General features: G+C 52.3%; 199 protein-coding genes, 1 tRNA gene and 2 pseudogenes (2 of these 202 only partly in view). 98 read left to right on the forward strand and 104 right to left on the reverse strand.

Annotation, left to right across the window (positions count from 1 at the left end; genetic code table 11):
• Both F0P93_RS22705 and asnS read right to left on the reverse strand, forming a co-directional pair.
• On the reverse strand, positions 1-1499 hold the start of the coding sequence (locus F0P93_RS22705) for a SusC/RagA family TonB-linked outer membrane protein (protein ID WP_150880029.1). It extends 1708 nt beyond the left edge of the window; only the first 1499 of its 3207 coding nucleotides appear in the window; its start codon is at positions 1497-1499; its stop codon lies off the left edge, out of view.
• 1236 nt (positions 1500-2735) lie between these two features.
• On the reverse strand, positions 2736-4619 hold the full coding sequence (gene asnS, locus F0P93_RS31750) for an asparagine--tRNA ligase (protein ID WP_225309602.1): 1884 nt from the start codon (positions 4617-4619) through the stop codon (positions 2736-2738).
• Positions 4620-4875: 256 nt separating this feature from the next.
• On the opposite strand from asnS, the gene rpoN reads away from it, so the two are divergent.
• The 4 genes from rpoN to F0P93_RS22735 all read left to right on the forward strand — a co-directional run bounded on the left by rpoN (position 4876) and on the right by F0P93_RS22735 (position 8167).
• Positions 4876-6330 (forward strand): RNA polymerase factor sigma-54, encoded by a 1455-nt coding sequence (gene rpoN, locus F0P93_RS22720; protein ID WP_150880030.1) that lies wholly within the window; start codon positions 4876-4878, stop codon positions 6328-6330.
• A 68-nt stretch (positions 6331-6398) separates the two neighbouring features.
• Positions 6399-7088, forward strand: coding sequence for a hypothetical protein (locus F0P93_RS22725; protein ID WP_225309603.1), 690 nt, complete (start codon positions 6399-6401; stop codon positions 7086-7088).
• 138 nt (positions 7089-7226) lie between these two features.
• Positions 7227-8021 (forward strand): enoyl-CoA hydratase/isomerase family protein, encoded by a 795-nt coding sequence (locus F0P93_RS22730; protein ID WP_150880031.1) that lies wholly within the window; start codon positions 7227-7229, stop codon positions 8019-8021.
• A gap of 72 nt (positions 8022-8093) precedes the next feature.
• Positions 8094-8167: transfer RNA gene (locus F0P93_RS22735), tRNA-Arg, on the forward strand.
• A gap of 413 nt (positions 8168-8580) precedes the next feature.
• Here the strand turns inward: F0P93_RS22735 and F0P93_RS22740 are convergent.
• A complete protein-coding gene (locus F0P93_RS22740; RefSeq protein ID WP_150880032.1) occupies positions 8581-9771 on the reverse strand; it encodes an ATP-binding protein in 1191 nt (396 codons plus the stop codon).
• A 385-nt stretch (positions 9772-10156) separates the two neighbouring features.
• Complete coding sequence (locus F0P93_RS22745) at positions 10157-11575, reverse strand: hypothetical protein (RefSeq protein WP_150880033.1); 1419 nt, start codon at positions 11573-11575, stop codon at positions 10157-10159.
• A 1127-nt stretch (positions 11576-12702) separates the two neighbouring features.
• Here F0P93_RS22745 and F0P93_RS22750 point away from each other — a divergent pair.
• The 3 genes from F0P93_RS22750 to F0P93_RS22760 all read left to right on the forward strand — a co-directional run bounded on the left by F0P93_RS22750 (position 12703) and on the right by F0P93_RS22760 (position 15228).
• Positions 12703-13857, forward strand: coding sequence for a zinc-dependent alcohol dehydrogenase (locus tag F0P93_RS22750; RefSeq protein WP_150880300.1), 1155 nt, complete (start codon positions 12703-12705; stop codon positions 13855-13857).
• A 7-nt stretch (positions 13858-13864) separates the two neighbouring features.
• On the forward strand, positions 13865-14368 hold the full coding sequence (locus tag F0P93_RS22755; protein ID WP_150880034.1) for a hypothetical protein: 504 nt from the start codon (positions 13865-13867) through the stop codon (positions 14366-14368).
• A gap of 146 nt (positions 14369-14514) precedes the next feature.
• Positions 14515-15228: a DUF72 domain-containing protein gene (locus F0P93_RS22760; RefSeq protein WP_150880035.1), complete on the forward strand. Its 714-nt coding sequence runs from the start codon at positions 14515-14517 to the stop codon at positions 15226-15228.
• Positions 15229-15274: 46 nt separating this feature from the next.
• Here F0P93_RS22760 and F0P93_RS22765 read toward each other — a convergent pair whose 3' ends face one another.
• Entirely contained in the window at positions 15275-17101 is a 1827-nt protein-coding gene (locus F0P93_RS22765; RefSeq protein WP_150880036.1) for a glycoside hydrolase family 2 protein, read from the reverse strand.
• A 127-nt stretch (positions 17102-17228) separates the two neighbouring features.
• The gene (locus F0P93_RS22770; protein WP_150880037.1) at positions 17229-18023 is read right to left on the reverse strand and encodes a hypothetical protein; all 795 of its coding nucleotides are present in this window, start codon (positions 18021-18023) and stop codon (positions 17229-17231) included.
• A gap of 299 nt (positions 18024-18322) precedes the next feature.
• Between F0P93_RS22770 and F0P93_RS22775 the strand changes: the two genes are divergently transcribed.
• Positions 18323-18841 (forward strand): hypothetical protein, encoded by a 519-nt coding sequence (locus F0P93_RS22775; protein WP_150880038.1) that lies wholly within the window; start codon positions 18323-18325, stop codon positions 18839-18841.
• A 228-nt stretch (positions 18842-19069) separates the two neighbouring features.
• Positions 19070-19318, forward strand: a complete 249-nt coding sequence (locus F0P93_RS22780) for a hypothetical protein (RefSeq protein ID WP_150880039.1) — start codon at positions 19070-19072, stop codon at positions 19316-19318.
• Between the two features lie 16 nt (positions 19319-19334).
• Here F0P93_RS22780 and glf read toward each other — a convergent pair whose 3' ends face one another.
• Genes glf through F0P93_RS22795 form a run of 3 tightly spaced genes read right to left on the reverse strand, consistent with a single transcriptional unit; the run spans position 19335 to position 22766 of the window.
• Positions 19335-20456, reverse strand: coding sequence for a UDP-galactopyranose mutase (gene glf / locus F0P93_RS22785; protein WP_150880040.1), 1122 nt, complete (start codon positions 20454-20456; stop codon positions 19335-19337).
• A gap of 49 nt (positions 20457-20505) precedes the next feature.
• Complete coding sequence (locus F0P93_RS22790) at positions 20506-21819, reverse strand: family 1 glycosylhydrolase (protein ID WP_150880041.1); 1314 nt, start codon at positions 21817-21819, stop codon at positions 20506-20508.
• Complete coding sequence (locus F0P93_RS22795; protein WP_225309604.1) at positions 21816-22766, reverse strand: glycosyltransferase family protein; 951 nt, start codon at positions 22764-22766, stop codon at positions 21816-21818. Before F0P93_RS22795 ends, F0P93_RS22790 begins: the two co-directional genes overlap by 4 nt.
• Before the next feature lie 530 nt (positions 22767-23296).
• On the opposite strand from F0P93_RS22795, the gene F0P93_RS22800 reads away from it, so the two are divergent.
• From F0P93_RS22800 to F0P93_RS31970, 3 genes and pseudogenes are all read left to right on the forward strand, one after another.
• Entirely contained in the window at positions 23297-23710 is a 414-nt protein-coding gene (locus tag F0P93_RS22800) for a PleD family two-component system response regulator (protein WP_150880042.1), read from the forward strand.
• Positions 23711-23952: 242 nt separating this feature from the next.
• Complete coding sequence (locus F0P93_RS22805; protein ID WP_191908891.1) at positions 23953-25221, forward strand: sensor histidine kinase; 1269 nt, start codon at positions 23953-23955, stop codon at positions 25219-25221.
• Between the two features lie 221 nt (positions 25222-25442).
• Positions 25443-25586 (forward strand): annotated as a pseudogene (locus tag F0P93_RS31970) (DUF6766 family protein); the annotation flags it as partial.
• A gap of 370 nt (positions 25587-25956) precedes the next feature.
• On the opposite strand, the gene F0P93_RS22810 reads toward F0P93_RS31970, so the two are convergent.
• From F0P93_RS22810 to F0P93_RS22825, 4 genes are all read right to left on the reverse strand, one after another.
• Positions 25957-26748: an SDR family oxidoreductase gene (locus tag F0P93_RS22810; protein WP_150880044.1), complete on the reverse strand. Its 792-nt coding sequence runs from the start codon at positions 26746-26748 to the stop codon at positions 25957-25959.
• 400 nt (positions 26749-27148) lie between these two features.
• Entirely contained in the window at positions 27149-28276 is a 1128-nt protein-coding gene (locus F0P93_RS22815) for a glycoside hydrolase family 130 protein (RefSeq protein ID WP_150880045.1), read from the reverse strand.
• A 12-nt stretch (positions 28277-28288) separates the two neighbouring features.
• Positions 28289-29044, reverse strand: a complete 756-nt coding sequence (locus F0P93_RS22820) for an SDR family oxidoreductase (protein WP_150880046.1) — start codon at positions 29042-29044, stop codon at positions 28289-28291.
• A gap of 44 nt (positions 29045-29088) precedes the next feature.
• A complete protein-coding gene (locus F0P93_RS22825) occupies positions 29089-31371 on the reverse strand; it encodes a glycoside hydrolase family protein (protein WP_150880047.1) in 2283 nt (760 codons plus the stop codon).
• 207 nt (positions 31372-31578) lie between these two features.
• Between F0P93_RS22825 and F0P93_RS22830 the strand changes: the two genes are divergently transcribed.
• Positions 31579-32343 (forward strand): response regulator transcription factor, encoded by a 765-nt coding sequence (locus tag F0P93_RS22830; protein ID WP_191908892.1) that lies wholly within the window; start codon positions 31579-31581, stop codon positions 32341-32343.
• Between the two features lie 142 nt (positions 32344-32485).
• Entirely contained in the window at positions 32486-32962 is a 477-nt protein-coding gene (locus F0P93_RS22835; protein WP_191908893.1) for a response regulator, read from the forward strand.
• 34 nt (positions 32963-32996) lie between these two features.
• Here F0P93_RS22835 and F0P93_RS22840 read toward each other — a convergent pair whose 3' ends face one another.
• The 4 genes from F0P93_RS22840 to F0P93_RS22855 form a co-directional block, all read right to left on the reverse strand.
• On the reverse strand, positions 32997-33758 hold the full coding sequence (locus F0P93_RS22840; protein WP_150880050.1) for an OBAP family protein: 762 nt from the start codon (positions 33756-33758) through the stop codon (positions 32997-32999).
• Positions 33751-34503, reverse strand: a complete 753-nt coding sequence (locus tag F0P93_RS22845; protein ID WP_150880051.1) for a succinate dehydrogenase/fumarate reductase iron-sulfur subunit — start codon at positions 34501-34503, stop codon at positions 33751-33753. Before F0P93_RS22845 ends, F0P93_RS22840 begins: the two co-directional genes overlap by 8 nt.
• 515 nt (positions 34504-35018) lie before the next feature.
• Entirely contained in the window at positions 35019-35636 is a 618-nt protein-coding gene (locus F0P93_RS22850; RefSeq protein WP_150880052.1) for a cysteine hydrolase family protein, read from the reverse strand.
• A 153-nt stretch (positions 35637-35789) separates the two neighbouring features.
• On the reverse strand, positions 35790-36299 hold the full coding sequence (locus F0P93_RS22855; RefSeq protein WP_150880053.1) for a YciE/YciF ferroxidase family protein: 510 nt from the start codon (positions 36297-36299) through the stop codon (positions 35790-35792).
• 675 nt (positions 36300-36974) lie between these two features.
• Between F0P93_RS22855 and F0P93_RS22860 the strand changes: the two genes are divergently transcribed.
• Entirely contained in the window at positions 36975-37367 is a 393-nt protein-coding gene (locus tag F0P93_RS22860) for a helix-turn-helix domain-containing protein (RefSeq protein WP_150880054.1), read from the forward strand.
• Positions 37368-37527: 160 nt separating this feature from the next.
• Positions 37528-37725, forward strand: a complete 198-nt coding sequence (locus tag F0P93_RS22865) for a hypothetical protein (RefSeq protein ID WP_150880055.1) — start codon at positions 37528-37530, stop codon at positions 37723-37725.
• 114 nt (positions 37726-37839) lie between these two features.
• Here the strand turns inward: F0P93_RS22865 and F0P93_RS22870 are convergent, their stop codons facing one another.
• The 4 genes from F0P93_RS22870 to F0P93_RS22885 form a co-directional block, all read right to left on the reverse strand.
• Positions 37840-38652 (reverse strand): hypothetical protein, encoded by an 813-nt coding sequence (locus tag F0P93_RS22870; protein ID WP_150880056.1) that lies wholly within the window; start codon positions 38650-38652, stop codon positions 37840-37842.
• A gap of 531 nt (positions 38653-39183) precedes the next feature.
• The gene (locus F0P93_RS22875; protein WP_310588014.1) at positions 39184-40221 is read right to left on the reverse strand and encodes a ClpXP adapter SpxH family protein; all 1038 of its coding nucleotides are present in this window, start codon (positions 40219-40221) and stop codon (positions 39184-39186) included.
• Positions 40222-40244: 23 nt separating this feature from the next.
• Positions 40245-40760, reverse strand: coding sequence for a DoxX family protein (locus F0P93_RS22880; RefSeq protein ID WP_150880057.1), 516 nt, complete (start codon positions 40758-40760; stop codon positions 40245-40247).
• Positions 40714-41112 (reverse strand): nuclear transport factor 2 family protein, encoded by a 399-nt coding sequence (locus tag F0P93_RS22885; protein ID WP_150880058.1) that lies wholly within the window; start codon positions 41110-41112, stop codon positions 40714-40716. The genes F0P93_RS22880 and F0P93_RS22885 overlap by 47 nt, the downstream gene beginning before the upstream one ends.
• A 91-nt stretch (positions 41113-41203) precedes the next feature.
• On the opposite strand from F0P93_RS22885, the gene F0P93_RS22890 reads away from it, so the two are divergent.
• Complete coding sequence (locus F0P93_RS22890) at positions 41204-41500, forward strand: winged helix-turn-helix transcriptional regulator (protein ID WP_150880059.1); 297 nt, start codon at positions 41204-41206, stop codon at positions 41498-41500.
• 242 nt (positions 41501-41742) lie between these two features.
• On the opposite strand, the gene F0P93_RS22895 is transcribed toward F0P93_RS22890, so the two are convergent.
• The 3 genes from F0P93_RS22895 to F0P93_RS22905 all read right to left on the reverse strand — a co-directional run bounded on the left by F0P93_RS22895 (position 41743) and on the right by F0P93_RS22905 (position 44213).
• On the reverse strand, positions 41743-42129 hold the full coding sequence (locus tag F0P93_RS22895) for a hypothetical protein (protein ID WP_150880060.1): 387 nt from the start codon (positions 42127-42129) through the stop codon (positions 41743-41745).
• A gap of 103 nt (positions 42130-42232) precedes the next feature.
• Positions 42233-42718: a hypothetical protein gene (locus F0P93_RS22900; RefSeq protein WP_150880061.1), complete on the reverse strand. Its 486-nt coding sequence runs from the start codon at positions 42716-42718 to the stop codon at positions 42233-42235.
• 757 nt (positions 42719-43475) lie between these two features.
• Positions 43476-44213 carry a hypothetical protein gene (locus tag F0P93_RS22905; RefSeq protein WP_150880062.1) on the reverse strand — a complete coding sequence of 246 codons (738 nt, stop codon included), beginning with the start codon at positions 44211-44213 and terminating at the stop codon, positions 43476-43478.
• 367 nt (positions 44214-44580) lie between these two features.
• Here F0P93_RS22905 and F0P93_RS22910 point away from each other — a divergent pair, with 367 nt between their 5' ends.
• Positions 44581-44766 (forward strand): hypothetical protein, encoded by a 186-nt coding sequence (locus tag F0P93_RS22910; protein ID WP_150880063.1) that lies wholly within the window; start codon positions 44581-44583, stop codon positions 44764-44766.
• A 244-nt stretch (positions 44767-45010) separates the two neighbouring features.
• Here F0P93_RS22910 and pfkA read toward each other — a convergent pair whose 3' ends face one another.
• Positions 45011-46009 (reverse strand): 6-phosphofructokinase, encoded by a 999-nt coding sequence (pfkA, locus tag F0P93_RS22915; protein WP_150880303.1) that lies wholly within the window; start codon positions 46007-46009, stop codon positions 45011-45013.
• A gap of 69 nt (positions 46010-46078) precedes the next feature.
• Positions 46079-47056, reverse strand: coding sequence for a hypothetical protein (locus F0P93_RS22920; protein ID WP_150880064.1), 978 nt, complete (start codon positions 47054-47056; stop codon positions 46079-46081).
• 82 nt (positions 47057-47138) lie between these two features.
• On the opposite strand from F0P93_RS22920, the gene F0P93_RS22925 reads away from it, so the two are divergent.
• The 4 genes from F0P93_RS22925 (at position 47139) to F0P93_RS22940 (ending at position 49347) form a co-directional block, all read left to right on the forward strand.
• Complete coding sequence (locus tag F0P93_RS22925; protein WP_150880065.1) at positions 47139-47822, forward strand: MCP four helix bundle domain-containing protein; 684 nt, start codon at positions 47139-47141, stop codon at positions 47820-47822.
• 56 nt (positions 47823-47878) lie between these two features.
• Positions 47879-48289 carry a GreA/GreB family elongation factor gene (locus F0P93_RS22930; RefSeq protein WP_150880066.1) on the forward strand — a complete coding sequence of 137 codons (411 nt, stop codon included), beginning with the start codon at positions 47879-47881 and terminating at the stop codon, positions 48287-48289.
• A 34-nt stretch (positions 48290-48323) separates the two neighbouring features.
• Positions 48324-48605: a helix-turn-helix domain-containing protein gene (locus tag F0P93_RS22935; RefSeq protein ID WP_150880067.1), complete on the forward strand. Its 282-nt coding sequence runs from the start codon at positions 48324-48326 to the stop codon at positions 48603-48605.
• Positions 48606-48711: 106 nt separating this feature from the next.
• Positions 48712-49347, forward strand: a complete 636-nt coding sequence (locus F0P93_RS22940) for an HPP family protein (protein WP_150880068.1) — start codon at positions 48712-48714, stop codon at positions 49345-49347.
• Positions 49348-49372: 25 nt separating this feature from the next.
• Here F0P93_RS22940 and F0P93_RS31910 read toward each other — a convergent pair whose 3' ends face one another.
• Positions 49373-49501: a hypothetical protein gene (locus F0P93_RS31910; RefSeq protein WP_255472355.1), complete on the reverse strand. Its 129-nt coding sequence runs from the start codon at positions 49499-49501 to the stop codon at positions 49373-49375.
• A gap of 4 nt (positions 49502-49505) precedes the next feature.
• Here F0P93_RS31910 and F0P93_RS22945 point away from each other — a divergent pair, with 4 nt between their 5' ends.
• On the forward strand, positions 49506-49997 hold the full coding sequence (locus F0P93_RS22945) for a DUF3291 domain-containing protein (protein WP_150880069.1): 492 nt from the start codon (positions 49506-49508) through the stop codon (positions 49995-49997).
• A gap of 223 nt (positions 49998-50220) precedes the next feature.
• On the opposite strand, the gene F0P93_RS22950 is transcribed toward F0P93_RS22945, so the two are convergent.
• The 4 genes from F0P93_RS22950 to F0P93_RS22965 form a co-directional block, all read right to left on the reverse strand.
• Positions 50221-50694, reverse strand: a complete 474-nt coding sequence (locus tag F0P93_RS22950; RefSeq protein ID WP_150880070.1) for a lipocalin family protein — start codon at positions 50692-50694, stop codon at positions 50221-50223.
• Positions 50695-50875: 181 nt separating this feature from the next.
• Positions 50876-52240: a M28 family metallopeptidase gene (locus F0P93_RS22955; protein WP_150880071.1), complete on the reverse strand. Its 1365-nt coding sequence runs from the start codon at positions 52238-52240 to the stop codon at positions 50876-50878.
• Positions 52241-52564, reverse strand: coding sequence for a hypothetical protein (locus F0P93_RS22960; protein WP_150880072.1), 324 nt, complete (start codon positions 52562-52564; stop codon positions 52241-52243).
• Positions 52561-53082, reverse strand: coding sequence for a hypothetical protein (locus F0P93_RS22965; protein WP_150880073.1), 522 nt, complete (start codon positions 53080-53082; stop codon positions 52561-52563). The genes F0P93_RS22960 and F0P93_RS22965 overlap by 4 nt, the downstream gene beginning before the upstream one ends.
• A 127-nt stretch (positions 53083-53209) precedes the next feature.
• On the opposite strand from F0P93_RS22965, the gene F0P93_RS22970 reads away from it, so the two are divergent.
• Both F0P93_RS22970 and F0P93_RS22975 read left to right on the forward strand, forming a co-directional pair.
• Positions 53210-53620 carry an Rrf2 family transcriptional regulator gene (locus F0P93_RS22970; protein ID WP_150880074.1) on the forward strand — a complete coding sequence of 137 codons (411 nt, stop codon included), beginning with the start codon at positions 53210-53212 and terminating at the stop codon, positions 53618-53620.
• A 72-nt stretch (positions 53621-53692) separates the two neighbouring features.
• Positions 53693-54337, forward strand: a complete 645-nt coding sequence (locus F0P93_RS22975) for an NAD(P)-dependent oxidoreductase (protein ID WP_150880075.1) — start codon at positions 53693-53695, stop codon at positions 54335-54337.
• A gap of 28 nt (positions 54338-54365) precedes the next feature.
• Here F0P93_RS22975 and F0P93_RS22980 read toward each other — a convergent pair whose 3' ends face one another.
• The 5 genes from F0P93_RS22980 to F0P93_RS23000 form a co-directional block, all read right to left on the reverse strand.
• Complete coding sequence (locus F0P93_RS22980) at positions 54366-55700, reverse strand: sensor histidine kinase (RefSeq protein ID WP_150880076.1); 1335 nt, start codon at positions 55698-55700, stop codon at positions 54366-54368.
• An 88-nt stretch (positions 55701-55788) separates the two neighbouring features.
• Entirely contained in the window at positions 55789-57792 is a 2004-nt protein-coding gene (locus F0P93_RS22985) for a plastocyanin/azurin family copper-binding protein (protein ID WP_150880077.1), read from the reverse strand.
• 11 nt (positions 57793-57803) lie between these two features.
• Positions 57804-58142 (reverse strand): tRNA-binding protein, encoded by a 339-nt coding sequence (locus F0P93_RS22990; RefSeq protein WP_150880078.1) that lies wholly within the window; start codon positions 58140-58142, stop codon positions 57804-57806.
• A 6-nt stretch (positions 58143-58148) separates the two neighbouring features.
• Complete coding sequence (locus F0P93_RS22995) at positions 58149-59909, reverse strand: hypothetical protein (RefSeq protein WP_150880079.1); 1761 nt, start codon at positions 59907-59909, stop codon at positions 58149-58151.
• Between the two features lie 238 nt (positions 59910-60147).
• Positions 60148-60912, reverse strand: a complete 765-nt coding sequence (locus tag F0P93_RS23000; protein WP_150880080.1) for a creatininase family protein — start codon at positions 60910-60912, stop codon at positions 60148-60150.
• 221 nt (positions 60913-61133) lie between these two features.
• On the opposite strand from F0P93_RS23000, the gene F0P93_RS23005 reads away from it, so the two are divergent.
• The gene (locus F0P93_RS23005; protein WP_150880081.1) at positions 61134-62498 is read left to right on the forward strand and encodes a cytochrome ubiquinol oxidase subunit I; all 1365 of its coding nucleotides are present in this window, start codon (positions 61134-61136) and stop codon (positions 62496-62498) included.
• A 21-nt stretch (positions 62499-62519) separates the two neighbouring features.
• Here the strand turns inward: F0P93_RS23005 and F0P93_RS23010 are convergent, their stop codons facing one another.
• Positions 62520-62882, reverse strand: coding sequence for a four helix bundle protein (locus F0P93_RS23010; RefSeq protein WP_150880082.1), 363 nt, complete (start codon positions 62880-62882; stop codon positions 62520-62522).
• A 79-nt stretch (positions 62883-62961) separates the two neighbouring features.
• Here F0P93_RS23010 and cydB point away from each other — a divergent pair, with 79 nt between their 5' ends.
• Positions 62962-63996: a cytochrome d ubiquinol oxidase subunit II gene (cydB, locus tag F0P93_RS23015; protein ID WP_150880083.1), complete on the forward strand. Its 1035-nt coding sequence runs from the start codon at positions 62962-62964 to the stop codon at positions 63994-63996.
• 113 nt (positions 63997-64109) lie between these two features.
• Here cydB and F0P93_RS23020 read toward each other — a convergent pair whose 3' ends face one another.
• The 5 genes from F0P93_RS23020 to F0P93_RS23040 form a co-directional block, all read right to left on the reverse strand.
• The gene (locus F0P93_RS23020) at positions 64110-65141 is read right to left on the reverse strand and encodes a S41 family peptidase (RefSeq protein WP_150880084.1); all 1032 of its coding nucleotides are present in this window, start codon (positions 65139-65141) and stop codon (positions 64110-64112) included.
• 25 nt (positions 65142-65166) lie between these two features.
• Complete coding sequence (locus F0P93_RS23025; protein WP_150880085.1) at positions 65167-65982, reverse strand: porin family protein; 816 nt, start codon at positions 65980-65982, stop codon at positions 65167-65169.
• A 23-nt stretch (positions 65983-66005) separates the two neighbouring features.
• Complete coding sequence (locus F0P93_RS23030; RefSeq protein ID WP_150880086.1) at positions 66006-67454, reverse strand: S41 family peptidase; 1449 nt, start codon at positions 67452-67454, stop codon at positions 66006-66008.
• A 104-nt stretch (positions 67455-67558) separates the two neighbouring features.
• Positions 67559-68362: a LytR/AlgR family response regulator transcription factor gene (locus tag F0P93_RS23035; protein WP_150880087.1), complete on the reverse strand. Its 804-nt coding sequence runs from the start codon at positions 68360-68362 to the stop codon at positions 67559-67561.
• Positions 68343-69389, reverse strand: coding sequence for a sensor histidine kinase (locus F0P93_RS23040; protein WP_150880088.1), 1047 nt, complete (start codon positions 69387-69389; stop codon positions 68343-68345). The genes F0P93_RS23035 and F0P93_RS23040 overlap by 20 nt, the downstream gene beginning before the upstream one ends.
• A gap of 167 nt (positions 69390-69556) precedes the next feature.
• Here F0P93_RS23040 and F0P93_RS31565 point away from each other — a divergent pair, with 167 nt between their 5' ends.
• Together F0P93_RS31565 and F0P93_RS23045 are read left to right on the forward strand one after the other, a co-directional pair.
• Positions 69557-69895 carry a hypothetical protein gene (locus tag F0P93_RS31565; protein WP_191908894.1) on the forward strand — a complete coding sequence of 113 codons (339 nt, stop codon included), beginning with the start codon at positions 69557-69559 and terminating at the stop codon, positions 69893-69895.
• A complete protein-coding gene (locus F0P93_RS23045) occupies positions 69861-70040 on the forward strand; it encodes a hypothetical protein (RefSeq protein ID WP_150880089.1) in 180 nt (59 codons plus the stop codon). Before F0P93_RS31565 ends, F0P93_RS23045 begins: the two co-directional genes overlap by 35 nt.
• Positions 70041-70142: 102 nt before the next feature.
• Here F0P93_RS23045 and F0P93_RS23050 read toward each other — a convergent pair whose 3' ends face one another.
• Both F0P93_RS23050 and nfi read right to left on the reverse strand, forming a co-directional pair.
• Positions 70143-71045 (reverse strand): manganese catalase family protein, encoded by a 903-nt coding sequence (locus tag F0P93_RS23050; RefSeq protein ID WP_114405159.1) that lies wholly within the window; start codon positions 71043-71045, stop codon positions 70143-70145.
• Positions 71046-71248: 203 nt separating this feature from the next.
• A complete protein-coding gene (gene nfi / locus F0P93_RS23055; protein ID WP_150880090.1) occupies positions 71249-71953 on the reverse strand; it encodes a deoxyribonuclease V in 705 nt (234 codons plus the stop codon).
• 133 nt (positions 71954-72086) lie between these two features.
• Here nfi and F0P93_RS23060 point away from each other — a divergent pair, with 133 nt between their 5' ends.
• Positions 72087-72800, forward strand: a complete 714-nt coding sequence (locus F0P93_RS23060) for a hypothetical protein (protein WP_150880091.1) — start codon at positions 72087-72089, stop codon at positions 72798-72800.
• 95 nt (positions 72801-72895) lie between these two features.
• Here F0P93_RS23060 and F0P93_RS23065 read toward each other — a convergent pair whose 3' ends face one another.
• From F0P93_RS23065 to F0P93_RS23075, 3 genes are all read right to left on the reverse strand, one after another.
• Entirely contained in the window at positions 72896-75811 is a 2916-nt protein-coding gene (locus F0P93_RS23065; RefSeq protein ID WP_191908895.1) for a carboxypeptidase-like regulatory domain-containing protein, read from the reverse strand.
• Positions 75812-76350: 539 nt separating this feature from the next.
• Positions 76351-77487, reverse strand: a complete 1137-nt coding sequence (locus F0P93_RS23070; RefSeq protein WP_150880093.1) for a helix-turn-helix domain-containing protein — start codon at positions 77485-77487, stop codon at positions 76351-76353.
• A 120-nt stretch (positions 77488-77607) separates the two neighbouring features.
• Complete coding sequence (locus F0P93_RS23075; protein WP_150880094.1) at positions 77608-78018, reverse strand: hypothetical protein; 411 nt, start codon at positions 78016-78018, stop codon at positions 77608-77610.
• Between the two features lie 341 nt (positions 78019-78359).
• Here F0P93_RS23075 and F0P93_RS23080 point away from each other — a divergent pair, with 341 nt between their 5' ends.
• From F0P93_RS23080 to F0P93_RS23175, 20 genes are all read left to right on the forward strand, one after another.
• Positions 78360-80858, forward strand: coding sequence for a DUF2339 domain-containing protein (locus F0P93_RS23080; RefSeq protein ID WP_150880095.1), 2499 nt, complete (start codon positions 78360-78362; stop codon positions 80856-80858).
• A complete protein-coding gene (locus F0P93_RS23085) occupies positions 80842-82071 on the forward strand; it encodes a hypothetical protein (protein ID WP_150880096.1) in 1230 nt (409 codons plus the stop codon). The genes F0P93_RS23080 and F0P93_RS23085 overlap by 17 nt, the downstream gene beginning before the upstream one ends.
• Before the next feature lie 327 nt (positions 82072-82398).
• Positions 82399-85515 carry a SusC/RagA family TonB-linked outer membrane protein gene (locus F0P93_RS23090; protein ID WP_150880097.1) on the forward strand — a complete coding sequence of 1039 codons (3117 nt, stop codon included), beginning with the start codon at positions 82399-82401 and terminating at the stop codon, positions 85513-85515.
• A 14-nt stretch (positions 85516-85529) separates the two neighbouring features.
• A complete protein-coding gene (locus F0P93_RS23095; RefSeq protein WP_150880098.1) occupies positions 85530-86942 on the forward strand; it encodes a RagB/SusD family nutrient uptake outer membrane protein in 1413 nt (470 codons plus the stop codon).
• 6 nt (positions 86943-86948) lie between these two features.
• The gene (locus tag F0P93_RS23100) at positions 86949-88451 is read left to right on the forward strand and encodes a glycoside hydrolase family 88 protein (protein WP_150880099.1); all 1503 of its coding nucleotides are present in this window, start codon (positions 86949-86951) and stop codon (positions 88449-88451) included.
• A 7-nt stretch (positions 88452-88458) separates the two neighbouring features.
• Entirely contained in the window at positions 88459-89157 is a 699-nt protein-coding gene (locus F0P93_RS23105) for an SGNH/GDSL hydrolase family protein (protein ID WP_150880100.1), read from the forward strand.
• Entirely contained in the window at positions 89154-91967 is a 2814-nt protein-coding gene (locus F0P93_RS23110; protein ID WP_150880101.1) for a GH39 family glycosyl hydrolase, read from the forward strand. Before F0P93_RS23105 ends, F0P93_RS23110 begins: the two co-directional genes overlap by 4 nt.
• 13 nt (positions 91968-91980) lie before the next feature.
• The gene (locus tag F0P93_RS23115; protein ID WP_150880102.1) at positions 91981-92907 is read left to right on the forward strand and encodes an alpha/beta hydrolase; all 927 of its coding nucleotides are present in this window, start codon (positions 91981-91983) and stop codon (positions 92905-92907) included.
• Between the two features lie 11 nt (positions 92908-92918).
• Positions 92919-94112, forward strand: a complete 1194-nt coding sequence (locus F0P93_RS23120; protein ID WP_150880103.1) for a hypothetical protein — start codon at positions 92919-92921, stop codon at positions 94110-94112.
• 18 nt (positions 94113-94130) lie between these two features.
• Positions 94131-95636, forward strand: a complete 1506-nt coding sequence (locus F0P93_RS23125; protein ID WP_150880104.1) for a GH39 family glycosyl hydrolase — start codon at positions 94131-94133, stop codon at positions 95634-95636.
• Positions 95637-95752: 116 nt separating this feature from the next.
• Complete coding sequence (locus tag F0P93_RS23130; RefSeq protein ID WP_191908896.1) at positions 95753-97393, forward strand: glycoside hydrolase family 28 protein; 1641 nt, start codon at positions 95753-95755, stop codon at positions 97391-97393.
• A gap of 23 nt (positions 97394-97416) precedes the next feature.
• Positions 97417-98928, forward strand: coding sequence for a glycoside hydrolase family 28 protein (locus tag F0P93_RS23135; protein ID WP_150880106.1), 1512 nt, complete (start codon positions 97417-97419; stop codon positions 98926-98928).
• A gap of 2 nt (positions 98929-98930) precedes the next feature.
• Positions 98931-100670, forward strand: a complete 1740-nt coding sequence (locus tag F0P93_RS23140; protein WP_150880107.1) for a sodium:solute symporter family protein — start codon at positions 98931-98933, stop codon at positions 100668-100670.
• Positions 100671-100772: 102 nt separating this feature from the next.
• Complete coding sequence (locus F0P93_RS23145; protein WP_150880108.1) at positions 100773-101474, forward strand: SDR family oxidoreductase; 702 nt, start codon at positions 100773-100775, stop codon at positions 101472-101474.
• Entirely contained in the window at positions 101471-102178 is a 708-nt protein-coding gene (locus F0P93_RS23150) for an RraA family protein (protein WP_150880109.1), read from the forward strand. The genes F0P93_RS23145 and F0P93_RS23150 overlap by 4 nt, the downstream gene beginning before the upstream one ends.
• Positions 102178-104274: a heparinase II/III domain-containing protein gene (locus F0P93_RS23155; RefSeq protein WP_150880110.1), complete on the forward strand. Its 2097-nt coding sequence runs from the start codon at positions 102178-102180 to the stop codon at positions 104272-104274. Before F0P93_RS23150 ends, F0P93_RS23155 begins: the two co-directional genes overlap by 1 nt.
• Positions 104267-104659 (forward strand): VOC family protein, encoded by a 393-nt coding sequence (locus tag F0P93_RS23160; protein WP_150880111.1) that lies wholly within the window; start codon positions 104267-104269, stop codon positions 104657-104659. The genes F0P93_RS23155 and F0P93_RS23160 overlap by 8 nt, the downstream gene beginning before the upstream one ends.
• A gap of 55 nt (positions 104660-104714) precedes the next feature.
• Positions 104715-105731, forward strand: coding sequence for a zinc-dependent alcohol dehydrogenase (locus F0P93_RS23165; protein ID WP_150880112.1), 1017 nt, complete (start codon positions 104715-104717; stop codon positions 105729-105731).
• Between the two features lie 156 nt (positions 105732-105887).
• Entirely contained in the window at positions 105888-106682 is a 795-nt protein-coding gene (locus F0P93_RS23170) for a sialate O-acetylesterase (RefSeq protein ID WP_150880113.1), read from the forward strand.
• Positions 106679-107566, forward strand: a complete 888-nt coding sequence (locus F0P93_RS23175; protein WP_150880114.1) for a CE1 family esterase — start codon at positions 106679-106681, stop codon at positions 107564-107566. The genes F0P93_RS23170 and F0P93_RS23175 overlap by 4 nt, the downstream gene beginning before the upstream one ends.
• 10 nt (positions 107567-107576) lie before the next feature.
• On the opposite strand, the gene F0P93_RS23180 is transcribed toward F0P93_RS23175, so the two are convergent.
• The 3 genes from F0P93_RS23180 to F0P93_RS23190 all read right to left on the reverse strand — a co-directional run bounded on the left by F0P93_RS23180 (position 107577) and on the right by F0P93_RS23190 (position 109040).
• On the reverse strand, positions 107577-107978 hold the full coding sequence (locus F0P93_RS23180) for a type II toxin-antitoxin system VapC family toxin (RefSeq protein ID WP_150880115.1): 402 nt from the start codon (positions 107976-107978) through the stop codon (positions 107577-107579).
• The gene (locus F0P93_RS23185; protein WP_150880116.1) at positions 107975-108205 is read right to left on the reverse strand and encodes a type II toxin-antitoxin system Phd/YefM family antitoxin; all 231 of its coding nucleotides are present in this window, start codon (positions 108203-108205) and stop codon (positions 107975-107977) included. The genes F0P93_RS23180 and F0P93_RS23185 overlap by 4 nt, the downstream gene beginning before the upstream one ends.
• A gap of 94 nt (positions 108206-108299) precedes the next feature.
• Complete coding sequence (locus tag F0P93_RS23190) at positions 108300-109040, reverse strand: IclR family transcriptional regulator (RefSeq protein WP_225309605.1); 741 nt, start codon at positions 109038-109040, stop codon at positions 108300-108302.
• A gap of 53 nt (positions 109041-109093) precedes the next feature.
• Between F0P93_RS23190 and F0P93_RS23195 the strand changes: the two genes are divergently transcribed.
• From F0P93_RS23195 to F0P93_RS23205, 3 genes are all read left to right on the forward strand, one after another.
• Positions 109094-110101 (forward strand): bile acid:sodium symporter family protein, encoded by a 1008-nt coding sequence (locus tag F0P93_RS23195; protein ID WP_225309606.1) that lies wholly within the window; start codon positions 109094-109096, stop codon positions 110099-110101.
• An 84-nt stretch (positions 110102-110185) separates the two neighbouring features.
• A complete protein-coding gene (locus tag F0P93_RS23200; protein WP_150880117.1) occupies positions 110186-111460 on the forward strand; it encodes an MFS transporter in 1275 nt (424 codons plus the stop codon).
• A 98-nt stretch (positions 111461-111558) separates the two neighbouring features.
• Positions 111559-112230 (forward strand): GNAT family N-acetyltransferase, encoded by a 672-nt coding sequence (locus tag F0P93_RS23205; protein WP_150880118.1) that lies wholly within the window; start codon positions 111559-111561, stop codon positions 112228-112230.
• Between the two features lie 123 nt (positions 112231-112353).
• On the opposite strand, the gene F0P93_RS23210 is transcribed toward F0P93_RS23205, so the two are convergent.
• On the reverse strand, positions 112354-112800 hold the full coding sequence (locus tag F0P93_RS23210) for a hypothetical protein (protein ID WP_150880119.1): 447 nt from the start codon (positions 112798-112800) through the stop codon (positions 112354-112356).
• 270 nt (positions 112801-113070) lie between these two features.
• Between F0P93_RS23210 and F0P93_RS23215 the strand changes: the two genes are divergently transcribed.
• Together F0P93_RS23215 and F0P93_RS23220 are read left to right on the forward strand one after the other, a co-directional pair.
• Positions 113071-114108: an SDR family NAD(P)-dependent oxidoreductase gene (locus tag F0P93_RS23215; RefSeq protein WP_150880120.1), complete on the forward strand. Its 1038-nt coding sequence runs from the start codon at positions 113071-113073 to the stop codon at positions 114106-114108.
• An 85-nt stretch (positions 114109-114193) separates the two neighbouring features.
• Positions 114194-115264, forward strand: a complete 1071-nt coding sequence (locus tag F0P93_RS23220) for an alpha/beta hydrolase (protein ID WP_150880121.1) — start codon at positions 114194-114196, stop codon at positions 115262-115264.
• Positions 115265-115364: 100 nt separating this feature from the next.
• Here the strand turns inward: F0P93_RS23220 and F0P93_RS23225 are convergent, their stop codons facing one another.
• The gene (locus F0P93_RS23225; protein WP_150880122.1) at positions 115365-115598 is read right to left on the reverse strand and encodes a hypothetical protein; all 234 of its coding nucleotides are present in this window, start codon (positions 115596-115598) and stop codon (positions 115365-115367) included.
• Positions 115599-115743: 145 nt separating this feature from the next.
• The gene (locus tag F0P93_RS23230; RefSeq protein ID WP_150880123.1) at positions 115744-116073 is read right to left on the reverse strand and encodes a hypothetical protein; all 330 of its coding nucleotides are present in this window, start codon (positions 116071-116073) and stop codon (positions 115744-115746) included.
• Between the two features lie 291 nt (positions 116074-116364).
• Between F0P93_RS23230 and F0P93_RS23235 the strand changes: the two genes are divergently transcribed.
• The 4 genes from F0P93_RS23235 (at position 116365) to F0P93_RS23250 (ending at position 125049) form a co-directional block, all read left to right on the forward strand.
• Positions 116365-117105, forward strand: a complete 741-nt coding sequence (locus F0P93_RS23235) for a response regulator (RefSeq protein ID WP_150880124.1) — start codon at positions 116365-116367, stop codon at positions 117103-117105.
• A 33-nt stretch (positions 117106-117138) separates the two neighbouring features.
• Positions 117139-120594 carry a sensor histidine kinase gene (locus F0P93_RS23240; RefSeq protein ID WP_150880125.1) on the forward strand — a complete coding sequence of 1152 codons (3456 nt, stop codon included), beginning with the start codon at positions 117139-117141 and terminating at the stop codon, positions 120592-120594.
• 372 nt (positions 120595-120966) lie between these two features.
• Complete coding sequence (locus F0P93_RS23245; RefSeq protein ID WP_150880126.1) at positions 120967-122253, forward strand: Hsp70 family protein; 1287 nt, start codon at positions 120967-120969, stop codon at positions 122251-122253.
• A 153-nt stretch (positions 122254-122406) separates the two neighbouring features.
• On the forward strand, positions 122407-125049 hold the full coding sequence (locus F0P93_RS23250) for a putative Ig domain-containing protein (protein ID WP_150880127.1): 2643 nt from the start codon (positions 122407-122409) through the stop codon (positions 125047-125049).
• Between the two features lie 39 nt (positions 125050-125088).
• On the opposite strand, the gene F0P93_RS23255 is transcribed toward F0P93_RS23250, so the two are convergent.
• On the reverse strand, positions 125089-125472 hold the full coding sequence (locus tag F0P93_RS23255) for a winged helix-turn-helix transcriptional regulator (protein WP_150880128.1): 384 nt from the start codon (positions 125470-125472) through the stop codon (positions 125089-125091).
• Positions 125473-125572: 100 nt separating this feature from the next.
• On the opposite strand from F0P93_RS23255, the gene F0P93_RS23260 reads away from it, so the two are divergent.
• The 3 genes from F0P93_RS23260 (at position 125573) to F0P93_RS23270 (ending at position 129948) form a co-directional block, all read left to right on the forward strand.
• Positions 125573-126466: an NmrA family NAD(P)-binding protein gene (locus tag F0P93_RS23260; RefSeq protein WP_150880129.1), complete on the forward strand. Its 894-nt coding sequence runs from the start codon at positions 125573-125575 to the stop codon at positions 126464-126466.
• 117 nt (positions 126467-126583) lie between these two features.
• Positions 126584-128008: an arylsulfatase gene (locus F0P93_RS23265; protein ID WP_150880130.1), complete on the forward strand. Its 1425-nt coding sequence runs from the start codon at positions 126584-126586 to the stop codon at positions 128006-128008.
• Between the two features lie 428 nt (positions 128009-128436).
• The gene (locus tag F0P93_RS23270) at positions 128437-129948 is read left to right on the forward strand and encodes a choice-of-anchor I family protein (protein WP_150880131.1); all 1512 of its coding nucleotides are present in this window, start codon (positions 128437-128439) and stop codon (positions 129946-129948) included.
• A gap of 96 nt (positions 129949-130044) precedes the next feature.
• On the opposite strand, the gene F0P93_RS23275 is transcribed toward F0P93_RS23270, so the two are convergent.
• Together F0P93_RS23275 and tnpA are read right to left on the reverse strand one after the other, a co-directional pair.
• A complete protein-coding gene (locus F0P93_RS23275; RefSeq protein WP_150880132.1) occupies positions 130045-130332 on the reverse strand; it encodes a hypothetical protein in 288 nt (95 codons plus the stop codon).
• 34 nt (positions 130333-130366) lie between these two features.
• The gene (gene tnpA / locus F0P93_RS23280) at positions 130367-130801 is read right to left on the reverse strand and encodes an IS200/IS605 family transposase (RefSeq protein WP_150880133.1); all 435 of its coding nucleotides are present in this window, start codon (positions 130799-130801) and stop codon (positions 130367-130369) included.
• A gap of 161 nt (positions 130802-130962) precedes the next feature.
• Between tnpA and F0P93_RS31755 the strand changes: the two genes are divergently transcribed.
• The 3 genes from F0P93_RS31755 to F0P93_RS23295 all read left to right on the forward strand — a co-directional run bounded on the left by F0P93_RS31755 (position 130963) and on the right by F0P93_RS23295 (position 134339).
• Positions 130963-131268, forward strand: coding sequence for a hypothetical protein (locus F0P93_RS31755; RefSeq protein ID WP_225309607.1), 306 nt, complete (start codon positions 130963-130965; stop codon positions 131266-131268).
• 69 nt (positions 131269-131337) lie between these two features.
• Positions 131338-133755: an alpha-amylase family protein gene (locus tag F0P93_RS23290; RefSeq protein WP_225309608.1), complete on the forward strand. Its 2418-nt coding sequence runs from the start codon at positions 131338-131340 to the stop codon at positions 133753-133755.
• Between the two features lie 86 nt (positions 133756-133841).
• Positions 133842-134339 carry a DinB family protein gene (locus F0P93_RS23295; RefSeq protein ID WP_150880135.1) on the forward strand — a complete coding sequence of 166 codons (498 nt, stop codon included), beginning with the start codon at positions 133842-133844 and terminating at the stop codon, positions 134337-134339.
• Positions 134340-134443: 104 nt separating this feature from the next.
• On the opposite strand, the gene F0P93_RS23300 is transcribed toward F0P93_RS23295, so the two are convergent.
• Positions 134444-135586, reverse strand: coding sequence for a DEAD/DEAH box helicase (locus F0P93_RS23300; protein ID WP_150880136.1), 1143 nt, complete (start codon positions 135584-135586; stop codon positions 134444-134446).
• A gap of 122 nt (positions 135587-135708) precedes the next feature.
• Here F0P93_RS23300 and F0P93_RS23305 point away from each other — a divergent pair, with 122 nt between their 5' ends.
• A complete protein-coding gene (locus tag F0P93_RS23305) occupies positions 135709-135963 on the forward strand; it encodes a DUF6364 family protein (protein ID WP_150880137.1) in 255 nt (84 codons plus the stop codon).
• The gene (locus F0P93_RS23310; RefSeq protein WP_150880138.1) at positions 135960-136382 is read left to right on the forward strand and encodes a type II toxin-antitoxin system VapC family toxin; all 423 of its coding nucleotides are present in this window, start codon (positions 135960-135962) and stop codon (positions 136380-136382) included. Before F0P93_RS23305 ends, F0P93_RS23310 begins: the two co-directional genes overlap by 4 nt.
• Before the next feature lie 120 nt (positions 136383-136502).
• Here the strand turns inward: F0P93_RS23310 and F0P93_RS23315 are convergent, their stop codons facing one another.
• The gene (locus tag F0P93_RS23315; RefSeq protein WP_150880139.1) at positions 136503-137834 is read right to left on the reverse strand and encodes a DEAD/DEAH box helicase; all 1332 of its coding nucleotides are present in this window, start codon (positions 137832-137834) and stop codon (positions 136503-136505) included.
• Positions 137835-137903: 69 nt separating this feature from the next.
• On the opposite strand from F0P93_RS23315, the gene F0P93_RS23320 reads away from it, so the two are divergent.
• Positions 137904-138341: a DUF6526 family protein gene (locus F0P93_RS23320; RefSeq protein WP_150880140.1), complete on the forward strand. Its 438-nt coding sequence runs from the start codon at positions 137904-137906 to the stop codon at positions 138339-138341.
• Between the two features lie 88 nt (positions 138342-138429).
• Here F0P93_RS23320 and F0P93_RS23325 read toward each other — a convergent pair whose 3' ends face one another.
• Positions 138430-139209 (reverse strand): TlpA family protein disulfide reductase, encoded by a 780-nt coding sequence (locus tag F0P93_RS23325; protein WP_191908897.1) that lies wholly within the window; start codon positions 139207-139209, stop codon positions 138430-138432.
• 265 nt (positions 139210-139474) lie between these two features.
• Here F0P93_RS23325 and F0P93_RS23330 point away from each other — a divergent pair, with 265 nt between their 5' ends.
• The 3 genes from F0P93_RS23330 to F0P93_RS23340 all read left to right on the forward strand — a co-directional run bounded on the left by F0P93_RS23330 (position 139475) and on the right by F0P93_RS23340 (position 143648).
• Positions 139475-141955, forward strand: a complete 2481-nt coding sequence (locus F0P93_RS23330) for a TonB-dependent receptor (protein WP_225309609.1) — start codon at positions 139475-139477, stop codon at positions 141953-141955.
• Between the two features lie 12 nt (positions 141956-141967).
• The gene (locus F0P93_RS23335; protein ID WP_150880142.1) at positions 141968-142822 is read left to right on the forward strand and encodes a GNAT family N-acetyltransferase; all 855 of its coding nucleotides are present in this window, start codon (positions 141968-141970) and stop codon (positions 142820-142822) included.
• Between the two features lie 172 nt (positions 142823-142994).
• Positions 142995-143648 carry a hypothetical protein gene (locus tag F0P93_RS23340; protein ID WP_150880143.1) on the forward strand — a complete coding sequence of 218 codons (654 nt, stop codon included), beginning with the start codon at positions 142995-142997 and terminating at the stop codon, positions 143646-143648.
• Positions 143649-143656: 8 nt separating this feature from the next.
• Here F0P93_RS23340 and F0P93_RS23345 read toward each other — a convergent pair whose 3' ends face one another.
• The 19 genes from F0P93_RS23345 to F0P93_RS23435 all read right to left on the reverse strand — a co-directional run bounded on the left by F0P93_RS23345 (position 143657) and on the right by F0P93_RS23435 (position 167169).
• Positions 143657-144448, reverse strand: coding sequence for an SDR family NAD(P)-dependent oxidoreductase (locus F0P93_RS23345; protein ID WP_150880144.1), 792 nt, complete (start codon positions 144446-144448; stop codon positions 143657-143659).
• 159 nt (positions 144449-144607) lie between these two features.
• The gene (locus tag F0P93_RS23350) at positions 144608-145546 is read right to left on the reverse strand and encodes an aldo/keto reductase (protein ID WP_150880145.1); all 939 of its coding nucleotides are present in this window, start codon (positions 145544-145546) and stop codon (positions 144608-144610) included.
• 29 nt (positions 145547-145575) lie between these two features.
• Entirely contained in the window at positions 145576-146604 is a 1029-nt protein-coding gene (locus tag F0P93_RS23355; protein WP_150880146.1) for a hypothetical protein, read from the reverse strand.
• A gap of 44 nt (positions 146605-146648) precedes the next feature.
• Positions 146649-147479 carry an SMP-30/gluconolactonase/LRE family protein gene (locus F0P93_RS23360; RefSeq protein ID WP_150880147.1) on the reverse strand — a complete coding sequence of 277 codons (831 nt, stop codon included), beginning with the start codon at positions 147477-147479 and terminating at the stop codon, positions 146649-146651.
• 151 nt (positions 147480-147630) lie between these two features.
• Complete coding sequence (locus tag F0P93_RS23365) at positions 147631-149118, reverse strand: M81 family metallopeptidase (protein WP_150880148.1); 1488 nt, start codon at positions 149116-149118, stop codon at positions 147631-147633.
• A 10-nt stretch (positions 149119-149128) separates the two neighbouring features.
• Positions 149129-149512, reverse strand: coding sequence for a RidA family protein (locus F0P93_RS23370; protein ID WP_150880149.1), 384 nt, complete (start codon positions 149510-149512; stop codon positions 149129-149131).
• The gene (locus F0P93_RS23375) at positions 149509-150153 is read right to left on the reverse strand and encodes an RraA family protein (RefSeq protein ID WP_150880150.1); all 645 of its coding nucleotides are present in this window, start codon (positions 150151-150153) and stop codon (positions 149509-149511) included. Before F0P93_RS23375 ends, F0P93_RS23370 begins: the two co-directional genes overlap by 4 nt.
• A gap of 19 nt (positions 150154-150172) precedes the next feature.
• Positions 150173-151486, reverse strand: a complete 1314-nt coding sequence (locus F0P93_RS23380) for an MFS transporter (protein ID WP_150880151.1) — start codon at positions 151484-151486, stop codon at positions 150173-150175.
• Positions 151487-151594: 108 nt separating this feature from the next.
• Complete coding sequence (locus tag F0P93_RS23385; RefSeq protein WP_225309610.1) at positions 151595-152683, reverse strand: pyridoxal-phosphate dependent enzyme; 1089 nt, start codon at positions 152681-152683, stop codon at positions 151595-151597.
• A complete protein-coding gene (locus F0P93_RS23390) occupies positions 152680-153495 on the reverse strand; it encodes an SDR family NAD(P)-dependent oxidoreductase (RefSeq protein WP_150880153.1) in 816 nt (271 codons plus the stop codon). Before F0P93_RS23390 ends, F0P93_RS23385 begins: the two co-directional genes overlap by 4 nt.
• On the reverse strand, positions 153485-154408 hold the full coding sequence (locus F0P93_RS23395) for a succinylglutamate desuccinylase/aspartoacylase family protein (RefSeq protein ID WP_150880154.1): 924 nt from the start codon (positions 154406-154408) through the stop codon (positions 153485-153487). The genes F0P93_RS23390 and F0P93_RS23395 overlap by 11 nt, the downstream gene beginning before the upstream one ends.
• A 1-nt stretch (position 154409) precedes the next feature.
• A complete protein-coding gene (locus F0P93_RS23400) occupies positions 154410-155207 on the reverse strand; it encodes an SGNH/GDSL hydrolase family protein (protein ID WP_225309611.1) in 798 nt (265 codons plus the stop codon).
• A gap of 12 nt (positions 155208-155219) precedes the next feature.
• Entirely contained in the window at positions 155220-156332 is a 1113-nt protein-coding gene (locus tag F0P93_RS23405; RefSeq protein ID WP_150880155.1) for a sialidase family protein, read from the reverse strand.
• Between the two features lie 178 nt (positions 156333-156510).
• Positions 156511-158343, reverse strand: coding sequence for an exo-alpha-sialidase (locus F0P93_RS23410; RefSeq protein WP_191908898.1), 1833 nt, complete (start codon positions 158341-158343; stop codon positions 156511-156513).
• A 118-nt stretch (positions 158344-158461) separates the two neighbouring features.
• Positions 158462-159592 carry a sialidase family protein gene (locus F0P93_RS23415; protein WP_150880157.1) on the reverse strand — a complete coding sequence of 377 codons (1131 nt, stop codon included), beginning with the start codon at positions 159590-159592 and terminating at the stop codon, positions 158462-158464.
• Positions 159593-159622: 30 nt separating this feature from the next.
• On the reverse strand, positions 159623-161218 hold the full coding sequence (locus tag F0P93_RS23420; protein WP_191908899.1) for a sialidase family protein: 1596 nt from the start codon (positions 161216-161218) through the stop codon (positions 159623-159625).
• Between the two features lie 190 nt (positions 161219-161408).
• Positions 161409-162320: a dihydrodipicolinate synthase family protein gene (locus tag F0P93_RS23425; RefSeq protein ID WP_150880159.1), complete on the reverse strand. Its 912-nt coding sequence runs from the start codon at positions 162318-162320 to the stop codon at positions 161409-161411.
• A 174-nt stretch (positions 162321-162494) separates the two neighbouring features.
• Positions 162495-163967, reverse strand: a complete 1473-nt coding sequence (locus F0P93_RS23430) for a RagB/SusD family nutrient uptake outer membrane protein (RefSeq protein ID WP_150880160.1) — start codon at positions 163965-163967, stop codon at positions 162495-162497.
• A gap of 13 nt (positions 163968-163980) precedes the next feature.
• Positions 163981-167169, reverse strand: a complete 3189-nt coding sequence (locus tag F0P93_RS23435; protein ID WP_150880161.1) for a SusC/RagA family TonB-linked outer membrane protein — start codon at positions 167167-167169, stop codon at positions 163981-163983.
• 198 nt (positions 167170-167367) lie between these two features.
• On the opposite strand from F0P93_RS23435, the gene F0P93_RS23440 reads away from it, so the two are divergent.
• On the forward strand, positions 167368-168063 hold the full coding sequence (locus tag F0P93_RS23440; protein ID WP_150880162.1) for a FadR/GntR family transcriptional regulator: 696 nt from the start codon (positions 167368-167370) through the stop codon (positions 168061-168063).
• Positions 168064-168282: 219 nt separating this feature from the next.
• Here the strand turns inward: F0P93_RS23440 and F0P93_RS23445 are convergent, their stop codons facing one another.
• Entirely contained in the window at positions 168283-169083 is an 801-nt protein-coding gene (locus tag F0P93_RS23445) for a 3-keto-disaccharide hydrolase (RefSeq protein ID WP_150880163.1), read from the reverse strand.
• Between the two features lie 177 nt (positions 169084-169260).
• Here F0P93_RS23445 and F0P93_RS23450 point away from each other — a divergent pair, with 177 nt between their 5' ends.
• Positions 169261-170634: a Gfo/Idh/MocA family protein gene (locus F0P93_RS23450; protein ID WP_150880164.1), complete on the forward strand. Its 1374-nt coding sequence runs from the start codon at positions 169261-169263 to the stop codon at positions 170632-170634.
• Between the two features lie 116 nt (positions 170635-170750).
• Here the strand turns inward: F0P93_RS23450 and F0P93_RS23455 are convergent, their stop codons facing one another.
• On the reverse strand, positions 170751-171275 hold the full coding sequence (locus F0P93_RS23455; protein WP_150880165.1) for a YfiT family bacillithiol transferase: 525 nt from the start codon (positions 171273-171275) through the stop codon (positions 170751-170753).
• Positions 171276-171543: 268 nt separating this feature from the next.
• Positions 171544-171720: a hypothetical protein gene (locus tag F0P93_RS31570; RefSeq protein ID WP_191908900.1), complete on the reverse strand. Its 177-nt coding sequence runs from the start codon at positions 171718-171720 to the stop codon at positions 171544-171546.
• 361 nt (positions 171721-172081) lie between these two features.
• Here F0P93_RS31570 and F0P93_RS23460 point away from each other — a divergent pair, with 361 nt between their 5' ends.
• On the forward strand, positions 172082-172537 hold the full coding sequence (locus F0P93_RS23460) for a DUF4920 domain-containing protein (protein ID WP_150880166.1): 456 nt from the start codon (positions 172082-172084) through the stop codon (positions 172535-172537).
• 93 nt (positions 172538-172630) lie between these two features.
• The gene (locus F0P93_RS23465) at positions 172631-173923 is read left to right on the forward strand and encodes a metal-dependent hydrolase family protein (RefSeq protein ID WP_150880167.1); all 1293 of its coding nucleotides are present in this window, start codon (positions 172631-172633) and stop codon (positions 173921-173923) included.
• A gap of 119 nt (positions 173924-174042) precedes the next feature.
• Here the strand turns inward: F0P93_RS23465 and uxaC are convergent, their stop codons facing one another.
• The 3 genes from uxaC to uxuA form a co-directional block, all read right to left on the reverse strand.
• Positions 174043-175455 carry a glucuronate isomerase gene (gene uxaC / locus F0P93_RS23470; protein WP_150880168.1) on the reverse strand — a complete coding sequence of 471 codons (1413 nt, stop codon included), beginning with the start codon at positions 175453-175455 and terminating at the stop codon, positions 174043-174045.
• A gap of 32 nt (positions 175456-175487) precedes the next feature.
• The gene (locus tag F0P93_RS23475) at positions 175488-176129 is read right to left on the reverse strand and encodes a PDDEXK family nuclease (protein ID WP_150880169.1); all 642 of its coding nucleotides are present in this window, start codon (positions 176127-176129) and stop codon (positions 175488-175490) included.
• 175 nt (positions 176130-176304) lie between these two features.
• Positions 176305-177510, reverse strand: a complete 1206-nt coding sequence (gene uxuA / locus F0P93_RS23480) for a mannonate dehydratase (protein WP_150880170.1) — start codon at positions 177508-177510, stop codon at positions 176305-176307.
• A gap of 149 nt (positions 177511-177659) precedes the next feature.
• Between uxuA and F0P93_RS23485 the strand changes: the two genes are divergently transcribed.
• The 4 genes from F0P93_RS23485 (at position 177660) to F0P93_RS23500 (ending at position 182653) form a co-directional block, all read left to right on the forward strand.
• Entirely contained in the window at positions 177660-178997 is a 1338-nt protein-coding gene (locus F0P93_RS23485; RefSeq protein ID WP_150880171.1) for an MFS transporter, read from the forward strand.
• Between the two features lie 206 nt (positions 178998-179203).
• Positions 179204-180199: a sugar kinase gene (locus F0P93_RS23490; protein WP_138993270.1), complete on the forward strand. Its 996-nt coding sequence runs from the start codon at positions 179204-179206 to the stop codon at positions 180197-180199.
• A gap of 92 nt (positions 180200-180291) precedes the next feature.
• On the forward strand, positions 180292-180966 hold the full coding sequence (locus F0P93_RS23495) for a bifunctional 4-hydroxy-2-oxoglutarate aldolase/2-dehydro-3-deoxy-phosphogluconate aldolase (protein WP_150880172.1): 675 nt from the start codon (positions 180292-180294) through the stop codon (positions 180964-180966).
• 142 nt (positions 180967-181108) lie between these two features.
• Positions 181109-182653, forward strand: coding sequence for a tagaturonate reductase (locus tag F0P93_RS23500; protein ID WP_150880173.1), 1545 nt, complete (start codon positions 181109-181111; stop codon positions 182651-182653).
• Here F0P93_RS23500 and F0P93_RS23505 read toward each other — a convergent pair.
• The gene (locus tag F0P93_RS23505) at positions 182625-183380 is read right to left on the reverse strand and encodes a LytR/AlgR family response regulator transcription factor (RefSeq protein WP_150880174.1); all 756 of its coding nucleotides are present in this window, start codon (positions 183378-183380) and stop codon (positions 182625-182627) included. The genes F0P93_RS23500 and F0P93_RS23505 overlap by 29 nt on opposite strands.
• Positions 183377-184447 (reverse strand): sensor histidine kinase, encoded by a 1071-nt coding sequence (locus F0P93_RS23510; protein ID WP_150880175.1) that lies wholly within the window; start codon positions 184445-184447, stop codon positions 183377-183379. The genes F0P93_RS23505 and F0P93_RS23510 overlap by 4 nt, the downstream gene beginning before the upstream one ends.
• Positions 184448-184938: 491 nt before the next feature.
• On the opposite strand from F0P93_RS23510, the gene F0P93_RS23515 reads away from it, so the two are divergent.
• From F0P93_RS23515 to F0P93_RS23530, 4 genes are all read left to right on the forward strand, one after another.
• Complete coding sequence (locus F0P93_RS23515) at positions 184939-185331, forward strand: T9SS type A sorting domain-containing protein (protein WP_150880176.1); 393 nt, start codon at positions 184939-184941, stop codon at positions 185329-185331.
• A gap of 182 nt (positions 185332-185513) precedes the next feature.
• Entirely contained in the window at positions 185514-188210 is a 2697-nt protein-coding gene (locus F0P93_RS23520; protein WP_150880177.1) for a TonB-dependent receptor, read from the forward strand.
• A gap of 102 nt (positions 188211-188312) precedes the next feature.
• Positions 188313-188966, forward strand: coding sequence for a YceI family protein (locus F0P93_RS23525; protein ID WP_150880178.1), 654 nt, complete (start codon positions 188313-188315; stop codon positions 188964-188966).
• A 177-nt stretch (positions 188967-189143) separates the two neighbouring features.
• Positions 189144-192020 carry a PQQ-dependent sugar dehydrogenase gene (locus F0P93_RS23530; RefSeq protein WP_150880179.1) on the forward strand — a complete coding sequence of 959 codons (2877 nt, stop codon included), beginning with the start codon at positions 189144-189146 and terminating at the stop codon, positions 192018-192020.
• A gap of 71 nt (positions 192021-192091) precedes the next feature.
• Here the strand turns inward: F0P93_RS23530 and F0P93_RS23535 are convergent, their stop codons facing one another.
• Positions 192092-192856 (reverse strand): NUDIX hydrolase, encoded by a 765-nt coding sequence (locus F0P93_RS23535; protein ID WP_150880180.1) that lies wholly within the window; start codon positions 192854-192856, stop codon positions 192092-192094.
• 105 nt (positions 192857-192961) lie between these two features.
• Between F0P93_RS23535 and F0P93_RS23540 the strand changes: the two genes are divergently transcribed.
• Positions 192962-194149, forward strand: a complete 1188-nt coding sequence (locus tag F0P93_RS23540; protein WP_150880181.1) for an esterase — start codon at positions 192962-192964, stop codon at positions 194147-194149.
• A 27-nt stretch (positions 194150-194176) separates the two neighbouring features.
• On the opposite strand, the gene F0P93_RS23545 is transcribed toward F0P93_RS23540, so the two are convergent.
• Entirely contained in the window at positions 194177-194596 is a 420-nt protein-coding gene (locus tag F0P93_RS23545; RefSeq protein WP_150880182.1) for a DoxX family protein, read from the reverse strand.
• A 343-nt stretch (positions 194597-194939) separates the two neighbouring features.
• On the opposite strand from F0P93_RS23545, the gene F0P93_RS23550 reads away from it, so the two are divergent.
• From F0P93_RS23550 to F0P93_RS23560, 3 genes are all read left to right on the forward strand, one after another.
• Positions 194940-195563, forward strand: coding sequence for a helix-turn-helix transcriptional regulator (locus F0P93_RS23550; RefSeq protein ID WP_150880183.1), 624 nt, complete (start codon positions 194940-194942; stop codon positions 195561-195563).
• A gap of 119 nt (positions 195564-195682) precedes the next feature.
• Entirely contained in the window at positions 195683-199981 is a 4299-nt protein-coding gene (locus tag F0P93_RS23555) for a PA14 domain-containing protein (protein ID WP_150880184.1), read from the forward strand.
• A gap of 112 nt (positions 199982-200093) precedes the next feature.
• Complete coding sequence (locus F0P93_RS23560) at positions 200094-201749, forward strand: hypothetical protein (RefSeq protein WP_150880185.1); 1656 nt, start codon at positions 200094-200096, stop codon at positions 201747-201749.
• A gap of 430 nt (positions 201750-202179) precedes the next feature.
• Here the strand turns inward: F0P93_RS23560 and F0P93_RS23565 are convergent.
• Positions 202180-202457: pseudogene (locus tag F0P93_RS23565) on the reverse strand (transposase); the annotation flags it as partial.
• A 288-nt stretch (positions 202458-202745) separates the two neighbouring features.
• Here F0P93_RS23565 and F0P93_RS32070 point away from each other — a divergent pair.
• From F0P93_RS32070 to F0P93_RS23580, 3 genes are all read left to right on the forward strand, one after another.
• Positions 202746-203426 carry an ISAon1 family transposase gene (locus tag F0P93_RS32070; RefSeq protein ID WP_445482306.1) on the forward strand — a complete coding sequence of 227 codons (681 nt, stop codon included), beginning with the start codon at positions 202746-202748 and terminating at the stop codon, positions 203424-203426.
• Positions 203345-203731, forward strand: a complete 387-nt coding sequence (locus F0P93_RS32075) for a transposase (protein ID WP_445482307.1) — start codon at positions 203345-203347, stop codon at positions 203729-203731. The genes F0P93_RS32070 and F0P93_RS32075 overlap by 82 nt, the downstream gene beginning before the upstream one ends.
• Before the next feature lie 327 nt (positions 203732-204058).
• Positions 204059-204313, forward strand: coding sequence for a hypothetical protein (locus tag F0P93_RS23580; RefSeq protein ID WP_150880186.1), 255 nt, complete (start codon positions 204059-204061; stop codon positions 204311-204313).
• Positions 204314-204346: 33 nt separating this feature from the next.
• On the opposite strand, the gene F0P93_RS23585 is transcribed toward F0P93_RS23580, so the two are convergent.
• Both F0P93_RS23585 and F0P93_RS23590 read right to left on the reverse strand, forming a co-directional pair.
• The gene (locus F0P93_RS23585; protein WP_150880187.1) at positions 204347-205909 is read right to left on the reverse strand and encodes a hypothetical protein; all 1563 of its coding nucleotides are present in this window, start codon (positions 205907-205909) and stop codon (positions 204347-204349) included.
• Complete coding sequence (locus tag F0P93_RS23590) at positions 205899-206504, reverse strand: RNA polymerase sigma factor (protein ID WP_150880188.1); 606 nt, start codon at positions 206502-206504, stop codon at positions 205899-205901. Before F0P93_RS23590 ends, F0P93_RS23585 begins: the two co-directional genes overlap by 11 nt.
• Positions 206505-206750: 246 nt before the next feature.
• On the opposite strand from F0P93_RS23590, the gene F0P93_RS23595 reads away from it, so the two are divergent.
• The 8 genes from F0P93_RS23595 to F0P93_RS23630 all read left to right on the forward strand — a co-directional run bounded on the left by F0P93_RS23595 (position 206751) and on the right by F0P93_RS23630 (position 215232).
• Complete coding sequence (locus F0P93_RS23595; RefSeq protein WP_150880189.1) at positions 206751-207416, forward strand: SGNH/GDSL hydrolase family protein; 666 nt, start codon at positions 206751-206753, stop codon at positions 207414-207416.
• Positions 207417-207464: 48 nt separating this feature from the next.
• Positions 207465-208289 carry a PepSY-like domain-containing protein gene (locus F0P93_RS23600; RefSeq protein ID WP_150880190.1) on the forward strand — a complete coding sequence of 275 codons (825 nt, stop codon included), beginning with the start codon at positions 207465-207467 and terminating at the stop codon, positions 208287-208289.
• A gap of 114 nt (positions 208290-208403) precedes the next feature.
• Complete coding sequence (locus F0P93_RS23605; RefSeq protein WP_150880191.1) at positions 208404-209852, forward strand: S41 family peptidase; 1449 nt, start codon at positions 208404-208406, stop codon at positions 209850-209852.
• Between the two features lie 25 nt (positions 209853-209877).
• Positions 209878-210849 carry a hypothetical protein gene (locus F0P93_RS23610; protein WP_150880192.1) on the forward strand — a complete coding sequence of 324 codons (972 nt, stop codon included), beginning with the start codon at positions 209878-209880 and terminating at the stop codon, positions 210847-210849.
• A 101-nt stretch (positions 210850-210950) separates the two neighbouring features.
• Positions 210951-212006 carry a Kelch repeat-containing protein gene (locus F0P93_RS23615; protein WP_150880193.1) on the forward strand — a complete coding sequence of 352 codons (1056 nt, stop codon included), beginning with the start codon at positions 210951-210953 and terminating at the stop codon, positions 212004-212006.
• Between the two features lie 7 nt (positions 212007-212013).
• On the forward strand, positions 212014-212337 hold the full coding sequence (locus F0P93_RS23620; protein ID WP_191908901.1) for a DUF4907 domain-containing protein: 324 nt from the start codon (positions 212014-212016) through the stop codon (positions 212335-212337).
• A 124-nt stretch (positions 212338-212461) separates the two neighbouring features.
• Entirely contained in the window at positions 212462-213775 is a 1314-nt protein-coding gene (locus F0P93_RS23625; RefSeq protein ID WP_150880195.1) for a DUF4270 family protein, read from the forward strand.
• A gap of 356 nt (positions 213776-214131) precedes the next feature.
• Entirely contained in the window at positions 214132-215232 is a 1101-nt protein-coding gene (locus F0P93_RS23630; protein WP_150880196.1) for an alkaline phosphatase family protein, read from the forward strand.
• A 19-nt stretch (positions 215233-215251) separates the two neighbouring features.
• Here F0P93_RS23630 and F0P93_RS23635 read toward each other — a convergent pair whose 3' ends face one another.
• The 13 genes from F0P93_RS23635 to F0P93_RS23695 all read right to left on the reverse strand — a co-directional run.
• Positions 215252-216616: an MFS transporter gene (locus tag F0P93_RS23635; protein WP_150880197.1), complete on the reverse strand. Its 1365-nt coding sequence runs from the start codon at positions 216614-216616 to the stop codon at positions 215252-215254.
• Positions 216613-217680, reverse strand: a complete 1068-nt coding sequence (locus F0P93_RS23640; RefSeq protein WP_150880198.1) for a galactose oxidase — start codon at positions 217678-217680, stop codon at positions 216613-216615. The genes F0P93_RS23635 and F0P93_RS23640 overlap by 4 nt, the downstream gene beginning before the upstream one ends.
• 89 nt (positions 217681-217769) lie before the next feature.
• Complete coding sequence (locus F0P93_RS23645; protein ID WP_150880199.1) at positions 217770-218738, reverse strand: dihydrodipicolinate synthase family protein; 969 nt, start codon at positions 218736-218738, stop codon at positions 217770-217772.
• A 31-nt stretch (positions 218739-218769) separates the two neighbouring features.
• Positions 218770-219891: a sialidase family protein gene (locus F0P93_RS23650; RefSeq protein WP_225309612.1), complete on the reverse strand. Its 1122-nt coding sequence runs from the start codon at positions 219889-219891 to the stop codon at positions 218770-218772.
• Between the two features lie 5 nt (positions 219892-219896).
• Positions 219897-221129: a sialidase family protein gene (locus F0P93_RS23655; protein WP_150880200.1), complete on the reverse strand. Its 1233-nt coding sequence runs from the start codon at positions 221127-221129 to the stop codon at positions 219897-219899.
• 168 nt (positions 221130-221297) lie between these two features.
• The gene (locus F0P93_RS23660; protein ID WP_150880201.1) at positions 221298-222746 is read right to left on the reverse strand and encodes a RagB/SusD family nutrient uptake outer membrane protein; all 1449 of its coding nucleotides are present in this window, start codon (positions 222744-222746) and stop codon (positions 221298-221300) included.
• A gap of 23 nt (positions 222747-222769) precedes the next feature.
• On the reverse strand, positions 222770-226120 hold the full coding sequence (locus tag F0P93_RS23665; protein WP_150880202.1) for a SusC/RagA family TonB-linked outer membrane protein: 3351 nt from the start codon (positions 226118-226120) through the stop codon (positions 222770-222772).
• A gap of 169 nt (positions 226121-226289) precedes the next feature.
• Positions 226290-227417, reverse strand: a complete 1128-nt coding sequence (locus F0P93_RS23670) for a mandelate racemase/muconate lactonizing enzyme family protein (RefSeq protein WP_150880203.1) — start codon at positions 227415-227417, stop codon at positions 226290-226292.
• 109 nt (positions 227418-227526) lie between these two features.
• A complete protein-coding gene (locus F0P93_RS23675) occupies positions 227527-227874 on the reverse strand; it encodes a VanZ family protein (RefSeq protein WP_150880204.1) in 348 nt (115 codons plus the stop codon).
• Position 227875: 1 nt separating this feature from the next.
• Positions 227876-228604, reverse strand: a complete 729-nt coding sequence (gene gldF / locus F0P93_RS23680; RefSeq protein WP_150880205.1) for a gliding motility-associated ABC transporter permease subunit GldF — start codon at positions 228602-228604, stop codon at positions 227876-227878.
• 254 nt (positions 228605-228858) lie between these two features.
• Positions 228859-229386 (reverse strand): DUF4199 domain-containing protein, encoded by a 528-nt coding sequence (locus F0P93_RS23685; RefSeq protein WP_150880206.1) that lies wholly within the window; start codon positions 229384-229386, stop codon positions 228859-228861.
• A 16-nt stretch (positions 229387-229402) separates the two neighbouring features.
• A complete protein-coding gene (locus tag F0P93_RS23690; protein ID WP_150880207.1) occupies positions 229403-229999 on the reverse strand; it encodes a DUF4199 domain-containing protein in 597 nt (198 codons plus the stop codon).
• Positions 230000-230005: 6 nt separating this feature from the next.
• Positions 230006-230686 carry the 3' portion of a dihydroorotase gene (locus tag F0P93_RS23695; RefSeq protein ID WP_150880208.1) on the reverse strand. Its footprint extends 615 nt past the window's final position, so only the last 681 of its 1296 coding nucleotides appear in the window; the start codon falls outside the window, past its right edge; it ends in the stop codon at positions 230006-230008.

Consider the following 230686-nt stretch of genomic DNA (forward strand, 5'->3'; position numbering starts at 1 on the left):
GAGGTGGTAGCAAAAAGCCGGTTCACAACGCCGGTTGTCTTGTAGTTTTTCAAAATCCAACGGGGGTTGGGAATATCATTACCACTCCGAAAATAAACGGAACTGGCATCGACCGGATTCTCATAAGGCCAGCCCATCAAGTCCACCTGACGCGGGGTATACATCACGTTGGCCAGCACCGACGGAAATCCACCCAGCGAGTTGTTTCCGGTTCCGGCGTTCAGGGGGGGCGAATACTGATCGGTGCGGGCAAAGTTGAACGACGAAATGATGTTCACTTTTTTGCTCAACTGCGCATTCAGGCCCAGGCCCAGGTTCAGCTTGGTCAGCCCGTTTTCCGGGATGTAACCTTCTTCCTTGTTGTAACCGGCCGAGAGGTTGAAGCTCACTTTTTCGCCCCCGCCCGACACGTTCAGCGACGTATTGGATATTTTGCCGGTGCGGAAAAAGTCTTTTACGTTGTTCGGATACACCTGCATCGCATACGGACTCACCGACGCGACATACGGAGCCAGGGCCGCCCGCGTGGCCGCCACACTCAGAAAAGCGTAGGGGTGCTGCGTCAGGGCCGTGTTGGTGTTCTGCGACGGATAAATGGCGGCTTCGGCCAGGGTCGGTCCCCAGTTGCTGAAGAAGTAGCCCAGATTCTGCTGAAAACCCCCGACATAACTATTCTGGTAATCGGGCAGGTGGGCGGTATTGGTAAAGAACGACTGCGTCAGGCTCACTTCGGTCACCCGCGCCTTTCGGCTACCGTTTTTGGTCGTTACCAGAATCACCCCGTTTCGTCCCTGATCGCCGTAGGTAACGGTGGCTGCCAGCCCTTTCAAGACGCTGATGTTTTCGATGTTGTTCGGATCCAGGTCCAGAAACCGGCTGGAAGCGGACTGACCGCCCCCCGTAAAACCGCCCCGGGAGTTGGTGCTGGAGTTGAACGGAATGCCGTCGACCACAAACAGCGGCTGGGTGGAACCCGTGATGGAAGAATAACCCCGGATCGTAATGTTGGTGCCGGTTCCGGACACGCCTGAGGTAGCGGTAATGTTGACGCCCGGTATTTTGCCCTGCAACACCCGCCCGACATCGGCCTGCGGACGGTCGGAAATCTGTTTGCTTTCTACGGTAGTGACGGCGTATCCCAGTGCTTTTTTCTCCCGGACAATGCCCTGGGCCGTTACGACGATTTCCTGCAACTGCCGGGCGTCCGATACCAGTACCACATCGACCGTCGAGCGGTTTCCGACCGGCACTTCCTGGGTAATCATGCCCACAAAGCTGAAGACCAAAACCGGATTGTTACCCGATACAGTCAGGGAGTAGGCTCCGTTTCCGTCGGTGTTGCCGCCGATGGTGGTTCCCTTGCTGACAACCGAAACGCCGGGGAGTGGCGTCCCGTCTTCATCGGACCTGACGATCCCGCTGATCTTTCGATCCTGAGCCTGGGCACAGACCCAGGTCGTACAAGCCATCAACAGGCTTAATAATAAATGTTTCTTCATCCTTAGTTATGGTTAAGATTAAGCGACTGTTAAAAACAAACGCCATTAAATGTAAAAATTAAAAAAACATTAAAACAAGGAAGGGTACATTTCCGAATCAAACTCGTCAATTTTGTACAAGTCTGTGCAAAATATGTATAGATATACCCAATAAGCAAGCATTAAATTCTGCAATTCTGACAAAACACAGAATAAAATCCATTAGACATAGTCATCCCATTTTCCCGAATAAAGACAATTTTTTCGGGAATTAACCAAACCGAATACAGCGATAGGAAATGGGAGATTTTGCTCGTATGTTGAAATTAATAAATGAATAAAAGCATTTATTTTTTGTATTATTTTTGCTTTTATCAGCTATAACGAGCGTACATTAATTTCATAACAATACGACACAAGGGTATGCAAAACCACTACATGCAGTAATTATCATGAATTAATCAGATAAAATAATGGATTTAGGAAAGTAGCATTGAACACCGTTTTTCGGCATAAAAGACGCCCAAAAGTCTTTTACTGAAATCCCGGTAAAGTAGTTAAGACATACCCATAGGTTAAGGGCATCAACAGCGAATCGGCTGGTCTGTTCGAAACTCAAGCCTTCAGTGTGGTGAGAAGTCCCGTCGTTTCAGACAAGATCTTCAGTGTTCATTCGTATGCAGGTACTCCGGATGTAGTTCCAGGCGGGGTTTTCCAGAGGTGGAACCCTGTTGCACTGGAGTCACTAAAAGTAACAAAAAGGAAACAGTTTGTCAAGGAGTGCGACAGGAACTGGTAGGAGACATTTCGCTTCCACCCCGTTCCCCTAATTGATTTAAACAAAATCATTGCCGGATTACGAGTTTGGCCTATCAGCCCACTGCCTCACCGGCGGACCGGTTTAGCGGTGGGAAAACGAAAAGCCCCCTGCAACCGAACCGTTTTAACGGTTTGCCAGACGATGAAACCGTTAAAACGGTTCCGGAATGATTCAGTTTCATGACAATTTTCCCACCGCTAAACCGGTCCGCCGGTGCGGCAGTGGGCTGATAAATATTCATTTCGGCAGTTATTAAATTTAAATCAATTAGGGGACTTGGACGCGCCCCTTCCAGACGATAGAAGTCCCCTTTAGGGGAACGGGGCGAAAGCGTAACCGAGTTATCAGCCGTAAATCATGAAAAAAGTGAAACCAAAAAAAGGAGAGAAGCCCGAAAAACCGGCCCCTCTCCCCTTCTGCTATTCAGATACTTTCGCTTAAAATTCGGCGCTCTTGGGTGTTCTGGGGAACGGAATGACGTCGCGAATGTTACTCATCCCGGTCACGAACAACACCAGTCGCTCGAAGCCCAGGCCGAAACCGGAGTGCGGAGCGGAGCCAAACTGACGGGTTTCGAGGAACCACCAGATCGTTTTTTTATCAATGCCGACTTCCTCAACCCGGGCCAGCAGTTTCTCGTAATTGTCTTCGCGCTGCGAACCGCCGATGATTTCGCCGATGCCGGGAAACAGCACGTCCATCGCCCGTACCGTAGGCCCCGGTGCCGCCGACGACTCTTCGTCCTGCTTCATGTAGAACGACTTGATTTCGCGGGGGTAGTTGGTCAGGATCACCGGTTTTTTAAAGTGCTTTTCAACCAAAAACCGCTCGTGTTCGGATTGCAAATCGATGCCCCAGCCAACGGGATACTGGAACTTCTTCTCTTTGTGCGGTTTCGACTGCAACAGGATGTCGATGGCTTCGGTGTAGGTGAGTCGCTGAAAGTCGTTTTTCACCACAAAGTCGAGCTTTTCGAGCAGCGGCATGGGGCTGCGGTCGGCCTGCGGTTTGGCTTTTTCCTCGTCGATCAGGCGGTTTTGCAGAAAGGCCAGATCATCGGCGCAATGTTCCAGGGCGTAGCCGATAACGGATTTCACAAAATCCTCGGCCAGGTTCATGTTGTCTTCCAGTTCGTAGAACGCCATTTCCGGCTCAATCATCCAGAACTCGGCCAGGTGGCGCGTGGTGTTGGAGTTTTCGGCGCGGAACGTTGGCCCAAACGTATAGATTTTCGACAGCGCCAGCGCGCCCAGTTCGCCTTCGAGTTGTCCCGAAACCGTCAGGTTGGTTTCGCGACCGAAAAAATCTTGGGAAAAATCAATTTTTCTGTCGGAAGAATTTCGAAGTTGTTTTATTATCTCAGTAAAATTGTAAAAACTAAGTGCTAAATATGGAGACTCTGCTTTGGTGAAGTCCCGGTATGCCCTCATTCTGCCTTTAACAAAAGTGATTTTCTCTACTACATCACTTGGCAGAAAAGACATCGAATGACCCTTCTTATTGTTTTCTATTGCAAAAAAAGAAGTCTTAATTTTTTTGTAAATATTCTTAAAATCTGTTGTTAAAGCTTTGTAAGAACTGTTTTGGGACAATTCTTTAAGCATCCCTTGGTCTGCTTTTATTATCTTTTCAAAGCTTAACTCTTTATCAATCTTCCTTATTTTTTTATCAAGGTTTTTTACCTCAGATTCTAAATCATTTTCTCTTATGATTTTTAAAAGTTTGCTATAATACTCATCGGCTATGTCATCAAATTTGACACTTCTAAATGGAACGTTTTTCAGGTCCAGCGTCGTGACGCGGAACATTTCACCCGCTCCTTCGGCATCCGAGGCCGTGATGATGGGCGTATGAAGGTAGAAAAAACCGTTGTCGTTGAAATACTGGTGAACGGCAAACGCCAGCGCGTGCCGGATACGGAGCACAGCGGCAAAGGTATTGGTGCGGGGGCGCAGGTGGGCAATTTCGCGCAGAAACTCCATCGAGTGTTTCTTGGGTTGCAACGGAAATTTGTCCGGATCGGCGGGCCCGTAGAGGTGAATATCAGTTGCTTTTACTTCCACTTTCTGCCCCGATCCCATCGACTCCACCAGCGTTCCGGTGATGGCGACACACGCGCCCGTGGTAACCAGCCGGATGGTTTCTTCACTGAACTGCCCCGGTTCGGCAACCGCCTGGAGGTTGTGGATGGTCGAACCGTCGTTGATGGCAATGAAAATGGCATTTTTGCTTTCCCGCTTGGTACGAACCCAGCCCTTGACGGTGATGGTGTGGCCGGTCGTTTCAGACGCGAGTAATTGTTTGACAGGTAGAAGACTCATTCTGAAAGGTAATAAGTGAAAGACGGTGGTAAAGTTACGGCATTCGGTGAAATATGAAGCGGTTTCTTCAAGAATGAAAAATCCGCTTACTAGAAATTTTAACACACAACCTCTTGATTATCAAACGCGCTGCCTGATTCCCACAAAATTAAGTAGGACGTAAAACATTTTTTTTTAAAATTGGTCTGGAATTTGATAGGCGCGACCACATGTACCCGAGTCAGGAATTTGTGGCCTCCGAATATAGTATGTGAATATGCAAAGACTCAGCCTTACCCAATCTCTTCAGCAAAAGCTGTCTCCTCAACAGATTCAGTTTATCAAACTGTTGCAGATTCCGACTGCCGAACTGGAAACCCGCGTTGAAGAAGAACTGGAAATCAACCCGGCACTGGAAGAAGGACCCGATACCGAATTCGAAGAAACCAACAACGACGACCCGTTTTCGGATGAGTATGACGACGATTATAAGGAACGCAACGACGAGGTCGACCTGGGGAGCTATCTGAACGAAGATGACTACAACGGGTACAAAATGCAGGGTGACGGGAATTATACCGAAGAAGACCGCGAAATGCCGGTGGCAAACCGCTCGACGCTCACCGACACCCTCATGCAGCAGTTTGGGTACCTGAACCTCGACGAACGGCAGGAAATCATTGGCATGCAGCTCATTGGTAGCATCGAAAACGACGGCTACATCCGGCGGTCGATGCAGGCCATTGTGAACGATCTGGCGTTTTCGCACAGCATCTTTACGGATACGGACGAACTGGAAACGGTTTTGAAACGGATTCAGACCTTCGACCCGCCGGGCATTGCGGCCCGGTCGCTCCAGGAATGCCTGCTGTTGCAACTGCACCGGAAAGACGCCGGTGACCCGGCCGTTCCGCTGGCCATCCGGATCATCGAAGACCTGTTCGAAGAGTTTTCCAAGAAACACTACGACAAGATCCAGAAACGCCTGAATATCAATGAAGAACAGCTTAAAAAAGTCATTCAGATCATTACTAAACTGAACCCGAAACCAGGTTCGGTCGAGGGCGAAGACGGCGCGGTGCAGTACCTGATTCCGGATTTTATTCTGACCAACAACGCTGGCAAAATTGAACTGACGCTCAATTCGCGAAATGCCCCCGAACTGCGCATCAGCCGGTCGTTTGCCGAAATGCTGGATACGTACGAGAAGAGTGATAAAAATAACCGCTCCCTAAAAGAAACCGTGTCGTTTGTCAAGCAGAAGCTCGATGCCGCCAAGTGGTTTATCGATGCCATCAAACAACGCCAGGCCACGCTGCTGAAAACGATGAACGCCATCGTGAAGTTTCAGTACGATTTTTTTCTGGAAGGCGACGAAACCAAGCTCCGCCCGATGATTTTGAAGGACATCGCCAACCTCATCGACATGGACGTTTCGACGGTTTCGCGGGTGGCCAACAGCAAGGCTGTGCAAACCGAATTTGGGATTTACCCGCTCAAATACTTTTTCTCGGAAGGCATCGCGACCGATTCGGGCGAGGACGTCAGCAGCCGCGAAGTGAAAAACATACTGAAGGAATTTATCGACCACGAACCCAAAGGCAATCCGCTTTCGGACGATAAACTCGAAAAAATGCTGAATGAACGCGGTTACAACATTGCCCGGCGAACCGTTGCCAAGTACCGTGAGCAGTTGAATATTCCGGTGGCCCGGCTACGGAAGCAACTGTGAGGCTTTTCAGTGGAAGGGTTTTACGAAGTCGATGCGCTCAAATCGCCACGCTTTGTTAATTTTGCTAAATGATTGACGAGCAACGGTTGGCCGAAGACCGAAAACCGAATACTGAAACGTTGAATACGACGCTTGCCCGGGCTTTATCGGCGGTTTTTCATCCGCTGCTGATGCCCACGATTCTGTTCAGCATCCTGCTGTTTGTGGTGCCGGGAGCGCTGGGTGTCAGCACGTTTGGCACCCCATTCAAACTAAGCCTGCTGCTGTTGATTGCCATCAGCACCTTTTTTGTCCCGGCTTTCCTGATTTATTTTCTTTACCGCACGGGCTACGTCCGCAGCCTGCATATGAACGAGTTACAGGACCGCCGGTTGCCTTATTTCATGACGGCGCTGCTCTACACCACCGCGACGCTGCTGTTCGCCTTCCGGCTGCCCCAACTCTCGGACATGGCGCCCGAAATCGGCATCGTGCTGGGGAGCATCACGGTGTCGGTGACGCTCGTCGGCCTGATCAGTCTGTTCTGGAAAATCAGCGCCCACAGCGTCGGCATCAGCGGTATGGTGGGGGCGTTGCTCGGTATGGCCATCAAATCCGGCGAACTCACGTTGCTCTATCCCTTGCTGGTCCTCATCATTCTGGCGGGCTTGCTGGCCAGCGCCCGGCTGCACCTGAATGCCCACACCCCCACGCAAATTGCCGCCGGGATGGGACTGGGACTGGTGGTGAGCCTGGTGACCGTGCTGTGGCTGGTTTGAAACCAATTTACGGTATTCGGTTTACGCCGGGCCGTCGCTACGGTGGCTGACGTGTGTTGGCTAGCGCAATCTTAATCGGGCGTAAACCATCGTAGCGACGGCCCGGCGTAAACTGAATACCATAAACCGTAAAAAAGCATGTACGAACACCTTCTTTTCTCCGTTTCGGACGGCATTGGACGAATCACCCTCAACCGGCCGCAGGTTCACAATGCACTCAGTCCGGCGCTGATTCAGGAAATCACGCGCGCGGTGGAAGCCGCCGGAGCCGACGAGGCTGTGCGGGTGGTGGTGCTGACCGGCGCGGGCGACAAAGCGTTCTGTTCCGGGGCGGATTTGAAGGAAGCGGCTGGTCAGCTTCAAAACGAGGGCGGTTTTTCGATGGGCGACCTCCTGCGCGCGACCTATCACCCCCTGGTTCGGGCCATTCGGAACCTCCCCAAACCGGTGATTTGCCGGCTCAATGGCGTGGCCGCCGGAGCGGGTTGCTCGCTGGCGCTGGCTTGTGATGCGATCATTGCGACGAATGAATCCTACTTATCGCTGCTGTTTGTCGGCATCGGTCTGATGCCCGACGCCGGCTCGACGTTCTTTCTTCCGCGTCTGCTGGGGTCTCAAAAAGCGTTTGAGTTGTGCAGCACGGGACGGCGGGTCTACGGCCCGGAAGCCGAGCAACTCGGACTGGTGACGCGCTCGGTTCCGGCGACGGAGCTGGATGCAGTAGTGGCTGAAATCGCCGGATATTATGCGATGGCTCCCACACAGGCCATCGGTTTGATGAAATTAGCATTGAATCAATCCGTCTACAGCGATCTGGAGACGCAACTGGAACAAGAAGCTCAGTATCAGAACCAACTGGGTCAGTCGCACGATGCGGCAGAGGGCATTCTGGCGTTTTTGCAAAAGCGAAAGGCGGTTTTTACGGGAAAGTAGGCAATAAATTTCCGGCTGTCTTTTTGAATCTTATCTTTTTTGTCTTACTTTTGCAGTCCCAACACGGGAAAAGCATTCGTAGCTCAATTGGATAGAGCACCTGACTACGGATCAGGAGGTTTGGGGTTCGAATCCCTACGAGTGCACTTTAATAATCAGCCACTTACGAGATAAAACTTGGTAGTGGCTTTTTTATTTGATACACCGTTTGATACACAATTTATTTGGTGGTCTTGCCATTCATGGGTTTGATAACAGTATCTTGGACTTACTCAACTCCCCTTCTTAGTACCCTTGGTTAATCTAAAAACCGGCATTCACGGGTTCGGATGCTTTAGTTACGATAAGTAGATTGCCTTTTTCTTTGTCCTGTTCAGAGGTTTTCATTCTTTTCTGAAAAATACCACCTAAGTTATCAAACGGCGGCAGTCGCGTTAATGAATACCAACGCTGGCTCAGTCCGAGCAAGCTGCTTCTTCTCCAGACACACCTTATTCTCCAGCCAACTAGAATGGATTTTTTCGTAGTCCCCTGTTGGTTCCATTCCAATCCCCCCTTATTAAGCCAGTACGTTGAATTCCTGCAACCGGTCCCACAGCGAATCGATGTCCACCACCTGCACACCCGGACGAAATGGATAGCTCCCTGCTGAGGGCGTTACCACCAGGATGGGCAATTGACCCAAATCTTCCTGAGCCACCGATGTCCCCCGCTTCAGGGTTGGGGAATTCGACAGCTTTACTTCCAGCGCTACCACCGGATCATTGCCCCGAACTAAGACCAGATCCAGTTCAGCGCCTTGCTGCGTACGGTAAAAATAGGGCTGAATAGAACCATCGAGTTGGTTAATGACCTGTTCGATGACATACCCTTCCCAGGAGGCTCCTGCCTGGGCATGCAATAACAGCGCGTCGGTCGACGACAGATTGAGGAGGTGGTGTAATAAGCCACTATCCCGGATGTAAAACTTCGGGCTTTTCGTCAGCCGTTTCCCCAGATTGACAAAGTAGGGTTCGAGTCGCCGAACCAGAAAGGCTTCTTCCAGCAGATCGATGTAGTTGCGGATCGTAGTCACACTCACCCCCAGCGATGCCGCCAGCATCGAATAATTCAGTAACGATCCCTGAATCGTGGTCAGCATCCGTAGTAATCGACTCAGCAAAGTGGCCGTTACCGAGTGTCCCAATTTCCCCAGCAGGGGCAAATCCCGCTCGACATAACTCTGGATAAAAGAACGGTACCATTGGGTTCGAATGCGGTCCGAATCGATGAGAAAGGGTTCTGGAAAACCGCCCCGAAACCAGTGGGTCAGATACGGCGTGGTACTTACTTCGGTTCGGACCAGCGGAGTCAACTCCAAGAAGCTGATCCGTCCCGCCAGGGTTTCGCCACTTCGGGCCAGTAAATTCGGAGAAGCTGACCCCAGCAAAATGAAACGTCCCGGCTGGCGGTCCTGGTCGACCAACGAACGCAACTGCGGAATCAACTGGGGCATACGTTGAATTTCGTCCAGAATGACGGTATGGGTAGCGTATTGCTCCAGAAGCCAGCCGGGACGGTCGCCCAACCGATCCTGATCTTCCGCCCGTTCCAGATCGATGTACAGGGTTGGTTTGCCAGCGTTCTCCGTCAACGAACAAGCTAGCGTTGTTTTCCCGACTTGCCGGGGGCCGACTAAACCCACCACTGGAAAATGCAGAATGGCCTCCTGAGTCGGGTTTTGAATCAAACGAACAATTGCTTTATTCATGTATATTGTAATAAAAAATTCAAATATACATGAATAATCGACTTAAATACTCTTCTGACCGAATAATCAAAAGGCGGTTGGTTATTGCCCTTAAAGCTGTAAAAAGGTAAGTTTTCGTAGCTAAGATCGCTCTTTCAGGCAAAAAGATGTCTGAGGGGCTTTTTATAGCAGAACCATTTTTGAAATGCCCGAAACGGGTATATACCCGAAAAACCAACCTATCAGGCCTGTCCTGTCCTCCAACATAGACGTCAGAAGTTGTTCAGAGAGGATGGTTCTCCAACTATAGTAAATCTCATGGCCCCTTTTTTGCCGACAGGAACCTTGTATAGTCGAATCATTCTATAAATACCTCAGGATAATCCTATTATACTATAGGTGCGATTCAAATCCCCGACAGAATCGTGTTCACGGCCAACCCCTGAACGGCTTCTTGAGAGAGGGCCATAAGCTTGCCCGATTCCGCCAGTGTCTGGTTGAGCTGGGCGTTCAAAACGACGGACGTCCCCAGCGCGTCATTGAAACGCAGCTGGGAGCCCACCAGATCATCGAGGTTCACGCCTACTCCCGCCAAGGCGGTATGCTGCCCTTGCAGGGCATCGTACAACAGCCGCGCCTGTTGTTTGGAGACGGCAAACGAGCGGGCCAGCTGCGTCACCCGCTCGTCCACTTGGGTCACTGAGTCCGCTACCCATTCCCCGATCTCGAAGATCGCTTTCCAGCGCAGGAGCTTCCCCGCCAGCCCCTGTACCACGCCCGTTAAGCCCTCTGCGGCTGCGTTCATCGAAGGGCCGAACGAAGGGCCCAACCCCGAAAACCGGCCCGGCAAACGGCTGGCATCGGCCATCCGGGCCGCTAGTTGGTGGGCGTTGAAGAAGCCCCCCAGCCGGGTCCCGCCAACGTCTTCCATCAGGTGAACCATGGAGGCCACCCCGGCTTTCAAATCACCGATCTGCCGGGCTTTCTGACCCCAGATCGTTGCGGTTTCGCGCAGCAGTTGCTGTTCCTGTTTCAGGGCGGCCTGACTGGCCATGGCTCCGTCCCGCTGGGCTTTCAGGCTGTTGGCTATGCCCTTGGCGTAGCGGGAACGGTCGTGGGTCAACTTTTCCAGCAGGGCCCGGTGCTGCTCTTCTTCGGCCTTGAGCTGGGCGGTCATGGCCTGTTTCTGCTGGCGGTGGGTAGTGGCCCGCTGCTCGGCCTTGAGCTTTTCCCGACGGACCTCGTTGTCATCCAGCAACGCCAGTTCGGCCACGGTCAGGGCCACCCGGCTTTTCCAGTGTTTGGGGGCCAGTAGTTTGTCCTGATACGCCTTGGATTTGGTCTGCACCGACGCGATAACGTCCACCAGTGCCCCTTCCGCCCGGATACGCTGCTGACGCAGATCCCCGAGCATTTTCTCGATATCCCTGCGTTTGATGTCATTTCGCAGAAACCCTTCGTCGAACCGCTTTATTTTCTCGACCAACCCCAGATTATAGCGATTGAGATCGTTCAAGGTGGTTTGCGTATCCTTTTCGGCTTTCAGGAATTGGACCGCACGGGCGAGGTGTTTGGCGTACTGCTGGGCCCCTTGGGATAGGTTGTGCTGTTCCTGCCGGGCTTCCACCAGACCCTTCAGCAGTTCGTCGTAATAGTCCCGGACTTCCGTCCGGTTCAGGAATTGACTAAACTGGGCATCGTCCATTTTCCGCCCTATAGCGGACTCTTTGTTGTCGCGGACGTAGTGTTGAGCCGCCTGACGGATCAGGGATTTCTGGGGGGCGGAGAGATTGACAAACTGGGGAGCGTCGAGGTAGTCTGGCATGCTTTGAATCCTTTCGTATACATACATTGCCGCTCGAAGGCAAATCCCCGAACAAAAGCTTGTCGAAAAGTTAGCATTGCAAAGGATGCTCCGGCGGTTCACCCTGATTGCTTTCCAAATTCACCCTATTTTCTATCTATCTCATTATCAGACTCGTACATATAAGAAAATAGACTATTCTCGTACATAGGGAGAGAGCCCCTGACCTGTGTGGGTTAGTGTGCCTGTGGGTATGAAGTGGATGTAGTGGAAAATAAAGGCTGGTCTGTTAGATTCATGACGATAACTTTGCGTCCAGCCCCCAGGCTGGACGACTGCCTGGGTTCGAAAAGCGGTTGTCAAAAAAAAAGATGGCGGCTACACGATGAGCTTGGGTCGTTAGTATGATTTGAATAGCTTTGATAAATGCTAGAAATTAAGGATGATAAGTGACTGTGGATTTATTAAAGTATGTTTTAAAATCATGTCAATAAAACCTTTCTTATAAGAGTTTCTGAAGCCACTGCTGTTTTTCATAGCGCGACTTAATCGGCGATAGGCATTTAACCAGGCTAAATATCGCTTGATTTACCAACGTTTTTTTGTGTCTTAAAACCCTTGGCACTTTCCGGTCGTTGAGTGATTCCCACTCGGTACGTACAGGATTCCACATGGGTTTCAAATTCATCTCGATAGCTGCCGTCTACAACGATTATTTCCAGACGCTCACTGGCTCAAGTTGCCATAAAAGTTCAGTGCAAGCGCCACTGTACATTGGCAGCTAGTACAAAAATTCCTGTTAGTAGCCCTAAGCTGTCTACAGCGATGTGACGCTTCTGTCCGCAAGCACGGCCTCATGTTAAACCGTGTCATGGCCTACCCAAAGTCCTTTTCAAACACTTTGATTGTAAACCGCCACGCGACTCGATTTAGCTTGAAGTCCTTTGCGGCAACGCTCTGAACTAACAACAGAAGCTGAACTTGTTGCCAGATTGGTTCGGCTATCCATTTTTTAATGAACTTGGCTGGAAGAGATCCAGAGAAATTTCGCCAGGGACCGAATGCTCACTAAATAACATCCCTCCTATTTTTTGGTAGTTAACTATTCGGAAGCCAGTTCCGAAAATACAAACGTAAAAGCGATTGCTATGCTAGCCATGAATTACCGCGGGCCGCAACGGGTCCGTGTCAGCCACAAACCCATGCCCGAAATCAAGCATCCCGAAGATGCGATTGTGCGGGTGACCCGCTCCTGCATCTGCGGGTCGGATTTACACCTCTACAATGGCAATGTGCCGGATACGCGGGTCGGCATGACATTCGGACACGAATTCATCGGCATTGTCGAAGAAATTGGTTCGGAAGTGCACAAAGTAAAAGTAGGTGACCACGTTCTGGTGCCGTTCAACATTGCCTGTGGCAAGTGCCATTTTTGTCGGCAGGGCCTGTACGGAAACTGCCATGAATCGAACACGCAGGCGACAGCGGTGGGCGGCATTTTCGGGTATTCACACACGGCGGGGGGCTACGATGGCGGGCAGGCCGAATTTGTTCGGGTTCCCTATGCCAATGTGGGACCGACCGTTATTCCACCGGATATGGACCCGGATGATGCCGTCATGCTGACCGACGTAGTGCCAACGGGCTACCAAGCTGCCGAAATGGGGGGTATTCAACCCGGCGATACGGTGGTCGTTTTTGGTGCCGGTCCGGTGGGAATCATGGCCGCCCGGTGTTGCTGGCTGTTTGGGGCTGGTCGGGTAATTGTCCTCGATCAATACGAGTATCGGCTGGAGTTTGTTCGCAACTACGCCAATTGCGAAGTCTACAATTTTAAAGAAATGGACGATCCGGTCGTGTTCATCAAGAAAATTACCGACTGGATGGGGGCCGATGTGGTGATCGATGCGGTCGGTGCTGAAGCAGCCGGAAGTGCTCTGCAAACCATTACGGGGCGAAAAACCCTGCTACAGGCGGGTTCGGCTACGGCGCTGCACTGGGCCATTAACTCGGTCAAAAAAGGCGGAATTGTGTCCATCGTGGGCGTCTATGGCCCAACGGATAACCTGGTTCCGATCGGCAATGTCGTTAACAAAGGACTGACGCTGCGGGCCAATCAGGCTTCGGTCAAGCGTCTGTTGCCGAGGCTCATTGAGCACGTCCAGAATGGGATTTTAAACCCCAAAGCGCTGATCACCCACCGCATCCCGCTGGAAGAGGCCGCCGACGCGTATCGCATGTTTTCCAGTAAGCTCGACAATTGCATCAAACCCGTTCTTATTCCCCCATCCGCCAGAATGTAAAATTCCTATGGAAACAAAAACCAACGATTTACCGGCTATCGCCCAAAACTATTCGCATATCAAAGGCTGGGGCATCGACGCCGATCCGAAAAACGACCCGACTTATCCCATAAAACACCGCACCAACGATGAACAAACGGGCTATAGCTGGGAACGACCCACGCAGCAACCGGTGGACGTGGAAGTGTTGCGTTCCATCGAACGGCCGACGATCAGTGCGGTTTTTGGTACGTCGACACCCCCTTCCGGATTGAGTGGTGCCATCCGCCGGTATGCATTTAAATACAGTGAGTCCGAATATGGTCACTGGCTCCCGCTGCTGCTGGCCGACCGCGTCAATATGGTGGAAGGCATCATCGATGATTTCAGGCGGGGGCATGTTCCCAATATTTTTGCTGAAAGAGGCTGGAAAGCGGAATGGAAACATGACCCGCAGGGGCTAACCAAAAAAGTACTCATCGGAACTGCGGTCACCGTGGTGGTTTTTATGCTTCTCCGAAGAAAGAGATAAGAAAACCGCTAAGTTCTTACCTAAAAAGTCGATCAGATTACCGGCAGAAACCGGCGGGTTCTGATCGACTTTTTAGTACCTTATTCAGATGGGGCCGAAAATGCCGGTTTGTTTTTCCCTATTTTGTTCAGTAGTGAATAGTGACTATGATAAACATTGGTACCTGCGGTTTTCCGCGCCCCAAAACCGAATACGCCCAATTCCTGTCGTGCGTAGAAGTACAACAGACGTTCTACCAACCACCCCGGATTTCGACGCTGGAAAACTGGCAGCGACAACTGCCGCCCGAATTTGAATTCACCATCAAAGCCTGGCAGCTTATTACTCATGAATCCCGAAGTCCGACGTATAAGCGGTTGAAGAAACCCCTTTCGGAAGAAGAACGTCCGCAGGCTGGTTCGTTCAAACCGTCGGATGTCGTTCAACAGGCCTGGCAAGTCACCCTCGCCTGTGCCAACGCCCTGAAAGCCAAAACCGTCCTGTTTCAATGCCCGGCCAGTTTCAAACCGACCCGGGAAAATGTGGCGAATCTGGAAAGCTTCTTTTCCGGCATCGACCGCCAGCAGCTCAATCTGGTCTGGGAACCCCGTGGTGCGTGGGACTGTCAGCTCGTGAAAGATCTATGCCAAAGTCTGCAACTCTGGCATGTGGTCGATCCATTTACTACCCAAACCGTTACACCAGAACAGTGTTACTTTCGGCTGCACGGACGCCAGGGCTGGCGGTATCAGTATGAAAAGCAGGAACTGTCCGACTTGCTGGAATTGCTGCCCGAAAACCAGTCAGCTTATGTCTTTTTCAACAACATACACATGCTGCAGGACGCCCTGCTCTTCAAAAAGCTTTTGGAAAACCGGTAGCTTGCCCAGCCGTGCGGTCATCAGAACCGGGTAGCCGTTGTATTACCTACGATGGCGGTAAATTCCTCGAATTCAGCAAACCTGCCGGTACAGTCAGTTCACCGGATTTTGGGTCGATCAATCCGTTGCGTTCATCTTCGATGTTCGTAGCCTGCGTATAAATATCGCCAGCAATCGTGTGTTGGCGTAATTCGCGTTTGAAGAGCCCGATGCGTTCCGCCCGTTCGCTGGCGTCGTTGGGGCCACCGTAGTCGGCAAAACCAAAACCGCCCCACTCACTGATCACTAACGGTACCTGTCGCCGGTAGAAAAACGGATCGCCGACCACCAGTGGAAAAGCGGCCACGCCAGTCAGTTCGCCCGCAGCCAGTCGGTCGAGCAACGCCCGCCAGTGTGCCAGATCGGGTGTATAAAGGTGCGCCGTCAGCAAATCCGATTTCAACCGGCCTTCGAAAGACACATGCTGCCAGCCATCGTTATCAACCACCAGAAACTGGGGATGCGCCATTTGCATGAAGTGATACATGTCCACGATATACCGGCGAGTATCCGGGTTGGTCGCAATATCCTGAGCGCCCCAGTCTTCGTTATACAGACTCCAGATAACCACCGAGGGGTGCGTGCCGATAAGGGCCACCATCCGCAGCAGTTCGGCCCGGTGGTTTTCCCGACTTCGAACCGTGGAGACGTGCGGGCTGGGTACTTCCACCCACAACAGTAAACCCAATTCATCGGCCAGGTTATAAATTCGGGGATCAATTCCGGCAATATGCACCCGTACGAGGTTGCAACCCAAGGCTTTCATGGCCCGCATGTGCCGTTGCATCTCCTCAAAAGTGGCGGTACCAGGCTGATAGAGAATACCATCCAAATAAATCGGTTCATTATTCAGGTACACGTAGCGACCCCGGGCTTCTATTTTTCGCAGGCCGAAGTGCGTTTCAATTTGGGCCGTATAGCCTTCCTGGTCAATCAGTTGGGCCACGAGTTTGTAGCGGATGGGGCTTTCGGGTGACCAAAGCTGGGCATCGTCCATATCCAAGACGACCCGCTGCTGCTTTTGCCCGGCGTCTAAGCGCAAGGGATAGTCCGAGCTGCTCAGGGGTGTGGCCGATCCCGGGGCAAAAGACTGCAACCGCAATACATAGTCACCTGGATCATGAATTCGGGTGGTCAGGCTGAAGCGCACGAGCCGGTCTTCTACAATGCTGACCACGCCAACGCGGGACCGCAGCCGATTGCGCTCGACGGTTTCTAGCCATATACTCCGGACGGCTCCGGTGTAGGTCTGGTACCAAATACCGCCCCGCTTGTAGACGTGGGACTCCTGTTTGCCCCGCGGAATTTCGGCATCCATGGTATCAGCAATGCGAACCGTGAGTCGGTTCTCCGGGCGCAAGCAATCTTCCGGCAGTTCATACGAGAACGATGTATATTCCCCTAAATGTACCTCTTCATCTTCGATGGTACGGAGCGGGTAGCCGTTGAGCCAGACCCGGGTTTCGTATCCGCACGCCCCGAAGGTGAGTTGAATCATCGACCGGGCGGCTGATTCGCTGCGGGAGGGCACGGCAAATTCCCGTTCATACCAGGCTACCACCTTATCATGCCAGCCCATAGCTCCGGATTGCCCTTTTGCCTGACCCAGATGGGCTTCAATGGAACCGGGCCACTGCGCGGTTTCTTCAAACGAATGGCCTAAAAACCACCGTTCCTGTATGCCCCGATCGTCAGGATCGATCGTAAACCGCCATTCGCCATCGAGCAGCAGGAAATCATTGGACCGTAAAACCGCTCTGGGCAGTTGGTTGACCGGTTCGGCGCCTTCGGATTGGCTCGCTGAAAAACCGGTGTTCGGATGCTTTAACTCCATATGGAACGAGAAATGATGGAACGTCTTTGCCCGCTATTCACGCGGGCAAAGACGGTTTTAAGGCGTAAACCGGGCGTTCGCTGCGTGTTGGATCACGCTTGCGATTCAAGGGCAATCGCTGGCAGAATCAATAGATTGGGGCCTCTCCCTGGTTCGCTTCGTCGTCCACCTGCTTGGTCAGCAACGCGCCAAGTTTGGTGGCATTCAGACTATCCATTTTCGCCGTCGGGCCGTGATTGACCGTGATATGGAAGACGTGCTGCAGATTCAGGATGTGCAGCGTTCTGCTTTTCGCATCCCATACGGCTTTTTCCCACACACCCGGTACGGGCTGCGGCCCGGCTTGCTGTTCGTCACTGTCCTTCAATTGAGCAGATGCCAATTGACCAGGAGCCGCGTTAACCTGAATCGAATCGTTCGGAGCGCCCGCTACGGAGCTATTTCCGGCTGACGAATTATTTCCTACTCCGCCAACCGGACTTTCAGCACCGGCTCCCTGAGGTTCCGGGCCCGTATACGGTTGTTTTCTGCCGCGACGATCCAAGGCTTCGGGTTGATACAGGCGGTTAAAATAATAATCGGCATGAAAAACCGACTCAAACGGACGGTCGGTGGTGGTGGAAAGAACCACCAGCTTTTTATTGTTCAGGACGACTTCACAGGTACTCTCGGTTTCCTTCCAGATCAGGGGCGCGTCTTCCTCCAGGTTGAACATGGATTTGAGCGACGCTCCACCCATGTAATAACACGGCATATTGTATTTGTAGTACTCGCTCAACAGCCGGGTGCCACTCACCTGGCGCCCTAATGTATTCGAAGCATGACGCGCCCCACCACCACTATCGATATCGGCGGTGCCGGAACTACCTCCTCCACAGGCCAGCAGCCCCAAGAGGGATATTGCAATCCAATAGCTTTTCATGGGTACCTTGTTTACATAAAAGTCGTTACCGTCACCCTGAGAATGGGATTATTTCCACAACAAAACAGACTGACCCGACTTTAATGGAACTGCGCCAGGAACGAGATTGATGAAAATCATCTTTTAAAATGAGGATTCGGCCCGGCGCGGTAAGGCGCATGACCAACTCGGCGACGATTACTAGCTTGCTTTAAAGGCCGCAGACCGAATCCTCATTCTTTTATTTTTTCCGGTAACTCCTTCCAATAGATGCTGTTTTCTATGAGTATTTATTGAAAAAACAATAGTCAAACGCAACGATGAAAAAGGGAATACTGTTAGCAGCGATGATCGTAGCCATGACTACAATTCAGACGCAAGCACAGTCAACATCCGCCAAAAGTTCGCCCAGCCAGCAGCTAACCGGTTCCAGCGGAAGCGGACAAACCAGCGGATCGACCAGCCTAAACCCCGGCTCCAATCCGCAAACCACCAACTCGGACAAGCAGGTCCCAGGTGCCACCGGACAGACCTCGGGAACCAGTGGACGAAAAGGGGAAGGTACGCGCCTGAGCAGTCAAAATACAACGGGAGCGGCCAGCACCATCGATCAATCCAGTGCGGGAACGTCATCCGGCACCAGTCAGCAGAGCCGGAACCGGCGCTCAGGTAATCCCTATTCTACCGAACTCAAAAACGGTTCGGGAACGGGCAGCGAAGGCACAACGCAGGGCAGGGGTTCGCGTAATTACAAGAAATCGAAACGGTCGCAGAAGCAGAGCGCTGATTCGCCCGACCCCCAGTCGGGCGAATCAGCGCGAAATGGTTCCCAACGATAAGTCTGATGTTTATGATTGGTAATGGCAATAACCGTAGCCAGCTAGTGGCTGCGGTTATTCTTTTTTGAATGCTGCTCTGGGGCGGTTCGGACGGGGTGGACATAACCAAACGCCGCTGCCTCATTTTGGCTGCCGTCGACAAACCATGTAAACGAAGCATACGTAACGGAGCAGGCGTTTCAGCAGAGTAAACTTGCTGAAATACCGTTTCACAAACCTGATGCAACTATGAAAATTGGTGAAAGCTTGATGAAGCACCTCAACAAAAAATACGCTCCCTCTCAACTGATTACCTTTAAATTCAGTCGCTACGATGTGGCTTTGAAAACGGACGAAGACGGAAATCCGATTCTGATGTACATCGGCAAAGCCAACGACCGGGGCATTATCCGGGGCGATCAATTCACGCGACGCCTGCTCAAAGATGCGGCCGGTGTCATCATCAAAGACCACTGGGATTTTAAAGGGAAAGTGTAACCGAATATCACTACGATCAGCCTTTTATGGCTTCCTGAAGCGAGTCGATACCGGCTAATTTCTTAAACAGCGTTAGGGCCTGAGCGACCACCTGATCCATATTATAATACCGATAGGTGCCCAGACGCCCGACGAAATGAACCGATGCCTGTCCGTCGGCCAGTTGCTTATACTGGCGGTAGAGCGCAGCGTTCTCGGGTCTGGGAATCGGATAATAGGGATCGCCCTCATCCTGGGGATATTCAAACGTAATGCTCGTTTTAGTGTGTTCCTGACCGGTAAGTTTCTTATACTCCGTTATGCGGGTATAGGCATGCTCATTGGGGTAATTGACAACCGCAACGGGTTGGTAATTAGCCACTTCTAACGTCTGATGATCGAAGCGCAACGACCGGTAAGGAAGTTTGCCATAACAGCAGTCAAAATACTCATCGATGGGCCCCGTATAGATCAGTTCGTCGAAGGAAAGTTGCTGGTTTATCTCTTTGAAATCCGTACCGAGCAGCAATTGAATGTTTGGGTGATCGACCATTTTCTCAAACATTTTCGTGTAGCCATGCAATGGCATACATTGAAACTGATCCGTAAAGTAGCGATCGTCCTGATTGATCCGGGTTGGAATGCGGGCGGTCACCATTTTGTCAAGTTGGGAAGGATCAACGCCCCATTGCTTGCGCGTATAGCCCCGAAAGAATTTTTCGTATAAATCCCGCCCTACCTGGCTAACGACAACATCTTCAGCCGTTTGAATATCCGCAACGGGTTCGCCAACACTGTCAAAGTACGCCATTAACTGCTCGGACGTAAATGAATAGCCATACAGTTTATTGACTGTATCCAGGTTGATGGGAATGGGTAACAGTTGACCGTCTACTGAAGCCAGTACCCGGTGCTCATAGGGTCGCCACTGCGTAAATTGCGATAAGTAAGTGTAGACCTCAGGCGAGTTGGTATGGAAAATATGGGGCCCATATTGGTGAATCAGAATACCGTCTTCATTCAAACAGTCAAAAGCGTTTCCGCCGATATGGGACCGTTTGTCGATGAGCAAAATGCGTTTATCCAACTGCGTCGCCAGACGCTCCGCCAATACGCTACCGGCAAAACCTGCCCCGACAATAACATAATCGTAATGCATAAACTGAAAAATGAAATGGTAAGATCCGTTAAAACTAAATAAAACATGGTCAATACACTTGCGCTACAGCTTGCCACCAGCCTAAACCGGGGGGAACCAGTTTGCCGGGATTCTGTCCTGTGGCCAGTCTTTGTATCAAACTGGCTAAAGGGGTCATTCGCAACTGCCCCGATTGAACATCGAAAGCCCCCGGTTCATAATGACCTTCCTGGCGGGTCAACAGGCAGTGCCAGTCGTAGGAGCCTAAAAGAGCCCAGGCAGTAACCGCCTGTACATCAACTCCGGCTTTTCGGACCTCCTCCGTTTGCTGCCAGACATCGAGCAGCCAGCGCATCTGCTCATCGACGGTGCAACCCAAATGGGCTTCAGTAACGGCGATGGGAATCCCATAGCGCTCCCAGGTCTGCTTTAGCAAACCATTCAAGCCAATGCGTCGCTCCGGTGCCGCCCGAACCACCTCCGTGTCCACATAGCGGTGTCGGCCGTTTCCACCCCACAGGTGAGCCGGATGCAACCAAAGCTGCTCATCCAGATAGCGCTCACTGGTAATGTAATGGTTAACCCCAATCAGCGAAGGCGGACTGGGGTTATCACTAAAAAAGGTCAGGTCTTTCTGGTGAATACCCACCCAGCGGAAATAATCCCAGAGCGGATGCTGCTCCGTAACGCGCCCGCAGAGTAAATCCCAGGTGAGCCACCGGCGATGATTTTCCCATTCCGTCTGATAGTTTAACTGGAGCGTACCATGCACCTGCCCCAGATCATCGGTTTGGATTAACTGGGCATCAGGCCGCACCTGTCGGATTTGCTGCATACTCAGAACGGTAGCCTTGCATTGCCGGAGCAAAATTTCGGCAAACGCCCGGTCATTGGTTTTATGCGGAAACCAGTGACCATTTAAACACGAGAAGCGGGCTGTTGTCAACGGTTCGTTTACGGGTGTATAAGCATCTATCCAGGGATACCGTTCCGCTACCTGCCGGGCATAGCGGGGCAGTTGCTGCTCAAAATTTGGCCCGTTAAAGGTGGCATATCGTGGGCCACAGCCATGATGGACCAGGCCAACGATGGGCCGGATCTGGAGTTGCTGCAACAACTCCAGGCGCTCATCCGCCCATCGCCAATCGGGCTGATCGACCCGCTCGGAAGCTGTACGCTCCCACAGGATCGGGTATCGCAGGGTTTTCAGACCCAATTCTGCTATCTGAATGAGGTCATCAGAACGGTAATGATGCCCGTTCCGTAGGAGCTGATCCTGATAGCAATCGCCTACACGGTTAACGGTACACTCAATCCCGCCCCAGAGTGCTAACGGCCGCAGCACCGAATCTGTCGGTGCTGCGGATCCGGTTTGCCCGCTCATAAGGATAGCACCGGCTGAGTGTCCGGGGAATCAACGTCCTTGGCCCTTAATTGCTCTTCCACCAATCCCAACATCGCCTGCCAGGTTCGCTGCCAGGATTGTTGCCGTAACTGGACATCGATGCCCACCCAGTCAGGTTTGGGATGGTTTTGCAGCATTCTACCAATAGCTTCTTCAAACGTCAGCACAGAATCGGCAATCCAAACGGGACCGCAGCCACCGTAGGTCGTGACCACATCCCGAATGGGTGTTGAAACAACCGGGAGGCCACCGGCCAGATACTCCGGTGTTTTCGTCGGACTAATGAAGCGGGTGGATTCGTTGAGTGCAAAGGGCAACATTCCTATCTCCCAGTTACTAAAATAAGCTGGTAACTCGTCGTAAGATTTCATGCCCAGGTAATGCAGATTCGAAGCCTGCGGTAGGGTATCCGGATCAATTTTTACAACCGGCCCCAACAGGATGAACTGCCAGGTGGGCTGACGTTGGGCAAGTTCCCTTAAAAGAGATAGATCGACCCGTTCGTCAATCACACCACTGTAACCAATGCGCGGATAAGCTATCTCCTGCTGATCGGCTGGATCAAGCAAACCCTGACGGGCTTTGGCAAAGTGTGCGTAGTCGACACTGCTGGGAAATGCATGAACGGATGGATTCAGCTTCTTCTTAGCTTCGAATAAGCTATGACCGCCCGTAAAGACCAGATCAGCCCGTTGTAACAACTGCTTTTCCTGCTCCCGAAGCTGGGGCGAAGCCCCCTGAAAGGCAGACAGTTCATCCATGCAATCGTAGAGCGTTACCCGGGGTTTCAGATGATCGGTAAAAGCCAGTGCCATAGGTGTATAATACCACGTACCGTAATCCGTGATACCGTATCGGATCAGCAAACCGCTCAACCATTGCCGTTGCTGATCGATTTCCGCTTCATGGCCGGTAGTCGGTAACAAATGAGGAATAAGGATATGAAGCTGTGGGGTAATCGAACGGACTTCCAGCCAGTTGTGATCGTCTCTGACGGGTTCCTCCCAAAACCAGACCCGAAAGTGCTTACTTGCCCGGCTTAACAGGTGTTGAGGGCGTTGGTATACAAAGTTCCAACGCAAATGCGAAAAACAAAGTAAATCCTGTAACTGATAAGCGGATGAGATTGATATTTCCTGTTCTGATACTCGTAATTGGGACAATGGTTCAGAACCCGCTTTGATACCGGCCATTGTTGGATGAATAGACATAATATGCTGATTTAATGATCATTGATCGACCTCGGCGCATCCCCGGCGGATTTGGACCCGTCGGCAAGAATCCCAGTTCATTGATGTAACCCACTTTCATTTGTAGGCGCCGGTTTTGCGGCCTCACGAATGAGGAAATGGTCCTAAAGACGATTTTCGACCGGACCTTTCCCTTATTTCCAGGCAATTATCCGTAAACATCCGCAGAAGAGCTCGTTTGCTTGAGTATAACAATCACTTGACTGATGGCTCCCTTTTATTTGTTAGTCGCCGATGATCATATCGATATCGGTAAGCTCCTTCAGCTTACCGTCAGGATGGTCTACAAGGATCAGGTTCACCTAAGAATTGCGCTCACCGTTCCCGATTTGAAGGACTATCTGGTCAGTACCAAGTATAGGCCGGATGTGCTGCTGCTGGATTACCACCTGCAGCCCTTACCAGAAAAGGCTCCCAATGTCCTACGCTGGATGCAGTCCCAAGACCATCTTCAAGGGTTACCGGTTGTAGTATGGTCCTCGCTGCCCGACGGACCCGAAGCCGATCAGTGTCGACAACTGGGGGCTCAGCGATATGTAACCAAAATGGATGCGATGAGCGATATGGTTCAGTTTGTCAAAAGCTTGGTCGAAGACAGAGTTTCTAATGAGTCATTTTAGACGACATTCGTTCCGGGATGCAGAAATAGCCGTAGATAATTTGGAGATCGCACTACAACTTGTCTTTATCTTAATTATCATTAACAGTCTTTCCAAATAAAATTCTAAAACATACGCTTAGTTACCTTGTTTACCTTACAACTGCGACAGCTTGTAGTTCTCTTTCGCCTGGTCGCCCAATAGGGATGTATCACTTCCGGATCGAACCGCTCAACCGGATGTTGAACCTTTACGAAACCCGTATGGATTCCCTGTCTTTTAATCCCCTTCAATCGTTGATTGGTTTGTCCGCCTACTTAGCCACCCGCCGGGAAGTGGTTTTAAACACCTGGCGGACGGCTTGCCAAACAGATCCGGCGTTCAATACGACTGCCGACCTGAGCCGCGAGGAATTTAATAATAAAGTCCCTTTCATGATCAACGAATTTGAACGGCGGCTACAGCAACAGCCTCTGGAAGGCGATGTGGGGCTGCTGGCCGAAGAACACGGCCTACACCGCTGGCAGAAGGGCTACGCGTTGCATGAACTGCTGAGCGAGGTTCAGCACCTGAACCGGATTTTGCTGGACGAACACCGACAGTACTGGCTCTTAAATCCGGTAGCCTATCCCGAACCGATTGTCCAATCTTATGAGCATTTAGCTTGGTTTACTACTCTGTGTATGAAAGGCAGCATTGAGCAGTACACCGAATTGCAGCGTATTGCCGCCAGCAGCCGGGCGCAAACGCTGGAAAAGACCTTGGAAGAGCTCAATGAACTCATGCGCCAGCGGGGCAATCTGCTGCGTACGACTTCTCATGATCTGCGTGGTAGTTTCGGGGTGATTCAAGGTTCTGCTTCGTTTTTGGAGCTAATGGATGCCAATGAATCCGAACGAAAAGAGATGGTTACGATGCTCAATCGCAACCTGACGACCGTCCGTAATATGGTCGTTCAACTCATGGATCTTGCCAGGTTGGAGGCCGGTCAGGAGCCGGTTGTCATCAAGGCTTTCAATGCCGGTGAATTGCTACATTCGATAGTGACCTGCTATCAATCCCTGGCTCAGGAAAAGGGACTGGTGCTGAAATCAGATGGACCTACGGAGTTGATGGTTGAAAGTGACGCCATACTGATGCACCGCATCGTGCAGAATTTGGTGCTGAACGCCCTGAAGCACACCGACTCGGGCTGGGTGTCGGTTTCCTGGTCAAGTGAGGATCAATACCGCTGGATTATCAGTATCCAGGATTCGGGTCCTGGTCTACCCCGCCAACAAGCCGATACACTTGCCCAGGTGTTGTCTCCCGATTCAGAATCGACAGCGTCCACTGGCTTTGCCAATCCCCCGGCCAACGCTCGGGAAGCAACCACGGTTCTGGTCTCCAGAGCGGGTCAAGGGGAAGGAATTGGGCTCTCGATTGTCAAAAGGTTGTGTGAGTTGCTGGGAGCCAGCCTGGAGATCGAAACAAAAGCGGGCTGGGGTACATTGTTCCGGATCCGCATGCTGGTTCATAGCAATGATCGCTGAGGAACTTACAGCCTCTAAAGTTAACCTCCTACAGAAGTTCAATGTATCAGTCGAAAGTAAGACGTTTCTTAAATAAATGATAATCAAAGCGAGTTACGGCCCTGATTATTTATGCTCTATCTGAGACTAATTCCCTTCGCGGACATGAAAGAAAATTTAATACTAAGCAGATGCTGAAAGGAAAAAGCGATTGCTGACACTTTAGCAGTTTATGGAACAATTCGTTCTGGTTTCAGTCGATGCAAAACTGGCAAAGCGAATTTTTATCGGTGCTTACGATCATAGTCTCATCCATTTTTATGCGTCAGAAGGGATCTCTCAAGTCCAAACCGGTCGATGCACACGATTCTCAAACCGATGAATAGACCCATCCCTTAAGATAGAATCTTATATACTTTCCGGCTCCTAGCCCAGCTACGTATAGCAGTGAACGGTTGTTCTGGAATTAGTAAAAAATGGGCACTTTTACCCAGACGTTTTTGGCAGACTCTGGCTAATCTATCCTTAGAAAATGAACTGGCCTATAGAATAACACCAGCCCGAAGCCGACGGCCAGGCTGGTGTAAAAAGCATCGTTTACTGGTGAAAGTAAAACCCCCAACCAATTCCGAGCAGAAAGGCTCTGCTAGGCCTTCCAGCTATTTCAGGGGATGAAACTGAGCCTGGGCAGGCATGTACCTTCGGGAGACCAAAATTGAGCGCAGAAAACCGGTGTGGTTTTCCTGGCGGTCCAAATCAAACAATGGGCCGTCCGCCCGTTATACCATAAATCATGCCGGTAATGTAGCTACCTTCCTGCGAAGCCAGCAAAACGTATATAGGGGCTAGTTCGACCGGTTGAGCCGCCCGCCCAAGCAATGAATCGGACCCGAAACTTTGGGTTTTCTCCTCCGACATGGTTGAAGGGATCAGGGGTGTCCAGACCGGACCGGGAGCCACAGCATTTACCCTCACACCCCGTTCCATGGCTTCTTTAGCCAGCAATTTGGTCACGTTGGCAATGGCGGCTTTGGTGGCGGCATAGGCCAGCAAACTCGGCTCGGGCTGGTAGGCTTGGATCGAGGAGGTATTAATGATCGAAGCACCCGGTTTTAGGTGCGGCATGGCAGCCTTGCACAAATAAAATAGAGCGTAGACATTGGTCCGAAAAGTCTGATCGAATTCCTGCGTGCTAATGTCCAGAAATGAGGTATGTTCCATTTGAAAAGCCGCATTATTGACGAGAATATCCAATTGCCCAAATTCGTCAATAGCCCACTGCACCAACTGCCGACAATGAGATTCTTCCTGAATATCGCCCCGAACGGCAATGCCTTTCTGCCCGGCTTCTTCCACCAGCCGCACGGTTTGTTGAGCATCCTGATCTTCACTTAGGTAAGAAATCAGCACATCGGCTCCTTCACGGGCAAACGCCAGTGCCACGGCCCGCCCGATTCCGCTGTCTCCACCCGTGATGAGTGCTTTGCGGCCGGTGAGTTTGCCACTGCCTTGGTAAGAGGTTTCGCCGTGATCGGCTTGGGGAGCCATTTGAGCATCGGTTCACGGATGCTCCTGAGTGGTCTGTTCGTACGGTGGTTGAGCATACTGGTAACGGGGATCCTAAGTCGGTTGCATACTGAATGTGTTGCTTGATTTTAAAAAAATCAGTTAAATGTGAAGGAATCATTCCACGTTCTCAATGCATCTCTACGAACAGGCGGCATTGACTCTTCCCGGCGTTATCGACCAGCATGTCGATGTAAATTTCCTCCGTGTAATTAATAAATTGTTCGGGGCTAGACCCGAGTGTAGAGTAATCAAAACTGCTTAACCCCAGAATAGTTGATTCCCCGTTCCCAAAACAAGGCAACGGCCCAGCTTCATCACCTGAGGTATTTTAGAACCGGTATTAGCCAGAAAGTAGTAAAAGGCCTAACCCATACAATCTCTAGTCCAACGTCAGGATCGGTTTAGGAATGTGGGTAATCCGGCACGCCAGATCGCATTCTCCCGAAGCGACAATGTACAGATCACCCGCATCGATAATGCCTGTCGTAAAAACTACATCGGAAAGATAGATCTGGTCTTTTAATGGCTCGGTCAGACCCAGATTAGCTTCCAAGATGGGTGTACGGTCTTCCCAATGCAAAATGTTTCGGGGATCAGCGGCATCCAGTAATGCCCAGAAAGTGCGGTAAATTCCCACCAGTCCCCGCAGTTCAACACCGTGGTAGAGCAACAGCCAGCCTTGATCGGTCAGAATGGGCTGCGTTCCGCCCCCGATTTTCATGGTCGAAGCGGAGCCTTTCCGGGCACGAATCAAAGGATCATCCGACGGCTTCCAATGCAATCCATCGGGCGAAGACGCCAGGTTGATCGATGGGCCGGAATGATAGTCACTGTCCGGGCGGGTGGCAAAGTACAAATCGCCCAGCGGCCGGGTGAGGGCCAAAAACCGTCCATCGATCTTCCCTTCAAAAAAAACCATATCCTTGTTCTGGTGGTCGAGAATGATGCCCCGCAACCCATAAGTCAGACCATCGGTCGAGGTATACAGGGTAGTCGAATGGCGTTCCGAACTAACCGAACAGGTGGTCATGTAATACGTATCGTCAATTTTCGTAATCCGGGCATCCTCCACACCATACTCCTGGTACGACCGCTCAGGAGCAATGATTTTATCGTAATGCACCGTCACAACGCGGGTACCATCAGGAATCAGTTCAACGGGCAGCAGCCAGGACAGGGAGGTAAGCGCCATGACTTTGTACGGATGGCCCAGCACCTGAAACTTGCGTGGATCGGCGGCATCGACACTGACCAGCGGGTAACTGTCCAGCACATATCCTCTGACCGCATCCCAGCGAATTGCGTGAATCTGCGCCCCAATGATGGGCTGCTTAAGCGCTTCGGCGACCCGGATCATCATCAACAGATTGCCGTTGGGCAGGCGGGTGAGTCCGGGATTGAAAGCCCCCAGAACGTAGGTATCCGCTTGGATTGTCCGACGAAAAGGGGACTGGTTGAGATCAACATCATTGGGTGAAAAGATGAGCAGATCGGTTGAAAAAAGCATGGAATCGAAAAGTTAAATCAACTGAAGATGCGGACGAAGCTTCACCGAAACCACATCACAGCGCAGCGGTTGGGTTAGGATGTAGTGTACGCAAACCGCCACATCTTCCGCCCGTAGCATTTCGCCTTTTTCCTGTTTCTCCCGCTCTTCCTCCGCTGTGGTTGACTGCATGTCGGATCCGGTGGCTCCCGGTTCGACGAGGCTGACTTTAATCCCGTCGCCGTTGACTTCCTTGCGCAGGCTTTCGGCAAACCCCTGAATGGCCGACTTTGTTGCCACATAGACCGAACTGCCTTCTTCGCGCACATCGGCACTCATCGACCCGACCAGCACCACATGGCCCCGTTTCTGCGGTTGCATACGTCCGAGGGCTTCTTTGGTGGTGGCAAGATAACCGACCAGATTGGTTTCGATGACATACCGCCAGTCGGCATCGTCCATATCGCCGATGCCTTCTGCCCCCAAGGCCGCTGAGTTGATGAGGATATCCAAACCACCCAGTTTCGCATCGGCTTGTTGAAAAGCCCGCCGGACATCCTCGGATTTGGAACTGTCGGCCACGATACCATCGGCCTGCCCTCCGGCTTCCCGAATAGCGGCCAAGGCTTCGTCGAGTTGTTCCTGATGCCGTCCGAAGGTAAAGATTCGGGCACCATATGAACCCATTAGGATAGCAATGGCCCGGCCAATTCCGGTTGTGCCCCCCGTAATAACAATTCGTTTTCCGTCCAGCGGTTCGACGGTCGTGTGTGCATTCGTCTGCTTCATATCATTCGTTTGTAGGTATAAATCGTGAATGAATTAGGGTGAGATCAGGCCTTTTTTCCCGGGCTCCATTCCACCCGGAGCCGTTGATTTCCCTGAACCAGGTAATCAAAATACTGAGCCGTTTTTTCGACCGGCTTGAGAGCCGAACCGCCCGGGTCATCCTCATCGAAAAGCTGCACAGTTGGCAGCTTCCGGTTTTTGGGCAACAACCGAACCCGGCACTGGCAGTCGGGCGTACCCGCCAGACGAACCACGACGTAGCCTCTGTTTTTGTCCGTTAGCTGGTAATCAGCCTGGTAAATGGGATAATCCGAAAAAATCACAACGGGCACACCGGCAAATTCCTTGTAGGCGTAGGTCGTTAGAATATAGGCCATCGCCCCCCCATACACTTCCTGACCTACTTCACCGGCCTGGGTCCAGCCCGTCGAAATATCCTCCAGCGGCATGGGCAGGTCCCGCATAATCCGTCCCTCGCGGGGCTGTTCACAAACCATCTCCGCAGGCAATTCCGACGGATAATAATACCGCCCCCGGTGCAAGAGATATTTCATATATTCTGAAAACAACAGGCGGATGGAATCAGGCACATCCCGACCAACCTCCTTGAGGTAATTCAGCATGGTAGCAAAAATTTCGGCTTCTTCATAAGCTGCCAGGTAGGGCGCATCTTTCAGCGGAGCTACGCCCATGAACGTGCTACGGGTCTTCCCAAAACCAAAATTACCTTCCCAAATCCACATTCGGGCGATCACGTTGGCAATGCTGAGTCGGCTCAGATCGAAATAGAGTCGATTACCAGTAATCTTCCAGAGTTTGGCCAGCGTCAGCGAACTCATAATGGTGATGTTCGTCTGATACAACAATTCAAAGCCTTTGCCCTGCAACCGATCGGCCGAGGCTATGGCTTCATCCAGAAAACGCGGGTCTTTGGTCAGTTCGTACGCCTGAAGCATCACATGGGTATACAACCCGGCCACATCCAGTTCACCCCCTTTTCCTTCGTTCGTTTCGGCCTTCACGATTTCCAGCGTTCGAATATCATAAAACACCGGCCAGTCATACTTGAACGCATGAGCAGCTTTTATGGCAAACTCCAGCGAGCGAAACAACAGATCTTTGGCTTCGGTGTCGCCTTTTTCGGCGAGCCGCCCCAGGTTCATCAGCGTATGTAGCAGGTACCAGGAGTCGATTTTATTTGAATCCTGTTCCTCATTGCGGTTTTCGTCTTTAAAAGCTTCGCCCGGTAACCAACGCATGATGACCTCATGCTGGTCATCATAGAAAGAAGGTAAATTTTTTTGGAGCTGTCCAGCCAGAGGAATCGGTTTTCCCAACCATTCCTGGTACTCCCAAAGCGGTACCAGAATGGCCAGTTGTACCATACTTTCGGGCGGTTTTCGGGTTGCATCGACGTAGGCATTGAGGTAGTACTGCTTCTGAATCCGGCGTCCGCAGTGTGGGGATTTGGTCAGGGCCTGAATTGTTCGTTCAGCGATTTTCGGCCAATCAAAATAATCGGTTTCGGGTTTAGGCAAGTGTTTGTAAAGGCAGGCCATTGCCATCAGAAATTGGTCAGCGGCTTCAAATTCACTTTGCGGAACCGATTCGCTGCAATACATGAAAGCATCCGACAGAACAATTTCTTTCCCGGCTTCCAATGGTTTTTCGGAAGAAGGCAGCGCAAAACCAGCTTCCGGCCATTGCACTTTAACGGAGTTGGACGGTTCCGTCTGGGTGACCTGGTAGTAGTCGTTGAGTGCCGTAAAGTTCTGAAAGTATAAAAGAGACCCTCCGGCAGGCTGGGTGGTAGAAAGGTAGGTCAATCCGGAGGTCGGCCCGTGCTGCGTAACATACACCATTCCCCCGGTTGTTAAGGGGTCATAATCGGTATCCAACAGATACAAATCCCGGGGAAAAGCCTGTACTGTAAAGGGCTGTTTGGGCTTCAGAGAGGTGGTATAACGAAGCAGAGGTTCATGCGGAAGCGGTCGTTCGATCACCACCCGGAAAATGCCGATCGCGCCCTGCACCCGGTATTCGACCAGGGTGTCCGTCGCCCGAAGTTGTTTATAGCTCTGAATTCCCTGCGGATCGAAGCAGGTCCGAATCGCAAGCTTACCCGCATTTCTCCATTCCCGGATCAGCCAGAGAGAATTGGCCGTCAGGCCGATTTTTAGAGTACCCGATTCAAATGGCAAAGGAACGGCAGCCCAACGGGAAGCCTGTTTAAGTTGCTGGCCGAGTCCATTTACCCACTGTGAGGTTTCTTCGGTTTTCGTAAGAGTTTGCCAATAGGTGGGACTGTTGTAAGATTTTGTTTGCATGGTTTCTTTTAGGTTTAAACCCGCTATTTTTCATACTAACCCCTATACGTCAAACTGTCCTGCTTTTTTACCAAAAAAGTAAGGGAACGGAATCTTTCGGGTTGCGTAATGGTCATTATTCAGATCTTCATACGACCATTGTCTCACTTCGAAAAACATTATCGAACTGACCGGCTTCTACTACTAATTAACGTAGGAACTATACGTATGAGTTTTATAGATGAATTACTCGACTGCCCGACTGAAATCACTTATCTATCGGGGGCCAACAATTACACCTGGCTGAATTTTGCGAACGGAAGAAAAACATTGATCAGCAAACCACTGCGTTATTTTGAAACCCGATTAGACCATTTTATTCGAGTTCATAAAACTGCTCTGATCAATCCTCAGTTCGTTCGGGACTGGATAGCGCCTGCGCGCTTGAAAATGGCAGGAACAGTCCGCATGAATTGCGGAACGGTTTTACCGGTGGGCCGTCGCCGGTGGCGCCTGTTTATTGAGAATCTATCGGCTACTGCGGAGGAGCCGGTTGAAACAAAGCCTGGAAAAAACGACCCTTCCGTGATTATTGTCACCGATAGCCAAACCAAAGCATCTTGGGTACGAAAAGGTTTTCAAAGCAAGTTTGCTAACTGTTTGGTAAACCAGTTGAATCAGGGCGAGGTTATACCGGATTTACTATTTTCATTGCCTGATGATCAACTCCCGGCCTTGATTTTACTCGATGCGTGTTCGTCAACGACGGATCGAATGAACACCTTGCGATCATTAAAAGAAACACCCCGGCTGGCTTCTATTCCCACGCTATTGCTGGTACCCAGAAACACCCCGGAAACCGTTAATCTGGCGTATGCCGGATGGGCAAACTCAGTCGTAACGGTTATGGAAGACCAAGCTATTTTTACTCGGACGATGGCCCAGTTAGGCCATTTCTGGTTTCATCTGGTGGCCTTACCATCCCGAAATTGACCGACCTTACAGTTCATCGCGGGTCGTTTCTACCGCTATTGCCAAGATTTGTCCATTGAGTTCCGGTATAGTTACCCAGTATCAGCAGGTTGGTCGATCTAATCGCAGAAAATAAATCTTTTGAACGTAAATGTATACGTGTATGAACAGAGTACAGTCAAATCGGGATCGCAACCTTCGCAACGCCAGAATACTGGTTGTTGAAGACAATCTGGACCAAGGAATTGTTATTCGAAAGGCATTACAACAAACTTTCCCCGATGCCCAACTCGTGCAGGTCGATACGCCGGAACATGCAATATCCTATCTGGAAGAATTGAAGGATTGTGAATGGAATTTACCCAAGTTGATTATCCAGGATTTATACATGCCGCAACGGGAAGATGGATGGCAAATATTGGACGCAATCCGGCATTTCCCTATGCCGATTTGTATGATTCCAGTCATTATGCTGAGTTCTTCCGATCATCCCGACGATATTCGGGAAGCTTACGAGCGAGGAAGCTCTTGCTATGTCGTTAAACCGTTTGCCTTTGATCAATGGCTGGAACGTTTCGACGGCTTGCGACAATACTGGTGGAACACCGCTAGCCTGCCCACCGTTCGCTATTCTTTTTAAAGGCCTATCCAGGAAAATCTGGATTAAAAAAAACTTAATGCACGTGATGGAGTAGCGGTTCTTTTTCCGTACTCACTTTCAGCTGCCGGATTTCGCCCTGCTCCCAAGCGTTGGCCCCCGGCTGAACTTTGAGCATTGGAATATCCGCCCGGTTCCGGTTTTTCTCCGAGGTAGAAATCTCAAACCGTTCATCCCGCCGACAGAGCAGGCTGTCGGCCAACTGGCCTTCTTTGGTAAACCCCATCATTACCAGCGGATGGCCCAGTGGGAGCTTCAAATCCCGATCCGTATGCCAAGTGTGGAAGGTTTTTCCGTAGGTTGAAACCAGTTTTTCCATCAATTCGTGTTCAGCAACCAAGGGCAAACCGGGGGCAATCAGGGTTTCTGATTTCACCTCGTGGTGGTGGCTGTGCCAGAGTTTCTTTTCTTCGTCGGGCAGGGTTTTGAACAGACGCTCGGACACGATGTATTCGACGCCCATAATTTTGGCGTCCTTGCCGTTGCCGTCGAAAATCATACATTGAACGACGTCTTCATTTAGTTGGGTGCAGTAATGATGGGCTTCCATTTGCCCCTTTATGTTCCCGCTGTAAAAATGAAAACCATTCAGATACATGCTCATAGCCTGGAGCGGAGCCTTGTTTTGCAACAAATCCGCACCGGTTTCAAGTACTTCGGTTTTGGTGGTTTTGTCATCCCCTGGCGACTCGACATTGGACGAGGTATTTTTTCCACCACAGCCCGTCAAGAAGATGAGCAGAACCCATCCCAAGGTTGAATATCCGTGTTTATACATTGTTAGAGGTTAATTTGGCCCCCAGGTATTCCCGATTGAGTCGGGTGATGTGATCCAGTGAGATAGATGCTGGGCATTCGACCGAGCATGCTCCCGTAAACGAGCAGGCTCCGAATCCTTCTGCATCCATCTGGGCTACCATTCGCTCGGCCCGGAGATGGCGCTCGGGCTGCCCCTGGGGCAGAACCGCAAACCGGGATATCTGAGCCGCTGTGAACAGCATCGCCGACGCATTTTTACAGGCCGCAACGCAGGCCCCACAGGCAATACAGGCGGCTGCGTCCATCGACTGTTCCTGTTTCTCGCGCGCAATCAGAATTTCGTTGGCGTCGGGGGCCGCCCCGGTATTGACGGAGATATACCCACCCGCCTGAACGATCCGATCAAAAGCCGACCGATCGACCACAAGATCCTTTATAACCGGAAATGCCCGAGCCCGCCAGGGTTCCACTACAATCGTGCTGCCGTCCTCAAAACTACGCATGTGTAATAGACAAGTCGCCCCGCCGGTCTGAGGTCCGTGAGCCCGACCATTGATGAACATGGCGCACGAGCCACAAATGCCTTCCCGGCAATCGTGGTCGAACACAACCGGATCTTCGCCCCGGTGGAGCAAATCCTGGTTCAGCACGTCGAACATCTCCAGAAACGACATATCCGGGGACAGATCTGTTACCTGATACTCTACGAGTTTGCCGGGCGTTTGGCTATTTTTCTGCCGCCAGACCTTTAAGGTTACATTCATCACATACGGTTTTTCTGATCAACATTTTGTGGTAGAAACACTGAAAAGCGGGCGGGTAAACAACAAGCTATCATCAGCTTATCTGGCACCGTTTGGTGAACAATGGAGAAATAATGTCGCTTAAAAAAGTGAGGATTTGGACATGTGCTTATCAAAACATCGGTTGCCCACATGATTATCGATCACGGTTTTAAAATGGTCATCGGCGAGATTGCTCCTAAGGTTGATTAAACTCCAGTTTACCTATCCGAAAAGATCGAAACCTGTTTGACCAAAACACCCAGATGAAGTATTTCTTTCAGGTTGATTGTTTTCGGGGCACTGATCAGGACTGAAGGCAATTTGCGTGGTTGTGTCATGGCACAACCCCATAATTTAACCGGGTTTTTAGATTATCCATAACTCTTTCCGATTATGACTTAATTCACAGTCAAAAATAGTACTTGTACGCCCTTGTTCACAGCGAAACTCTATTTTTCACGTGAGTAATCTGTATCATTTAAAATCGATCCACCTTATCCGGCCGCGGACAAGACATTTCGACTTAAGGATTCCAAATCGAGCTTAGATGAATGAGTAGTATCGGCTCTCAAGACCCGTTCCATATACGTCAGGGCCATTTTGGTATGGAGCGTTGTATCTGCCGCCAAGCAATCGCCTGGAACGCTCAGGCCAAACTCCCGCATGTAGGCATCTTTGGCCGAAAAAAGGATGCAGATGTCCGCACTGATACCGGTTAAGATTAAGTGCTTGACATTCAGATATTTAAGTAGCGTATCTAGTGTGGTGGCAAAAAAAGCTGAATGCTTAGGCTTCAATACAAAATAATCATCGGAGGCCGGATACAGCAGTTCGGCCAGCGGCTGACCCCGCACGCCGTCTTTCAGACAATGCTCCACCACTTCTTTAAAATCGGATCGCCAACGGCCAAAATTGTCATTGATGTAAATAACCGGAATATTCAAATCCCTGGATCGCTGTTTCAGGGCCGCAATCTGTTTGGCCGCCTTTACAGACGGTTTTAAAAACCGCCCTCCATTCGGAAATTCCAGGTCATTGATCATGTCGATAATCAACAGCGCTATGGGGAACTGATCCGGAACATTGCCGTGTAAATCTTCACTCTTGTTCATAGTATGAATTCAAAAAAGGCTTCGGTTAGCCCGAAGGAACTGCCTCATACCCAATTCGATTGGGTACGGAATTCAACACCAAAAACCGGTCGTAAGCCGGTTTTCTATTTCAGTTTACGACCGGTTTTGGTATTGGATTTCTAAAAAAATCAATTACTCCTGCTTAGCCGATTCATTGATAGACCCTTCGGCGATTTCCGTCAAAAGCGCGTCCGTTTTCTTCTCTTCAGCCAGCGTTTGTTCCAGTAGTTCAACGGCTTTCGGATAGCCCAATACGCCAGCCAGCGTCCGCAGGGTTCCGTACGAGGCAATCTCGTAATGTTCCACTTTCTGAGCCGCTGAAATCAGGGCCACATCCCGGGTCAAGCTCCCTTCTTTCGTGTCTTCCAGCAATCCCTCAGCCTCCTCAATCAGGCCTGCCATTGCATCACACTTCTTGGCCGTGGCCTTTTCTCCCACCGCTTTAAAGACCTGTTCCAGCCGGGAGACATGATTTTCCGTTTCAGCCAGGTGCTTTTCAAAGGCGGTCTGTAACTCGTCCGAGGTAGCCGAATCCGCCATTTTGGTCAACGCGCTGGTCAAATGTTTTTCCGCCCAGTAAATGTCTTTCAACTCGTCGACAAATAATTCTTTCAATTCACTTTCACCTTTTGAAGCTGCCATTTTGAAAAGTTGTTTTAATAAAACGTGTCAAAATCGTCGATCGCAAAAAATGTATCCGTGCTGGCGATTTAGCCTCTGAACCTCAAAAGGTCAGTATTGTTTCTAAAATTTAGGATCGTTTCCCCAAAAAAACCGGCCCAATCCAGACAAAAATTCCGCTACCTTTTTCTCTGTGTGGATTATCATACCCAACACAAGGAGTGAATTAACTGTGTAGAGAACTTGCTGCTGTAAGCTGAATTGATTTTTGTGAACTCGTATTTCGTCGCACCCGAACCCGATCCAGAAATGAAATGGTTGCGGCTTCATCGCCCAGGTGCTGATTAACCTACACTATTAGCATCACATCTGTTTATTAGATCAACTTTCAGCCGTTAATACTGTAGCCATTTGCTCCAGAATCGGTAATGTAGCAAACACCAATTTGGATTTAATGACTCTTATACTTAGGAATTATTTCCTAATTTGGAGTAGAGATTATTAATCAGGTTTTGTTAGTTTTTCATGTGCGCGGGCCAACTTTGCAGGATGCTTCACTAGGCTCATTTTTAAGCCAAGCCTACCCTGTTTCTGGCTATGACTAGCCTACACTGAGTCGACTGGTTGCTCACTGACTTTGCGGACCGCTCTGAGCGCTACTTCCGCTTCCATACCTGGCGGGGGGCCAAACGGGTCATGCCACGTTTTCAGCCCCAGGCCAATGAAATCCTGGCCGATCCCGCTCAGCAGTTGTTCTTTCTGTTGGTTTGTCTGAAGAATAATCCTCTTCAACAATTTCAAGCCGCCCTCTTCGATCTTTTTCAAGGTTCGGTCTCCACCATGATCCGTCGCCTGTTGGCCTTGCTCAACCAAACTCTGAAAGTGCTGGGGCTGGCCCCTTGTCAGGACACCGACTCGTTGCTCACGCAGTTGGACCGGCTTAAACCTTGTGACCTGAATCTGGATGCCACCGAGCGTCAGGGGCACCGCTTGGGAGATCCATCAGCTGTGGAGTATTCAGGTAAGTCTGTGGGCACACCAGTAAAAATCAAGTCTTGTGTGACGACAGGGCTTATGTGCTTTTTTTGAGTTGGACCTATGCGGATAAAGTGCATGATAAGGCGCTGGCCGATGCGGAAGCGTTGGACTTGCCCGTCGGCGTGTTGTTGCATCAGGACAGGGGTTATCAAGGCTATGTCCCCCGGGGGGGCTCGTCAGCCAACCGACCAAGAAGCCGCGCAAGGCCGGGTTGAGCAGGCTGCAAAAGTTGGTCAACCAATCCACTTCGACCCGACGGGTGGTGGTCGAGCACGCCATTTGGGGCATCAAGCGGTTGCATTGTCTGGGCTATCTTTTGCGGTTACAAGGTGGAGCGATTCGCGATGCATTGATGCTGGTCGGCCCAGGACTACACAACCTGCGGGTGAACAGTCCGCTTCGGCACTAGGGTGCTCACGCGCTCATGTGGGCGATATAATAGCGAATCGCAAGCAATAACCTCTAGTGTACTAACTAATTTACTGCCTGTTACTATACAATCGAACGATTTATCAAAGGATCACTAGCTCGCGTAGGAATCAATGACACTTTCTAATGCCTCTTCTTGCCAGTACTCCTGTTTGAGAAAAGGGCGAATACCGATGGCTTTTTCGAGTTCCTCACGCATAATCACTTCCACATAGGTATCATTGCCCACTGTGGTGATGATCGAGTCATGGATGGTGAAAATAGGCAGATCGGGCCGTTCCTGGGCAATACGACGGGCGATGCGATTGAGGAAGATTTCAGATTCGATATTCTGGAGCAACAACGCCAGCGTTCGGTGCTGATGCGACTTGATGAGTTCAAAAAGCCGCATCACGTTCGGAAACAAGCCCCGAAAGATTTCCTTTCGTTTTTGCATCACGCGGCTGGTGGTCTCATTCTCTGAAAAGAAAACGGTATTTACCGTTTTCTTCATCAGCTCCCGGGTTAGCTTTGTTTTGCCCGTCGCCTTGACGGCTTCCTGAAGCAAATACTCGTAGAAGGTGCCCTGTTTTACCTTCTCGATCAACAGTTTCCAATCATTATCCTCCTTGCGGCCATTAACTGGCCTAACCCCCTCGTGACCAGACTCGTACATAGAAGAAAAAGAGCTATTCTCGTACATAGGGAGAGAGCCCCCTGTGGCTGTGGTGTCAGCTGTGAGGGTGGTGATTGATTCTCTTGGAGCTCGCCAAAGGCTGTCCAGCTCAGCTATGAAGTCCAGATCGTACGGGGTTAGGCCTTCGGTGTTCAATATTTTGCGTCCAGCCTGTGGCTGGACGATGGCAGGACGTAAAGAAGCCGGATTTGCTGCCAGTAAACGCTGAATGTCCTGGCTTAACGGCTCCACTAATGACTAACACTACGGTCGCGTTGACGAACGGCGCATTGCCAGCGAAGTGAAGTACTAAAGGTTACTGATAAAAGAGGATACCCGGCCAAAGTGGCGGGGTATCCTAGTATTCAATCTCCCCTATCCAGTTGAAACGAGTCAATTAATCCTGCGGGGCCGCCCGTGCGGTCAAACAACTTCCGTTTTCCGTACTTTGAATGATTGACCGAGTTAATATTTACTACTAAGATACAGGAAGTTAGTTAAGGGCCCCTTTTTAATCCCACGTTTTCTTGACGACAAAACTGTCTCACAAAATGAGGATTTCATGAGACAAGGGGTCGTTTTTTTGAGATGGGTGTAGAGTTCAGTAATACCGACTGTGCACTGGGAATTATTAGCAAATGGACAAAGCCCCCAATAGGATCGTTAAGTCCCTGAAGTGGCAGAAAAAACGGTTTTGTGTTACCTTTAAGGTAGCGCTTTGTAACGCCACAAAAAACCCGGCCAGTGGCAATACCAACCGGGGTTTCGTTCGGCATTAGCTTACTACCGACGGGTCCATAATACACCATTCTTAGTCGTGATCTTACCGAGCTTACCCGCATCCACCAGCTTTTGCAGATACGTGTCACTGTCCTGTCGGCGAATACCGGACAGCTCCGAAAACTCACGGGATGTCAGCGTCGGGTAGCTTGCAAAAAGACTTTCCCAGTCCTGGTGAATTGGGGCTTTGGTTGCCGTAGGCAGTTGTTTATGCAAGGTGGCTTCATAAGCTGCATATGGTTTCGACCCATACACCTTTTCCTGATTTCCCTGACCATCGACAAAAAACATCGTGGGAAATCCGCGTACGCCCAACTGCTGACCTAAAGCCAAATCCTCCTCAAAAAGTGTTTTAGCCTTCCCCTGATAATCGGTTTTAAACCGATCAAGGTCCAAGCCTGCTTTTTGGGCAGCCGTTACCAGATTTTCCCATTTGGCAATGTTTTTCTTATGCAGAAAAACCATCTCGCGCACTTCCCGCAGAAAGTCGATGGCCTTATGCTGATCCTGTAGCTGAGCGGCTTTAAAGGCAATCGAGGGAGGGTAGGACGATGCCAGGGGGTCTTCCAGCCAAACGTCCCCATCAATGGGCATGTCATAATGCCGACTGACTTCATCCCAGTGATGGGCCACATCGGAGGGCTTGCTGATACCGCCACTGTTATAACTCCAGTCAGGCAGTAGTCCTCCCATCCGGTATTCGACCTCAATGCTACTGCCGTACTCAAGCTTTAGCTTACGTAGCTGAGGTTCGATGCCCCAGCATGACGAACAAATGGGGTCAGTATAGTAAATAATGTTGATTGGCTTTTTAAAGGCTGAAGCAGCCTGCGCGGGTGATGTAGCCGTCGAGTCTGGCATTTCACACAGCCCCGTTTCTATATCACACAAAAGTGGATTTTGAGTCTTGTTTTCCATTTTTTTGTTGGTTACTTGGTTCGACTGATCGGCTTGCGCATGGCATCCAGTGGTCAACAAGCTAATCAGGCATAACGACAACAGATGCACAATAACAAAGCGTGCCCGAATAAAAATGTCCATCCGTCTAGAAAAGTAGGTTCGTTTTAAACAGCTACGGCTTTTTTAGTTTCCAAATTGCGGTCATTGATTTTATTTGGGGATAGCCAGGAATCCACCGAATAGCGCCCGCTACCCATCACAAACAGCACGACGTAAACCAGCAGAAAATGCAGTGACATTTCCTGTATCCGGAACTGATCACGAAGGTGGATATGAAAGCCGGCTACTGCCATCACAACCATCAGTGGAATGACCGTAATCCGGGTTCCCAATCCTATAATCACAAACAGCGAGCAGAAGAACTCGGCAAAGACGTTCACAAACAAGGACATCCCGGCGCTCAAAAACAGAACCGGCGGAAATTCAATGGGTTCATCGCCAACCAACAGAGCCAGTCGAGGTGTGCCATGAGTCAACATCAGCAGACCAATGCCAACCCGTAGAAGAGCAGCCCCAGATCGGTCATTTTCGTAGCCTGATTTACGTGCAATAGTTTCATCGTTTTCCGAGTAGTTATTTGGTGAACAATTTCTCCGCGTGCGCCGTATTGGCAAACTCATCCATACGAGTAATTAACCCATCTTCAACCTGATAGACCTGAACCCACTTCTGGGATAAAATTTCGCCGTTTGCTTTGATCTTTTGCTGTTCACTGCCCAAGACGACGACCGTATTCCCATCGGCGATAAATTGATCAACCTGAAAATCCTGGATGTCTACTGTCTCAAAAATGGTTTGAATAAACTTTGCTACGCCTGCTTTGCCGACGAATTCTCCAGCATATGGAATTTCATGAGTCCCATGATAGGTCCATGTGGACGTGTCGGCTACTGTTTGTGTTATACCGTCTATATCGCCTTTTGCAAATGCGCCAAACATCGTTTGCACCACTGTCATTGCTTGATTTCTCATTTTTGCTTTTGTTAAATGTGTAACTTGGATGCAAAGTTCGGCTAGGCAAAAGGAAGAGTCAATTAGTCAAAAAAACCTGACTATAAGAAAAATGCAAAAGCTTGAAAATAGTTGTCCGGCCGAAGAGCTGCTAAAGCTGCTTTCGGGGAAATTGAAACCCCAAATTTTTCAATTAGCCCTGAATGGTCCTTTGCGGTTTAATACATTGCTACGTGAGATTGCAGGGGCCAACAAACAATCTCTTGCTGTAGCTCTGAAAGAATTGGTAGACGAAGGCTATTTGGAAAAAGAAGTGATCAGGCAGAAGCCTCTACATATTGAATATATGCTCTCCGAACGAGGGAAAGCCTTGATTCCCGTCTTTCAACAGTTAGAAAAATTGCAGTAGCGGGTTTAGCAGAACTAAACGTCGATCAATGTGATAAATTAGTTTACCGTCTCTACGGTCTTTTAAAACGCCCATTTAATGAGACACAAGATAGGCGTTCATTTCTACCGTCAATTTGAGCCAAATATAGTCTTAAATTGCCATCTCAAAAATCAGTGTCTCATTTCTAACATTTCGCCTGAGTTTTTGATACAAAAATCAAGTAAATAAACCTTCCGTTTCAAAACCACTCGTATTAGGGACTAAAAACAACCACAATAACAAGACATTTGAGCATGGCCTTGCTTAAGTTTGTGGATTTTAGATTGAGTACCAGCAGAGTATGTCAATGTAAGTATGCCATCTTTTGAGGAATACACACCAGACACCTCAGCAGGAACTGATTCATATGCAACCCCACTGAAGGAATAATAGCTTCCATTCACCTTAAAAGTGCCATTTTGGGCCTGCGTGACCATCGGAAATAAAAGATAGGCACAACACATGCCACTTAATCGATAGCCTTCCTGATAGGGCGCAAGCTCAACGCAACCTTCCGACCAGGCTTCCGATGGAAGAATCTCGGTACGGGAGTGACAACTGGATAAGGTAAGCAATCCCAGCCACCAAAAGGTTAGCCTTTTTTTCATGGGAATAATGACGAAATGCCAATAAAAGACCCCATTTCGACAGAACTGGTTGGATTGAAATTGTAAAAAGATCGAAATTAAGATTCAAGTAAATCAAACCTCCCTAAACTGTGCCCATATACTTACGAGGTGCATTCATCGACGCAAGAGCGGCTGCGTTGTTTGCGTCACGGCGTGCCTTGACGAGTTCAGAATCTCTCATTGCCTGCATAAATTCACTGCAGGTAGTTGGCGTAACAACACCTTCAAACTGAAGTTTATAAGGAATATCGATTCTATCAAGGTCGCGCCCGCCTTTGATCGCGACACCCGCGCGTTCGCGTAAAATGATGGATGGTTCACCGTTCGATTCATCGAACAAAAACTCACAAAATCTCCCGTGTTTGTACCACAGGCCCGATTGAAGAGATTCTGTTTCATCCTGCGGGTCGTACGGGCGGTGAACATACATTGCATGGGCCAAGTCTCTTGTTGCATCCGTATGATGCTGCTCATCCTTTGCGTGGAGTTTTAGTTGAAGTTGCCCCCCTAAGGAATCATTGTTATCCTCAACAAAATCTAAGTTGTAGTTCGTCAGTAGTAAACTCATATAGAAGCCGTAATAAGGAAACTGTTTGAAATCTAGCTAAATCTCCGCTGAGGAGTGATTTTTGCCTGCCAAACCTACGTTTTTTATACTACTATGAAAGTACGAATAATTTTCAGATGGTATGACTTCTGGGTCGGTTTCTTCTGGGATCGACACAAGCGAATGCTCTGCATTTTCCCGGTTCCTATGCTTGGAATCCGGCTGGCCTTTGATCGTACTGAGGACCGTATGAATATGGTTGAGCCAAAGGAGTCTGACATATTCCGGGATTTCGTGCAACGTTACCGGCAAATAAAACCTCCCATTCACAAATCACACGTTTTATGTACCCTTTTATTTATTTTATATTCGTTGCCTCAGGATAAAATACGCAGTTATAAGGATGGATGGAATAGTGCTACCAATCAGTATTACCCTGTGCCAGATTGCTAATCCCCATGAATAGTAAAATACAAATCGATGCCAATTACTTAAAAGATTATGGTTGTAGTCATCATTTGATGTCATATCAGACAATGCTCCCAAGGCAGCAAGTAGTAACCAAAACATTAAGCAGCTTAGTAAAATTTTTAAATATAACTTCCACCCATTCTTCATGATTTCAAGATAACATAAAAGTCCTAATGATTTCGATTGATTTATTAAATCTCCGATTCACAAACCATCAATTATCTAAATAAAAAGCCCGGCAGTTCTACCACCGGGAATTAAGTATCTTCAAGTTCGAGGAAATAATGCCCCGAAACCGCCAAAAAACCTATTGACAACTGATCTTATAGTCCACAAAACTGTAAGATGTGCTTCCCGCAATTTTCTGGCCTGTACCCGAATAGGTATCCCCCACTGCAACGACTCGCTTTATCTGGCTGCTTTCATCGAATGTATAACGGTATGAAACCACATTATAGGGGTTTGATTCTGTTTGCCCCGTGAATGTCCAATAGGTAATTATTTGAGTGGGGAGGTTTTTACTCTGCCTGGGTTCAAAGTTTCTAATCTGGGGGAGGTTTGGTTTAGAAAGATCGTATTCAAAAAGGGTCACTTGTCGCCTATTCAGTTGAGGGACGATGCGGATGTGTTTGACGATGTTCCCGTTTTCAATCGTATATTCGTCGGTCCCATCAGTAAATGCCTCCTTTCCAGTAGAATAGACATAGGTATTTTTTACGATAAACCCATCGGAATCATATTCGGCATTTCTAGGAGGGTATATATTTCCAAATTGATCTGGTGTGTAAACGGTTTTTTCTTCCAGAGTACCCGTATAACTGAAATACCGGATGACTTGGTTAGGCTGGTATTCGTAACGATCCGTTTTACCATCGTTTGGACTAAATGGAACCGGCAAGGTGGTAATCTGACTAAGGCGACCTTCTGAGTCGTAGCTAAATTCTTCGTGCCTAAAAAGTCCAAACTCAACCTGTTTTCCATCGATTTCAAGGGCTACCTTTGGATCCTTTGGAGTTATGCTAGGACTATAATAAAGTGCATCCATAATTCTACAGCTTTGGGAGGTCGCTGGGGCCAAGTGATCCTGCACCGAACAAGAACTGAACAGAAATAATAATATTCCAGGAATGACGAAGCGGGTAAATGGCAATTTCATATGGAATAAATTTTAGTGAATAAATGGCTACTAATATAATGAGATATAGACACCAATTTATGATCAAAAGTTGGAAGCTACATTTAATATGAATAAAAATTTACTTAAGCATAATCTACTAAGCCCGATTTGTACCAAAACGTGTCTAAATAACCTCCGTTTTCTAGATTAGTAACTACCTCACTTTTTACGTCCTTTCCTGCCCCTTCCCATCCGTGGAACTTCGGCTTTCAATTCAACCAAACCCAAGTTTTCAATGGACCTCAATTCAACCGCCAAGGCCACGGCCGAAGAAGCCGCCCACCAGATCAACCAGTTGATGGGGGACGAAAGCTACTCGATCGAAGAGAAAATCGCCATTCGACGGGAGCTGGACACCCTGATCCGCAAGCAGATCGACGACAACATCCTCAAACTGCAAACCCTGCGTTCGTCGATCTGATGAAGTCCGCTTTTTCGCTCCGCAAAACGGCCACCGCTCCGGTTCAGACATCGGAGCCGGTGGCCACTCCGGATTTTCGGACGGTAATTAGCAGAGTTTCCGGTGCTGAGGTCCTCCCGGATTTCAAAAAAGTAAAGGAGTGTATAAAACGCGGCTATTGCAGTCAAAAAAAACCAGTTTCACAATCCGACTCAGAAAAGTCCAGAGGGTTGGTTTCCCTGCCAATACTTGATGCGAAGCGTGTTCAGCCACGACTGTCAGCGAATGCCGATCCATTCAGGATCGTAACCAGCCGCAACAACTCCTCACTGATGGGTTTGGAACGCGAAACGGTCTCCTGCAAACCACTGTAAACCAACTCATTATTTACCAAGCCCACCATCACCTTCTGTTTACCCTTCAGCAAGCCTTCCACGGCGCCCAGCCCCAACCGGCTCGCCAGAATCCGATCACAGGCACTCGGGACCCCTCCACGCTGGATGTGTCCCAGCGTCGTTACCCGCAAATCCAATTCAGTACCAGACTGTTTCTTGATTTGTTCAGCAACCACCGTTGCCGTCCCTCTTCCCTCCCCTTCGGCCAGCACCAGGATGGCAGACGACTGGGAGCCATTCCGGTCCTGCCGGAGTCTTTCAATGAGCTCCGCAGCCGATACTCCGGTTTCCGGCAGCAGCACCCGCTCGGCGCCCCCTGCAATACCCGACTGAATGGCAATGTAGCCCGAATCGCGGCCCATCACTTCAATCAGAAAGATGCGCTCGTGCGAATCTGCGGTGTCACGAATTTTGTCGATAGCTTCCACGGCGGTGTTCACGGCGGTATCATACCCAATGGTGTAATCCGTGCCAAACAGGTCATTATCGATGGTTCCGGGCACGCCAATGACCGGAAACGAAAACTCGTCGACGAATTGCAAAGCCCCTTTAAAGGTGCCGTTTCCACCAATAACGATTAGCCCGTCAACCGCCCGATTCGTGAGGTAATCGTATGCTTTTTGCCGGCCTTCGACCGTCCTGAATTCAGGACTGCGGGCCGATTTGAGGATGGTTCCACCGCGTTGAATAATGTTGCTGACGGTCGATGAAGTCAGCTGAATACCATCCCCAAGAATCAATCCGCTGTAGCCCCGGCGGATGCCAATCACTTCAATGCCATGGTAGGCCGCTCCCCGGACCACCGCCCGGATACAGGCATTCATCCCGGGCGCATCTCCGCCGGATGTCAAAACTGCCACACGTTTCATCATAACTCGTACTTTAAATGAATCTTGCCGGGATAACTCCCGAATACATTTCCTTGATTTTCAACCCATTCAGGCGTATGCCCGGGTGGCCAGGTGATGAAACACCCGTTCGTCCAGCCGGTAGCGGTCGTTGAGGGTCAGGCTACTGCGGCTGGTGAACAAGGCATAATTGACCGCGTTGTATAACAACCACAGGGAGGGACCCGTATGGAGCAGTTGTTCTTCCGTCCGCAGGCGCTCGTAAGCTTGTTTGGCCAGTTGGACCGGAATGGGTAACTCCCGTACGATTTCGTTGGGGCGGCCCGGTATTTCCGTTTGCTGTAACTGCGAATAGACGGTGGTGGTCAGCGTCAACTCCGGTTTGAGGTGATCGACCAGCAGGTTATGCAAGTGTTGCCGAAAGACCTCGATGGTTAGCTGGCTGTGGTGAATTTTACGGATGGCCGGGCCGGGCCGGTCGGATCGGTTTTCGGTCGGGCGGTTTTTGGACGAACGCCCCTTCGCACTTTCTCCCGACCACTGCCCCAGCCAGGTCTGGTAGCTCGACACCTGATCGAAGTGATCGGCCCAGCCCAACAAACCGTTCTGACACAGCTTCCGGAACATGCTGCTGCGCAGGGCCACCATGGGATCCAGCAAGGCCATCAATGACTGCCCCTGAATACTGAAAGGCGTTTTCCCGTTGTAACTGTTGGTTAAGATCAGGCAGCGTTGCAGTGGTTCCCCTCCCAGCATAAACACCTCCGGCAACACAATATTGATATTGAACTCCCCGGTTGGCGTATACTTGATCAGGAGCGTATACTGCGGAATAAGTGCATCGACCACGTCCCGAATAACCGCATTGGGAATAATAGAATAATCGGCACTTTGAATGCCAAATATGGTATTCCGTCCCCCTTTAACCTGCCCAACGATCAATTGCTGCCGATCGGTCGCCACAATGTCGTAGTCCGGCAATAGGTCGGTCAGCCAGACGGGCTGCACCGGATAACAGATGTCGTCCCAGGAATTGGTCAATTGGGGCTGCGCGCTGATATAAGTCATTTTATTTGTTTTCTATTTTTACAGTTGTAAATTTACAGTTGTAAAAATTAAGAAGCAACTTTTTAAAAGAAAGGGCGTACGTATGAACGGATCACGGATCACTCAGCAAAAAATAAAAGCAACGCTGCTGCTTTTACCCGTTATGGTGGTGGTTATACTCACGTCGCTGAGTATGCGCAGTACGATGCAGGAGGTGGACCAGGCGCTTGGCTCAGTGTATGCCGACCGCCTGGAACCAGCCGTAGACATGGTGTATCTAAGTGAAAAATTTCACGCCCGGCGGCATTTGCTGGAAACCGTGCTGATTTCACAACACACAGGCTCTGCCAGGATTACCCAGGCAAAGCTAAAACAGTACGATACCGGGATTCAGCAACTCATCGACCAATTTGAGAAAACGAGTCTGGTTGCTGACGAGAAAACGAGTTTGCTGGCGATCAAAACGGTCCTGTCCGACTACAGACGACTGGAGCAGACCATTTTGCGCCAGTGGGCTTCCGGCCAAAGCGAAGCGGCCCGTGACGCCTTCAACGGGACCGGGGCGGTTCTCTTTCAGCAAGGTGTGACCCATCTGCATGATCTGGCCCGCATTCAGTCGGTCGTTGGGCAGGAGTTTATGAAGAAATCCCATACCGAAGCCCTCCACTTTTATGCCAATTCCACCCTACAGGTCGCAGTGGCGATCATTATGGGGCTGTTAATTCTCAGCACCATTTACAATGTAAACCTCCGGGATCGTGATCCGAAATCCTGGCACCTCAATTAACAGACAGGTGCCGGGCCGGATGAAACGATCCGTTAACTATTAAAACCGGTAGAGTCATGACGAATTTAATTATAAACAAGCTGGATTATCAACGACTGATCGATCGGGTGGTGCAAGCCAAATCCGATCCAACAGCCTCTTTTAAACACATCAGGACCTTGCTGATGGGCGTCAGCCAGGCAACGCTGCTGGAGCCCTCCGACATTCCGGCGGATGTGGTGACCATGAATTCCCTGGTAAAAATCAGGTATCTCGACAACCAGAATACGCTGAACATACGGCTGGTGTATCCCGAACAGGCGAATATTTCCCAGCGCCAGATTTCGATATTTGCCCCGTTGGCTACCGCTTTGCTGGGCTGTAAAAAAGGCGATTTAATCAGCTTTGCAACCCCGGCCCGAACGGTAAAAATCCAGATCGACGCCATTTTGTATCAACCCGAAGCCGCCGGTGATTTATCGCTTTAATGTCCCTGGCGTAGGAACAATCAACTCCTGAAACGTGCATCCGAATCCACCTAAGAAAAGAAGTGCCCTGGTTCATTCCACTTCCATCCTGGTAAAAGCAACCGATCAGGAACCCTCCTTACAACAAGTTGGGAACCTGATTCGGGATGCCCGCTTAAAAGCCGATCTCACCCAGGGCGATCTGGCGATGAAATTGGGCGTGTCGATCTCTACTGTCAATAAGTATGAAAAAAAGGGACAACAGGTAACCATCGGAACCCTGTTGAAGATCGCCAGGGTGCTGGAAATCGATCTGATGGTCGGGTTTCTAACCTAATTTAAAGTATCACCAGACTTGCACGATGTCAGGTCTGGTGACGATATTTGTATCCTGATTTTTTAGGCCCTGCTTTCTGGGAAGCCTCGTACGTACTCTTCCATTTGTGAAAAAAAGAATTAAGCGTCGCTATCGCATTGCCCGTTACGTCATCTACCGTCAAACGATTCTGGCACCCGTCGATCATTTCTGGACTTTTCTGGGTGCTTTTACCGCCATCGCATCCCTGGGTTTGATTCAGCAATCCCGCTTTACACCGCAGGACGATGTTTTTCTTATTGGTTCTTTCGGAGCTTCGTGCGTCTTAATTTTCGGAACAACCCATAGCCCCCTGGCGCAACCCCGCAACCTGGTCGGAGGACACTTGCTGGCCTCCCTGATTGGCGTTGCCATCCAGAAGCTGGTTCCCGACCAGATTTGGCTGGCATCCGCTCTGGCCGTTTCTCTATCCATTGTGGGTATGCAGATCACCAAAACCATGCACCCGCCGGCCGGAGCCACGGCACTGATCGCCAACATTGGTTCAGAAAAAATCAAAAGTTTAGGATTTGGATATACCTTGGCCCCCGTCATGACCGGCGTTCTCATCTTACTAACAATTGCCCTGATTGTCAACAATATACCAAAAGGCCGATCCTATCCGGTGGCCCCACTGCCCTGGCAAAAGGCAGCCAGAAAGCTCAGGAGGAACCCGCCCCAGCGACTTCATTCGGACAAGGTGGATGCGCTGGACGTACCCTAAAACGGGCAGTATGTCAAGGCGGGTGTCAGCTGGAATCGTTGGAAATCGTCAGTTTAGCCTGTAATAAAGCGATTTCAGACCGGTCTTTCATCAGTTCAGCGAGCCAGGCTTCACACCAGAATGCGGAATGATCTACTTTTAATGCAACAACCATTCATATGCCTGCTTATCAACTCGCCCAGGTCAACGTAGCCCGTTTGCTGGCCTCCCTTGACAGTGAACAATTAACCGGTTTTGTGGCCAATCTGGACCCCATCAACGCCCTGGCCGAGCAAAGCCCCGGTTTTGTCTGGCGGCTCAAAACGGAAGAGGGAGATGCCACCACCATTCAGGCGTTCGACGATTCAATGATCATTGTCAATCTGTCGGTCTGGGAAACGGTTGATGCGCTCAAAAATTTTACGTACGATTCGGCCCATGTGACCATCATGAAACGGCGTCGGGAATGGTTTTCCCGGTTTCAAACGTCGTATCTGGTTTTATGGTGGATTGAAAAGGGGCACATCCCGACCCCACAGGAAGCGCGCCAGCGGCTTGAAATGCTGGATGAACACGGCCCTACCGCCCTGGCCTTCACATTCCGGGCGCTATTCGATAGCCCTGAAACGCATCAGCCTGAACAAAAAAGCCTATTTCATCAATCAGAATAACCAGTTGCCGGCGTATAAATGAAAAGCGTTATTCCGCTGAGTTAAGCGGAGGAAATCAGAGATACGCAGAGGTTATTTTCTCTGATAAACCAGCGGGCGACCCCGTCTTGATTTCCTCCGCCTAACTCAGCGAATTAACGCTTCTCAACACTTCCCAAACATAAAAAAACCTCCGGATTTTACTCCGGAGGTCGTATTCCTATTTCTTAAACGTCTGTACCCGTTATTTTTTGGCGTAAATCAACTGAACGCTGTAATTAACCGTCACGGTATCTTTTTTCGCATTCAGAAACCGACCGCTCTGGGCGACTACTTCACCCAGTAATCGATTGGGAGTCGTTGTGTTGTCATACGTATACTTAAATTCACTGCCGGCGTCTTCTTTCAATACGAGGTTATTGTTGGTTAACGTCCAGGTGCCCTTGTAGTCAAAAACACTGCCATTGGAGCGTTCTGTGCCGGAAAACGTATTGTCATTTTTGATATCAATATCGTCGCGATAACCGGTTACCGTTGGGTTCGACAAATCTTCGTCACCATTAAGCGATACGAAATCGCCCGTAAATCCTGAATAGCGTGCCCGGTCAACAGACCACTGCCCTACCACTGGTGACGGTGCCGGGTCATCTTCTTTGTTACACGAACTCAGGCCAGCCGCAAACACCACCACGCAGATCAAATAAAGTAAACGCTTCATAATTTTCAGGTTTTTGTGAAATAATAGTTTAGTGTGACTGGATGAGATGACCGTTGGAAACGAAATCTACAAAAAAAAGTGTCAGGTTGTAAATTTCCGAACAAAAAGCCGGTGTTTTCTCTTCTACCCTACGCAAAAACCGGTCAAAGCGTTGCGTCAGGGCGCAAAACTTCAGAATCAGTTACCGCAAACCCGGGCGCGGAACCACCGGCAAACTCTCGTTTCCATCCTCGCTAACGGCCTGAACGGCAAAGAAATAATTGTCTTTAGAATAGGGCAGCGTCAGCCCGACCTTTTCCGTATAGAACTTCTTCTGCCAGAACGGCCAGTGGGTTTCGCGCATCAGCACATAATAGCCTTTTATTTTCCGGTTGGCCGAATTCCCGGCTTTAGGTGCCTGCCAGAACAGACTCGTGGAGTTGGTCAGACTCCGGGCTTCCACCGTAACGTTTTGCGGCATCGACGGCGCTTTGGCCAGATTGGCCAGCACAGCCAGGTTCATGGCGGTATTTTTCCGCAGGTAATCGAAGTCCATAAACTTCACGTAATCGCCGTACTCAACCCCATCCTGCGTGCGCAGATCCTGGTGCTGGTGGGCAAAATTCTCGTTCATTTCCGTAATGCGAACCGCCGGAAAACCGCGCGTCACAAACGGCGTGTGGTCGCCACCGCGCAAAAACCGGTCGTTGCGGTACACCATCACCACTTCCAATTGATCGACATACCGCTCGCCCACTTCTTTGGTATACCGGGCCAGTTGCCGCGACTTTCCGTCGTTTTCCAAGCCATACTGTCGGATGTTGGCCGCCAGCGAATCCGTCTGATAACCGGGCAAGCCCTCGCTGAATACCCGGACGCGCGTGTTGTCGGTGATGTGCGTATCGGGGCTGTGGTTCGACCCCATGATGTCGTTGTTCAACAACGCTTCCAGGTTCCATTTTTCGTCTTTCGCCCGTTGCGCCAGGTGGTTGGCGCCCAGTAGTCCCTGCTCCTCCCCGCAAACCGCCACAAAAATGATGGTGGCCGGAAACGGAACTTTGCTCATCACGCGGCAGAGTTCGATCACGGCGGCCGTTCCCGAACCGTCGTCGTTGGCCCCCGGCGCATCGGCAGTGCGGTTCATAACGTCACTGACGCGGCTGTCGATGTGACCGCTCACCAGAAAAATCCGGTCGTCGTTCGGGTCGGTGCCTTTGAGCGTCGCCATCACGTTACCCATTTGCGTCACGGCATCGATCCGCCGTCCGTCCGGTTGCAGCGTCCAGCTATCGATCTGGGCTGTCAGCCGTCCGCCCGACTGTTTGGCGTAGTGTTGAAACTTGCCCAGCGTCCACTGCCGGGCCGCGCTCAACCCGCGTTTGGGCGTCGCGCTGCTCATCGTGTGCCGCGTTCCGAAACTGACCAGATTGGTAACGTGTGACCGCAAACTATCCGCCGACACGTCGGCCACGAGTTGGGCAATGGCAGGATCGCGGTTGACGGTGGTCTGGGCTTGTAAACCAAGCGAAAAAAGAAGGAGAATACCCGAAAGTGTACAGTTTTTCATTCAGTCAGTCGATGAGTTTAGTAAACGGGAATACAAACGAAGATACACCACTGCGTCGATTTTACGGCGTTTTACGGGCTTTAAAAAGGATTTTTTACCGGAACGCGGAACCCCCTTCGGATGCAGAACCGAACGACTGCGTTCGTTCAGCGAAGAAAACACCAACGCCCCCGCCAGCAGAAAAGACAAGCCCAGCGACCAGAACGCAATTTGGCGTGTCGGCACTTGTCGCACCGGCTGATAGAATTCCCGGGTTTCGTCTTCCGAAAACAATTCCCGAAAGGAAAAACCGGTATCCTCGTCATCTGGCGGTCCGTTTTTCATAAGCGTCGGGCCAGGCTCACGCCAAAGGCGGTTTGGGTGGTGCCGGGGAGGGGTTGTGCTGAAAACCCGAAGCGGGCAGCGGCCAGTGCCCGATTGTATTGCGTCACCGCCTTGCGGGCCTGGGAATTGCCAATGATGCTTAAGCCCAACGTGGCCCCGATCGAGCCAAAATACACGGCCCAGTAGTCGCCCGAACGGGTGTAGGTTCCCCGGTTACGCGTCAAAACGTAAACCAGTGGGACCAGCGCAACGACCTGTCCGGCCAGCACAAACGTCCGGTAGGTTCGGAAATGGCGGTTGACGATGGGATCATTCAATTCGTTAAAGGGAATCTCCAGCGAATTCGGCGACCGCAACCGCTTGCCCCCGTAGAAGTACGATCCATACGACCGCTCAATGGGTTTCAAATAGGCCGGAACCGCAGCACCGGGCCGGTAAAAAGTGGAATCGGCAGGGCGTTGCGCACAGGCAACCCCTGCTACGAGCGTGCAGAACAGAAGTACAGACAAGAATCGCATAGTGAATTAACGCACAAATTCGGGATACCACTCAATTTTTAATCAAACGAACGTAAATTTTTCGACCCTGCCTTGATTTCACCTTAAAATACGACTACCTTTGTACTGTAATAAAATTTGTTACAGAATGAACAACAGCCGATTTTCGATTGCCATTCACATCATGACCCTTCTGGCGAGGGCCAATGGGGAATTGCTGTCGTCGGATTTTTTGGCTGGCAGTGTTAACATCAACCCGGTTCTGGTTCGAAAAGAGGTCAGCAATTTGCGTAAAAAAGGGTTCATTATCAGCAAGGAAGGCAAAAACGGCGGTAGCATTTTAGCCAAGCCAGCGGACAAAATCCTGCTGTCGGCGATTTACGAGGCTGTCCGGCAATCGCCCCTTTTGGGGCAAACCAGAAACAGTCCAAATCCCGATTGCCCGGTAGGCCGCCAGATCAATACCCATCTCGACACCCTTTTTCTGGATGCGGAAAAAGCCCTGATTGCACGGCTCGACCAAACAACCCTGTCCGATTTTACCAACCAGTTTGACTAATTTTTTTTGAACTAAACTGTAATAAAAATAATTACAGTTAAAAATTTACCCATAAACTAATTCTAAAAAACCATGAAAATTGCCTTGATTGGAGCCACGGGTTTCGTAGGTTCAGCCTTGTTGAAAGAAGCTTTGCACCGCGGCTATGCCGTAACGGCGATTGTCCGCCATCCGGAGAAAATGACGGTAGAAAACCCACAGCTAACAGTCGTAAAAGGCGATGTGCTGAACGAAGCGGAAGTAGCCGGGCTTGTGGGCGGCCATGACGCGGTCGTGAGTGCCTACAATGCGGGCTGGCAAAATCCCAACCTTTACAACGAGTACCTGGCTGGTTCGCTGGCGATTCAGAACAGCACGAAAAAAGCCGGTGTGAAACGGTTGCTGGTGGTGGGTGGAGCCGGTAGCCTGGAAATTGCACCGGGCGTTCAATTGATCGACACCCCGCAGTTTCCGGCCGAATGGAAACCGGGCGCACTAGCCGCCCGCGATTATCTGAATACATTGAAAAAGGAAGAAGACCTGGACTGGACCTTTATCTGTCCGGCCATTTTGCTCGAACCTGGTGAGCGCACCGGGCAATTCCGCCTGGGAACCAACCAACCGGTGTTCGATGAAAACGGCGTGAGTAAAATCTCCGTCGAAGATCTGGCCGTTGCCATATTCGATGAACTGGACGAACCGGCACACGTTCACCAACGGTTTACGGCGGCATATTGAGTCTGACAATTACCAGAAACCGTGTTGACTAAACCGCTTTGCCAATCAGCACGGTTTCTGGTAAACGAACCAACGGTAACGACAGATAAAACGTGGTTCCGGCCCCCGGCTCGCTTTCAAACCAGAGCTTTCCCTGCTGAACTTCCGCGTATTCTTTACAAAGAAAAAGCCCCAGTCCTACTCCTTTTTCGTTGTTGGTACCAAAGGTTGTCCGGGATTTAAGCGAAAAGAGCGTTGCTTTATCTTCCGGTTTTATTCCGCCCCCATTGTCTTTCACAACAATCAAACAATTCGATTGAGATTCCACAACGTCAATTGCAATCGCCCCCCCGGAAGGGGTAAATTTAATCGCATTTCCCACCAGATTCCGAACAATAAGTTGCAGCATATTGCTATCCGCAACGACTTCGAACGGTGTATGAATTGAATACGTTAACTGGATTTCTTTTTTTAAAGCCAGCGGTTTATAAATTTCAATGATGGGTTTTAAAACGGTCGAAATGCTGACGTGCGTAAGCTCCACTTTGGTTCCGCTCATCTGGGTTGTCGACCACGACAGGAGGTTGAAAAGCATCTCCTGGGTGTGGTTAATAACATCCAGCAAATCCGATTCGATCCGTTTCTTTTGCGCATCGTCAAGATCCGTTTCCCTCAATATTTCGATGTACTGTTGAACAGAAGCCAATGGCGAACGCAAATCATGCGAAATGATGGAAAAAAGCTTGCTTTTCTCGGCGTTGAGCCGTTCCAGCACCACGGATTTTTCTTCGACCAGCCGCTGTTCGGCCCGGTAAGCTTTCTTGAAAAAATAAGTCGCCAGGTAAATCAGCACCGCCCCTACCAAATACGTCGAACCCACATCAAGCATGTGATTCAGGCGACTCGAGTAGCCGGTAACCACACTGGCAGGATAAACATATTCGACCGATAAAAGACCTATTACAGTAAGGAGATTAAAGGAAAACCAGAAGACGTGCAGACGGGATGGCGAAACAATAGCCAATAGAAAATAAACGTACATAAACAGGAGAATGGAAGGTCCAATGACGCCTGAATTAAAAAAATAATTTCCCGCCAGAAGCAGCGTAATAAACACACCACCCAGGGATACGCTGATGTAAAATTTATTTTTTATCCGGGATAGATAATAGAGAAATGAAAAGGCGATAAAAAGCAGCAAAGAAACCAGCGAGGCTTCGGTCAGTCCGATGAAATAGTTGAAAGGGATGTTGTAGAGCATCGCCACAATGCCCACCAAACAGATTGAATTAAAGATCCGGCTTTCCAGCGTAGTTTCCCCCGGCACGCCCACCAGTGCCGCAAAGAAGCGTTGAATGGATTTGAAAAGTAGCGGTTTTCCCAACGTCGTTTTTCTGTGAGTAGCTGAAAAAATAGGTGATTAAACCCATAGTCTAATCACCTATCTACAAAAATAATTAAAATTCTTATACTTATTTCACCACTTTCATTACACCCTGCATGAGTGCTGCATGTCCGGGAAAGGTGCAGACAAACTGGTAATCCCCCGGTGTGGTCGGAGCTACAAAGTAGAGTGACTCCGAGCTCTCGGGTTGCATCAGGTTGGTGTGAAACAACACGTTTGGCGATACCGGGACATACTGCATCCGGGAACCGTTCAGGTTCAGTTTCAAAGCCGCATCGCCGACGGCGTTGGCCGTGGCTGGTTTCACGATCACGCAGTTGTGCAGCATGTCGTCGTTGTTGTTGAACACCCACCGGATGCGGCTGCCCGCCTTCACTTCGACCTGCGTCTTGTCAAATTTCAGGCCCGGCACGGTACCGATCGTAATCACCTGGTCGGGGCCGTTGGTCCAGTCGGCGGGTTGTTCGGTCACGCGTTTGGCACTCGCAGCCGCCGGTTTTCCTTTCCCCTCTGCAACCGCCGGTGTGGTTTTAGTGGAAGCCATCGCCATATCGGCGTGGTTGTGTTTGGCGGGGGCGGCAATGGTCAACTTCGTTCCGGGCGCAATGTGGTTGAGGGTATAATACCCGGTGTTGTGCAGCAACGCCAGCCCTTTGTCCGACCTGATGCCCTCGGCTTTCACCTCATGAACATACCCTTCGCGCAGGAGCGTGTCGGCCACAATCCGCACTTTCAGGCCATTGTCCGACACCACAACGCCCCGGATGGGCACGGGCCGCGGATCTTCAACCGGGCTGCCGTAGATTTTGTGGTACTTATAGGTAAAGCTGCTCAGGCTGTAGGAAGCCAGATCTTCGGCGGTTTTCTTGTCGACCGGTTGCGTGAATTCCACCTCAAAACCGTCGGGCATCGAGCGGATCGCTTTCATTTCAAACGGCGTCAGGCCCGTCCACACCAGCCGCTGAACCCCAAACGGATCTTTGCCGGTGGCCGACCAGCCCCGGCTGGTTTGCCCCACAAACATGGAACCGTCCAGCCCCCAGGCCATCCGCAAAATACCGGACTGAAAACCCGACCGGAACGGAAAACAGGCGCCCTGGTACTTTCCATCTACTTTTTCCAGAAAAACCCGCATCACCTTGCTGTGGCCCTGGTCGCCCACGAACAACTGCCCGTCGAACGGACCAAACCGGTTGGCGGTGGTGTCTTCCAGAATATCGGAGGTCGAAATTCCCATCATCGTATGCGGAAACCAGATGGCCGGTTCTTTCAGGTTCGGAATCGATTTCACCATCTCGTGCATCGGTTTTCCCGTACTCGGCACATCTTCCAGCTTAAGTTTCAAGGGAGAATTCGGTTCGGAGGTCCATTTGAGTCCCTCGGGATTCCCGGCAAAATCACCCAGTTCAAGGTGTGTCATCCGGCCGGAACCCACCCAGTCGCCCTGGTTTTCGGTGTAAAAAATGCTGCCGTCGCGCAAGGCCCGGTAGCTGGAAGGCGACCGCAAGCCGGTGGCAAACGGTTTTATCTCGCCTTTTTCGTTGACTTTCAGCATCCATCCCCGCCATTTGGCCAGGCTGGCTCCCTTGCCAATCCAGCCGAGGTTGAGCGTAATGAGCATATCGCCATCCGGCAGAAAAACCGGTCCGTATGAGTACTCATGGTAATTACCGGACAGCGGCCACTTCACAATCGACTGGTATTCGTTGGCTTCATCGTCGCCATCCGTATCGATCATTTTGGTCAGTTCACCGCGTTGTGTGGCGTAAATGGCCCCTTTGTGATACGCCAGTCCGAGCGGTTCGTGGAGACCATAGGCAAACCGTTTGAACTGTGGCTGGCGGCTTCCTTTCATATACGGATTGCTGATGAACCAGACTTCGCCCCGGCGCGTCGAAACGCCCAGCCGACCGTCGGGCAACACGGCCATGCCTCCCACTTCCAGTTGCACTCCTTCGGGCATGGGAATGGTGATGAGCCGGTAATAATCGTCTTCCGTCAACGGGCGCTGGGCCACCGCGAACGAGGAAATAAAAAGAGAGAGAAAGAGAAACGAGAGTCTATTTTTCATGATCTTTAGTACTAGGCAATTCGGGAGCCGTTTTCAGTTTTGCGTTCGGTTTGCAGTAAAGTTACTTCCCCGTCGGGGCCAATGGCACCCAAAACCAGGCATTCACTTTTAAAGGTTGCAATCTGTTTGGGCGGAAAGTTGATGACCGCAACGACCTGCATACCAGGCAAATGCTCGGCTTTATACAATTGGGTTAACTGCGCGGAGGAGCGTTTGATGCCTTTTGCGCCAAAGTCAATGGTGAGTTTGTAGGCCGGTTTGCGGGCTTCCGGAAAGGCGTCAGCGGCCACGATGGTTCCGGTTACTATCTCCACCTTTTCGAAGTCGGCCCAGGTGATGCGGTTTTCCATAACGAATCACCACAAGAGCGAATACTGAACCGTTGCCGAACCGCCCTTCATGGGAACCGGCATCAGCAATTCCTGCCGACCGGAACTGGTTCGCATCGTCGGTTTAAGCTTCGGATCAATCCGGATGTAATATTTTCCATCGACCGCATACAACCCCTTCGCAACTTCGTCCAGCGACGCCCCAACCGCCAGCCGACAGTAGAGCGACTCGTTGTCCGGTCCTTTCACGCTCAGCGTCCGTGTGATGGATTTGCCGTCGGCATCGGGCAAAACCGCATCGGTGACGTCCAGATCCCGCATGCGATACTGAGGAATGGGATTACCCTGTTTATCCATTGACAAACCGGTGTATTTCCACTCATTGTCGGACAAACTATCAGGCCAGTATTGGTTGGCATTGGCCATCAACGCCAGCGGGCTTTGCGCCGACAAAACCGCTACCGTTCCCAGCGGTTTCAGCAATTGCGGTTCTCCACGTTCATACCACATGTCGGTTACGTCGGCAAACTGCCCGCGCCAGACCTGCAACAACGCGCCCTGGTTCAGATCGACGGTGTAGTTCAGACCCGTCGGGCTGCCCACGGAGAGGCAATGGGTTTTCTTTTTGGAACCAAAATTGACGAAGGAACGGATGACCGCCGGTTTGGTACCGGGTTCCACCGCAATTTCGCCAACGGGATCGGGTTCGGGCAACGAGGCCCGGGGGTGCAGCGCCTGAAACTTGGTGTCGGGAGCCGAGATGAAAAAACCCAGACCCGGCCGGGGCCACGACCGGCCGAAAAACAGTGTGAAGGGATGTTTCCCCGCCGTCAGGTTGATTTTGGCCGTGTTCATGTAGCCCAGATCGAGCCGCTTGTTGGCAATAATTTCCTTGCCGTCGATTTGCAGGGAAGCAAAACCGCCCTGCTGCAAGGCGATGGTGTAGGGGCCGGTTTTATCGACCACCAGATCACCCGTGTAAACAATGCCGTGCCAGCGCGGCTGACCGTAGGAAACTTCGTAGGTCAGGGCCGAAACCGTATCTTCCTTGACCAGTTTCAGATTGGCTAACTCGGCCTGCGAAACCGTTTCCGTTTTGTTCTCGTATAGTTTGTAGCGGATGTTGGTCAGCTTTGCCACCGGACGATCCGTAATTAGCTGATACCCAATGTTCCGAACCGCCACCGTGCCGGTTGTCACGTTCAAACTCACCGTGCCGGGTTTTCCGCCGGTGGCCTTCGGCAGCACCAGGCTTTCTTGAACCAGTGTGCCGTTGAGCGTCATTTTCTCCAGTGTGGCCGGGCCTTTGCCTTCGCCCTGAAGCAGAATTTCGAGTTGTTGCCACAAACCCGGCGCTTTTCCGGCATTCTGTAAAGGCAAGAGGGTGCTGCTGCCTTCAATGGCACCAAAGGTCGTGGTGTTGACTTCCGGTTTTCCCCAATGGTCTGCCAGGTGAATGCCTGTGCCGCCAAACGACAGGGTGGCCTCCGCGCCCGGCGAAAGCATCACGTCCATCACCAGCCGAACGTCGTTGGCATTGGTCAGCAAGGTGAGCGGCTGACCGGGCGTTCCGACCAGAACACCCGTTCCGGCCTTCGTCTTCTGATCCGGTCGGAGGGGATTCACCAGAATGGAAGCCGCCGGTTTCCAGTTGGCGGGCACAGCCGGTAATCGGTCGGTGGGAAGCAGCGTCAGGGATTCGTCAACGGATTGGGCCCAAACCGGTAGCGTTCCTGCCAGCAGCAGGAGGGCGGTTCCACGGTTGAACCATCGTAGAATGGGATTCATCGAATAGGTAAAGTTTCAGTGGTTAAAGCAATTGACTGCTTACATTGCAAAAGGGAAAGTACCGTCTTTTTTACCCTAAACCAAACCTGAACAGTTCAGTCTGGCAAAGCAAAAATAGTGTATTCCGGTTGGATATTCAGCAATTCCGTTGGTAGACCTCAAAACCCTTATTTCCATGAAAAAAGAACGTTTCCCAATACGCGACTCATTCCGTTGATTGCGGGACGGAGTCACCCCGTCACTCGTATAACGCCTTCACATCCAGGTTCGCCAGTTCGAGCAGGAAACCGCTCAGTTTTTGGGTGACGTCCTCAAAATACCGTTTCCCTTTTTCCGCCGTGGCCTGTTTCGGATTGCCAATCCCGGTGTCTTCCGTCACCTGCGACCATTTGCGTTCCGCCCACGCCCAGCCTTCTCGTAGTGCCTGGACCTTCCATTTTTTGGCCGCTCCGTCGCCGGCTTCATCCAGCGGCAAGACCAGATCCGGGCGGAGGTGCAGCAACAGACTCGTCTCCATTTCGTCGGCATGGTCGCCTTTGGGTTCATCGAAATACTTCGATTTATCAAGCGTATTGAACCACGAACAGGTGCTCAGAAACATGTTGGGATACTGAACGCCCAGTTCGCGCAGCATGGTTTTGAAGTCATTGCCGCCGTGGCTGTTCAGAATCAGGAGCTTGTGAATTCCCTGCCGGTTCAGCACTTCGATGATGTCGTTCAGAATCGCTTTCTGGGTGCTCGGATACAGGTTGATATCGAGTAAAATATCGGTCTGACCGGTGTTGACCCCAAACGGAATGGTGGGCAACACCATTACTTTCGCGCCCTGCTCCCACGCCAGCCGTGCCGACTCAGCCGCAATCGTGTCGGCTTCAATCACGTCCGTCGCATACGGCAAGTGGTAGTTGTGGGCTTCCGTAGCCCCCCACGGCAGAATGACCAGGTCGATCGGTTGGTCGTGAATGTGTTTCCAGTTGGCTTCAGCAAGAATGTAAGGACGCATATTTTAAGGGGTTATTTCCTAGACGAGTTATTTCGCAGAGTTAAGCGGAGGAAATCAGAGTTTATCAGAGGGAAAAAATAAAAAACGCTGCTTAACTCTGATTTCCTCCGCTTAACTCTGCGAAATAACTCTTTTTATCACACTCTCGAAAATCTTGTTCAAAACCATTATTTCGTGTCCCGTTCCGTAGTAACTTGCCCCCATTCCCATCTCCACCGGCTATGGACCATGTTGAAATACTCTCCCGCATCCAGTTCGCCTTCACAATTGCTTTCCATTACATTTATCCGCCCCTGAGCATCGGCCTAGGCGTGTGCCTGGTTTTCATGGAAGGCCTGTATTTAAAGACCAAAGACAAAGTGTATGAAGAACTGACCCGGTTTTGGGTCCGGATTTTTGCCCTCATTTTCGGCATCGGTGTCGCCACCGGCATTGTGATGGAGTTCGAATTCGGCACCAACTGGGCGGTTTACTCCCGTTACGTCGGCGATATTTTCGGCAGCGCCCTGGCCGCCGAGGGCATTTTCGCCTTTGCCCTCGAATCCGCTTTTCTGGGCATTCTAATTTTTGGCTGGAACCGCGTCAGCCCGCGAGTTCACTTTCTGTCGACGGTTTTGGTGGCCCTGGGCTCCATGTTTTCCGCACTCTGGATTGTAGTCGCCAACTCGTGGCAGCAAACGCCGACGGGCTACCGCATCGAAGGCGAAGGCCTGAAAGCCCGCGCCGTAGTGACCGATTTCTGGGAGATGGTTTTCAATCCGTCGTCCATCGAACGGTATTCGCACGTTCTGATCGGTGCTTTTCTGGCCGGGTCGTTTCTGGTGCTGAGCGTTAGTGCATGGTATATTCTGAAACGCAAGTACGTGGTACACTCCCAAAAAGCCTTCACCATTGCGTTGTGGGTGGCCGCCGTGTCGTCGCTGGGGCAACTGTTTACGGGTCACAAATCGGCGGAAGTGATTACGAAATACCAGCCCGCGAAACTGGCCGCGGTCGAAGGGCATTTTGAAACCGCCCCCGCCGATATGTACCTGCTGGGCTGGGTCGATGCCAAAAAACAAACCGTGACCGGGCTGAAAATACCGGGCGGTTTGTCGTTTCTGGTTCACCAGGATTTCAAAAAGCCCATTTCCGGCCTGAACAGTTTTAAACCCGAAAACCGGCCGGGTGCCATCAATTTTGTGTTCCAGACCTATCACCTGATGGTCGCCATCGGCATGATGCTGATCGGGTTGTGCTGGCTGGCGATTTTTCTGCTTTATCGAAAAAAACTATTCCAGAACCGCTGGCTGATGGGCGTTTTCGTCGGCTCGGTTTTGCTGCCCCAGATCGCCAACCAGGTGGGCTGGTACACCGCCGAAGTCGGCCGGCAGCCGTGGGTGGTTTATGGTCTGCTCCGAACCTCCGACGCGCTTTCGCAGGCCGTCAAAGCCGAGCACGTCCTGATTTCCCTTATCCTGTTCACCCTGGTCTACGTCATTCTGTTCGTGCTGTTCATCTACCTCCTGAACAAGAAAATCCAGCACGGCCCCGACATCAGCCCGGAAGACCCGGAAACGCCAACGTCAAAACTGAATTATGAATGATGAACGATGAACGATGAACATTCAGCTTGCGAGGTTTCTCTTTGTATTAAGAATAATGGTACGGATTAACTTCAATAAGCTATTGGCGTCATTGTAAACACTAATAAACTCCGTATCAGTCAGGTAGTCAGTCGCTTTCAATAGCTCGAGCCAATAGATAACTTCATCGCATTCCTTTTGGGCAATACCCATTTTATTGATGAAATCAGCCTTACTAACGGCATTATCTGCTTCACGAATATTAGCACCAATAGAAGTGCCGGAACAAAGCAACTGTTTGCTCAAAACATATTCCTGTTTACTCTTCGTAATGTATTGAAACAGGCGGATGGCGCGGATGGCAAACTGAAAACTTTTTTCACGAACGATATTAACTTTTTTCATGATCTAAATAGTAACGGTGGATACTCCATAAAGCTAAACCATTCATCGTTCATCATTCATAATTCATCGTTAAAAAATCATGGACACAATCCTCGGTCTCGACCTTCCCACCTGGTGGTTTTTGCTGATCGGTGCGCTCATTAGCGGGTACGGTATTCTCGACGGTTTCGATTTGGGTGCGGGGGCCTTGCACCTGTTTTTTCGGAAAGAACAAAGCCGCCGGATTGCCCTGAACGCCATCGGCCCGGTTTGGGATGGCAACGAAGTCTGGCTTGTGATTGGCGCGGGCGCGCTGTTTGCGGCCTTTCCGCTGGTGTATGGAACGCTCCTGTCAGTTTTTTACCTGCCGTTTATCCTGCTGCTGGTCGCCATTATTTTCCGAGCCATTTCGATTGAATTTCGGAGCAAGGAAGAAATGACATGGTGGCGCACGTTGTGGGATGTGTGTTATTGTCTGTCGAGCAGCACCATTGCCTTGCTGTTCGGGCTGATTCTGGGCAACCTGATTCAGGGCATCCCGCTCGACAAAGACTACCAGTTTGTCGGACGCTTGCGGGACTTCTTCAACCCTTATGCGCTGCTGATTTCGGTGACGGTTTTGTCACTGTTCATGCTACACGGAGCGATGTATCTCGCCATGAAAACCGAAGACCGGCTCTACGCCAAAATGACGATTCTGATCAACCAGACCAGTAAATTTTTCATTCTCTGCTTCATCACGGCGTCCATGGCCACGCTTATTTACGTACCGCACATGGCCGCCATTTTTCACAAATACCCCATTTTGTTCGCCTTGCCGGTCAGTGCGGTGCTGATTGTGTTGAACATGCGCCGGATGATCGAAAAACGGCGGTATTTGCGGGGATTCATTTCGTCAGCCGTCACAACGGCCCTGCTCCTGGTATTGTTTGCGTCCGGTTTGTATCCCAACCTGGTGCTGTCCAACTACGACGTGCGGGGTAACATCAGCATCTACGAAGCTGCTTCGACGGACAGTTCTTTGCGGACGATGCTGCTCTTTGCCGCCATCGGAATGCCCCTCGTACTGACCTACACGGTTTTTGTTTTCTGGACGTTTCGGGGGAAAGTGAAGTTGGAGGATACGAGTTATTGAACAAAGAGTTATATCGCAGAGTTGAGCGGAGAAGGCGGAGTTAAGCGGAGTTTTTTAAGAACTTCTCTGCTTAACTCCGCCTTCTCCGCTCAACTCCGCGATACAAGTTCTTTTTAAAACTTAGTTAGTGCCGCTTCCAGCACCTTGTCTTTCCCGGCGGCAAGGTCTTCTTTGGTATTGACAACCGTAATTTTGGGTGCAATTCCGATGCCCTCGTAGTTTTTGCCATCAGCCGCCCGGAAGTCGCCCGGTGTGACGCTGTAAATCCAGCCATTTGGCAGTTCCCGCTTCGGATTGTCGGAGAAAACGCCGTACGTCTTGTCGCCCAGTTGCGTAACGTTGCGGTTTTGATTCATCGCCAGCGTCAACGTTTCGCCCGCGCTTTGGGTGATCCGGTTCGTCAGCAGTACAATGGGTTTCGTATACTGACTTTTGCCGCCCGGCTCCACATACCACTCGATGGGAGCGGTGAAATCGCTGTGTTTGGGACCATTGCGAAACCGGGTGGTCATGAACAATTTCCGTTCCGAAGCAAACCGACCGGCAATCCGCTGGCTTGAGCGGTCAAGGCCACCGGGAACATTCCGGGCGTCCACCACCAGACCTTTCGTATCAGCCAGAGCCGCCAGCGCATCATCCAGAGCCTGGTCGTAGAAATCCGGAGCCAGTCCCAGATCAGTAAAGAGAATGTACCCGACATTCCCGGCCAGCTTTCCATACAGCACCTTGACCCCATCTTCCGCCCGGACCTCCTTCACGTCCCGAACGTATTTTTTCACCACATCAACGCTGAATTCATCCAGCGGATACGTCGGGCCGCTATCGTAGCGCCGGTAGTTCGGGCCTTGTTTCAGTAGCCAAAGGTGACCGTTATTCAACTCGCCCAGCATCGCCGACAAAAGGTCAAAAAGCTGGTCGTCCGACATCCCCGGTTTTACCTGAGACCGGTATTTCTGTTTCATCGTGTTCCAATCTATTTTCTGAACGTCAAACAGGCCGTACATCCGGTCAAATTCCTGCCAGAGTACATCGAAATTGGATTCGGGGGTGTTAGCCGGTTCGGGGCCAACCGCCAGGTCGTTGCAGGAAACCAGCAACAGGGCCGAAATCCCCAGCAAAAGCGACTTTAAAAACTTGATTTTCATGATAGTAACTTAATGATGGTGTTGTTTACCGGGATTGGTATTGAAATTTATAAACCAGGGATACTGAAGCTGCGTGAGCGGCCGTCTGAATGACGCGCGGTTCGGTGTAGCGCATCCAACTGTAGCGATAATCGGCCCGTAAAGCGATGCGGGGCGTGGCATCGAAGCGGTAACCAATACCCACTTGCGGATTCAGAAACCGGTTGAACGCAGCGAGTTGCGTTCCGCTGAAAAAGGTCTTGGTGTCCGAGCTGTTCGGCTTTGAAACGACGTTGCTGTAGGGCATCCGGCTAACAGCCGCCAACACCGGCAGCGAGACGTTGACGTTAAACGTATTTTTCTTCCCAAGCCGTAGCTGCGTCTGATAAAGTGCGCTGACAGCCGCTGTATTCATCACCCAGGTGTTCAACGCCAACCCGTCTGCGTAGCCAAATGTATCGTGCAGACCGACACCAAGCCGGGTGGTTCGGTTGGCCGTCTGGTGAATCAAACGCCGGTATTCCAGGTCAAGGGTGCCGCGGTACAGGGTTGGCACCAGATACAAGGGCTGCTCCTGTTCCGGCGAAAATTTGATCCCGCGAATCCCCAGTGTCGGCGAAATAAAATCGGCCAAACCGGCTTGCAGACCAAACCGCCATTGATTTTTAGCCGTTTGCCGGGTGTAGGCCAGTCGTCCCCCGTTCAGATTGGCCACATAACGCATCGGCGATGCCTGCAAGTCACGCAGGGTGAATGTTTCCCGAACGTAGCCAATTTGCAGTTCCGAAACGGTTTGGGGCGGTTGTGCAACGGCAACAAGGCCCCCAAGCGACAGCAGAGCTGTCGAAAAAATGATGTTCATAAATCGGTTGTATTTGTTGTAAATTAATGGGTACTGCTGTTATTCGTAGTGGGTGCCGACGTGCTTTGAATGAGTTCAAGAGCTTGTTTCATCGCCCGGTCGTTGTTCGTTAACACATCATCGACGGTCGGCACAACGGTGTGATCCGGGATGATTCCCTGCCCCAGTTTGAAGTTGTTCGGCAAGTTCGCCATGCGGTAGCCGAACATACCGATGCCGAGATCAATTTTGGAATTCGGGAGTTGGGTGACGGTAAAAATTCCACTGTTGTCGCCTGCATAGCCGCCCCCGGTTTCCTGACCGACAAAAACCGCTCGTTTGTCGGCGTGTATGCGAGCTGCCAACTCTGTGGTTACCGAAAAGCTCAAGCCGTTAACCAGCACCAGCAGCTTGCCGTGAAAAGCATCGCGCTTTGGTTTCTGGATTTTCAGACCGGGCTGTTTGGTAAACACATACCCCTCGCCCCGCTTCTGGACGACGAGCCACTTGAATTTCCGGTAAATTGCTGGTGTCCAGGCCGGAAACGAGTAGCTTTTCTTTTGCCGAACGCGGATATGATCGTAATAGCGGAACGGTTTTTCGGTCAGGTACTGGTACAAATTAATGCCGTAGGTCTCTTCTCCGCCTTCGTTGTTTCGCAAATCGAGCACCAGATTCTGCACCTGCTTTTCTTTCAGTTTCCGGAACGAATCTTTTAGAAACGCCCGGTAGTCCTGCTCTTTTTTGTCGTCCCAAAACCGCTCGATGGTCATCACCGCCGTGGTCCCATTTTCGATCAATGCCAGCCGGAAAGGCCGTTGCCTGGCGGGCTTGTGTTTTTCGTTGTACGCGTTGATTTGACCAAGCGTTACGGATGAAAGCGATGCCGTTTTTTCCTCATTTCCAGCCCGATACCGAACCTCGTGCACATCCGGTGATGCGATAAACGTAGCATAATAACCGCTAAAAAACTGATTCAGGTCTTCGTATTTCCCGTTGACGGTATGGCCATCCGCAAAGGTCATGCTAGGCAACAGTTCCTGAATAATATCCGCAACGGACTTTCCATTGATCCGGGTCAGTTCAACCCCGTTCGGGACGGTTTCGGTTCCGTAACTTCCCACCACCCAGGCTCTGTTTTCCACCACATACAGTTTCAGCGGGAAAAGCTTACCGGTATGAAACGGGTAGTGTTCATCCTGACCCGCCGGAATCCATTTGACGTGACCATCTTTCAGCGCCACCAGCAGAGGAACCATCGTTTTGTAAAACGCCTGCTGCGTCATCGGACGATTTAGCTGAGCTTCCGTTGCCGTAAAAAGGGAGTCGAACGTGGCTTTGGATGTATATTGGTACGGGGCCGGATGGGCTTCATTCAAGGCCGTCCGGAAGCGGCTAAAGTCGGTGCGTAGCTGCTCCGGCGTAAGCATCTGGGCAACCGCCACTGACCACTGGAGAAGGAAGACTGAAGTTAGTAACAAGCTGGTTTTCATCGCATTTGTTGTTCGTTTTAGCGACACAAAACTGCCTGAAAAAAGCCGCTGACCCAACGCTGTGTCCACCGAATTGTTGAGTTTTGCCTCCGAAACGTCGGATTTCACTCCCCTAACCAAATCCGGAACTCTCCGGCTTTTTCCCGGCTGACGATCACTTCCTCTTCAAAAACCGGGCGCAGGCTCACTTTGAGTTTTCCGTTAAAATAGAGATTCACTTTGTCGATGGCCCGCAGTTCGGCAATGACCTGGCGGTTCAGCCGAAAAAACCGGTTGGGATCGAGCAGGGACGAGAGCTCGTCCATCGTATAATCGATCATCCATTCGTGTTCGTCGCGGGTTTTGAGGAACGACAATTTATTGCGGGTAAACAGGTACGCTACATCCGACAGGGGAACCGAAAAAAGCCGTTGTCCCTGCTTGACCAAAAACCGGTCGCGATACACGGGTTCGGCCGACGCGGGCGGCTCTTCCGTAGACGACGAGGCTGCCAACTTCCGCAGCAGCGTCGCCAGCGAGGTTTTCAGGCCGTCAGGCTGTTCGAGAAAAGCTTCTTTCATCCTGCGCAGTTTCGTCAGGGCGCTCCGCAGTTCGTCTTCCTTGACGGGTTTCAGCAGGTAATCGATGCTGTTGACTTTGAAGGCTTTAATGGCGTATTCGTCGTAGGCCGTCACAAAAATAACCGGACTCGTGACCGACACCCGGTTAAAGATTTCGAAACTCTGGCCGTCGGCCAGCTCAATATCCATCAGGATCAGATCCGGTTTGGGGTGGGTTTGCAGCCACTCCACCGACTCGTCTACACTAACTGTGATACCGGCAATGATCGCGTCGGGTTCCACTTCCTGCACCAGCCGACGGAGTTTCCGGGCCGTTGCTTCTTCGTCTTCAACGATGAGAATAGTCATAGGCAGTCACTTCAATCAAAGGAATCATCACCTGAAAACAGTCCCCGGTTTGCCGGACCACCACTTCGGGTTGTTTCAGGAGCCGGTATTTGGCCGTTATGTTTGACAGTCCGGTACGGTTCGAGGGAATTACATTCTGTTTTTTTTGTAAGCTATTGACCACAAACAGATTATGAGCCTCATCCGTATAAATCCGGATGAGCAGCGGTTTGGTGGGCAAGGCGACGTTGTGCTTCACGGCGTTCTCCACCAGCAGTTGCAGCGTCAGCGGTGGCACCAGAAAATCCTCATACCGTTCATCGACGGTTATTTCAAGCTCCACACTGCGTCCAAAGCGCATTTGAAGCAAGTTGAAATACGCCCGGACAAAGGTTAATTCGTGGTCTAAGCTCGTCAGCAGTTGCTCGTTGGTGTGCAGCACGTAGCGATACACCGACGCCAGTTCTTCAATAAACCGCTCGGCCTGTTTGGCATCTTCGGTCACCAGCGACGAGAGCGTACTGAGGCTATTGAACAGAAAATGCGGGTTGATCTGCGCCTTGAGCGAATCGAGCTGGCTTTGCAGGTTTTCTTTTTTGAGTTGCTCGGCTTCATAATAGGTTGTCCACCACTGGCGATAGAGGTGTTGCCCCTCATAAATGGCGGCAATCGGCAGGGTGAATAAAAACGAGACGAGGGTCGTCACCCAGTAGGTTCCACCCGGCAAGGGATAGCCCCAGAATTGGGTCACGTCGTAGATATACGTCACCGTCACCCGCTGAATAATCGTGGCCCCTACGAACCAGCTCAGTTCCAGCAGAATCCGGTTCCGGGTCTGGTTCAGCCGCGGAAATTTCCGGCGGGCGAGCAGGATTCCCTGCCGGTTCACTTCGAGCAAAACCGTCCACTCAATCAGGCTAATGAACAGTCCATGGAACCAGGTGATGTCCTCGGGCCCATTGTCGGGCAAATAAAAAACAAACGTAGCAACCACCGCCACCACCAGGATGCCGAGCAGGCGCAACCATTTGTCGTTCAGTTTTTCCATCGTTTGGTAAAGATGCTATAAAAGCCGCTGAACCGAAAGGCAGGGTTGCTGAAGTGTCGGAAAGAGACGCTTGGGTGTTGGAATTGCAGATCTAAAATGAAACATGCAGTATTTACCTAACTTTTTGGTGACGATTTGAAAGGATCAACGTCTAACTACCATGCCAGATGTCGTTTAGAGATATGTCGAATTCAAAAGCGTATTATACACGTTGGTTACTGCATCTTGAAGCCGAACAACTGGAACTAATCGGTTTGGTATTGCAAGTCGAACTGGCCCTTTATGAGATACAGAAATTTCTGTATCTGACGAGAGAAAAAAGTGATTTTGAGAGTTATATTTACAATGAGATCATTGCAAGCCAAGTCCGCCTTAAAAATAGCATTAAACGGTATCACCGTGAATTGGAAGAAATAGAACTAGATATTTCACACTGCCGATTCATGCTGGAACGCATAACAAATACCGATTATGATGAATCCTCAGGAAAAGACGAAACAAATTGAAATTGCTTATTCGGCTGTTGATCGGGCGAATGATCTTCTTACTAAAATCGCCTTGAAGACTGCTCAATTAGATCGTGATGTCAAAAAGCTCAAAAATGTACTATCTGAGCGCCTGGCTGAGCAAGAAGATCAGCAGCAAAAATAGGGTTGTAATCCGGTTTTCCGATCCGGCAGAAAACCATTCACCGAAAAACGCCCGATCGTTCCAATGAACAATCGGGCGTTTTTCGGTGAATGGCAGGTTTCCTTACAATTTGATCCCCATCTTCTTCGCCATATCGGCGAACATTTCCGGATCGATTTCGTCATCGCCGGGGGCATTGAGTTGGGGTTCTGCTTCCAGATCGGGTGCCGGAAACCCTTCAGGACTTCCGAACACAACTTCCACTTCCTGTCCATCGTCGGGGTGCGTTCCGTTCCAGATCAATCCGGCGGTTTGGTAATCTTCCTTGCTGAACGTATACAGTTTCAGGTGCAGTTTATTTTCCATAAACTTCTTCGCTTCCGGGAAGGCGTTGTTGCTCAGGTTCGGAATCGGCAACAGCTTGGTTACTTCCACCCCCGTCAGTTTTTCGAGCGCTTTGGCATAGGCCACCACGTGCAAACCGCCCCGCACCAGCAGATACCCGATCATGGTCCGCGCCGTTGGGTCGCTTACCATCTCATAGACCCGCATTTTATTGGCACGAGCCCCACATTCCAAAAAGAAATTGTGTAGCAAATCCAGCTTCAGATTGCCGCTGCTGAACACATTGTCTCCCGTCCAGAAATGGCCCATCGAATCCATCGGCAGGGCGGCCTGACCGCTGGCAATAAAATGGTGGGTATTGCGGGCATTGACCGCGTCGGCCAGGGGCGCCGTGGTGGGGTCGAAACCCCGTTTGCTTGCCCCCGTCAAAAGCAGGTTGACGGTATAGGCGACGACTTCAATATGACCGTATTCTTCACCGGCAATGCTGCTGATGACATCGTAGAACGGACGGATTTTCTTGCGGCCCCTGAAATTAAAAGACTGGTAGGTGTAGTTCATCAGGGTCGACATTTCCCCGAATTTTCCACCGAGGAGTTCCTGAACCGCAGCCGCATCATTCGGCGACGGATTACTGGGTGTAGGTAGCTCAATTGGCAACCGATCCATTTTCAAAATCATAACAGGAGCAAATTAGAGTGAAAACAACTTGTGTACTCTACTCCAACAGCCTCCCTGACCGATGGTTGTTCTTTTCCTTTTCAAATAAACCCACCATTGGCTAACTCGCTAAGCAGAAGACCTTTTTGCAAAACCGCCATCCGGGTTGTTATCCAACGGCCCGGCAGCGGACACCAGAAACCGTTTACGAAGACCACTGATCGTCAGTCCGGACGGCGCTCCCCGCGTCGCAGGGCGTTGACGAGGTTGTGCGTCAGGCGGGTGGGTTCGGGAATCCGGTAACCGTATCCCCGCCGGGCACCGTCACACTGCAACGTCAGCGCGATGGCAGTTTCCAGATCGATCAGATGACCGGGCGACACGTAGACCGGGTTTACCTTGTTTTTGGTTCGCAAAGCGGCCCCGATGGTTTCGCCGTAGTGTTTCATCGGCGACCACGCCCCCCGCTCCGGAGCCGGTTCGTCGTATCGGCCAACCAGAACCGACTTCGCACAGCCGAACGTGGGGCGGTTAAGAAACAGGCCGCCGTGCGAGGCAATGCCAATCCGGCGCGGATGCGCGATGCCCTGGCCGTCGAACATCACGACATCGGGCTCGGTCTTCAGTTTCGACCAGGCTTCGAGCAGCGACGGTATTTCCCGAAACGACAGCAGTCCGGGAATGTACGGAAACGTAGCCGAACTGATTACGCCCACTTCTTCAACCACTTCCAGTGTATCGAGCCGCAAAACGACAATACCGGCATACACTGTTTCCTCGAATTTGTTGAAGGAAATATCGCAACCGGCAATGGTTTCCACGGGTTTACTGAGCGGTTGAATCCGGATTTCGTGCCGCAGTTGCTGTTGCAGGGCGACGGCTTCGGCGGGGGTTACGGTCCAGTCGTGGAGAAGTTGGTAGGTAGCCATGAATTTGGTTTTGTTGCGTATCCCTAACTCTGATTCCCTATCCGAAGTTTGAAGTCCACATCGGTACTGGCATTTCTGCTTGACTATCTGCTTTTTTCCGTTAGTTTTGACGCCAAACCTTCTTCCTGAAATCATGAAAAAAGTAATTCTTACCTTCCTCCTGCTGCCTGCTCTCTCCTTTTGGGCCACTGCCCAAACCACGCCCACAGCCGATGAAATTATTGCGAAATATCTGACAGCCGTGGGTGGGAAGGATTTCCTATCCAAAATTGACAACCTTGTCATTGAATTGTCGACGGAAATGCAGGGCAACCCGATGGTCATTACGTTGAAACAAAAAGCACCCAACAAGTTTTCCCGGGTGATGATTGCCGGCGGTATGGAAGTGTTCAAAATGACCAGCGACGGCACCAAAGTCGCGATGGGCGGAATGCGCGGAAATGGTCAGGTACTGGAAGGCAAAGACGCCCAGCCAATCATTATCCAGAGCGCGCTCTGTCCAGAACTGCATTTTGCTGAATCAGGCGTAAAAAGCACCGTCGAAGGAACCCAGAAAGTGGGCGGGAAAGATGCCTACAAAGTCAAGCATTCGGCTGCCGACGGAACGGTTTTGTGGACGGATTACTATGACGTAGCTTCCGGTCTGAAAACCCAGGCGGAATCGATCCAGAAGTCACCGCGCGGAGAAATGCAACAAATCACCCAGTATCTTGACTACAAAGACTTTAAAGGGTTGAAATATCCATCCACGATGGTGCAGGGAAATGGTCAGTTTCAGATGCAGATGACGGTTGATAAAGTCAAAATCAACGACGGCGTCAAGGATTCAGAGTTTGTCGTAAAATGACACCCTGTCAGCGATCGCAGACCCTGACAGCGGTGAGGGGATTCGATTATTACCCCCCTTAACAGCGGTCGTAGAAGTGGAGTCTGACCACCCTGTCAGGGTCTGCGACCGCTGACAGGGTGATCAGGTTCCACTTCTACCACTTTTACGTAAAACCGGGTTTCGTCGACTTCAAAGTCATCGGCGGTCAGGTTGGGGAGTGTCATCGTTTGCCAGATGGTCGTGGGCGTGATGAAATCGGAGTGGTTTTCGGTTTTTGTCACCCGAATGGGCATCCGGAAATTGGGTACGTCGGCTCTCCAGCGATACTTCACGACTAAATCCTGCGTCTTTTCTATCAATTGAACTTCCAGCGTTGGAATCGTCGTATACTTCAGGTACTGATCAAAAAACCAGGTGTAATCTGTCCCGGTTTTTTCGTTGATATACCCGACAATATCCGTTGTGGTTACGGTTTGTAACCGAAACCGTTGCTGGATTCCTTTCAGGATTTCAGCCCAAAGCTTGTCATTGTTGAGCATGTGCCGAAAGGTGTACAGCATTAGGCTGCCTTTAGAATACAGATCACCAATGTCGTAATGAATGTGGTTCACATCCCGAACACCGATAATCGGCTCTTTGCCGATGACCTGCGGTGGAAGCGATGCGATGTAGCCCAGTTCGCCATCTTCCGGAACCGCCGATTCCAGGTAAAACCCCTCCGAATAGGTGGCAAATGCTTCGTGAATCCACATATCGGCCAGATCGCGGCAACTGACGTTATTGCCCCACCACTCGTGCGAAACTTCATGCCAGGCCAATTGCATAATTCGCAGGGAATCCCCCAAAGTCAGCGAATCGGCGCGTTCGGCGGGTAATTTCCCAAACGAAACCGCACTCTGGTGCTCCATCGGATAGAGCGATTCCATCAACGTAAATCCGTCGCGCGGAAACGGATACGGGCCGTAGTGTTTCTCCAGCGTCGCCAACATCGGTTTAACCCCGTCGAAAACCCAGCGGAATTTCTCCTGGTTGTAGGGCATGCAATAGTAATCCAGCGTCAGCGAATCCGGGCCATAGGTTTCGCGCCGGTGGGCATATTTTCCGATGTTCAGCGTTACGTTGTAGTTGTTGATCGGATAACTTACATACCACTCATAATTCGTCCAGTGGTCCGGCAAGGCGGTTTTTCGCAACAGCCGACCGTTGGAAATGTTCATCAAACCGTCCGGCACGGTCACGCTGATGCGCATGCTGTCGGGTTCGTCGGAGAGGTGGTCTTTGTTGGGCCACCACAAACTGGCACCCGATCCCTGACAAACCACCTGCACCCACGGATGACCTTCCTGGTCTTTGTCCCACAAAAAACCGCCCATCATCGGCACCGACCAATCCGGCACCTGCGGGGTGCCCGAATACTCAATATCGAGTTCCTGCTCACTGCCCGGCTTCAGCTTTTCGGGAAACTGCACAAAAACCGCATCGAATTCCCGGGTGTAGGCCAATGGTTTTCCGGCGTACGAAATCCGGTGAATCGCCATATTGGCATATAGGTCTATCTGTAGTTTGTCCAGCGGATTCAAAACCTTGAACCGCATCCGGTTTTTGCCGCTAATCGCCTTGTTTTCAAGATCTACTTTGACTGCCAGATCGTAGAACGTCACGTCATAATTACTGCGCAAAGGCGTGAGTTTGCCGCGTAGGGTGTCGGCCCGGGTAAAACCGTTCAGCCGGTTTCCAACCCGGTTTTTCAACGCGCTCGAAACCGGCGTTTGCTCCAAAACCGAATCGGCCGAAACCGCCTTTTGAATGTTGTAGTTTTCCCAGAAATTCGGGTCGTTCTGTTCGCCGATCAGCGTGTTCATCGAGTTGCGGTTATCGGCAATGTCGCCTTCAGCAAATGGCTGAAGGCCTTTTGCCACCACGTCCGTGACCGTAAAACTGGTCGCTACTTTCCAGATTTTATCGACGATTTTCCGGGATGGGCTGTTGATGCGGGCTTCATAGCGTCGTTCCACATTGTTCAGGTGCCAGGTGCTCCCATGCTTTGTATACGTAATAACTTCCTTAAAATCAGAGAGCTTAAAATTCTGTTTATACACGATGGAGGCTATTTTTTTCATCAGCCAGTCGTTGCGGTTTTCCTTGTCCAGCCCGGCCTGGCTGATCTGCAGTTCGGAGCGAACAAACGCCATCGTCTCGGCATCGATGTAAAATTTGCCCGTAGCATACGATTTCCGCTTCGGTTTCCCCGGCCGGATTTCAATGACGTAGGTCGTCCGGTCGGCCATCAGCGTACTCAGTCTGAAATCGTAATTTTTGAAATTCCGCTCGTTGAGAATGCTGTTCTTGTGAATGGGCTGCTTGATGAAATCGGCCATCAGCGAATTTCGCGCGCCGTTGCTCAGGTTGATAATCGGCGGCAGGTTGTACTTGGTTAGTTTGTAATTCTTCTTGCGGCCTTTTAGCAACTTCATCTGATCTTTCAGATCCGACTGGTTATAAGCCGCTTTGTAGACTGACAATACGGCTTCATTGAACGTCATCGGCTCGTTGTCAAACCGGGCGTCTTCCCGGTAAAAAGCCGTCATCTGCACCGAGGTGGTGTCATAATTACGTGGAATAGCGGCAATGGCTTCCCGCAGAATATCGACAGCGGTTTTCCGCCGGGTCTGCACCCGCACTTCGTCCAGCGTAATGGCAGCGGTTTTTAACCGGATGACCAGATTTTGGTTTTTTGCCAGTATAATCGGTTGCGTAAAGGATTGATAGCCTACACTGGAAACTTTCAGACTGTCCCTTTCAAACTCGTTCGGCACCTTCAACAGAAAGGCACCCACTACGTTGGAGACCGTCCCGATGCTCCGCCCCACCACCGAAATACCCGCAAACGGAATCGGTTCGCCGGTCTCCTGATTGATAACTTTCCCGGAAAGCGTCAAATAACCGGATTGGGCATTGGCAATCACTGTCAAAAGGGTAAAAAGAAATCCAAAAATGGAGGTTAGGCAGAAATTGGCTGAATACGTCATTTGGCTTGTTGTTTGCATCAAAACAAGCCAAAAGCCAAGGTTCAGTCTGCTCAAATCCGGATTTGAGAGGTAATATTCCTCGAACAGGCCGTATACACCACCTTGAAAGGGTGAAATCATTACCCCGCGGTAAAGCCGTGGGCGCCGAATGACCACATACCCGGCGACGGCCCACCCTACAAAACACCCTGAAAGGGTGAGATCATCAACCCGCGGTAAAGCCGTGGGTGCGTCCGCTGAGTGTTTATCCGATGGGAATCCGCCGGTAGGAATTCGACGGTATGGATCCGCCGATAAGAATCCGCTGACAGAAATCTGCCGATGGGATCCGCCGATAGGAGTCCACCGTAGGAAAACCCACGGCTTTAACGCGGGTTAATGATTTCACCCTTTCAGGGTGTTTTGTAGTCGCTGGGTACGGTCATTCGGCGCCCACGGCTGATGATCCCACCCTTTCAGGGTGTTTTATCGATCGGGCCGTCGCCGGGAATGGGTATTCGTCCGGCTAATGATCCTGGCTCTTCGAGGTGTTATTGTCTTTACACCGCCTGCCGGTTTACATACTCTTTCGGCGAATGCCCGGTCATTTGCTTGAACGTCCGCTGGAACGTGGCCTGGGAATTGAAACCGCATTCGAAGGCAATGCCGGTCAGCGTCAGGTTAGCACTGGCCGCATCGTTCAGCCGCCGTTTGACATCCGCCACCCGGTATTCATTGACGAACGTGTTGAAACTCTTGCCGAGGTGTTGATTCAAAACCGCCGAAACCGTTTTGACCGGCAGCCGCAAATGCCGCCCGACTTTTTCGACGGTCAGTTCCGGGTCAAGGTAAAGCTGATCGGTTTCCATCGCTTTGATCAATCCACTCGTCGTTTCCTGAATCAGCTCGTCGGGCAAAACCGCCGGACTGGATTTGCGAACGGGTTCGGGCCAAACCGCGTGACGGGCGTGGAAATACCCACCCAATCCCAGCCAGTAAATCATCACCGCAATCGGAATATAGAGTGGATACCAGCCAAACGCATCCAGCAGGGCATTACTGGTTTGGGGAAGAATATACGGAATCAGATGCAGAAACCAGATCGTTTGAAAGGCCGCAAAAACCATCAGAAACTGCCGCAGCCAGCGTACGCTCGCCCGCTGTTGCGCCGTTAGGTCGGAATTCATTTTCTGAAACCGGGCCAGCCAGCGGTAGGATAGCAGGCCATAAAGAGTCACAGAAATCCAGCGCGGAATGTCAGCGTATTTATCGTAGTCATCCATCAGGGAGCCCACCTTCCGGTTGTCGCTGTGTTCAAAAAAACCGAACAGCAAGCCGAAGAGGAAAATCCAGGCCATCAATTTGCTCCCAAAGTCGATACTAACCAGCCAGAAATGCCGCCGTTCGCGTTTGCCCAACCGAAAGTCGGGGTCCAGCAACGAACGGGTATAAAAAAACATCAGCGGCCCCAACGGCATGATAATGATCAGCGGAACAAAATCGACAAACAGATGAATCCACGGATTCATGATTGGTATGCCAACCGCCAGACTGGCCGATGCCAGTAAACCCACCAAAACCGCCAGCAAACGGTTCGGGAGCCGGTTGCCTTTTCGGTTAAACCACAACAAAGCCGCCAGGATGAAACCCTGCGCCGTACCCAGCAAAAGAATTAAATCCAGTGGAGGTATAGTCATATGGCAAAGTACCGAAAAGATTGGCACCGCTCAAGGTTCCCGAACGGACTTTTCTTACAAAAAAGAAAACCCGCCTTCTGTCGGGAGAAGGCGGGTTTGAAAATTAGAAACGGATCGGGATTAGCTCCGGCGGCCGTAGCCGTTGTTGCGATCAAAGCGGTTGGATTGTTGAAAGGCAAACCATTTTTCACGTTGTTTCGGCGTCAGCACATTCAGGATTTCGGTCTGCTTTTGAGCCTGAATCCGTTGGTATATTTTTGGGTTGCGACGTTGCAGGCTGATATTCTCGCGGGTATCGTAGCGGTCTTCAATGCGTTTCAACTCCTTTTCCTGTTTCCGCGACAGGTTGACGATGGCATCCAGCCGGTCGATCTTGATGTCTTCCTTCACATCGTCGTAACGCGAGCCGGGGTTGGTGTTGCTGTAGGGGGCCGGATTGCGGTTTGCGTTGGGATTGTATGTGCGTTGAGCCATTGAAACGCCGGTACTTAAAAGGGCTACAGTTGCGAGGGCAATGATGGTCTTTTTCATGTTCGTGATTGTTTATTTGTTCGTTACTGAAGGTTAGAAGCCCAATCGGGGGCTGCGTTTAACCCGCCTTTTGCCCATTCGACCGGGAGCCGGTTTTTCCCGATCAGCCGGGCGGTTTCACCGATGAGCATCCTGTGAAATGTACCCCGTGGACGGGAGTTGTTTCCGAAACCCGACCACTTACCAGATGCCGCTGGCGGTTGCGGCCGACATCCCCCAACTTTAGGTTGCAAAGGTTTGTCAAGAGCGATCACTTCATGTATATTGGAATCGCTTTTCACCCTTCGCTCAACCGCCTAAAAAACTGATTACGACGACATAAGCTCCACCGAAACCACCCTATGGAAGCGTTCTTACTGGTTATTGTCATTGTTCTCATCCTGGTTGCCTTCAGCCGGTTTGCAGACGTCAAGCAACTGATTTTGCGGCAAAGCGATGAGATCACTCAATTGCGCGCCGATTTCAAAGCCTTTCAGAACACCGTTGGCTCAACTGACCAGCCGGTGAAACCCACGATGCTGGACGAACGGGGGGCGGTGATCGAAGTCATAGAACCGCTGGCTCCTTCCGTAGTGATTCGGCCCGAGCCCATACCGACACCAGAACCGGAACCAGCGCCCGTAGTCGAACAACCGGCATTTCGGATCGAAAGCACCCTTCCTCCGCCGATTCCCAAGGACATCAGCGAGTCACCCCTTCCGGTTCTACCTCCACCCCCACCGGTTCCGGCCGAACCGCAGCTATCGTTTTTTCAACGTTTTCTGCGCGACAATCCCGATCTGGAAAAATTCATTGGCGAAAACCTCATCAACAAAATCGGGATCGGCATTCTGGTGCTGGGCATCGGCTACTTTGTCAAATACGCCATCGATCAGGAGTGGATTAACGAGATTGGCAGGGTCTTCATCGGTGTGCTGGCGGGTGGAGCGCTCATCGGCATTGCCCACCGCTTGCGGAAATCGTTCGGTGCCTTCAGTTCCGTGTTGGTCGGGGGCGGTTTAGCGGTTCTGTACTTCACCATTGCCATTGCCTTCCACGATTACCACATTTTCAACCAGACGACGGCTTTTGTACTGATGGTCGTCATCACCGGTTTTTCCATTCTGCTAGCCATTTCCTACGACCGCGTCGAACTGGCCGTCGTGTCGCTGGTCGGCGGTTTTGCCACCCCGTTTATGGTCAGTTCCGGCGAGGGCAACTACGTGGTTTTATTGACCTACATTCTGATTCTGGACGTGGGCATGCTGGTGCTGGCCTATTTCAAGAAATGGAATCTGGTGCACATCGTCGCCTACGGGTTCACGGTTCTACTCTTCGGAGCCTGGCTGTCCGACAGCATTCTCGAAAACAAACCGCATTATCAAGGCGCCTTCATTTTCGCAGCCTTGTTTTACGTCGTCTTCATGGCGATGAATCTGATCAATAATCTGAAAGAAAAAGCCCGGTTTTCGGCTGTGGAAATTAGTTTGTTGCTGAGCAGTACAGCTTTCTTCTTCGCAGCCGGGATGGTGATTCTGCTCAATAGCGGCCATCAGAACTACCAGGGTTTGTTTACGGTGGCACTGGCCGTCGTCAACTTCGGGCTGGCGGTTTTTCTCTATCGCCGGGAGGCCGTGGACCGCACGCTGATTTACCTGCTGATCGGTCTCGTGATAACGTTCGTGAGTCTGGCGATTCCGGTGCAGCTCGAAGGCAATTTCATTACGATGTTCTGGGCGCTGGAAGCCGTCTTGCTGTTGTGGTTGGCCCAAAAATCCGGTCTGACGCTGGTTTCAACCGCTTCGGTGCTGGTTTTGGGCCTGATGCTCGTGAGTCTGGGCATGGACTGGGCGGATCTGTACGGTGGCGTTTCGACCTCGCCCCTGCCCATTTTGCTGAACAAAGCCTTCATTACCAGCCTGGTTTCCATCGTTGGTCTCCTTGGTGTCAACCGGTTATTGAACACACAGACCGAGCCTTTCCGGTTCTGGATTGGTCAACTGGACGTGGAAAGCTATCGCCGGTTTCTGCGGTTCATCACGGTAGTGGTGCTCTACCTGAGTGGGTTGTTCGAACTGGATTATCAGTCGGCACTACGGATCGGGTTTGGTCCCAACCAGACCATTTTGCTCGGTTGCTACAACCTGTTTTTCGGGGCCGGTTTGCTGTTCAATGCCCAGCGTTCCGGCAAACGCGGATCGCTCTGGATCGCTGTCGGTCTCGGACTCCTCGGCATCATCGCCTACCTGTCGACCTACAGCCCGGCGACGATGACGCTGCTGAACGATTATTTTTTAGGCGACGAACCGAGCCTGATTGGCTTCCCGGTCCATTATGTCAGCCTCCTTTTTACCATCGTGATTCTGTGGCTCATCGACCGCAACAAAGCCCAACTGACGCCCCTGCCGCCGGTTCTGCTGCGAATCTGGCCCTGGTTTATCGGCTACGTCATCGTGTATCTGGCCACCTCGGAATTGTTCGCGCACGTCATTTATTTCAGTTTTGCAGGATCAAAAACCGGTGGTTTGGCAGGCCAGCCGGCGCTGGTGCGTTTCGATGAACTGCTGATTCAGACCAATAAAGTTGGCCTGCCGATTCTCTGGGGTGTCTGTGCCTTTGTGTTTATGTGGATTGGATTAAACCGCAAAAACCGCCAGCTCCGGATTCTGTCGCTCAGCCTGTTTGCCCTGACCATCCTGAAGTTGTTTATTTACGACATCGAGGGCATTTCGGAAGGCGGAAAAATTGCGGCCTTTATTTCGCTGGGCGTGCTGTTGCTGATCATTTCGTTCATGTACCAGAAAATCAGAAAGTTAATCCTAATCGACGACGCCCATGCGACGCATGAACCGACTGCTTAATCTGACGACGGTTTTCATATTGACCTGGGGAATAGGCCGGACGCAATCCTTTGACTTTCGGGCGGGGATTCCTCCGGTGACGCAACCCGGTTATTACCGGATTCTGTTGCCCCCCCCCGTGGTCGGGCGGCTGAATGCCGCCAAAACCGACATCCGGCTCTATGATGACCAAAACCGGGAAATACCGTATCTGCTGACGCAAAAACAACCCGGTGAGCACGTTCAATTCAGGGAATATGAGCTGGTTGGTAAAACCACCACTTCGGTATCGACCCAGTTGGTGCTGCGGAATGGCAACAAAACGCCGATCAATTCCCTGGGCCTGATCCTGAAAAATACGAACCTCCGCAAAAAAGCCCGGCTGAGTGGCAGCAACGACGGCAAAACGTGGTACGGGATTGAGGATGATTATTTACTCGAACCGGTTTCCAACAACCAGGCGACGTCGGAGGCCAAAATCCTCGGTTTTCCACTGAGCGATTACGAATATTACCAACTGGAAATCAACGACTCGCTCAGCGCCCCGCTGAATATTCTCAAAGTCGGGTATTACACTACGACCTCCGAAGCGGGTAATTATTCCGACATTCCCGGTATTTCTTTTACGCAACGCGACAGCAGCGATCACAAAAGTTACGTCCACATCACTTTCCCGACGCCATCGCGCCCGGACAAACTGATTATTTCAGTACAATCGCCGGACCAATACCGCCGAAGTGCGGAGTTGGGGCAGTTCCGGATTCAAAAGCAGAAGAGGAATCGCCGGCACCGTTTTTTCGAAACCTTGAGGAGTTTCGAACTCCACTCGATGGACAGTCTGCATACCGTCCTGCTGCCGAACCAGCCCACGCACGACCTGTTCCTGATCATCGAAAATCAGAATAATGTTCCGCTGACGCTGGGTAGCATCAAGGCCCAGCAGTTAACCACGGAATTACTGGCAGAACTGAAACCGGGCGAATCGTACCATCTGGCGTTTGCCAATCCCGCCGTGGGTGCGCCGACGTATGATCTGGTGCATTTTAAGACGAAAATACCGACTAACCCGCCGGTAATTCAGGTCCATCAACCCGTGTCGGTTCACGTTTCCAGCGGTTCTTCCCCTTCGATTTTCACCTCCAATCCCTGGCTCATCTGGCTGGCGATTGGGCTGGTTGTGGCCATGCTCAGCTACTTTTCCTACCAAATGGTGACGGATATGAAAAACCGCTAGCCGGTTTCCAGCCCAATCCAGAATCTCCATCCCCTCCCCGTCCCCGGATTGCATCCGGGGATATTCACCCCTGGCCCTGCGGGCTGCTTTACACAGTTTCTGAATAAAAAAAATCCTCTTAAATTCAATTATATTGAATTTAAGAGGATTTTTTTTATTACCCCAAGCCTAAGACACATGATAAGCCCCTTTCTTCATTTATTCTTTAAAGCCACTTTTTTTTTATTTTTATAGCAAAATATCAAAAATAATTTTGAAAAAACCACTAAATTTTATAGCCTTGCAGTGAAATTATTCCTAATTCATAATTCAATTATATTGAATATTATGAGATCCTTAACAATTTACTACAAAAAAATAGTTCTCCTGTTTTTGGTCACCGTCTGGCCACTCCTGAGCTGGGGGCAGATAACCATTTCGGGGAAAGTCACCGAAGAAGGGGGACAGGCCCTACCCGGCGTAACGATCATCGAGAAAGGCAGTACCTCCGGCACCACCACCCAAACGGATGGCACCTACAGCCTGAAAGCAACGTCTGCCCAATCCGTACTGGTTTTTTCATTCGTAGGTTATACATCCGAAGAAAGGGCCATCGGTAACCGATCCACCATCAATGTGGTGCTGCTGCCCGACACCAAGCAACTGGGCGAGGTTGTCGTGGTCGGCTACGGAACCCAGCAGAAAAAGGACCTAACCGGCTCCGTAGCGTCGATTTCGGCCAAAGAGCTGCAACGCATCCCGGTTTCGGGGCTCGATCAGGCGTTGCAGGGACAGGTGCCGGGCTTGCAGATTTCCACCACCTCGGGCGCGCCGGGCGGTAACACGAACATTCTGGTACGCGGGATTGGCTCGGTCTCTGGTGGAGTCGAACCGTTGTTTGTGGTCGATGGGTTTCCCATTAACAACTCCGGGGTCGGCAATCCGCTCAACACCATCAACCCGGCCGATATCGAATCCATTGAAATCCTGAAAGATGCGTCGGCGACGGCCATTTACGGCTCACGGGGCTCCAACGGCGTGATCATCGTCACCACCAAACGCGGAAAAACCGGTCAGGCCCAGATCACCGTCGATGCCTACGTCGGCATGCAGGAACCGGCCCGGCTGCTCAAAATGATGAATACCCGGCAGTTTGCCGAATTTGTCATTGAAGGACACAACAACGGCTGGCTCGATAACGGCGGCCCCAATGCCAAAATCACCGACCCGAACAGTGTCCGCTCCGCGTCGTACCGGATTCCGGAAGCGTGGCAGGATCTGAACAACCTGCCCAAGGTCGACACCGACTGGCAGGACGTGATTTTCCGCAATGCGCCCATCCAGAATTACCAGGTTTCGGCCACCGGCGGCACCGAAAAGTTGCGGTATGCGATCTCGGGGGGGTATTTTAACCAGAAAGGAATTTTGATCAGCTCCGGATTTGAGCGGTATTCGGCCCGGCTGAACCTCGACGGCCAACTGACCAAACGGCTCAAAGTGAGCATGAACCTGGCACCGAGCTATACCAGCACCGACAACGTTCCGTCCACCGGTCACTACGGAGATTATAACATCGTCGCCGAAGCTCTTTCCATGCCGCCGATGATCCCGGTTTACAACCCCGACGGTTCCTACGGCAACACCTTCGACCTGACGAATGTGGGTATGGGCGCGATTGCGAATCCACTCAAAACCGCCAATGAATACAAAAGCACGAATGCTCAATTCCGGATGCTCGGCAATGTTTTTGGCGAATACGAACTGGCGACCGGTTTGAAATTGAAGGTCAGCGTGGGAACCGATTTTAATTATTACAACACCAATACGTTCAAACCCTCGACCCTATCGGGCAGTGCTTCGCTGTCGCCCGCGACCTCCAACATCGTCAACACCTCGGATGTTAACTGGCTGAATGAGAACACGATCAACTACCGGCGCAGCTTTGGCAGCCATTCCTTTGACGCTCTGGCTGGGTTCACCATCCAAAAATCGACCACCACGGCAACCACCACAGCGGCCACGAATTTTGCCGACGACCTGCTCGAAAACATCAACGGCGGTCAGATTACGGGCGGGAGTTACACCGTCGGGCAATGGGCGCTGCTTTCTTACCTGGGCCGCGTCAATTATGCGTACAACGACCGGTATTTACTGACGGCCACCATCCGGACCGATGGCTCTTCCCGCTTCGGATCGGCCAATCGCTGGGGGACGTTTCCGTCGTTTTCGGCGGGCTGGCGACTGTCGGAAGAACCGTTCCTCAAAAACCTCAACCTGTTCGACGACTTCAAAATCCGGGCGGGCTACGGTTTTTCGGGCAATAACGCCATCGGAAACTACCGTTATTTAGGCCTGCTTTCTGCGACCAATTACGTCTTGGGCAACACCCAGGTTCCGGGGCTCGCACAGGGCAGTTTCACCAACAACCAACTCGGCTGGGAAACCAGCAAACAAATCGACATTGGTCTGGATCTGGCCTTTTTCAACAGCCGACTCCAATTCACGGGCGATTATTACAACCGTCGGAATACCGATATGCTGCTCAACAAAGCCATTCCGGCGGTTACGGGCTACACCACGGCCTGGGTCAACATTGGTGAACTGGAAAACAAGGGCGTCGAACTGGCACTGTCCGGCAAACCCATCGCCACCCGGGATTTTCAGTGGACGAGCAGTTTCAACGTGACCTTCAACCGGAATAAAGTGTTGCGGCTCGGTTCGGAGGGCGAACAGCTCTTTTCCGACGGCGGACGCGGGGATGTCAGCATCACGCAGGTGGGCCAGCCCATCGGGAGTTTCTTCGGCCACGTAGCCGAAGGCGTTTTTCTGACGCAGGAACAGCTTTCGACCCATGCCAAACAAAATGGAGCCAAGCTGGGGGATTTAATGTACAAGGATGTGGACGGCAACGGCACCATCACCGACGCCGATCGGACCATCATCGGCAACCCGCAACCTCGCGCATTCTACGGTTTTAACAACACGTTCAGCTACAAAAACTGGTCGCTGAGCGTGCTGATGAACGGCGTTCAGGGGCGCGATGTGTTCTGGGCCGGGGCGGTTTTTGTGCGCGGGTATCACGGGGTGCAGAACAACCTCAGTGAAGTCATCGACAACTACTGGAAATCACCCACCGACCCGGGCGACGGCAAATCCCCCCGCATCATCCGGGGTGCCCTCAACAACAACCTGCGCTACAGTTCCTTCTTCAATTTCGACGGTTCGTACCTGCGGGTTCGTAACGTCACCCTGAACTATAATCTGTCGCAAGGGCTGGCGAAACGGCTGGGGATGCAAACCGGCCGGGTTTACCTGACGAGCAACAACCTCTTCACGTTTACGAAATACCCCGGCTACGACCCCGAAATCAGCAACTCCGGCGACAACATGCTGGCGGCCGGAATCGACTACCTCGGCTATCCGCCCGCCCGCACCTTCACCCTTGGTTTAAGTCTCACCTTCTGACCAAACCCGACCTCATGAAAGCCAAAAGCCTTTTTCTTTCGCTGTTCAGCCTGCTCATTCTGGCCGGTTGTCAGGATGATTTTCTGGCCCTGTCGCCCGAAACCGACCGCAACACGGTTAATTTTTACAAAACCGCAGCCGATTTCAACAATGCCGTGGTGGGAACGTATGCTTCGCTCAAACTGGGTGGCACCTACAACACATCCTTGTACTGGATGGGCGAAGTATCGACCGATAACGCCAATTACGGCGTAACGACCCGGCAGGCTGTCAACGTCGACAATTTTCAGTTCATCGATCATTCCTACACCTCGCTCAACGACATCATCTACGCGGCCTGGCGCGATCATTACCGGGGCATTAGCCGCGCCAACGCCATCCTGAGCCGCATTGAAACCGCCAGCATTCCCGATAACCTGAAGGCACAGTACCGGGGAGAAGCCCAGTTTCTGCGGGCGTTGCTGTATTTTAACCTGGTCCGCCTGTACGGCGATGTGCCGCTGGTAACAACCGAAATCACCGACGCCGACGGTGCCAGCAACCTCACCCGAACCCCAACCGCTGAAGTCTATAACCTGATCATCAGCGATTTGCAAAGCGCCGAACAGGTTTTGCCCGTCACCTATGGTTCAACGGATGTCGGGCGGGCACCGCAGGGCGCGGCCAAAGCCCTGCTCGGCAAGGTGTACCTGACCCGCAAGGAATGGGACAAAGCCGCTACTAAACTCAAGGAAGTCATTTCGTCGGGCCGGTTTCAGTTGCTGCCCAAATATGCAGATGTCTTCAGCTTTGCCACACCGACCAATGCCGAAACCCTGTTCAATGTTCAGTATAAATCGGGCAACACGGGTCAGGGAAGCGGTTTCGGGCCGGTTCAGGCCAGTGAAGGCGCGCGCATAACGGGCGGGAGCATGCGGTATGTGACGGCAGACATGGAAACCGCTTACGAGACCGGCGACCTCCGCAAGTCCTTTTCGATGAAATCTTCCTACCTTGATGCCACCGGGCAACTGGTGACGCAGCGGTATGTCAGTAAATACGTGCAATTCGGAGCCCTCGCCGGGGATTCGGACATCGACTTTCCCGTCATCCGCTATGCCGACGTGCTGCTGATGTCCGCCGAAGCACTCAACGAAGTGGGTTTCAACCCCGAAGCCGTGACGTATCTGAACCAGGTGCGCCAGCGGGCGGGACTGGCGGCCACGACGGCCACTAACCAGAGCAGTTTCCGGCTGGCCATCGAACAGGAACGGCGGGTGGAATTTGCTTTTGAAAACCACCGCTGGTTTGATCTGGTTCGGACGGGGCGGTATACCACGGTGATGAATGCCAAAGGGCTGACTGTGCAGGATTTTCACATGCTTTACCTGATTCCGCAACGGGAAATGGACCTGAATCGGTCACTAACCCAAAACCCTGGCTATTAAGCACCCATGAATCGGCGGGAATTTACACAACGGACCCTTTTTTACGCGCTGGCGGTTTCCATTCCTCGCGGGATGGAACAGAACCCTTATTGGGTAGCCAGTAACGTAAAAGCTCCTGAGCTGGAACTTCCCGCCGGAAAACGAGTGCCGTTTGGCTGGCCCGCCTTTGCGGTTTCTCCGGACAAATCCGGAAACGACGTGATTCTGCATTTTCCGAAACCGATTCCCCAAAAACCGCTGCGTCTGCGGCTGACCGTCGCCATCGACACCCGGGAAGTGAAGAAAGTGGAAGTTCGGTCGGCTCAAACGAATCAATGGCTGGGGGAAATGGATTTGCGGTTTTCGTACGCGACCGAACTCTACGAGGTTTTGCTTTCCACTGAAAAAGCCGCCATCCTGCGGCAGGAAGGCATTCGGCTCCGGATGGTCAGCGGCACCTCCCCCATCTGGTTTCTGGCCCCGGCAAAGAATCCGGCGTATGCCGGGTTGCAACCGCACGTATTAACAGACACCGTTCCATTAAATCGCGAAACGGTTTTCTGGAACAATCTGGCGTCACTCCGGTCGATTCAACAATTTAGCTGGATGGAAGGCTGCGTGACCGACGGCCTGATGGACTGGTGGCTTCAAAGCCGCTCACCCGAAGCAAAACAGGCACTGGAAGCGCATTTTGCCTTGTTTTTTGATCCGCAACAGCGGCTGGTGTACGAAAACGCCCGCAGCGAACCCGCCGACGGAACGATTTACGGCATCGAATGTCCGCTGCCGCTGGCGGCTTTGTCGCAACGGCAACCGAATCATCCGGCGCTTGATCTGCTGGTGTCGTTTGCCCGGCAAAAAAGCCAGCCCAACGGACTCATTCGAGATCAGAGTTTGACGACCGAAGGCTGTTACACGCTGGCGTATCCGCTGGCGGTGCTGGCCCGGAAACGCCAGGATGTGGAATTGGCGCGGCTGGCCTTGGCCAATCTACACCACCGTCAGGAAGCACTGGTTACGCCCGATGTGGTATATCAGGGACGGAATCAAGCGGGCGAATGGAATGCGTATCCCAACTGGGGGCGTGGATTGGTCTGGTATCTGCTGGGCACGGTGCGCACACTGAACGAACTGACCCCTTTGGCGGCTCAGCTTGATCCGGCGGTTCTGCAAAAGCTGAAGGCCACGTTCCTGCAAACCGCCGAACGGATGCTGAAAGACTGCGACGCACGGGGTTGCTGGCACGGCTTCGTGGGCGAACCCCAAACCCGTATCGACACCTCGGCCACGGCGGGCATCGCGGCCTCGCTGGCCCTGGCGACGCAGTACGGCTGGTTGCCTTCCAAAACGCTTAAAACCCTCGAAATCACGAAAAAAACCTTGTTTCAGTACCTCACACCCGACGGTTTTCTGACGGGAGCCTGTCAGTCGAACCGGGGCGGTGCCGAATTACAACGGAGTGGTTATCGGGTCATTTCGCAATATGCCGCCGGATTGATGGCGCAGTTTCTGGTAGCAATGAAAACGTAAGTAAAACATGAAAAAAAGAACCGGTATAGTGGGTCTTCTAGTGATTTGGCTGCTGATTAATGCCGTACAACCCCTGCCGAAACTGTACGTCATCGGCGACAGCATTTCGATGCGGTATGGTCCGTTTCTGGAAAAATACGTTCAGGGCGTTTGGCAATACGACCGGAAAAGCGACGACGGACAGGCGGCTAAAAATCTGGATGTGCCGGTGGGCGCCAACGGGGGCGATTCGCGCATGGTGCTCGAATACCTGAAACTGAAAGCCCCCGACAAAACCTTCCAACCGGATGTGCTGCTCCTGAACTGCGGTTTGCACGACATCAAACGACTCCCGGAAACCAATGCCATTCAGGTTGATTCGGCCAGTTACCGGAAAAATCTGGAAGCCATTTACCAACTCCTGAAAAAACGCAACATCCGGCTGGTCTGGATGCGGACCACCTCCGTGGAAGACGAACGGCACAACACCCGCTCGAAAGCCTTCAAACGGTACGCCCGCGATCTGGATGACTACAACCGCATTGCCGACGAGGTGATGCAGAAACACGCCGTTCCGGTCATCGACCTGTACACCTTCACGCGAAGTTTGGGTAGTGAGCATTTTGTCGATCACGTGCATTACGACGACTCGGCGATGCAGTTACAGGCCGCTTACATTGCCGGTTATTTACAGGCCAACCGTTCCCTAATCCTGAAAAGAAAATGAAATTCCTAACCCCTTTCCTTCTGTCAATCAGCCTGTTTTCGATTGGGCAACCAACGGCATCGGCCCAAAATCCGGCACCCGGCCTAACGGTTTCAGAGCCAAAAGGTTTCCGGGAAGTGGCGCAGCTTCGGCTGCGTTCCACGAAAGAAATCAAGTCGTCGACCTGGTCCATCGGGGGCGAAACCCTCGACCGCGATTATACCGACTACCAATCGTACCGGCACTACCTCGGGCCACTGGGGGCCAAGCGAATCCGGTTGCAGGGCGGCTGGTCGAAGTGCGAAAAAGTGAAGGGGCAGTACGATTTTGCCTGGCTCGACGCCGTCATTCCGGATGCCTATTCGCGCGGGGTATCGCCCTGGGTAGAACTATCGTACGGCAATCCGATTTATCCCGGTGGTGGCGAACCCAAACTGGGCGGGCGGATTCCTACCTCGGAGGAAGCGTTAGTGGCCTGGGACAACTGGGTTCGGGCGATGGTAAACCGCTATAAAAACCAGGTGACGGAGTGGGAAATCTGGAACGAACCCGACCTCAACAAGCTGAATACCGGCGAGGAAGTAGCTGTTTTCTACATCCGCACCGCCAAACTGGTGAAGGCCATACAGCCCAACGCCAAATTGATTGCCCTTGGCGTCGCCGGAGTTCCGGCAACGGCCTTCATGCGCCCGTTCCTCGATCATTTGAAGAAGGAAAACGCACTGGATCTGGTCGATATTCTGACCTACCACGGCTACGCGCCAAACCCCGACACCTCGTATCCGAAAATTGAGGAAATGCGTAAAATGGTCTGGAGTTACAATCCAAAAATCACCTTCATGCAGGGCGAAAACGGGGCACCTTCAACCGCCAGTGCGGTCACGATCGGGGCTTTGCGGCAATACGACTGGACCGAACTGAGCCAGGCCAAATGGGATTTGCGCCGGATGCTGGCCGACCACGGACGCGGCATTGCCACCAACCTCTTCACGATCAGCGACATCCACTATGCCGCCGGTGACCACATGACGGGCGTCAACACGAAAGGTTTGCTAAAAACCAACCCTGACAAAACCATCGAACGTCCAAAAATGGCCTACAAAGCCGCCCAGCACGTTTTTTCAACCTTTGACGATCAGTTAGAATTGCTCGATCAGGCCAAACCAAGTGTCAGCCAGTCCACGGTTTCGGCGTTTCAATACCGCCAGCGGAAAAACAGCGGGAGCCTCGTCACGCTCTGGAGCGCCGAAGCCCGACCCGCCGAAACCTATGAACCAAAACCTACCGATGTGACCATCAAGGGGAAATTTGACCAACCGGTTTTTGTCGACCTCGTATCTGGTAAAGTATACGAAATTCCGAAAAACCAGTGGAAAAAATCGGGCGATAGCTACACGTTTACGGCCATTCCGGTGCCGGATTATCCGGTTTTGATTGCCGAAAAAACCGCCCTGCATTTGCTAACGCCCACCGGACAATCGGCCAATCCATCGTTCAAATTCCTGGGAAAAATTGCACCCAAAAATTCACGTAATATTCAATCGTCAAACTGGTCGGTGGGTGCCGAATACATGGATCGGGATTATACGGTTTATGCGAACTGGAAAGACTATTTAGGCAAACTCGGCGTCAAAAAAGCCCGCATTCAATCGGGCTGGGCAAAGTGTGAAAAAGTGAAAGCGGAGGGCCGCCCCGGGCAGTACGATTTTGCGTGGCTCGATGAAATTGTTTTCGACATGGTGAAACAGGGCGTGACGCCCTGGATCGATCTGTGTTACGGCAATCCGCTGTATTCGGGCGGTGGCGGAACCACACTGAATGCCGCCATTCCGTTTTCGGGTGAAGCCCTGGCAGGCTGGAAAAATTATGTAGCCGCTGTCGTGGCCCGGTATAGCGACAAAGTAACGGAATGGGAAATCTGGAACGAACCGAATTACAAAATTTCCATTCCCGATTACGCCGATTTTTTCATTACGACCGCCGAAACCGTTCGATCAGTGCAGCCTAAGGCCCAAATCATTGCCTTCGCGCTGGGCAGTGGCGTCGATTACAAATTTGCAGATAATGTCTTGAAAATTATTCAGGAGAAAGGAAAACTGGGTTTAGTCAACCAAATCAGCCACCACCGGCACATTCCGAACCCCGACAACCGGGATGCGGAAGTGGAACTGGAGAAAGTGGTCGCCAACTACAGCCCCGCCATTCGCATTCGGCAGGGCGAAGCGGGTTGCCCGTCGGAATGGAACAACAATTTTGCGCTGAACAAGTACCCGTGGACGGAATTGACGCAATCGAAGCACATTCTGCGCCGGTTGCTAACCGATCTGGGCCACGACAAGGAGTCGTGCTGCTTCACGATCATGGACGCCAAAACGCCCCAGGAATGGAATCACAAAGGGCTGCTGAAAGCGAACGAAGACCTGACCGTGGCCTACGCCAAACCGGCGTATTACGCGTTTCAAAATCTGATTTCCGTCTTCGACGATAAGCTGGAACGGCTCGAAACGTATCCGTATTCCGTAAAAAAAGACGATAACAGCACGCTTTCGCTGTATTCGTATGCCGATAAAGCCAATCAGCTTCAGGCCGTCACGGTCTGGATAAAAGACAACGTTCCTTCCGATAACAACGAGCAAACCTTGTGTGATTTTACCTTCGCCAACGCCCGTTTTAAAAACCCGGTTTGGGTGGATCTCATCGCCGGAACGGTGTACGAAATTCCGAAAGAAAACTGGTCGAAAAAAGAGAACCTGTTCCGGCAAATTCCGCTGTACGATTCGCCCATTCTGATTGCGGACAAATCGTTGATTAATCTGTCGGTCAACCCATAAAAAAGGCTGAACCATGAACGTCCAACGCACCCCGATCCGAATCGCCGGTTTGCTCCTCGCAGGTTTCCTGTTGAGCCAACCCGGCGTGGCCCAGCCGGAGCCGGAAGTGCCTTTGTACACGGCTGTCCTTCCAAACTCGGTGACCAGTTCACAGCCGGAACGCCGAACTTACAACGCATCACAGCAGCTAACGGCGATTTCGAACATCATCACGCCCCGCCTGCTCGTATTCAAACCTGCTACGCCGAACGGAACCGGGGTCATTATCTGCCCGGGTGGCGGCTACCGCAATCTGAATATCGAAAACGTGCGATTCATCGCGCACCGGTTGAATCAACAGGGCATAACGGTTTTTGGGCTCCTTTATCGTCTGCCCGCCGACGGGTTGATGCCGGATCGGAAGGTTGGGATTTTGCAGGATGCCCAACAGGCGCTCCGGCTGGTTCGCCAGCGCGCAACCGGCTGGGGACTTCGACCAAACCGACTCGGCTTGTGGGGTTCGTCGGCCGGTGGACATCTGGCGGCTATGACAGCGACCCATTTTACGACGGCCTTTGAACCTGGAAAAGACACCACCGGCCTGCGTCCCGATTTTCTGGTGCTGGCCTGGCCCGTCGTCAGTTTCCAGCCCGACATCGCCCACAGCGGTTCGGTGAAAAACCTGCTGGGTGAGCAGCCAACGACCCAGCAACGGGCGGACAATTCGCCGGAAGAGCACGTGACGGTCCTGACGCCACCCACCTTTCTGGTTCATGCCGGTGACGACGCCACGGTTTCGTTCGCCAACAGCATCCGGTTTTATCAGGCCCTGAAAAAGGCGAACGTACCCGCCGAGTTGCATCTCTATGAAAAAGGCGGACACGGTTTTGGCATCAAACCGGACGTCACCGACTCCTGGATGACGCAACTGGAAATCTGGCTCCGCAATCGCGGTTTTTAAAACGCTCCTGAATGACAAATCTGAAGTACCAAAAAGAGACCAACGAGAAAATCATGGAAACACCAGGCTATCAACGGATGAAACAATCGGCACTGCGTTTTGTCGATGCCATGAAAATCGGCGACACGCCGGGCGTGTACCGCAAGGAACGGGGCGAAGGTGAAAGTTTTTACGGCTCCTACCATGCCGCCCACGTCCTCGACCTGTTCGGCGAATTGCAAAATCGCCCGGCGGCTGACCTCGACACCTGGGCCGAACAATTCCAGGGTCGCCAAACCGAACAGGGGTATTTTTCGGGGAAACCCGCCGAGTTCGGGCGCATCCGGACGCTGGACGAACTGGAACCGGTCTGGCACTACACGCGCGGTAACATTTGGGCCTTGCGGATGCTCAACCGTCAACCCGAACGCGAACTGCGGTTTCTGGCCCCCCTGCTCGACGCCGACCGGCTGTATCGCTGGGTGAAACATTACGACTGGCGCAATTCGTGGGCGGCTGGAAATCAGGTACTGGCAGCCGCGACGGCTCTGTTTGCGCTGCGCGATTGGTTCGGCGCGTCGGAAGTGGATTCGTTGATGGAAAAGGCGGTTTTTCCGGCCCTGGAAGAATTGCAGGACCCGAAAACCGGCTACTGGGGAACGCAACTGGGCGCCGATCCGGCCAATGGGTTGTTCGGAACCATTCACGTCGTCCCGATCTATTTTGCCCTGGGCTGGCCGCTGCGCCACCTCGAACGCTCCGTCGATTCGACCCTGGCGTGTCAATTGCCCGACGGCTCGTTCTGGCCCGGCGGCTCCGACTGCCCGGATTTCGACGGAGCCTATCAACTGGTGAACCTGATGGCCCTGACCGACTACCGGCGCGACGACGTTGAAGCCGCCTGCCGACGGTATCTGGCTCACGCGCTGCAGCACGAAAGCGCCGACGGTGTCGGCTGGCTGTTGCACCGCCGGGACAGCAAGCCCGCCGACTGGGTGCCGCGCCCGCACTGGATCTGGAAAGAAGGCGAAACCACAGCCTCGGCAGAACTGCGGGATGAAGACCCGAACCGTACGCACATCATGCTGGGGTCCTGGTTTTATCCGCTTTCGATTGCGTTGGCCAGTCATTTCCTCGGCGATACCGGATACGAAGGCCCCTATCATTTCAACAGCCATTCGCTGCACGTCTGCAATGTGTTCAATGAGCCGTTGCGTTATTCCTAAACCCTGAAACCCAACCTAATGATGGAAAATAACCGCCGGGATTTCCTGAAAACACTATCCATCCTGCCGTTTACAACGTCTTTAAAAATGGATTCAGAACCGGTTGCTGTGGTTTCTGAATCCGCCAATCCACTGAAAAAAATTGGCTCGGTTCGGCTCAAAAAACCGTCCGAAATCAAGCTTTCGCCGTTCGGAATTGGCTGCGAAACGCTGGACCGAGACTTGTGGAAACCGAAAGAAGTGTATCCGTGGATCGACAACCTGCCGGTGAAATGGGGACGTTTACAAACCGGCTGGGGCCGCGTCGAACGCGAAAAAGGGAAGTACGACTGGGCCTGGCTCGACGAAAGTGTCGATGGGTTGGTCAGCCGGGGGGTGAAGCCGTTTTTCAATGTTGGCTACGGCAATACCAATTATACGACCGGCGAGGTGGGCCATCATCCGCTGGACGTTCCGGTGGCAAACGAAGCCTGGAAACGGTACGTAACCGCCCTGACCAAACGCTACAAGGACAAAATCAAGCATTACGAAATCTGGAACGAGCCCAATCTGGGAGGATTCTGGGCACCCGATAAACCCAATGCCAAGAAATACGTACAACTGGTCCGGGAAACCGCGCCGATTATCCGGAAAAACTGCCCCGATGCCGTTATTGTCGGCGGGGTGGTTTCGCGCATGCCCGCCAAATTCATTCGGGAGCTTTTTGAAGCCGGGCTTGCCGATCTGATCGATATTTTTTCCTTCCATCCCTACACGACCATTCCCGAAAGTTACTCGGAGCGGACGCTGGCCTTGCGCAAACTGATCGATCACTACAACCCCAAAATCAAGATCTGGCAGGGCGAAAACGGTTTCCCGTCCGACTCCAACAGCACCGGTTTTTCGGGTGAAGGGCCGTGGACGGAAGCTATTCAGGCCAAAATCATGCTCCGCCGATTGCTGACCGATTGCTCGCTGGATCTGCCGATGACTTTGTGGTTTCTCATTGTCGATCTGCACGATTATCCGAAGGGTTCCGGCAAAGTGAATTACAAGGGGATTTTGCGGCAAAAACCGGAAATCAAACCCAAGATCGCCTATAAAGCCCTGCAACATTTGGGGAGTCTGGTTCACGGTGATGTCCATACCCGCGGCTCCATCGTTCATGCGGTGTCTGGTAAAGAGCCGGTTGCGGAGAAAGACTACCAGCTTTTTGGCGATGGGATCAAAAAAAGCCTGGCAGGAATCTGTTCGACGGTTTTGAATACCGACAACGGCCCGGTGCTGGCCTACTGGTCGGGCGAGAAAGCCGCCGACAGCAAGCCCGCCGAGAGCATCCACCTCTACCACTGGGACTGGGAAGGTCCGGGGTTTGCGGATCCGGTTTTGGTAGACTTGCTCTCGGGCGACATTCTCGAATTAACGGGGCAGGAAAAGCTTTTCGACAACGACAAGTACCGCGTCGGATCGGAAGCCCAGCTTTTCCGGCAACTGCCTTTGCAGGATTATCCGATGTTGATTATGGAAAAAAGTAAAGTGGTGTAAAGGCCCCTAATCCCCTAAAGGGGACTTGGACACGACTAATCCGGAGTTGAAAAGTCCGGCAGCAGCCGACCGTCCTCTAGGAGATTTAGGGGCACAATCCGAAACTGGCAGAAATGATGAATCAAGTTCCAACGTTATTTTTTTACGTGCTGCTTCTTGTGGCAACTGCCGGTTTGGCCCAAAAACCGCCCGGGGTGTGGGATGTTTTCGACACGGGTGCGAAAGGTGATGGCAAAACAATGGACACCAAAGCCATCCAGACCGCCATCGATCGCTGCCACGCAGCCGGGGGTGGCAAGGTGTATTTGCACAACGGGCGGTTTCTGTCCGGAACGATCTATCTGAAAAGCCAGGTAACGCTCTACCTCGAAGCCGGAGCGGTTTTATTGGGCAGCGAAAAGGCATCCGATTACCCGGATCAGACGTCAGAATACCCCACCTACGACGAACATCCGCTGACCAGCAAAGCATTTATTTACGCCGAAAACAGCCAAAATGTGACGATTGAAGGGCGCGGAACCATCGACGGCCGGGGTGATTTGATCGACAACCGCAAGCTGACCGATCCATATGTACGGCCCTCGTTCAAATACCGTCCCCGCATTCTCCACCTGCGCGGCTGCGAAAATGTTCAGGTCAGAAGCCTGACGCTGCGCAATGCAGCCTCCTGGTTGCAAACCTATCAGGCCTGTAAAAACCTGGTCATCGATGGGATTACCGTTGACACCCGGGAGAACAAGGATGTCGAGAATCCGAATCGGGAACACGCCGTTCGCCACCGCAACACGGACGGGCTGGACGTGGTCGATTGCGAGCAGGTTCGCATTGCCAACTGTACCATCAGCAGTGGCGACGACGGAATTTGCCTCAAGAGTTTTTCGCCGGACCGCGGCTGCCGGAACATTACCATTACCAATTGCATCGTCAGTTGCGGAGCCAGCGGGATCAAAATCGGGACCGAAACCGCCGGGGCTTTCGAGGACATTACGATCCAGAACTGCACGGTTTTCGACACCTTTGGCGAAGGAATTGCCATCATGACCGTCGATGGGGCGCGGATCGAACGGGTCACGATTTCGAACATTACGCTGCGAAATATCAAACGCTCGGCGCTGTTTATCCGGCTCAATACCCGCAATAAGCAATTCGGCCAACCGGGACCGGTCAACAAACCAATCCTGAAAGACATCATCATCGAGAACATTCAGGGGACACGGCTTGCGTCGCTGGGCTGTTCGATCACCGGCCTGGCCGACTATCCGCTGGAAAACGTGCTGATCCGAACGATCCATTTTGAATTCGAGGGCGGAATTACGGACGTAAAACCGGGCGCTTTGGTGCCGGAAAAGGCCGATGCCTATCCGGTCGGAACGATGTTTGGCCCTGCCTTGCCCGCGTACGGTTTTTACGTTCGACACGTCAAAAACAGTACGTTCGACCAGATTCATCTGCGTTTTGCCCAACCGGATTACCGGCCTGCCTTGGTGATCGACAGCGCGGAAGAGGTGGAAATTCGGGGACTGAAAGCGCAAACTGTGGCCCGGACTCCGGAATTGATCCGTCTGGTCAATGCCCGAAAAGTCACCATTGCCAACTCCCGGCTCACAGCACCGGTCGGTTCTTTCCTATCGGTGTATGGCGATCAATCAGCCGCTATTGTCCTGACCGATAACCAGTTGGGTGAAGCAAAACAAGCCTATAGTTTTGAAAAACCGGCCTTGAAAGCCGCCCTGAAAGAATACGGAACGATTCAGTGATTTCCCAAAACAGATTACACACGATGCCTGGCTTCTTCAAAATCATTTTGCTCTGCCTGACGTTCGCAACGGCCGGTTTTCCCCAGAAAACCACTGGCGTTTGGGATGTTGTGGCGTTTGGTGCGAAAGGCGACGGCAAAACGATGAATACGAAAGCCATCCAAACCGCCATCGACCGCTGCCACGCGGCCGGGGGCGGCAAGGTGTATTTGCACAACGGGCAGTTTCTGTCCGGAACGATTTACCTGAAAAGCCACGTGACGCTCTACGTCGAAGCCGGGGCGGTTTTACTGGGGAGTGCCAACGTGAACGATTACCCCAGCACGGCGTCGAAATACCCGGCGTATGGCGGTGAGCTGGTGACCGAAAAGATGTTCATTTACGCCGAAGACGCCCGGAATATTTCCATCGCGGGCCGGGGCACCATCGACGGGCGCGGGGACGATTTCAACGGCCCTTACCTCTCCCCTTCTTTCAGTGGCCGCCCGCGCATTCTGCACTTCCGGCATTGCGAGGATGTGCAGATTCGGGAGGTGACGCTGCGCAATTCGGGTTCGTGGGTGCAGTTCTACCAGTCCTGCAAAAACCTGGTGATCGACGGCATTACGGTCGATAGCCGCGAGAACAAAGACATTGAGAAATTCCGGCATGCCGATGCAAAAGGCCGCAACACCGACGGCATGGATCTGGTCGACTGCCAGCTCGTCCGGGTATCCAACTGCCTGATCAACAGCGGAGACGACGCCATTTGCCTCAAAAGTCTGTCGCCCAACGAAGGCTGCCGCGACATTACCATCACCAATTGCATCGTGAGTTCCAATGCCTCCGGCATCAAGATTGGCACCGAAACGAGCGGTTTTTTTGAAGACATTACGGTTCAGAACAGCACGGTTTTCGACACGCGGGTGGACGCCATCAGCCTCATGACGGTGGACGGCGCGCGCCTTGAACGCATCAACATTTCCAACATCTCGGTGCGCAACATCAAGGGAACAGCCATTTTCATCCGGCTGGGTGCCCGAAACCGCCCGTATCGGAAAAATGCCAAAATCAACACCGGAATCCTGAAAGATATTCTGATCGAGAATGTGCAGGGAACGCGCATTGGCGGTTACGGCTGTTCCATTACCGGCATTCCGGGTTCTCCGGTCGAAAACATTACGCTCAGGCAAATCCGGCTCACGTTCGACGGCAGCAACAAACCCCTGCTGGGCGACGATGACCGCCGACAACCGGTCGCCACCGAGCCCCCCGCTGTCAATGAGGTGGTTCCCGAAAAAGTCGAAGCGTATCCGCGTGGTGAAATGTTCGGACGGTTGCCAGCCTACGGTTTTTACATCCGGCACGGCAGAAACATTTCCCTCGAAAATCTTGCGCTCGATTACGTGGACGAAGAAAACCGCCCGGCCCTTGTCGCCGATGATGTCGATACGCTGGAAATCGTCGGCCTAAAAGCCAAAGCCAGCCCGAACGTGCCGGAATTAATGCAACTGAAAAACGTCAGAAACTCCCCTAACCTTCCTAAACCCAACTAACCGTGCAAACCCTCCAATCCTTAGACTATTGGGCCATTGCCATTTACATGCTGCTGATGGCGGGCATCGGGCTGTTTCTGGGCAAGTTTGTCAAGAACATCAGCGATTATTTCAAAGGCGGCAACGCCATTCCGTGGGTGTCGGGCGCCATCAGCAACTTCATGACCAAGTTCAGCACGTTCATTTTTGTGGCCTACGCCGGGATTGCGTATCAACACGGTTTTGTGGCCCTGACGCTGATCTGGAGTACGGTGTTGCCCGCGCTGGTCGGCGTTGCGATTTTTGCCAAACGCTGGCGTCGGGCGGGGGTGCTGACGCCCCTGGAATACCTCGAAACCCGGTTCAACGCGCCGGTTCGGCAGGTATTTTCGTGGATGGGCGTGTTCTTTAAAATCCTCGACAACATGGTGCGGTTGTATGCCCTCGGCCTGTTTGTCAAAGCCGCCACCTCGCTTTCGTTGGAAACCTCCATTCTGGTTTGCGGCATCATCGTCGCGCTGTACACGGTGGTCGGCGGCCTGTGGGCCGTCGTCGTGACGGATGTCGTTCAGTTCATCATCCTGATCGTGGCCACGCTGATCCTGGTACCGCTCACCATCCAGGCTGCCGGAGGATTATCCAACATGATGGCGACGATTCCAGACCATTTTACCTGGTTCAACGGCCCGAAAGGCATGCCGCTCTACCTGATGGTTTATTACCTCATGATTCTGGTGAAATACAGCGGCAACTGGACGTTCATTCAGCGGTTTTACAGCGTCCGCGACGAACGCGCCAGCCAGAAACAGGGGATGCTGACGGCGGTTTTCTTTTTCCTGTTTCCGATCATTTTCCTCTTCCCTTCGATTGCCGCCAAAGCCCTGATTCCCAACCTGGAAAACCCGGAAATGGCCTACGTCAGCGTCTGTCTGAAATTACTGCCGGAAGGCATCATGGGGCTGATGGTGGCCGCCATGTTTGCGGCCACCATGTCGGTTTTGAGTGGCGAATACAACGTGACGGCGGGCGTGCTGACCCGCGACATTTACCAGCGGCTCTTCAATCCCAAAGCCGCCGACAAAGAGATGCTCTGGGTCGGTCGGCTGATGACGGTGGTGCTGGGGTCACTCATCACGATTGGCGCGCTGTACGTCGGCGGTTTTGGCGGGGCATTTGAAGCCAATAAACTGTTTACGGGCCTGTTTGCCATTCCGATGACATTGCCCCTGGTGCTGGGCATTGTTCTGAAAAAACCGCAGCCGTGGGGGGCGTTTGCCACGCTAATTGTGGGAATGGGACTGGGGTTGATCTTGAACGCCATGCCGCAGGTTTCGTGGGAGTGGGCGACGTTCATCGAGATTGTGGCCTGTGTACTGGTGTTCCTGCTGTCGGGCATCACCTCCGTTCAAACCGACGCGTACCGCCTTCGCGTGGAAGCCTTTTTCCGGCGATTAAATACCCCATTGACCGAAGCTGAAAAACCGCAGGAAAATCCGGCATTCATGCAGGTCATGAACCGCCTGTACGCCGTAGCCCTGACGGTAACCGGAAGCCTTTTTCTCGTGATGAGCCTGCCTTCCCTGTCCGAAACCAGCGGCCGGGTGGCCTGCGGTGCCGGTTTGCTGTGTCTGTTGCTGGCCCCGCTGATGTGGTACCGAACCCGGAATTTGCCGAATGCTGGTTCGGATTTGCAATCCGAACCCCTGTCTGTCGCGGATTTGAAATCCGCAGCCAAAGTCCATTCGGATTCCAAATCGAAATGAGCAAGCTAGCATCAAACGACGGGCGGATTTAAAATCCGCAACAGAAATTAAATTCATTCGGATTACAAATCCGCATGAGCAAACTAGACAAATCAACTGATTATGAATAACGTAAAAGACAAAACCATCTTTATCACCGGCGCATCGGGCGGCATTGGAAAAGCCACGGCACTGGAACTCCTCGAACAGGGAGCAAAAGTGTTCGACTTCAGCCGAACCCACCAGCTAGCCGACGAAATCAGTCACGAAAACCTGCGGTCGTTCAAAGGTGATGTCAGCCAGGAAGTCGATGTGCTGGCCGGTTTTGCGGCATGTACCGATGCCTTCGGCACCGTCGATGTGCTGATTAACAACGCCGGCATCGGGCTGCTTTCCACGGACCTTTCGACCACCGACCTCGACACCTACGAACAAATGATGAACACCAACGTTCGGGGTGTTTTTCTGTGCAACCGCGAAGCCCTGAAGGTGATGAAACCCAAAAAACAGGGCCACATCGTGACGGTTATTTCGATGGCGGGCTACCGGACCAATCCAAACGCACCGATCTACTGCGCTTCCAAATTCGGAGCGCGGGGTCTTAGCAGCGGACTGGCCGATCAGGTGCTGAAAGAAGGCATCAAAGTCACCGACGTCAACCCCGGCCCAACCGACAGCAACTACTGGGGCGACCGCAAAGTGGCCCGCGAAAAATTCCTGAACGTGGCGGATGTCGCCCGCGTCATCGTCTTCGTGCTGAACCAGCCGGACTACGTCGTCATTCGGGAAATCAATTTTGACAACATGAAATTTTTAGCAGGATGAACACCATCGAATCCAACGGACATAGCCCGGCAAAAACCGCGTCGATGTACCCCATCTCCATTGCCGAAATGCGGGAGCGGTATCTGAAACTCTATACCGGAGCCGTCAACGACGTACTACGGTTTCGCTACACCATGCAGGCCAGCAGTCTGCCCGCGCAGTTTGCGCCCTTGCGGGAAGAAATGAAGCTGGCCGGGCAGGCTTTCACCATCAAAGGCGGGCCCGACATTACGACCGACGGCGAAATGGAAACCCGCGCCGAAATGCTTGAAGCGCTGCACCAGGATTCGGTCGTCGTCTGGGATTGCACCGGCGACACCGTGACCTCGCAGTGGGGCGAAGTGATGACGATGGCGGCCATTCGCGCGGGGTGTCGGGGAGCCATCATCAACGGCATCCGGGACACGCAAGCCATTCTGGAACAGCACTTTCCGGTATTTTTCAAATACAAAGCAAATACCGGGATGCTGGGGCGGTTTCGCATGTATCATTACCAGAAACCGATCCTGATGGGTGAAGTCGTGGTGCAGCCCGGTGACTGGATTTTTGGCGACATCGACGGCGTTATTTCGGTTCCGCAGGCAATTGCCTACGATGTGTTGCTGGCAGCCGAGGACATTGTCCACAACGAGGTGAACATCAAGGAGATGGTCGAAAGCGGCATGCGACCGACGGAGGTGGTTCGTAACGGCGGCTATTTCTGATGGAAACCGTCGACACCTTGCGTCTGTTTTTGACCGACTCCGAAAAAGAAGCGATTCTGACCAGCACCGACGCAACGGTCAAGCGGTTTCGGAACGCGCTCGAACGGCGGGTCACCGAGCGATTGGCGACACCCGGTTTGCAAGCTGAAAACCCGGCACCTGGCCGGGCCTCGCTGGGATGGTGGTATCCGGCGGCTGAATACCTGTCCGACGCAGCCATGCAGTATGCCCTCACTCCTACCGACGAGCTGGCCAACTGGCTGCGGAGCGCGACGCTGTACATCGCCCGCCGTCCTGCCAGCGACTGGGTCGGCCCGTGGTTTCGGGATCATTCCCAGCCGTTTACGGGTCATCTGGAAACCGCTCACCTCTGTTGGGGCGTGTCGGCGGTGCTGGATCTGGCCGGAACGGTTTTCACCGAAGCGGAATGGGAAGAAGTGGGCGAAGCTTTGTCTGAGAAAGGCATCACTTTGTGCCGCCGGTGGTTGCAAAAAAACAATCACCTGGCCAACTGGCGGGGCATTCTGGCATCCGGGGCGCTGGTGGCTTCGGCTACTTTGGGTCGGGAAGACTGGCTCGACGAATTGACGCCCGCACTGGCGCAGATGGCGCACGCCTTTCAACCCGACGGTTCGTATGGCGAGTCGTTGCAATACGGAAACTACCTGGCGAATGCGCTGATGCTGGCCTACGAGTCGCTGGTTCGGAAGTACCCGGTTCACGCCCGGCAACTGGATATCGACGCCTATGGCCGGGGCATGAGTTGGCTGGCGCAGAGCATGTTGTATAGAAAACCGATGGCAAACTGGGGTGACGAACCCCGCGCCCGGGCCGTCAATTTCAATGATTCGGCGGCTTTGTTTCGGCCCTCAGGCGATTTACTGCTGCACGTCGCCGTCCGTTCCGACAATCCGGTACAGGCGGGTTTGGCGCGCTGGCTTTTTCAGGACTATTACGAACCCTGCCCGACGCAGGGACCGCACGATCTGGCCACGTTCGGTATGCGGAACGACTGGGGTTTTCTGACCCTGCCGCTATTGATTCCCCAAAGCCAACCCACCAGTCCGCAGAAAACCGGGTTGCCCCTGACAACCTCGTTCAGCAACGGTCATGCGTTTATGCGCGATGCCTGGGATGGCCGCACAGTCGTTGCCATCAACGGCGGTGGCGACGGTTTATACGGCCCCGGCCACCTGCACGGCGATCTGAACAGTTTCATTTTGGTTCATAACCGCGAACGGCTGTTGGTCGATCCGGGTCATAGCTGCTACCGAAACCTGATTCATGGGCTGGAAAGCAGTACGCAAACCCACAACACCTGTACCTTTCTGGTGGAAAGCGAATCGCTGGGTTTGCAGGAAGACCTCGCGAAAGCATCCCTGCTCGAACAGAAAAGTGTGCTGCCCCGTCGGTTGCTCGTCAACGGCATTCCCGGCCCACCCATCGACCGGGGCAACCGGCGACGGGTGGTGGAACGCGAGGGGCTGGTTTCCGTCATTAGCTCGGACGTTGGAAGTGCTTATGGCTCACCCATTCAACGGTTTACGCGGCTCTGGCTGCTGGCCGGTAGCCATGTTCTCTTCGTTGTGGACCGGATCGAAGCGACGCAACCCGTTACGACAGTCTGGAACTGGCTCGTCAACAACCGCGATGGAAAGGCCCAGGTAGACAGTCCGGGCAATGGCCTGACGGTTTGCCGGAATGATGCCGGCATGAAACTATTCCACACGGGGTCGGGCCGGTCGGGCCATCCGATCTATGGCTACGTTCACGATGCCTACCACGTCGAGCCCGATCAGCTGGGCGAAGGACGACCGGGAAGTGGTTTGCTGTACCGCTGGACTGAAACAAAACCAGCCCTGAAGCGAACCGTAGTTCATGCAATAGCCCTCGATGACGCTTTCCAACTGGATCAATGGCAGTTACAATCGAATGATGCGGCTTTTACGCTGACCAACGGACCGCAACACTGGACGCTCCGGATTCTGGACGAAACCGCCAGCCACCTTTCGCTGACTTCGGGACAGGGGCAACAGTGGACCATTCAGCAACACGATGAAATATATACCTTAACCCGACAATATCCACATGGCTAACCCTCTGAAAATTACGGGCATCGATCACCCCGGCGTAGCGGCCAACGATGTTGAACAACTGGCCGACTGGTATTGCGAGGTCTTTGGTTACGAAAAATGGTTTCGCCATGACAAGCCGGTCTGGATGCTCAAAGCGCCCGACGGTACATTGCTCGAAGTGATGCCTAAAGACGACACCGTCCGGCCTGAACGTACGACCTGGACACCCGGCTGGTCGCACCTGGCCCTGCGGGTTGCCAATCTGGAGGAAGCCATTGCTTTTTTAGATACCAAAAACGTTGTGTGGGGCGGATCGGTCATCAACGCCATCGGGGGCGGCAAAGTCCGCACGCTCTATGACCCCGACGGCAACATGCTCCAGATTCTGGAGCGAATGCGTAAATGACGCCAGCCGACTGGCATTCACGCATTCAATCATTCGCTCATTCACTCATTGATTTATGAAAGCACTCCATTTTACAGGAAACAAAACATTTGATTTACAGGAGGTTGACCATCAGCCGGTGTTACCCGGTGAGGTTCGTCTGAAAGTGGCCTACTGTGGCGTTTGCGGAACCGACGTGCATATTTACCACGGCGCAATGGCCCAGCGCCTTTCGCTGCCGCAAGTGATCGGCCACGAGGTGTCGGGCGAAATCGACGCGGTGGGCGAAGGCGTTACCGGCTGGCAACCGGGCGACCGGGTGACGGTTCGACCCCTCAAACCGGGGACGGAAATGCCCGTCGACAACGGCGTTCGGCACATCGGACAGAACCTGAAATTCATCGGTATCGACACGCCGGGCGGGATGCAGCAATACTGGAATGTGCCCGCTTACACGCTCCACCGGCTCCCCGACCAGTTGCCGCTCCCGATCGGTGCCCTGATTGAACCGCTGGCGGTGGCCTGCCACGATGTGCGGCTTGGCGACGTAAAACCGGGGGAAAACGTCGTCATCATCGGCGGTGGCCCCATCGGTATGCTGGTCGCGCTGGTCGCTCAACAGAAGGGAGCCAATGTCCTGATTTCTGAGGTCAACCCGACGCGTCTGCAACTGGCTGAATCGCTGAAACTGGCGACGGTGAACCCCAAGGAAACCGATCTGGTGGCCCGCGTAGAGGAGTTTACGGGTGGCGCGATGGCCGATGTCGTTTTTGAGGTTTCGGGGGTACAGGCGGGGGTGGCGGCCATGACCAGTCTGGCGCGGGTACGGGGTCGGATTGTGATGGTTGCCATTCACGCCGAACCCAAAGCCGTCGATCTGTTCCGGTTTTTCTGGCGCGAACTCAAGCTCATCGGTGCCCGGGTCTACGAACCCGAAGACTTCGAAGAAGCCATTGCGTTGGCCGCCAGCGCATCGCTGCCGCTCGACGCGCTCATTACGCAGGTTTCTCCCCTGGCCGATGCACAGGCGGTTTTTGAAACCATCGACAACAATCCCGCCGGGATGAAATACCTGCTGCAATGTGACGTCTAGTCCTGTAGTTACCAACGAAAAAAGCTGCCGGGTAAGGATCGTCGACCAGACGAATCCTTACCCTTTCTGTTGGGTCAGCCTGGAAACAAATGGGCGTTTTAAACGAAAAATACAGTATAACTGGCGCTCCTGTGAGTTTTATCCCAAATTAGCCCCATGAAAACATTCGTCAAAGCCGCGGTTTTCGCGCTGGTTCTCGGTATTGTCCTGGCGTTCAGGCAGGATGCCCCGCCCCGTTTGCAGCTTTTCCTCCTCATTGGCCAGTCGAACATGGCGGGTCGCGGAGTTCCCGAAGCCGAAGACCAGCAACCCAATCCGCACATCTGGATGCTGACCAAAGAGCAAACCTGGGTTCCGGCCCGCGATCCGATGCACTTCGACAAACCAGCAGTGATCGGCGTTGGGCCGGGTCTGGCCTTCGCGAAACGGCTGGCCGAAACCGATCCCAGCCTGAACATCGGGCTGGTTCCCTGCGCGGTGGGCGGTTCGGGCATCGATGTCTGGAAACCGGGGGCTTATTACGAACCGACGAAATCCTATCCGTACGACGATGCGATGCGACGGGCGAAAAAAGCGCTTGAAAACGGTCAACTGGCCGGTATTCTGTGGCATCAGGGCGAGTCGGATTCCAAACCGGGCAACACGGCGGTGTATGGTGAAAAACTGGCAGAACTGGTGCAGCGGTTGCGGAAAGAACTAAACGCGCCGAAGGTGCCGTTTGTCGTCGGAACGCTGGGCGATTTTGTCGTCAAGCGAAATCCGAATGCCGGGCTCATCAACGAAGCCTTGCAACGGGCCACCAAAACCATCCCCCATTCATACTATGCCGTGGCCACCGGTTTAACGCACAAGGGCGATTCTACGCATTTCGATACGCCTTCGGCCCGAACGCTGGGCCGCCGGTATGCCGACGTTTTTATTCAGCATAAACTCCTGAAAACCAAACCATGAGTATCTTCTTTCCTTCTCCGGCGCAGCGATGGGTAGCCGTTCTCGTTTTCGTTTTAACGGCTGGCCTGGCCAAAAGCCAGCTCGTGAGTGATTCCGTGTCGATCGAAGGCCATTCCCGAACCTTCCACTTTCTGAAACCGGCCCGCCCGAATGCGACGCTGCTGTTTGTGCTGCACGGTTCGGGTGGAAACGGGCAGGGCGTTCGGAATGGCGCGAAGAAGCTGGAAGAAATTGCGCCAGATGAAAACATCCTGCTGGTGTATCCCGACGGCTATAAAAAATACTGGAACGAATGCCGAAAAACCGCCCAATCGGCAGCTAATCAGGAGAATATCAACGACAATGCGTTTTTTGAGACGATGATCGGATACTTCCGGAAAAACTACCAGATTGACCCCAAACGCGTTTTTGCGGTCGGCACGTCCGGCGGTGGCCACATGGCCTACAAACTGGCATTGACGATGCCCGAACAATTCCGGGCCATCACCGCCCTCATTGCCAACCTGCCCGACACGAACAACCTGGACTGCCCTGAAAAACGGGTAGCGGTTCCGGTGCTGATCGTGAATGGAACGGCAGATCAAACAAATCCGTATGAAGGCGGGGAAGTCAAAACCAATGGGATCAGTCTGGGAATGGTGCGGTCGACGGATCGAACGTTTCATTACTGGTCGGAACTGGCCGGTTATGCCCGAAAACCGAAGAAAAGCCGCCTGCCCGATACCGACCCGACCGACGGGAAAACCATTGAGCAATATACCTACAAGCAGAAAGGAAAACCGGAAGTAACGCTGCTGAAAGTGCTGGGTGGCAAGCACGACTACCCCAACGACATCAACGTCTATCTCGAAGCCTGGGCGTTTTTCAAGCGGCAACTGGAGTAGTAAAGATGGGTTAACTAATCACTTTCAGCCCTTCTGAACCGTATTTTTTCACATTCTCATCGTCGCTAATAAATGCGTAATTGGCTTTGAGCGCTTGCCAAATTAAGATCCGATCAAAAGGATCTTTGTGATAATCGGCCGATAATTGGTGAAATGAACTTGTTTCCAAATCAGTAAGTGGAATTAATTCATAGCCAGATTCAAGGCAAATTTTCGGTAAGTCGTCAGGCCAGAGATCGTCTAACCCTATTTTTCCAGTACGGAATTTGATGGAAATTTCCCAGAAACTCACGGCACTCACGTAGACTTGATTAGCTTCCCGATCCGCCAAAACAGCACGTACACGACTGGATAGTTTAGAAGGTTCAAACAGAACCCAAATCAAGATGTGTGTATCCAGCAGATACTTCATATTTCAAATTCTTCACTGGTCGTTATACCGAAATCATCCCTGAGAAAATATTTTTTTCCTTGCAGGGCTCCCAATTTTCTAGGCTTTATTTCTTCTTCTTTAGGAACCAGAAAAGCCTTTATCTCTTTCTTTTTACCAAAAGTGATGGCCACTTTTGCTCCGGCTTCAACTTCTTTTAAGACTTCAGAAAAATGAGTTTTCAACTCGCCTACACTCATCGTTTTCATAGAACATTATCATTTTTTACTAAACTATATTTTTCTTGCCAACTTGACAAGAAAAGCACCATTTAGGTTCATATCAAACGCAAAACCTTTGGTTTCAACCCGCCAGTCGTTTGTTGATCTGCCCGGCGGCTTCCCGAACGGCATTGATGATGACGGGGGTGCGGTTGGAGGTGTAGCGGCTTTCGGGCAAAAACACGCTCAGACTGGCGACCACCTGCCCGCCTTTCCACAACGGAACGGCAATGCCGACAATGTGTTTGAGCGAGCGGGTGATGACCATTTCCTCCCGGCGAATCGCGTCCAGAGCCGCCAGAAACTGCTCCCGGGTTTCGACGTTCGGCCAGACCGGTGCAGCCGGCAGTCCAATGGCTTCTACCAGGGCGTCAATTTCTTTCAGGGACAAAAAAGCCACCAGAATGCGCCCGGTAGCGGTCGAATAAATGTCCGATTCGGTGCGGCTTCGTACCTGCAAATCCTGGTCGCTGTTGGCAATGTGGAGCAAAAACCGCTTGTTGTTTCGCAGAATCCCCAGCAGGGACGTTTCGTTAAGCCGGTCCGTCAACTCCTCCATAATGTCTTTGGCCGCCAGCACCAGATGTTCGTTATACGCCACATTATCAGTCAGTTGGTAGGCCATTGCGCCCAGCCGGTAACCCTTTCTGCGGCCCACGTGGTCTAAATATTTTTTATCGACCAAAGTCTTTACAATATTTGCACAGGTAGGCTGATTCAGGCCGACAGCTGCAGCCAGTTCCGTCAGAGTCGTGGGGTCATTCTCTTTCTTGGCCACATACTCTAAAATTTCTAACGCGCGGACAACAACCTGAATCATCATGAGAGGGAATTTGGGGCCGTAATTTACGAATAATTCAACCATCCTGACGTGTTGTGAAAAACCGCTCCTTTTCAATTTCCTCCCTTCGTTCGGTAGCCGCCCGGGCGGGATTAGACTGGTTTTTGCTGGCCATGCTCAGCATGATCGGTCTGGCGTATCTGTGGCCCACACCCGGCATTCAGGAAGGGCCTTTTTCCCTGTCGAATCTGGCCAATCTGGGCGTTTCGATCATTTTCTTTTTCTACGGCCTGCGACTCAGTGGCGACAAGCTCCGGGCGGGGCTTAGCAACTGGCAACTCCACGCGACGATCCACCTGACCACGTTTGTGGTTTTTCCGCTGGTGGTCTGGGCAGCCATGCAGGTGTTCGGCACCGACGAAACCCGCCTGCTGTGGCTCGGTGCGTTTTACGTAGCCGCCTTGCCGTCAACGGTTTCGTCGTCGGTGGTGATGGTTTCCATTGCGGGCGGCAACATTCCGGCGGCCATTTTCAACGCCAGCATTTCCAGCCTGATCGGCGTCTTCCTGACGCCCTTGTGGATGGGACTCTTCCTATCGACCGGTTCGGGGGATTACGATCTGGCGAGTGTCATCGGAAAGCTGGCGTTGCAGGTCATTGCGCCGGTTGTTTTCGGTATTCTGCTCAACCGCTGGCTGGGTGCCTGGGCGGATCGGTACAAAAAAGCGTTGAGCACCTTCGACAAGATTGTCATCCTGATGATCGTCTATACCTCGTTTTGCGAATCCTTCGAGCGCCGGATGTTTCAGAGTCTGACGGTTTCGGATTTGCTGGTACTGGGCACCTGTATGCTCGGTTTGTTTTTTCTGATTTACGGCCTGGTCAATGGCATCAGCCGCCTGCTCGGTTTCAACCGAGCCGACCGGATCACGGCTTTGTTCTGCGGCTCTAAAAAATCACTGGTTCAGGGCAGCGTGATGGTCACGGTTTTGTTTCCGGCCAATGTCGTCGGCATCGCTCTGTTGCCCATCATGATGTACCACGCCCTGCAACTCATTGCCGCCAGTGTGCTGGCCCAGGCCATGGCCCGGCGGGGTGCGTAATGGTCATTGCTCGGGGCAAAAAAAAATTTGCATTTTCGCCCGTACGCCCCCGCAACTTTGCAGAGTCCTTTTAGTTGTAAGGGAATGTCATCTTTTCCCCCACTAGCTGAAAGCGCCCGCTTACGGTATGCCACTTTCTTTTATCTGTATTTTATGCAGGGTATTCCGTCCGGATTTGCCCTCACGGCATTGGCTAATTACCTGATTGGACGAGGATTGCCGGCGGCAGCCGTGGGCAGCTTTGTTTCCATTGTGGGTCTGCCCTGGATTCTGCAACTGGTATGGGGGCCGTTCATCGACCGCTACCGCTATTCGGTGGTGGGGCATTACAAACATTGGATCGTTCTTACCCAATGGGCGGCAGCGGGAGCGTCACTGGTGCTGTTAGTGGTGCAAGATCCGGCGGTTCAGACAGGGTTGCTGGGGACGCTTTTCTTTGCGCATTCGGTGGTGGCGTCTGTGCAGGACGCAAGTGTCGATGCCATGGCAATTCTGCTAACGCCGGAACGCGAACGGGGACGCGTAAATGCCTTCATGCGGGGCGGCCTTCTGCTGGGCATTTCGTTCGGTGCGGCTGCCTTGTCAGTGGTGTTGCATCGCTACGGTTTTCGGGTGGCGGTGGGCGTGCAATCGGCTCTGCTGGTGATTTTTTCACTGCTGTTTTTCGTCACGAAATTACACCGCACCGATCCGCTTTTGCCCCGGTTTGGTCGGCCAGCCACCGGCGGCTCCCGGGCCGAAGAGTGGAGCTTGCGCCACTTGTTTAGTCAATTGGGTGCCGCTTTGATCAACCCACTGAGCCTGCGCATCTTCGGGGTCATCGGGCTATCGTACCTTAGCTTTGCGGTTTTTATCCGATCGCTGAATTTTTACCTGATCCGTACGCTTCATTGGAGTGATCAGGACCTTTCGATACTTACTGGCGGTTGGGGAAGCCTGACAACCCTGGCCGTTGTGTTTGCCGGCGGTTATCTGGCCGACCGGCTAGGTCCCGTTCGTCTGCAAATCCGGGTGTTGCTGGTGCTAGCGTTTTTTTTGATTGGATTCAATGTGCTGCTTTTTACGGTGACGAACCGAACGTTGATAACCGCCGGCCTTCTGTTCTGGGGCATTGCTGATCCGCTGTACAGCATTGCCGCTTTTCCCATTTTAATGACGCTTTGCCGGAAAGAAATTGCCGGTTCGCAGTTTACCGCGTATATGGCACTGATCAACCTCTCGGACATTGGCGGAGCCTACGCCAGTGGCTGGTTGCTGGAAGTGGTGCCCGGACCGCTTTTGGGTCTGTCGGCGGGCTTGGTGCTGCTGATTTTGCTGGGATGGCTCGCACGGCTGCAAAACAAAGAAGAAGCGGTTTAGAACATGCCGGACGATAAGCCCTCTTTTCGCTGGCTAATCTGCACTTTCGTCCTTAACTTGAAACCGCATTAAAAAAAGCACCCTTATACGCCCCAATAATGAGAGGAAGTCAACTGGATTTGTACCTGAGCCTGGGTTATTTTCGGATGCATCAGAAGCTGTTTACATGCCGGTATTTGCTTTCCTACGACACCATTCTGCCCGTTCACTGGCTGCGGTTTACATTGGCCAACGTACGCTACGGGAGCAAACAACGCAGTTTGATGCGACGCAACGAGAAATTCTCACTATCCGTGAAACCCTTTGTGCTGACGGAAGAAGCCGAAGAACTTTTTAGCCTGTATCGCGAAACCGTCGACTTTGAAGCCCCGGATTCGGTCGAATTCTGGCTGTTTAATGAGGCCATCTATCCCTACAGCGTGTTTGATACGTACGCCATCGAAGTCCGGGATGGCGGGCGGTTGATTGCGGTCGGCATTTTCGATAAGGGCGACCAAAGCATTGCCGGGATCATGAATTTTTACCACCCCGACTACCGCAAATACAGCCTGGGAAAATACCTGATGCTGCAAAAAATCAACTACGCCCGGCTTCAGCACATGCAGTTTTACTACCCCGGTTACATTGTCAGCAATTACCCCAAATTTGATTACAAACTGTTTCCCGGCGAAGCAGCCAGCGAGGTCTACGATGACAACAGCGGGGACTGGCTTCCGTTCTCCTGGGAAACCGTTCACGCGCTGGCAGCCGTGATTCTGGACGAACCGTAACCAGCCGTTTCCCCGGCCACAAAAAAAGCGGATTGCTCCGCTTTTTCAGTCAAGAAAGGGTGGGTATGTGAACTCCCTCGTCGATGAGAACGATTTTACAATGGGCAGGAGTCATAAAGCGACTTAGTACCGGCGCCCGTAGTAACCGCGATCGTTCCGACGGTATTGTTGTTGGTAAGCAAATAATCTTTCGCGTTGGTTGGGGGTCAATACCGCCATCATTTCCTGATTTTTCCGACGCAGCGTATATTGGTAAGCCTGAGGATCGCGCCGTCTGGCGGCTTCCATTTCGCGGTAATCGTACCGGTCTTCGATGCGCTTCAGTTGCCGCTCCTGATGACGCGACAGACCAACGATGGCATCCAGGCGGTCAATTTTAATGTCTTCCTGAATATCGTCCCGGCGTTGGTTGTCGTAGCGGCCGTTACCGTAGCGATCGTTATCGTAGCGTGGGTTGTCGTAGCGTGGGTTGGGGGCCGGGTAACGGTCGTTGTCGTATCCGCGCTGGGCCATGACAGTTCCGGTGCTTAAAAAGGCTAAGGTGACGAGGGTGATGATGGTCGTTTTCATGGTTGGTCGTTTTTATTTGTTGTAATATGCCTCTTAGAGGGGCAACCCCGACCAACGTTTAATGCGGTTTTATTTATTTCTTTTCACCCCCGCCTTTTATCGACCAATGGCCTGTTTTTGCCGATAAATTCTATTTTTTAATCGATCAATCTTATTTTACCCCTTCATTCCGCTGGTTCCTCCGTGTACTCGTACGCAAGAATACCGCCGGGCAACAACATTCCGTTCCGAAGCGGGTTGAATACAGAAGGACTGAAAGACAAACGAACCATGAAATTATCCAACACAAATAGAATGGGGCTGTGGGGTTTGGCGGGCATTGGTGTCGCCGTGGCGGCCAAAACGCTGATCGACCAATGGCGAAAAACCGACTTTCGGGGCAAAACCGTTGTCATCACGGGCGGTTCGCGCGGGTTGGGTCTGGTGCTGGCGCGGGAATTTGCGCAGGAAGGTGCCAACCTGGCCATTTGCGCCCGCGACCCGGAAGAGCTGGAACGCGCCAAAGCCGACCTCGAACTGAATGGCGTTACGGTTTTTACCTACGCCTGTGATGTCACTGAGAAAGAGCAGGTTGTAGCCTTCATTCAGGCCGTTCAGCAGGAAGTGGGGCCGGTGGACGTGCTGGTGAACAACGCCGGAACGATTCTGGTGACACCCATCGAACACGCAACAGAAGCTGACTTTCGGGAAGTGATGGAAACCAATTTCTGGGCGGCTTTTCACACCATCAACGCGGTATTGCCCCGGATGCGCGAACGCCGGTCGGCGGGGGGACGTATCATCAACATAGCGTCGTTCGGCGGAAAAGTGGCTTTTCCGCACCTGCTGCCTTATTCGACCAGTAAATTCGCCTTGGTCGGTTATTCGGAAGGACTCCGGGCCGAACTGATCAAAGACGGTATTTATGTCACCACCGTTTGCCCCGGTTTGATGCGAACCGGAAGCCCCCGGAATGCGCTGTTCAAAGGGCAGAACGAGAAAGAGTATGCGTGGTTCAAGATCGGCGACTCCCTGCCGGTTTTGTCGAAGAGCGCGGAAGAAAGCGCCCGTCAAATCGTGGAAGCCTGCCGGTATGGCCGTGCCGAACTCATTATTTCACTGCCGGCCAAAGTCGCTGCCGCGGTGCACGGGTTGTTTCCGGGGCTGACGGCCGAAGTGCTGTCGGTCATCAATTTGTTGCTCCCGGCTCCCGGCGGCATTGGCGAACAACGGGCCAAAGGAAAAGACAGCGAATCGTCCCTGAGCCGCTCGGTTTTAACAACCCGGACCGACGACGCTGCGGAAGCAAACAATCAATATACCTGGTAACTTCTTTTCAGCTATGGCTTTCGGAATGCTTTGTCTTTGTTCAACTTATCGGTAAGTTGCTGACAAAAGCATTCCTGAACCGTATATGAAAACATCACGAGTTTCCGCCCTTGCGATTCTGTTCGCGGTCTGCATCGCCTTCCCGGCCACCAGCCAGTCGGCTGCCCCCAAAAAAGGCACCGCCGAACGCATCAAAGTTCACGGCAAAGGTCTGGAGGGCAACCTTTCCGGCGATTCGCCCGACCGTGATGTGTCGGTCTATCTGCCGCCCAGTTATAAAACCGACAAAAACCGTCGGTATCCGGTGTTGTATCTCCTGCACGGTTTTACGGATAACGACGCCCAGTGGTACGGTTTTACCAAACACTGGATCAACCTGCCGGACGTGGTCGATAAAGCCTTTGCCGACCCCGCCGTGCGCGAAATGATCATCGTCACGCCCAATGCGTATACCAGGTTTTTTGGAAGTTTTTACTCCAATTCAGTCACCACCGGCAACTGGGAAGACTACGTAGCGAAGGAACTGGTGGGCTACATCGACAATCATTACCGAACCATTCCGATTGCCGCCAGCCGTGGGTTAAGCGGGCATTCGATGGGCGGTTACGGCACCCTGCGGATCGGTCAGAAGTACCCGGATATTTTTTCCAGCATCTACCTGCTGAGTCCCTGCTGCCTAAGTGCCAACCTCAATCCCAATCGGAACGAAGCGGCTGCGGGCCGGATGGAAGCCATCAAAAGTATGGAAGAACTGGAGAAATCCGATTTTGGCACCAAGGCGGCTTTTTCAACGGCTGCGGCCTGGGCTCCTAACCCGACCAGACCGCCTTTTTACCTGGATTTGCCGGTCAAGGACGGACAGCCCCAGCCGGGCATTCTGGCAAAGCTGGCGGCCAACGCCCCGCTGTCAGGGATTGACCAGTCGATATCAAACCTGAAAAAACTACGCGCCATTGCCTTCGACGCGGGTTCGAAAGATGTTAGCATTGCCGCCAACAACAAAGTGCTGGACGGCATTCTTACTGATTATCAGATCAAGCACACCTACGAAGAATACGAGGGTGATCACATCAACCGGATTGGGGAACGCATTGGAACCAAAGTGTTGCAGTTTTTTTCGGCCAATCTATCATTCGAGCCACCGAAGCGTCGTTAGGGTTGGAACGCGGATCAAGCGGATCAAAAACGGATTTTAATCTGCGCTAATCCGTTCCATCCGTTTGATCCGCGTTCCAAACCATGAAGTAGCCCATCTCTTATTTTTGGGTCGAATCCTTTTTCAGATCCCGGTAATCCTGGCGGGCTGAATCCAGTTCAGCCTGTTCTTCCTGAACATCGCTGCTGTCTCCTTCCTGCTGGGCCTCAATTACATCCTTGTATTCGTCACCGACTTTCTCGGCTTTATTTTCGGTTTTGGAATCACAGGCCAACTGCGTGGTGGCCGTGAACAGGACTAGTGAAAGTCCCCAGATCCATGATTTCGTTTTCATACGTTGAAGATCGTTCTTTTCGAAAAGAACCGTCTGCGGACCGGTTTGTTCGAAAAAATACGGCGACGCCATCGCATCAATTCCTTCGCAGGGTGATTTACAGGGGCTAAACCGTCTCGCTACGGCTTGGGAGCCCGTGGTCCAATCACTGTCGGCGTACCCAATTTTCCAGGGCTGACAAGGCCCCTTCAAAACGATTGGTTCCGCAGATTGCCACTCCCCTTCCGACCTGTAGATTCAGGACCAATTCGCAGGAAACCCGGCCCGGATACCGCCGAACACTCAGTTGGACGACCGAATCACTAAGCCACGCAATCGGCCCGGCGCTCCAGACCTCGCCCCGCAAGTCAAAAAGGAGCGCGTCATCTGCCAGACGGAAGATTCCCGGCACTTCGACCCAGTGGCTCATTCGTACTTCAAAAACATCGAACCGGATGGCATACGTGCCTTCGGGCGATAACGATTCGTCTTTCATCGGACCGGGTAAAACCAGCGTGGGTAGCGAATTGTGCGGTAACAATACGGCTTTAAAATCTATGTTACTTTTTCTTGAAAGTAGACACAAAGATGCGATTAAAAAGTTGGAGAAATGGAATGAAAAACCTATCATTGAAGTAGTATTCTACACTTTTTGTCTGGAATTTCTAAGCCAATCTTTTGATCATCAAGCGCAATTCTACCACTTTTTATTCCGGTAGTGCGGTAAATGCAAGCATAAAAATCACAAGTTCTCTGAATCCTATTTTGAAATGTAACCCGTTTAAAAATGCCGATTCACGTATTGGTCATCGAAGATGAAGCGCAGATCCGGAAAAATTTACAGGATATGCTGGTCATGCGGGGCTATGAAGTGACTGCCGCTGCCAACGGCCAGGGGGGCATCGCCGAGGCCATTCAGCAGCCACCGGATTTAATTCTGTGCGACATTATGATGCCAAAACTGGATGGCTACAAGGTTCTGGAATCGATTCGTACCAACCCGTCCTTAGCCCATGTTCCGTTTATTTTCCTGACGGCCAAAGCCGACATGACTGACCTGCGCCGGGGCATGACGCTGGGCGCGGATGACTACCTTGCCAAGCCCTTTGGCATGAAGGAACTGGTGGCCGCCATCGAAAGCCGGCTCAAACGGCAGCAACAGAAGCGGGAGGCACCCCCGCCGGTTCTGTTTATGAAAACCCTTCAGGGGCACGATGAACGGGGCCACATGGTGCTCCAAACCGAAGACTGCCTGTATTTCTTCATCCAGAACAAAAAAAATTTTGTTCGACATCCGCTGGGCACGTTTCAAATTCATGTCCCATTCGAGAAGTTAGCCGCCGAACTCAATCCCAGCCTCTTTTTCAGGGCCAATCGACACAGCATTATTCATCGGAAAACCGTTCAGAAATACGCGTATTGGGAAAATGGCAAATATTGTCTGTTTCTGCTGATCGATGGCCAAAACCAGGAAGCTATTCTGCCCCGGGCGCGCTTCAATTCGTTCAAGAAGTGGCTGGCCGAATAGCCTGCCCCGCTCTCCTCCTAAACCCGGTCTGATGTGGAAAAGCTTTTGCAGTACTGGTTCAATCGTTCACAGCAGGGCGTTGCCATCCTGGAGCCGATTCGCAACGAGTACCAGACGATCATTGATTTTCGCTGTCGGCTCGTCAATACAGCATTCGCCCGGATAGCCGGGCTTCCGGTCGACGAACTAACCGGAATAACCGTCAGCGGATGCTGGCCAGCGGCTGACGCCCGTCGGCGGCTGGAGCGGTTGGTCTCGTTTCTTCAACTGGGGCTTCCGCAGCAACTTGATGAACACTATCAAACCAAAAACCTGGACGTTTGGGTCCACATAACCCTCACGCCCATTGAGGACCAGTTTTTAGCTGAAGTTCAGGATATTACCGAACAAAAAACCGCCGAACAGGAACTCCAGCGACGGCTTTCCATGGAATCCATCGTTTCGGCCATTTCGGGTCAACTCATCACCCTCGACGGTTTTGAACTGGATGCCTACATTACCGACGCACTGGAACAGATCAGTCGTTTTAACGGTGCCGACCGGGCCGCGATCTTCCGGTATTCTGACGATCAGCAACGGGGAAGCTGTTCGCACGAATGGTGCGCACCCGGCATTACGTCCAGCAGCCACCTGTTTCAAAATTTACCGCGAACCGTTTTCGCCTGGCTCTACACCCGGCTGGAAAACCGGCGGGTGATTCAGTTGGACACCGACAAACTGCCTCCGGAGGCCGTGGAAGAAAAAGCCATTTTCGATTCCGTTTTCATTCGGTCGATGATTGCGGTTCCGCTGATTCAGGATGACAAAACCCGGGGGTTCATCGGTTTTTATGCCATTGGCAAACCCAAAGTGTGGGACGAAAACGACGTCCATCTGCTGCAGACGTTCAGCACCCTGATTAGCAACGCCCAGCACCGTCAGCAGCAGGAAGCGGCCATTCGCCGGGCGAATCAGCGGCTCCAGGGCCTTCATACGATCGATCAGGCGCTCCTGAGCCACCAACCGATTGAACAGTCGCCCCTGCTAACCGCCCTGCGCCACATCAACACACTGGTTCCCTGTGAACGGCTCACAATTTTTCGTTTTCACGAAGCCTCCGGTCTGGCCGTGGCCGAATACCGGCTGGCGGAGGGTCGGCTGGAGGTCAACCCCGGCCTGGCTTTTTCAAGTCATTTCATCATCGATCAGCTCCGGCAGCCGAGCCACGTTCAGTACCTTCCCGATCTGCAACCGGACGACGACGGTTTTCCGCCGGGACTTCACCCGTACGAACAGGGCTTTCGTTCGCTGGTAATCCTTCCGCTCTACCGCCGGCAGGTATGCATCGGCGCGTTCACCCTCGTGTCGACGGTTTCTCATTTCTTCACGGAAGAACACCTGCAGATTGCCCAGGAAGTAGCCAGCCAGTTGGCGTTTGTCTTGAATCAGCACCTGGAAGACAAGGAACTGAAACAACAGAACGAACACCTCGAACAGCGCGTGGAGGAACGCACCCGGGAAATCGGGCAGTTGTCGGCGCTGCATCAGGCGGTGCTGCAACACGCCGGTCAGGCCATCGTTTCTACCGACATCAACGGGGTTGTTCAGACGGCGAACCAGGCCGCCGAAAAATTACTGGGCTACCAGAACCGGGAGTTGATCGGCCGGGTTCCGAAGATCTGCCCCGGCCCGCCCGACAACCCTCTCCCCTGCATCACCTACGAGTTGAAGGATTCGGAGAATGCTCCCTCCGACCTCTTTCAGGTGGCCCTGAAAAACAGGGATTACTCCTACCAGGAATGCATTTCCGTCGGAAAAGATGGCCGACAGGTCCCGATTCTGCTCGTAACCACCACGCTGAAAGACCATGCAGGGACAGTGGTTGGCTACGTGGGCATCTGCACCGACATTTCAGCGCTGAAAGCCGCCGAAACCCAGTTAAGAAACCTCAACCAGCGTCTCCAACTGGCGACGCAGGCCGTGGGTCAGGGAATCTGGGAGGACGATCTGATCAATAACCGGTTAATCTGGGATGATCACCTCTGGGCGATTTTCGGGATGAAACCGGGCCGGACTGACTGGACCTTTCAAAAGTTCACGGAGATGGTTCATCCCGACGATCTTCCGGCTTTTCTGGAAGGAACCCGTCAGGGAAAACACCAGGATACCCTGGACGATCGCTTCTCAAACGTTTGCCGGATTATTAAACCGGACGGCCAAATCATCTATCTGGAGCAGAATGGGCTGGTGGTAAGGGATCATCAGGGCCGTGCCATACGGGCCATCGGCGTCGCCTGGGACGTTACGGAGCGGAAACTGGCCGAAGAAGCGCTTCGGGAAAGTGAACAGCGGTTTCGGGAAATTGCCGAAAACGTCGATGAGGTTTTCTGGATTCATTCCGTCGAGCCCTTCGAACTGCTGTACATCAATCCGGCGTATGCGCGCGTATTTGGGAGTTCGTCGCCCCACACGGCGTCGTTTCTGAATACCGTTCTGGAAGACGACCGGGCGCTGGTCAAAGCCGAATTTAAAAAATACCGGCAGGGCCAGGAAGTGACGCTTCAGTGCCGCGTGCGGGGTATGCACCAGGAAATCCGCTGGCTTCACATTCGGACCTTCGTCATGAAAGACAACCGGGGCATGCCGGTACGCTACATTGGCATCGTCAATGACATCTCCAGCCAGAAAGAAAAAGAATTCGTGCTGCTGAAATCCCTGGAGCGGGAGCAGGAACTGAACCAGCTCAAGTCGCAGTTTGTCAGCACCGCTTCGCACGAGTTTCGGACGCCCCTCACCACCATTCAGTCCAGCGTCGATCTGATCCGGTTGTACCTGGACAGTCCGGCAACCACCGCTCAACCCGCCATCCGGAAGCATTTGAGGGTCATCGAAAAAGAGATTGAACGCGTGAGCGAACTCCTCAGCGATTTGCTGACCATCGGCACCATTGAGGCTGGGAAAGTCAGTTTCAAGCCCCGGTGGGTCGATGTCATCGCGGTTTGCATGGAAATCATTGCCACTCATTTTCGGCAGCGAAGCGACGAGCGGGCCGTCCTGGTGCTGGTCGAAGGAACGCCTTGCCCGGCGTATCTGGACGAAAAACTCATGAACCATGTAATTGTCAATCTGTTGTCGAATGCCTTTAAGTTTTCGAAAGACGATCCGCACCTGCGCATTCTATTCCGAAAAGACAGCCTGGTTTTGCAGGTAATCGACCGGGGCATCGGCATACCGGCCAAAGATCTTTCGATGCTCTTCCAGGGATTCTTCCGGGCCAGCAACACCGCCGGCATTCAGGGGACCGGCCTGGGTCTGGTCATCACCCGCCAGTTTGTGGAAATACACGGAGGGCATCTGGACATTCAGAGTGAAGAGAACAATGGAACAACTGTCACCGTCACGCTGACAAAAGCGCTGAGTGATCCCTCGGCGTCGGCCAGTCTCCCGAAAGTCGCAGATGCTGCTTCTCCCAGCGCCCCTCATTTTCAATCGCAGCGTTCCATCCGTTGAGCAACGCAAAAATCACCCGAACAAAGCCCTGCGGGGCTGGCATTTGGATAACCCCGGATGCAATCCGGGGATGGGGATGGGGGTGGGGTGGGGCTGGGCTGGGGGTGGACATGGACCTGGTGTACGGGCCGCGTGCCAGAGACGCATAGCTGTAGCCGCCCCTATCCCTATCCTCACCCCCACCCCGGATGCCATCCGGGGTTGCACGACAGAAACCCGCTTCATAAAAATCATCGTTTGCGATAATTTCAAAAAGTTTCCTCGTACCTTTGCGCCCCTTTATCCAATCACAGCCGTGCTATCCTGCTTCGGTCAGGTTCTTTTCCTGACGGTGAAAGGCCTTTGCTGGCTACATTTTGAGCTAAAACCGGGATGACAACACTCTCTTGCGGAATCGACTTTGGTACCTCCAACTCCAGCATTGCCCTTGCCAGCGACGGCGAAATCAGCCTCGTACCGGTTGAACAGACGCACGTAACCATTCCGAGTGCCATTTTCTTCCAGCGCGTCGACAACAAGGCGTTCTATGGCCGAACCGCCGTCAACCTGTTTTTCGACCGCCAGCAGGGCCGCTTCATGCGGAGTCTGAAGCGGGTTTTGGGAACGCCCCTGATGAAACACGGCACCGTGGTGAACGGCACCACCATGAATTTCTCCAGTATCATCGCTTCTTTTCTGAAAAAAATGAAAGAAAAAGCGGATGCCGTGGCAGGTCAGGAAATTGAGAATGTGGTGATGGGCCGCCCCGTTCATTTCGTCGATCACTCGCCCGAATCGGATGCCCAGGCGCAGGCCGAACTGAAAGAAATTGCGTTGCGGATTGGTTTCAAAACCGTTGAATTCCAGTTTGAACCCATCGCGGCCGCTTTTGCCCACGAAGCCCGGCTCACCGGCGAGAAACTGGCGATCGTGGCCGATCTGGGCGGTGGCACCTCCGATTTTACCGTAATCCGGTTATCGAGTCAATCCGTCCGGAAAACGGATCGTTCGTCGGACATTTTAGCCAATACGGGGGTGCGGGTTGGGGGCAACGATTTCGACAAAGACCTGAGCCTGGCCGCCATCATGCCCGAACTGGGTTACCGGAGCCGCTATGGCGACAAACAACTGGAAGTTCCGCTGAAACCGTTTCACGATCTGGCCGAATGGAGCAAGGTCAACTTCCTCTACACGCCCAAACTCATCATGCAAACCCGGCAGTTGCTGTTTCAGTCGCACGACAAAAAGCGGTACAAACGGCTCCTGAGTGTTCTCGAAAACGAAACCGGTCATGCCGTCCTGGCGGCTACCGAAGGCGCCAAAATTGCCCTGACGGACCACGCCGAATACGCCACACCTTTCGATTGTGTGGAAACGGATTTCGTAATTCCGATCCGGCGGACGCTGTTTGAAACGGCCATTTTCGGCGAAGTTGAAAAGATTGTGGCATCAGCCACGGAATGTTTGCAGAATGCCGGGGTGCGGCAACAGGACATTGACCTGGTCATTCTGACTGGCGGCTCCACCGAAGTACCACTGATTCAGGCCGAATTCAAGCGGCTTTTCCCGAATGCGGCCATTGCCGATGAAAACAAGCTCTCCAGCGTTGGCCTGGGGCTGGCCTACGACAGCCAGAGCAAATTCGGCCGGAATTCGGCCCGCCAAATCGCATCGGTCTAGCCCGCAAACGGTAGCAAACCGGGTCGGTCGGCTCGCTGCCACAAAACCCGGTTTTTATCGAACGGTCAATAGTAGTCGCTACAGTATCAGGTATTTATCAAAAAAAGGTGGAATTTTAGGGTCGATTTCCTCACCCGTTCAATCTTCGTTTTGATGAAAACTTTTCTACGCATTTCCCGACCGAATCAGGGCCAGCGGCTGTTGCTGGCCTGCCTGTTCCTGACCAGCCTGACGGTTTACAGCCAGGAGATTTATTACGTTACCCCAGGCGGAGGGGCCGTTACCAAAGACGGTTCTTCCTGGGAAAATGCCTTCGATGGCACCCAGCTTCAGACCGCCATCGAAGCCGCCAGCACCTATTCCCAATCCAACGGTAATGTGGACGTTCAGGTCTGGGTGGCCGCCGGTCTCTATAAACCCACCGGCTCTGCCGACCGCACCATCAGTTTTTCCATGCGAAACCACGTCGCCGTGTACGGCGGTTTTGAGGGCGACGAAAACCTGTTGAGCGAACGCCCCGCCCTCAACCTTTCCACCCCTTCCAGCACCACCCTCAGCGGGGAAATCGGGGGAGCCGGTACCACCGACAATTCCTACCACGTCGTCAGCAATCTCTCCGGATCGCTAACCACCAGCGCCGTGCTCGACGGTTTTGTGATTACGGCAGGCAATGCCGATAGTGCCGTTGAAGACGTTCATAGGGTTGGCGGAGGAATGACCAATCTCAACGACAGCCCCACGGTTCGGCACTGTTTCTTTGTGAGCAATACCGCCAAATCGGGCGGAGCAGTGCACAATCTGGCCAATTCGGGCGGCATCTGCAGCCCGGAATTCATCGATTGCCATTTTATGAGCAATACGGCGGGCATCTCGGACGGGCCGGGCGGGGCGATGTATAACTATGCCGACCTGGGCAGCCAATGTCGCCCCAGGCTGACGCACTGTAGCTTTACCCTGAATACCGCCGGAAACGGCGGGAGCCTTTTTAACGGAACCAATGCCGGAGGCACCTGCAGCCCGGTGATCACCCGGTGCCAATTTACCAACAATACCTCCACCGGCAACAGTGGCGTACTGGCCAACGACGGCGGCAGCCCAACCGTTACGAATTGCAGTTTTGTTGGCAATTCGGCATCACGCGGAGGTATATCCGTGAATTATTCGATTCAGCTTTTCACCAATTGCAGCTTTTCGGGCAACTCGGCAACCCTGGGCGGAGGAATCGCGTACCAAACCGGGGGTGGGACTACCTTTAAAAACTGCATCGTCTGGAACAACGGCGGTTCTCAAACCTTCTTTAACTCAAACGGTTCCACCATCACCGGCACCTACAGCCTGTTCGATACGGAAGTCACGGGGTATGGCGGAGCCAACAACCTGACCACCGCAGTTCTGCCTTTTGTTGGCGTAGCCGACCTGCAACTCACGACCGGCTCGCCCGCCATCAACGCCGGGGATCCCACCAGCAGCACCACCACCAGTGGCACCACGGACCTGGCCGGGAATCCCCGTTTCTACAACGGCGGCCCCGTCGACATTGGTGCTTTTGAATTTCAGGGGGAATTGCCGACGCCAGTGAGCGGCAGTTTCGACGGGTATATTTACGGCGCCGACTGCGAAAGTTTCCGGGGCTGGGCCTGGGATCGCGATAAGATCAATACCGTCGTTTCCGTCGACATCCTGGATGGTGATGCGGTGATTGCCACATTGCCCGCGGGTGATTTTCGTCCGGATCTGCTCGACGCGGGCAAAGGCAATGGCCAACACGCTTTTCGGTATGTCCTGCCCGAATCGCTCAAAGACAACCTGCCCCACTTCCTGTCGGCCCGGGTGACGGGCAGCGGTTTTATCCTCAAAAATTCACCCAAAGCACTCATCTGCCAGAACAGCACCGAACCGGTGGGCAACCAGCCCCCCGTGCCGCCCTCGCCCACGGTGCTGATTACGCCCCTGACCGCGCAGGTGGATGTGCCTTTCTCGGCTACCCTTCCCGCCTTCACCGACCCCGAAGGCAGCCCCCTGACGTATGCCCTCAGCGGTTTACCGGCGGGTTTGAGTCTGGGTTCGGAAAACCGGATGATCAGCGGAACACCCACCGAACCGGGGAGCTTCCTGCTGACGTATTCGGCCACGGATGTGCCCGGTTCCACCAACAGCGTAAGCTTTGTTTTAACCGTCCATCCCGCGTCAACTACCACGGTAACAGGGAGTTTCGACGGCTACCTGGACAAAGTCGAATGCGGTACGATCCGGGGCTGGGTGTGGGATCGCAATAAACCCAACACGCCGGTGACGGTGGAGTTCTACACCGATGACACGGTTTGGGGCAGCACCGTCGCCAACATCTACCGGGATGATTTGAAGAATGCCGGGAAAGGCAACGGGGCGCATGCCTACCGCTTCGAAGTTCCGGTCGCGCTGAAAGGAACCGGCCCGCATCTGATCTCGGCGCGGGTGCAGGGCAGCACGTTTGTATTGAAGAACTCGGGAAAACTTTTGAACTGCCCCCTGCCCGGCCGGAAGGGTGCCGAACAACCCGAAGCGCTGGAAATGATCGTGTTGGGCAATCCGGTTTTCGGCCCGACGCTCGGGGTGGAAGTCCGGGGGGCAGAGGGACGCCCCCTGCGCCTGCAACTGACGGACGCGAACGGCCGGGCCGTGGCCGATTGGGCGGTCGGAGCAGCCGCGAAAGTAGAACAAAAAACGTTGTTCCTCGGTTATCAACCTGCAGGGCTGCTGTTCCTGCGGGCCACCAGCGGGGCAAGAACCGCAACCTTGAAAGTACTCAAACCGTAGACCCGGTCAGGGCGGTTTTCAAACCACACGAAAACCGCCCTAGTGCAATCCCAGCGTCTTTGCATACGCTTTCCCCCAGTCCACCATCGACTGCAAAACCGGCAGGGTGGCGTTCCCCTGTTCCGTCAGACTGTATTCGACCCGGGGCGGAATTTCGGCGTAGATTTTCCGGTTCAGGATTCCGTTTCGCTCCAGATCCCGCAGTTCCTGCGTCAGCATTTTCTTGCTGATACCGGGCATGGCGCGCTGCATTTCGCCGAATCGGTTGATCCCCCGCGACACGTTGTAAATAATAACCGGCTTCCATTTTCCGCCAATGATCAGGCTGGTGAGCGTCACCGGACACTTCGTCAACCCATAAGCCGCTAAATCTTCCGAACTATTTCCTTTTTCAAGTACCTCATTATCAATTATAGTCTCCATTTTGATACTAAGAAACATTAAAGTGATTACTTGACAAATATAAACTATTGGCTCTAGTTTTGGCAAGATTTATTTCTAAAAAGTAATCAACTTAAGTGCTATGTACGTCATCACAGGAGCCAGCGGCCATACGGGCACACCCATCGCCCGGCAACTTCTACAAGCCGGAAAACCGGTCAGGGTCATCGGTCGGTCAGCCGACCATTTGAAAGAACTCATCGACAGCGGTGCCCAGGCGGCCATCGGAAGTCTGGAAGACCCGGATTTTCTGATTGAGGCTTTTCGGGGTGCTACGGCGGTCTATGCCATCATTCCTCCCAACTTTACGACCCCCGATTTTACAGGCTATCAAAAACGAGTGGCCGACGCTCTGACAGCCGCCATTCGGGCCAATCACATTCCCTACGTGGTCAGTTTAAGCAGCTTTGGGGCACATTTGCCCGACCAGAACGGCGTCATTCAGGGCATGACCTATCTGGAAAACCAACTCAACGCGGTGGAAGATCTGCGGGTCGTTCATCTGCGGGCCGGTTTCTTTTTTCAGAATCTTTTCAGCAGCATCGGTTTACTGAAAGCAACGGGTTTGCTGGCGGGTTTTCCCATCGAAGGCGATAAACCGCTGGCGCTGGTTCACACCGACGACATTGCCGCCGTAGCCGCCCACCAGTTGCTGGCCTTGGATTTTGAAGGCAAAACCGTCCGGTTTGTGGCCGGACCGCGTGACCTGACCTTCGACGAAGTGGCGCAGATTGTGGGCCAGGCCCTCGGAAAACCGAATTTAGCCTGGACCGCTTTCCCCTACGAGCAGGCGCGGGCGGGCATGATCCAGTCGGGCATGACGCCCAGTCTGGCCGATAACTACGTGGAATTCTGCCAGCGCGTTAACGATGGCGGTCTGATGGGCGGTTTTGAACGCAATGCCGACAACACCACGCCGACAACCCTCGAAGACTTTGCCCGCAACGAACTGGTCCCCGTCTATCAGGCGAACTAAGCAGAAGCGACGGAAATCCTGCTCATGATCCGGGTGATTGCTCACAAAATGCCGGATCGTGAGTAGGATTTCCGTCAAATCGATTTTAGGAGGAAGAAGCCGACTAACCGTTCGATCATGCGTACCCTGCTTGTTTCCTTTTATCTGCTGTTTTCCCTGCCTGCTTTTGTTACGGCCCAAACCCGTCCCAACATTATCTTCATTCTGGCCGACGACCTGGGCTACGGCGACCTGGGCATCAACGGTCAGAAGCTGATCAAAACCCCGAACATCGACCGGCTAGCGGCCGAAGGGGTGCGGTTTACGCAGTTTTACGCGGGAACGTCGGTTTGCGCGCCCTCCCGTTCGTCGCTCATGACGGGCCACCACACCGGGCATACCTACATCCGGGGCAACAAAGGTGTCGACCCCGAGGGCCAGCAACCCCTGGCCGATTCGGTGGTGACGATGGCGGAAATTCTGAAGAAAACGGGTTACACGACGGCCGCTTTTGGCAAATGGGGACTGGGGCCAGTCGGTTCCGAAGGCGATCCCAACCAACAGGGCTTCGACCGCTTCTACGGCTACAACTGCCAGAGCCTGGCGCACCGGTATTATCCGAATCACCTCTGGGACAACAGCCAGAAAATCGTTCTGGCCGAAAATGAAAACCTGTTAAAAACCAGCCAGTATGGCCCTGATCTGATTCAGCAACAGGCCCTGGGTTTCGTCAAAAACAACGACCCGAAAAAACCATTTTTCCTCTTCCTGCCGTATACCCTCCCCCACGCCGAACTGCTGGTTCCCAACGACAGCATTTTCCAGTATTACAAAGGAAAATTCGCCGAAAAACCGTACAAAGGAGCCGATTATGGCCCGAACGCCAGCGTCGGCGGCTATGCCTCGCAGGAATATCCTCGGGCTACGTTCGCAGCGATTGTCACCCGGCTCGATCTGTACGTCGGTCAGCTTTTGGCGACCTTGAAAGAAAAAGGACTGGACCAGAACACGCTCATTATTTTTTCCAGCGACAACGGCCCGCACCGCGAAGGGGGTGCCGACCCGGTTTTCTTCAATAGCGGGGGCGGTTTTCGCGGTTTCAAGCGCGACCTCTACGAAGGCGGCATCCGGGAGCCGATGATTGCCCGCTGGCCCGGCACGATCAAGCCCGGCACCCAAAATGAGCACGTGGGAGCCTTCTGGGATTTGCTGCCCACCTTTGCCGAACTGGCCGGAACAAAGGCCCCCGCAGGCATCGACGGAATTTCGTTCGTTCCGGCTCTGACGGGAAAAGGCACTCAGAAAAAACACGCCTATCTGTACTGGGAGTTTCACGAACAGGGGGGTAAACAGGCCGTTCGGCAGGGCAACTGGAAGGCTGTTCGACTGAATGCCGCCGGGAACACCACCCAGCCCGTCGAACTCTACGACCTGGCGAAAGACCCGGCCGAAACCACGAATCTGGCGGCCAAACACCCCGCGAAAGCCACCGAATTAGGCCGATTGATGACCGAATCCCACACGCCCTCGGCTTTGTTCCCGTTCGGCAGCGCAGGGCGGTAACCCGATTCAGCCAAAAGTAGCATTCGATTTTTACCTAAAAACAGTGGTAATCCTCAACGCATGGGCAAACACTTCTTCTACGGTGCATTCATCAGCCGGTGACGAAGCAAAGGCTACCCTTGATTTCCTTCCTCTTTCTACGACGGCTATCCTTTGCTTGTCTAGGTCAACGGCTCCTGTATCACCTGACTGGCACAACTGCCCGCTCACATGCCTGCGGAACAAGCGGTTTTACGATACCATCAAGTCTGAAGCGGTTTCGTTAACCTTCCGGTAATATCCCAACGACTTCGTTCAAAACAGCGACCAACAATTACCATAAAGGTCTGTTAAAAAGCCTGTTAAATAATTGTTAAGCTTTCCGTCACGTGGTTTCGGTCCCTGATCGGCTCCTATTTTTGTTTCTTTCACCCCTCATAAACACGAGCATGATTCAGAAAAAATGGCGGATCGGGCTGGCCCTTTTGGCGGTATTGACCAACGCCTGTATCAACGATCACCAGCCTCCCGGGGCGTCGCAGGAAAACCCGGCCACCTTCAAGGAAATTTCCTCAACGGATTTAGGCGGGGAAGCCTCCGCCGAAATTGCGACCTACGACCCGATCAGCAAACGCCTGTTTGTGGTCAACAATGAATCGACCCCCAAAGTCGATGTCCTGGATCTGACGGCCTATCCGACCGTTACCAAATTACAACCCATCGATCTGACGGCCCTGGGCGGTGTAGCCAACAGCGTGGCGGTATACGGCGGAAAACTTGCCATCGCCCTCGAAGCCACCAACAAACAGGCGAATGGGAGCGTGATCGTTCTGAACACGACGGATTTGTCTTCCATCAAACAGGTTACCGTGGGCGCACTGCCCGATATGGTCACCTTTAGCCCCAATGGTGCCTACATCGTTACGGCCAACGAGGGCGAACCCAGTGCCGACTACACCACTGATCCGGTGGGTTCCATTTCGATCATCAATGTCGCCGATAACTACAGCGTCAAAACCCTCACCTTCGAATCGTTTGCGGGTTCGTTGCCGCAGTTATCGGCGGGCGGTTTCCGAATCTACGGCCCCGGTGCGACCTTTGCGCAGGATGTGGAGCCGGAATACGTAGCGATTTCGTCGGATTCCCAAAAAGCGTGGGTAACGCTCCAGGAAAACAATGGCATTGCCGAGGTTGATCTGGTGACGGGAACCATTCTGAGCATTAAACCGCTGGGAACCAAGGATATTAACCTGGCCAACAACGCCATGGACCCCAGCGATCAGGACAGTAAAATTAGTCTGGGGACCTGGCCCGTTCAATCCTTTTTCCTGCCCGACGCGATTTCCTACTTTTCAGCCAGTGGCAATGGGTATCTGATTACGGCCAACGAAGGCGACGCCCGGGAATATTCGGCGTTTGATGAACAGGTACGGGTCAGCAGCCTCACCCTGGACGCCACGGCTTTTCCAACCGCAGCGAACTTGAAACTGCCCGCCAACCTGGGCCGTCTACGGGTGACCAAAACGGCCGGAAACAGTGGTGGCGTCTACACCGGGCTTTACGGCTTTGGTGGCCGCGGCTTCAGCATTTACAATGCATCTACCGGAGCGCGGGTGTATGACTCGGGCAAAAGTCTGGAAGAACAGGTTATTGCCGCCAACCTCAACCTCTATGATGATGGGCGTTCGGACGACAAGGGTGTAGAACCGGAAGGCGTCACCGTCGGAATGATCAACGGCAAACCCATCGCGTTTGTCGGAATGGAACGGGCGGATGCGATTGCCATCTATGACGTTACCAACCCGGCGGCTCCCCAATTTCTCCAGCTTTTCAAAACCGGTGATGCCCCGGAAGGCGTGTTGTTTGTTCCGGCCGAAAACAGCCCCAACGGCCGCAGTATGCTGGTTGTGAGCAGCGAAGGCGACGGAACGGTTAAGATTTATCAGCCGGATAAATTATAAGACACGCTTACGTTCTGATTGACACTACAGGAATGATGCGGACATCATTCCTGTAGTGTTCAAACGCAGCATGGTTATTCTCTGCTCATCATTTCGTCATTCCGTAGCCTCCCGCCCCTCCGGTGTAAACCTCACCCGGGCATCACCGAGCATTCCATCCTCCTTTTTCGTCACGCGTTTTAACCGGGCAAACGCATCTTTCCGCACCTTGATCGAGGCATCATCGAAGCGTTTGAACGTGGCCCAGTCGACATAAGCCCGGTTGGCATCGGTGTCCAGAAAACCGCCATATTCGAGTTGGTGTTTGTCCAGTTCCAGCACGTAAATCACGGTCAGCGTAATGGGCTGGTTCGTTTTGGAGTAGAAAGTCCAGGTCAGTTTCATACCGGTAAGGTACGTTCTGGTTTTGTAGAAGCCATCACTTTTCCTCGTATCGCAGGCCATTTTCTTCCAGTAAGGATCTGTATTCCTCCATAAAAGGCACTTTTTTGTGGTGTTCTTTCTGCTTTTTGATGTAGCGGATAATTTTGTCCCGCTCCCGAATCGAATACGTGAAGGCTCCGTACCCGTCGGCCCACCCTTCAAACTCAGGAAAAAGCCCACTCTCTTTCATCCAGCGCGAACTGCCCGCTTTGATGTCTTTCACCAGATCAGCCAGCGCAACGGTGGGGTGCAAATCGCTAAGAATGTGGATGTGGTCTTCAACTCCGTTGATGCGGAACAATTGACAGTTTTTGCTTTTGACAATGCCCCAAACATACCGGTATAATTCAGTGCAATGGATTTCGTTGATGGTTGGTTTGCGGTATTTGGTTCCAAAAACGATTTGATACAGGATTTGACGGTAGCTCATGAGAATGCTGGTCAAGGTGGTTTATGTTTTTTACAGTGAGACGGTATCCAGCCCCTGGAGTCACATCCCATTCAGAGGACGTAGGTAGTTATAGTGTCGGCTATCGCAGGAGCGACGGCCTATCCGTAGGTCGACTTCGGGCGCAGACGTGCAGCACTAGCATGACCGAGGGCACTGGCTCGACCGAGGGCTCCGACGAGACCGAGGGCTCCGACGAGACCGAGGGCTCCGACGCGACCGAGGGCTCCGACGAGACCGAGGGCTCCGACGAGACCGAGGGCTCCGACGAGACCGAGGGCACCGACGCGACCGAGGGCACCGACGCGACCGAGGGCTCCGACGAGACCGAGGGCTCCGACACGACCGAGGGCTCCGACGCGACCGAGGGCTCCGACGCGACCGAGGGCTCCGACGCGACCGAGGGTTGCACCCCCGGTTATCAATTCTCAACCCTCGGAGGGTTGTAAGTGATCGGGAGCTTGCCGATTAACGCCGAAGGTTTTAAGTATGGATAACCGGGGGTGCAACCCTCGGTCGTGCCAGTGTCCTCGGTCGCGTCGGAGCCCTCGGTCGTGTCGGAGCCCTCGGTCGTGCCAGTGCCCTCGGTCGTGTCGGAGCCCTCGGTCGTGCCAGTGCCCTCGGTCGTGCAGGTGCTGGGCGATCATGCCAGTGCTCATCAGCCACGCCAGTGCTGGGCGATCATGCCAACGCTCGGCGGCCTTGTCCGTACTCAACGCCCCCGCATATTGATTTGCGCCCACTTTCTGACTACTTTTATTATTTCCAGCTTTCCATCAGCCCAGTCCATTCCCGTGAAAAACCCGCTTTTCCTTTGTTTGGCTTGCTTTCTGTTTTCGTTTACTGCCGGAATTGCCCAAAAAACCGCCCAGCCAGCCCCATCCGTAAAATGGCCGGACAACCTGCCGTGGTGGAAAGCCAACAACCTGCGCGTGATCCAGACGAATTTACCCGCCTACGAAGCCGCAACCCTCCACCCGGATTCGCTGCTGAAAGACCTGCTGGCGTGTTCGGCCAACACGCTGCTGATCAACGCGGGCGGCATTATGGCCTTCTACCCCACCCAGCTCGATTTTCAGTATACCAACCCCTACATGAAACCGAATACGCTGGCCGAGGTCATCAAAAAGTGCCACGAAAACGGCATTCGGGTGGTGGTGCGGTTCGACTTCAGCCGGGTTCACGAAAGCATCTTCAAGGCCCACCCCGACTGGTGTTATATTTCCCCAAAAGGCGAACGGATCATCAACACGGATATGTACGTGGTGTCGATCAACGCGCCGTATGTACAGGACCGGGCGTTCAAAATCATCGCCGAGGTGATCGACCAGTTTCCCATCGACGGAATTTTCCTGAACATGCCGGGCTATCAGGTCAACAACCCGTATGAGGGCAAATACCACGGCATCGACCAGAACGAAGCAGACAAAAAAGCCTTCGCAGCTTTTAGTTCGGGAATGACCTTGCCCACCGTCGAGAACAAAGCCGACCCGGTTTTTCAAAAGTACCTGGCCTTTAAAAAAGCCACGGTCGAAGACTGGTCGAAACGATTGCACGAACTGGTAAAGTCCAAAAATAACCAGATTGCGATCTGCACGTACATGGACAAATATGTCGACATCATCCGGCACGAATCCCAGTCGAACACCAGCCTTCCCTACTGGCCTTACACGGCTTCCGACAATGTGAGCAATGCCGTCAACTCCTTTCCCAACCACATCATTAGCAACGCCAGCATTCAGCAGATTTCGTTTCAGTCGCGCTACAATGCCGTGGAACCGGAGGAAGTCGGAATTCGGTTGTACGAAAACATCGCCAACGGTTCGGGCCTGGATATCAGCCTGATGGGCGACATGCGGGGTTACGAAGACGAACGCAACTTCGACATCGTCAAAACCATTTACGCCCACCACAAGAAGCACGAACCGTATTTCGGAAACTACCAATCCGTCGCTAAAATCGCCGTCGTAGCCCCCGGCGCCTGGCCGAGTGGCGAACCCATGCAGGAATACCGGGGCATCGTGCTGATGCTGAAAGAAGCGCACCTGCCGTTCGACATCATCGAAGACGGGCAGCTCGGCAACCTGGCCGAGAAAGTCAAAAAATACAAACTCCTGATTCTGCCGGAAATCACCTACCTGAGTGCCGAAGCCATCCGGGTTTTGAAAGAAGCGAGCCAGCAGGGTACCCACCTCATTGCCACCAACCGGACGCTGTTCGACAGTCCGGAAACTTTGCAGGACTTGTTCGGGGCCAAGATCATCCAGAAAGACCACGACGGGGCCGGTTTTTACCTTAATCCCGAAAACAAAACCGTCTTCAAGCGTTTTCAGAAACAGTCGATGCTTTTCTGGAAATTCAATCTGGGACTCTACGATCTGAAAGCCGCCGATGCGCTTTTTCTGCCCATTCTGGCGAGGGGTCGCCCCGGCCCGCCGGAGATCATCGGCGGCCATGATCCCACCGGGTATTACGCGATGGGTGTTAAAAAACACGCTAAAAGTCTGGCGATTATTCTACCAATTAATCTGGGGCGGCTCTATTACATGCACGGTTACGAACAACACAAAAACATTCTGCTCGACGCCATCGACTACCTGTTGCCGGAAGCGAACCAACTGGTTCAGACCAACGCGCCCGAACGCATCGAGGTTATTTTGCAGGAATACACGAAAAACGTTCCGGCCAACGTCACGAAGAAAACCACCGACGGCCTGATTCTGCATCTGGTCAACCTGACCGGTTTTAGCGGAAACACGTATTTCAAACCGCTGCCGGTTTACGAGCTAAGCTTCAGAATCAAGGCGGACTTTAAGCCCTCGAAAGTCTTCTCGATGGTGACCGAAAAACCGGTTCCATTTACGTGGAAAGACGGTTTTGTGGAGCTGAAAGTGGCTAAACTCGGCGACTTCGACGGGCTGGTGCTGGACCGGTAAATTTAATGGCTTTCCGCCAAAGGCTACTGACATAGGGCTGTCACCGGGTCGCGTTTACTTTGTATCGTAAACAAACCCCAACGACTATGTCACAGATCGAAATGCTTTTGAAGGAAATGGATCAGGAAGCCAAAACCACCCGGAACATGCTCGGCCGCGTTCCCAATGACCAATACGACTGGCGACCGCACGAAAAAAGCATGACTGTCCGGGCGCTGGCCACTCACATTGCCGAACTGCCTTCGTGGGTGACGCTGGCGTTGACAACCGATGAACTCGATTTTGCCACGACTCCGTATCAACCCGTCCCAATTAATGATACGGCCCAGTTGCTGGACTATTTTGAACGGATGCTGGCCGACGGAAAAGCGCATCTGGAACAGGCTACTGACGACCAACTGGAAGGCCGGTGGGTGCTGCGCGAAGGCGAACAAATCTACAGCGACACCTCGAAAGGCGAAATGATCCGCATTTCGTTCAGCCAGATTGTGCACCACCGGGCGCAACTGGGTGTATACCTGCGTCTGCTGAATATTCCGATTCCAGGCAGCTATGGCCCAAGTGCTGATGAACCTGGTTTTTGAGTGAGCGATGAAAGAAAGGAGACGAGAGAGTAAAGACTTAACTACTGAACAACCATGCGTTTTTTCTTTGCTCTCACTTCTCTGCTCTTTAGTCTCGCGTTGAATCAATACCCCTTCAAACTAAGGTCCTCGGTATCGACCATTTCAACGCGCTTGCCCATTTTTTTCTGGATGATTTTAAAATGGTGTTCGTCGTCGGGGCAGATCAGGGAAATGGCTTCCCCTTCGGCCTCGGCGCGACCCGTTCTGCCAATCCGGTGAATGTAATCTTTGGGGGAACGCGGCAGTTCGTAGTTGATCACAAACGGCAACAATTGAATATCGATCCCTCTGGAAATCAGATCGGTAGCCACCATCACCGGCAACTTCCCGGATTTGAATTTACTCAGCGTTTCGGTCCGTGCGCCCTGGCTTTTGTCGCCGTGAATGGCTTCAGCCTGAACGCCGTTTTTCCGCAGCTTCACCACCAGATTGTCGGCCGTCCGGGTCGATGAAACAAACACCAGCACCTGCGTCATCTTCCGTTCCTTGATCAAATACCGCAGCAACGGCCCTTTCCGTTCCGGGTCGATCCGGTAGGCAACCTGCTTGATCAGATCCAGATTCTGCGGTTCTTCGGCAATTTCAATTTTAATCGGATTGCGCAGCAGATTTTCCCGGATTCCCTGAATCGCATCCCCCAGCGTGGCCGAAAACAGAATGTTCTGACGGTTTTTAGGCAACATCTCAAAAATCTCATTCATCTCGCCGGCAAAGCCCAGATCCAGCATTTTATCGGCTTCGTCGAGCACCAGAATCGCCACTTCCCAGAGGTGTAAGGCATTGGACGACACCAGGTCCAGCAGGCGGCCCGGCGTTGCCACCACAATTTCGGCACCCAGCAAGGCCATCATCTGGGGATTGATCGACACCCCACCATAAACCGCCAGGGTTTTCACTTTTCGGGGCAAATTGGCACTTAAGGTTTGAAACACTTCGGCCACTTGAACGGCCAGTTCGCGGGTGGGCACCAGCACCAGTACTTTTACATTGCGATCGTTGGTGGTCTTCCGGCGCTGAAATAGTTCGAGAATCGGCAGCACAAAACCAGCGGTTTTGCCCGAGCCGGTTTTGGCAATTCCCAGCACATCGTGCCCTTTCAGAATGGTCGGAATCGCTTCCTGCTGAATGGGAAAGGGTTCGGTATATTGCTGCTCCGCGACGGCTTTCAGGAGTGGTTCGGATAATCCAAGCGATGAAAAAGACATAATCTGCTAAAAGGTGGAAGGATAGAAACGGCTTCCGGCTTCAAATATACCACTAAATACCGGGGCGGTGGTTTTGTACGTATAAAATTACTATATTTACACGTACAATTTCATCTTTCCGTATGGACACGAAATTAACGCTGAAGCTCGATGAAGACGTGATTCAGCAAGCTAAAATCTACGCAGCTTCGCAAAACAGAAGCCTCTCAGGGTTGGTAGAAGGGTATTTAAAATCGCTGGTCAGTCAGAACGATTCAGAAAACGAGGAAATCAAAATTTCTCCGTTCGTTAAAAGCATGACTTCACGGACAATGATCCCGTCAGATTTGGATACAAAGGATGAATACAACAAGCATCTGATGGAGAAATATCGATGAACGTGCGGCTTTTTCTGGATACTAACATCATGCTGGATTTACTCGGGCATCGCATTCCGTACTACGAACCCATAGCCAAATTAGCCAGTCTGGCGGAGAAAGAAGAAATCCAACTAGCGGTTTCGGCCCTTTCGTTTGCTACGGTGAATTATTTTCTGTCCAAATATGAAGGCAAAGAAAGAGCGAAGGATATGCTTCGAAAATTTCGGATTATAGCCGAGATCATTAGCGTCGATGACTTGATTATTGAAAAGGGATTAAATTCAAATTTTTCTGATTTTGAAGATTCCCTGCAATACTTCTGTGCATTAAAAGGCAAGTGCAACAGTATACTAACCCGCAACCCGAAGGATTTTAAAGAGTCAGAACTTCCGATTATGACCGCCCAGGAGTATTTGGTCAGCATTGGACGGAAATGATCAGTTATCTTTGACCCACAAAATACTGTCAATCAGCCACTTCATACCTAGAAAAGCTTCATGATAGTATCAAATGATACTATCAAAGGTAAGTTGCCCGGTGCAATTGTAGCTTTCCCGTCAGTTATTTTTCCGCGTTTTCTTGATCGGTTTCCCGTACTTCTTCATCATCTCCTCCGCGTGGTTCCGGCGCACATTGACCTTCTTGTTTTTCTCGATTTTCTCGTGAAATGCCCCGCCAAAGGTATCGCTCAGGTGAATTTTAACGCCCGGGTTTTTCATGTTCACCTTCGGTTTTTCATCTTCGGTCAGCACATCCGAAATGATAAGATCCTCGGGGAGCGGCAAGATCGGAATGGCGTAATTCATCAACTGCTCGATGGTGGCCTGCTGCTCTTTTTCCTTTTCGGTAATGAACGCAATGGCGATCCCATTCCGGTCGGCGCGGCCCGTCCGGCCAATCCGGTGAATGTACATTTCGGGCACTTCCGGGATGTCGAAATTGACGACGTGCGACACCTCGGCCACATCCAACCCGCGGGCAATGATGTCGGTCGCAATCAGAATGCGGTAATTCCCCTCCTGAAACTGCCGGACCGAATTGAAGCGGTGGTTTTGTTCCTTGTTGGAGTGAATAACGCCGATTTGCTCGGGAAACTTCGCTTCCAGTTGTTCGTAAAGCTGGTTAGCCAGATTTTTGGTCGCCACAAAAACCAGCACTTTGGTCATGTCGGTATTCTGGCGAAGCAGCAACTCCAGCAGATTGATCTTGGTATAAAAATTGGGAACCGCATACGCCGTCTGGCTGATGTTTTCCAGGGGCGTTCCCACCGGAGCCGCTTCGACCCGAACCGGGTTGTTGAAATACGTTTCGATCAAGCCCTCCACCTCTTCGGTCATGGTGGCCGAAAACAGCAGATTCTGCCGCCGGACCGGTAACAAATCCAGAATGGTGGTCAACTGCGTCCGAAACCCCAGGTTCAGCATTTCGTCCACCTCATCGATCACCAGCCGCTTGATGGTTTTTGTTTTCAGTAACCCTTTGATAGACAAGTCGATCAGCCGACCCGGTGTAGCCACCAGCACATCCATTCCCTGCTCCACTTCGGCAATCTGCGGTTTGATATTCACCCCGCCATAGATGCCCACCACGGCCAGACTCATATAGGGGGTCAACTGCTTTACCGCTTCGACAACCTGCACCACCAGTTCCCGCGTCGGAACAATGATGAGGAGTTGTGGAAGCCGGTCTTTCGAAAACTGGAATTGCCGCAGACACGGCAGCAGGTAAGCGAACGTCTTGCCGGTTCCGGTTTGAGCAATGCCACACACATCTTTTCCCGACATCACCACCGAAAATACCTTTTGCTGAATGGGCGTAGGCGTGCTGTAGCCCAGTTCCGTCAAGGCATTTAAAAGCGGTTTAGTCAGATTTAATTCTTCAAAAGTCATATCCTTTTCTGTATACAAAACCATTTAGGCTCTTTTACTCTTTAGTAGAAACGCTTATGCGCAACCTCTATGAAAACACAAAATTACGAAAACCACGTTCGGTATTACCCTCCGCACCACTTTGTATTTTACCCGGTCGTTCTTATTCTGCTGGGAATCAGCCTTTACTATACGTTCAAAGCCGACGAACCGACCTTGATCTGGTTGTTCATTTCCCTGCTGATTGTCCTGATCACCTGGGTGGCTTTCATGCTGCGGCAACACTATGCCCTTGGTAATCAGAACCGAATTGTTCGGCTGGAGATGCGGTTTCGGTATTATCTACTGACCAACCGGCGATTGGAAACCATCGAAAACCAACTTTCGTTCGGCCAGCTTCTGGCCCTGCGGTTTGCATCGGACGACGAACTGCCGGATTTGACCCAACGCGCTATCGCTGAAAACCTTAGCCCGGACGAAATCAAAAAGTCGGTTGTCCACTGGATGCCCGATCACCTGCGGGTGTAAGCAGAGCGGTTTTCGGTATACGGTTTTCAGTTTACGCCCGGCCATCGATACGGTAGCTGAACACATATTGCAGAAAACCATCCCTTCGTTAGCGCGCCGTTTCTTTCGTCAATGCATACACCAGCGCCTGGTAATCAGTTACTTTTTTGGTGATCAGTCCCTGCTTATTGATCACGAAATGAGTGGGATACGCGTTGATTTGCAATTGGTCGGTCAGATAACTTTCCTGATCCGGAATCACGGCATAATCGAATTGTTTTTTCTTTAAAAACGCGGCTACCTTTTGCCGGGGATCCAGACAAAGGCTGAGAAACAGCACGTCCGAGCGGTTTTCGTAGTGTTTTTTCAGTTGGTTCAAGGCCGGCATTTCCTGTACACACGGCAAACAGGCAATAAACCAGCATTTCAACACCACAATTTTCCCTTTCGTCGTCTCATTGGTGTAGGTATTTCCTTCCATGTCCGTAAAACGATAGGCAGGCAGCGCCGTCCCTTCCCTTTGAAAATGCTCCAGTTCTTCCAGTCCCCAGTATTTCACCGTCGTTTTAATATCCTGACTAGCAGCGTCATCTACTTTAGCCAGTTGATACACGGCGACCGAATCGTCCGATTTCAGCCGCAAGGGAAAGTACCGTCCGGTGGCAACGGTTTTCAGGAAACTTTCCTGCGTCATCGGATTGGAAACCGTGTCCAGGGCCTGATAGTCTTCCGACAGCCTTACATTTTTTTCCCGGTAGGCCAGAAAACTCGTGATGTTTTTCAGAAGGGAATCAGGAGCCGTAACCGGGTCGCCATATTTCTGTTTTTGGTCACAGGCAATGGTAAATAAACTCACAAAAATGAGTCCGAAAACAACAATCCCTTTCATAGTAACAACTTGATAATTCTCCGTCATTTTTCAATCTATTTGCCAGAAAAGTCCTACTTTTGCAAAGATCGGTCGTTGCGAATTATTGGGCCGTTCCGTTTAGAACGCAAATTACATCCATTTCGAGTAGTTAAGGCCATCTCTTCCTCATCTGCGAGTTTTACAAGTCACCGACCCGAACCATCGGGAGTCGGATAGATCCTCTGTCGGTAGTTAAAGTAAAAATAGCCCCAATCAGGCTTTGTTGTCTATACGAAAAACGCGAATGAACCGAACCTTTACCACCCTTTCCCCCCGGCCGGGTATGCTTTCCTTAAACTTCAAAAAATACATTTTTTACACCATTCAACTGGCTCTTCTCTATGTGGTTTCTTCTTCTTTGGGCTATGCTCAGGACGGCAAACTGAAAGTGAAGGGGAAAGCACTGGACGCCCAAACCAACGCGCCACTTATTTTTGCCAGCGTCCGGTTGTTCAAACCCGCCGACAGTTCATTCGTTGCGGGTGCCATTACCACCGAAACCGGCGAGTTCTCGGTCGATGCCGTGGCCGGAAACTACTACGCCGTTGTGGAGTTTATTGGGTACAAATCCCTGAAAAAATCCGCCATCCGCCTGACCCGCGACACTTCTCCGCTCGACATCGGCACGCTCAAACTCGCGGCTTCGGCCAGCACGCTGGATGAAGTGGTGGTGCAGGGTGAAAAAAGTTCGATGGAATTTTCGCTGGATAAAAAGATTTTCAACGTGGGGAAAGACCTCGCCAACGCGGGCGGAACAGCCGCCGATATTCTGAGCAATGTGCCGTCGGTGGCCGTGGATGTCGAGGGCAACGTCAGCCTGCGGGGCAGCAACAGCGTCCGGATTCTGATCGACGGAAAACCGTCGGGCCTGGTCAGCATCAAGGGTGGTAGCGGTTTGCAACAGTTGCAGGGCAGCAGCATCGAACGCATCGAAGTGATCACCAACCCGTCAGCGCGCTACGAAGCAGAAGGCATGGGCGGTGTGATCAACATCATTCTGAAGAAAGAACGGAAAGAGGGTTTCAATGGCTCTTTCGACGTCATTGCCGGACACCCTACCAATTATGGACTGGCCGCCAACGTCAATTACCGGCGCAAAAACCTGAATTTTTTCGTCAATTATACCGCTGCCTACCGCAACACCCCGGGCCGCAGCACTCTGTATCAGGAGCTGTATCGCAACGATTCGACGTTCCTGACCGAGCAAAACTCGACCAGTAAACTCAAGGGCCAAAACAACAACGCCCGGGCGGGGATCGACTATTTTTTCAACGACAAGAACGTCCTGACGGGAGCCTATACCTGGCGGATCAGCAAGGGAAAGCGGTTTACCGACATCCGGTACCGCGATTACATTGCCAGCCTGAGCAACCCGCAGAGCATCACCTACCGCACGCAGGACGAAACCGAAACCGAGCCCAATTCCGAATACGCCCTGACCTACAAACGGTCGTTCAAACGCCAGGGACACGAACTGACCGCCGACCTGCGGTATCTCGATAACTGGGAAAAATCGGATCAGTATTTCGGCCAGCGGACGGTTCTGCCCGACGGTGGTCCTTCCGGCATCCCGAGTTCGCTGCAACGGTCGATCAACGACGAAACCGAGAAGCAGTTTCTGGTGCAGATCGACTACATCCAGCCGTTTGCGAAAGATGGCAAGTTTGAGGCCGGTTTGCGGAGCAGCTCGCGGGACATGACCAACAATTACTGGGTGCGGGAACAGACTTCCGACGGCGGCTGGATTCCGGTTCCGGGCCTGACCAACGACTTTCTGTACGAAGAAAACATCAATGCGGTGTACGGGATGATTGGCAACAAAACCCGCAAATTCTCCTACCAGGCGGGGTTGCGGGCCGAGTGGACGGACGTCACCACGACGCTGAAACAAACCAATGAGGTCAACCCCCGCAGCTACGCCAACCTGTTTCCGAGCGTTCACGTGACCTACGACATGCCGCAGCAGAATGCTTTGCAACTGAGCTACAGCCGCCGGGTCCGCCGACCAAACTACAACGACCTCAGCCCGTTTTCGACCTTTAGTGACAATCGGAACTTCTGGAGCGGCAACCCCGATCTGAACCCGGAATTTACGGATGCCTTCGAAATTGGCCACATCAAATACTTCGCGAAAGGTTCGATCGGGTCGTCGCTGTACTACCGGCATACCACCGGCAAAATCATACGCATCCGCCGGGTCGATGAAAACGGTTTTTCGAATACGCGCCCCGAAAACCTGGCAACTGAAGATTCCTACGGGGCCGAATTTACCAGCTCGTTTACGCCGGTTAAATGGTGGAAAATGGACGGCAGCTTTAACTTCTTCCGCGCCGTTACCAACGGCGACAACCTCGACGCCAATTTTCAGAGTGACACCTATAGCTGGTTTGTACGGGCCACCAACCGGCTGACGGTTTGGGAAAAAACCGACGTTCAACTGCGCGCCAACTACGAAGCGCCCCAACTGACCCCGCAGGGAAAACGGAAAGCGATTGCCACGCTGGATTTTGCGGTCAGCAAAGACATCATGAAAAACAACGCCACGCTGACCCTGAACGTGATCGACGTGTTTAATTCCCGCCGGTTCCGCTCCATCACCGAGGGCACCAATTTCTACACCGAAACCAACTCGCAGGGGCGACTTCGGCAAATCAACCTGACGTTCAATTACCGCCTGCGGCAGGCCAAAAAGAAAACGAAAGACGTCGGCGAAGGCGATTATTAAGATTTTTCGGACATGAACACCTTCCAAATCCGCCGGATGACGCTGCCGGAAGTACAGGACATTGCCGTGGAATGGGCGGCTGCCGAAGGCTGGAATCCCGGTTTGGGCGACGCAGCCTGTTTCTATGAAGCGGACCACGACGGTTTTCTGGCGGGCTGGCTCGACGGCCAGCCCGTTGCCTGCATCTCGGCGGTGCGCTATCCACCGGATTTTGGGTTCATCGGTTTCTACATCGTTCGGCCCGGCTACCGGGGGCAGGGTCACGGTTTGGCTCTCTGGAAAGCGGCCATGCAGCACCTGGAAGGGCGCACCATCGGTCTGGATGGTGTGGTGGAACAACAGGAAAACTACCGGCGATCCGGTTTTGCGTTGGCCTACAACAACATCCGTTTCGAAGGCACCACACTCCTGCCCTTCACCGCAGCAACCGGTGCCACGGTCGTTCCGGCCGACCAGCCTCCCTTTGAGTCCCTGTTGGCCTACGACCGGCGTTATTTCCCGGCTGACCGGGCGGATTTTCTGGCAGCATGGCTTCGTCAGCCCAATGCCACAGCGTTGGCGGTTGTTGTCGGTAAGGAAATCCAGGGGTATGGCGTGATTCGGCCCAGCCGTGAGGGGTATAAAATCGGCCCCTTGTTTGCCGAAACGCCCGGTTTTGCCGATCAGCTTCTGACCGGACTCGTTCAGTCCATTGCCCCCCAAACCCGGTTTTATTTGGATGTTCCGGCGGCTAACCCGGCAGCCGTGGCCCTCGCCCGGCAGTACGGCATGCAGCCGGTTTTTGAAACCGCCCGGATGTATACCGGAAATGCCCCCCGAATTGCCGTGAACGGCATCTTTGGCGTAACCACCTTCGAACTGGGCTGAGGCCGCGATCAATCGCTGGCTCACGGGTATTCAAATCCTGAAAGAGCACCCGTTATGTACCCAATCCCGCCAGTTACCAATTTGGCGTATTGGAAGTCCTTCAGCCTTGCGATCTTTGAATACCGATCCCAACGACCTGGTCAGCGGGAGCAAACGCTAACGAACACGACGCATGGCCCTTACACCCCCCTTTAACACGACTCCACAACCGTATTCTCAGGAATCCACCAACGTCATTTACGAACTGTTGTTCTGTGACTCCCTGACGTATTACAAAAACCGCATTCAGTCGCCGTACGAATATCCGTGGACGGTTTTGCTGGCCGATACCGCAGACGCTTCCGATTTGCAGAACGTAGCGGCTGATCCGGACGTCGAAACCCGGATCAAAGCCCTTGCCTGTCACCGGTTACGGGAAAATGGACTCCCCATCGAAAAGAGAAAATTGCTGGCAGTTGTCGTCGAAGTCGGTTTGGATAATGGACTCGATGTACTGGCGTCGTATCAGGACGGAACCGCCCGCTACATCAATCAGACCGAACGGATGGTGATTTGGGAAGCCCCCGATTCCCGATCCAACATCCTGACATCCAACCTGTTCAACGCCAGCATCAACATCGTCACCAAAATTGGTCCCTGGGACGGCCCCCGGCGACCCCATCCCGTCGAAGGAAATGTCCGGATTTCGTTTCTGGTGTCTGACGGACTTTACTTTGGCGAAGGTCCCATCAACGTTCTATTCAGTGACGCCCTGGCGAGTCCGGCCCTGACGGCCGCCACCGAACTCATGCAGTATGTAACGGAGAAAGACCTCACCAATCAATGACGTTCTTTTTACCAGCTTGTCCAACCACCATCGACCAGTAAATTCTGCCCCGTAACAAACGCTGACGCATCAGAGGCCATGAAAACCACCGGGCCTTTGATGTCGTCATCGTTGGCAAAACGGCCCAGGGGCGTCAGGCGTTTGTAGTTTTCGACAAATTCCTCTTTCCCGCTCATCTGCTCCACACCGGGGCCGTAGCCGCCGGGGCTGATGCAATTCGCCCGGATGTTGTCTTTCCCGTAGTAATTCGCCAGCCATTTGGTGAAGCCCACCATGCCCCATTTGTCGTACGTATAATTGACCGGGCTGGTCATGCCGGTCGTTCCATACACCGGAAAATGGGGACCGACCGCGCCTTGAATCGAGCTGATGTTGATGATGTTACCGGATTTTTGCGGAAGCATCACGAAAAGCACGGCCTGGGTGATCAGCACCAGCCCGGTCGAATTGATCCGCTGGGCTTTTTCCCAGCTTTCCCTGTCGATGTCGGCCAGATTTTGGAAGCCCTCGCGGGAAACCGCATTGTTGACCAGCACATCGATCCGGCCAAAGCGGTTTTTTACTTCATCCACAAACGCGCGAATCGAGTTTTCATCTTCCAGATCCAACGCCATGCCCTCGGCCCGCCAGCCTTTTTCCCGAATGGTCGCGGCAAATTTCCGGCATTTTTCACCATCCCGCGACGCAATGATGACCTCCGCACCGGCTTCGGCCAGAGCCCAGGAAATGGGTGTTCCGAAGAAGCCCGCGCCACCGGTTACGATGGCAATTTTGCCGTCAAGACTGAATCGATTTTTCATTTGTTTTTTCCTTCGATATTCGACATTCGTTTATAAATTTCTTTATTCGTTATTTGTTATTTTTTATTCGTTATTCGTTATTCAATATTTAATCTATAACTAATAGACAAACAACACTTTAATATCGAATAATGAATGACGAATATTGAATATCGAAGTTTAAAAACACCACACTGCGGGTGTCACGATCTCTTCCTCCACCGCCTGAAACAAGTCCTGGATTTCGGCCAGCAAATCAGGCGGAATCGCCGGGCCTGCCAGCAACGCAATATTCTGCTGGATTTGTGATTGATTGACCGCTCCGAAAACGATGCTATCAACCGCAGGCAAATCCCGGACAAACGAAAAAGCGAGTTGGGCCACAGTCATTTGCGCCCGCTGCGCCAGCTTTTGCAGTGCAACGAGGTGCTGTTCTGCTTTTGTCAGACTGCCTTTCAACTGCGCCGGATTCATAAAAAACAGCCCCTGCAAAAACACACTGCGCGCAAAAACCAGCTTTGACTGGCTCCGCAACTGATCCAGCAAGCCGGTTTTCAACAGCCGTTGATCGAACAGATTCACCGGAATCTGCGTCGCTTCCAGCGCGTCTTCGTCCAGAATATACGCCACATCCTCAGGCTCATACGCCGAGACGCCCCCGATGTCAATCATCCCTTCTTCTTTCAGCCGGTTGACCATCGTTGGCAGAATTTTGATCACTTCCGACATCGGTTCCGCGCCTTTGTGATGCAGGCAAACCGGCAGTCGATCGACGTTCAAAGCCGACAGCGACTCCTTTACGCTCCGATGCACCTCCTCCCACGCCCGCTCCGGATGACCGAGGTTGGCGGGGTTGATTTTGAACTTTGACACCAGATTCAGGTCATGCGCCTTACCGGTTACTTGCAGAAAATCACCGAGAACCTGCTCCGAATGACCGTACTGACGGGCGGTATCGAGCGTATTGATCCCGGCTTGTGCAGCAAGCTGAAGCATTTGAAAACTCTCCGCCCGATCCGGCATGCCTTCCGAATTCGAGATGCCGTAATTCAACCCCAACTGAACGGTTCCCAGCGTCAACTGCGAAAACCGGTAATTATGAAAAATGCGATACGTCATGAATGACTTATTTTTTATACACCAGGCAACTAGTTCACACTCACCACCGACGGCGTCCGAATACCCGGTTTTATTTCTCCGCTGACGTACACCCAACGGTTGTTCCAGAACACCACAGGCAAGGTTACCCGGGCTTCGAACCGGGTTTGCTGACCGATGTATTCCCAGCTATCGGTTTCGGGAAAATAAAAAAGCAAACTTTGAATAATTCCGGGATGGGTGGCCGGGGTTTTATAAGCCGCCGTTACAGCATCGACCCCGCCCCAGAACAAAAACCGGTCGTTGTTCAGAACGGGCAAAACCGTTCCGCCGGCCGACATGCCCCGGGGCATCGGCGCCAGCTTTTCCCAGGAACCAACCCATTTATTGTTCTTTTGCTCCAACCGTAATCGAAACGCATCCAACAGAATAGACCGGTATTTCTCACCTTTGGCATTAAGTCCGACGGTTTCCCCACCAAAGAGATAGAAGTGATTCTGATAAACCGTACAAACCGGAAACTGCCGTTCCGGGCCCGGCCACGCATCGATTTCGAACCAGCCCCGCAAGCGGTTTTTCAAGTCCAGCGCATAGCATTTTTTCAAGGGTGTTCCGGTTGGCGTGCTGATTCCTCCGGCAATCACCATGACATCACCCAGCAGCGTACCGGCCATGTTCGCCAGCAAAACCGGCAGTTCCGGGTAACTCGATTGAATCAGCTTCTTCCCATTCCATTCATACCCGATTACCCGGTTCAGATGACCGCTTTCCGTGCTTCCGCCAATCAGAATGAGGGTATTCTGGTACGAAACCGTTACGCCATAGCCCGACGGTTCGGGCAGTTTTTCATCCGCTTTCAGCCAATTTTTCCCATCGGCCAGAACGTAGATATCGTCGTACCATTTCTTTTTTCCGCCTTCCCAGGGGTATTTGTCGGGGAAATTGGCCCCGCCCAGACAAACCAGCGCACCGTGGCTGACACCGGCGTACATTCCTGCCCAGCCTTTTCCACCCGGTAACGGGGGCAATTCCGACCAGTCGACCGCAGGCTGCGCTACTGTTTTTAATGCAATTGTCATGAGTAAAACCAAGCGGTAAAAGGATAATTTCATCATCCGTAGAATTAAAAGTAAACCGTGATCAAAACCACTCCGCCCGGCCCCGGTTCGCCGAATCCGCCGGTTACGAGCAGCGTCTGACGTTCCGGCTGATCTTCCAGAAAACACAGGTTGCTGGTCAGTGGCAAGGTGGTATCCAGTGAAAAAAGCCACTCACCCCGGGACGACACCACCTGAATCGCCTGCATCCCGTAATGTGCCACCCAAACCCGACTCTGCTGATCAAGCGCCAGGCCATCGGGTAAATTGTCAATGGGATTCCCGGAGGGATGGGCCGGAAGATCCGCAAAAACCGTCGCCGGGCTTTTCGGAATCCCCGGTTCGGTCAGTTCGATCACCAACACCCGGTTTTGGTAACTTTCGGCCACGTATAACTTCGTTTCATCGGCCGACAAAACCAGCCCGTTGGCGTAGTCGATGCTGTCGGCAACCACGCGTTCGGTTCCGTCTGCTCCGACGAAAAACACCTTTCCATCGGTTCGGATCGAGTCAGTAAAGTAGAGATTCTGCCGGGAGTCGATCACCAGATCATTGGGCGATTGCACATCCACCCTGGCACAAACCTTCTGAATAACAGAACCTTTAAGCGCTCCATCCGAATCAAACTGGCTAATGTCAGCCTGCTTAGGATCACATACCCAATGGTCGCCAGTGGGCAAAACAACCTGCCCGTTGGGGCAAGCGGTTTTTCCCCAGACGGTGTAATCCCCCGCTTTATCCAGCCGAATGATTTCACCGCCGGTGAGCGTCGTAACATACCAGTTTCCATCCCGATCCACCGCCGGGCCTTCGGTGTAGAAAGGCAGATCAAGAAGCTTTTCGACGGTGTAGTTCATGTCTTTTTGTACTTCATTATTCGTTACCGCGCGGGCGGCCCCGTCATTATTTAATATTCGACATTTAACTACTTGATAAAAAACGACTTAAGAATAAATATCGAACACTGAATATTGACGGGGCCGCCCGCGCGGTAACGAATAATGAAGTTTAGTGGAGTTGATGGGTTTGTTCAAACGGGAACAATGGCCTTCTCCGGTTTTGATACGCAAATAGCGTCATATCGGCCTGGGTCACGCCCGGCGTGTCGACCTGCACAATGGCCGGGCAAACCGGGGCATAGGCGGCAATCGGGGCGTTCACGCCTTTGGCGATGATGATGGCAAACGCGTCCGGTTCCAGGCCGAAAGCCGTCATCTGACGCAGGCTGTAGGGCGGTGTTCGGCGGGTCGTCAGCATAACGGTATTGCCTTTTTGGGTTTCCACCAGCACGGTTTCACCCATGTCGTAATTCACAAAACCGCCGTGTTTGGGTGTCGATTCCGTGAATTTTCCGTCCGAAAACTGCCTGAGCCTTACCTCCGTTGTGTAGGATTTTTCGGCTTCTCCCATCGCCAGTGAAAACGATTCACCAACGGCGTGTTGGCTCGCTTCCTTCACCGCCGACGGATCGTACAGGCAGATAAAAACCGGTCCGATTTCCTTCATTTCCAGCGCTTCCAGCAAATGCGTGCTGTTGCCGGGCGCACCCCCACCGACGTTGTCGCCCATGTCCAGCATCAAAACCGGTTTGGGCAAGGTCGTTAGCGACGGCAGTACGGCCTGAATACCGGTTTTTAGTCCGTTAAATTCTTCTTTTCGGTCGAGGATATAGTCAGAAAGCTGCTGCCCGGTTTTCTGGATCAGCTTCTGCGCGTCGGCTTCCTGTTTTTGGTCGGCAATCAGAATAAAAGCCGAACCCATTTCGGCCACATCGGCATACGGGAAACCCAGCAGCAAACTCGCCGACAGCAGGCGGTTTTGCCTCCCCGTTTCCGTCAAATGCGCCAGCAAACTCCGGCAGGGGTCCTGCGAGGTGTATTGTTGCTCGATGCTGATCGCCATCGGCAATTGTACCAGGTGTTGCACCGGCTGAACCGTGCCCCGCAACGTTTCCACCAGAATCTGGGCGGCTTTCCGGCCCGTCGCCCGCTGGTCGATGTGCGGATTGGTGGCATACGCGACCAGCGCATCCGTGGCCGCCACCATCGCCGGGCTGACGTTGGCGTGTGGGTCCAGCGTGCCGGTTATCGGTATTTCAGGACCCAGTTTTTCCCGCAGCAAACCCAGCCAATGCCCATCCAGATCGGGATACGATTCCGCTACCCCGGCCCCATGCGGAACCACCACGCAACCATCGACCGGCAAAACGGCCTCGAGTGCGGACCACATTTCGGCCAGGATAGCCTCGTAAGCTTCTCGTTGGATCAAACCGCCCGGTGTGGCGGAGGCATACAAAACCGGAACGAGTTCCAGATCGGGAGAAGCATCGATCACATCGATGACGCCACTGATTTCGTGGTGCGCGCCCTCGTATTCGGTCCGAATGGCTTCACCCGCCAGCCAGTAACCGTTTTTGAAATCGTCCAGCGTGGTGGGGATTTCAATAAAGGTGTTGGTTTCGTGGTAAATGCCCAGCAGTGCAATTCGTTTCCGCATCGTTGTGGTTTTATTTTCCTACGTAAATCACGACATCGACTTCAAACTTCAGCAAATCGCCGAGGCAACCGATGAGCGTAGTCCGGGCCGGATACGGAGCGTTGAAATACTCCCGGTAAATAGCATTGAACTCGGCCAGGTATTCCTGTTTACCGACGTAGTTCCGAACCTGAACGGCATCGTCCAGACTCGCTCCGGCGGCTTCCACAATCCGTTTCAGGTTTTCGAACGACCGGCGGCATTCTCCTTCGAAGGTGTCATTGACAATGGCTCCGGTGTCGTCCACCGAGGCTTGTCCTGACACAAACAGGTAATCGCCCGAAACAATACCGGGTGAAAAAGGGAGGTGACTTTTCGGGATATTTTTCCCGCTTACAACGATTTTCTTGCTCATAATACACCAAATTTTTGATAGGCTTCCCAGGCTTTCATGCCGTTTTTAATGGCGTCGCGCGTGATATTTTCGGCATCCACTTTCTGAATGGCGGCCGCGATGACCTGTTCTTCCACTTCCTGCGGAACGACCACAATGCCGTCTTCGTCGGCCATTACCAGATCGCCGGACCGGAATTTTACGCCGTCGATTTCCACCGTGACATCCAGATCGACCACCCGCTGGCGGTTCTGGCTGTCGTACGGATTTTTGGAGGTCGCAAAAACCGGAAATTCCATCGCCCGCATTTTGTCGATATCCCGAACTCCGCCGTGAACGATGACGCCCAGACAACCGCTGTTGCGGGCCGCCGTCGACAACAACTCCCCCCAGATGCCGGAACGCGTGGAACCGCCTGCTGCACAGATCAGTACGTCGCCCGGCTGGCAGGAATCGACGGCCTGTAATTCCAGTTCGTAGGGATTCGGGTCGACGTCGTATAGGTCCGCCCACAAGCTGGTTTTGCAACGACCCAGCAACTTATTGATGCCGGTATAGGCGTGAAACGGAATGCGCGTGGCCTGGTGTGTATAGCCCAACTGGTCGAGTACATCCGACAGCACGGCCACGTATAGTTTGTCTTTTAATTCTTCCAGATTCATTTTAAAACAGGTTTATGTATTAGCCCCCTAAATCCCCTGAAGGGGACTTGGACGCGGAATCTTCCAGATGCATAAAGTCCCCTTCAGGGGATTTAGGGGTAATATCTTCCGGTTTTGGTTTGATGGTATATAGCAAGGCGGCAGAAATCAGCATGGTAAGGGCGGCAAACTGGAACATCCGGCTGAGATCCACGTCGGCATCCCGCAACATACCGCCGGCATACAGCCCCACGCCCCCGACAATACAGGCTACCAGATTCAGTACACCGTAACCCGTGGCGCGGTATCGCTGGTCGGCAATCAGGCACAAAATCGGCATCATGTTCGCATCCAAGAAGGTGCGCGTGAAGGCATAAATCATGAAACAGACAATGGCAATGGGAAGGACGCTGGTGCTGCTGGCGATAAAAATACCGGGGGCGGCAATCACTAGCCCGATAAAAGGCACCAGAATCCGACCGCGTGGGTTGGTCCGACTCCAGCGGTCGGCCAGAAAACCGCCCGTCAGAACGCCCACCAGCGAGGCCGTGTGAAAATAGCCCGTGGCATACAGACCGGCGACGGTTTGGGACAGGTTGAAATGCTCTTTGTAATACGTTGGTAACCAACCGACAACCAGCCAACTCACAATTCCGCCCAACCCCCAGAAGGTCAGGGCTACCACATAATTCCGTCGGCTGAACAGATCCCGAAGTGCCTCGGTGAAACGAATGGCCGGTTCCGGCTCGGTCGAAAGTGTATTTTTTTCGGGGACAACCGGATCGCGCAACACCAACGCCAGCAACACCGCATACCCGACGCCAATGAGTCCAAAAACGCCAAATGCGTAGCTCCAGGTCCTGCTTTCGGCCAGCCAGCCGCCCACAAAACCCAGGCTTTGCCCGATCATAATCCCGCCCATGTGAATGCCCGTCGCCAGCGAGCGCGTGGCACCCCGGTGGTAGTCGACAATCAGCGCCAGAGCCGCCGGAATGTAACAGGCTTCGCTGATGCCCATGAGCGCTCGGGTCAGCAAAAGTTCTTCAAAGGTGGTAGCGCGGGCAGTAAACCAGGTGACAATCGACCAGACAAACAGGCTCCCGATAATGACCCGGCTGCGGTTGAACCGGTCGGCCAGAAACCCGGCCAGCGGACTCAGCAAACCGTATACCCACAGGAAAACCGAGGTCAGCAAGCCGAATTGCGCGTCGGTCATCGGAATTTCGGCCAGAATGGAACTTCGCATGGTAGTGATCATCATCCGGTCGAGGTAGTTCAGACAGCCGACCACACAGAGTAAACCCACGATGAGCCACGGATAAAAAGACGGTCGCGATAGAGTCATTACTTTCATAGCTCGTAGATTGATGATTTAATTGCCCCTAAATCCCCTAAAGGGGACTTTGACACGGAACCCTCCGGATTTTAGAAGTCCCCTTTAGGGGATTTAGGGGCGAAAGGCCTACAAAAACGGCTGAATCAGCCCGATGGCCCGGCCAACGTCCACCGTTTCCACGGGCGGCAAGCCAAAGTTTCTTTCGACCGACGCCATGTCTTTAAAACCGCTGCCGGTGACCAGACAAACCACGGTTTCGTCGCGGCTCACTTCGTTTCGGGCCACGGCATTCTCCAGCCCGGCCAGCGCGACCGCTCCGGCGGGTTCGCTGAAAATCCCTTCTTTCTGGGCCAGTGCTTTCTGCCACGCAAACACCCGATCGTCCGTTACCACATAGCCCGTACCACCGGTTTTCCGACAGTTCGCGATCACCTCATCGCCATCCAGCACCCCCGGAACCTGCAAACCGCTGACCGACGTGGTGGATAACGCCACCGCGCTGGCCTTTCGATCCTGGTTCCGCAACGCACTTGCGATCGTATCGTTTCCTTCGGGTTGAACACAGTTAACTTTCGCAAAACCGGCATTCGGTTTTTCAGACAGAACGCCCCGGGTGATGGCCAGCGTTAGCCCTCCCCCACCGGCTGGCGAAAAAATGTGATCGACCCGACCTTCCAGCGTTTCCAGAATTTCGGAAGCCATCGTCTGCACGCCCTGCATGGCGGACGGGCAATACCGGTAGGCGCTGATTGGCAGCGGTATTTCGTGTGTTTGGCAGAGGGTTTCGAGTTCATCGAAAACCGCCGAGGTGATCGCCGGATCTTTGCCAAAACCGTGTACCATAAAAATGTGGGCTCCGTACAACTGCATCTGCCGGATTTTGGGCAAGGGGGCGCCGTCTACCACCACCAGAATGCATTGAATGCCCGCAGCCGCGCAGTACGCCGACAAAGCCGCGCCGGTGTTGCCGCTGGAGGTGGCAATGCAGACTTTCTGCCCTTTGGCATTCAGTTCACTGACCAAAACAGCCGCGAAACGGTCTTTGTAGGAACCGGTCGGATTCAGGTTTTCCAGTTTGAAATACAGGTTATTCAGCCCCAACGATGGCCCAATCGACCGGGAGCGGACGAGTGGCGTCTGCCCTTCGCCCAGCAGTACGCGGTGTTGGGGTGCCACGGTCGGCAATTGATTTTGGTATTTCCAGATCGTATTCAAAACTCGGTGGGGAATTGGGTTTTCTTGGCTGAATAGGTACTGAAATTCGGTTTAAAACCGCCGTCGATGGTCAGTGTGGTTCCGCTGATGTAGGACGCCTGCGGAGAACACAGCCAGAAAACCGCTTCGGCCACTTCGCGGGAATGACCACCCCGCGCGAGCGGAATGAAATCGGTGAGTTCGGCGGTCAAGCGGGCGCTGATGTTTTCTCCTTCCGGATCGACGTAGTCGTTGCTGAGTTCGGTGTCGATGTAACCCGGCGCAACGCCCACCACCCGAATACCGTTCCGACCGTAGGTAATGGCAAATTCCGCCGTCAGGCTTTCCAGTGCGGCTTTGGCTGCAATGTACGCCGGGCCGCAGCCCGCTGGCCGGGAGGCCATGACGCTGGAAACGTTGACGACGACACCGCCACCGGTCTGTTTTTCCATCTGTTGCGCAACCCCTTTCGTCAGAAAAACCGGGGCCGTCAGACAAACCCGCAGCGTTTTTTCCCAGGTTTCAAGTTCCATGCTCCGCAGCGTTTCCAGCGTTCGCCAGGCGGCATTGTTCACCAAGGCGTCGATCCGCCCACCCCATTCCACAGTCTGATTGACCAGCTCTTGCAGATAGGACGACTGTTCCAGATCGCCCGGAATCGCCAGACAATCAGCATCATATGTGGTTTCCAGCTCAACCACTAACGCATTCAGCGGTTCTTCGGCAAGGTCGGAAAGCACCAGACGAAACCCTTCTTCGGCGAATTTTGTGGCCGTTGCCCGACCGATTCCCCCGGCGGCTCCGGTGATGAGCACGACTTTTTTATTTCTCATGAATCATTATTTTACCGGGCTTTCCGATGGGCAGAACTCCGCCCAACGCATCGCCCTTTTTCACGTTTACCGTCGTTCGCAGGAGAAAAGCCAGCCCGGCGATCTCCGAGAGTACGTCCGTCGTGTCGCCCGAAACCGGGTCAACAATTTGGCCCCAACGCTGCCCGGCCCGGATGAAATCACCCGGTTTTACGGCAGTGATAAAAATACCGTCGGCGGGCGAAGGCATTTTGGCCTGAAGATAACCACTGTCAGGGCGATCATCTTCCACCCAATACCGTTCAGTGGCCGGGCTGGTTTGCGCGGGTTCATCGATCATTTTCAAGTGCCGAAGCAGATTGAGAAAACCGTCCTGATAGGCCGTCACGACCGGCTCCCGAAGTCCGGTTCCTCCGCCGTATTCCAGGTAAATGGCCGGAATGTTGGCATCACGCGCCACGGAAAGGGTGCGTCCATTCGGACGGTGATCGGTTCCCCACACGATGGGGAGGTTATACGCCAGCGCCATTTCCCGCTGTTTTTCCAGCACCTCTGGCGACGGATGAAGCATATAACCGGCCAATGGATAAATATCATAGGCCAATCCGCCGGTGTGCATGTCGACGTAATAATCCGCTTCCCGAATGAGCGCACTGATGCGGTCGGCGGTTTGTTCCGATACCGAACCTGCGGGATTTCCCGGACAAATCCGGGCCAGATCCAACCCGTCTTCCCCGCAGCGGCAGGCGAGTGCGTAGGCCGATGCGTTCACCACCGGCACAATCGTCACGCTGCCGGACACCACTTTTCCTTCCAGCACCCCAATCAGTTCACGAGCCGACAGCATTGGTTCGTATTCATCCCCGTGAACGCCCGCCGACAGCAGGACGTGGGGGCCGGGCAATGTTCCGATTATTCGCTTATACTCAATCATTTCAGTGTTCCCCTTCATAATACGGCCCTCCACAAGTCGGTTCTTTGGGGTCAAAAATGGCTACTGCTTTGAACAACTGACGGGCGATTTCCTGATGGCCCCGCGCGCCCGGATGCAGCGGATCGTTGAGCCATTCGCGGTTCACATCAACGCCGGTCGTGGTTTGCCAATGGTGGTAGTTATCGACCAGAATCACCTGTTTCGTTTCCGCTACGGTTCGAATAACCGGAATGTAATCCGGCAGCGTTTTACGTTCCGGGGCTTTTTGGATAATGATCGGATTCGGCGTATGCAGAATCGGAATGGCCCCCAACGCGCGGATTTTCTCAACGAGGCTGATCAGGTTTTGCTCAAAAACGGCGGTTGTGATTTCTTTTCGAGCACAGTCGTTCGTTCCGATCATCAGCGACACCACCGCCGGTTTGAACTGCGCGACCCGCCAGTCGAAATCGCTCAGGATGTTGCTGGTGGCATTGCCGCTGATGCCGGTATTGACCACCAGATCACGCACCTTTTTCAACTCCCAGCGAAGCCGTTCGGCGAAAATTTCGGGGTAGCTGCGAAAACCGTGCGTGTGCTTGGCGCCGTGCGTGATGCTGTCGCCGGTAAAAAGCCAGACACTGGGTTCTTTCTGAGCGAACAGCCCTTTGATCCGTTCCAGATCCGGAACCGTTGCCCGGTTTTTCGCATCCGATGACGCCATTCCGGGAAAAACCGGCATTGAAACCGTCGGCAGAACCACACCCAGTCCGGCCATTTTGATGAATTTCCGACGGGAAAAGTCCGACTCCTTTTGCATGCGAAAACCGGTTTATTGGTACAAGGCCGCCAGATTCAGCCGGTTGATCCGGGTGGTCGACAAATGGGTTTTGGCTTTCTGGCTACCCGCGCAATACCCCAGCAAAGCCTCTTTTTTGGTAAAATGAATGGCGATGTAGCAATACCAGCCGTCGGGATCGGTTTCGATGTTGCGGACGTGTTGCCAGGTTTTGCCGTCATCTTTCGAAATGGCCACTGACAGCGGGGTGCGCTTGTCTTTGATGGCCGGATTGCTGCCGTCGTTGTTGTTCCAGACCACCAGCAGATCGCCAGTCGAAGGAATGCGGGCGATGGACGCCGGTGACAGGGGCGATTTCAACGTGCTTGGCTCAATTGGACTCCAGGTTTGCCCTTTGTCTTTGGAATACGAAAACTGCTGAAAACCGCCACTGGCGCGGATAAACATCAGGATCGCCCCGTTTTTCAGCTCGATCAAACCGGGTTCCTGCGTAACCAGATCTGCCGGTTTCGGAACGGCTTCGCTGCTTTTCCAGGTGGCTCCGTTGTCGTCGGAATAATAGCTGTACAGCGTTCCGTTGCCCTGCCATTTGCCACCGGGGGATTTGTGCTGGGCCACCGCCATCAGCAAACGGCCATTTTTCAGTTGGATCACACGGCTGTTGTTGAGCACAAAATAGCCTTCCCGGTCGGTAATGCAGGGCGTGGGTTTGCTCCAGGTTTTGGCTTCGTCGGCCGAAATCCGCATCTGGGGAATGCAGTCCTGCTCGGAATTCTTTTTGAGGTAAAACAGCGCAATTTTGCCGTTTTTCAACCGCAGCAACGAAACCGACATCACATTCATGTCGCCTTCTTTTTCCACAATGAGCTGATCCTGTTGCGTCCAGGTTTTGCCGCCGTCTTTCGAAAACCGCCCCGCCAGATAGGCCGGGGCGTGGTCGCTCGTGCTGCCGCCGGTATAGTGGCTGTAGACAAACAGAATCCGGCCGTCTTTCAGCGTGACGAAATCGCCCTCGCTGTTGCGGGGGTTGTTGTCGCCGGGGTTCAGTTCCAGGGCAACCGTGCCAGCGGATTCGGTATCGGGCTGCGCGCGAACGGCTCCAAAAGCTAGTAATAAGAATGATAGAATGAACAGTGGTTTGGTCATGGGTTTAGCAATTAGTCGTCAATTGGTACTTAATCGTTGAGAACCGTTGGGTTGAAAATACGGAACCACGTTGTTTCGAATCTTGGAAAGCATGGAAAGTCGGATTACAAATCCTTGACAGAGTGGGTCAAGATTGCAAATCTCGACCAGCATCGTCTCTTGTCTCACTTCTCTTTTCTTACGTCTTCGTGTTATAAATCCATTCCAGGTTCAGGCGCGTAACGTTAGTGACCGAGAGCCCCGTGCCTTTGGGGCGGTTTCCGGCGCAGTAACTCAACAAAACCTCCTTTTTTCCCACGAAATGAATGGCCGTATAACAATACCAGCCATCGGGATCGGCTTCCAGCGTTTTGACGTGTGTCCAGGTTTTCCCCTCGTCTTTCGAAACGGCGATGTTCAGGGGCGTCCGACGGCCTTTGATCGGGTTGCCTTCCTGGTTGCCGTTGTTGTTCCAGACCATCAGCAGATCGCCGGTGGCCGGGATGCGGGCGATGGTGGCCGGCGAAACCGGCGACGCAATGGTGGTCGGCTGCGATGGACTCCAGGTCTGCCCCTGATCGGTCGAATAGGCCGCATACTGAACCCCGGCATCCGTCCGGATGATCATCATCAGCCGGTCTTTCAACGAAATGAGTCCCGGTTCCTGGAGGGTAATCGCATCCGGATTGGCCACCTCCTGACTCACCTTCCAGGTTTTGCCGGTATCGTCGGAATAATACGAAAATAAGCGGCCTTTTCCATTAAACCGGCCTCCCGGTGGCGTTTCGTGCAAGGCAACCGGCATCAGGAGCCGACCGGTTTGCAACTGAATCACGCGGTTGTTGTTCAACACAAAATAGCCTTTCCGGTCGGTGATGCAGGGAATGGCCTCGCTCCAGGTTTTGGCTTCGTCGGTCGAAATCCGCATCATCGGAATGCAGTCGTCCATGGCATTTTTCCGGGCGTAAAACAGCGCAATTCGGCCATCCTGCAACCGCAGCAGCGAAACCGACATCACATTCATGCCCCCTTCATTGCTGACGATAAGCTGGTCGTCCTTCGTCCAGGTTTTGCCCCCGTCGCCGGAATACCGCCCAACGAGCGTGGCCGCAGCAAAATCGCTGGAGGAGTTACCGGCAAAGCGGGAGTAAATGAACAGAATCCGGCCGTCTTTCAGCGTCACAAAATCGCCCTCGCTGTTGCGCGGGTTGTCGGCTCCCGGATTGAGTTGCAGCACGAGGCTTTTCTCACCGACCTTGTTCTTTCCGTTGAGTTTGGTCACCCGCAGGATTTCGTCCACCATGTTCCCGGCAATCAGTTCGTGGCCCTTGTCGTTGGGGTGAACGCCGTCGAGCATCAGCGAATCGAAGCTGACACCCGTCCGGTTTTGGTAATCCACAAACGCTTTGTAGTTGTCGACCAGACCCGTCCGGTATTTCCGGGAATAGTTCCGTATCACCTCGACGTACTGCAAAAGCCGCTCGTTCTGGTAGTCTGCGTATTTTTTACCCAGCAGATTCGGAACCGTCAGAATGACTAGACTCTCGTTTTTTTGCAGCGATTCGATCATGTAGGCCAGATTTTGCCGGTAGTTTTCCAGCGGAATCCGCGACGGCCCCGTGGCTCCTCCGCTGTCGATGTGGGCGTCGTTGATGCCAAACCCGATGATTACCAGATCGGGGTGAACCGCCATCACATCCGACTCAAACCGGTCGAGGGCGTGTCTGATTTTGAACAGGTTATGATCCGTCTGACGACCGGTATGGCTACCGGGAATCCCGGCATTGATGACCGTGGCACTCACGCCTTTCTGAGACAGCAGGTGGGGCAATCGCTGCGCAAAAACCTGATTGACGGTTTTGCGGATGGCCGTGATGGAGTTGCCGAAAGCGACAATGGTCAAATTGCCATCACCACCTCCCACCGGTTTTTCGGCAAAAACCGGAAAACCAAGGAAAAAGCAGAAAACCGTTATTAATAAAAATGCCCCCAACCGTGCGACGGTCCGACCCCTAAAGGGGGCTTTAGTCATCCAAGAAAAGTCCCCTTTAGGGGTCGGACCGTCGCACGGTTGGGGGCATTTTTCAAACCCGATCTGAATTACTCTTCGACTGTTTTGCATACCGATTGATCTGTTCATTCAGACGTGTTTACCGTAAAAAGTCTTTTTCGTTCAGCTTCACCCGCAATTCGCCCTGCATGACGGTGATCCAGAGCACACCCGGTTTTTCTTCGAAAACGTACGGATACGAAATCCGGGGCTGCTTTCCGCGTTCGGCAAAAACGACCGGTTTGCTCCAGCTTTTGCCCTCATCGTCCGAAAACGCAATCGACAGTTCATCGCGGTGGTTGCTGGCCGGAATTTCCGACCACTGGTTATCTCCCCCACTCAGCTTATACGACACCTGGCCGTCCGGAAAACGGCGGTTCCAGACCAGCACCAGCTTGCCATCCTGCAACCGTTTGAGCAGACCGGGCGCAGAACTCGCGCTGATGTTGGTGGGGTTGAAACTGTTCCAGGTCACGCCGTCGTCTTTGGAATAGGCTTCCCAGAACGTTCCCCAGTTGGTGCGCAGCAGCAGCCACAGGCGTCCGTCTTTCAACTGTTCCAGTGTGGCTTCCGTAACGCCCCCGTGGTGGCCGGTTCCGCCCAGGTCGATGATGGTGCTGCGGGTCCAGGTTTTGCCGTCGTTCTTCGACGAATAGGTCAACACCGAATGTCGTCCGGGGTTGTGCCTCATCATCATGGAGGTAAAAACGATGCTGCCGTCTTTGGTTTCGATCATGTCACGAATGGCACCGGTCCAGTCGTCGTGCAGTTTCTGGGCGTCCTGCCAGGTTTTGCCGCCGTCGAGGCTGCGGACGGCGTAGGTCGGCAGTTTGGCGTCGGGCGAGTCCGAGATTTCCTTCTGCCAGTTCCAGTTGGCCCGCTCTTTCAGGTTCATACAGGCCAGAATGATCACATTCCGTTTGGTACGGATCAACGCCCGTTCGTCGCTGATTTCAAATTTTGCCGGGTCTTTAAAGATCGTGTATTCCGTCCAGGTCTTGCCGTCGTCCTTGCTGATCAGGCTTTTGGTTTTGTCGACGGTTAGGATACTGCCGTCGGCCAGCCGCACAAACGGCCCCATTTTCAGGCCCGGAATTTCCTGAACATTCTCCGCAATCCAGGACCCCGACACGGTGGTTTTTCCGGCGTCTTTATTGATCTGAGCGAGCAGAGAACCGCTGGCCAGCAAAGCCAGAAGGCCAGTCACTTTTAATCCATGCGCTATTTTCATACAAAGGAGGTGGTTTAGGATTTAGGATAGTCAGTTTGTCTTTTTTGTGCGCGTCATCGCGACCGAGTGAAGCGACACTCCGACGGGTTTTCCCCGTTGGTCGCTCGTTCTGATCCGCAGGTAATTCATGCCAAAATCCGATTGGCGACAGAAATTCGTCCGGGCCACGATTCGGTTGTTGAGCAATAAAAGTGCTTCATCTTTCTGGCAATTCCACCGGATTTCCACCATCATCCGGGACGGTTTCGCTCCGATTTTGGCCAGTTCGGCGGATTTAATCTTGAATTCGGCTACGGCATGGTCAGCCGCCAGCGAGTCGTCCGGCACCGAGAAATGGTCGGTTAGTGCCAGTGAAACCGTCTGTGCATCGGGCGAAAATTTCAGATCGGCTTTCAGTGTCCCCTGCCGCGTCGCCGGAAAATTCCAGACCAGGGCCGGGCGTTCGGTTGTCGAAATCAGGGCGGTTTTCCCCTCCTCGCGGGCTTCGGTTTGCTCGAGCCAGTCGGGGTCAAACAGCACCACCGATTTGGCGTCACCCTGTCCGGCCACCAGCGCCACCTTGCCCTCCGCCGTTTCTGCTGCCGATGCGTAGGCGGTGCCCCGGTCGTTTTTTTCAACCCGACCCGGTTTGGCAGCAGGCATCGTCAGCACCTCCCGAAAGCCCTGCCAGGTTTTTCCCTCATCGTGGCTGATGGCGGCATGCAGCATTTCCCGGCCTCCGGCGGCATAACTCCGGGGATTGTCCCAACGCTGGTTACTGTTCAACAGCAGCACCAGACGGCGGTCTGACAGCCGGAGCAGTTCGGCCGGGGAGTCCGACGAAATAAACCGGGTTGGCCGGGCCGCCTGCCAGGTTTGGCCCTGATCACCGGAAAACGATTCATACAAATGCCCTTTGTTGGTCCGAATCAGCATCCACAACCGCCCGTCGGTTAATTCCACCACATCCGGCTCAATACCGCCGTAGCGAACCGGCATCGTGTTGTCAATTTCGACCCGGATCGGATTAGCCGACGGTTGCCAGGTTTGTCCGTTGTCGTCCGAATACAGCGAAATGATGTCGTTCCAGCCGTAATCAAGCTGCCCCGCCCCCGGTTTTTCCTGCCGCTCGGGAACCGCTTTGGCAAAAGACACCAACAGGCGTCCGGTGCTGAGCCGGATGAAACTCCGGATCGAACCCACATAGCCGTCGTAAATCTTTTGGGGCTGACTCCACGGTTTTCCAGTGCCGGTTGTCCGGCCATACCACACATCCAGATGTCGCCCCCGGTAGCCGTTGGTACCGGTACCCCACAGATGGAAAATGCCGTGCAGTTCGCCCTGCGGGTCTTCCAGCACCCGGTTGGCGTAATATGCCTGCCCCGGCAAATCGAACTCTTTCACCGGCGACTCCCACTGAATGCCATCCGGCGACGATATGGACCGGAGTTGATTGGCGTCGCCGGGGCGATTGATGTAAAAGATGGTCAGTCCGCCGTTTTTCCGCCTGATCAGGGTCGCTTCATTGCCCGGTGCCGGAGCCACCCAGACCGGTTCGTAGAGATCGGGTACCCGCTTTGGCACCGGACGCAGTCGCATCCCGGCAGAGGCTTCGGCAACTTGCGCATAGCTTTCCTGTAATGACATCCCAAAAGACACCGTGAGACCACACACCGCAATTTGGAGTGTTCGTTTCAGGGATCTATTTAAAAAGAAAGCGGTCATTTTTCTAATACTAAACCTGTGTATTAAACCTGTAAGGTCTTCAAGACCTTACAGGTTTTTGAGAGGTTTTTGAGAGATCTTCAAGACCTTGCAGGTTTAGCGGTTTTCTCAACTAGTTACTAACCAATCCAGTAACCGCCGAAATCCGGTCGCAGATTTCCAGCACGTCTTTTTCGTTCCATTCACCGTTGCCCATGCCCAAAGGCGGGTTGGGAAGTCCGATGTTGATGTCATGCTTGAGCAGCATGGCCTGGTGGAAGAACGACCAGATGTTGGGCAGCACGTCATGAATAATCTCCTGGAAGGTCAGCATGAAGCGGTTTCCGAGTTCAAAATTCCCCTTGATAAATTCCTCCCGCACAAATTTGCACTCTTCTCCCCAGAGGTTGAAAAAACTTCCGATGGCGCCCACGGTGCCGCACAGGGTGGCCTGACAGAACAGTTCGTCGGCCCCACTGAACAGCACCAGCTTGTCCTGCGACAGAATATGAATCAGGCTCACTTCGTACAGATTCTGGGTGGTGAGCTTCATACCGGCAATGTTGGGCAGGGTCAGAATCTGCTCGATGTAGTGCCGGGCATCGCCCCCAAACACGCTGTGGTTGCCGATGTGGTACGGAAAAAAAGGAATGTCGATGGACGAGCCAATGGCCTTGTAATGTTCCAGTGCATTGCGAACCCCGGATTGGTAGTAAATCGGGCCAACGGTCGAAATCCCGTATACACCCTGTTCCTGAGCCGCCTGCGCCAGCCTGATCGACTCCCGCGTGTTCAGGGCGCCCACCTGGGCAATCACCGGCATGGCTCCGTTGACGGTTTCCATGACGGTCTGGGTGATGTCCATCCGCTGTTTTTCCGAAAACAGAAACCCTTGTCCGGTGGAGCCCAGCACATACAGGCCGTCCAGTTTTTGTTTGATACAGAGTTCTACAATTTTTTCCAGTTGTTGAAAGTCAGGGTTGCCGTTCTGATCGACCGGTGTGAACAAGGCTGGCCAAAGGCCACCGATTGGTGAATGCGTCATGGTGTTTGTGTACTTGAAGGTAGTTTAATGTTTGTGATTTTGGGTGAATGGTTTACGGTAGTCGGTTTACGGTTTACGGTAGCTGACGCAATGCATACTTTCAGAAAGCGTACGTCAGCTAGAACGCATCAGTCCCGGCGAGGAGCCGCACCGTAAACCGAATACCGTAAACCGTTACTCATATCCCGGATTCTGGACGAGTTTGGCGTTCCGGCTCATCACGGTTTCGGAGAGCGGAAACAGCAGCAGGTTGGTTTGCCCTTTGCGGTCGGCGAGCGACGGAACGAGGTCGAACGCTTTGTTAAACCGAACCAGATCCCACCAGCGTTTGCCTTCAAAAGCCAGTTCGAACAGGCGTTCCTTGAGAATGGCGTCGTCGTTGGCGGCTTTGGTCGACGACACAAACCGGTGTTTCTCAAACTGATCGCCGTAGGCCCGCTGCCGAACCAGGTTGATTTCGGTGGCCGGGTCCTGCCCCAGCGCGTTTTTGGCTTCGGCAATCATCAGCAACACATCGGCGTAGCGGTAAATGATGACATCGTCCAAAAACCGTCGGCCGTTGGCATCCACAAAACCGTTGAATTTGGTCATGGCCGACGTATAATATACCGGGTTGCCCTGTGCGTTTTTCGAGTAAATTTCCACAAACGATTTGTCCTTGCGTTTGTCGTCCGTCGTAAACTGTTTGCGCATGGTTTCGGAGGGTGCCCACCAGTTCATGCCGCCACCCAGTCCAATTTTCTGGAGGGTTGCGGCATCCGTTCCCGGTGGCAGGTCGCTGTCGCGGATGTACATATCGCCACTGTAGTTGTTAATGGCTTCCAGATCCTGGTAGCGCACCGCAAACACGATTTCCTTGTTGCCTTTGTTGGTATAACTGAATACATCCGCAAAATTCGGCAACAGGGCGACGTCGCTTTTTTGAACTTCCTGCAAAGCCGCCAGAGCAGTATTGAGGGCTGCTTCTCCGCCGTTTCTGCGTTTGGCAATCCAGAGGTATACATCGCCTTTCAGGGCATTGGCCGCCGGTTTCGACCACGCTCCGCGCCGGGTTGGGTAGGTATTGGTGGGAAAAAGCTCCAGGGCTCTGGCCAGATCGTCGGTGATCAGTTTAAACATTTCCTCTTCCGAAGCCCGCGGTTTGTAAATCGTTTCCGGGTCCGACGATTCCGTCGGGTCCAGCAGCAGCGGTGTTCCGCCCCAGGTCCGCACCAGCACATAATACAGATACGCCCGCAGGGTATAGGCTTCCGCCAGAATGGTATTTTTGGTACTTTCCGACGTAAACGCGATGGCTGGTGCGTATTTCAGAATCAGGTTGATGTCGTGGATCACCGTGTAAATCGTCCCCCAGTCGGGACCGGGAGCCGTAATTTTGTGCAGGCGGTTTTGAAAATAGGGAATCCGGAAATCGGCATTCAGGATGCCGGTTCCCATGATTTCGCTGCGGGACTCGCCGAGGTAATAAAGGTTAAAATTGGTGAAGGCCCGAAACCGGGCGTACATCCCACTTTTGGCACCCACCACGTCTTCCGGTGTTTTCCAGTACGAAGCCGCCGTAATCTGGCTTTGGGGTTGAACATCCAGTTCTTTGTCACAGGAACTCAACAAAGAAATGAACAACAGGGCGATGAGGTTGTTTTTCATGATCGTTTCTTGATTAGAATGACACGTTCAGACCTACGATGAAATTTCTCGGAACCGGATACCGTCCGTTGTCCTGCCCGCCTTCTTCGGGGTTGAGTCCGGAATACTTCGTGAAATACTTCAAATTGTTCGCCGTTACGTTCAGCCGCAGGTTGCTCAGGCCGAGTTTCGACGTCAGACCGGAAGGCAGGCTGTAGCCCAGCGAAATTTCCCGGATGGCCAGAAAATTACCTTTCTCGAAGTAGTAGGAATTCTGCCGGAAGAGGTTGCTCTGCACCTGCTGATCGGCGTAGTAATAGCGCGCAATGTCGGTCTGATCCCCCGGTTTTTGCCACGAGCGCAGGATGTCGGTGGAGGCATTGTTTTCGCCCACAAACTGGCCGTTGTACAACGCCCGGGTGTAGTTGTAGATGGTGTGTCCCAGCGTGAAATCAGCGCGGCCCGTCAGGCTGAAATTCCGGTACGCCAGCGAGGTGGTAAAACCGCCCGTCACCGTCGGATAAATATTGCCGAGGTAGACTCGGTCGAACGAGTTGATTTCACCGTTGCCGTCCACATCGAGCCAGTTGACATCGCCCCCGAACTTCGTTTTGCTGGCCAGTGGCACAATAATGTCGCGCGGAGCTGCGGCCGCTTCTTCGTCGGTGGCAAAAATTCCGAGCTGTTTGTAGGCGTAGTAATCACCGATCCGCCCCCCTTCCTGAAGCCCTCCGCGCCATTCATTTTTGCCCGTTTCGGGGTCATAGACCAGTACCCCGCCCACCCGGTTCCGCTCATTCCCGTTGGCCGGTAACTTCAGAATTTTCTGCTGGTTGGTGGCAATGTTGAAGCTGGCGTTCCAGTTGAAACCCGATTCGGTTCGGAGAATACTGCCCGAAACTTCCACTTCAACACCCTGGTTCTGGAGACTGCCGTAATTGGTCAGAATGGACTGAAAACCGGTTTCCAGCGGCAATTCCAGGTTGGTGAGCAGGTTGTCGGTTCGTTTCCGGAAGTAGTCCACCAACAGATTCACCCGCCCGTTGAACAAGCCAATGTCCATCCCGACATCGTACGTCTGGGTCTGTTCCCATTTGAGGTTCGAGTTGGGAATGACGGTATTCTGAATGGCCGCCGTGCCGTCATACCGTGACCCCACGCTGTAGGTCCCCTGCGCCTGGAAATCACCCAGTTGCCCCAGGTTCCCGTTCACCCCATAGCTGGAACGCAGTTTCAGGGTGTTCACCACCCGGTCCAGCCCGGCTTCTTTCCAGAACGATTCGTTGTGAATATTCCAGCCCACCGAAGCCCCCGGAAACAACCCCCATTTGTTGTTCTGCCCCAAATTAGAAGCCCCGTCGTAGCGGGCGTTCAGCGAGAGTAAATACTTCTGGGCGAAATTGTAGTTGGCCCGTCCGAAAAAGCTCAGAATCCGTTGCTGCGTGATCGAACTGCTGACAGCGGTTGGGGTGGCCGAAGCGTTCAGGGTCGGAATAATATCCGTGGAAGCGCCCTGACCCGTTGCCGATAATGCCGATAGTTTCCGGTCGAAATAGGAACTACCGAGCATAAAATCCAGTCCGTGCTGGTTGAAGCTTTTGGTATAATTCAGAATGGCATCGACCTGCTGCTGCCAGTGCGTCGTGCGGGCTCCGGTGGCCACGCGCGAATCGATGAAGGCCAACGGACCGTTCAGATAGGATTTTTGAAAGGAGTTTTCCTTGGTTTCGATCACATAGAGCGACGTAGAGGGTTCAAACGTCAGCCCCGGCAGGATGTTCCAGGTCAAACCACCCCCGAGGGTCAGCCGGTAGAGGTGATTGTCAGTCGTATACCGGTTTAGCTGATACAACGGATTGCCGATCGACCGGGCATAACCGGGAGCCATGGTGCCGTCTTCAAAATACAGTTTGGCGGTCGGTGGCAGGGCCAGCGCGCGCTGAAAAATCTGATTATCGCTGAAAACCTGGTTGTTGCCGGAATTGGTAAAGTTGGTAAACGCGTTGACTTTCAGCTTTTCCCGAAGCTTCAGATCACCGCTGAAATCAAAGGTAAACCGCCGGAAGTCCGTATTGATGGCAATACCCTGCGATTTGAGGTAGCCGACGCCCAGGTTGTAGCTCCCTTTATCGGTGCCGCCCATCGCTCCCAGATAATAATTCTGGGAAATACCGGTTTGGAACAACAAATCCTGCCAGTCGGTATTCTTGAAAATCAGCGTTTTAGTCGGATCGGCGGGGTCGGCAATGCTTTCCCAGCCTTCACCCAGTTTATACTGATTCTGGGGGGTGAGGTACTGAACCGTCGAATAGGTCCGGTTCGTCAGGTCGTTTCCGGTTCCGAAACTGTTGGCAAGGGTCAGCACGTTCATGCGCTCGGGAATCTTCTTGGCCGAATTCAGCGCCCCTAACCGACCGTAGTATACGTAGTCGCGGGCCGACATCATTTTGTAGCGTTTGGCCAGTTGAGAAAATGTGGTGTTCTGCCGGAAGGTGATCAGCATTTTGCCGGATTTGCCTTTTTTGGTCGTGATAATCACCACTCCGTTGGCTCCTCTAGCCCCGTAAATGGAGGTGGATGAGGCATCTTTCAGGACTTGCAGGGTTTCGATGTCGTCGGCATTGATGTCGTTCATATCGGACCGGATGACGCCGTCGATGATGTAGAGTGGCGAAGAACCGTCGGGATTGTTGATTGATGTGCCGCCCCGGATGATGACCCGCGGAGCCGCTCCGGGCTGGCCCGTCGTCGTTTGTACCCGCACACCCGGTAAGGTTCCCTGCAAAGCCGAAGCGGCATTGGCATACGGAATGTTTTCCAACACCTTGTTATCCAGCTTGGAAATCGAGGTCGTTACGGTTTCGCGGGACTGCGAACCGTAGCCGACCACCACCACTTCATTCAGCGTTTTCAGATCGGGTTCCAGCACCACACTCACGTCTGTCTGGTTGCCGACAACGACCTCTTTGGTCTGGTAGCCGATGTAGCTAAAGACCAGCGTTTTGTCGCCGGATGCATTGATCGTGAATTTCCCGTTCCCATCCGTCGTAACCCCGATCTGGGTGCCTTTCACCACCACGGTAACAAAAGGAAGCGGGGCCTGGTCGGCACCCGATGTAACGGTTCCTCTGACCGATTGGACCTGGGCTTTCGCACCGTATCCCATTACCAGCCAACAACAGAGAACGAGGACTCTACAATAGATTTGGGGCAGTGTCTTCATGGAAGTAGATGATTAAAATCATAGAAGAAAGGAATGGAATCAGGGTCTTTGAGCGAATTATATTCTATCTTTACATTTGTCCTACAAATATAATAGTCGTATTTTAATTACAATGGAATTGTATCAAAAAAGATATAGTACTTCAAAAAGTGCCAAAATACCGGGGCATTGCATTACATTTGCACCAAAAAATGAAACATGAATAGTAAATTAGGGTTGCTGGAACCGTTGGAGAGTCTGTCGATGACCGATCGTGTTGAAAATATCCTGCGTGAATACTTTACGGAGAACGCTTTTAAACCCGGCGATGCGCTTCCGAACGAACTGGAAATTGCTCAGAAACTGAACGTCAGCCGGAATGTGGTTCGGGAAGCCCTGAGTCGACTTCGGATGCTGGGGATGATTGAAGCCCGGCCCCGGCGCGGTATGATTATGTCGCAGCCCGATTTGCTGGCCGGGATCGAAAAAGTGCTGAATCCGTTTATTCTGAGCCAGAGCAATCAGAAAGATATTTTTGAATTGCGGCTGATTCTGGAAATGGGAATCGCCGAGTTTTTATTTGCCCGCAAAACGCAGAAGGATCTGGACGAACTGGAGTTGATTGTCGAAAAGCAGAAGACGCTGCCGGTTCTTTCGAAAGAAGACGAGATTGAATTTCACGGCAAGTTGTACGATATGACGGGCAATGAGACGTTCCAGCGGTTTCAAAGCCTGCTGTTCCCGGTTTTTGAACACGTCTTTGCTTCCATGACCAACCAGAAAGACAACTACGTGCTCGTCGACCCGGTTTCCCACGCCGACCTGTTCAGGATTCTCAGGGACGGAACCCCCGAAGCGTTCCGGAAAGCGATGCACAAACACCTGGAGGTGTATTATAATACGATTAAGAAGTGAAGGAGGATAAGAATGATAAATGATGAATGGTAAATGGTCAAAGAGCGCCTACCACTTTTACATTAAACATTCATCATTTTTCATTGAGACTTCCGTTTTCTGCCCCTAAATCCCCTAAAGGGGACTTTAGCATCCGGAGAATTCCGAGTCCAAGTCCCCTTTAGTGGATTTAGGGGCAGAAAACGGAAGTCCTACATTCATAATTTATCCTTCTCTTTTTCAAAAATCCGTTTCCGGTTTTTTCAGATCCAGTTCTTTGATCCAGATGTTGCGGTAATAGACATCGTGCCCTTCGGCCTGGAGTTTCAGGCCACCCGGCGTATCGGTGATGCCTTTGCCGCCGTCATTTCCGCCGTCGATGCCCGAATTGGGTCCGCCCCACACCTGGTTGATTTCCTGGTTGGTATGCACTTTTTTGCCGTTGAAATACATCGTTAGCCGGGCTTTTTCGGTGCGCTTCCCATCCTTAAACCGGGCTGCCCGAAAAACGATGTCGTACGAATTCCATTTCCCAACGCCGTTGTAGGCATGATACGGTGACGGTGTTTCGTTGATCACAGCCGCCATCCCGTGCGAAGTGGTGTCGCCATCGAGCACCTGAATCTCGTAGCGGTTTTGCAGATAAACGCCACTGTTGCCACCCGGTTTCAGAATATAAAACTCAATATGCAGCCGGAAATCCCGGAACGTCTGTTTCGTCACGATGTCGGCGGTGCCGTATTTGCCACCCGCAGCCGTGGGGTCGTTGGTGTTCAGAACCGTGCCTTTTCCGTCCGGATCTTTTTCAATGGTCCATTTAATGGGCGGGGTGGCAGCAAACCGGGGGCCTTCCCAGTAGATCCACTTCGAATCGAGCATCTGGCGAGACCCGTCAAACAGGATTTCTGCTCCTTTGGGTGCTTTGGTGCCGACGCCCACCTGAGCCTGGGCGTTGGCTGAAACCACTGAATACAAGGCAATTGCCAGAATGAAAAGAAAGTTAGCAGCAACCGTCGAAAAGCGAAAAGCAGAATAGTTCATCAGAAAAAGGGGTTTGGAATCGATCCGTAAAGGTCCGTTAAAGATAAGCGGGATTCGGTGAATTATCGATTGGAAATTTTCGATGATCCAATTAATTTACATCGGGTTAACGCGCCGGAATGGAGTAGTTGACCCGCCGATTTTGCTTACTGAAATCTAAACCTACTCCCTTTGAAAATGAAAGATAACGCTTTTACCGTGTCCCGGCGGGATTTTCTGCTGGCGGCTGCGGCCACCGCGCTGGCTCCTCCGCTGGTGCTTCAAGCCTCCAAAAGAAAATTTGGCCCAAACGACAAACTTAACCATGCCTGCATCGGTGTGGGCGGCATGGGCTGGGGCGACCTCAACCAATTCGGCAAACATCCACGGGTCAACATTGTGGCAATCTGCGATGTGGATGCGATCCGGTTGAAAAAGGCCTCCGATGCTTATCCGCAGGCCCGAACGTATACCGACTGGCGCGAACTCCTGGAAAAAGAGGGCGATAAAATCGACTCGGTCAACGTAACCGTACCGGATCATAATCACTTTGCCATTGCCATTCAGGCCATCCGGAACGGCAAACACGTGTATTGCCAGAAACCGATGTGCCACGATGTGGCCGAGGTGCGGGTGCTGACCGAAGCCGCCGTTAAGGCTGGTGTCGTGACCCAGCTCGGCACCCAGATAGCCGCGGGCAAAGGCGACCGCACCGCCGTTCAATGGATCAAAGAAGGCGCCATTGGCAAAGTAAAACACGCCTACCTCTGCTCCAACCGCCCCGGTGCCGTTGAACATTACCGGCTCGTTGGTCCGCGCCCGGCCGAACCCCAGGAAGCCCCCTCGACCCTGAACTGGGACCTCTGGGTGGGCACGGCCCCGATGCGCCCTTTTTCGCCTGACATCTACCACCCGACCAAATGGCGGGCGTGGCAAGATTTCGGAACCGGCTGGTCGGGCGACATCGGCTGCCACATTTTCGACGCCGTCTGGAAAGGGCTGGGCCTGAAACCGCCCAAGTCGGTGATTGCCGAAGTGCAGAAATCCTGGGAAGACTCGCCCGCCCGCCGGGGTGACACCTGGCCGCAGGGCAACCACATTACCTGGTCGTTTCCGGGCAACAAAATGACTGCTTCCCGCACTTTGCCGGTCGAGTGGTTCGACGGGGAGTTTTACCCACCGAAAGAAATTCGGGCCTTGTTCTCAGAAACCGACTATCCCGCCGAATCGGCCATGTTGATCGGCACGAAGGGGGCCCTGCTGATTCCGCACGGCAAAATGCCGGTTTTGCTGCCGGGCGACCAATTCAAGGATTACAAAGTGCCGGAACTGGAAGAACGCAACCATTACCACCACTTTGCGGAGGCCTGTCTGGGCGGCCCGAAAACCGAGTCTCATTTTGCCCAATCCGGACCGATGACCGAGGCTATTTTACTGGGTACCGTTGCGATTCGGGTGCCGGGCCAACTGCTGGAATGGGACGCTGCCCGGATGAAATTTCCGAATAATCCCGATGCCGAGCGCTACCTGAGCCGAATTTACCGCGATGGCTGGCGCATTGCCGGGTTGTAAAGGGTCATGGGAGTTGAAACTTCATTGCTGGGCGGGATTTGCAATCCCGCCCTTTTCTGTTCCGGATTTAAAATTCGATGCGCTCCGGAATCAGGCTCCTCCATTTTCCAAATCGCTCACTCTCCCGCCAACGCCAGCTTGATGTGCGCCAGGTGGTGCTGTGTATGCCAGGCCGACATGGCGATGGCCTGCGCCTGACTAAACCAGAGTTTGCGAACCGGATGGAAGTATTTGATTGCCAACTGCTCATCCGTCAGCGATTTCAGCAGATAGACATACCGGCGCGTGATGCCATCGAACGACACCAGCGAGTCGTCAATCGGCGCGGTCAGCGAATCCGGTGTGGCTACCCAGGCATCCATATTGATCAGGGTGACGACTTCGTAATCAGGCTCGGTGAGGGCCTTTTTCATCCGCAGGAAATGCAGCAGTTGAATATCGCTGACGTGGTGAATCAATTGCTGAACAGTCCAGCTTCCTTCGCGGTAGGTCATCGCCAACTCCTCCGGCGACAGGTGTTCGACCAACTCCCGGTAGCGGGCTGGCATGGCTTCAACGATGGCAATCAAGTGCTGCAGTTCCTGTGGTGTGTAGGTTTCCTGTGTCGTGAGGGGGCCGATGGGGTATTTCCGGTTTTCCATATCTGTTCAAAAGCCGTGGTTGTGTATCCGTTGAAACGGCAATTTCTAAAAAAAGATGGAATGTCTGTCGATCGACAGACATTCCATTCAATACAAAAGAAAATACTTTCCAATTTGTAGTTTACCTTTTTTACAAACTAGAATAGTTCATTGATCCTCAGAGCATTCCCAAAATACTATGCTACGACCGGCAGGTTTTGTGCAGCTTTAACGGCGATTCTGCACAAAACCCGCCGGTTCACAGTATAATTACCATATTCAATCATTTTCACTTCCTACTTCTTATGAAGTAATCAATAATAATAATTGATAGCAAACCAACACCAGTACCCAAAACATATTTGCCAATGACCCAGTTTTGGCTGTACATCAATCCACCAATAACAATAATACAAATTGTTACAAATTTTAGGATTGCTTTAAACAAGGCTCCATACGTTTTCATGTGTAGTTTCTGTTACTTATGCTACGTAAGCATCATTTTTAAGTGATAAAAAGCATTCTCAACCTTCAGCATCTTTTTTTACATTAATGTAACCATTCTACAACACCCGGTTCTTTCAAGGATGGGGCTTCAAAAAACCTACAGAAAACCGGACCACAAAAACAAATCCAATCGCGTGAAATCAACACTATTCTGCGCGAAACCACCAGTCTATTTTTCTAATTTACAGATACTTAAGAATCAGTTACATCTAAAAATGTTAACCAAACTCCGCCTTTCGTAACCTTATGGTTTGCGACCAACGGATTGTCTTTTTTACTATTTTTGTAATCAGCCACGTTAAAACCGCATCAGACAGACTATGAAAACGTTAGCCATCCTGACCCTCGCCCTCGGAATCTCGCTTAGTGCCGTCGCACAGGACAACGTCAGCTACCACGGCAAGAAAATAACCGCCGACCACGCCACGCCGACCACCGAGCTGCCCGCCAAAATGGGCGACAAAACGAAACTGGAAACCAAAGTGGAAGGCACCGTCGAGTCAGTCTGTCAGGTGAAAGGCTGCTGGATGCGGGTGAAAGCCGCCGACGGACAGGCCATGCTGGTGCGGTTCCGCGACTACGGTTTCTTTGTTCCGAAAGACATCGTTGGCAAAAGTGTGGTGTTTGAAGGAACCGCCGAAACCAAAACCACTTCCGTTGCCGAGTTGCGCCACTACGCCGAAGATGCCGGGAAAAGCAAAGAGGAAATTGCCAAAATCACCCAGCCCGAAAAAGCCATCACGTTTGTGGCTGATGGAGTGATCGTGAAGAAATAAAAAGCCCGAATAAACCGCCTTCGGGCGTTCGATAAATGTGTATCTTGAAAGCCGCAACTTTTGCGGCTTTTTTGCTTTTTAACATCCAACTGCATGAAAAAAAACTACCTTTCCGCCGTACTCCTACTCTTATTTCTGACATCTCCCCTGCTAACACTGGCCCAGCAACGCACGCTGATTCACTGCGGCAACCTGCTCGATGGCGTTCGTAACGACCTCCAGCGCGAAATGACCGTGGTTGTGGAAGGCACGAAAATTACCGCCATTCAAAAAGGCTATGCCAAACCGGCGGCTTCGGACCGGGTGATCGACCTGAAAAGCAAAACCGTGTTGCCCGGCCTAATCGACATGCACGTCCACCTCGAAGGCGAAACCCGCCGGGGCGGCACCCTCGACCGGTTTACGATGAACGTGCCGGATGTGGCTTTTCAGTCGGCCAAGTACGCCCAAACGACCTTGCTGGCTGGTTTTACGACCGTTCGGGATCTGGGCGGCAGTGGCGTTAATGTAGCCTTGCGCAATGCCATCAACCGGGGCCTGGTCGACGGGCCGCGCATTTTTACGGCGGGTAAAACGATTGCGACCACCGGCGGTCATGCCGATCCGACCAACGGCTACCGCAAGGATTTGATGGGTGATCCGGGTCCGCTGGAAGGTGTCATCAACAGCCCCGAAGAAGCCCGCAAAGCCGTTCGGCAACGCTACAAAGACGGTTCCGATCTGATTAAAATCACGGCCACCGGTGGGGTGCTGAGCAACGCCAAAGACGGTTCGGGGCCGCAGTTTACCGAAGAAGAAGTCCGGGCGGTAGTGGAAGCCGCCAAAGATTACGGTTTTGCCGTTGCCGCCCACGCCCACGGTGCAGAAGGCATGAAGCGGGCCATCCGCGCGGGGGTGAACACCATCGAACACGGCACAATGATGGACGATGAAGCCATCGAATTATTCAAAAAACACGGCACCTATTACGTCCCCACCATCATTGCCGGGAAAGTGACCTCCGATTCGGCCAAAATATTTGGGTATTATACGCCTTTTGTTACCCGCAAAGCCCTCGCCATCGGCCCGCTGATTCAGGCTACTTTCGCCAAAGCCTACAAAGCCGGGGTCAAAATCGCATTCGGCACCGACGCCGGTGTGTTCGTTCACGGCTACAATGCAAAGGAATTTGAGTACATGGTTGAAGCGGGAATGCCGCCCCTGGAAGCGATCAAATCGGCGACGATGGTCAATGCCGAGTTGCTGGGGATGAAAACGCAGATTGGCTCGGTCGAAACCGGCAAACTTGCCGACCTGATTGCCGTCGACGAAAACCCCGTCCAGAACATCAAAACCCTGCAACAGGTGCGGTTTGTGATGAAGGAAGGAAAAGTGTATAAACAGTGAAAGGAGGAGTTATAATGATAAATGTAAAATGACGAATGTTAAATGTAAAAGTTAAGGAGCGAGAAGCCCATCACTTTTACATTTAACATTCGTCATTTTACATTTATCATTCCCCGTTTTTAAAACTTAAAATACTCCTTCGCATTGTTGTAGCAAATATCCTGCACCAGTTTGCCGATCCAGTCGATGTCGTTGGGCAGTTCGCCGTTTTCGACATCGTTACCAAAAATATTGCAGAGAATCCGGCGGAAATATTCGTGGCGCGGATACGACAGAAAACTGCGCGAATCGGTCAGCATTCCGACAAACCGGCTCAACAGGCCCATGTTCGACAGCGCGTTGATCTGTTTCTGCATTCCCTCCTTCTGATCCTGAAACCACCAGCCCGAGCCGAATTGAATTTTACCCGGCATCGATCCATCGTTGAAATTACCGATCATCGTAGCCATCACTTCGTTATCGCCGGAATTGAGGTTATACAGGATGGTTTTCGCCAGTTGATCGCGGTCATCCAGGCCCCCTAAAAACCGGGCCAGCGGACTCGCCTGCCGGAAATCGCCGATGCTGTCCCAACCCGTATCGGGGCCGAGGGTCCGTAACGCGCGTTTGTTGTTATTCCGCAGCGCACCCAGGTGGAATTGCTGCGTCCAGCCTTTTTCCCAGTCCCATTCCGCAAACCGGTCTAGCATATACGACTTGAACTGCCGGTTCTCGGTTTCACTCAGGGCACCATTCGACAGCAGTTTCTGAAAGACACCACGCACTTCCGATTCAGTATACGGCTCGGCATAAATCAGTTCCAGACCGTGGTCCGACAGGCGACAACCCGCCTGGGCAAAGTAGTCATGCCGTTGTTTCAGGCACTCCAGGAACGTGTCAAGCGAGCGAATTTCCTGGTTACACACCTCTCCCACGCGCGTTACATACGCCTGAAAAACCGCTACATCGTCGATCGCCATCGCCTTGTCGGGCCGGAACGTGGGCAGTACTTTGATTTCAAAACCGTCGGCGGCAATCTTTTTATGATGCTCCAGCGAATCCGTCGGATCGTCGGTAGTACAGACAGTTCTGACGTTGAAATGACGCAGCAGGGTGCGGGTCGACATGCCGGGGAGTTGTTCCGTACAGCGGTCGTACACCTCGCGGGCCGTGGTGCCATTCAGCACCGTTTCGACGCCGAACGGGTTTTTCAACTCCATGTGCGTCCAGTGGTACAGCGGATTCCGCATCGTGTACGGCACGGTTTCGGCCCACTTCTGAAACTTTTCGTAATCCGACGCATCGCCGGTGCAGTACTTTTCAGCGACCCCGTTGGTGCGCATGGCCCGCCATTTGTAGTGGTCACCGTAGAGCCAGATTTGCGTCAGGTTCTCGAACGTTTTATCGGCAGCAATCTGATCGGGCGGCAGGTGACAGTGGTAATCGATGATGGGCATCGCCTTGGCGTAGTCGTGGTAGAGCCGCCGGGCGGTATCGGTCTGGAGAAGAAAATCTTCGTCTAAAAAGGATTTGATGGGTTGATCAACCAGCATGGTCGTACGGGGTTGCGTTCACCCAATAAAGGCTAAGGCGTCGGCTTTTTACCCGTCAACAGGGCATCAAGTACAAACGAACAGCCCGGCAGTACGTCGATGGACTGGTCCCAGTTTTTCAAAATCCAGTCTTTGCCCGGTTCGGCGATCCAGATTTTTTTTGATTCGGTAAAAATCCAAATGACCTTTTCGGTGCCAAAATTCAGCAACTGCGTGGTTTTTTCCTGGTAATAATTAAAATCGGAATGAAAGCGGGTGAAGTCGGCTTTGGTATCTACTTCAATGGCAATTTTCGGCGGTATCCAGGCGTATTTGGTAAGATCCTGATCCGTCAATTGCGTTGTGGAAAAAATCGCTACGTCGCAGGCTCGCCAGTCGTTCTTTTTAAATTGAATGCCCAATTCGTTGGTAACGACCGTAAACTCATCCTCATTCAATGCATTCATCAGTCGCGCAACCAGTTTGGCGACCAGAATCCCCTGTAATAAACTCGAACTCATTGCTTCTTCAACCGATTTAGTCCCGTTCAATACATCCTTGTATCCGGCATAATAAACCGGTTTGCCGTCCCACATCTCATAGACGAGCGATTCGAGCAAACGAGCCCTGGCGATCCGGGCCTCGCGTTGCTCCGGACTGCGTTTGTTAATTTGTTTTTCTTGAACCTCAGCCATTTTGGTTTACGGTTTTCAGTTTACGGTTTTCAGTTTACGCCGGGCCACCGTAGCGACGGCCCGGCGTAAACTGAAAACCATAAACCGTTAATCGGTCTTTCTTCTACCAATATACAAAAAAATACAGACTCGGTTTTAACACCTGTTAGGTCTTGAAGACCTAACAGGTGTCGTGTTACAGACTTGACCGCTCAATTCCCAACATCAGGCCGCGGAGTTCGGCGAGTCCGCGCAGTCGTCCGATGGCGGTATAACCGGGATTCGTCCGTTTTCCGGAATTCAGGTCATCGAGCATTTTGTGGCCGTGATCGGGGCGGAACGGCATTCTGAAATCCTCCAGCCCTTCCTCCTCCCGGCGTCGCTGTTCGCCCAGCAACGCACTGACAACAGCAAACATATCCACATCCCCGTCCAGGTGATTGGCTTCAAAAAAGTTGCCTTCTTCGTCCCGTTTTGTGCTGCGCAGGTGGATAAAATGAATGCGGTTTCCCAGTCGATCCACCATACCTGCCAGATCATTATCCGGCCGGACGCCGTAGGAACCGGTGCAGAAACACAGGCCGTTGGCGGGCACATCCACCGCATCCAGCACCATCCGGGCATCGGCTTCCGTACTCACCACGCGGGGCAGCCCCAGAATCGGATACGGGGGATCATCGGGATGGATCGACAGCCGAACACCCGCGTCCTGCGCAACGGGCGCAATTTCCCGCAAGAACGCGTACAGGTTTTCACGTAACTCCTTGTCACCGATGTGTTTATAGGCATTGAGGGTTTCCTGAAACTGCTCCACCGTGTAGCTTTCTTCCGAACCCGGCAAACCTGCCAGAATATTTAACTGCAAACGCCGGGCCGCGGCTTCGTCCAGGGCTTCAAAGCGGTTTCGGGCTTTCAGAAGCTGTTCGGGCGTATAGTGTGCTTCGGCACCGGGGCGTTTCAGAATGAACAATTCAAAAGCCGCAAACTCCGTGGCATCAAACCGCAAAGCCGTCGAACCGTCCGGCATCAGGTAGTCCAGATCGGTGCGGGTCCAGTCCAGCACCGGCATAAAATTGTAACAAACCGTGTCGATGCCGCAGCGGCCCAGGTTGACGATCGACTCTTTGTAATTTTCAATGTACTGCTGAAAACCGTCGGAGCGGGTTTTGATGGCATCGTGCACCGGAATGCTTTCGACCACCGACCACGTCAGCCGGTGTTCACCGGGCGCACCGGCTTCAATGATGGATTTGCGGGTGGTAATTTCATCGACGGACCACACCTGTCCGTTGGGAATATGGTGCAACGCCGTTACAATGCCCGTCGCTCCGGCTTGTTTGATGTCGGCGAGACTAACGGGATCGGCGGGGCCGAACCATCTCCAGGTTTGTTCTAATGCCATTTCTTTGCGCGTATTTTTGATTGAAAAAGCAGGCCGTCGAATGGCTCTACTCATTTCGCCTTCCGGCCTTTCGATCTACTATTTTTTCGTGACATTTCGGTAAGTTTGGCAAAATTTTGTCTTTATCGCATCGCTAACCCCTTTACGTAATGTCCGCCCCCTCCGGAAATTATCGCTGGCGAATTGTGCTGCTGCTGTTTTTTGCAACGACCATCAACTACATCGACCGGCAGGTGCTGTCGTTCACGATGATCGACGAAACATTCCGGCGGGAGATGATGGGGAAGGCGGCCGATGAAGCCCTGACGGAAAGTGATCTGGATCAGTTTAAAGTCCTCTACAGTTACGTCGATACGGTTTTCAAGGTGGCTTACGCGCTGGGGTTTCTCCTCATCGGCTGGATCATCGACCGGGTGGGCACGAAGCGGGGGTTTTCCATTTCGATAATTCTCTGGAGTATTGCCGGCATTTTGAATGCGTTTATCGGGTCGTTGCGGGGGTTGAACATCGTCCGGTTTATGCTGGGCATCGGCGAAGCCGGTAACTTTCCGTCGGCCATCAAGTCGGTGGCCGAGTGGTTTCCAAAAAAAGAACGGTCGTTTGCCACGGGCCTTTTCAATGCCGGCACCAACGTTGGCATCATTGCCACGGCAGTTTTGATTCCGTGGCTGACGATTCAATTTGGCTGGCGGTTTTCGTTTGTAGCTACCGGTCTGCTGGGTTTTCTGGTGCTGATTGCCTGGCTCCGAATCTACCATCGGCCGGAAGAGCACCCGCGGGTGAGCAAGGCTGAACTGGCTTATATTCAGCAGGATTACGAGGAAGATATCCCGGAAGAAAAACTATCGTGGTGGCGTCTGCTCGGTTTTCGGCAAACCTGGGCGTTCATTGTCGGCAAATTCATGTGTGACCCCATCTGGTGGTTTTACCTGAGCTGGCTTCCCGATTTTTTCAACAGCAGCGAATCGCTCGACCAGCGGCTCGACCTGAAGAATGTCGGCTTGCCTTTTCTGGTCATTTACATCGTTTCCGATGGCGGCAGCGTGCTGTTCGGGTGGCTGTCGTCCAAATTCATTCACATGGGTTGGTCGGCCAACCGGGCCCGCAAAACCACCATGCTGATTTGTGCGATTTGCGTCGTTCCAATTTTTTTTGCGGCTCAGACCAGTAGTATTTACGTAGCAATTGCCTTGATTTCTTTAGCGACGGCGGCCCACCAGGGCTGGTCGGCCAATATTTACACGTTCGCGTCGGACCTGTTCCCCAAAAATGCCGTGGCTTCCGTCACCGGTATCGGCGGGATGTTCGGAGCGATGGGCGGTATTTTGCTGGCGGCTGTAGCGGGCAACATTCGCGTCAGTCTGGGGTATTTACCGTTGTTTATCATTGCCAGTTCAACCTACCTGATTGCACTGGTAATCATCCATTTCCTGTCGCCGACCCTGGAGCCGGTGACGAAAAAGGAACTGGAAAGTATCGGTGTTTAACATTGAGGGATGGTTTTAAATGGTTAAAATGGCTGAAAATGGTTTGATGATTAAACGGTTAAAATGGCGGGAAATGGTTAAAAATGGTTGTCAGTCACCCGTTTTCAACCATGTAACCATATCAACCATTCAACCATTTTAACCATTCAACCATTTAGCCATCAACCCATTTTCAATCACCAAAAACCATATCAACCATTCAGTACTTGAAAAAAATTGTCACTTTCGGTGAAGTCATGATGCGTCTGGCGCCACCGGGTTTTGCAAAATTTACGCAGGCGCATTCGTTGAATGTGGTCTATGGCGGAACGGAGGCCAATGTGGCGGTTTCGCTGGCTTGTTTTGGTTGCCAAACTGCCCACGTCACCCGTTTTCCCGACCATGCGCTGGGCCGGGCTGCGGCCGCTACGTTGCGGTACCACGGTGTCGATACGTCGAGCATCAGTTTTGGCGACGGACGACTGGGGCTGTATTTCCTGGAAACCGGGGCCGTGAGTCGCGCCAGCCAGATCATTTACGACCGCTATGACTCGGCTTTTTCGCTGATTCGACCCGGCGATTTCGACTGGGAAACGATTTTGGCCGGTGCCGACTGGTTCCATTGGTCGGGCATTACGCCCGCCCTATCGCAACAGGCCGCCGATTGTTTGCAGGAAGCCATCGAAACAGCCAACCGGCTGGGGGTGATGGTTTCGGGTGATATTTATTTCCGGAGTAATCTGTGGAAATACGGCAAAAAACCGCAGGACATTTTACCCGCGCTGACCGCCGGTTGCGATCTGGTGCTGGGCAATCAGGAAAACTTTGAGGAACTCTACGGCGTGAAAGCCGATTCTTTCGAAGATGCCTGCCGGAAAATGCAAATCCAGTTTCCCAGGATTCAGTACTTTACCGACACCGAACGACAATCGCTGAGCGCATCGCACAACCGGCTGATGGCCAAGTTTTTCGACGGCTCCAAGACGTATTCGTCTGACGTTTATGACATTACGCACATCGTCGACCGAATCGGGGGAGGTGATGCGTATCTGGCCGGACTGATCTACGGTTTGTTAACCAAAAACGATCCGCAATACGCCGTTGAATTTGGCGCGGCTGCTTCGGCTCTAAAACACACCGTCGAAGGCGACGCCAACCTGGTTTCGGTTCAGGAAGTAGAAGCCATGGTCGGTGGCGACAAGTCGGGACGACTGAGAAGATGATTATGAATTACGAGTTACGAGTTACGAGTTAAGAGTTGGCTGACGCATATAACTCTTAACTCGTAACTCGTAACTCATAACTAAGAAAGAGTGTGGCTCGTTTTTCAAGATTAGAAGTTTATCAGACCATTCGGCAAGTGCCGGTGGTACCGGTTTTTTACCACGCCGACGCCGACGTTTGTCGCGAAGTGCTGGGGGCCTGCTACCGGGCCGGCATCCGGGCGTTCGAATTTACGAACCGGGGTGATTTTGCCCACGAACTGTTCGCGGAACTCGCCAAAATAGCCGCCCGTGATTTCCCGGAGCTGGTGCTGGGCGCCGGAACGCTGGTGGAAGCCGGAACGGCGGCTCTTTACATTCAGTCGGGGGCCAATTTCATCGTGGGGCCGTCGTTTCACGAATCCATCGCCCGCACCTGTAACCGCCGGAAAGTGGCCTACATGCCGGGCTGTGCGACGCTCACCGAGATTTCAACCGCCGAAGAGTTTGGGGTGGAAGTGGTCAAGGTCTTTCCGGGCGACACGCTGGGACCCGGTTTTGTCAAAGCCGTAAAAGGGCCGATGCCGTGGACGAGTGTCATGGTGACGGGTGGTGTCGAACCGACCCACGAAAGCCTGAGCACCTGGTTCAAAGCAGGTGTAACTGCCGTGGGCATTGGCTCCCAGTTGTTCCCCAAAGACGTGTTAGCCAACCGCCAATACGATCAAATCGAAACAAAAGCCAAAGAAGTGCTGGCCATTCTGGCGGAGTTAAGAATTAAGAGTTAGGAGTTAAGAGTTGGCTGACGCATATAACTCTTAACTCCTAACTCTTAACTTATAATTGCGCTCTATTCATTTAGGATTTACTTTTACACAATACTGGTAACATTTGAAGCCGTCCAGGCGACCAAGCAACGTATCCATCATCATGACACCACTGAACCGTTCGAATTATCCGGCCACCATTCACCCTGAGCGCGTGTTGCAATTTGGCACAGGCGTTTTGTTGCGCGGATTACCCGACTATTTGATCCATAAAGCTAACCAGCAGGGTATTTTCAACGGCAGCATCGTTGTGGTGAAATCCACCGGGGGCGCAACGGATGAATTTGCCGAACAGGATGGGCTGTATACGGTGGTGACGCGAGGGATCCAGAAGGGTCAAACGGTGGATAAACACACGGTGGTGTCGGCCGTCAGCCGCGTCATTTCGGCGAAGGAAGACTGGAAAGCCGTGCTCGATATTGCCAAAAAACCGTCGTTGCAAGTCATTATTTCCAACACGACCGAAGTCGGAATCCAGTATGTGGCCGAGAGTATTTTCCAGAATCCTCCGCAGTCGTATCCGGCCAAACTGACGGCTTTCTTATACGAACGATTCAAGAATTTTGGCGGTGGCCGAAGCAAAGGGATGGTGGTCATTCCTACCGAACTGATTACCGACAACGGGCTGAAACTGCGCGACATTGTCGAAAAAGTAGCCAAACACAACGAACTCGGCAAGCTGTTTATGAAGTGGTTAAAATACCACGTGCGCTTCTGCAACTCGCTGGTCGACCGGATCGTACCGGGAAAACCCGATGCCGAAACCCTGCTCCGGAAACAGGAAGAACTGGGCTATGAAGATAAGTTGCTGATCATGGCCGAACCCTACCGGCTGTGGGCCATCGAAGGAGACGACCGTGTCAAAAGCGTGCTGACCTTTGCGAAAGCCGACCCGAGTGTCGTGATCGACGAAGACATCAATTTTTACCGCGAGCGCAAACTCCGCGTGCTGAATGGAGGCCATACCATCAGCGTGCCGCTGGCGTATTTGCTCGGTCTGGAAACCGTCAACGAAATGATGCTGCACCCGCTGATGGGCCGTTTCGTGGAAGAGGTCATTACCCAGGAGATTGTCCCGACCTTGCCCGAGTGGATGATTCCGGAAGAAAACCCGGATGCTGTGCGCGAATTTGCCGCCGACGTGCTCGACCGGTTCCGCAATCCGTATATTGAACACCTTCTGCTCAGTATTACGATGCAGGAAACCTCCAAAATGCGCGCCCGGAATCTGCCGACCATTCAGCGGTTTGTGGAACAGCAACAGCAGGTGCCACAACGAATGGTGCTCGGTTTTGCCGCTTACCTGCGGTTTATGAAGGCCGTTCGGTTTGAAAAAGGAGCTTACCTCGGGGAAGCCACTACGCCCTCCGGAGGCATCATCACCTACCCCATCCGCGACGATTACGCCGAGTATTTCTACAACATGTGGCAGAAAGTCGATGTCCACGATGCGGCTTCAGTACGCAATTTCGTTCACGCCATCTGCGACGATTCGGCCTTGTGGGAAATGGATCTGCGACCCCTCACCGGTTTTGCCGACGCCGTTGCCGAACAGCTTAATAACCTGCTGACGCTGGGCGTTGAAGCGACTATTGAACGCCAGGTGGCAACCGCCGAGTCTACGACCAGCGGCTCAGGAATTGATTAAATGCATCTTTGTGCTGGTCACTGACGGGAATGGTGGCCGAACCAATTTGGATGGTGTTGCGCGTTACGGCCTCAATTTTGTCCAAAGCGACGATAAACGAACGGTGAACGCGCATAAACCGCCGGGAGGGCAGTTTGTCTTCCAGGGCTTTCAAACTCGTTAGCGACAGAATCGGCTTCGGAACGGCCTCGGGGCGGTCTTTCCGCAAATGCACTTTTACGTAATCCTTCAGTCCTTCGATGTAAAGAATGTCATGGAAGGCAATCCGAACCAGTTGGTATTCTACTTTCAGAAACAGGTATTCTTCTTCCGGTTCGGGCGCAACCGGCAAGGCGATGGCGGGCCGGTTGATCAGCTCAAAGTAGGCCCGGGCCTTGTTGGCCGCCCGCAAAAATTCTTCGTAATTAAACGGTTTGAGCAGGTAATCCAGCGCATCGACCTTGTAACCTTCCAGCGCAAAGTGATTGAAAGCCGTTGTGAAAATGATTCGCGGAGCGCTGCCGGTTTGGTTGCGCTCCAGCACGCGGGCGAGCTCCATGCCCGTCAGATCGGGCATTTGAATATCCAGAAACAACAGATCGACCGGGTGATCGTGCAGGCCCTGTAAGGCTTCAACGGCACTGCTGTAGCGACCGGCCAAGGTAAGAAACGGCGTTTTTTCGATGAACGCACACACCAGCCCGAGGGCCAGGGGTTCGTCGTCTACCGCAATGCAATTGAGGGTCATGTGAGTTGCAGGTTCAGATGAACCAGGTACTCGTTTTCGGGGGTGTCTTCTTTCACCGAAAGCTCATAGCGCTCGGGATAGAGCAAATCGAGCCGCCGACGCGTGTTGGTAAGGCCGATGCCACTGCCGACTTCGAGTGACTGATTTTTTTCGGGAAAGATCGTGTTTCTCACTTCCATTTCCAACTTTGACCCTTCCTGGTGGATAACAATACTGATCCGGCTGGGTCGCATGGCACTGACCCCGTGTTTAAAGGCATTTTCGACAAAAGGCAACAGCAGCATCGGCGCAACCGGCACGTCCTGCAAAGGTGTTGGCTGTTCGAGCGTCACGGTTACTTTATCCGTTAGCCGTAGCTGCATGAGCTGAATGTAGTCCTGAACGAAGTCGATTTCTTTGCTCAGCATGGTGGTATCGTTGCCGGTTTCGTAGAGAACGTACCGCATCATGCGCGACAGCCGGTGCAGGGCTTCCCGCGACGCTTCCACGTCGAGGAGCGTCAGCGCGTAAATGTTGTTGAGCGTATTGAAAAAGAAGTGGGGGTTGATCTGGGCTTTCAAAAATGACAACTCGGAACTGACCCGGGCCTGTTCCAGACTGAGCCGCAGCCGGGCGTCTTCCTGCCACTTCTGAACGGAAGCAATGCTGGTTCCGATGCCTAACATCAAAAACGTAGTGACCAGCACCGACTGACTCCAGCCCCAGATATTCCGGGGTTTCCGAACCCCGCCCTCGGGGTGAAACGCCCTAAACATCAGCTCCGGCAGGTTGAACCAGGTATCGATGCTAAACAGCAGGATCAGGACAATGGCAGCCGTTAGCACGAGCGACAACACATACATCCCGGTTTTGTCGCGGAAAAGCAATTGGGGCACCAATACCAGCGTGTTGAGGTAAAACGCACCGACCAGCAGGCAGAAGTAAATCCCCTGTTTGATCCAGAACAAGGTAGGCAACGTAACGTCCCAATTCAGCGGCTGATAAACCAGCAGGGCAAACCCCAGCAAGCCCCAGGCCAGAACGTGCGTCAGAACGGGAACATTACGACGTAACGTGAGTAAATTCATGGGATGATAGGATGATTGTGGGCAAGACTCCCGGGTTCAAAAATCTTCTGAAACGACAAAACAACCTGGTATCAAATGAAACCAGGTTGTCCAACTACCATCTCTATTAAAAAATATCGGTGCAGCAAGTGTATCTATGTAGTGAACGTTCGACGGCAATCAAGGTAAGGTGTCGAACGGGTAACGGTGTCAATTGATTTACAATCATACGGCACAAAAGCCAAAACCAACGCGAAGAATCGACAAATTGCCAGCTTGTCCCGACCAATAGCCGATTTTTACCTATTAGCCCCCTCCGAACCTCTTTTCGGAACAAAACCGGTCCATTTTTGGCATTAATCGGTCGAAACACGTCTTTAGTCGACATCCGTAACTTGCTGGTATATCGCGTTTTGCGGGCCGTTTTTTCCGCTGTTGCTTTGTATCGTTGATCAGCCACATCCGGCCACCAACCCATCAAACCGTTCATTTCACACAAAATACATACTCGTATGAAAACCGCATTCGCTTCCATCGTTGCCGCTCTTTTGGTCAGTGCCTCATCCTTGAGTTTCGCCAACATCACCCCCAAACCGGGTGATCAGGCTCCCTTCGAAACCTCAGTCATTGCATTTCCGTCTACCATGAAAATTGACGTTGTCGTTCAGAATCTGGAAGGCACCAACCTGACGATCCGCCTTGTTGACCATCTGGGCATTACTCAGGCCACGCAAAGACTCAGCAAACACGAGAAAGCTCTCCGCACCCGCTTCGATATCAGCGCCCTAACCGACGGCATTTACAAAGTGGTGGTTTCGGACGGTGCCAACACCCGGACGCAGGAAATCAATATTTCGACCAACGTGCCAACCCCCACGACCTACCGCACGGTTTCCATTGGGTAATTTGTTGATCAGGACAACCGCCGATGGGTAGTTGTCCTGATCTTCATCCCAATAATACCATTTGGATTCATCGGTCAAAAGACGTCATCCGGCGACGTTTTCACGCCCTTAGTCTATTTCGTTTTTCAGAATCCTCCCACAATCGTTGATTTGCATATTCATTGTCTAATGAACTCAAAATCATGAACAAATTTTCCCTCTCTCTATTTTTCACAATCGTATGCAGTCTGGCCGCCGTTCAGACATTCGCCCAGTTTCCGGGCGGTGGTGGGGGTGGTTTTGGTGGCGGTCGGATGGGACAACCCGGTGGCCAACGCAATGGTGAAAAAGAAAAAACATTCATTCCCGGTACCGTCGATGACGACAAACCCCGCGGCAACGGCAAAATTTCCGGGCTGGTGATGGATTCGACTTCCAACAAACCCGTTGAATATACAACCATTGCCCTGATGGATATAAAAACCGGGAAGCCCATCGACGGGACCACGGCCGACGGCAAGGGGAAATTTATCTTATCCAAACTCGCTCCCGGCGAATACAAACTGCAATACTCCTTCATTGGCTACCAGAACAAGCTGTCTGCCCCAATCAAAATTGAAAAGGGTTCCGACATCAACGTCGGCGTCATCAAACTGTCGCAGGACGTTCGGCTGCTCAACGAAGTAACCGTTACGGGTCAGGCAGCCTTGATCGAAGAGAAAGTGGACCGGCTGGTGTATAACGCCGAAAAAGACATCACGTCCAAAGGGGGCGATGCCGCCGACATTATGCGGAAAGTCCCGATGCTGAGCGTCGATCTGGACGGCAACGTCAGTTTGCGCGGTAGCAGCAACGTTCGGGTTCTGATCAACAACAAACCGTCAACGATCGTGGCCAGCAGCGTGGCCGACGCCCTCAAGCAGATTCCGGCTGATATGATCAAGTCGATTGAAGTCATCACCAGCCCGTCGGCCAAATACGATGCGGAAGGCTCTGCCGGGATCATCAACATCATCACCAAAAAGAACACCCTGCAGGGCGCAACCCTGAACATGGACGTCGGCACGGGCAACCGGAGTTCGAACCTGAACCTGAACGCCAGCTATCGCCAGGGCAAAATGGGCTTCAACCTCGGCGGTTTTGGCCGGGCGATGTACAACATCAGAGGAGCTTTCAACAGCACGCAACAGACCACCGGCCAACTGGGCACGACCACCACAATTCAAAACGCCGATACCCGCCAGGCCGGGATGTTTGGCAACTACCAGTTGGGTTGGGATTACGACATTGACAAAAACACCTCGCTGTCGGCCAGCCTGCGCTACGGCATGCGGAACATGATTAACTACCAGGATAACCTGCAAACGCTGTCGTACATCAACCTGCTGTCGACCAGGACTGGTCGGAACGTGGAAACCAAAAACCTCTCCGGTACGGTCGATGCGAACGTAAGCTACACCAAAACCTACAAACCGAATCAGGAATTCAGCGTTCTGGGCTTATACAGCCGCAACAACAACACCAACAACTTTGTGGCGGAACTGCTCAACGGTGTCGACATGCAAACCATCACCAGCCGGCAACGCAACGACAACCTGAGCTACAACCAGGAATCGACCTTGCAGATGGATTACCAGACGCCGATCAAAGCAAACCAATTGCTGGAGTTTGGCGGAAAAGGCATCTTCCGGAACGTCAACAGCGATTACCAATATTACACAACGATGGGCGATAATGAGAACTACCAGATCAGCCCGATCCAGCCGGCCAATACACTGAACTACGACCAGAACATCATGGCGACGTATGTTGCCTACACCTACGCTTCCAAGACGAAATGGACACTGAAAGCGGGTGGTCGTTATGAGTACACGTTCATCAACGCCAAGTTCAGCAACGAGCAGGGCAGCGATTTGAGTGACATTCCGGACTACGGTGTTTTTGTACCGAGTGTGAACCTGTCGAAAGGACTGAAAGGCGGCAAAATCGTAAAACTGGGCTATAACCGCCGGATTCAACGGCCGGGCATCCAGTTTCTGAACCCCAACATCAACTCGGCCAACCCCCTCAACACCAGCCAGGGGAACCCCTATCTGAAACCGGAATACACTGACAACGTTGAACTGGGCCTGAGCGGACAGATCAAGAAGTTCTACATGAATGCGACGCTGTTTGCCCGCCAGACCAACAACTCCATTACGAGTGTTCGGGATGTGACGCAGATCAATACCGGAACGGAGGCTAATCCGGTTTATCAGCAAGCCATCAGCAGCACCTTCCAGAACATCGGAAAAGAGCAGGCCTATGGAGCAAATTTGTTTACCAATGTGACCCTGTTTTCCAAATGGCAACTGGGTGGGGGGATCGACCTGTACCATACGTACCTGACCAACAACAACGCCAGTGCCATCTACGGCGCATCCAATTCGGGCTGGGTCATTGGTGGCCGGTTGTTCACGAGCGTCACGCTGAAAAACGGCTGGGGTCTCCAAGGTTTCGGCGGGGGCCGCGGACGGCAGATCAACCTGCAGGGATACCAGGGCAGCTTTGCGTTCTACAACCTGGGTGTCAAGAAAGATTTCAACAACAAACGGGGCAGCATCGGCCTGGGTGCCGAAAACTTCCTGAATCACCCCTTCAAAGTGCGTTCGGAATCGTCGTCGCCGATTCTGACCCAGAGAAGCGTCAACAGCATGTACAATGCCGGGGTTCGCGTGAACTTCTCCTACCGTTTAGGTAAAATGAGCCTCGACGGTTCCGGTTTCAGCTTCGGCCGCAGGAAGAAGACCATCAACAACGACGACCAGAAAGGTGGTGGTGGTGACGATAGTGGTGGGGCAACCCAACAGGCTCAACCGGCAACCGGTGGCGCAACGGGCGGTCGTCCCCGTCAAAAATAATTCTGAATACCCCTGAATCGATGGCCGGACTTTCAAAATAAAGACTTCTGAAAGTCCGGTTTAACCAAAACCGTATCAATTAACCAACCTCTCTATTCATTTATGAAAACGAAGCAAATTTTTGCCGGTCTGTTAGCCTTAGGTATGCTGGCTTCCACCCCACTGACCATCATCGCCGGCACACCGGGTTCCGACAAACGTCCGGGAAAAGTAGTCGCCAAAACCGTTACGTATGCGGTTGATACCGAACAGAGCACTGTGGTCTGGAATGCCAAGAAAGTAGGCGGTGAACACACCGGGAACATCAAATTGTCGAAAGGCGAATTCGTTTTCAATGGCAACAAGTTAACGGCCGGTACATTTACCGCCGACATGACAACGCTCAGCGAGAATAAAAACAGCGAGCGCGTGGTGAACCACTTGAAAGGCGATGATTTCTTTTCCGTCGAAAAAAATCCAACGGCCGCTTTCAAGATTACCAAACTGGATGCGATTTCGGGTGCCAAAACCGGCGAAGCCAACTACAACGTAACTGGTGATCTGACCATTAAAGGAACCACCAATCCGATCACGTTTCCGGCGGTTGTTAAAGTAGCGGGCGATGCGGTAGAAGCCACGGCGAAACTGGTTGTCAACCGGTTGGCCTACGACATCAAATACCGGGCGGCTGTCATCGGTACGGCGGCTGATAAAATCATTGAAGATACCTTTACGCTTGACCTGAAACTGGTCGGCAAGAAGTCGAAGCCAATGTAAATTGAAGCGGCCCGTGCCAGCTTCTGCCTCTGTCATTCGCTGTCAAAAGAATTTACGAATTTTCATTAATTAATACTATTTTTAATGAAATTTGGTACATTCTGAAGACAACGAATGACTTTTTTTATGAAAATCGATGCTCAACACCAAACCACAAGGAATACCGGACCAATTAATATGAACTATAAAGGCTTTTTACCAAAACCGCTATCCCTCCTGCTGAATACCGGGTTGCTGATCGGGTTGGCTTCGTTTACGATACAAGACAATCCCAACGATCAAAAACCGGATGAGAGCCGGTTTACACCCGTCGTCATTGCCGACAATTTAGACGAACCGATGGTGTTTGAAGTGCTTAAAGATGGCACAGCTTACATCATTGAACGCAAAGGCGCTTTCAAAAAATACGACCCCGCGACCAAAACCGTCAATCTGATTGCGACCATTCCCGTCAACACCAAATACACCAGTGCCGAAGGCGTCTCGCGCGAAGCTGAAGAAGGGCTGATGGGGCTGTCGCTCGACCCCAATTTCGATAAAAACCACTGGGTGTATCTGTATTATGCCCACCCAACCGAAAAGAAGCACATTCTGACCCGCTGGAATCTGGTCGATGACAAACTGAGTTCTGAAAAGGTGGTGCTGGAAGTGACGACCCAGCGCGAAGTATGCTGCCACACCGGGGGTGGGATGACCTGGGACAAAGCCGGGAACCTCTACCTGACCGTTGGCAACAACACCGGCAACCAGCAGGCGGCCCAAACTGATGAGCGGCCCGGCCGCGCCAGTTGGGATGACCAGGGACACGCCGGTAACACCAACGATTTGCGCGGTAAGATTCTGCGCATTCACCCCGAAGCCGACGGTTCGTATTCCATTCCGGAAGGCAATCTGTATCCGAAAGGAACCGCCAAAACCCGCCCGGAAATCTATTCCATGGGCCACCGCAACCCCTGGCGGATTTCCATCGACAGCAAAACCGGTTTTCTCTACTGGGGTGAAGTCGGCCCCGATGCCGGCGAAGACACCGAAATTGGCCCGCGCGGGTACGATGAGCTGAACCAGGGCCGCAAACCGGGCAACTTCGGCTGGCCGTGGTTTGTCGGTAACGACCAGGCGTTTCCGGTTTTCGATTATGCAACGAATAAACCGCTGGACAAAAAAGACCCCAGAAAACTCGTCAACAATTCGCCCAATAACACCGGCTTGACGGAACTACCGCCGGTGGCGCCTTCTTTTATCTATTATCCATACGGTATTTCGGAGAAATTTCCGCTGGTGGGCAGCGGTTCGCGCAGTGCAACGGGTGGCCCGATATACCACCGCTCCGATTTCAAAGATCCCAAGCGTCCGTGGCCAGCGTATTACGAAGGAAAATGGATTGCGACCGACTTCTCCCGGGGCTGGATTATGGCGATTACGATGGACGAAAACGGCGATTACCAGTCGATGGAGCGGGTGTTACCCAACTACCGACCGGTTGAACCGATCGACATGAAATTTGGGCCGGATGGTGATTTGTACACGCTGGAATACGGCAGCAACTGGTTCCGAAAAAGTGACAATTCACGGCTGGTTCGGCTCGAATACAACGGCGGAAACCGGAAACCGCTCGTCCAGGCAGCCGCCAGCAAAAAAGGCGGTACGGTTCCTTTCCAGATCACGTTATCATCGGAAGGCAGTAAAGATTTTGACGGCGACGCGCTGAAATACCAGTGGAAAGTGGCTTCGGGCGGTGGGGCCGCCCGGGTCTTTACAACGGCCAATCCGACCGTATCCTTCGATAAACCGGGCGTTTATACCGCCACGCTGACGGTGAGCGATCCGCAGGGTGCCAGCAACAGCCAGTCGGTCAAAATCATCGCGGGGAATGAACCGCCCGTTGTGGCCGTGAATTTAACCGGTAACAAGTCCTTTTTCTTCCCCGACAAACCGATTCAGTACGCGGTTCAGGTAAGCGATAAAGAAGATGGTAAACTTGCCGGGTCGAACGCGACATCGGGGCAAATCAGTCCGTCGCGGGTCGCCATCAGCATCGATTACACATCCGAAGGCTTCGATTACGCCGAAGTGATTCAGAGTCAGCGCAGTGTCGATGCTTCGACGCAATTTGCCGTGGCGCAGACCCTGATCGGCCAGAGCGATTGCAAAGTCTGTCACCAGGTTGCCACTAAATCCGTTGGGCCGTCGTTCCATGACATTGCCAACCGCTACAAAGGCAAATCCGAAGCGTCGGGGCAACTGGTTAAAAAAGTGATTAGCGGTGGTGGTGGCGTCTGGGGCGAAGTCGTGATGCCCGCTCACCCGGCGATGTCGGCCGGCGATGCCGCTGCGATTGTCAAATACATCCTGAACAGCACCGAAAAAAACCTAAGCACCTTGCCGACGCAGGGTAGTTATGCGCTCAAAATTCCGGAGGGCGACAATGGGAAAGGAACCGTCTTGGTACGGGCGTCTTATACCGACCGGCCGGTCAAAACCATTCCTTCGCAGACCTCGGAAAGCCAGCTTATTCTGCGCAACCCGGAAGTCAGCCCGGCCGATGCTGAGGTCACCAAAGGCGTTGATATCAAAGCCCGGGGTATGGGAACCGGGGTGAGTTTGGTGGCTTTTTCAAAGGGGTACATCGGGTATAAAAAGCTGGACCTGACCGACATCAAACAACTGGAACTCATTGCTTCGGCTCAGAAACGCGATGGCAGTGTCGGCGGAACCATTGAAATCCGGCTGGACTCTCCAACGGGCGATCTGATCGGTCAAACCGTTGTGGAGGTGGCCCAACCGAGAGCGCCAGGGGCCGCACCCACGGCGACGGCCATTCAAACCGCCGGTGGCAATGCGCCCACAGCCGGAACGGGTGTTACCACTCCGCCAAAATCAACAACGGCGGCTGCTCCTTCTTACACGCCCCGTGGCCCGGCACCTCTGAAAGTTGCGTTGAAAGAAACCACCGGGGTTCATGACGTCTACCTGGTTTTCAAAAACGATCAGGCGAAAGCCATCGAGCCGCTGCTGTCCCTGGTCAGTATCAAGTTCAGCCCGGTAGAAAAATAGGCCTACTCTTACCAAAACGAACAGCGCCCGAACGGAGGTTTTCTCCGTTCGGGCGCTGTTCGTTTTGAACGTTAACTAAAGGCGAGATTGCCTTCCTGCAACGCTTTTTCGTACTTTTCTTTATTAAACCGGAACAAATACGGCGACTTGAAAGCCCCACCCTTCCGTTGTTCTTCCAGCCGTTCGATGATGCCCAATGCCCGCATCTTTTTGGAAAAATTACGGGGATCCAGCGGTCGGTTCAGGATGGTTTCGTAGAGTCGCTGGAGTTCGGGCATGGTAAATTTTTCGGGCAGCAGATTATACCCGACCGGTTGCCAGCTTAGTTGAACACGTAACGTCCTGAGCGCCACGGCCACAATATGGTTATGATCGAAAAGCAAGGAGGGCAATTTTTCAACATCCCACCACCGGCATTCATCCGTCAGAAAATCAGCGGTGGGGGCCACTTTCGAAAAATCGACCAGGGCAAAATAACCAATTGATACGGTACGATCGGGCCATTGTCGGGACGATGTATCCGGCCAACTCAGTTTTTGGCTGATTTCCTGCCGGTTATACCGTACATCTTCGCCAAAGGTGTGAAATTGCTGGAGAAAAAGCTCCTTGATCCCGGTACGTTCTTCCAGAATGCGTTGAGCCGCCACATCGACCGATTCGTTCTTGTAGATAAAACCGCCCGGCAATCCCCACTCCTCGGTTTGCTTCCATCGTAACAATAACACTTTCAACTGATTATCATAAAATCCAAAAATCACGCAGTCGATTGAAAGGCCCAACACACACCGTGCATCGACTTCATTGAAATACTCCTCCAGTTGCTTCTTGTAATTCATAGAGAAAAAATAAAAAATTAGCTTTATGTATTCCTTACATATTCACTATTTATTTTTATACCCTGTCAGGGTCTGCGACCGCTGACAGGGTTAAACCTACCCGTGATGAAATCATTCACCATCCGAATTTTTCTGGGCTTTTTGTTTTTGGCCCGGTTTCCATCCACTCAAGCGCAGCAAGCGCACGTTAATTTAGACTGGAATCCGCATAAAAACACCCAAAACCTGAATCCCTTTGGCGCCAACGTTATCTCTCCCGAGGTAAGTGACGATCATAAGGTGACATTTCGACTCAAGGCACCCCGGGCTCAGGAAGTGCTGTTGACCGGTGGCCCCATGTTGCTGGCCCTCAAGGCCACTAAACCGATTCCGTTCAGAAAGGACAATGATACGCTGTGGACGCTGACCGTTGGACCGGTGAAACCGGATATTTACGTCTACAAATTCATCATCGACGGCGTAACCGTGGTCGATCCCAACAACACCCTCACCGGTTTTTCCGATCAACCCGGCTATAGCCAGCTGGTTGTTCACGGCGACGGGCCGGCGTATTACGATGCCCGCCAGGTACCACACGGCACGGTAAGCCGTCATACGTACCACTCGGCTGTGCTCAACGGCGAGCGTGAATTATACGTTTATACCCCACCCGGTTACAACCCGAAGAAAAAATACCCGGTTTTATACCTGCTAGGTGGAAGCGGAGAGCTGGCTTCAACCTGGTCGCTGGACGGGCGGGCGAACTTTATCGCCGACAACCTGATTGCGGAAGGCAAAGCCGTTCCGATGATTATTGCCATGCCGAACAACCAGGTCATTCACCGCAATGATCCAAGGCATACCGAGTTGACATTCAAGCTGTTTGAAGAAGAACTGAGAAAGCAGATTATTCCATACGTGGATAAGAACTACCGTACGCAAACCACCCCGAAAGGCCGGGCGTTAGCGGGTCTGTCGATGGGCGGGCGACATACGCAACTGGTGGGTTTCAACTGCCTGGATTTGTTCAGTTCATTCGGTTGTCTGAGTTCTGGAGATTTGAACACAGAGCAGGCCAGCGCACCATTTTTGAACGATCCGGAGATCAATAAGAAAGTAGATTATCTCCTCGTTGGACAAGGGACCGGCGAGGTGGCCACCATTGGGCTACGGGCGGTTGCGTTGCATGAGGCTTTGCAAAAACACAAAGTGAAGCACGATTATTACGTAGGGGGCGATGGTGCTCACGATTGGGCAACCTGGCGGCATTTGCTCTATTACCGTTTGCTTCCTAATTTATTTCAAAAAAAATAATTCAATTCTCTCCGGCCTTACCTGCTCTCAACCCGGCCATGTTTTGTTGGTACGACCATCGATCGAGTGCTTGCCGGGCCCCACAAAATAAAGGGTAAAATAGACCAGAAAATACAACAAGGGCATCTCTTTTTTCCCAAAAGGGTCGGCACCGTGGGCAAAAAATGCAACCACGAGCATGTTGATCATCAAGATGATGGCGGCTACCCGGGTTTGAAATCCGATCAGAATCAGAATAGAGCAGACAAACTCGGCCAGCATGGACAGGATCAGCGATGATGCACTGCCGATGCCAATGGGGTCTCCAAAAGTAAAATTACCGGTTACTACTTTCATGAATTTAGGCCAGCCATGCGTCAGCATCAGAGCTGCGACACCAATCCTCAGCATCAGTAGTGAAAAATGTACCATCGATGGGCTAGCTTTTGTTCCTAACAGTGGTTTCATAGCAGATTGTCTGGTTACTTCCCTAAACGGACTTTCGCAGGCGTCTGTTTAGGCTTTTTCATAAAAGTTCGCTTCAGCCGAATCCAGAGACCTATGCAAACCCTCTCCCACCTGGATCGTTTTCTTTTCCTAATTTCCTATTCTTTGAAAGTTATCAGCTAATTTACTTTCCGCTAATATCTCTCTGAGTCAGGACTTTATATACTGCGTATTAGACCTTAAACTTCCATAAAAACAAATTATTTTAACTTCAATTAGCAGCAATTATTTCTCAAACAAGTACTCTATAATTTACAATAGATAAGTAGTATATTTATACTATTAAAAATAAAAAACACATCTTATGAATACAATGATTGGTATACCATCTAACCATTTTATAGCCTCTTACATTACCGAAATTGCCAGATCGGTATGTTTAAGTATAAACATTATTTTCGACATTCAACAAGTTGAAAAGATCGTAAAACAGCAGCCTATTGATTGGGTTTTATTTGACATTTATGAAAAATCGACAATTTATTTTGATGTTTTGCAAGAATTGAGATTGCGGGACCAACGTTTCCAATTAGCGATATTAGTAGACAATAGCGTAAATTATACAAATAGTATCGACTATCATATTCAGAATTTAAAGCCCGATTTAGTCTGTGGCTTTCATGAATTACCACACTGTTTAAGGTTGATTGCCCTGGGACAGCGTTTTCTTCCTTCATTACCCCCCATATCGCGAATGCATGCTATACAAGGATGGAATGAATTGACTGGGCGCGAAAAAGAAGTTTTGTGGAAATTAGCGGAAGGCAAATCTACAGCGGAAATAGCCGGTATATTATACATCAGTACCAAAACAGTCGAAAACCATAAGGCAAATATTTCTTCGAAGTTAAATGTAAATGGGGGGCCGGGTTCTTTGTTAAGATTCATTTTTAAAAATAAAGCCTACATCTTATCAACTAAATATTAAATATAGAAACAAAAATAGGTAACCTATCCTAAAAACTCGCATAACATCACTCATGTAGCTAAAGAAACACTTTATGAATTTTACGAAAATACTATCGTAAAATCCACATTGTTGCTATCATGAGAAAAATAAATTACCTTGCAGGAAGGAATCGTACCTTCATAAATTTAATAGCATTATTGGCACTATTAAGTTTACAATCTTTTCGATTTAGTAACATAAATAGGGAAGGAAAAATCCCGTCTATTTTGCTAAAAAATATGGAGAAACCCGCTACATACATACTTGAAAAGAAACGAAACCCAGGAAGCGGGAAACCCAGAAGACCCATTCTTCCTCCCTCTTATCCATCCCCCAATCGAAAATCAGCCTTCTCGGGTAGCGATCCGATTCGTTTTGTCTTTTACACCAATAAAAAGCAGGTCAGTCTTGGTGAAGAAGTGGAATTAACGATCACGGCTCACTACATGGCCATGCATCCCGGCTTGCTAGCGACCTTTCCCGGCTCAAATGCGTTTAGCCTCAAAGTGCTCGTCCCGGACGGTTTCGTTCAAACGGGCGGTGACTATTTCGACCTCATCGGTACAGAGCTTTCAAACCAGCGGAAAACGGTTACCTATTCTCTCAAGGGCAAGTTTGTTTCAATTTCCAGCAATAACACCTTCCGCTTGCTACGAAGCCATAAGGACGCCGGTGCTGACAGCAAATTTATAGAGAAGGGCAAATTCCAGATTCATTGCCTTAATTCCGCCGAAAGCCTTGCCAATGCTGGGTCTTTGAAAGGATCACGGATTGCTGTAACCGAAGTTGCTTGTACACCTTTTCCAATTGTTTGTTCTGGTAACAACTTTGAGATTCGCAATCAAACTATTACTGTAGCACAGACAGGCACCTATTCGCTTGCGGTTTCGTACCGTTCCCATGAAAAATCTGCGATTGGGATCGTGCGAATCGATGGTGTTGCCCAAAATGTAGCGTTTGCTATGACTACTTCGTACCTAAACCAGGTCGTAGGTACCGTATCACTTAGTGCGGGCACTCACACGATTGGATTAAGTTCAGGTTCCGAAGGTGGGCTTGTTTGTTTTAATAACATTTGTCTGACCAACGCTGATAACTCCTGCAACTACACACCATCTGCCACCGTTAGCAACACGACTCTAGGCTGCGGGACTTCGGTAAATTTAAGTGCAACCTGCGAAGGTAGTGATTGTGCTGGGCTAAATTATAGCTGGAGTGGAAATGGCGTTGATCAAAATGGCCAGACGATTAGCGTGAATACGCCTACCAGCGATGGATTTTACACCTATACCGTGACAGCAAGTAAGAGTGGATGCAGTAAAACCGCTCAAACATCGGTCACTGTTAATGGATGCGGGTCAGGATCACTTACGGGTTGTTATGTCATCCGCTCAAAAAAAACCGGTCAGGTATTACAGTCTTTAGCGGGTGATGTAGTTGAACAACGAGCTGCAAATAGCCAGGCGAACCAAATATGGAAAGCCGAAAGCGTAGGAACCAATCAATACAGGTTCACAACGCAGGATGGTTCCGGCAAAAGCATGCAAGTCAATACGGCAAATTATGGAGAATTAATTCGAATCGGAACCTACACCGGATCCGATTTACAGAAATGGACAATCCGAAGCGACAATAACGGCAGTTATCGGATCAATACCTCCAACGGAATTACCTGGGATATGCGAAATTATGGTGTTGAGCCACAACTTCAATTATGGGGTGATATAACAGAACCGTTTGCCGACCAGCGCCTGTTTGGATTCGAGTCCGTTGGTTGCCCCACAGCCCCTCCGGCATCCGGTTCCTGCACTACCTTGCGAAATGCTGACTCCCCTACCAACCTGACTGGTGGTTTGACGTATAAGTATTATCAAAGCATCACCAACAACGATTGGTGCTCAGCCACCGGACTCAGCAACCAGGCTGTCATTAGTTCCGGTTCGGTCGGTACCATTAGCCTCACGCCCCGCCAGCGCGACGACCATTTTGGCTTCGAGTTTGCCGGATACATTCAAGTCCCGGCTGATGGACAATATACTTTTTTTCTTAACAGCGACGATGAGTCCCGGCTCAGCATTGGGGGGCAATTGATCATAGCTCATAGCGGTTGCCACGGCACAGCGACAGCAGGCCAGGAACCCAGCGGCAGCATTTGTCTGCGGGCCGGCTACCACCCCATCCAAATTCTTTACAGCCAAGGTGATGGAGGATTTGGCTTGCAAACATTCTGGCAGGGTCCCACCTTTGCCAAACAGGAAATACCCGCCAGTGCTTTGTTCCGCAGCGGAACATCGACTACAGTAGCTTGTAATTTTGTCGTCAATGCGACAGCACCGGCTACGGCTAATTGCAGTAGTGCCATTACCCTCAACGCTCCCTGCACAGGAAGTGACTGCGATGGTCTCATCTATAATTGGAGCACCGGACAAAACGGTCAATCAATCTACATCACAGCTCCAAGCAGTAACGGTACTTCTACTTATACCGTGACAGCCAGCAAAAATGGATGCAGTAGTAAAACGGCAAATACTAGTATTACCATCACAGGGTGTACAACTCTTAGCTTTCAAGATATGGGGCGAGCTGGGACACGACGCGACCAATTTGACATTGCTAAATCTAATGCTCAAAATGGTACTATTAGCATTAGTGATATTTCAAACTACAGTCTTAGCGGATACAATTCATTGTATTTTATAAACGATGTCTACGTTGGAAAGAGCTTAAATAACTATCAACTACCCGTAAATGCTAAGTACATTGTAGATAAATTAATCACAAAGTCTGATGTAATAAACGGATATCACCGTGTTGAAGATCTGTGGAAACAAAACAGTCAAGATTCTCAATGGATCAATAGTTGGCACCAGCAAATAATCGATACGTATGATGGAAGTATGCCAATAGGAGATCAGACCATAAGTAGCGGTAAAGGAAAACTTTTACCTCAATACGAAAGCTGGTTTATCAGGTCAAATAATTGGAATTCTGAATTTTTGAGAAGCACTTCCCCTTTATCATTACCTCCTGGAAAAATTTTTGGGGGAGATCCTTTAGATGCAACTGCAAATTTGGATGATTATCGTTCACATGGATGGAACGTATTTCATCGATCACACATCAATGGCCAAGATATACCATTAAGTGAGCGGTTGGTGATGCCTAATTCTGATAACTTTAAGCAAGGCCTTCTAAATTCAAGCATATCTAATAAAAATTACTCTAATGGAAATCCTACCTATGAACAAGGGGTGGCATCGCAAGATTATGCAGGAATTGATGGCTTCGGATGGCTAATTGATCAAGTTGGAGAAGGTAATAATTTTGTTTTAGGAAATAGTGATGGTTATTTAGGTTATCATGAACGTTATAAAGCAAGAAATCCAAACAGTCATACCTTTGGTAATTATAGCTCAAATTCTTTTCGTTATAGAGCCTTTTCTTACAATTTTCAGCCTCTTGGTGGCGGCTCACGCAATCCTTTAAATTTTAATAACTATTTACGCCCGTATCAAAGTCAGCAACAAGCAAGGACGGGAGTAAATGGAAACGCTGACCCATTTTATTCCGATCATGGCGGAAAAAGTCTGAGTAGTATAGGAGTTGAGCAATTATTGAACTTCTACCCTTTTGATGTAAATGACATTGATATCATTTATGTAAAACTACATGAAATGGATATTATGTTAAAGCAAGATCCTAACAATAAACCAATTGGCTATTTCTGGCCGCTTAGGGAAAATCCCGCGGGAAGTAGTGGAGGAGATGCTTCAAGTGGACAAAATTCTTATGAATGGGAGCATGAAACTACAAACCCTATTGGAAAAGTACGTCAAAAATCACATAGCATTTGTAGTTTAATTGCAGCAGAAGTATTTGCATTCGATATGATAACTCGTGGAAAAGGATTAGTCTACTTTCATAATTTACCTTTAACAGGTAATGATCGTAATAAAATTGGTAGTAGTGAATTTTACCCAACCACATGGATACCGAACCCTGGAAGTCCCAATAACTTTCCTTTTGTGACATCAAGTGAGGGAATAGTCCCATTATCTCCATTAGTAGGTTTTGACGCAAGCTATCACGGACTAATCAAAGCACAAAGAGCATTAAGTTGGCTAGAAACGGCAACTCCGAATTGGGAATACGCAACATACACATTAAATGGCGCAACGCGTACCGCTCCTGCAGATGGATCAGCTATTCTGCAACATGCATTTGACTACAAGCCCATGGCAATGATTCTACATAACGGCAATAAAAAAGTTGTCTGGGCATTTGACCCATACTGTCAACCAAATTCAACACAAACAATTAAGGTAAACCTTAATGACGGATCATCAATCGATATAATTCTTAAAGGAAATGCATTACATGTTGTCTTAATTAACTAAGACGCTTTAATTTCCGTATATTAACTTTTAAAATAATGAAATATGTTTCTTATAAATGGTTGTTAATTAGTCATTTAATAACCATTTGTAAGAAACATATTAAGAAACATTTATGATAACCAAGAATAAGAGCTCAGTAAAAACAAAGAATTACGCAGGCCTGTCACCGCAGGAATATACAACGCTTGTCTTTTTTTCTATTTTATATACAATTAAAAAGCTGCCATTCATTTTATACAATGGTCAAATAAATCCTGATGAAAGCCAAATGCTAACACAGGCAATTACGTTAAAATTTGATCCAATATTTTGGCGATCAGTTGATGGAACTACCAGTGGACCAATTAATAGCTATATAATTCTTTTATTAAAATATGCAGGATTACCATTTAATTACTTAACTCTTCATGCCACAGCTACAGGACTAGTCATTTTTTCATTATTCATTACATACCTTACATTAAGGCTATTCAACACTATTAAAGTTTCATTTTTAAGCATCATAATTATATACAGTTTTTTTTTCTTCACCAATCATAATGATTTTAACCATTATAACAGTGAATTACCTTCATTTTTTTTAATTACTTTAGCTATTTACATATTAGCTTATACATATCATAATAAAAAAATACCAATATATTTATATATTTTATTTAGTATTATTTGCTGCTTAATACCTTTCGCAAAATTGCAAGGAGGGCCGCTTGCCATTCTATACTTATTGTATGAGTTTTTTATTATATTAAAAAGAAAATTAAATAAAACAGCAGCTATTGTTGGCCTTGGCAGTGGAATGGTAATTGTGGGAGGATCTTTATTGGCATATTTATTTTATAATAATATAATATACGATTTCTATATAATGTATATCAAAACCAATTTAAACCACTATAATGTGGGAGATCCATTTAGTTTATTTATTAAATTAATATTCAAATCGTCTTACGACTATTTATTTTTTTTAATTTACAACATTATAATATGGTCAACTTTCCCCATAGTTATAAGCAAAAAAAATTATTCATATCTTATATATAAAGATAATGTATTCATATTTTTATCAATAAACATTGTAGTTTCTTACATAGTTGTTACTCGCACAGGCTATACTTTTGAACATTATTTATTCTACACGCTTTTTCCCATCACCTTACTCACATCACATATGCTAAGCCATATCTTTGAGTACCGTGACATTAAAAAATACACTTTTCCAATAGTAAGTATAATGATGACTGGATTATTCATCGGCCTTGTTACCGTGCATATATTAAAGTATAATAGGAAAAATCAAAATTTCAAGAGATTTGAACTTGCACAACATGAAATTAATGTTATCAAATTAATTAATTACTACACTAAACCAACTGATTGCCTCGTCGTATGGGGATGGAATTTGACTTATCATACTCTTACCGGATTAAGGCAAGGTACTCGAGAAAATCATTCCATACGATGCATGACGACTAACTCTTTAGGCGCTATCCATGACCCTTATCTTATTGAATATTATTGCCATCAATATGTAAATGATATCAAACGGAATCGACCTGCTGTGTTTATAGATGAAGTTAAAATGAATTCAATTTTTAAGGACCCTAATTTGGTTGCACACCAAACAATTCCAGATTTAAGAAATACCATTATGACAAACTACACACTAATAGACCAGCAAGCAGGGGTTTTAGTGTATGTAAGAAAAGACATATTGAAAATTCGGGGGAAACTGAATTTGGGCTTGCAAAAATATGGTAGAAATTTTTAAGCGACCATTAAGGAATTGTAAAATATAATTCCTCTTAACTGGACGTGCGGTAGTTGAAGAGTAAATGTAGTCGTCGGCACTGACAGCCTTGTACCATTGTGCCAATCCTCAATACATCAAAGGTAGACAACCGATCCGATATGAATATGGTTTACCAACTCGCTTGTGAGAGTGGTAAAAAAGACTCTCAACAACCACTTCACCCCAACAATTTCCTTCAAGGCGGCTGGGTAGCCCCATCAAACTTAGTCTATAGTTCATCCCTCATAAGAGGTTGTTGAGGATTTTATAACTAGCTGAAAAAAGTGGGTGCCTGCTTACCTTTATGTTGCAACACAATGAGGTGGGGCCGCCCTTTAGGTTTGAGGGTTGGTAAGAAACCAAGATTGGGTAGCTTGCCAACCCTCAAACCTAAAGGGCGGCCCCGTTAAAGTTTTTTTTTGAGTACGTCTTGTAGCATCTGCTTATCTAAACTCAGGTCGGCTACGAGTTGCTTCAGTTTCTGATTTTCTTCGGCACCGGCCGCCCGGCTCCAACTGTCGAAGGTTTCGTAGTTCTGGAACCCCTAAACCAGCGTACTTCTTCCACGCGGGCGGCCCCGTTCCAGTTGTAATAGGTAGCCTCGCTGACTCCCATCTTCCGGCAAACTTCCGCCACAGGTACACCAGTGTCAGCTTGACGCAGGGCAAAAATGATGGCTCGGGCCACCCCGTTGTGCTTCGATGAACTTCGTCTTTTTCATGAGCGATTTTGGATTATTTAAGTTATCAAAATCGCCCGAATTTCTCTACTTGTTCACTGTCCAGTTTTTAGGGCCAAGGTCACATTCAAGACTTCCCCATCCGTGATAAACGAGTTTTTATTCATATTAAACGTCGTCGCTCGCCACCGTGGCGCGGTTAAATTCCAGGACGGGTCAAATCCAGCAAAGGAATTGGTCCCAGGTAGCCCAGGGAACGCGGATGACGAAAGAATTCGCGGATTTTTTAAAAGAGATTGACGGATTTATTCCCCCACAGTACCAGTACCCGGGGTCGTTTATATGGCGTTAATGGGAAACGCTTATCAGCTCAATACCGCACCCATTTGAGCCATTTTCAAAACTGGTCCCAGCGAGGCCACGCTAAACAGTGGCTGCTCTACCCTCAAAACCTGGGCACGTATCTGTCGATTGATGAGACGTCACTTTCGCAAGGTGAGTTGTATACGATTCTAACTAATAAAGCGTCAAAAGGCCAAAAGGGCAGTATTGTGGCCATTATCGCTGGAACAAAAGCGGAAACGGTGATCGCTATTCTACGGAAAATTCCCGAAAAGCTTCGTAAAAAGGTCGCCGAAATTACCTTGGATATAGTGGGCAATATGGCGCTGATTGCCAAAAAATGCTTTACCCAAGCCACCCAGGTCACCGACCGGTTCCATGTCCAGCAATTAGCCCTGGAAGCCGTCCAGGAGATGCGTGTCCAGTACCGGTGGCAAGCCCTGGAGGCAGAAAATGAAGCCCTTGAACAAGCCAAAGCCACTCAGAGCGCGTATGAGACGGAAGTGCTTTCCAATGGCATACGCTCAAACAACTGCTGGCTCGCAGCCGGTATGTGCTTTATAAAAAATCGGGTGATTGGACTGACAGTCAACGGGAACGGGCGGCTTTGCTTTTTGATCACTACCCTGATCTAAAGAAAGCCTATGATTTCAGTCAAGCCCTCAGTCACATTTTTGAGAATACGACCGATAAACTTTATGGCTTAGCACGGCTGGCAAAGTGGCATGAAAAAGTCCGACAGTGCGGTTTCAAGGCCTTCAACACGGTGGCCCTTTCCATTCAGAACGATTATGAGACGATTCTCAACTACTTTGACAACCGCAGCACCAATGCGTCGGCCGAATCCTTTAATGCCAAAATCAAAGCCTTCCGAGCCCAATTCAGAGGGGTAAGAAATGCGGAGTTTTTCCTGTACCGATTAACCCAGTTATATGCTTAATCCAAGATGATCCACAACTTTTCTTCTTGATCCGGTATAAATCAGATTCTGAAGTCGGAATGCGATCACGGATATCCCTACCGGACAACAGTCATTCTCACCACAGGTTTGCTCCTGGGTTCTACTGGAGTGTACTTCTTAAAGCTTCCCAGGAAAAACCAAAATTTCACAATGGTTTCAGCTCCCTTGCTTGAAACACGAATCCTCGGTCTAATCAAAAAGTATTCAAAACCAACCGATTGCCTGGTCGTCTGGGGGTGGAATATGCGGTATCATACCCTAAGCGGATTGAGACAGGGCACGAAAGAAAATCACTCAATCCGATGTATGGAAACGAATTCATTAGGCACGATTCATGACCCTCAACTCATTGCCTATTACGGTCGGGAGTACGTAGATGACCTGAAACGAAACAACCCTTCCGTCTTCATCGATGAGGTAAAAGCAAACCGTTTTTTTGAGAATCCCGAATGGGTTATACACCAAAAAAATCCAGCGCTAAAACAGGTTATTGCCGATAAGTACCGGTTGTTGACACAAGAATCCGGCGTTTCGGTTTACGTACGCAAAGATCTTTTGTAGACCTACGAACAACATTTCGCTTTAAATACGATCTCAAAACTGATACAACAACCGCGCGCGCATCCCGGCCGAAGTGTGATTCAAACTAAACTGCGTAGACAACAAAGGGCTTGACAAATACGGATTGGCCTGAATCACCCAGTGACTCCATTGCTTCTCGAAAGCAACCCCCACGAGCCAGTTATTATAGACGGCGGGAGAACACTTCTCGTAGAACTTTTGCGCCATAAATTCATACGGTCCCATCCGGTTGGTGTACGAAATTTTCTCGCGGGCTTCCAGACTGAAGCTCGCGCCAACGGAGGGCGTAATCGTAAAAGAATTCCCGACCGGCAGACGATACCCAAAAGTGACCGGTAATTGCCAGGTCTTTCCACTGCGGGCAATGTTCAAAATTTCAATGCGCTTGTCCCCAGGCACTTTACCCGGATAATCCCGCCGGAATTCAGTTTTTTTCTTGATAAAATACTGTCCTTCCGTAATATACTCTTCGCCCGAAACACTCAGGCGCGTCAATCCGATGCCAATCGTCAACCGATCCCCCATCAGAACTTCACTCGCCAGCCCGTAACCTGACTGACCGCCACTCAATTGCGCACTGCCCCCAATCCGGAAATGAACGAAACGCTGCCGCTCTTCCACCCCCGGTTTTGAACCCGAAGAGGTCGCAACGGCCGAATGCGTTGCCAACGGCCGGATTCGCCGGACCCGGCGCTGGTAGTTTTCGACGTAATAACTGGAATCAAATTTCAACGGCCGATTCAGCACCGGCTCCCAGGAGATAGAAGCGGATTCCGCTGAACCCGTTGTCGACCCGTTGTTTCCCGGAACATCTACCGAACCCGAAACACCGCTTGACAACGGCCGGGAGGTTTCCAAACCGGTGGGTTTCTGCCGTCCCGAATACCGGTTCGGGTTCCGATTCCAGCGATCCGTGGCAGATTGCGGCAAACGACCTGAAGGAAGCGTGTTTCGCTCCGATTGCTCCGAAAGTACACGACCGGTTTTTGAGGGATCCGATTCCGATCCATTCAGCCCGGGTTCAGATTCTGTCAGGCGCTCTTTCGGGCCGAACCGATCCGGTAAAGCTTTGCCTTCCAACCGGTTTCGATTCCGACCTGGAGTCGATTCGGCGGGCGGGTTTTTGTCGGTGGAGTTCGTTGCCGATGGATCTGCTTCCAGACGGTTGGCCAGTTCGCGATCATCATCCCGCTGAACACCCGGAACAGAAGGCCTCAACCGGGGTGATGGAACGAGAATCTCGCGCGTGATGTAGACCGTATCGGTTTTTGGCGACTGGGCGACCGGTGTTTCCAGCGGGGCCTGTTGCAGAATCGTGACGCTATCCTTCAGAGAATGAACGGTTTGTGCCAGTTTCTGATTGGTACGGTATTGCCACACCGCCAGAATAACCAGCCCGGCCACTGTGGCGGCACTCATCATCGGCACAAGCCACTGCGTAACCGCCCCGCCGATGGAAGGTACGCCATTGCGACGCAGAACAGACCGAAGATGCACCCAATCGGTCTCCTGGAACGGAGGGTCTATCCCCTCCAGCTTTTGTCGTATATTTTCCTCAAATTTATCAGTTTTCATAGTAACGAATAGGAATCGCGGGGTCGGATGGAAACAGGTGTGGGTACGCAGACCGAATGGCCTGTTGAAGACGTTGCCGCGACCGTAAAAAATGCGAACGGATCGTGGCTTCGTTGCTCTGTAACACCTCGGCAATTTCCCGAAGACTGTAGCCATCTACTACATGCATCGAAAACACAGTACGGTAGGCTGGCGGCAGTTGCTGCACCAGCGCCAGAATTTCGTCGGCCGAAATCTGGCCAATCACATCGTCTTCGAACGGCACATCCTGACCGGCCTCCAACGAACTCATGTCTAATTTGTGGTATTTGCGGTAATAACTGATGGCGGTATTGATCAGAATCGACCGCAGCCACGCTTTGAAAGGATGAGTAGCATCGTATTGATGCAGTCGTTGAAATACTTTGAGAAAGCTCTCATTCAAGACTTCTTCGGCTTCCTCCGTCGTAGCCGAATACCGCAGGCAAATACTTTTGGAATAGCCATAAAACTTTTTAAATAAAACACGTTGAGCCTGCGCATCATGGTTGCGGCAGGCTTCAATAATACTATCAATATCGTTTTCCGCGAAGGAAGGGCGCTTTCGAAAGAACAAGGCCGTAACGATTTAAGTAAATGATTCACTCATATCATCCCAATACGTCAAAAACCGACCGGCTGTTGCAGCAACCAGGCACTATTTTTTATTTTTTTTCAATCTCTCAATTTCTACATTTTTTTCGATTTGGTCTGCAACGGTGCCGGTTTTCCAGGCGTAATGTCAATTGTATCGTCGAAAAAAACGGTTCGCTCCCAAATGAGTCTCCCGCTTTTTTCGACCTCGACCTGAAATTCTAAAGCAATGAAAATACATCTGTTGGTCATTGCGGATAGTCTCCATTACGACTCGGGCCTCAACTCCCGGCAGAGCTACATCGATCAGTTCGTGCAGCAACTGGAACGCGGGGGGCAGGAAGTAATTGTGACCTACCATGCACCGATGGCCATCAGCACCATCGCCGAAGTGTTGCAGCGGGTTCCGCTCCGACGCTATGACCTGATCATTCTGCAAATTGCCAACCGCCACCTGCGCGATTCGCGGCTGGCCCTCCGCCCCACCGCCGGCACCCGGTTCGTGGAGCATGTAATGGCGTGGAAGTTACGCATACAATCCGTTCTGAGTGCCATTCGGCCCCTGAACGAAGTATACGCCCATTTGTCGCTTATTCTGGAGACACTCCGGTTTCACCGCAGCCGGGTTATTCTGATGACGCCTTTCCCCCACCGCGAACCGGTCAGTGGCTGGTTGCGACGCAAGGGCAGTGCCATCCTTAAAAGTGAAGGCCAACACCGGGGATTCCGGGTGTTCGATGTTCAGGCACTGGTCGATTCCCGTGAAGAGTTTTTCAGTACCGGTGATCGTGAACGGCTCAACGCCATCAGCCACGAACTGATCGGACGACGGTTGTATGATTTTTACCGAACGGAACCCAGCATGACCACCGGTCCGCTGAAACAGGATACCTGACGCTCAACCCAGCATTACCAACCACCATCATATACTTCCAGCAAAACCATGAAAAAACCCCTGTTCATTGCCTTGACCGTTATCGTGGCTGGCCTGTATGGCTGCAACCAAAGCCAGCAAACCGTCACACCGGACACCGATTCGGTAATCTCGGCCACCAGCACCGCCCGGTTGGCGTCCGACAGTTCCGGGTTCTTCTGCAAGAAGAAAGTTACGAAAATCGCCGTAACCGACCTCCCGACAGCGGTGAGCGGTTACATCTCAGCCAACTATGCCGGCGCCACCGTTGATTATGCCGCGAAAGATGATACGGGTAACTTCCTGGTAGCCATCACGCAAAATGGCGAAACCAAAGCCCTGTTATTCAACGCCGACGGCACTTTTAACGAAGAATTAGCCCTGAAAGACGGCCCCGGCCGAAAAGGCGGTTCGCACGGAAAAGGCGGTGGCAAAAAAGGAACGCTGGAACAGATTGCCGTCGCTGACCTGCCGTCTGCCATCACCAGTTACATCAGTACAAATTATGCCGGAGCCGAGGTGAAAACCGCAGCCAAAGACAGTACCCGTGGCTACCTGGTGATGCTGGTGGTGAGCGATCAGTCGAAAACGCTGCTCTTCAACACCGACGGAACCTTCAACAAGGAAGTTTCCAAACCGTTGCGTGGCAAGTTTACGGCCGTTGCCGTTGCCGACCTGCCCGCTGCCGTTACGACCTACATCACAACAACGTATGCAGGTTCGACGATTAAAGATGCGGCCAAAAATGCCGACGGGCAATTGGTGGTCGTTGTGAAAACCAGCGATGGAAAACCGGTAGCCCTGCTTTTTGAGGCCGACGGCACCTTCAAACAGGTGTTGAAACAACGGCGTTGATGAATCGATTTGGCACCCTTCTCCGAAAACAGGATGCGGTGCGGTGGCGAAGGGTGCCAAATTGATGCGGTGAATGACTCATACTTTTTGAATACAACCTGAATTGGATCTCCTATGAACAATACGCTGCGCAGTGTTCCTGCCTGGTGGGGAATGGTTTTGCTATCCGCTACGCTGCTGGCGGGCTGTCGCAAGGAAACCGACCTTGTTGAACCAACGACCACCACCTCCTCCGAAAACCAGACCATCAACAAATGGATTCTGGAAAACATGCGGGAATATTATTACTGGAATGACAAAATCCCGGCCAGCCCGGATCTGACGATCGCGCCCTCCGATTTCTTCGACTCCATTCTCTACGCCTACGACGCCACCGCCCGACCCGACGGCGACCGGTTTTCGTGGATCGAGGAAAATGCGGATGATCTGTCGGCGTCGCTGAGCGGAGAATCGACCACCACCGGCATGGAATTCATGCTTTACCTGCGCTCGCAGGGTTCTACCAACGTGATTGCACAGGTTTTGTATGTTTTACCCAACTCCCCGGCAGCCGCTGCTGGCTTCAAACGGGGCGACATCATCAGCAAAGTGAACGGTCAAACCATCACGACGTCCAACTACGTTTCGTTGCTCTATTCGGGCGGCACAACGTTCTCCTTTGGTCTGGCCGAATTGCAAAACAGCACGCTGGTCGATACGGATCTGACCCGCGCTGTAACGGCTACGGTTTTTCAGGCCAACCCGGTTTTCATGGATTCGGTCTACACCGTTGGCGGAAAAACCGTCGGCTATCTGGTTTACAATCAATTTGTTCCGGCGCCCAACAACAGCAACGGTTCGGAATATGACGATCAGGTCGATGCCATTTTCAGCAACTTCAAAGCCAAAGGCGTTAACGAACTGGTGCTGGATCTGCGCTACAATCCGGGCGGCTATACGTCCTCATCCGCCAATCTGGCCAGTTTGATCGGAAAAAATGTCGACCGAACGAAAATCTATTTCCGCGAAGAATGGAACTCTACCCTGACGCCTTATCTCCAGCAGGAATACGGCGATGAGTTCTTTATCCAGCGGTTTGTTACCAAATCGCAAAACATTGGCAGCAACCTCCAGCGGGTTTTCGTGCTGACCACCGACGGAACCGCTTCGTCCAGCGAACTGATTATCAATGGATTACGCCCTTACATGACGGTAACGACCATTGGCACTACAACCTATGGCAAAAATGTGGGGTCTATCACGATAGTCGATGATTCCGGAAACATCAAATGGGGTATGCAGCCAATCGTTTTTAAGTCATTCAACAGCCTCGGCCAGTCCGATTATTCCACCGGTTTTACGCCCGCGGTGGAGGTTCAGGAACCGCTCAACCTGCAACCGCTGGGCGACGTCAGCGAACCCCTGCTCAATGAAGCACTTTACCAGATCACCGGAAGCCGCATTGCCCGGCGGGGTGTTGCCGAACCCAACCGCCTGCCCGCCCTGGGGTCGTCGATCCAGCGCAGAGCCGGCGGAGGGCGAATGATCAAAAGCTTACCAACCTTTAAACCCAGTACCCTATAAAACACCTTTAAGCTGCCTTTTCTCCATGAAAACCGCTCTGACTACGTTCTGGCTAACCCTCCTTGTCTGCCCGGCTTTTGCCCAGGGAATCACCGACTACTATCGCCCGGCGGGGGCGTCTGCGGGGGAATTCACGCCCGAGTACCGATCGGCGAAAGAACGCCGGGCCGAAATGACGAAGCTAATCGCCCGCTACGGCGAAACGTATATCCGGGAGCGTTGGTACATCGGAGGAGACGGTTTTTTTCGAACCGACAAAGGGCAGCTTGACCAAACCTTCAACGGATTGATCAGTACAAAATCCACTACGCAAACCGGCTGGAGTGCCGTTGTGGGCTGGGTTGGCAACGAACGCTGGGCGGTGGAAGGCGGCTACGCCCGTTCGCCTATTCACAATACGCTGGTGGTGGGCACCGGTTCGAACGCCCTCGACCTGCGCTTTGAGAACAACAAGCACGGTTTTGTGGTACGCGGCAAACGGCTGATGCGGTTGGGCAACCGAACCGCCCGTCGCTCCGGCTTGTGGCTCGGAGCCGGGGTCTGGATGGTGCCGAACAATGGCCAGCAAGTCAGCAACTTTTTGGTGGAAGGCTACAGCTACAGTGGTTCCGGGGGCGGTTTTGGCCGCACCAGCCGCACCCGGGTCGACACCCTCCAGATTTTTGGGGCAACCCGCCTGAGTCCGCGCCTGAATGGTATGGCCGAAGCCTCGGCCGAATATACCGTCAAGCTGGGCGGAAAAGCCGAACTCAGTCTGTTTGCCCGGAAATACTGGGGACTTAGTAACTCAATCACAACCAACCTGTTATACACCGTAAACCGCGGAGAGTCGCAATCCGCCGTCCTTCGGGCCGACGGCAGCGGCTGGAGCGTAGGCGTATCCTTGCGATACGTCTACGCCCTCCGCTATGACCTGCGAAAAATGCCGGGCATCTTCAATCTGCGGGGCAACCGACCGGAACCGGTCAGCGAAAAACGACGGCGTACTCAATTGTAAGTTCATGCGTATTGATTCTAAAAACAATTAACATCCATTTTCTTTCACCGTTGCCCCATCGGTAACGGGCTTTTCTGTTTACTCACTTTCCCCTTTTTTCTATGAAAATTTCATTTCCCCGCGTGTTGCGCTCTAAACCCTCGACGGTAAGCTCATTTTTTAAGAATCGTTTTTCGATCCTGATTCCGGCTTTTTCCTACACCTTAATCTGGGTGTTGTGGGGCGCTATACTGAGCAGTTGCTCCTCCGAAGACGACGTTGCGGTTTTGGGCGACTGGAATCGCCGTTCTGATTTTGAAGGCGTGGCCCGAAACGCCGTAGCCGGTTTTGTGCTGAACAATGTGGCCTACATGGGTACCGGTACTAACGCCGACAACGACCGGCTGAAGGATTTCTGGTCGTATGACCCGGCCCGCAACACCTGGACGCAGTTGGCCGATTTTGGCGGAGAAGCCCGCAATACCGCCGTTGGTTTTGCCGTCGGCACGAAAGGCTATCTGGGTACGGGTCTGAATGCCAACAGCGACCGGCTGAAAGATTTCTGGGAATTTGACCCTGCTTCGAACGCCTGGAAACGCATCGCCGACTTCGGTGGCACCGCCCGACGCAACGCGGTGGCGTTTTCGGTGGGCAACAAAGGCTACGTGGGCACCGGTTTCGACGGGAATTATCTGAAAGACTTTTGGTCGTATGATCCCACCAAAGATACCTGGGAGAAAACAGCCAGCTACGGCGGGGCGAAACGACTGGGAGCCCTCTCGTTCGTGATCGACGGACTGGCGTATGTCGGAACCGGCAACAACAACGGATCGGCCGAAAAAGACTGGTGGGCTTACGATGCGACCAAAGATGAGTGGATCGAAAAAGGTGATTTTGAAAGTGATGAACTGGTACAACGCAGCTACGCCGTTGGGTTTTCAATTGGGAACAAAGGCTACGTAACCCTCGGGGATGGCAGCACGGCGGTTTGGGTGTATGACGCTGCCACGGACGATTGGTATGAGCAGGGCATATTCGAAGGATCGGCCCGACAATATGCCTTTGGATTCTCCATCAACGGCAAAGGCTACGTCACCACCGGCAGCAGCGGTTCCGGCCGGTTCGACGACCTCTGGGAATTTGACCCCACCGTTGAACAGGACACGGACACGAATTGATGGGCTCATGAAAGGCAAAAAATTTCAGTCCCTGGCGATTCTATTGATCGGGCTGGCTATTGTTACGACGTACAGCCTGTTCCGTCAAAAATCGCAGTATGAGCTTCAAACGACCCAGGCACCGACGGGCTGGGGGTATCAGGTTATGCTGAACGGCAAAACCGTGATCGACCAGCCGACGGTGCCGGGTCTGCCGGGGCAACGCGGTTTTGCCAGCGAAGCCCTGGCCCGAAAAGTGGGTGAATGCGTTGTTTCCAAGCTGCGTCAGGGGCAATTCCCACCCACGCTCACCCCGCCGGAACTCAGCCAGCTGGGCATAGCAGTTCCGTAATCGATTTACGGTTTTCAGTTTACGGTTTACGGTGGCTGACGCGTGCTTCAACCAGAATGCGCCAGCCACTGAAAACCGTAAACTACTATACAGTATTTAGTCCCCCCTACTTTAGAAAAAATACATGCGAACTTTACTGCGCTTAGCGCTACCGATGGTGGCCGGAATGTTGATTTCCGGCTGCATGTCGGGGGATCTGGACGTCGGCCAAAATCTGATCAATCCCGACGAAATGGAACTCCAGTACATCGACACGGTAACGGTCAATCTGTCGACCATCATGGCCCCCGACTCGTTTGTTACCTCGTCCGACAGCACGATTCTGGTGGGGCGCTGGACCGACTCCCAGACGGGCCAGATGGAAGGCCGGGGATTTGCGTCCTTATCGTATGTCACCAACGATTTACCCGATCAGAAGGGCATCCGGTTCGACTCGCTGGTGCTGGAAATGGTGTACGGTTATTCGGTGGGCGACACCCTGAAACCGTTTACGCTTCAGATTCACCAGCTTCGGCAGCCGCTCGATATCGGGGCGGTTCATTACAACACGCAATCGGTCGCCTATAACGCCACACCATTGATTACCACCACCTTTCTCCCCCAATTCAAGGAAGAAATCCGGCAGGTTCGGGTTCGGATCCCCGACGCACTGGCGCAGTCGTTTTACGCCAAGCTAGTTAGCAAGGAGATCAACAGCAGCGAATCCATGTCTGATTACTGGAAGGGGTTTGCGTTTTTGAGTCCAGCGGCCAGCAATGTCTTTCTGGGGTTAAACCTCACCTCATCGCTTTCCGGCATCCGGTTGTATTACCGGGGCAACGACATCAGCCAGACGGCGGGTAATCTGCTCTTTCCGTTCCAGTCGTCGCAATTTACCCAACTGACCAACAACCGGAGCGGAACGCCTTTGCAGGCCTTGCAACGCGCATCGGATGCAGTTTCCAGCCGAACGACGCAAAATTCATCGTTCGTCGTGCCCGGTGCGTTTCTGTCCACCCGACTCGAAATCCCGTCGCTGAGTGAGTTTATCAAACCGGAAAACTTCATTGGCCTGAACCGCGCGGAACTGATTATCGAACCCATCCGGCGGGATGTGCGCGACAACAATGCGCCCCCCGACCAGTTGGCACTGTATTTCACCAACAATCAAAACGAAACTTTAGAAGCCGTTCCCGGTTTTTCCACCGGTGCATCGGCCGCCGTCGCCAGCTATTCGTATTTGCCAAACGCCATCGAACTGGAGGATGCGTACGTCTTCAACATCACCCATTACGTCAACCAGGTCATGAGAGGGCTGTCTGTCAACCGGCCGATGTTGCTGAAGGTTCCGACCGGACAGAGTACGATGAAGACCATGATTCAACGCGTCGCGTTTGGAAACCGGCAAAGCACCACCGACCGCATCCGATTGAAATTGTACATTACGTCGGATACGTAACCAAAACGTTGGGCGGTTTGGAAGTCCAAATTTAACCGCCGAAATGAATGTTTATCAGCCCGCTGCTTCAGCTGTGGGTAAACTGACACGAAACCGAATCATTACGAAACCGTTTTAACGGTTTGTCGGACGATGAAACCGTTAAAACGGTTCTGGTAGCAGGGAGTTACTTTTCGCTTGACCCACAGCTAAAGCTGTGGGCTGATAAACATTTTTTCGGCGGTTATTTTGCGGTAGGCTGATTAACATTCAGTTAGCGACTGTCTAAATCTTTACAAAAATTTAACAAGCTGAACGCCAGCGGTTCTAACGGCTTTTCAGTATTTTACCGGTTCATTAGCTTACTGCTTTCCGGTATGAACCAACCGATACGAATTTTCACGCTGGCTTTTTTTCTGGTCATCAGCAGCCTTTCTTTCGCCACGGCGCAGCAAACGCAAAACGTCATTCTGGTTACGCTCGACGGGGTTCGCTGGCAGGAGGTGTTTTCCGGTGCTGATTCGACGCTGTTGTTCGACCCGGCTTATTCGCCCGACACGGCCACGGCACGAAAGTTTTTCTGGGCGGCCACACCCCGGGAACGACGCCAGCGGTTGTTTCCGTTCTTCTGGAATACCGTCGCCAAAGAAGGGCAGCTTTACGGGAACCGCCTGAAAAACAGCCGCGTCAATGCCTCAAATCCGTACTGGTTCAGCTATCCGGGGTACAACGAAATTCTTTCCGGTTATGCCGACGACCGCATCAAGTCGAATGATAAAATCGACAATCCGAATACCACCGTTCTCGAATTTCTCCATAACCAACCCGATTACAAGGGCCGGATTGCGGCTTTTTCATCCTGGGATGTGATCGAAGCGGCTGTAAACGAGAAGAAAACCGGTATTTTCGCCAGTGCCGGTAACGAGTTGATTCCATCCCCAAAAACCGCCACCGATTCGCTGCTCAACAGCATGATGACGACCATTCCCGCGCAGGTCTGGGACAAATCCGTCCGCAGCGATTTCCTGACCTATTATGCCGCCAAAAACTACCTGCTGCAAAACCGCCCCCGGGTGCTGTTCATGCAGTTTGACGAAACCGACGGGCTGGCCCACGCCGGGCGGTATGCCGACGATCTGCGCATGGTGAACACCGCCGATGCGTTCATGGCCGACCTCTGGAAAACCATCCAGCAAATTCCGCAATACGCCGGAAAAACCACGCTCATCCTGACCACCGACCACGGACGGGGCCACACGCCGAAAGCCACCTGGAAAGGTCACGGTGCCAAAACACCGGATTCCTACCAGATGTGGTTCGCCGTGATCGGCCCGGACACGCCACCCACCGGCGAACAGTCCGGCGGACCAGTCTTGTTTCAGAACCAGTTGGCGGCTACGGTGGCGAAGCTGTTGGGCCAGACGTTCACCTGTGAACACCCGGTGGGGCCACCGGTTCTGACGGTTTTGAAACCGTGAACCTACTGAAACCGGCTTTTCAGTCAGGAGCCAGAACGACCCGTTCCATTTTCGGAACCAGCAGATGAATGATCCCCAGCGCGAGCAGATACGAGCAGGCAGCGACCACAAACAGCGGAAAATACCCATACCGAACGCGGATGATACCCGCCACCAGCGCCAGCAGAACGCCGGAAATAGCCCCGACCGCCCCCCCAATTCCCGTGACCTGAGCCACCAGCGGTTTGGGAAAAAGATCGGTGACGCTGGCGAACAAGGTCGCCGAAAAACCCTGGTGAGCTGCCGTAGCCAGTGAAATCAAGCCAATGGCCACCCCTAAACTGTGCGTCTGAGCGGCCAGCACAATCGGCACCACGCAGAGGGCACAAATCAGCCAGGTGATCTTGCGGGCGCGGTTGACCGACCAGCCGATTTTGAGAAAGTAACTTGATAGCCAGCCGAAGAAAATACTGCCCACATCGGTAACGAGGTAAATCACCAGAAACGGTAACCCCAGATTTTTGAGGTCGAGCTTCTGGTCCAGGGCTTCGCTGCTGTTGAAAAAATCGGGCAACCAGGTCAGATAAATCCAGAAAACCGGGTCGATCAGAAATTTGCATCCCGCATACGCCCAGGTCTGGCGGTAGCGCAGCAGTTGCCACCAGGACACGGAAGCCCGCTCCGGCTCGGGAACCTCATCGGCCCGAATCAAAGCGTGTTCGCCGGGCGACAAACGGGGATGTTCGGCCAGCGGGCGGTAAATCAACAGCCAGGCCACCAGCAGCCCGATACCGAGTAAACCGGTGAGCAGAAAGCAACTTCGCCAGCCGTATTGCAGCGTCAGGAACGGCACGAGCCAGGCCGTCAGAATGATCCCGATGTTGCCGCTGGCGTTAAAAATACCAAACGCAATCGAGCGTTCCTTTTGCGGAAACCATTCCGACACCGTGCGCGTAGCCGCCGGAAAATTCCCGGCCTCGCCAACGGCCAGCCCCGCCCGGGCCAACGCCAGCGACCGGATCGAGCCAACCAGCGAGGTCAGCATACCAGCCAGACTCCAGATCATCACAAACAGCGAAAATCCCCGCCGAAGGCCCAGCCGCGTGGTGAGCCAGCCCGTCAGCAGAAAGCCCAACGCATAGGCCGCTTTGAAAGCCGCATCGACAAACCCCATCTGCTCCTTAAACTGCCCGTCGAGCGCCGGGGTCAGAACCGCGTCGGCAGGAAGCCCCAGCATATCCCGCTTGAAAGACGGGTCAATCATGGTGAACGACAGCACGTTGCGATCCACGTAGTTGACGATGCCCGACAGAAACAAAACCGCCAGCACCCACCAGCGCAGGTTTTTCCAGGGTTTGTAGCCGGTAGACGGTTTCAGATCCGGTACGTTGCGGGGTTGATTCATGGGGTTGTGGGGCTGGTGATGAGTACCCGGTTGGTGCGAAAGCCGGGTCGTACCTCGCCACCGGGAAGAACCCACTTTCCGTCCCAGACCACCGCGGGCGTCGTAACGGGTGCCCATAACACTGGTTTCTCCGTGCGATCATTCGACCCGGTTTTGGGAATGACGTTGCCAGTAACCGTCCAGGTATTGGTCGGGGTGTGGTAGGCCAGAACTTCGGTGCGAAAACCGGGATGATTTTCTTTCAGAATCAGATTCCGGTCGGCATTGGCCCCGTCGTCGCCACCCGGCACCAGCAGTTGGGCCTGTCCAAGGGGAAAAGCGGGTGAGGGCGCGGCAACGGTGGGATTCGGCAAATCGGCCAGGCGTGCCCAGGTCCGTTGCGCGGGGTCGTAGGCATACGCATCGGCCAGATACCGGCGTTTGATCGCTCCGGTTTTTGGCTCCGCAAAGACTTCCGTACCGCTGAAGAGAAAGAATTTCCCGGCCTGCGCCCCGGCCACCGCCAGCATTCGGCCCGGCCCCGGCCAGGGGGGTAACCGCTGCCAGCCCGCTTCGGGTTGGCGCAAATCCAGGCTCAGAAAAAGGTTTTCGGCGGTGGTGTCGGTCGGCGTTTCAATGCCGCCAGCTACATAAACGATTCCGTTGAGAACCGCCCCGCAGGCATTCGCCAGTGGCAACGGCAGCGGACTCAGGCTTTTAGCCGTCACCTGTCCATGCTGGTATTGCAATACCAATACATCCGGATAATGCCGCTCGCCGTCAGCACCGCCGATGCACAAAATACCATCAGGCACCGTCAGGGCCACGCTGTACCCCATTTTTCGCGGCAGTTTGCCCACTTTTTTCCAGGAACCGTCCGGTTTTTCCAGCACAAACAGATCGTCGTACCAGGTTTTTGGCGTTTTGCCCCAGGGACCCACATTATCGGGGAAATTAGCGCCCCCTCCTACCAGCAAAGCCCCGTTGCTGATTCCGGCAACAGAACCCGCAAACCCCACCGGATCGGGAACGGAAGGCAACGTTCGCCAGGTCAGCGATTGCGCCAAAGCAAGATCATATACCATTGAAAAGAGAAGAACAAGAAACCCGTTTCGAGTCATAACGTCTATAAAAAACCGCGTTGGTGGGCCATCCAGCCCGTTCAAAAACCGACTCAGGATTGGCCATTGGGAGTAGCAGTCGCCGACAGCACGACCGGAATTTCCGAAGCCGTGCGGAGCCGTTGCCAGAAGCCGATCGTTTCCAGTTCGGTATACAACTCGTCATACTGTTTCTCCGAAAGCCGCGTCAACGGCAGACGGCACGGCCCTACGTTGTACCCGAGCATGTGCATGATGGCTTTCTGGGCCGGGATGGGCGGAAATTGGGTCATCACCCGGATCATCTCGATCAGGTGGGCCATGCCCTCCTGCGCCTGCTCCATCTGTCCGGCCTTGTAGTGCCGCTGGACTTCCAGATACAGCGGAGCGGCAAAATTGTACGTGCTGCCAATGGCTGCTTTTGCCCCAATGCTCAGGGCTGGCAGCAACATTTCGTCGTATCCGTACAAGACGTCAAACCGGCTGTTGGCATACCGCAGACACACCTGGTATTCCCAGATTGTCGTGGCCGTATACTTAATTCCGCGCAGGTTGGGAATCTGTTTTTCGCTCAACCGGAGAAATTCAACCATGTCCATGCCTACACCGGTCAGGGTCGGAATGTGGTAATAGTAAAATGGCATTTCGGGTGCTGCCGACGCGATTTCGGCCATGCTGCTGACCAGATTCTGAACCGATGTGGGTTTGAAGTAAAACGCAGCGACCGACGAAGCGGCATCGGCCCCGATCGAATACGCGTGTTGCAACAGTGCCTGCGATTCGCGAATACTCGAATGCCCGACGTGTACCCAGATGGGCAACCGCCCCGCTGATGCCTGCACGAAGGCTTCGGCCACGGTCATACGTTCCTGTGTCGTCATGTTGGGGCCTTCGCCGTTGCTGCCACAGATGAAGGCGCCACTCAGCCCATCGGCAACCATTTTGTCAAGTATAACCGGTATTAATTCCAGATTGAGGGAACCGTCTTCGTAAAAGGGGGTAAATGGTGCGGACAACAGTCCTTCGGTTTTTGGTACGTTCATGGTGTTTTGGTCAATTCTACTCGCTTTCTATTTATAGCCTTTTGTCGAAATCGTCGAGCTTGAACCGGACGGAGACGACCGAATGCTTTTTCGTTCCGGGTTCGTATTTGATGTACGTTGTTGCCACGAGCGTACCGTCGGGCAGGAGTTCCAGACCGGGATACCCGCAATCGGTTCCGGCGTAATTATGCAGCAGTTTCACCCGATATTGGCCCGAAAGCCCATTGATGATGTCGTTGTACGTTCCCACCCAGGCCACAAAATGCCCTTTGGTGGGGCTATTGGGGGCCATATCCCGAAAAACCGACACAATCCGACCGTCCGGCGTATACCGCACCATATGGCGGTCGCCGGTCAGCCCCCAGGGCGTTTCGACCGGCTTCGACCAGGTTTTCCCCTCGTCCTCCGACGTCATCATCAACGCCCGGCCTTTCCGCTGGTTTTCCCGCATCAGACACAGCAATTGTTTGCCGTTGGGCGAGCGAAACACGGCGGGTTCGCAGGGCGAGCGGCCTTCCATTTCGCCCACCATCACCGATTCGCCCCAGGTCACTCCGCCGTCCGTCGAGATCGATTGCCAGATTTTCAGCGGAGATTTGTCCTTGTCGTCCGGCCCCCGATGATACAGACCCAGATAATCGCCGTTCTGTAGTTTGACAATGCTCGAAAAGGCCATGACACACGGTTTTCCCAGACTTTTGACGGGCGTCCAGGTTTTGCCGCCGTCTTCGCTCCAGGTCTGGGACATGCCCGGACGGGCCGCAAACACCATCAGACGCGCCTTCCCGGCTTTGTCCGTTAACTGGTAAATACTGGGGCAATTGAAGGTCGTGCTCCAGTCGGCGGGCGTCGGGATCATTTCCCATTGAACACCGCCGTTCGTGCTCTTCGCCAGCGGGCCGCATTTGCCCCCGTGATCGAACGACCAGGCACAAAACAGCGTCTTGCCGTCGGGCATCAAGACCGTTGTCGGGTGCCCCTGGTAGATTTCCTCCGTTCCCCGGGCAATAACCGTGTGCCGGTTTTTCTCGCCGGACACATCCAGAATCGGGAGGTTTGGGCTGTAAGGCTGGGCTACGGTAAGCAAAGCCGACGAACTCATCAAAACCGTTAGAATCCAGTACTTTACTGATTGTTTCAGGAAATAACTCATAAGATTTAGCGGGTAGAAGACACCATGTTGACCTGATCTTTCTGATCCGTGAGCCAGGCCAGGTTGAAGCGTTTGAGCACAATGCGATACCGCCAGGTTTCGGTTGAACCTTCGTTGGTTTCGTAAAGGCAATACATCATGCCATCCGGACCAACGGCCAGATCGGAATACCCCGCCTTGCCCGCATCGATAACTTTCTGCACCGGCCACGACTGTCCATCGTCATAACTCAGCTTCGCCGTCAGGTTCTGCCGTTTGCGAAAATCGTTGCGCTTGTTGAGGTATTCCGGATCATTTTGGCTGTCTGGATTCACGAATAGAATACGGTTTTTTCCGCCCTTGCCGGGGCTGCTCACCCGAATCAGGCTGGCCATACAAACCGGGTCGAACAACTCCTCATCAAAAACCGGCTTCGTCCAGTTCGTTGCACCGTCCGGACTGTAGGCAATCATCCGCTGGTGCGGTGCGGATTCGGTGCGAATGTTGAGCATCACCCGCCCGTCGGCGGTTTCGACGGCAACGTGTTCGCTCGGATTTTTGATTTCCGGGGTGGTGTTGGCCACGATGGCTCCGCGTTTCCAGGTCTGGCCAAAATCATCACTGTAAATGGTAGCCACGCACGAAGGTCGGTGGTCACCCCCCGGAATTTTGGGATTCGGTTCGCAGAGCCAGACCGGCACCACCAGCCGCCCCTTGTGTTGCCCGTTCTGAAGCTGAATGGCATGGCCGGGGCCGGGTGCCAGCACTTTCCAGTTGTATTCGGGCCGAAACTGGTCAAAGGCGTAGGTGATTTCTTTCGGTGCCGACCAGGTTTTGCCGTCATCGGTCGAGCGGACGTAATAGCAGTTGCTGTAGTTCCGATGATAGAGCACATGAATCGTTTTGCCGTCGCGGTCGACAATGGGGGTGCAATTGGACGTCGGCCGTTTGGTTTCACGGGCGGCAATGATCACGTTCTCTTCCCAGGTTTTTCCGCCATCCGTGCTCCGGCGCATGATCATGTCGATGTCGGCCCAGTCGCCGGAATTGTTGACACGGGCTTCACAAAACGCCAGCAGTGAGCCTTTGGTGGTCATCACCAAAGCCGGAATGCGGGTCGTTGCGTAAGACGTTCCCGGATCGAAAACCGTAGCCGTGGTTTCAAAAACCGGCTTCTCACTCACCTGAGTGGGGCGGTTTGCGGTTCGGCAATTCGCCAGCAACGCACTCAGAGACAGGAAATAAACGAAGATTCGCATGTTTTTAGGACTTAGGTCGGATAACTTCGCTTTTGCCCCGTTCCCCTAAAGGGGACTTGGACGCACCTCTTCCAGATTCTAAAAGTCCCCTTTAGGGGAACGGGGCAAAAGCGAAAGTCCTGGTTTTAAAAATAAGGATTTAGGAAATCATTCAATTTAGCCTCTGCATCAATACCCTTCGGTCTGCTTAATGAGATTATTCAGCGACAGCACGCGCGTGGCTACCGGCCAATACAAAGGTGTGGTTTTTCCCCGCAGGTTCGGCACGAGTTCGTAGACATTGATGGTGCCGCCTTTGTGGAAGCGGACCAGATCCCACCAGCGTTTGTTTTCGTGGAAAAACTCCCGGCCACGCTCGTCCAGAATTTCCTTTTCCAGCGTCTTTTTATCGGTCACTGTGAAGTCAGCCACGCCGGCCCGTTTCCGGACTTTGTTGAGTTCAACCAAGGCCGGTGCCGACTGCCCCAGAGCCGCCAATGCTTCGGCTTTCAGCAGCAACAGGTCGGCGTAGCGGTACAGAATCACGTCATCGTCGGCCAGCCGGTCTTCTGCGTACAACGTCCCCCGGAATTTATTGGGCCAGGCAATGAGTTTTTTGGTGCCCTGCAATTCCCAGATGTAGCTCACCTCCCGGCGAACATCGCCCGGATAGATGTCCAACAACGCCAGCGCTTCCGGACTGGCGGCATAACCCGCCTGCGCATTGCCCGGCTCTTTCACCAGCGGCAACTCGGCGGCATTGGCGGCTGTACCCGAATAGTTTGCCAACGGCAGGGCCGACCGGGCATACATATCGCTACCCGTTTCGTTGCGGTTGAAATACAGCGAAAAAATCACTTCGGCGTTCTTTTTATTGGTAGACAAAAAGACATTTCGAAAAACCGGCAACAGACTCACACCCGATTTTTCAACCTCCGCAATGGCCGCCAGAGCCTCGTTCAAATCCGCATTGCCGCCCCCCAGCACTTTGGCCGTCCACAACTTTGCATCGGCTTTGAAGGCATAAGCCGCCGGTTTTGAAAACCGGTTTTTGTCCGGATAACCGGCTTCGGGGAAGAGCGCAAGGGCCTGATCCAGATCCGCAAAGACCTGCTTGAAAACGTCCGCAACGGGGGTTCGGGCCACGAGCGGCACATTCTCATCGACCACCGGTTCGAGCACCAGCGGCACATCGCCCCAGATTTTGGCCATGTAATAATATAGATAGGCCCGAACGCAAAGGGCTTCGGCCTGCGTCCGTTTTTTGACCACCTCGTTGGTGAACGGAAAACCGTCGATCTGCCGCAACAACAGATTGACGTGTCCGATGGTGCCGTAAAAAGCTGTCCAGTCGCGCGAATTACCGGCGTTGATGACCTGCGACCAGTAAGCCGAAAACCGGGGCAACGATCCCTGAACGTACAGTTCGCTCCGGTCTTCGCCGAAAGCCTGCTCGTTCATGTGACCCCGAAATCGCTGGTAAATGCCGGTCATGTAGGTGGTGAAGTCGCCTTCGCTCTGCCAGAACACCTGATTGGTGATCTGCGAACGCGGTTTTACCTCCAGAATATCCTGACAGGAAGAGCCGAGCCAGCCCGTCGCCGTCAACAAAAGGAATTGAATGAATGTCTTTTTCATGAGTGCAGCGATTGAATGCCTGATTAAAACCGGATGGTGGCTCCGAACGTAAATTGACGCGGACGCGGATAACCGCCCTCATCGTACCCCTTGTACACTTCCGGATTCAGTCCCTTGTATTTCGTCAAATACCCAATGTTGTAGACCCCGGCGTTGAGCTGAACCGAGCCCGCAAAAATCCGGCGGGCGATGCCGGTTGGCAGTTGGTACGAAAACGAAAGCTCCCGCAGAGCCAGCCAGTCGCCCTTGGCGAAATAAATGGAGTTATCGCTGCCGTAACCGTCGTCCAGCCCTACCTGGTTGTAGCCGACCTGCGTCACCTGCCGCAGGTGGTTCCGGTAGCCAAAGTCGGCATCGCCAAAGCTGAAACGGGGGTAGTATTTCCCGGTTTCGCCCGGATTTTGCCAGGTTTCGTCGCTGAGAGCCTCGCGGGGTGCCCCTTCGTTAGAAGCTCTTGCCTGTCCCATCGCCCGGGCCAGCGCACCGTCGCTGATGACGTGTCCGAGGGCATAATCCATCGTAAACCGGGCCGAGAAGCCTTTCCAGGTGAAGGTATTCTGCATCCCGCCAATCTTGTCCGGAACCCGGTAGCCGATGAATACCAGGTCTTTGCCGTCGATTTGCCCGTCGCCGTTCAGATCAGCCCAGTTGACGTCGCCACCGTGTTTGGGTTTGCCGAGTGCGACGCTGGTAACGAGCAAATCTTTGGGTGCGCTTTTGGCTTCTTCGTCGGTGGCAAAAATACCGTTCGACTGAAAAGCCCACAGACCGCCGGGACGCTCGCCCTCGGCGTAGCCACCGACTTCGATGTCCTGGCCCGTGGCCGGGTCATAAATCAAGCCGCCGTTGATGCGGTTTTTATCGCGGCCATTGTCGGGTAATTCAACAATGGTGGTTCGGTTGAACGCAAACGAGAAATTGGTATTCCAGGCAAAGTTGCCTTTTTTCAGGACGGTAGCCCCCAACTCGACCTCGACGCCCCGGTTGCGGAGTTTACCGACGTTGTAGCGAATGCTGTTAAACCCGGTTTCAGTGGGCAACGGCAGGTTATCCAGGCGGTTTTTGGTCAGTTTGTTATACACATCCACGATCAGCGTCACCCGGTTGAACAGGTTCAGGTCAATGCCGCCGTCGATGGTTTCGGTGGTTTCCCAGAGCAGGTTCGGGTTGGCGAGTGTGGTGCGCAATATACCGCCGTTGCCGCCGTACGGAGCCGAACCATAGCCACCGTAGGTATCGGTGTAATTCAGTCCGGACAAACCGGTCTGCCCGTAGCTCGCCCGCACTTTCAACTGATTGATCGCCTGTACTTTCCAGAAGTTTTCCCGGTGAACATTCCAGCCCGCCGAAACCGAGGGAAACAGCGCGTACTGGTTGTTGGGCGCGAAACTCGAAAAACCGTCGTACCGCAACGAAGCACCCAGCAGATACCGGCCATCGTAATCGTAGTTGACCTGTCCAAAAAGGCTGGCGGTTTTGGTTTCGAAGTACCCCGACGTTATCCCAAAATTCGGTTGCTGAACGCCGTTGATCACCGTCGTTGGCGGATTGCCGTTAAAAGTGGTCTGGTAATCATCCGTAGACCGCTGCCCCGTTCCCCGCAAATTGTACTCAACCCGGCGGGTAAAGTTGAAACCGGCCAGGGCGGTCAGGTTGTGCTTTCCGCCAAACGTGTTGTCATACTGCAAAATCTGGTCGGTCATAAACTGCTTGTCCTGCGTGAGTTCTTCCGCCTTGTCGCGCTGGCGTTGTTGTCCGGGAAAAGCCCGTTCAAAAAATAGATAGCGGTTTTGAACGATATAGAGCGAAGCCGACGGGCGGAAATGCAGCCCTTTGGCGATTTCCAGATCACCCGCCAGCCGGAACGTCGTCTGGTCGTTGTTGGAGCTTAAATCCTGGTAATACAACTCGTGGAGCCGGTTTCGAACCGATACGCTTTCGCCCAGCGCCGGTAAACCGTTGTCGTAATACAGGCGGTTCAGCGGTGGCACCCGCACGCTGCGCGTCAACTGCACCTGGTTGTTGGACAGAAATTTATTGTCGTTCCAGAGGTAAGAGACGTTGGTTTCCAGCCGAAACCGGTCGCTCACTTTGAAATTGGCGTTGGCCAGCGAACTGAAGCGTTTGTAGTTTGTACCCAGAAAAACCCCGCCCTGATCGATGTAGCCCAGCGATACGTTGTAACTGGCACGTTCGGTGCCGCCATCGACTCCGATGTTGTAGTTGTTGGTGGCGGCCGTGTTCCAAACCACATCCTGGTACTGACTGTCTTTGAAAATAATGGTCCGGCCCGGATTGACCGGATCGTCCATCGTTTCCCAGCCGTTGGCCAGCAAGTTATCGACGTAAGGCTGTCCTTCAACCGCCACCAGGTTGTCCCGGTAAGCGGTCGTAAAAACCGCGTTGCCATACTGACCTTTTTGCGTGTAAGTAGGCGTCGTGGCCGAATTACCGGCGGAATACAGCTTCTGGTTGATGTCGAAAATGTCGAGACCACGCGCCCAGGTCCGGCGGGCCAGATTCAGGTATTCTCTGGCATTCAGGTAATTGTAGTTGCGGGCCTGAGTTTCCACCCCGTGCTGATACCGGAAGGTTACGTTGCTTTTTCCACCGTTGAATTTACCGGTTTTGGTTTTGATGATGATCACACCATTGGCTCCGCGCGCACCGTAGGCAGCGGTCGAAGCCGCATCTTTAAGCACCTGCAGCGACTCGATGTCGTCGGGATTGACATCATTAAAACTCCGAAAAACGCCGTCGACAATAACCAGGGGATTGCTGGCCTGGATGCTGGAAACCGGATTGGTGCCACTGCCGGTCGAACCGGTTCCGTAGGGATTCAGGGTCGTGCCACCCCGGATGACAATGCTGGCGGCCGCTCCCGGTTGTCCGGACAAAACCGGCACCGAAACCCCGGCCAGTTTGCCCTGCAAAGCCTGAACCGGGCTCGCCGACGGAATGTTGCGGAGTTCCTGTACATCGATTTTCGACACCGAAGCCGTGGTTTTGGCCCGCGACTGTTCAGCGTAGCCCACAATGACCACTTCATTCAGCGCTTTCACATCTTCCAGCAGTTTCACATCCAGCCGTGTCCGACCGTTGACAGCGAGTTCCTGACTGACGTAGCCGATGAACGACACGACCAGCGTGCTTTTCGGATCGGGAACGCTAACCGTATAATTGCCCTCGGTGTCCGTAACCGTGCCGGTCGATGTTCCTTTGATGACGACGCTGACACCCGGCAGGCCGTCGCCATCTCCGCCGACAATGCGACCCTGCACCTGAAGCCGGGCCTGTGCCAACGCGTCCGGCCCGCTGAACAGCAATGCCAGCATTCCAATCAAGCTGATGGCTCGAAATAGAGGATTGATCATAATCGAAATAAGGTAAGGTTGTGTTAGGAAAGGACTTTTGTTATTATGTAAATACGTACTACATAATGACACAATATTGAAAAGAAAGAAAGAAAATTCCAAGAATAGTCCCTGTTTTTGTATTTCTATCAGAAAAAATAATACGGGTTAAGGACTACTCAGGACTGATTCAATACGCGCATCCCCGGATTACATCGACGGTATGGTTATCGAGCCAATCCCAATCCAGGTCGACGCCCAGACCCGGGCCGGTGGGACAGTGTTGGCAACCGTCTTCGCGAATTTCCAGCGGATCGGTTTTCAGTCCAAACCGGAACATGGGATGGTGGCTTTCCAGAAAACGCGAGAGCTTCGTGGCACAGCCCACGTGGAGGTTCGCCACATCCAGCAGCGGGGCACCGGCCGTATGAATTTCCAGCCCGTAGCCCATCATCTCGCACATGCCCATGGCTTTCATCAGCCCGGTGACGCCACTTTTGTGGTGAACATCCGCCCGAATGAGGTCAATGGCACCTTCGGTCATGTAGTGCGGCAGTTCAAACAGGCCAACGGTTTCGGCGGCCAGAACCGGGGTGCGAATGGCTTGCGACAGTTTTTTCAGCAGCACGAGGTGCGCATCCGGAAACGGTTCTTCAAACCATTCATACCGAAGTTCGTCCAGCTCATACCCAATTTTGAGCGCGTCTTCAAACGTCAACACCGCCGACGAATCGAGCATGAGGGGAAACCCGTCACCCGCCACCTCCCGCGCTTTCCGCAGGCGGGGAATGTCCAGCGCCGAACCACCCGACAGTTGCAGTTTAATCCCACGAAAACCCTGTCCGATTTTTTGGCGGACTTCCTGTTCCACTTCGTCCACTGTCAGAATGGTTTGGGGGGGACAAGTGACATAGGTGGGTACTTTGTCCCGGTATTGACCCAGCAGTTTGGCAATCGACATCCCGGCGACTTTGCCTTTGATGTCCCACAACGCCACATCCAGATTGCCCCAAATGGCTTCTCGAAGATTGTACAAATGCCGCTGTTTCGACCGCATAGCCTGCCAGATGGCTTCGTGATTCAACGGATCTTTCCCCACCAGCTCGTGGTAGTAGACGTCATGGACGGCATAGGCCGACGCCCGCCCCTGCCCCAGCGGCCCATAATCCATGGTATAGCCTTCAATGCCGTCGTCGGTGTGCAGGGTTGTCAGCGGAAATTCCCAGTAGGGAACATGTCCGGGCGGAATGGGCCGGGGATGAAACCAGGCTTCGGCACTCAGGCGAATCCGGTGGGTGGTAATGTCCGTGATCTTCATCGATTTAATGTACTTATGTGGTACATATATGAGCAAATAAAAAAGAAAGCCGTTTTATTTCCTACTATTTCACAACAAATTTATCGAAAAATGAAAATTAGGTAATTGGTCAACCCTTCATGATCCTTCGCATCAGGATCGTACTGACCAACAGCCCTCCCGCAACACCAACGGCATCGGCTGCCAGATCGAGCCACTCAAAATCGCGGTTGATGGGCATAACCAACTGATAGATTTCAATCAAAAAGCCATAAACCACACCGATGATAAAAAGTCGCAGTGGAAACCGGTAGATGGTTCCCCAGAGCAAACCCCAGAGGCCAAAAATACTAACATGCAGGAACTTGTCATTTACGGTTACTCCCGGAGAGGGATAATCACTCGGCCAGGCACAGCCCATGAAAATGATGATGGTCCAGCCGATGGCGGCCCATTTTACCAGCACTTCGAGTCGCATATCAGCGGGTGAGGGCGGTCATTCGCCACTCGGTCAGAACTAGAAAAATCGTAATTACACTGAGCAAATAGATCACGTTTCGGGAGTCGATCAGACCGCGCCCCAGCGCCTGGTACTGCGCATCGAGCGCCAGCCAGGTGAGTGGATAAGAGAGCGTTCCCCAGAACGACAAACCGGCCACCGAACTGATGCCAACGTACAGCAAAAAGCACAGAAATACGCCAATCACAAACGCAACCACCTGGTTCTCATTGATGGAGGACGCGAACAAACCCACCGCCACAAAGACGCCCCCCAGCAACAGCAGCCCGACGTAGGAACCGAAAACCGAAGCCGAATCCAGATTACCCACCGGATTACCTAGTTGGTAGACCGAATAATAGTACAGTAACGTGGGAAGCAATAACAGTACCACGACCAGCCAGTTGGCCCCAAATTTAGCCAGAACCAACTGCCAGCGGGTCAGCGGTTTCGTCAGTAGCCACTCGATGGTTCCCGCCCGAACTTCTTCGGCAATGGACCGCATGGTAATGGCCGGAATCAGAAACAGCATGACGTAGGGCGTCAGGTTGAAAAAAACGCCCAGGTCGGCATAGCCGTAGTCCAGCAGGCTGGTGTCCGGGAAAACCCACAACATCAGCCCCACCGCCGTCAGAAAGACGACCATGATGACATAGGCGACCGGCGAGCTAAAAAAACCGTTGATTTCTTTCCGAAAAACAGGGAGCATGGTTTAATAAGACGAGAGGGGTTGGACAAGAGAGCAAAGACGTACGCTTTATCAGGTATATTTTGTCTCATTTCTTAAGGATTTACGTCTGATAATTCTTTATACTTTTGCTTCTTGCCCCTAAATCTCCTAAAGGGGACTTGGACTCAGCTTAATCCGGATGCTAAAAGTCCGGCAGCGGCCGACCGTCCTTTAGGGGATTTAGGGGCAAAAAGCAAAAGTTCATTTCTCTTGTCTAACGTCTTTCCTCTCTATCAATTTTGAAAATCTGAAAAAGGCGGACGGTTCCGGCGGATGAAAGCGGCTGCGATCAGCGAGATGAGCGCCCCAAAAATAGCGGCAACCAGAATACCGATCAGAAACTGCAAACCGGGGCCCTGGAGTTTTTCGGTAAATTCCATCGCCTGTTCAATCTGGTCGTCGGGCATTCCCCGGTTTTCCATCTGCTCCCGGGCATTGTCCAGAATTTGCTGACGAATGGTTGGATCGATGAACGAGGTGTAGATCAGGTTGTAGGTGACGGAGATCAAGCCGGAAATGACCGACACCAGAGTTCCTATACTTACGCCTTCACCGTAACTCATAAAACCGCCGTTCAACGTGCGGTATTCGCGCATCGCCATCACGATAATCGCAACGGAAATCACCAGACTGAGCCAGGGCAACGCCGTGTTGGCAAATTGGCCGGTGACGTTGATGGCGGTGGTATACACCATAAAAATAACCCCGGAGATTAATCCCCATTTCAGGGCCAGTCGAGCGGTAGAGGGTTTTTCTTCCATTTCAGTGCGTGTTTTATCAGTTTGATTTAGGGGATTCGGAAGGATTCGGCAAGTCGGGGGTTGGATTATACAGGCTGTAGTCCTGTCTCCTGAAAAGTAACGAAATGATCAGGACGGGTAAAATCGCCAGCACGGTTTTCTTGCTGATTTCGTCACCAACGAGGGTTTCCAGGGTAATCAAATCGACATTTTTCAGCATTTTCGCATATTCCGCCTGCCCCAGTGTTTCCACCAGCCGCCCTTTGGTCGAAACGATCAGCTCCCGCATTTCGCCAAGGTACTGGGTAAAAATCGCGGGGTCGATGTATTTCAGGAAGAGGTAAATCAGCCAGGCGGTCAGCATCGCCCCCACCGTATTGACGACGTAACAGATGCTCAGGGCTTCCCACAGGTGCAAAAACCCCTTCCCGATGTGCTTGCGGTAGTACCAGACTGCCGCCACCATCATGATGATCTGAAAGCCAAAATCCAGCACTTTATGATTCCCCAGCGGCATGATGCCCAGCGCGTAGAGCGCCAGGAAATACCCGAAACACAATACCCCCGCCAACAGCCCGAAAAATACCGGCAGTTTCAACAACGGATGGTTAAAAAACGAAATAAGTTGCTTCACTGCGTGTTATAAAGATTCAACAAAGCCTTTGTTAATAATCCATAACGCCTTTCCCCGTAAAGTCTTGCCAAAAAACGGCGAGTTTTTTGACCGGGATGCCGTCCGCTCATACGTCCATTCCAGGTCCGGATCAAAAACCGTCAGCGTGGCCGGCTGGTTTTCGTCAATGGTTTGCGACGGCAATCGCAGAATCTGGCGCGGACGGTGGGTCAATGCTTCGACCAACGACGCCAGCGGCCATTCCGGGAAATGCGTGCGGACGACACCAAAAGCGGTTTCCAACCCGATGATGCCAAAATCGGCGTGGTCAAATTCGATGTTCTTGCTTTCGTCGTCCTGCGGATTGTGGTCCGACACAACGGCGTCGATGGTGCCGTCGGCCAGCCCCTGCTTCAGTCCTTCCAGATCGGCGGGCAGTCGAAACGGCGGGTTTACTTTCAGATTGGTATCGAACCCCATCAAATCCGAATCAGTAAACGCCAGTTGGTGGGCGGCCACATCGCAACTCACCGGCAAACCCTGCCGCTTGGCCTGCCGAATCAATTCAACCGAACGTGCCGTTGAAATCGTGGAGAAATGCAGGACGGTTTCGGCGGGGCGCTCGGCAGATTGCGGATACAGGTATTCCAGAAGCCGCAAATCCCGCTCGATCATCATTTCTTCGGCCATGGCGGGCATCCCCTTCAG

The sequence above is a fragment of the Larkinella humicola genome (assembly GCF_008727875.1).
GTDB lineage: Bacteria > Bacteroidota > Bacteroidia > Cytophagales > Spirosomataceae > Larkinella > Larkinella humicola.

Excerpts from the sequence above, each read along its gene's own strand:
- asnS (WP_225309602.1), bottom strand. The coding sequence starts at position 4,619 with ATGAGTCTTCTACCTGTCAAACAATTACTCGCGTCTGAAACGACCGGC.
- rpoN (WP_150880030.1), top strand. The coding sequence starts at position 4,876 with ATGCAAAGACTCAGCCTTACCCAATCTCTTCAGCAAAAGCTGTCTCCT.
- F0P93_RS22725 (WP_225309603.1), top strand. The coding sequence starts at position 6,399 with ATGATTGACGAGCAACGGTTGGCCGAAGACCGAAAACCGAATACTGAA.
- F0P93_RS22730 (WP_150880031.1), top strand. The coding sequence starts at position 7,227 with ATGTACGAACACCTTCTTTTCTCCGTTTCGGACGGCATTGGACGAATC.
- F0P93_RS22740 (WP_150880032.1), bottom strand. The coding sequence starts at position 9,771 with ATGAATAAAGCAATTGTTCGTTTGATTCAAAACCCGACTCAGGAGGCC.
- F0P93_RS22745 (WP_150880033.1), bottom strand. The coding sequence starts at position 11,575 with ATGCCAGACTACCTCGACGCTCCCCAGTTTGTCAATCTCTCCGCCCCC.
- F0P93_RS22750 (WP_150880300.1), top strand. The coding sequence starts at position 12,703 with ATGCTAGCCATGAATTACCGCGGGCCGCAACGGGTCCGTGTCAGCCAC.
- F0P93_RS22755 (WP_150880034.1), top strand. The coding sequence starts at position 13,865 with ATGGAAACAAAAACCAACGATTTACCGGCTATCGCCCAAAACTATTCG.
- F0P93_RS22760 (WP_150880035.1), top strand. The coding sequence starts at position 14,515 with ATGATAAACATTGGTACCTGCGGTTTTCCGCGCCCCAAAACCGAATAC.
- F0P93_RS22765 (WP_150880036.1), bottom strand. The coding sequence starts at position 17,101 with ATGGAGTTAAAGCATCCGAACACCGGTTTTTCAGCGAGCCAATCCGAA.
- F0P93_RS22770 (WP_150880037.1), bottom strand. The coding sequence starts at position 18,023 with ATGAAAAGCTATTGGATTGCAATATCCCTCTTGGGGCTGCTGGCCTGT.
- F0P93_RS22775 (WP_150880038.1), top strand. The coding sequence starts at position 18,323 with ATGAAAAAGGGAATACTGTTAGCAGCGATGATCGTAGCCATGACTACA.
- F0P93_RS22780 (WP_150880039.1), top strand. The coding sequence starts at position 19,070 with ATGAAAATTGGTGAAAGCTTGATGAAGCACCTCAACAAAAAATACGCT.
- glf (WP_150880040.1), bottom strand. The coding sequence starts at position 20,456 with ATGCATTACGATTATGTTATTGTCGGGGCAGGTTTTGCCGGTAGCGTA.
- F0P93_RS22790 (WP_150880041.1), bottom strand. The coding sequence starts at position 21,819 with ATGAGCGGGCAAACCGGATCCGCAGCACCGACAGATTCGGTGCTGCGG.
- F0P93_RS22800 (WP_150880042.1), top strand. The coding sequence starts at position 23,297 with ATGGCTCCCTTTTATTTGTTAGTCGCCGATGATCATATCGATATCGGT.
- F0P93_RS22805 (WP_191908891.1), top strand. The coding sequence starts at position 23,953 with ATGGATTCCCTGTCTTTTAATCCCCTTCAATCGTTGATTGGTTTGTCC.
- F0P93_RS22810 (WP_150880044.1), bottom strand. The coding sequence starts at position 26,748 with ATGGCTCCCCAAGCCGATCACGGCGAAACCTCTTACCAAGGCAGTGGC.
- F0P93_RS22815 (WP_150880045.1), bottom strand. The coding sequence starts at position 28,276 with ATGCTTTTTTCAACCGATCTGCTCATCTTTTCACCCAATGATGTTGAT.
- F0P93_RS22820 (WP_150880046.1), bottom strand. The coding sequence starts at position 29,044 with ATGAAGCAGACGAATGCACACACGACCGTCGAACCGCTGGACGGAAAA.
- F0P93_RS22825 (WP_150880047.1), bottom strand. The coding sequence starts at position 31,371 with ATGCAAACAAAATCTTACAACAGTCCCACCTATTGGCAAACTCTTACG.
- F0P93_RS22830 (WP_191908892.1), top strand. The coding sequence starts at position 31,579 with ATGAGTTTTATAGATGAATTACTCGACTGCCCGACTGAAATCACTTAT.
- F0P93_RS22835 (WP_191908893.1), top strand. The coding sequence starts at position 32,486 with ATGAACAGAGTACAGTCAAATCGGGATCGCAACCTTCGCAACGCCAGA.
- F0P93_RS22840 (WP_150880050.1), bottom strand. The coding sequence starts at position 33,758 with ATGTATAAACACGGATATTCAACCTTGGGATGGGTTCTGCTCATCTTC.
- F0P93_RS22845 (WP_150880051.1), bottom strand. The coding sequence starts at position 34,503 with ATGAATGTAACCTTAAAGGTCTGGCGGCAGAAAAATAGCCAAACGCCC.
- F0P93_RS22850 (WP_150880052.1), bottom strand. The coding sequence starts at position 35,636 with ATGAACAAGAGTGAAGATTTACACGGCAATGTTCCGGATCAGTTCCCC.
- F0P93_RS22855 (WP_150880053.1), bottom strand. The coding sequence starts at position 36,299 with ATGGCAGCTTCAAAAGGTGAAAGTGAATTGAAAGAATTATTTGTCGAC.
- F0P93_RS22860 (WP_150880054.1), top strand. The coding sequence starts at position 36,975 with ATGCCACGTTTTCAGCCCCAGGCCAATGAAATCCTGGCCGATCCCGCT.
- F0P93_RS22875 (WP_310588014.1), bottom strand. The coding sequence starts at position 40,221 with ATGGACATTTTTATTCGGGCACGCTTTGTTATTGTGCATCTGTTGTCG.
- F0P93_RS22880 (WP_150880057.1), bottom strand. The coding sequence starts at position 40,760 with ATGAGTTTGCCAATACGGCGCACGCGGAGAAATTGTTCACCAAATAAC.
- F0P93_RS22885 (WP_150880058.1), bottom strand. The coding sequence starts at position 41,112 with ATGAGAAATCAAGCAATGACAGTGGTGCAAACGATGTTTGGCGCATTT.
- F0P93_RS22890 (WP_150880059.1), top strand. The coding sequence starts at position 41,204 with ATGCAAAAGCTTGAAAATAGTTGTCCGGCCGAAGAGCTGCTAAAGCTG.
- F0P93_RS22895 (WP_150880060.1), bottom strand. The coding sequence starts at position 42,129 with ATGAAAAAAAGGCTAACCTTTTGGTGGCTGGGATTGCTTACCTTATCC.
- F0P93_RS22900 (WP_150880061.1), bottom strand. The coding sequence starts at position 42,718 with ATGAGTTTACTACTGACGAACTACAACTTAGATTTTGTTGAGGATAAC.
- F0P93_RS22905 (WP_150880062.1), bottom strand. The coding sequence starts at position 44,213 with ATGGATGCACTTTATTATAGTCCTAGCATAACTCCAAAGGATCCAAAG.
- F0P93_RS22910 (WP_150880063.1), top strand. The coding sequence starts at position 44,581 with ATGGACCTCAATTCAACCGCCAAGGCCACGGCCGAAGAAGCCGCCCAC.
- pfkA (WP_150880303.1), bottom strand. The coding sequence starts at position 46,009 with ATGAAACGTGTGGCAGTTTTGACATCCGGCGGAGATGCGCCCGGGATG.
- F0P93_RS22920 (WP_150880064.1), bottom strand. The coding sequence starts at position 47,056 with ATGACTTATATCAGCGCGCAGCCCCAATTGACCAATTCCTGGGACGAC.
- F0P93_RS22925 (WP_150880065.1), top strand. The coding sequence starts at position 47,139 with ATGAACGGATCACGGATCACTCAGCAAAAAATAAAAGCAACGCTGCTG.
- F0P93_RS22930 (WP_150880066.1), top strand. The coding sequence starts at position 47,879 with ATGACGAATTTAATTATAAACAAGCTGGATTATCAACGACTGATCGAT.
- F0P93_RS31910 (WP_255472355.1), bottom strand. The coding sequence starts at position 49,501 with ATGGTTGTTGCATTAAAAGTAGATCATTCCGCATTCTGGTGTGAAGCC.
- F0P93_RS22945 (WP_150880069.1), top strand. The coding sequence starts at position 49,506 with ATGCCTGCTTATCAACTCGCCCAGGTCAACGTAGCCCGTTTGCTGGCC.
- F0P93_RS22950 (WP_150880070.1), bottom strand. The coding sequence starts at position 50,694 with ATGAAGCGTTTACTTTATTTGATCTGCGTGGTGGTGTTTGCGGCTGGC.
- F0P93_RS22955 (WP_150880071.1), bottom strand. The coding sequence starts at position 52,240 with ATGAAAAACTGTACACTTTCGGGTATTCTCCTTCTTTTTTCGCTTGGT.
- F0P93_RS22960 (WP_150880072.1), bottom strand. The coding sequence starts at position 52,564 with ATGAAAAACGGACCGCCAGATGACGAGGATACCGGTTTTTCCTTTCGG.
- F0P93_RS22965 (WP_150880073.1), bottom strand. The coding sequence starts at position 53,082 with ATGCGATTCTTGTCTGTACTTCTGTTCTGCACGCTCGTAGCAGGGGTT.
- F0P93_RS22970 (WP_150880074.1), top strand. The coding sequence starts at position 53,210 with ATGAACAACAGCCGATTTTCGATTGCCATTCACATCATGACCCTTCTG.
- F0P93_RS22975 (WP_150880075.1), top strand. The coding sequence starts at position 53,693 with ATGAAAATTGCCTTGATTGGAGCCACGGGTTTCGTAGGTTCAGCCTTG.
- F0P93_RS22985 (WP_150880077.1), bottom strand. The coding sequence starts at position 57,792 with ATGAAAAATAGACTCTCGTTTCTCTTTCTCTCTCTTTTTATTTCCTCG.
- F0P93_RS22990 (WP_150880078.1), bottom strand. The coding sequence starts at position 58,142 with ATGGAAAACCGCATCACCTGGGCCGACTTCGAAAAGGTGGAGATAGTA.
- F0P93_RS22995 (WP_150880079.1), bottom strand. The coding sequence starts at position 59,909 with ATGAATCCCATTCTACGATGGTTCAACCGTGGAACCGCCCTCCTGCTG.
- F0P93_RS23000 (WP_150880080.1), bottom strand. The coding sequence starts at position 60,912 with ATGCGTCCTTACATTCTTGCTGAAGCCAACTGGAAACACATTCACGAC.
- F0P93_RS23005 (WP_150880081.1), top strand. The coding sequence starts at position 61,134 with ATGGACCATGTTGAAATACTCTCCCGCATCCAGTTCGCCTTCACAATT.
- F0P93_RS23010 (WP_150880082.1), bottom strand. The coding sequence starts at position 62,882 with ATGAAAAAAGTTAATATCGTTCGTGAAAAAAGTTTTCAGTTTGCCATC.
- cydB (WP_150880083.1), top strand. The coding sequence starts at position 62,962 with ATGGACACAATCCTCGGTCTCGACCTTCCCACCTGGTGGTTTTTGCTG.
- F0P93_RS23020 (WP_150880084.1), bottom strand. The coding sequence starts at position 65,141 with ATGAAAATCAAGTTTTTAAAGTCGCTTTTGCTGGGGATTTCGGCCCTG.
- F0P93_RS23025 (WP_150880085.1), bottom strand. The coding sequence starts at position 65,982 with ATGAACATCATTTTTTCGACAGCTCTGCTGTCGCTTGGGGGCCTTGTT.
- F0P93_RS23030 (WP_150880086.1), bottom strand. The coding sequence starts at position 67,454 with ATGAAAACCAGCTTGTTACTAACTTCAGTCTTCCTTCTCCAGTGGTCA.
- F0P93_RS23035 (WP_150880087.1), bottom strand. The coding sequence starts at position 68,362 with ATGACTATTCTCATCGTTGAAGACGAAGAAGCAACGGCCCGGAAACTC.
- F0P93_RS23040 (WP_150880088.1), bottom strand. The coding sequence starts at position 69,389 with ATGGAAAAACTGAACGACAAATGGTTGCGCCTGCTCGGCATCCTGGTG.
- F0P93_RS31565 (WP_191908894.1), top strand. The coding sequence starts at position 69,557 with ATGTCGTTTAGAGATATGTCGAATTCAAAAGCGTATTATACACGTTGG.
- F0P93_RS23045 (WP_150880089.1), top strand. The coding sequence starts at position 69,861 with ATGATGAATCCTCAGGAAAAGACGAAACAAATTGAAATTGCTTATTCG.
- F0P93_RS23050 (WP_114405159.1), bottom strand. The coding sequence starts at position 71,045 with ATGATTTTGAAAATGGATCGGTTGCCAATTGAGCTACCTACACCCAGT.
- nfi (WP_150880090.1), bottom strand. The coding sequence starts at position 71,953 with ATGGCTACCTACCAACTTCTCCACGACTGGACCGTAACCCCCGCCGAA.
- F0P93_RS23060 (WP_150880091.1), top strand. The coding sequence starts at position 72,087 with ATGAAAAAAGTAATTCTTACCTTCCTCCTGCTGCCTGCTCTCTCCTTT.
- F0P93_RS23065 (WP_191908895.1), bottom strand. The coding sequence starts at position 75,811 with ATGACGTATTCAGCCAATTTCTGCCTAACCTCCATTTTTGGATTTCTT.
- F0P93_RS23070 (WP_150880093.1), bottom strand. The coding sequence starts at position 77,487 with ATGACTATACCTCCACTGGATTTAATTCTTTTGCTGGGTACGGCGCAG.
- F0P93_RS23075 (WP_150880094.1), bottom strand. The coding sequence starts at position 78,018 with ATGAAAAAGACCATCATTGCCCTCGCAACTGTAGCCCTTTTAAGTACC.
- F0P93_RS23080 (WP_150880095.1), top strand. The coding sequence starts at position 78,360 with ATGGAAGCGTTCTTACTGGTTATTGTCATTGTTCTCATCCTGGTTGCC.
- F0P93_RS23085 (WP_150880096.1), top strand. The coding sequence starts at position 80,842 with ATGAACCGACTGCTTAATCTGACGACGGTTTTCATATTGACCTGGGGA.
- F0P93_RS23090 (WP_150880097.1), top strand. The coding sequence starts at position 82,399 with ATGAGATCCTTAACAATTTACTACAAAAAAATAGTTCTCCTGTTTTTG.
- F0P93_RS23095 (WP_150880098.1), top strand. The coding sequence starts at position 85,530 with ATGAAAGCCAAAAGCCTTTTTCTTTCGCTGTTCAGCCTGCTCATTCTG.
- F0P93_RS23100 (WP_150880099.1), top strand. The coding sequence starts at position 86,949 with ATGAATCGGCGGGAATTTACACAACGGACCCTTTTTTACGCGCTGGCG.
- F0P93_RS23105 (WP_150880100.1), top strand. The coding sequence starts at position 88,459 with ATGAAAAAAAGAACCGGTATAGTGGGTCTTCTAGTGATTTGGCTGCTG.
- F0P93_RS23110 (WP_150880101.1), top strand. The coding sequence starts at position 89,154 with ATGAAATTCCTAACCCCTTTCCTTCTGTCAATCAGCCTGTTTTCGATT.
- F0P93_RS23115 (WP_150880102.1), top strand. The coding sequence starts at position 91,981 with ATGAACGTCCAACGCACCCCGATCCGAATCGCCGGTTTGCTCCTCGCA.
- F0P93_RS23120 (WP_150880103.1), top strand. The coding sequence starts at position 92,919 with ATGACAAATCTGAAGTACCAAAAAGAGACCAACGAGAAAATCATGGAA.
- F0P93_RS23125 (WP_150880104.1), top strand. The coding sequence starts at position 94,131 with ATGATGGAAAATAACCGCCGGGATTTCCTGAAAACACTATCCATCCTG.
- F0P93_RS23130 (WP_191908896.1), top strand. The coding sequence starts at position 95,753 with ATGAATCAAGTTCCAACGTTATTTTTTTACGTGCTGCTTCTTGTGGCA.
- F0P93_RS23135 (WP_150880106.1), top strand. The coding sequence starts at position 97,417 with ATGCCTGGCTTCTTCAAAATCATTTTGCTCTGCCTGACGTTCGCAACG.
- F0P93_RS23145 (WP_150880108.1), top strand. The coding sequence starts at position 100,773 with ATGAATAACGTAAAAGACAAAACCATCTTTATCACCGGCGCATCGGGC.
- F0P93_RS23150 (WP_150880109.1), top strand. The coding sequence starts at position 101,471 with ATGAACACCATCGAATCCAACGGACATAGCCCGGCAAAAACCGCGTCG.
- F0P93_RS23155 (WP_150880110.1), top strand. The coding sequence starts at position 102,178 with ATGGAAACCGTCGACACCTTGCGTCTGTTTTTGACCGACTCCGAAAAA.
- F0P93_RS23160 (WP_150880111.1), top strand. The coding sequence starts at position 104,267 with ATGGCTAACCCTCTGAAAATTACGGGCATCGATCACCCCGGCGTAGCG.
- F0P93_RS23165 (WP_150880112.1), top strand. The coding sequence starts at position 104,715 with ATGAAAGCACTCCATTTTACAGGAAACAAAACATTTGATTTACAGGAG.
- F0P93_RS23170 (WP_150880113.1), top strand. The coding sequence starts at position 105,888 with ATGAAAACATTCGTCAAAGCCGCGGTTTTCGCGCTGGTTCTCGGTATT.
- F0P93_RS23175 (WP_150880114.1), top strand. The coding sequence starts at position 106,679 with ATGAGTATCTTCTTTCCTTCTCCGGCGCAGCGATGGGTAGCCGTTCTC.
- F0P93_RS23180 (WP_150880115.1), bottom strand. The coding sequence starts at position 107,978 with ATGAAGTATCTGCTGGATACACACATCTTGATTTGGGTTCTGTTTGAA.
- F0P93_RS23185 (WP_150880116.1), bottom strand. The coding sequence starts at position 108,205 with ATGAAAACGATGAGTGTAGGCGAGTTGAAAACTCATTTTTCTGAAGTC.
- F0P93_RS23190 (WP_225309605.1), bottom strand. The coding sequence starts at position 109,040 with ATGATGATTCAGGTTGTTGTCCGCGCGTTAGAAATTTTAGAGTATGTG.
- F0P93_RS23200 (WP_150880117.1), top strand. The coding sequence starts at position 110,186 with ATGTCATCTTTTCCCCCACTAGCTGAAAGCGCCCGCTTACGGTATGCC.
- F0P93_RS23205 (WP_150880118.1), top strand. The coding sequence starts at position 111,559 with ATGAGAGGAAGTCAACTGGATTTGTACCTGAGCCTGGGTTATTTTCGG.
- F0P93_RS23210 (WP_150880119.1), bottom strand. The coding sequence starts at position 112,800 with ATGAAAACGACCATCATCACCCTCGTCACCTTAGCCTTTTTAAGCACC.
- F0P93_RS23215 (WP_150880120.1), top strand. The coding sequence starts at position 113,071 with ATGAAATTATCCAACACAAATAGAATGGGGCTGTGGGGTTTGGCGGGC.
- F0P93_RS23220 (WP_150880121.1), top strand. The coding sequence starts at position 114,194 with ATGAAAACATCACGAGTTTCCGCCCTTGCGATTCTGTTCGCGGTCTGC.
- F0P93_RS23225 (WP_150880122.1), bottom strand. The coding sequence starts at position 115,598 with ATGAAAACGAAATCATGGATCTGGGGACTTTCACTAGTCCTGTTCACG.
- F0P93_RS23230 (WP_150880123.1), bottom strand. The coding sequence starts at position 116,073 with ATGAAAGACGAATCGTTATCGCCCGAAGGCACGTATGCCATCCGGTTC.
- F0P93_RS23235 (WP_150880124.1), top strand. The coding sequence starts at position 116,365 with ATGCCGATTCACGTATTGGTCATCGAAGATGAAGCGCAGATCCGGAAA.
- F0P93_RS23245 (WP_150880126.1), top strand. The coding sequence starts at position 120,967 with ATGACAACACTCTCTTGCGGAATCGACTTTGGTACCTCCAACTCCAGC.
- F0P93_RS23250 (WP_150880127.1), top strand. The coding sequence starts at position 122,407 with ATGAAAACTTTTCTACGCATTTCCCGACCGAATCAGGGCCAGCGGCTG.
- F0P93_RS23255 (WP_150880128.1), bottom strand. The coding sequence starts at position 125,472 with ATGGAGACTATAATTGATAATGAGGTACTTGAAAAAGGAAATAGTTCG.
- F0P93_RS23260 (WP_150880129.1), top strand. The coding sequence starts at position 125,573 with ATGTACGTCATCACAGGAGCCAGCGGCCATACGGGCACACCCATCGCC.
- F0P93_RS23265 (WP_150880130.1), top strand. The coding sequence starts at position 126,584 with ATGCGTACCCTGCTTGTTTCCTTTTATCTGCTGTTTTCCCTGCCTGCT.
- F0P93_RS23270 (WP_150880131.1), top strand. The coding sequence starts at position 128,437 with ATGATTCAGAAAAAATGGCGGATCGGGCTGGCCCTTTTGGCGGTATTG.
- F0P93_RS23275 (WP_150880132.1), bottom strand. The coding sequence starts at position 130,332 with ATGAAACTGACCTGGACTTTCTACTCCAAAACGAACCAGCCCATTACG.
- tnpA (WP_150880133.1), bottom strand. The coding sequence starts at position 130,801 with ATGAGCTACCGTCAAATCCTGTATCAAATCGTTTTTGGAACCAAATAC.
- F0P93_RS31755 (WP_225309607.1), top strand. The coding sequence starts at position 130,963 with ATGACCGAGGGCACTGGCTCGACCGAGGGCTCCGACGAGACCGAGGGC.
- F0P93_RS23295 (WP_150880135.1), top strand. The coding sequence starts at position 133,842 with ATGTCACAGATCGAAATGCTTTTGAAGGAAATGGATCAGGAAGCCAAA.
- F0P93_RS23300 (WP_150880136.1), bottom strand. The coding sequence starts at position 135,586 with ATGTCTTTTTCATCGCTTGGATTATCCGAACCACTCCTGAAAGCCGTC.
- F0P93_RS23305 (WP_150880137.1), top strand. The coding sequence starts at position 135,709 with ATGGACACGAAATTAACGCTGAAGCTCGATGAAGACGTGATTCAGCAA.
- F0P93_RS23310 (WP_150880138.1), top strand. The coding sequence starts at position 135,960 with ATGAACGTGCGGCTTTTTCTGGATACTAACATCATGCTGGATTTACTC.
- F0P93_RS23315 (WP_150880139.1), bottom strand. The coding sequence starts at position 137,834 with ATGACTTTTGAAGAATTAAATCTGACTAAACCGCTTTTAAATGCCTTG.
- F0P93_RS23320 (WP_150880140.1), top strand. The coding sequence starts at position 137,904 with ATGAAAACACAAAATTACGAAAACCACGTTCGGTATTACCCTCCGCAC.
- F0P93_RS23325 (WP_191908897.1), bottom strand. The coding sequence starts at position 139,209 with ATGAAAGGGATTGTTGTTTTCGGACTCATTTTTGTGAGTTTATTTACC.
- F0P93_RS23330 (WP_225309609.1), top strand. The coding sequence starts at position 139,475 with ATGAACCGAACCTTTACCACCCTTTCCCCCCGGCCGGGTATGCTTTCC.
- F0P93_RS23335 (WP_150880142.1), top strand. The coding sequence starts at position 141,968 with ATGAACACCTTCCAAATCCGCCGGATGACGCTGCCGGAAGTACAGGAC.
- F0P93_RS23340 (WP_150880143.1), top strand. The coding sequence starts at position 142,995 with ATGGCCCTTACACCCCCCTTTAACACGACTCCACAACCGTATTCTCAG.
- F0P93_RS23345 (WP_150880144.1), bottom strand. The coding sequence starts at position 144,448 with ATGAAAAATCGATTCAGTCTTGACGGCAAAATTGCCATCGTAACCGGT.
- F0P93_RS23350 (WP_150880145.1), bottom strand. The coding sequence starts at position 145,546 with ATGACGTATCGCATTTTTCATAATTACCGGTTTTCGCAGTTGACGCTG.
- F0P93_RS23355 (WP_150880146.1), bottom strand. The coding sequence starts at position 146,604 with ATGACAATTGCATTAAAAACAGTAGCGCAGCCTGCGGTCGACTGGTCG.
- F0P93_RS23360 (WP_150880147.1), bottom strand. The coding sequence starts at position 147,479 with ATGAACTACACCGTCGAAAAGCTTCTTGATCTGCCTTTCTACACCGAA.
- F0P93_RS23365 (WP_150880148.1), bottom strand. The coding sequence starts at position 149,118 with ATGCGGAAACGAATTGCACTGCTGGGCATTTACCACGAAACCAACACC.
- F0P93_RS23370 (WP_150880149.1), bottom strand. The coding sequence starts at position 149,512 with ATGAGCAAGAAAATCGTTGTAAGCGGGAAAAATATCCCGAAAAGTCAC.
- F0P93_RS23375 (WP_150880150.1), bottom strand. The coding sequence starts at position 150,153 with ATGAATCTGGAAGAATTAAAAGACAAACTATACGTGGCCGTGCTGTCG.
- F0P93_RS23380 (WP_150880151.1), bottom strand. The coding sequence starts at position 151,486 with ATGAAAGTAATGACTCTATCGCGACCGTCTTTTTATCCGTGGCTCATC.
- F0P93_RS23390 (WP_150880153.1), bottom strand. The coding sequence starts at position 153,495 with ATGAGAAATAAAAAAGTCGTGCTCATCACCGGAGCCGCCGGGGGAATC.
- F0P93_RS23395 (WP_150880154.1), bottom strand. The coding sequence starts at position 154,408 with ATGATTGAGTATAAGCGAATAATCGGAACATTGCCCGGCCCCCACGTC.
- F0P93_RS23400 (WP_225309611.1), bottom strand. The coding sequence starts at position 155,207 with ATGCAAAAGGAGTCGGACTTTTCCCGTCGGAAATTCATCAAAATGGCC.
- F0P93_RS23405 (WP_150880155.1), bottom strand. The coding sequence starts at position 156,332 with ATGACCAAACCACTGTTCATTCTATCATTCTTATTACTAGCTTTTGGA.
- F0P93_RS23410 (WP_191908898.1), bottom strand. The coding sequence starts at position 158,343 with ATGACTAAAGCCCCCTTTAGGGGTCGGACCGTCGCACGGTTGGGGGCA.
- F0P93_RS23415 (WP_150880157.1), bottom strand. The coding sequence starts at position 159,592 with ATGAAAATAGCGCATGGATTAAAAGTGACTGGCCTTCTGGCTTTGCTG.
- F0P93_RS23420 (WP_191908899.1), bottom strand. The coding sequence starts at position 161,218 with ATGTCATTACAGGAAAGCTATGCGCAAGTTGCCGAAGCCTCTGCCGGG.
- F0P93_RS23425 (WP_150880159.1), bottom strand. The coding sequence starts at position 162,320 with ATGACGCATTCACCAATCGGTGGCCTTTGGCCAGCCTTGTTCACACCG.
- F0P93_RS23430 (WP_150880160.1), bottom strand. The coding sequence starts at position 163,967 with ATGAAAAACAACCTCATCGCCCTGTTGTTCATTTCTTTGTTGAGTTCC.
- F0P93_RS23435 (WP_150880161.1), bottom strand. The coding sequence starts at position 167,169 with ATGAAGACACTGCCCCAAATCTATTGTAGAGTCCTCGTTCTCTGTTGT.
- F0P93_RS23440 (WP_150880162.1), top strand. The coding sequence starts at position 167,368 with ATGAATAGTAAATTAGGGTTGCTGGAACCGTTGGAGAGTCTGTCGATG.
- F0P93_RS23445 (WP_150880163.1), bottom strand. The coding sequence starts at position 169,083 with ATGAACTATTCTGCTTTTCGCTTTTCGACGGTTGCTGCTAACTTTCTT.
- F0P93_RS23450 (WP_150880164.1), top strand. The coding sequence starts at position 169,261 with ATGAAAGATAACGCTTTTACCGTGTCCCGGCGGGATTTTCTGCTGGCG.
- F0P93_RS23455 (WP_150880165.1), bottom strand. The coding sequence starts at position 171,275 with ATGGAAAACCGGAAATACCCCATCGGCCCCCTCACGACACAGGAAACC.
- F0P93_RS31570 (WP_191908900.1), bottom strand. The coding sequence starts at position 171,720 with ATGAAAACGTATGGAGCCTTGTTTAAAGCAATCCTAAAATTTGTAACA.
- F0P93_RS23460 (WP_150880166.1), top strand. The coding sequence starts at position 172,082 with ATGAAAACGTTAGCCATCCTGACCCTCGCCCTCGGAATCTCGCTTAGT.
- F0P93_RS23465 (WP_150880167.1), top strand. The coding sequence starts at position 172,631 with ATGAAAAAAAACTACCTTTCCGCCGTACTCCTACTCTTATTTCTGACA.
- uxaC (WP_150880168.1), bottom strand. The coding sequence starts at position 175,455 with ATGCTGGTTGATCAACCCATCAAATCCTTTTTAGACGAAGATTTTCTT.
- F0P93_RS23475 (WP_150880169.1), bottom strand. The coding sequence starts at position 176,129 with ATGGCTGAGGTTCAAGAAAAACAAATTAACAAACGCAGTCCGGAGCAA.
- uxuA (WP_150880170.1), bottom strand. The coding sequence starts at position 177,510 with ATGGCATTAGAACAAACCTGGAGATGGTTCGGCCCCGCCGATCCCGTT.
- F0P93_RS23485 (WP_150880171.1), top strand. The coding sequence starts at position 177,660 with ATGTCCGCCCCCTCCGGAAATTATCGCTGGCGAATTGTGCTGCTGCTG.
- F0P93_RS23500 (WP_150880173.1), top strand. The coding sequence starts at position 181,109 with ATGACACCACTGAACCGTTCGAATTATCCGGCCACCATTCACCCTGAG.
- F0P93_RS23505 (WP_150880174.1), bottom strand. The coding sequence starts at position 183,380 with ATGACCCTCAATTGCATTGCGGTAGACGACGAACCCCTGGCCCTCGGG.
- F0P93_RS23510 (WP_150880175.1), bottom strand. The coding sequence starts at position 184,447 with ATGAATTTACTCACGTTACGTCGTAATGTTCCCGTTCTGACGCACGTT.
- F0P93_RS23515 (WP_150880176.1), top strand. The coding sequence starts at position 184,939 with ATGAAAACCGCATTCGCTTCCATCGTTGCCGCTCTTTTGGTCAGTGCC.
- F0P93_RS23520 (WP_150880177.1), top strand. The coding sequence starts at position 185,514 with ATGAACAAATTTTCCCTCTCTCTATTTTTCACAATCGTATGCAGTCTG.
- F0P93_RS23525 (WP_150880178.1), top strand. The coding sequence starts at position 188,313 with ATGAAAACGAAGCAAATTTTTGCCGGTCTGTTAGCCTTAGGTATGCTG.
- F0P93_RS23530 (WP_150880179.1), top strand. The coding sequence starts at position 189,144 with ATGAACTATAAAGGCTTTTTACCAAAACCGCTATCCCTCCTGCTGAAT.
- F0P93_RS23535 (WP_150880180.1), bottom strand. The coding sequence starts at position 192,856 with ATGAATTACAAGAAGCAACTGGAGGAGTATTTCAATGAAGTCGATGCA.
- F0P93_RS23540 (WP_150880181.1), top strand. The coding sequence starts at position 192,962 with ATGAAATCATTCACCATCCGAATTTTTCTGGGCTTTTTGTTTTTGGCC.
- F0P93_RS23545 (WP_150880182.1), bottom strand. The coding sequence starts at position 194,596 with ATGAAACCACTGTTAGGAACAAAAGCTAGCCCATCGATGGTACATTTT.
- F0P93_RS23550 (WP_150880183.1), top strand. The coding sequence starts at position 194,940 with ATGAATACAATGATTGGTATACCATCTAACCATTTTATAGCCTCTTAC.
- F0P93_RS23555 (WP_150880184.1), top strand. The coding sequence starts at position 195,683 with ATGAGAAAAATAAATTACCTTGCAGGAAGGAATCGTACCTTCATAAAT.
- F0P93_RS23560 (WP_150880185.1), top strand. The coding sequence starts at position 200,094 with ATGATAACCAAGAATAAGAGCTCAGTAAAAACAAAGAATTACGCAGGC.
- F0P93_RS23580 (WP_150880186.1), top strand. The coding sequence starts at position 204,059 with ATGGAAACGAATTCATTAGGCACGATTCATGACCCTCAACTCATTGCC.
- F0P93_RS23585 (WP_150880187.1), bottom strand. The coding sequence starts at position 205,909 with ATGAAAACTGATAAATTTGAGGAAAATATACGACAAAAGCTGGAGGGG.
- F0P93_RS23595 (WP_150880189.1), top strand. The coding sequence starts at position 206,751 with ATGAAAATACATCTGTTGGTCATTGCGGATAGTCTCCATTACGACTCG.
- F0P93_RS23600 (WP_150880190.1), top strand. The coding sequence starts at position 207,465 with ATGAAAAAACCCCTGTTCATTGCCTTGACCGTTATCGTGGCTGGCCTG.
- F0P93_RS23605 (WP_150880191.1), top strand. The coding sequence starts at position 208,404 with ATGAACAATACGCTGCGCAGTGTTCCTGCCTGGTGGGGAATGGTTTTG.
- F0P93_RS23610 (WP_150880192.1), top strand. The coding sequence starts at position 209,878 with ATGAAAACCGCTCTGACTACGTTCTGGCTAACCCTCCTTGTCTGCCCG.
- F0P93_RS23615 (WP_150880193.1), top strand. The coding sequence starts at position 210,951 with ATGAAAATTTCATTTCCCCGCGTGTTGCGCTCTAAACCCTCGACGGTA.
- F0P93_RS23620 (WP_191908901.1), top strand. The coding sequence starts at position 212,014 with ATGAAAGGCAAAAAATTTCAGTCCCTGGCGATTCTATTGATCGGGCTG.
- F0P93_RS23625 (WP_150880195.1), top strand. The coding sequence starts at position 212,462 with ATGCGAACTTTACTGCGCTTAGCGCTACCGATGGTGGCCGGAATGTTG.
- F0P93_RS23630 (WP_150880196.1), top strand. The coding sequence starts at position 214,132 with ATGAACCAACCGATACGAATTTTCACGCTGGCTTTTTTTCTGGTCATC.
- F0P93_RS23635 (WP_150880197.1), bottom strand. The coding sequence starts at position 216,616 with ATGAATCAACCCCGCAACGTACCGGATCTGAAACCGTCTACCGGCTAC.
- F0P93_RS23640 (WP_150880198.1), bottom strand. The coding sequence starts at position 217,680 with ATGGTATATGATCTTGCTTTGGCGCAATCGCTGACCTGGCGAACGTTG.
- F0P93_RS23645 (WP_150880199.1), bottom strand. The coding sequence starts at position 218,738 with ATGAACGTACCAAAAACCGAAGGACTGTTGTCCGCACCATTTACCCCC.
- F0P93_RS23650 (WP_225309612.1), bottom strand. The coding sequence starts at position 219,891 with ATGAGTTATTTCCTGAAACAATCAGTAAAGTACTGGATTCTAACGGTT.
- F0P93_RS23655 (WP_150880200.1), bottom strand. The coding sequence starts at position 221,129 with ATGCGAATCTTCGTTTATTTCCTGTCTCTGAGTGCGTTGCTGGCGAAT.
- F0P93_RS23660 (WP_150880201.1), bottom strand. The coding sequence starts at position 222,746 with ATGAAAAAGACATTCATTCAATTCCTTTTGTTGACGGCGACGGGCTGG.
- F0P93_RS23665 (WP_150880202.1), bottom strand. The coding sequence starts at position 226,120 with ATGATCAATCCTCTATTTCGAGCCATCAGCTTGATTGGAATGCTGGCA.
- F0P93_RS23670 (WP_150880203.1), bottom strand. The coding sequence starts at position 227,417 with ATGAAGATCACGGACATTACCACCCACCGGATTCGCCTGAGTGCCGAA.
- F0P93_RS23675 (WP_150880204.1), bottom strand. The coding sequence starts at position 227,874 with ATGCGACTCGAAGTGCTGGTAAAATGGGCCGCCATCGGCTGGACCATC.
- gldF (WP_150880205.1), bottom strand. The coding sequence starts at position 228,604 with ATGCTCCCTGTTTTTCGGAAAGAAATCAACGGTTTTTTTAGCTCGCCG.
- F0P93_RS23685 (WP_150880206.1), bottom strand. The coding sequence starts at position 229,386 with ATGGAAGAAAAACCCTCTACCGCTCGACTGGCCCTGAAATGGGGATTA.